This window comes from Halodesulfovibrio marinisediminis DSM 17456 (assembly GCF_900129975.1).
GTDB classification, from domain to species: Bacteria; Desulfobacterota; Desulfovibrionia; order Desulfovibrionales; family Desulfovibrionaceae; genus Halodesulfovibrio; species Halodesulfovibrio marinisediminis.
The window spans coordinates 115344-346029 of record NZ_FSRG01000006.1; the positions used below are offsets into that span (position 1 = coordinate 115344).

Here is a 230686-nt window from a genome sequence, read left to right on the forward strand (position 1 = left end):
TCAATAAATTATCTATGACTCCAGCTGTACTTCTCAGCTGAACACCTTCGGGGAGTCTGCAGCGCTCTTTTCTCTTATTGCCACTCTGCTATCGCTATCTGTAATCTCTCGCGTCTCAAGAACAGCTACCGCTTTGGAAAAGGCTCTCGCCCAGCCCCCCTTCCTAAAACTTTTATTAGCGAGGCAACACCGTTCTCATAATAGCTCTCGGCTTATGCACCACTAGACTTTCCATTACATACATTTCCACGTTGCAACCACAGAACAGTAGGCGTTTCCAAAATAGATAAAGACCACAGAGCTAGATTGGTAAGCCGCAGGAGGCAACCTAACTAAGCATCACAGCCAGTCAGGCGGAGTAATACTGAACGTAATAAAAACGATCTTCTAATAACGAAAAGGGGTTACAGACCAGAAGGAAAGTTGATATAGGGAACCATACTGGTACTTATTCTTCTATGCGTGAGAGCTGGACGCACGGAATGCATTAATTATTATGCTGCTCGCAGCATTTTCGGGGGGCATTCGTGCGTTAATCCGTTGGGGAATCCAGCTCTGAGCGATCTTTGGGGGAGCACATCGATATAAATTCTATGTGATGCAAACGCCATAATAGCGCGTATAGTGCAATACGCCGCATTCGCGCTCACTATTCTATCTTCACTAATCAAAATAACGGAGCAGAAAAACAGAAAAACAAGTTAGCGAAATATAACTCGCTCTAACATAGCAATATTTGTAAGCATATACTGTGCCTACTTAAAAAAATCTGCACAGAATCATGGTTTCAAACATCGCATTAATTTAATTAACTTGGTTATTCCTTTGAAAATAAGCACATAGATTCATAAACATCCTTGTCGCACTCCTCTGGTTGCCATATATTACATCTTGACCACGCATAATTTGACCTAAACCAGAAAAACTATACTAGCCGGAGGGGACCAGTATGACGATTAAGAGAACATTGCTTATCGCGCTTTCTCTTGTGTTGTTTGCGACATCCGTAGTCCAGGCGCAAGAGTTCATCCTTCAACCTAAAGTTGCCAGTTTCAACTTCCTAATTGACGACTCTGGCTCCATGATGATGCACGAAGCGCAAACTGGAAAGAAAAAGATCGTTCTTGCCAAAGAAGTGGTACAGAGGATCAACGAAGCAATGCCGCCGCTTCCTTACATGGCAGCAGCACAGACCTTCACACCTTTCCAGCCAATCGTTGGCTACGGACCATTTGATCCTGCAGTAATGGCAAAAGCAGTTAACTCCATTACTACAGACAAAGAAATCCGTGCACGTTGGACCAAAATGGGTGAAGCATTTGACATGCTCACACCTATGGCAACCAAAATGGCACCTAAAGGTGCAGTAGTGCTCGTTACTGACGGTGTTAGCAACATGGGTCCAGACCCAGTTGATTCCCTCATGGGATTCTACAACGCTAACCCTGGCATGTGCGTACACTTCATCTCTTTTGCAGACACTGCAGAAGGTAGCAAAACCATAATGGAACTCTTCAACCTTAACACTTGTTCTGTAATGGCAGACGGTAAAACATTGCTTAATGATCCGGTTGCATTCAACGAGTTTATGGTTGACGTATTCTACACCCCAATCGAAGTTGTTGACGAAGTTATCGTAATTGATAACGTACTCTTCAAGTTTGATTCCTCTGCTATCCTCCCAGCAGCACGTCCAATTCTGGATGAAGCAGCAGCTCTGATTATGTCTAGCGGCGATAGCACCACCGTTATTGGTCATACCGATTCCGTCGGTACAGCCCAGTACAACATGGGTCTCTCACTTCGTCGTGCCATGTCTGTGCGTAACTACCTGATCAGAAAAGGTGTACCACAGGATCTCATCGAAGTAGTTGGTAAAGGCGAATTTGACCCTGAATATACAAACGAAACAGCCGAAGGCCGTCGACTCAACCGTCGCGTAACCATCGTGCTTGATTAGTACATACAACCAATGCCCGGCAGGTTACCCTGCCGGGCATTTCTGATGTAACTTAAACTTCGCACTGTGCCTTTTTGCCAGTACAACCAGTTAACTCTGAAACTACACACTACATAGACACACACTGCTTTTTGAGATTCAAACACACTACGTATTCTCAGACACACTACTTAGCCCTGAAACTCCTTTTCGAATATTTATAGAAAAGACCTTGCTTACAACTCAATTTATCAGTTATCTAGCCGATATCTCTGACACAGCAACTGGCATTGCACCACATTATCCTAATCAGAGAAATAGATAGACCAATGACAACACCCTTAGCAGATAGCCCTTGCACATAATTCCTCGGTTTTGTCATCCAGTCTTCGGGAGATTCTCATGAAAAAGGTTCTGGTTTTGTTCGTTATGGCGTGCGTCACGTGCCTGCTCACTACCCCGTCAAGTGCTATTACTCAGCAGGAACTTGAAAGTACTCTTCGCGCTCACGCACTAGAGCATATTGACTCAATGTGTAAACAGAGGCTTGATTGCGGTGGTAAAGTACGGACTTGTAAACTTCCTAACGGGAAATGGATTCGTACCTATTGCGACTTGAAAAAAGATACTGTTAAAGTTGACGTGCACGAGGTAGACAACACAGGAACGTATGTTGGAACAATCAGATACGTTAAGGTAACGTATGAGGCTATTGGCCGTACTAAAAAAGAAGTACTGCAACAGCCTTTCCGCGTTGTGGAAAAAAACCGCGTTACCAAAATTCGCCAATATAAAAACGGCAAATGGCAATAAATCAAAACACGCATCCCAGGCGCTAATCTACACTGAGCGAGCCCTCCCCAGACCTGTAACCAGCACCACCGCCTGTCGATGCACTTCCAACAGACAATATTTATAAAACAAAAGACCCGACACACCACGTGTCGGGTCTTTTGTTGTCTACCGTTGGGTCAAGCACAATCGCACAGGATATTTCCCTACCCCTTAAGTGAATCAAAAAAATAAGACCTAATGCATTTGCATCAGGTCTTATGTCAATTTCTACAAGGGGGTAGCGCATAAGCCACGAGTTTCGTTCAAAAAACGGACTATCCTCGCGATTAAAAGTTTTAGGAGAGTCCAGAGAAGCCCTTTTACAAAAGGGGTCTCTGGCCGCCGGAGGCAAAATTAAAAAAGCGTCGCAAACAAAAAAGAAAAATTAGCTTCTCTTGGTCAAACCATACTTACGGAGCTTGTACTGAAGCGTGCGTCGGCTAATTCCAAGCGCATCGGCTGTGCGTTCGCGGTGCCCGCCGTTGGCGTTAAGGGCTTCAATAAGCGCCTGCCGCTCTGCATCGTCGAGTGTTTTTGGACGCGAGATAGAACGGTTACTGTTCTGCGGCGGCATCGGCGGCTGACCGTTGTAGCCTTGCTGCCCGTTATATGCTGCTTGATTATTGTACCCAGCCTGCGGGCTGAAGTCGGTGCGTGTGTAGTCAACCGGAGACTGCGCTGGATTCTGTCCAGCAAATTCTCCACCATTCGGCATAGCAGGATTCGGCTGACCATAGCCATGCAAATCTTGCGGAGCGTATTGCGGCTGCATTGCAGGCGCAGGCTTTGGAGGCTCTGTAAAGAGCGGCGGCAAAGACTCTACATTCAGAATCTCAGACCGTGAAAGAATCAGAGCACGCTCAAGCACGTTTTCCAACTCCCGCACGTTACCAGGCCATGAATGGGTGGTAAGCTTCTGCATGAAATCAGGACTTACACCACGCACTCTTTTGCGGTTCTTACGACCGAGCTTGTCGAGAAGACGGCTGACCAGAATTGGTAAGTCTTCCAGACGCTCACGTAACGGCGGAGAAATAATCTCAAGTACGTTAAGACGGAAATAGAGGTCCTCACGGAACTCGCCTTTTGCTACAGACTCGCGCAAGTTACGGTTAGTTGCCGCGATAATGCGCACGTCTACTTCTACAGGCTTTACTGCCCCGAGAGGCTCTACTACGCGCTCCTGCAAGGCTCTGAGGAGCTTTGCCTGAAGCTCGATAGGCATTTCGCCCACTTCGTCAAGGAAGAGCGTTCCGCCCTTGGCAAGCTGGAATCTACCCGGCTTATCTTTAACCGCTCCGGTAAAGGCACCACGCACGTAACCGAACAACTCACTTTCGAGCAGGTTACCCGGTAAGGCGGCGCAGTTAACTTTAACCATCGGGAACGCAGCACGGTTGCTACGCTCGTGCAGGGCTTCAGCTATAAGCTCTTTACCGGTACCGGACTCACCCATGACGAGTACGGTGGCTTCGGTAGGTCCTACTTGGCGAATAAGCTCAAGCATGTTCTGCATGGCTTCACAGTTACCGATGATTTTTTCAGACGGATCATTTCCGATAAATTTTTTACGCAAATTATCGTTCTCAGCGAGCAACCTGCCGTGGGTGTAGGCTTTTTCGAGAACTGCAATAAGCTCATCGTTATCTGCAGGCTTGCTAAGATAGTCAAAGGCACCACGTTTCATGGCTTCTACTGCGGAACCGACTGTTCCAAATGCAGTGAGCATGATAACAGGCAAATTCGGATATTTTTCCTGAATTATGGCGAGAGTTTCGCTACCGTCTATACCTGTCATGCGCATATCCAGAAGAACAACATTCACATTGTGCGATGCAAGATGTTCAAGACCAGCCTCACCGGAGCTTGCCTCCGCAACGCTCCAGCCTGCATCTTCAACAACTGCGCGCACCATCATGCGAAGCGCAGGTTCATCATCAATAACTAAAAGCTGTTTATTATACGACATAAGTATCCTCATCTTCCACGTCGGGGAAAAAGAGTGCAATGGTACAGCCACGTTCAGCATCAGATTCAATCAATGCCTTTCCATCGTGCTCCATCATTGTTTTGTGCACTAACGCAAGTCCAAGGCCGGTACCTTTGGATTTAGTAGTAAAGAATGGCTCAAACGCCTGATCAATCTGTTTTTTGCTCATACCCGGTCCGTTGTCGCGGACGAATATCCACACGCCATCTTCACCATAGGCAGAAGCAATGTGAATTTGTTTCTTCTCGACATCAGAGGCATGCAGTGCATCCAGACTGTTCAGCATCAAGTTAATCAGCGTCTGTTTGAGCAAGTCGGCATCTGCCTGCACGTACGAAGACTCAAGGCTTACCTCAAGCTGCACGTCCTTGCTCTCAAGGTCGAGGCGCAGCAGGTTATTGATACCCTCTGAAAGCTCTACCAGATCTACCTCTTCTTTTTGCACCGCACGCGGGCGGGAAAGATACAGCAGGTCGGTAATTACCCTGTTTAGCCTGTCAGCCTCAGTAATCATGGTCTGAGCATATGTTTCATCCGGTTCTTTGCCTTTAAACTTCTTGGCGAAGTATTGTGCAAATCCACGTAATGCGCTCAGCGGGTTACGAATTTCATGTGCCATGCCGGCGGCAAGAGTACCGAGAGCTGCCATCTTCTCCGCATCCTGCAAGCTTTTTTCCAGTTCACGGAACCGTGTCCTGTCACGAACGAGGACAAGGCGTGAACCTGCTTCTTTATGCTCTTTAAGTGGTACGGAAAGAATCTCAAGATGCGTTCCTTGAGCAGTTACCTGTTCCCAGTCTACTTTAGAGTCTTCCGGTACACTTTTAAGACAGTTTGCCAAATCTTCCGGCAGTGCAGAAACTGACAGCCCTGCAAGCCCGCTGCCCTTGGCATTGAAAACATCATGAGCGGCAGGGTTAGCCGCACGAATAACATTATCCGGACCTACGATAAGAAGTCCGTCCGGCAGGTTATCCAGCAGACGCGCCTGAAAACGCTCAAGCTGTAACGCTTTACCAGCCAGTTCGCGGCGCTTGAGTAACGCCATTGCAAGCGCCCATGTGAAAATTGCAGCTATAAGAATATACGCTGCCTGAAACAACGCGTTCTGCTTAAACCCTTTGTAGATGGCAAAATGCTTGGTCATATCCAGACCAACTACAAGAAACGTTTCATGCCGCGGTGCCCCTGGCTCCATAGCTTGTGTCGCAAGCCCATTACTGTGTTTTGCATACACATACACACGATGCTTACCAAACTGAGCAATACCGTTCCATGAACCTGTCTGCACCATCTTAGGGATAGCCTGTTGCGGGAAAAGGATGGTGTTCGTAGCACCGCCCTCAAGCGAGGAAAGAATCTGTCCGCCTTTTTCATCAAGCAGCCCTACAAACATTACCTCACCGCTCTTTTGCAGTTCTCGGAAAAATTTTGCGGTACTCGGCAAGCCGGACACCCTGTCATTCTGCGTCATAATCCCTGTACGGAGAGAAATATCAACAGACTGAAGTACAGAACGGGCAGTCAGTTGAAGATGCTGCAAGCGAGCTTCTTCCTGCTGCTGCAAGGTCTGTCCTGTTGAAACAATAAGCGAAAGCCCAATTGTAATAAGGGTAACAATTGCGATAATAATCGTGCTTCGCTCTTTACTTAAATCTGCAACTTCCATGTATATCCTAATCCCGCCAAACTGGCTGGAAAATGCGTAATCTATTTATATGTCGAAATTTTCCAATATCATGTATGAAAAAGTCGTGCCAAAGTGAACCTTTCTGCACAACAGTAGTCATTCCTGCAAGTTATTACACAAAATCCACAAAAAAAGTGGCCTTCAATCACTAGGACTGAAGACCACGGTGCATTTTTTTTCACATTTGCACAAGACTTTTGTGCAACAACTTGCACTAACACATGTGCACTTATTTAAGAGAAGGCAGTAAATCCACAGCCCTAAACGGAATGAGCACTGCATCTTTAAGAATGGAGAACACGCCGCCGCCAATCTTACCGAAGGTACGCGGTACAACGCTCAAACCATCCACTGTAATTTCCGGGTCATCCCAGCTGCCTACAATGGTTACTGGAACCGTCGGGATGCGGGCATATGTCACGCTTACCTTATAATCAATCTTTTTATTCGGCAGATCAATTTTACCGCCACCGCGCATATCCATAAACGGAGAAGTAACAGTGGTATTATCACTGCTCATGATGCCCTGCCTGATGCTGCCATCACTCACAGCAGAGTCGAATGTTGTTTTTTCAATCTCTCCGTTATTATCCTTGCTGAATCCAAAGAAGCCATCCTTAACGGAAACTCCCCAGATGCCATCAAGACTGGCTAAGATATCGTAGTTAGAGGCAAGCTGCCCTGTTGCTTCCAGATAGCCTGTACCCTGTCCACCAAGATAATCTTCGCCTGCTGCGCCTTTAGAAGCCAATGCCAAGTCCACGCCGTTAACGTTCAACACAACGCGGCTATCCAGCTTCTCTTTAAGCACGCCTGCAAACTCACCGGCAATCGTGCCTTTGTACAAGTTCGCTTCCAATGGCCCTATCTGAATTTTTCCGTCAGCAATAACCACCGGAGTCACAAGCTTTTGGATATCAAAAGGATCATAGCGCAACGCGCCTACTTTAAGGCTGCCTTTAACATCCACTTCTTTAAGCCATTCAAGATTCCACGACTTCTTATTAAAGAACTTCGCACGTACATCCACATCTTCAGGCGGGAAGTAGCCGTTAAGCATAATGTCGCCCACCTCGACATCCGCACGCACGGTCGGGACTTTTCCATTCAGGTTAACCAGCAAGGAGCCTTTCAATGCGGAATCATCCACGTATCCGATAACATTATACAGCGCATAGCGCCCCCTGCGCAGGTCAATTTCACCACGCAGCCCAGCACGGCTGAACGCTGCGGGATCGCGAGTCTGCCATCGCAGCAGATTCAGAGTCTGTAGTATCGGGCGCAGGTCAAAGTCTTCACCATTAAAGTTTCCTTTAAATTCAGGCGCTGAAATAAAGCGCTTGCCGCTACCCTCAATTTTGAAACTCTGTTCGTCGAACACCAATGTACCATTGGTAAATGTCACATCCTCTGTTTCCAGATTGTAGGTAGTCTTGCTTATCAGATGCGCTGAGAGCGGAACGCGTTCGCCACTCACTTCCATTGTACCCATCCACGTCAGGTCCAGATCGATGTTGTCACCGCGCACAGGCAAAACGCGCTTGGCGCTCATAATGATCGGGCCCTTAACACGGGTCAGATAGGTACTGTCAGAATCTTTCGCATCATACAATACTGAAATATCCCAATAATATGGCAAGTCATTTCCTGCCTTATCCGGTACCTTTGTTAAACTCTTACCGGAAAGATCAATCTTCAGCTCATCAAAGAAATTCTGCGTGGAGGACATGGTGCCGTCAGGCTGCTCGGTCGGCAATGACTTCACATATCCTTTTTTAAACACTGCATTCACGGTACCACCAAGACCGGCAGCCAAACCAAACACTGTTTTCGCCTTAGCACGAACATCAATATTACCGTTTGCAATGCCGGTAATAACAGTATCTCCCGTAAGGATACGGCTGATCTCTGTTGAATCCACATTGGTAAAAGTGGCCTGCAGGCGTAGATCATCCGCAATGGTTAACAACGAGTCAACGCTGCCGCCATAAGCTTTGCCGATCTTATAGGAAGTAAGCGTATCTTCGTTCGGAGCTGGCCAGCAGCGGAATGCCAGATCATGGATAGCAAAACCATACGCCGTTGCACGCTTTGCACCGATGCGAATATCGTAACCCACAGAAAGTTCAGCCAACGAATCTGCCTTTTCCGCCGTCTTTCCATTCTGTTTTTCAGCACCATTAGCAGAAGCCTTCTTCGCATCCTTTTCAAGTTCATCATCAGTAAGGCGGAAGATAGGCGGTGCATCGTCCGTAGGTTTAGGAAGCACGTCCGGCGGGGTCAGGCTAAGTTCTGGAAAAATTCTGTTCACATCAATGTCTTCACCGGATGCATCGATGTAAATTACCGGATCGGAAAAGTCTTTCACGCCACCGACGCCTTCAAGCTTCATGCCCAGCACCTCAGCCTTCAAGCTATCCGCCCACACGTGATCTTTTGTCAGTTCAACAGAAAGAAGACCGTCGATGCTGTCCAAAGCATGGTTCAAGCTCGTCGGAAGGTTTTCTGTAAACCCAAACCAGTATGGCAGGCTCAAGTCCTGCACCTCTGCCTGCCCTGCAAGCTTCCAGTTCGCGTTGTCGATGTCGGTCAACTTACCGTTAAAGTCCAGTCTGCCCTTGGCAACTTCTGCCTTTACTTCGGTTAATGCCACTTCACGGGAAGGCCAATTGAGTTCATACAGCACTTTAATTGCTGTCGGCACAACACGCCCTTCCAACTCAATATCGCCATCCCATTTTACAGAACCAATCACGTTTTCCGCAGTAAGAGTAGCCAGACTTAAGTCGCTCTCGCCTACAACCTCCAACCGCCCGTTAGTAGGTACGATACTGTTTTCAATTCCAAACGAGATATCAAACAGAGTTTTTGCATTGAAATCTATATTCAGGTTCAGGTCCGTGGCGGCAACAAAATCTTTTCCGCTATCCGTTTCCTGCTCCCACACAACACGACCGCGCTGGATATCAATGCCCTTCAAGTCAAAGCTACCGGTAATGTCGCCCATGGAGAATTCTACATCCATATTAGCCACATCTTCCTTGGCTTCTTCTTTTTTCGCCAGCAAGGCATCAGAAAGCACCACTTCAAGATCCTGTAATCTCAAGTGATCAATTAACACCTTGCCGCTGAACAATGTCGGGATATCAACTTTCGACTGCACACCGCCCACGGACACAATAGTTTTCTCTGTATCCGGATCAACAACCTGCACATCCGAGGCGTCAATAGCCAGCGGCACAATAGAAAGCTTCAACTCACCGTTAATAAGCCATTTAAATCCGGTAGCCTCGGTCAAGTTGCGTTCAATAAGATCTGGAAAATTTGAGGACCGTATATACCACCCTGCGTATACGGAAAGACCGCCGAGGCACACGGCAACGGTAAGAAGAATATAAAAAAATACACGTATTGCTGGACGCACTTACTAACCTCAATACAAAATATGGTTAAGCTATTCGAAGTGACACTGTACTATACACAGGCCACAAAGCAAACAGGTGTCGGACAAGAGGCAAAAGAAATACCCTTTACCGAACTCCAAGGCTTGAATACAGTACAACAGCTAATTACGCCGTTGCATTGACAATAATACATGCAGAAAAAATATCTTGTAACAATAACAGCAGCCTTGAACACAAATCCCTCTGCACAACCAAGGGATACCAACAATACTGGAGTAACACACAATGAAGACAGTAATTCTTGATGGTGTAACACTTAATCCCGGTGACAACCCGTGGACTCCGATTGAAGACCTTCTTCCTGTTACGCTGTACGAAAAAACAGAAGACGAAGATATTATTCAGCGTAGTAAAGACGCAGAAATCTTACTGACCAACAAAACTCCGCTTACAAAAGAAACCCTAGAACAACTTCCGAATCTCAAATATATTGGTGTGCTTGCCACCGGCTACGACGTGGTCGACATTAAAGCCGCTGCTGAACGTGATATCCCGGTAACCAACACCCCGGGCTATGCAAACAACGCAGTACCTGAACACGTATTCGCGCTTATCTTCGAGTGCTACAGACAAGTAAGTCTCCATTCCCAGCAAGTAAAGGATGGGGAATGGGGCAAAAACGGCCAGTTCTGCTTCTGGAGCACTTCACAGCGTGAACTTGGCGGCAAAACTATCGGCATCATCGGCTTTGGTAACACCGGCAACAACGTTGCACGCATCGCAAACGGTTTCGGTATGAACATTCTTGCCTATGCACCGCGTCCAAAGCCAATGCCAAGCTACGACAACTTCGCTTACGCGCCTCTCAAAGAGGTTCTCGAAAAATCAGATATCATCACTTTGCACTGCCCGCTCACAGAAGAGACCAAACACATCATCAACGAGGAAACCCTCGCGCTCATGAAGCCGGATGCAATCATCATCAACACCGCACGCGGCCCGCTTCTTGATGAGCCAGCAGTCGCAAAAGCGCTCAACTCCGGAAAGCTCGGCGGTCTCGCGGTAGACGTTGTAAGCGAAGAACCGATCGCAAAAGATCATCCGTTCCTCTCTACGCCAAACACGTTCATCACACCCCACCTTGCATGGGCGACTGTTGAAGCACGTACAGCGCTTATGCAAATAGCAGCAGACAACATTCAAGCGTTTCTTGACGGTACTCCGCAGAACGTTGTGAATGGGGTAACAGGCAAGTAACTTAGCATAGTTGCCTCCAACCATTTTTGTCTCCAACGGCGCTTGCCAGCGGGGCTTTAAGAACCTTTCTGTAGAAAGGTTCTTAAAAATCTCCAAAGACTTTTAAGGGCGAAGGGAATCCGTTTGTTATCGAGTTGGTAGCCGCGAGGGGGCTACCTTTTGGATATCCAGCAAAGGAATATCGTAACTTGGTAACAAATATCGGTGCAGTTCCCCTTTGAGACGGATTTGAAACAGACTTTGCGTTGTCACCTTGTCAGTGGTTAATAACGGGTTAAGGACATTGGGCAATCATCGTTTTTATCCAAACCGTCTTATTTTTTTCTATAAAAAGCGGGCTGTTCTTAATTAGTAAGAACAGCCCTTTTTATCTTTGTTACTTTCTCACCCTCACAACTTGGGCGTTATTTGCTTGTAATAAATCCTTTGTGTTCACCCGCACCAGCGCTCGTTCAGAACCACCACCGGAAAGTACAGATTCAAGTTCTGTAACTCGAGTATCTACAAGGAAAACAGCGGAGTATCCAAATGAAGGCACTCCCCCGCAAGGGTAGGTTGTCTTCTCAAGAACCTCATCAAAAGTAGCCATCCTTGGACGCTCTACACCTAGGGCCTTTCCGACTCTGGATGTACTTACACGGTCAGCACCACGCACAATAGCCACGATAAGGTTATTGTCTGAATCGACCATACACACATTCTTTACAAGCTCATCTGGTGACGCATCAGCAGCCTCTGCCGCTTCTGCCACACTATGGCAAGACTGCTCAAACACCAGATGCTCAGCAGAAGGAATTTGACCAGTTAAATAGGCACTGAGTTTATCTTCGTAGGTCTTCATTCTCTATCAATCCATTTCTACTTGTGAAAATCGTAAAGGGAACTCAACTGAATACCCTGAACAACACATTGAAACTAAGACGTACAACCTAGCGCCATGATTACCTTTTGTCAAAAGCCCCTATGGGAAAAACTTAATTTCATACGACTCTTCCATCACAGAAAGGTAACCCCCTCGCGGCTACCAACGTCATAACAAACGGATGCCCTTCGCCCCTAAAAGTTTTAGGAGAGTCCAGAGAACCCTTTTCCAAAAGGGTTCTCTGGACGCCGGAGGCAAAAAAAGAAAGAAGCCCCGCCCGAGGCATAACGAGTGGATGTGCAACAACAATTGGGCATAAAAAAAGACCTGATACGCGGGGATGTATCAGGTCTTTTAGGTGCGAGATTAGTTAGAACTCTGAGGATCTTCTTCGATCATCTTGTAAGCGCAGAACTTGCCGCACATGGCGCATTCGCGTTTATCTTTGTGTTCTTCTCTACGCTTTTCAACCATTTCCGGATCGAGAGCAAGGTTTTTCATGCCTTCCCAATCGAGAGCTTTACGCGCACGGGAGATACCGATTTCGCGTTCTACAGCTGCTGGTCTACCCATGGTAGCTTCTGCAGCCTGAGCTGCGATACGGGACGCCATAACGCCTGCGTGCACATCTTCGATGCTTGGCAGGGTAAGGTGTTCCGCCGGAGTCAGGTAACAAAGGAAGTCTACGCCAGCTTTAACAGCGATTGCACCACCGATTGCGCCTGCGATGTGGTCGTAACCTGGGCTGCTGTCGATAACGAGCGGTCCAAGAACGTACAACGGTGCGCCGTGGGTGAGCTTCTTAATGCTGATAATCTGTGCTTCAACTTCGCTTAATGGAACGTGTCCCGGTCCTTCGATCATGCACTGAACACCAGCTTCGAGGCCGCGTTTAGCGAGCTGACCGAGAACCATAACTTCTTCCCACTGTGCTGCATCACCAGCATCGGTGCCAGCACCAGGGCGAAGACCATCGCCAAGGGAAAGAGTCACGTTGTACTTGCGTGCAATCTCAAGAATACGATCGTATCCAGTGAGAAGCGGGTTTTCCTTACCGTTTTTCAGCATCCAACGAGCAAGGATGGAACCGCCACGGGAAACAATGCCCATGGTACGGCTGCCATTAGTAGCAAACTCAGCACCGCGCATGGTGAGACCGCAGTGAACGGTCATGTAGTCTACGCCCTGCTTTGCCTGCTTTTCGATTTCTTCAAACAACTCTTCCGGCTTGATGTCCGCAGGATCACGGTCGCTATCGAGATATTTCTGCGCAACCGCGTACATTGGAACAGTACCAAGAGGAAGCTTGGTAGAAGAAACCATATTTCTTCTGATCTCATCAAGGTCACCACCGATGGATAAGTCCATCACGGTATCCGCGCCTGCTTTAATGGCAGTTTGCAGCTTAACCATTTCGCAGCGGAAATCGTTTTTCAACGGAGAGGTACCGATGTTGGCGTTAACTTTAACAGACGCTGGTTGACCGACCAGCGTCGGAGTTACCTCAGGGTGCTCAGGGTTACCGAGGAGTACCATAGTACCATTCTCAATAGCCTGCTTGATAACATCAGCTTCCAAACGCTCTTTTTTTACTAACTCATCAATATGTGCTTCAAGCAACCCGGCAAGAGCCGTGTTTTTTGCTAAAATAGACATGATGTCACTTCCTAATGGGTAGGTAGAAAGAGCAATGGAACAAACAACAACCTCACTATTACAAACGAATGTTGCACAATTAGCAAGCGGCGTAGAGAATTTTTTATGTAAAAATTCTCTACGCCGCTATGCATTGAAATAAGTATGACCGCTATTGGCCTGTAACAGCTCTAAACTCTTCACGATATATCTTCATATCATCAGAGGGTATTCGATTAAACAGCACAAGCACTTCTGCCACGCTCATAGAGCTGACATTTTTTTTCTTATATATTTCTGCCTTAGTTACATCATCTTCATTAATGTGCCCTTGGGAGATCAGGTATTCTGTAAATGACATATATTTATAGCGTTCCTGTTCCAGAGCACGCTCATTTTCCACCTGACGGGATTCTGCGAGTTCTCGTTCAAGCAGCATATATTCTTTTGTATACTCTGCGATTCGCTCACTCAGAGCGCCTATTTCTGCTTCATAGGCGTTCTTTTTCATTTCCATGCTATTGTTTTCTGTTTCCAGCCTTGCAAGCGTATCACGCAGATCATTATACTTTTTCAGCACTGACAAAAGAATAAGAATCAAAGTGACACCACACGCCAGAACAATAAAAAACGAAAATTCCATACAATGTGGCTCCATTAAAAAACAACTCTAATATGCTTACCGAAGTACGCCCAGCTAGAACCATGAACTTACGCAAAACAGCCGAAGGCATACCATGCATGTCCAGCCATTATTCAAACATTGCAGCAAGGCTACAAAAGCGTCACCGCTCAAAATTATATGCGGTTAACCGTGAATAAACATATACATTTTCACACACCGTGTGCATTAGATACAAGCAACCTGAAACACCTATCGGGTCATCTTCAACTAACTTAAGGGCATATAAATAATTTTTTTTCCTGCCGAGGCCAAAAGTAGACCAAAAAAGTACTTTTTGCCAGCACCTACACTTTTATGTATGACACACCCACTCAAACAATTTCACTACACAGACGCCAACGTCTGATTTTATTATAGAGAGATACAATGGCTTCTTCAAAAATTCGCCCAAGGCTTCTTGTGGCAGATAAAGACGGTAATATTTACGATCATCCAGAACTGCTTATGCTGTGCCGCCGTGGCAATGACCTTGCTCAGCCGCGTCCGGATGAACTGATGCCGCTTCCTGAAGGCAGTGACATATTCATGATGCCAGGCCGCCGCGCCCTTGGACTTGATCCGGAAGACGGTGAAGTTGAGCAGATGGAAGAATTTGCTGTAGCAGCGTTTGTTGCGCCTGCACACACCATTACAGCCCATGCTGCCTATCAAACCGACGAAGACGCTCCTACCCTTCCGCTGTTTGCATACGGCGCTGTCGGCTATGCCAACGGCAAATTTTATGTTGCAGCAAAAAAGGTAGATCAGGATGTACGTCAGGTTTTCCGTGGATTCTCCGGCAAAAAGATTAACCGGTTTGCGCACAAAATTTTAGAAGACTACAAAGAAAACCGCCTCATGCAGCACATCATGAATAAATGTGTGCTCAAGTACTCCTGTCCTGCAGCGAAGAACCTTGCAATCGGTCGTTACGAGGCACCACTGCCTACGTCCCGCACCTGCAACGCCCGCTGCATCGGCTGTATTTCTTTTCAGGATGACAGTTCCAAAATCTGTGCTTCCCCGCAGGATCGTCTGGACTTTACCCCGACTGCGGAAGAAGTATGCGGCGTAATGCGCCACCATGCAGCCAACGAAACCGAAAAGCCAATCTTCTCATTCGGTCAGGGTTGTGAAGGCGAGCCGTTGACTCAGGCAGACATGATCACCGAAGCGATTACCATGTTCCGTGCAGAAGGCGGACGCGGTACCATTAACATGAACACCAACGCTTCCCTGCCGGACAAAGTGGCAAAACTTTGTGACGCAGGCTTGTCATCCATCCGAGTGAGTCTTAACTCTGCCCGTGAAGAAGTGTACAACCTCTACTACCGTCCGAACGGGTACTGTTTTGCAGACGTAAAACAGTCCATTCTGGAAGCAAAAGCACGCAACAAATGGGTTTCCCTCAACTTGCTTTATTTCCCTGGCATAACAGATTCCGAGCCGGAATTTGAAGCGCTGGTAAACCTTATTACGGACACAAAGCTCGACTTCATTCAGCTGCGCAACCTGAACATCGACCCTGAAATGTATCTGGAACTGCTCAACGATATCGATTTCGGCGCAAGCATGGGCTTTACCTTCTTCAAGAAAAGACTCAAAAAAGCCTGTCCTTGGATTGACTTCGGGTACTTCAACCCGTTTGTCGAAGAAGACTAACGTTACAACTGTACACATCAAGTCTGCATCCGAGGTACTGGATGCAGACTTTTTTACTTTTACGCTCTTTTTTGCCTCCGGCGGCCAAAGAACCCTTTTGGAAAAGGGTCCTTTGGACTCTCCTAAAACTTTTAGGAGCGAGGAAAGCCCGTTCTAAAAAGAGTTGGTAGCCGCAAGGGGATTACCTTTCGTGTATAGTGAGAAAAGTTGACAGCGCTGTATCAAGTTATATGTCGCCTATCACAGCACGAGACCTATTTTTGTATTGATTTTTGGAGTAACGACGCATGAGCACCTCTGCTGAAAAATTAAACGAACATGCTTACAAAAATGCACCTGCAAAGACATTTGCAAGCATGTCGATTCCAGTTCTGTTGTCCCTCATTGCAGAGCCGCTTACCGGTCTTGTTGATACCGCCTTCGTTGCAACCCTCGGCACCGAGCCTCTTGCAGCACTCGGCATCGGCACCATGGTGCTTACCTCCGCATTCTGGATTTTCAACTTTCTTGGAATCGGCACACAGACAGAAATTTCTCACTGTATCGGTGCAGACAACAAAAAAACAACATCCATCACAGCAAGCACCGCCCTCCTGCTTGCATTAGCAATCGGGCTTATTGCGTGGTTACTGCCGTTACTGTTCCTGCCGCAAATCTCGCAATTCATGGGCGCAGAAGGCGCCATGCAAAATCTGTCCATCAGCTACATGACGTGCAGGCTTGCAGGTGGTCCCGCAGTGCTCTTCACGATGGCTGCCTTCGGCATTTTCCGTGGTCTGCAAGATATGCGTACGCCGCTTGTCGTGACCACCATCGTCAACGCACTCAACGTGCTTCTCGACTGGCTACTCATCTTCGGCATCGGTCCGTTCCCAGAGCTTGGGGTTGCAGGTGCCGCACTGGCGACTACCATAAGTCAATATGTCGGCATGGCAATCACCCTGTACGCGTTACACAAAAAACTACAACTCACTCCAAAATTTGATCTGCCTCGCTGCAAACGTCTACTCTCCATCGGCTGGGACATGACCGTCCGCACAGGGCTGGTCATCGCGTTCCTGCTCTACTGCACACGTACAGCAACACAAGCTGGGGCCATCGAGGGTGCAGCGCATCAGGGTATCCGTCAGTTCGTAGTATTCAACACTCTGCTGCTCGACACCTTTGCCATCACAGGCCAAAGTCTCACAGGCTACTTCAAAGGCAAAAATGACAACACAATGATCAAACAGGTCATCCGTCAAACCTTTAAATACAGCTTCATCACAGGCATAATTACAGGCGGACTCATGATTGCCGGAGCAGACCTGTTCGCAAAATTTCTCATCCCAACAGAATCTTGGGCTGTATTCTTCCCTGCATGGACAGTCGTAGCGCTTTCACAGCCAACCAACTCGCTCTCCTACGCAACAGACGGCATCCTTTGGGGGATCGGAGACTTCGCATTTACCCGAAATGCCATGTGCATTTCCTGCATCATCGGTATCGGATTCATCGGGCTCATAACAACAGTTCAGCCGTTACAGCCGCTCCTGTGGATTTGGCTCGCAACCGGCGGTATGATGCTCATACGCTCCGCCCTCGGTTGTTACCGTTGCTGGCAGTTGACCAAAGCATAAGCTGCGAGGTGTCTTCGGTTATCCTGCTGGACTGTCTCCGACGACATTTGCCTCCGGCGGCCAAAGAACCTGTTACACTGTCGCTATCTGTAATCCCTCGTTCCTCGAGAACAGCTACCGCTGTTGAAACAAGGTCCTCTGGACTCTCCAAAAACTTTTAGAAGCGAGCACCATCCGTTTTTTACGACGTTGGTAGCCGCGAGGAAATTACCTTTCAGAGTCGGTAACATCAGGGGTTATCGTCTTCCTGTAATTACAACAGGTTATTTCGGCAATTTATACTACACGATGCCAACACATATATCCTCTAAAACTCACGGACTGTAACGTCAGCAATTTCCTACAAAAAAAGGGCTGTCCTTATGTAAGGACAGCCCTTTGCTATTCAGTGTTAAAGCATAATTGCCAGTGGTTCGACGTGCATCCTGTGCTCGTCTTTTATGGTCACACACTCTATTCCCCGGCGTTGATCACCCATAACAACTGAAAGAGTGAGTTGGTCTTTCATATTACTACAACAAGGGAACCCAACGGAGTAAGTTAGCGTGAACGTAACGACCTGCTTACAGAAAGGTAGTGACGCATTCCACGAGGGGATTCACTCACCTCCCTTTCAGGCTTCGTACACGAATGTTGTCGAGTAAACGCTTCATGTGCGATGATTTCGCCCTGCGGGGCATTTTCAGTAAAAGACAAACCAAGAACAAACTGGTCTGGCACCCCAGAGTACGTAAGCCCCGACAGACTCTTAAAACCAAAACGGTTGTAATACTCAGGTGAACCTACCAAAACTATGCCTTTTGCGCCCATCTCCTGCATCAGCTGCAACGCTTCACGAATTAATGCAGAACCGACCCCGCTCTTTTGTCGATCGGGAAGAACGCCAACAGGACCAAGCAAAAACCACCCTTCACTGTCTTTCCCGACGATTGCAGGAGATATGGCAATATGCCCTACTGCTTCTCCGTCTTCTTCCGCCAACAGCGAAAGAGTCAATGCATCAAACGCACGTAAATATTCTACGATAAGATGCTCAAAGGGTTCTGCACCGGGTGCATGCATTGGATGCCCGTTAAAGGCAGCATAGTGTATCTGGGATATACGACCAGCGTCGTCTTTTTGTTCGTTTCTAATCAGCATGAATCCACTCCTTGAGTGTGGAAACGAGTATTCTATAAGAATCTCATCCAACAAGTAACATCAGGTATGACGAACAACAGTTGTTGTTCTTACTGCCTCAAGAACATACGCAAACAAGTGGTTGCTAAACGAAAACAACAAGTCTGCCCCAACAGAATTGGAGCATATCCAGTATTAAGCGTGATAAGTAGTTGTTACAAACCAGACGTAGTAGCCGTTCCATGTGCTCTACGTCTGCCCAAACGCCTACTGGTTGCGGCTTTCGCTAACAACCAGCTTTACAATATCCATCTGAATTTTAATCAAAAAAACCTCTTTGGATGTAGTTAAGATGCCCCCTGCTACACCGCGTAAATTTATATGTCAATCAACCAAAGTCTGAAACGTAAACATTGTTCAATAACTTCAAAATAATCACATAAAACCATGAAGTGCCACCGTCATACGCCGCACCCTTACCAAACTTTTAGCACACACAACCACGTTATAAACAGTTACCGCTACATATGCTGCACAGCACCATTGATAATTCACTACACATAAACAAATTAGAATTGCTGAACAGACTACCTCAAGCATACTATCTTTGTAGAGTGGCTAATCATTCACACACAGCAATTCGCTAACATCGCTTCCAACGCGCACCACTCAACACTCTAAATCCCCCCTACTGTAGCCAACCACAATATTGAGAAAAATATGTTTGATGCATACGAAAGACTTCCAGAATGGCTACGTTGGCTGCTCCTTATCCCGCTTTTCTTCGGGATTATGTATGCCTTCAGTCTTATCTTTCGCCTGCTGAGCATCCATCTTGCCGGAGCCTTTATCTATGACAGAGTCTTCGCCCCACTCGCTGGCGGTGCCATGCTCGTCTTTGTGGCTACACGCCTCATCCCCAGAGCCAAGCTCTTAACAGCCTATGTCCTCTGCTGCTTCTGGCTGCCGCTCTTCACCCTCAGCACGCTCTCCGTTTTCTTCAACACCCCGACTGACGGCAATCTGACCAGAAACGACCTCGTTCAAGGTGCCTTTGCCCTTATCGGATCTCTCGCCGCAACAATCCAAGCTCATAAAAAATACCGTAAGCGCTAATCTGTTTAGTCGCTTTGCTATCGCTATCCGTAATCTTTCGTTCCTCAAGAACGGCTACCGTTCCGACGACGCTTGCCAGCGGGGCTTTAAGAACCTTTCTGTAGAAAGGTTCTTAAAAATCTCCAAAAACTTTTAAAGGCGAAAGGGTTCCTTTTTTAAGTTGTTGATAGCCGCAAGGAGGCCACCCTGCCCTAACAATAACGGACAAGCACTGCTTGTCGTTAAAAAATGATAGTAATACTAATGCATCACGACCTTATCACAGCGATTACTGTTATCAGCTAATAGGTAGTTTCCTCGCGGCTACCAACATCGCAAAAAACGGATGTTATTCGCTCCTAAAAGTTTTTGGAGAGTCCAGAGAAGCCTTTTTTCAAAAAGGTTCTCTGGCCGCCGGAGGCAAACAGAAAAAAGCAAAAAAAAAGCCCCCGCAGATGCGAGGGCTTTTTGTGTTCACGTTGTTATAACAACTTATCCGCCTGAGACGGCGGGAGAGATTTAGGTTCGACAACAGTACCACCTTCAACTGCATTTTCAGGGCTGATGTCGATAGGTTTTCTGCCATCAAGGCTTGAATCTGCAATAAGCATACGACCGTCTGCAGTGATTGCAGTTTTCTGGTCGATGATGGCGATGCCGGTGCGTTCGAGCACTTCACGACGGAATGCGTACTCTTCAGCGACTCGGCGCGTGCGGTACATAAAGTACATTTTGCACACATAGCTTACGATCCATGCTGCTACCAGACCGACACTGATCCAGATGGCGAGCTCCGCCGCAGCTTGACCGAGCTTTAGGACAAAGTCGATAATAATATCCATATTATACAGCAACATACCGACAAACAGGAACCCTGCGAGCAGGATAGTTGTTGGCATGCCATTGATAAGATGGATCCAGTTTCGCATTTTTTCAGGAATATGTTCATTGTCAACCTCAGTCATCACCGGGTCACCGTTGATAAAACGGTTAAAGCCCATACCGATAATCTGAATAATGAACATTACTGCAATTGGAGCGAGCAAGACAGCTACAAGGTACGCTTTCCAAGGGAAAAGGTACTCCATGTTCCCATCAGCTGTCGGATGCAGGTTAGTAACACCGTGAAGAATAGCGACTACAGTCACTACACATTCAACAATAATGATACCGAGTGCAATGTATGTAAGAAGAGACTTTTTTTCTTTCTCGTTCAGCACGGCCCCCAAACTGCCTGCTGCAAACGAGTGCATGCTCTTTTTCTGGGTATCGTTTTCGGTTTCGCTCATTATCCTATCTTCCTCCTGCAGCAACAGAGTGCTGATTTCTTTACAGTCAAGGACTTGCTACAGGACTGAACTGTTTTTTTCAAGCATGTAAAAAAGAAAAAAAACTTTGAGTGCAGTTCAATGCCCTGATTTTTATAGGTGAAACGAATTTTTAAACACGTTATAGAAAGCCCTGTACAGGGTGCTTTTTGAGATACTCCTGTACTTCATGCGGCAACTGATCTTTCTCTACTGGTGCAAACCGCTTCACATGTGTTCCGTCTGCCAACTCTTTTTCCCCATAAAATTCCGCCGCTGGCCGCGTGAACCATACGTGATCACTTGCGTAGAGCGTTCGATAAATAACAACGACTTCCTCTGTTGTTGTATCAAGCGCTTCTGCAACAGTCTGATAGAACTTTCCTTTGAAATGCCTGTAGTACATGTAGCCTCACTCCATTCAGCAACTTCAACAGCTCTAACAATCTGGTATTATTGTGCATCCAGAAAAAGACCGTCACAATTTTGACAAGAAAAAAAAGAACACGGTCGATATTCAAGGTAATTATTTTGCCCTTTACACACCAAACCGTGCTCTTAGAATACCCTCGCAGTATACTTCTTGTAAAGTCTGCAAGTAAAACTTAACTGACATGCTTCTAATGCCCGCAACCGCTGATCATCAGTACTTCCAAGCGTCTTTCGATATCCAAAGAGAAAACTGGATACAAAAAAGCCAAACCCTGAACAAGCTAACCACCTGTACGGATTCGGCTTTTTATGTTGCTAGTAATTTCCTGATTTTTTGCAGTTCAAGAGCAGAATTTTACAGATTACAACATGTCTACCCACTCTACTCGGCAAGCATTATTACGTAATGCTTTTCATCCTGTATCTACTCTGTGATAAACACTATCAGATCTGTAGGTCCATGTACTCCGAACTGAAGAATCAACTCAATATCCGCTGTCTTGGAAGGACCGGAGATCAATAAAGCATTAGTTGGAAATTCAATATTCCACTTCAGCTTTTTAATGGCATCCTGAAACGATGTGTATATTTTGTCTGCTTCTACCACAACAACATGCAACGGCGGAACAATGGACATCAGCCGCGGCTCTTCCGGTGTAGGCCACAAAATAACGGCTGCGGACTCCGCAATGCCGCCAATACATCCCGTTACGGCACCGTCGCAATCAAAGAGGTCATCTTTATAGTCTTCAACATCGCCTTCCCACGTAATGAGCTGGCAGGAACTTTTCTTCTTCCAGCTATCTGCCAAAGCCTTTCCTGTAGGGGTGGTCGGAGAATGCAGTAAGGTTTTCTGCCCGCGCTCTTCTACAAGCTTTTGCAGCTCCGCAACCCACTCTGTACCCTTGGTACGATATACTTCTGTCCGTACGGCACTCATACGCTCAATGAACTCAGCAATATTTTTATCTTTTGCGCGATTTTTAATGTTCCACTCTTTTTTCTGTGGAACATAGGCATCCCGACCATACTGCTGTGCGTTGTACAACCGACCTAAAATGCGTTCTCTGCTTTCTGCACTGCTACTCATGGCGCACCCCCTCTTTCTTCACCAAGTCTTTGAGACTGTTTTTCCCGAACTGCGGCTTACTGCGAACACTCATCCAAGATTTTAGTGGTCCTGCAACCGGAATCCACTTGCCGAACATCGCAAGCCCTTTCAGCATCATCCTGTTCATGAACGGGGATGTCTGTGACCATTGCCAGCCGCGCCAGACCATACTTTCTATACAGTTCTTTTTGTAGCCGTGCCCAGCAACGCCAGCAGTTGCGCTGTTACCGTAACTTTCGTCACGCATACGGCGAATAATTTCAGGAATCGGGATACGCACCGGACATGCTTCCGCACAAGCGTCACAGAGAGATGATGCGGTTGCAATAGCACCTTTAGGGTTCAACCCTTCAAGCTGCGGCACGAGAATTTCACCAATAGGTCCCGGATAGGCAGAGCCGTATGCATGCCCGCCAATGCGTGTGAATACCGGACAGTGGTTCAAACAGGTTCCGCAACGGATACACTTGAGAACATCACCAAGCTGAGGGTCGTTCACAATTCTTGAACGCCCGTTGTCCAGAAGCACCAAATGCACTTCCGTAGGTCCGTCACGCTCGTCTTTCTTACGAGGACCTGAGATCATATTAAAATAGGTAGTAATGCGCTGCCCCGTAGCGGAGCCGCATAGCAGCCTATAGATAGCAGGAATGTCTTCCACATTCTCCACAAGCTTTTCAATACCCATCAGGGCAATATGGAGCGGCGGAACTGTGGTGCACATGCGCCCGTTACCTTCGTTCTCTACAAGACACAGAGTTCCTGTCTCAACAATACCAAAGTTAACACCGGAAATACCAGCATCTGCAGTCTTAAAATGCTCACGCAAGGTACTACGCACATTTGCCAGCATTACGTCCACATCTTCCGTGTACTCCATGCCTTCAACATGCGTTGCCAACACTTCTGCAATCTGCTTTCTGTTCTTATGTACGGCAGGAACAATAATATGGGATGGAGGTTCGTTGCACAGCTGAATGATGAATTCGCCGAAGTCTGTTTCTACAACTTCCTTATCATGCTCTTCAAGATAAGCGTTGAGGTGAGTTTCTTCCGACGCCATGGACTTGCCTTTCACCACTTTCTTAGCTCCCTTTTCATTCAGAATAGAAAGGATGATTTCGTTGGCGTCCTTGGCTGTTTCTGCCCAATGAACAACAATGCCGTTATTAACGCACTGCGCTTCAAACCGTTCCAGTAGATCCGGAAGGTTGGCAAGCACATCTTTTTTCAAGGCACTGCCCACATCACGCAGGAAGTCGGTTTCTTCCTGCGTTGCAAACACAGTGCTACGCCGCTGGATGAGGGTATCCGTAGCGAAACGGAAGTTAGCCCGTAGCTGGCTGTCCGCCAGCGCCTCTGCCACGCTTTGCGCAAAATTGAACTTCTCGTTGCTAGCCATTGATACGCTCCCAGATAAATTCCGCTATATGCTGACCCTTTACCCTGATGTTTTCTTTTTCCATGTGGCCTGTAATATTCATCAAGCATCCACAGTCACCACTCAGTACTACAGATGCACCGGTTGCAACCACGTCTGCAACTTTATCGGAAACCATGGCACCTGAGATTTCCGGCTGCTTAATGGAGAATGTGCCGCCAAAACCGCAACACTCACGTTCGCGCTCAAGCTCAATCAGTTCCACATTACTTAGCTGAGCAATCAGCGCCTTAGAATCTGCAATGCAATTTGCTTCGCGCATAGCATGACACGACGAATGCCATGTAACCTTAACCGGCGCGCCTCTATCCTGATATTCAGCGTTCGCATACTGGTGCAAGAACGTGGTCAACTCAACAACTCTTTCGCTGAAGCGCTTCACTATGAAAAGATCGGGCGAATCTTTGAAAAGTTTCGGGTAATGCACTTTCATCATGCCCGCACAGGAACCGGACGGCACAACAATCGGATAGTCATGCTTTGAAAAAAGCTGCACCTGCTTCCAAGCAACCTCTTTCGCTTCTTCTGGAAAACCGGAGTTATAAGCTGGCTGCCCACAACAGCTTTGCTCCATAGGGTACACAACCTCGTATCCTTCGCGTTCTATAAGGCGAATTGCTGCCATTGCAGACTCTGCAAACATCATATCCGCAAGACACGTTCCAAAGAAATAAACCGGTGTTTTTGCCGTGCTGACTTTCTTCATGTTCCACCCTTCGCTCTTGAGCTTAATCAACTGTAAACGTTATCTTTTTATTAACTTAAAAAACTCTTGATTAGTTAACCGAACAGGCATACAAGCGTCATCACACTTTTTGCACGATTAGCATTTTTTAGACTACCACCCAGCAACGTTATTGTCTTTTATAGCAGGTACACTATGCCAACATCATCAATGCTCACCACCTTTACTGAGACCTACATCAACTTTTTTTTCATTCTGACACCATTCTTCGTGATCAGTATGTTTTTGGCTCTCACAGCTGACATGCCGAAGGATAGACAACTCAAAACTGCACTCCGCACAACATTTGCAGTTATCGTTGCAGCTTTCACGCTGTTCTATTTCGGTAACACACTGTTCGCCATCTTCGGCATCACACTGGATGCGTTCCGAATTGGCGCAGGCGCGCTGTTGTTCCTTTCTGCCGTACACCTTATTCAGGGAACAAAAGCACCAATTAAAAACCCTAACGACATCGACGACGACAGCGACATCAGTGTTGTTCCGCTCGCTATCCCCGTTGTAATCGGCCCTGCAACCATCGGTACCCTGCTCATTATGGGCGCACAGATCACCGATACGACAACCCGTATCGCAAGTAGCTTTGGTCTACTTGCAGCCATCCTCTCCGTTGGATTTCTGCTCTGCGTGGCTCCGCAAATTCAGCGCCTCATCGGCACTATCGGACTCTCCATCATGAGTAAGATCAGCGGACTCATTCTCTCCGCCCTCTCCGCACAAATTGTGTTCACAGGTATTAAAAATTTCCTTTTCTAGTCTGTCTCACAGCGCAAGTTGAATAAAAAAAGCCAGAACTTCTGTTCTGGCTTTTTTTGTGCCTGCAAAACTAATGATTTTAAACAGTGTTTACAAACCACTAAACAGTCCCTCCACATCCAAAATTGCAAACAAGACCTTTTTGCACGCAGTAAGTCTTTTTAACTCATATTGTATATTATTAACAAATAGTACAAAGCTACTATGTGATGTTATTCTTAAATAAAAGAAACCATCAAGACACTTTACGATGCTTATCCACACATAATTTTCTTACATTTTTTACTTTTCAATGCTCAAGCGAGTGTGGGTACATCGGTTATTATCCCTGCCGACTTGCTAACATTCGGCTTTTTTGCAGTTACTCACGTTGATTCATTTGGGTTTGGGGATATTGGAAATATTGATGCTGATATTGCCAATGCAATTGCGGGCAACCCAGTAGAATCACAGGGTGGTGCATTTTTATTTAATATCACCGAATACGGAGTGACCTTAGCTAAAAAACTCCCTACGAAGTATGGTGATCTATATGTTGGCGTTAGTCCGAAACTTCAGGAAGTACGCACAATGAAGTACGTACAGAAAGTCGACTCCTTTGATAGCGACGACGTCAAATGGGATGACTTTAAGGACTCTGATTTTACAGGCAACGTTGATATCGGAATCGCTTTTGACACAAAATATGATGTAACATTTGCTGTTACTGCTCAGAACCTGATCCCGAAGACCTTTGATATTAAGGGGAACGATAAAGGATTATCCACTGTAAAAGGAGACTACAAACTTAACCCGATGGTTACAGTAGGAACCGCCTATACCCCTGTTGAGTGGATTACTCTTTCTGCTGATGTCGAACTCACAAAACGCGAACGTTTTGATGATGTTACCGGCACAATTAACGACTTTAACAACTCTTTCGACGACACTCAGTTTGTCAGTGTCGGTGCAGAATTAAATGCCTTTGACTGGATTCAGCTTCGTGCCGGCTACCGAACCGACATGCTCGGAACTATTCCAGGCACAGTCACAGCTGGTCTCGGATTCTCTCCATTTGGCGCATTCCATATCGATGTAGCGGGTTCATACGGTGGAAGCGGCGTATATGGTGGAGCTGTAGAAGTAGGTTTCACCTTTTAATAACGTCAGATAACTCGATCAATACATAAGCCATTAAAGTCCCCACCTGATAACTAAGCGTGAAGATAAGCCACTTCACCTTGATATCAGGTGGGGCTTTTTTCTTATCAAAACTACTTTAACTGTGCCTCTAACTTGACTTCTTTTCTCAAAATGCGTCAGTAACGCTTCAAAACACTTTCAATCAAACATTTTCCTTATTAATCTAACAAGAAGGCAGCCTCACCCTTACGAGTCACCATCAAAGCTGAGACTGTTTCGTATCCACCAAATTTTCAAAGCCCTAATCGCAATCGAGAGAACACACCTCTCGCGGGGTGTAAGGGCAACGCACCGCCCGCCAGAGGCATAACACTCCCCCAAAAGCAGGCACAGATATGACATTACTTTCCGTATTCCTACTTGTTGTTGTTCTGATATGTATATTCATCGCGCTTACGTCCTACTTTCTCTATTGGTACGAGCACGAACCACGTCTCGACAGCCTGTTTTCCTCACGCAAGGAGGCACTCCACGCTGTCTGGCTCGGCTTTCTTACGGCTCTCAAGGCACTGTTTTTTACCGTTAGCATCTTCCTATACGGTACAGTATCGCAATGCTGTTGGAGAAAACGTCCTAAGCAGCCTACCAGTGCAGATTCACCAATTATAATGATTCACGGCTTATTCCATAACAGCTCAGCATGGGTTCTATATCGGCACTGGTTCAAGATGATTGGTCTCACGAACTGTGCAGCTTTCTATTACTCAAGCGGGGACAATTTTGATGAGGTTAGCCGCAAGCTGAATGCCTACATGGAAGAATTCTTCCAGAAATATCCTGAAGCAAGCCCGATCTTGATTGGACACAGCCTTGGTGGACTGCTGATACGAAACTGGCTAGCCAATTCCCACCATGCAAACAAAGTTGCCGGTGTAATTACCCTTGGTACACCTATGCTGGGAAGCAAGCTGGCAACATTTTCCGTCCGTCCCCTTGGACAACAGCTGAAATTTAAGAGCAAACTGATACAGCAGATTGAAAAGAGTGAACAAGAAAGAGGCGCTATCAATTTGCCGTGCTTTGCGATGTACTCTCCTGTAGACAATATGGTTCTACCGCAGGAAAGTGTTTCCACCCCACCTGAGGGCTGGAATGTGATTAGAACCAAACCTGTAAGCCACATCGCCATGTTAAGTGATAAATCCATTGCTTTACAGGTTGGAGAAACGGCAAAGCAACTTTTTGCAAAATAATTTTTCTTACGCTTTCATAACCACCTTCTGTTATTCTTTTTATATCAGTTTCAACTTTCGATCTGTTTTTCATACATTACTATATATTTTAAAACCCCCGTCTGGCGGGGGTTTTTTCTTGCCAGCATTTTCGCCACGTTATACTGAGTATACATACAACATCGCGAGTCAGAATTTTGACCACCCCCCTCATCCGTTCTCATTTCTTTTCATTTTTCTCCTTGCGCACCAGCAAAAAAAGCAATTCGGCACGCAATTTGCTAAAACTGCATATACGCCAGTTTTATCTTTTTGATCGGCAATTATTGCCGCAATTATTTCGGAGGATACCGTGAACGGCCATACTAAGAAGCTCATGTGGGGACTGGGCATTAATACTGAAGATGCAGAAGTCATTCGGCACGCAGCCGGTGATCGATTTGCACTTAGCTGTTTCCCTGTCGGTGTCACTCCTTCGGTTGACCAGATGGAAGCAGAAGAGCCGTGCCTTATCTGGATCTCCAAACAAGGGTGGGATACGCTTCAAGCACTTCCATCAAATGCCAGAGGACATATTGATGTTGCATCTCGCATTTTAATCATGGGAGGGAAATACGATCTTGCAGAACTCGAATCACTGCTTGAATGTGGTTTCACAGAGATCATCAAACCGCCGATTACAAAAGAGCGAGCCCGTGAAGTAATTCTTTCTGCTGTAGAAACACAGAACCTGTATCAAGACATCATGCACATGACGCGCGAGATTTGTCTGGAACGCGAAATGCTGGAGCGCAAAAATGACATGCTCAGCTTTATCGTATCATTTCTGGAAAAAGTAACGCAGCACCTTGATCCGGCAGAAATTTTACGCGCAGCACAGACAGAACTTGTTACTTTGCTGCCAGTTTCAGCAATTAACGCCATCTGCTGGTCTCCGCAGCACTCAGAAAATCTCCATGCTGCCATCTACGTTGCAAGCAACGAAAAGAACAGCGTATCCCATGCATGGGCAGAAATACTCAAAATACATGCCGAACGCCTGCTTGGTGATAAAGTTGTCAGCTCAGACATGAACTACATGGGCACTGTGAAAACAGACATTGAGCCCTCTTCTGACACATTACTTGCCATTGACCTCGAACACAGCGGTGTATCATTTGGCGCGGTACTGGTTCAGTGTCACGAGCAACCGCAACTCGGCAAAGATCAAATACAAATTTTACGTTCTGCAATCTCGCATCTCTCGCTGGGGCTTAATAATGCCATGTTGTACACTGCAGCCCAGCACAATGCTGATGTTGACGGCTTAACGCGCCTCTACAACAGACGTCATTTTGATGCGCGAATTAAGGAAGAAGACACCAGACATAGACGCTACGGGCATTCCTTATGTCTGATGATTGCAGACATTGACAATTTTAAACGTATTAATGATACATACGGGCACCTTGCCGGTGACGCCGTATTAAAAGAATTCAGCAACATTCTTAGTACATCGTTACGTACGTCCGACTACATTGCACGTTTCGGCGGGGAAGAATTTGCCGTGTTATTACCATGCACGGCTGCAAGCCATGCGATAGCCTTGGCAGAACGAATCCGCGGCCAGATAGAGCAGCATGCTTTTGCAACCGACAAGGGTATACTTAACGCTACTGCAAGCTTTGGCGTATCATGCATCGACATTGCTCATGAAGAGCCGCCAGTGGAAATTATCCGCCGTGCGGACGCCGCGCTCTATCGTGCAAAAGATGAAGGCAAAAATCAGGTAAGCATTCTCTATCCTGACAATAGCCTGCTGGTTGCCGGAGGCTACGCAACTTGACCTCATGACGATAAGAGCCTATTTACGGAGCCGAAAAATCGGGCTGTTTTCCCGGTTTTTAACCGCTTCAAGGAGTATTCGTCGTGAACGAAGTATTATGGATTAGCTTCGCAATTACAGATCTCTGTATTGCACTGATGCTCTATAGGTTCTTTGGCAGAATCGGCCTGTTTGCCGTTATTGTCTTCAACCTTCTCATTTGTAACCTTCAAGTTATTAAAACAGTAGAACTGTTCGGGCTTACCACTACACTCGGTAACATTCTGTATGCCGGTGTTTTCTTAGCAACGGACATGCTCAGCGAATTCTACGGAAAACGCGAAGCACAAAAAGGTGTTCTGCTCGGCTTTATAACCCTCGTCCTTATGACAGCATACATGCAGGTTGCCCTGCACTTCTCCCCTGCTGCGGACGACTTTGCACAGCCGCATCTGGAAGCAATTTTTGGATTCCTTCCACGTATCGCGGTTGCGTCCATGCTCGCATACATCACATCTCAGATGCACGACGTATGGGCATTCCATTTCTGGAAAGAAAAAACAAACGGTAGAATGCTGTGGCTGCGTAACAACGCTTCAACACTTGTTTCACAACTGCTCGACTCAACTATCTTCTGTCTTGTGGCCTTTTACGGCATATTCCCGACACCAGTGCTTGTTGAGATTCTTGCCACTACAGTAATCTTTAAAGCCATCGTCTCCGTGATGGATACTCCGTTTATCTATCTCGCAAGACGCGTTCACGCTGCGCTTCCGGAAAACGCGCACTAAGCAACGCAACATTAATGTAGAAAAGAGCCCAAGCACTCTCAGGTGCTTGGGCTCTTTTTATTTTTATCTAAATCATAGACCAGCTACGCTAGAACCAGCCTCCCCACTAGCTCACATACATTCCCCGAAACGACCTTTCATACATTCTCAAACGGATAAAAAAACTTGGGAAATGGTTACTCGTCTGAGACAGCCCCTTAAGAAAAAACACTCCAGCTCCATACAACTATATAAAATAATATCACTTTTTTATCTAACTCATATATAACGAACTGTTTCTTTTTAAAAGTTAGCAACAAAACCAGTTAGTTATATTTAAGAATGCTGGATAAACATATCAGGGGGAGCCGTATGGAACACAATATTCCCATGCTAAAAGCAATAAGAAGCGTCTGTCTAGTTATAGCATTAGTAGCCAGTTCCCAGATTAATGCAACAGCTGACGTCAGTGCCCAACATGTCACAAATCCATTCGAGTCTCAGGGGTATGCGGAAGAAATTACAGCTCCGTATATAGTCTCCTCCCCCTCATATAAAAATTACTGGGGACTATTCTTTGATAACCAAGGAGCAGCGGCTCCAGATTCATACACAATTGCATCATCAATTGTATATGACGAGCTATCAATCGATGGAAATAATTTTGCCCTGTATGACATACAGAACCAATTCTCAAACATGGCTCTCAATGTCAGTAAGCATTTACAGATTAATGCGTCTGGAGCAGATAACGCCACCATAAACGGATTTGTAAATCTAGTAGGAATCGACTCAGTTGGCAGTGTTACAACATCTTCAGACGCATCAATGGTAATTATCGGCAAGGGGGCAGGTGCACTGGGTGCTGGGGCTATCACTGTGCAGGATGTTCGAGCAGATGTGAAAGGCATACAGACAACAGGAGATGGTGCAGCACTTACGGTAAATGGTGATGTAACTGTTGAAGCACATGGTGGATGCACTCAATATGATGCAACAGGGCAAACCAATGCACAAGCCACAGGGATTCTGCATAGCGGTAGCTCTGGCGAAATCGAGAACTCTGGCACACTTAACGTTAAAGCCTATGGCGGAATCCTCACAAGTCAAAATGCAAATGTAAAGGCAAACGGCATAACATCCAATAGTTCTGAAGTACGCATTACTAATAGAGGAAATATCAATGTAGAAGGTCGGGGTGGTAAGACCACATCTTCTAAGACATATGCCCACGCCGGAGTTGCTGCATATGGCATTGATGGAGAGAGTGAAGTCGTCAACTATGGAAACATCTCTGTGTATGCCAAAAGTGGTTCCGGAATGACGTCCAGCATTAATGCATCTGGTATCAGGGGGGCAGATATTGAAAACCACGGAAGCATCACTGTTGAGAGCATAGGCGGAGTGAGGTCTACTTCTACCTCTAAACCTAATTCATATGAGAATACCTACGGCCTGTATAGTACAGGAAGTCTTAATAACAGTGGCAAGGTGTCTGTTACTTCCCAAGGCGGTAAGTACTTGGAAAGCGGCACTGAACTGCCTTCGACTGTATTTGCAGCCGGCCTTTACTCAACATCAGGCGAATTAAAAAACACAGGGGATATTTCTGTTCGAGTTGAAGGGGCGAGTTGTAACGCAGGGAGAAGTAGTGACAGATATGCATGGGGGATTGGAGTACAAACCTATGCTGCAACAATCACTAACACTGGAACCATAGATGTACATGTAGTTGGTGGTTCTGTTGATACAGATAATGGCGGCATTCCTCTTCCTGCATATGCCCGTGGTATACGAATATACAATGATGCAACATTGAATTCATCAGGGCTAATTCGCGTCACTGCTGAGATGAGTCCGTCAATTACAGCGTCTATTGATCCTGAAAACCAAAGAGTAAGCACATACCAGGTCGTATCAACAGCAGATCTACGCATCACTGGTTATGCCATGGAAATTGGGCATGAACAGAATGTATTTAATCGCATGTATCAAGGGACAATCTACTCATCTGGCGAGCTGACCTTTGATAATACAACGCTGTACGTGCATCTAACAGATAATTACAAAAACGGCCTATACGACATCCCAAGACTGTGGAAGCAGGAAACAGCAGAACAAAAAGCAGCAACACCTAACCAATTTGCATCGCTTGCATCTGTTAATGTTCCTCCGGGTGTTAAGGTTGAATTATTCCCCGGAAACGCTTCAACACCACAGAGAATTGGACTGAACTATGAACCTAAAGTTTCAACGCCTCTTAAACAGGCTTTGATAAGCATGGAGCTAGAAAGCCATATTCAGTCTATTATACATGATGACCTTGCCGGACGCATGATGTTCAGCATTCTTCCAGACTCTACCCCGCAACAAAGCGATTCGCCTGATAATGGGTACGGTGTTTCAAGCGCTACCTCCACTATGGTTGCTTCTCTTTCAAATCCAAACGTTCTTCCTGTAATAACTGCCAAACAACCCAATCTACACTCGGTATTTATGCGCCCTGTGTACGTTAATTCCTACGACTCAGCCAGCTCCGGTTACAGTAGCAACACCTATGGCTTTGTATTGGGATACAACTATAATGTTAACGAAGAACGTAATGACTGCTACGTGGGTTTCCATGCAGGGTACACACGAGGCGACATACGCTACACCGGAGAAGATTACGGAAAACGAAAAGAGTTTGTGGATACCTATTTTGGCGGTGTTCACGGCATTAGACGTTTCGATAACAATCTCATGCTGTCAGGCGAGGCTTCCTTCTTCTACGTTGATAGCGACATGACCGACAACAATCCAACTAACCGTGAAACTGCCCGCCATGACTCCATTAGCATCCGTGCCGAAGCTGGCCTCGGATATCTTTGGACGATAAACGGACATAACATTATTCCTGAAATAGGACTGCAATACGTATGGCAACATCGCGATCCGTTCACCACAGATAATGTCGATTCAGCAGACATTACCTACGGCACCATGGACAACCATGAACTCTACGGTAATGTACGTCTAAAATGGACAAAACAATTTGTTACAGCTGGAGACTGGCGTATCACCCCACTCATCGGAGCAGGTGTCACACAGCTATTAACAGATGGGGAAATCTCCAACACCATGCGTCTGGGCAATGAAACTCAACTTGTAGTCGATCAAGGTGAAAATACAACCTTCACACCAGAAGCAAACATCACTGTAGGCAAAGATACCTACTACGCCACAATTGGTTATACAGGCGGCTTTGGTGGAACAACCAAAAACAACCTATTCTGGCTCCAGCTTGGCGTAAAATTTTAGAATGCAGGAGTGTTCAATGAACAACATTATCTTTGTTACACAAAAAAACGAACGAGGTAGCGGCTAAGCTCTGTCTTGTTTATTGTAATCAGCACAATGGATTGTTGAGCAACTGAAAACTTGAAGCCTTGTGCGCAATCTTTGCCCTGTCCTTACTCAGCGAATCAAACCTTAAGAATAGACACGTTGTACCTGTCTCTATATTCTACAACCTTACAATCCAGAGAATTAGTTAAGGGTACAAGGCATGACAAGCTATTTTGAAAACGATGAATACGAAGACAAAGACTTTGTTGGACTAGATCTATCCGACAAGACTGTTCGAGATATTTCCTTCTTTAACTGCACATTTGAACGATGCTCATTCCAGTACACGGATATCAATAGCTGCTCATTCGACAACTGCGACTTCAGCAACTGCAATCTGTCGCTGGCAAAGCTGCAAGCAACCCACCTTTTCGACGTACGCTTTACAAGCTGCAAGCTTATGGGCATCAACTGGGGAAACGTTAAAGGGCTCTTCAAAGCAGAATTTACAGACTGCGTCCTCGACAACACTGTGTTCCCAAATCTCAACCTGCAGCAATTCTCCTTTGTCGATTGTACCTTTACCGGCGCCTCCTTCATCGATAGCAACCTTTCCTACGCAACATTTGACGACTGCGATCTAGAAGGCTGCCTTTTCGACTCTAACAACCTTACAAAAGCTAATTTCTCCACCGCATTCGGGTATAAAATTGATGTATCCAAAAACACTATCAAACAGGCAAGGTTCTCACTGCCGGAAGCAATCTCTCTCTTAGAAAATTTTGATATTGAGATAGGCTAACGTTTCAGCCTCACGTAACAAGCAGCAATTGCACAAAAAATGCCCCTTACATTCAAGGGGCATTTTTTATGGACAATAGTACATTGTCCTTTTTAATCGATTCAAATCAAATCTTATAGACACACTTTCGCTGTCACCTTACTATTCCTTTTCATATATTGAATAAGCAAAGGTAGATAACATATGAAAGGCTATTTTACTCATGAAGAATATGAGAATGAAAAGTTCATCGGACTTGATCTTTTAGAAGAAAAAATTCGAGATGTTTCTTTCTTTAACTGCACGTTTGAGCGATGTTCTTTCCTCTATGCAGACCTCAGCCTAAGCTCGTTCGACAACTGCCTATTCAAACACAGTAATATTTCGCTGACAAAATTCCAAGGAACCCACTTTTTTGATGTGCAGTTCAAGGGATGCAAACTACTGGGTACTGACTGGGGCAGTCTCAGGGGACTATTCAAAGCAGAATTTACAGATTGCATTCTAGACAGCGCAGTTTTTCCAAAACGTAACCTGCAATATTTTTCATTTATCCGCTCAACATTTAACGGGGCATCTTTCATTGATACAAACCTGGCGCACGCAGTTTTTGATGATTGTGATCTGGGCGGCGCACTGTTCGACAGGGCCATCCTTACTGAAGCTGACCTCTCTACCGCCTTCAATTACTCTATTGATGTTTCTAAAAACACTATCACTAAAGCCAAATTCTCTTTGCCGGAAGCTATAATCCTCCTACAAAACTTTAATATTCAGCTAATATAAAGTTTTTTCCCTGATCAATGCATCAAAAGCTAAACGCCCTGCACGTCTCGATTCCAACCTAGTAAAAGCCCCTTGGCGGGGTGGTCTGCACCCCGTCAAGAAAACAAGCTAATAAGAAAAAGGTACTTAGCTGCAACCAATCGTAATAGCGAATTTAGCATTACGATCTACAGGTCAGCTTTGATTCCAAGGCGTTATGGCAAGCTCATCTTGCTGCTTCTTTTCTGTATGCAAAGAGTACAATGACACCCACAACAGCAGATACGAAAGAACCCAGAAGCCCCATGCAAGTGAAACTGCTAACACTCTCTCGTCACCACTCTCTATCGTAAAAGACCAAAATAAAATTGGATGTCCAATCGTAATATACACAGCGACAAAGAATAAAAAAATCGGGCTACAAACAGGCTTTTCTTTAGTCAGGCGGTGCACTGTTTGAAGTATTAGTCCTGCAGTGTAAAAAAAACACCCCATAACAAGAAGTAACTGAACAAAAAAAAGGCCTGCCAGCTCTATTGATTTTGAGACAGCCACATAAGGCAACAAATCCACCACATTAAAAAATGCCGATAACATATTATATGTATGTGAATTATGAAAATATTCATCCACTGACATAAAGAAGGCAAAAACAAATGTAAGTATACTCAACCCGAACAGTAAAACATATCTGTTCGCTATCAAACTTGAAGGCGTTCTGTGGTGACAAACCGGACATAAAGTGCTGTCGGCATCAAACGGCTCATAACAATAGTAGCATGACTTTAGCTTAATCCCCTGTGCTTCCGATGCACGTTGAAGCTTCTCGGTCATAGCTAACCTCCGAGCATGCCATATCGGAGCCAGTATATACAAAGGTAGTATGAGACCGGCAAGAAAGTACCTGAAGGCACCTGATGACGCATAATAAATAGATTGATAAACAACTGGGGTACCAATAAATGAATACAAAAAATACCCGAGCGAAATATAGTGGTGCCCCTTCTCTCTTGCTATCAGCATAGCCACTAACGACGGACCTGCCAGCAAAACAAACGACACTAATGCTATAAAAAGAAGCCACGCATTGTCATATATCGGGTTAATCTCCATCATTTCTGTTCCCTTTTGTTCTAAGGCAGTGTGGAACATGCCCTTCTGACAGCAACACGTTAGTCATTCAGCCCAAGCTAACAATCTATCCGATCAAAAGAGCCTTACAGACTCTCACCTTTTCCGGCTCTTTTACCATAACACATATTCGGCTAGTTTCGTTCTGTCAGAGCTTACTTCTCCAAACTCTACTCAAACTGTCTGCCTTTAACTTTTTCCTTCAGCCACATAACCTGCCCCTCTCCAACATTGCCAAAAATGGTAATTTAACTTTTTTGCAAAACTACAACACATTGAAAAACAAAGCTTTCTTGTGAGTGAGTATTTATTCACGAATTTCCCTAAATAAAACGGTAAAACCGTCGAAGATAAACAAAGACACCCTTTAAGATTGCCTGTGTAATCAGGAGTTTACACTTTTTTACCTATATTAAAAACTATTAAGAATGAGGGGAGAGCTATCTGTTCCAATATTCTTTCGCCTTGCACTAACTACCCCCAGTGCAACGCATGGCAGATTGCTTCCTGTACCCCCCTCAACACATAAATAACCTATGTAACGACTGGAGAAAGGGGACATGCAATTCTTTAAAAATTTACGCGTTACAATCAAAATTTGGGGTGGATTCTCACTTATTATGCTTACAATGGCATTTCTGTCTGCAGAATCCATGATCACCCTTAATAATAATGAGAACATATGTTCTACATATCAAGAACTTGCAATTGATTCGAACCTTGCCAGTAAGATTCAAGCGGACATACTGCTCATGAATATAGCTGCCGACACGTACATGCAGAACAATTCAAATAAAGCATTAACGGAATATCAAACCCGTGAAGCACATCTGCTGGAACTTCTCAAAAGCGGACAAAAAGCCTTCAACGCTCATAACCGCGCGGCGCTTATCGATTCAATAGAAAATGAAGTTCAAGAAATGATTACAAAATTTTCTGAATACCATACCAGGCAAGATGCTGCAAAGACCAAACTTGAAGCAGGACGAAGTATAACCATCCAGCTCGATAGAACGCTCAACGATGCCATTACGTTTTATAGCAGAACGAACCCTCAGTTTGTACAGGCTCTTTCCAGCTGCGAAATAGCCTTCACCAAAGCGCGTGTAAGTATCGTTTCAGCAATGTATGATCCAAATGTTACACTCAATGAAGAGCATCTGAGTTCCTTAATGACACGAACACAAGAAGAACTTGTCATTGCAGAAAACTTTGCTTCAACATCCAATGAGGTTAGCTCCTTCCGAGGTTGTCAATCATTACTCACCCAATACACAAAACATGTTCATGAACTATATAAGCACCTCATGGAACTTCGTGAAATAAAATCAGATATCATCCGTCTCGGTCATGAGGCTGCAGACGATGCAGAGAAGGTAACACGTTCTATTATGGAGGACCAAACAGTGCTCGGTAACGAAATGGAGGCAAACAACATCACGTCCTTCAACACAGTACTGAGTATTTCCTGTGCAACCCTCCTTCTGACTCTACTGTTATCATTCTTAACGTCACGCTCTATCACCAAGCCGCTAACCCGCATCCAAGGCTTTGCAACTGCATTAAGTAAAGGTAACTTTTCTGCCCAACTCGTTCTTAACGAGGAAAACGAAATCGGCGAAATCGCAGATGCTCTTACAAATATGCGCGACGCTGTTTCCAGCATGGAACAAGAACTTAGCTGGCTTGTAACCACTATTGCCTCCGGTAACATCGCAAAACGAAGCACGCTTACAAAACTCTCCGGTGACTTCCAAAGAGTTCTGGATAACGCGAACAACATGGCAGACACCTTTACCCACTTTACGGATGCACTTCCGCTGCCGGTTCTTATGCTCGATTCTTCCCTGAAAATTCTGTACGCGAACGATCTGGCGCTGTCCCTTGCAGACACCACACTTGCTGCGTGCAAAGGAAAGCAGTCTACTACCCTGTTCGCTGCTGAAGACTACCAGACCGCTGGATGTGCCTGCACGAACGCTATCAAATCAAAATCCATACAGCGTGCTTCTACTATCGTTAAGACACATGCTAAAACGCTTGATGTGGACTACATAGCCGTGCCAACTATTCAGGACAATCAGGTCGTCGGTGTTATGCAGGTTCTGCTTGATCAAACTGATGTTCGTGGTGCCCAGCGCCGCATCCAATCTGCCGCTCAGAGAATTGAAACAATCTCTTACCGTCTGAAAGATAACTCCAACAACCTTGCAGAAAACTTCAAAGAAGTAAGCGACGGTGTTGAAATCCAAAACCAGCGCACTGCAGAAACATCCACAGCGATGGAACAAATGAACGTTTCTGTTTCCGAAGTTGCCATGAACGCAGCTAAGGCGCACACAAACGCGCAAGAAGCAAAACAGGAATCCGAAAACTGCTCCGCTGTTGTATTCAACTCAGTACAGTCCATCACTGAAGTGAGTGATACAACAAAAGAGTTACAACAGAACACCACAGAACTGAGTGAACAGGTTGACGCTATCAGCTCCATTATGAATGTGATTTCTGACATTGCTGACCAGACCAATCTATTAGCACTGAACGCCGCTATTGAAGCTGCACGTGCTGGAGATGCTGGACGCGGCTTTGCTGTTGTTGCAGATGAGGTTCGCAACCTTGCAGAAAAAACAATGCAGGCAACCGAAGAAGTAGCCCAGAGTGTAAGCACCATTCAGGCTGCTGCACAGCGCAACTTCGAAACCGTAAGCATTTCTGCACAAACAGTAGAAAAGGCTAACGCGCTCGCAAGCGAGTCCGAAGAGTCATTGCGCACCATCATGAGCCTTATCGACCAAAACTCCACTCAGGTGGGCGAAATTGCTACAGCATCCGAAGAACAGTCAGCTGTTTCCGAACAGATTGCACGCTCCGTTGAAGAAGTGGCAGATACTGTCCATAAGTCTGCCGAGGGCATCAGCATTTCTGCAACATCCATTAAGGAAATTGCAGAAATGTCTAACGAGCTGCATGACCTTGTAGAAGAAATGACTGCTTCCTAGCGTTCTCTACACCACCAACAACAAACCCTCTCACCCCATGTGGCTGAGAGGGTTTTTATTTACTGACAGCTGAAAAGCAAAAAACGTAGCATACGGTAGGTCAAAAAACCAATTACTCCTTTGACGCTGCGTTACAGTCTTTAAGACTAATAGCATGGTCACATTTCCAGAACACAATTGAACGCAGCCTCTTTACTACAGGGCACAAAAAAGCCCCGATGAAAACATTCATCGGGGCTTTTTCAGTCAATGTTCTACAGTATAAACATCGTAGCCAGACCAAGGAAGATAAGGAATCCGAACCCGTCGGTCAGCGTTGTAAGGAAGATACTGGAAGCCTGTGCAGGGTCACGTCCCAGTTCTTTAAGAATAAGCGGGATGGACGCACCGGCAAGCGCACCCAGCAGCATATCCAGCGCAAGTGCATAGGCCATTACCTGCGCCAGCAGTAAGTTATGCGTAAACAAGAACACGCCTAGCATTACCAACAGGCTCACTATAAGACCTGTCAAAGCGCCAACTTTGGCTTCACGCAGTACTGCTTTCCAGCTTTTACCACGGTCAAACCGCTCTACAGCAAGCTGGCGAATCATAACAGCCAGCGCTTGCTGCCCTGTGTTTCCTGCTTGGTTTGCTACAATCGGCATGAGTACAGCGAGAATCGCCATCTGTGCAATGGAGCCTTCAAACAAGAATACCACGTACGCGGATATACTGGAGTTCATCATATTAATGAACAACCACGGCAGGCGAACCTTTACAGATTCCAGCCACGGGGTATCGACGGTTTCGTCCTGACCCGCACCTACCATGCCGAGCATATCTTCGGAGGCTTCTTCGTGGATAATATCGATAACGTCGTCGTATGTTACAACGCCGAGCAGCCTGCCTTCATAATCCACAACAGGCATTGCCATAAAGTTGTAGCGGGATAAAAGGTGCGCTACATTTTCTTTATCTTCATCAAAGACCACAGAAATGAGGCTTTGATCACTAAGTTTTTCTTCAAGCACCGTACCCGGACGACACAGGAGCAAGTTACGCAGGGAGAGCACACCCACAAGGCGATCTTCATCATCCACAATGTATGCGTAGTATGGAATCTCTTTGTCTTCCATCTCGCGGCGGATGTGCATAATTGCCTGATCTGCGGTAAGGGACTGGTTGAGAATAATAATCTCGGTGTTCATGATACCGCCGGCGGTATCCGGATCAAAGGCGAGCAAGCTGCGGATTTCTTCCGCGTCGTCTTTTTCCAGTCGCGCAAGCAGTACATCCCTGTGCTCTTCATCCAATTCATCAAGAACGTCAGTCGCATCGTCCGGAGACATTTCGGCAAGAATTCGAACTGCGACGTCAACATCAAGGTTCTCGATAATATCCGTCTGGGTACGCTCTTCCATTTCGGCAAGTGTTTCCGCAGCATCTTCGGAAGAAAGATGCTCCATCATACAAACCTGCTTTTCAATGGAGAGATTTTCTATATGGTCAGCGGCGTCCGCAGGGTGAGCGAACTCGCTTGAAGACATTGTAGTAACTTCGTCGCGGCAGCCATTTTTTGGCGTAACCACCTTATTTTCTTCCGAAGCTTTTTCTACTTCTTCGTGTTTGTTATGCTGCTTTTTTGAATCAGTCATGCTCAACCACCTGAGCCCTACGAGCGTGTGAAATTTATCATTTGTCAAGACCGCTTGACGAAACTGTCGCAGCCACCTAAACACCGCCTAAGAGGGATGGAACGACCCCCACTCTCTTGGCTTTGTGCCTCTACCATTAAGAGGGTCAATAACACAATCCATGCATACAGAAAAATTTGAATCATTTTTTCAAGGTAACGCCCGAACCTTCTTGGATAGCGCTATTCAGCTTGCGTTAGATGAAGACGGTCCGGATATGACCTCGGAAGGAATTTTCCCTCCGGGCCACAAGTTATCTGCGAAGATTATCAGTAAAGAAGACACATTAGTCGTCGGTCTTCCTCTTATTCCGCTTATCATGGACGCTTGTGCTGATACAGAGTGGTCTTGGGATGCCCTTACCGACGAGGGTGCGTTTGTTCCAGACCGAACCGTAGTAGCAACTATTAAAGCTGATGCAAGTCATTTGCTAAAAGCAGAACGTATTATACTTAACTTTATAACACATCTTTCTGGCATTGCGAACCTGACCAAGCAATACGTGGATCAGCTTGAAGGTTCCGGCACTGCCTTACTGGATACGCGTAAGACACTTCCTTGCCTGCGTTATCCAGAAAAATATGCAGTCCTTATGGGTGGCGGGCAGAACCACCGTAAGAACTTAACTGAAATCCTCATGCTGAAGGACAACCATATTGACCTTGCGGGTAATATGACGGCAGCAGTAAACAAACTGCGTGCAACCTATTCCCCGTGTCCACCAATTGAAGTAGAATGTCGCACTATGGAAGAGGTACACGAAGCCGTTGCCTGCCGTGCAGACAGAATTATGCTGGACAATATGGATATTCCTGCAATTCAGGAAGCCCTTAAACATATTCCTGAATCTATCGAAACCGAGGTAAGCGGAGGAGTGACACTCGACACAATTCGCAGTATTGCTCTTGCTTCTGACTTGGGGCCGAATTACATATCCGTAGGTAGATTGACACACTCTGCTCCTATTGCAGATTTCAGCATGCTTGTGAGCGAATAAGTCCTCATTATACAGATTGAGATAAACTGTACACCGCAAGACACTAAACATCCAGATAATTGCATACTTAGATGTATGTGATCATCTGATTTTTTCGAATTAACGCCTGGCTGTCAGCGAAAATTCGAACCAAACGGGAATGCTTGCCCGAGGGTGTCCTGCACTGTACCGGTTTGTCAGCAACCTGAATCTGGAGAATAAATAATGAACCAGTACCAGAAAAAAATTACCGAGCTTCGTGAAAAGTTAGGCGATGACCTTGTTATTATGGGTCATCACTACCAGAACGACGCTGTTATTCGCCACGTTGACTTAACTGGCGACTCTCTCGAACTCGCGCGTAAAGTAACAACTATTGATGCTAAGCACATTGTTTTTTGCGGTGTGTATTTCATGGGCGAATCAGCTGCTCTGCTCGCCGATGAACATCAGCATGTATATTTGCCGGAAGATGATGCAAACTGTGTAATGTCTCAAATGGCACCATACACCCTTGTAGACAAGGTACTCACTCGCATCAATAAAGAATCCGGTCGCAAAGTAGTTCCGCTTACATACGTTAACTCTTCCGTTGCTGTTAAAGCAGTTTGCGGAAAACATGGCGGTACTGTTTGTACTTCTGCTAACGCAGAAAAAATGGTGCGCTGGGCTATGGAGCGCGGCGACAGTGTTCTCTTCCTGCCTGATAAAAACCTCGCACGTAACACTGCAAAGACCATCGGCATTCCAGAAGAGAAATGGCACATTTTGAACATTAAAGGCGACGGTACCCAGATTGATATGGACGCCGTAAGCAAATCTGAGCTCATCATGTGGCCTGGCTGTTGTGCAATCCACGCTCGTTTCAACGAACGCCAGATCGAAGAAGCACGCACCAAATACCCAGATGTGAAGATTGTTATCCATCCGGAATCTGCTCCAAATGTTGTGGATAAAGCAGATGCTGCAGGCTCAACATCCTTTATTATTAAGTATGTTGAAGAAGCACCGGAAGGTTCTAACATCGCCATCGGTACCGAGCTTAACCTCGTTGAGCGCCTTGCCGACCAGTACGAAGGGTCAAAGAACATCTTCCCATTGCTGGAATCCACCTGTTCACACATGGCACGAGTTACCGAGCCTAAGCTGGCAAAAGTGCTTGAAGACATTGTGAACGGTACAGCTAAGCCTGTGACGATTCCAGCGGGTCTTGTAGAGGACGCAAAAATCGCATTAGAACGTATGCTGATCGCCTGCGCTTAGTTATTTTTTCTTAAGCTAAACAGGAAGTTGTAATGAGTGATAACCGTCATTACACGACAGTGCTCGTCATCGGTTCCGGCATTGCCGGTTGTACCGCTGCCCTGCGCCTTGCTGACGAAGGTGTACATTGTACACTTATTACAAGCAGTTCTGCTCTGGATCAGGGCAACTCTCCTCTTGCCCAAGGTGGAATCGTTTTTAAAGCAGATGATAACGATTCACAAAGCCTGGAAAATGACATTTTAACTGCCGGCCACCACTATAACTCGTTTAAAGCTGTTCACACCATTGCGGCTGAAGGGCCAAATGCTGTGGAAGAAATTCTGGTTAAACGCCTCGGAATTCCTTTTGCCAGACAAAAGGCACCGTCCGAATGCGAATGGGATTTAACCAGAGAAGGCGGACACGAGGCACCGCGTATTCTGCACTGTGCAGACTACACAGGTCGCGCAATAATGGACGGATTGATTCGTGAAATCACGGTGCATCCGAACATTACTGTCATGAAGAACAGAACAGCTATTGACCTGCTCACAAGTCACCACCACGCAGACAATCCTCAGTTCCAATATGAGCTGGAGAATGAATGCCTTGGTGCGTACATCTTCAACGAAGAAGAAGAGCGCGTTGAAACCATGTTTGCAGACTACACCATTGTTGCCACCGGTGGCATCGGTCAGATTTATCTGCATACTACCAACCCGCAAGGTTCTATCGGTTCCGGCGTAGCAATGGGGTTCCGTGCAGGTGCAACAGTGCACAACATGGAATTTGTTCAGTTCCACCCGACAGCTTTCCACCACCACTCCGGTCAGAAATTCCTCATTACGGAAGCTATGCGCGGTGAGGGTGCCAAGCTCATGAACTCCAAGGGTGAGTACTTCATGCCTAACTACGATAAACGTGCTGACTTAGCACCGCGTGATATTGTTGCACGCGCCATCGTAGATGAAATGCTCAAGAACGAAGACGACTGCGTCTACCTTGATACTTCAGAGATGAAGCACGACCTTGCAAACCGCTTCCCTACCATCTTCAAGCGTTGTCTTGAGCTTGGTATTGATATCCGTAAAGAGCCTGTTCCGGTTGTTCCGGCAGCGCACTACAGCTGTGGCGGTATTTTAGTCAACGAGCATGGTAGAACCACCATTGCCCGACTGTACGCTACAGGTGAATGTAGCTGCACTGGCGTGCATGGCGCTAACCGTCTTGCATCAACGTCCCTGCTTGAAGCTCTTGTATGGGCAGACAACGCGGCTAAGCACATTAAAGAACGTGCACACCTCACTGTTTCGCAAGAACTGCGTGACGTTGTACCGGATTGGACCCCGCTCGGTGAAGATCACAACGACGACCCTGCACTTATTGCACAGGACTGGAGCCGAATCCGCAACACAATGTGGAACTATGTAGGTATTACCCGCACATCCCAGCGCCTTGCTCGCGCACATGAAGACATGCGAGATCTTTCTAAGCATCTGCATAACTTCTACAAAAGCACTCCGCTCTCCAAACGCCTCATCGATCTTTTCCACGGCTGTCTCACTGCGTACATCGTAACGATGGCAGCAAAAAGGAATACTAAAAGCATAGGCTGCCACTACAGAGCAGACTAAGCCGAACAGTAAACTTATTTTATTTTGTGATACGTATAAAAAAAGCAACATCGTTTGATGTTGCTTTTTTTTTCTTTTTTGGTCTCCGGCAGTTGGTAGAAAGCTTTAGTCATTCTCGAAGCACGAGGGATTATGGATAAAGACAGTGAAACAAGGCTCTCACCTGACTCCATTCCAAAAACTTATATCAGCAAGATGGGTCTACTTAAAAATTCTCTCTCACGGCTGAATCACTACAACCTAAAAATTACTACCGACTCGTGTTGCTTAAAAAATAGGATAATACGTTAACTTCTGATGTTAAGTACCTAACATTTGTTCTATCGCCAAACAAACTGCATGAAAACTTGAATGCCTGTAATGACCTGAATAAACACAAGAGTACAAAGCAGAACCCCCAACGTGCCATGAACCAGACAGAGGTACTTACGACGCTTCTTAAATATATCCATCCAATAACCGGAAAAAAAGGTTGCAAGCATAAATGGAAAGATAATGACCCCCAAGGCATAGTGATCACCAGTAAACTGGTAATTCTTCCATTCTGCCTGAGTAAAATATACCCCTACGGCAGTACCGATAACCCACAGAAAAATTGCTATTTTTCCATAAATAACATGGTGTCTCCACGGAAACTCAAGCTTTATCTTGTGGTGAACAGTTATAAAACGCATGCCCCCCCAATAAAGAGCAGTATACCCAAACACAATGCCCAGCACCTGAATAGCCGGATGGATATACAGATGAAGCTTTGTTTCCAGAATCATAAATACAACCCCCGAAGTGGCTAGAGTTGTAGGATAACGGCTCCCAGCAACACGCATACGGATGCGATATCAAACAGGTAGAACGAGGAAAGCCTTGTTAAGGGTATCATACTGCCAAGCAAAAAAACACTTCCCAGAGCTAATCCTGTAAAAGATGGTGCACCAATTCCCCATGTACACACCAACGCAAAAATCATGACACTACTTACATAGGCAAAGTACCAAACACGTATGAGTAATGTGTGGTAAGTAAGAGCAAAGTAGCTCACAGGGATGGGGCTAAAACGGGACAGATATTCTTCCTTATGCATGTAGATACGCATCCACACATGCGGAATCTGTCCAAGATACCAAATTAGGCAATTTGCAAGAATAAGTGGATCGAACATACTGCCACCTGCGGCAACCCAGCCCATAAGCGGCGGCATGGCACCGGCAATGCTGCCTACCAACAGCGCATAAGGGCTACGACGCTTCATGCCGGTATATACGCCGTTGTAGATAACAAGCGTCATGAAAGCCACTACCAGTGCCATCTTTGATGCTGTCAGCACATACAGGCTCGCAGCCAGCAAAATGCACACAAGAGCTATTAACAGGGCTGTTCTTGCCCTCATATACCCTTGAGGAAGCGGACGAGACATCGTACGTGAAAAATACCCGTCCGTGCGTTTTTCCTGCACCTGATTCAACGCAGAACAACCGGCGCATAGAAAAAAGCTTCCGAAGCCCGTGGCAAACAAAGCAACAGAGAATTCCGGTGTGTATAGAAGATAGCCGAGCATAGAAACAACGGCCACAGCAACAGAAACAGGGACGCGCGCCAACACCGCAAGATTAGAGATACTTCTGCGTGTATCAGTCTTTGCTTGTAAGCGGTAGACATTCATAATCCCTCCCCTGTTTATTGGTTATCGCTCGTTTGGGGACAATGCTTTCAATTGGTTCGCGATGGCGTCTATCGCGTCAGACATAATGGGGCCATACACTGGTATCTCAAGGAGCGAAGCGTAGCGTATAGTAAACCTAACAGTTAACGACCTGTCATTTTAGGCATCCCTCTAGTTTGGAACCTGAGATAAGATTCTGATTTCATGAATTTTTGATAGAATAAATTCAAGTAGTTCTCGTAAAATTCTCCAACATGTCGTGCTCTCCAAATACATCTCTGAACGCGGTACATCTGTTGGTTACGTTCTCTCACGCGTACTACTCCTATTGCTTGAAAGTATATTTATCGATTCTACCTTACTTGCTCAAAATTCATGAATATTTTCCACCAAAACTACAGATAGCCTGCATAGTAATCAGTCTGAAGTTATATAAGATTTCGTAAGTAACTATTGTTACTTTTTCCCGCCAAGTAACAAGTACAGCCCGAGAATTAAAATAAGCACCAAAAGCATAACTTCTGAAACCAGTATCGAATCCACAACATATGTTTTCTTTTCAGAGTCGTAGGCATAACATGTCTGCGCAATTCGCTTACCAGAAAATATTGACGCGTTAGTATCACTCTCCGTCAATGCCAACGTGAGATCCCTTGAGCGGAGGTTTACGCCATAGAGGTAACGAACAACTTTGCCTTCAGGTGATAAAACAATAGCCACAATGGTATGCTCAAAATCTTTCTTTACCGCCTTATAATGAAAGCCAAGTTCATCCATCAACGCATCTATGTTTTGCTTATCACCCGTAAAAAATGACCATGCGTCCAAAGGAAATGATGGATCACGCTGAAGCACTGTTTTCAGATATTCCTTCTTTCGTTGGGCTGCCAGATCAGGCTTTTCTGAATCATTAATACTTACAGTGAGTATTCGATAATCTTTAACCGGAGTAAGCTGAACATCCGGTAACGCTCCTGAAATAGATGATAAAAGAATGCCACACACACTGGTACACGAATAGTAAACAGGAACAATTAGCACAGGGACAGTCATAAGAGAACAAATATCAACCTGCTTCCCTGTTGAGTCAGTAAAGTAGATGGGACAGGTAATTTTTGCGCCAAGCTTCTCACCAACTCCGCTATCAATCGAATCAGGCACAAAGGCAGGACGGGTACGCCCTGACAGATCCGGAACCGATCCATCGTTAGGCGGCAGCACACTGCGCTCTTCAGAACTTGCCCCCGCGGGTTGCTGACCACCTGTATGATCTTCATCACCATGCGCCACTATCTGGTATTCACTAGTCATTACTGACTGAAGGGATGGGGGTTTTGAATGATCGGAAGAGCTTTGAAATGTGCGCTGCGCTTCAGCAACCTGATTTGACGCTCGTAGTTTCTCCCCCCCGCGAGAAAAACTGACAAGAAGCAAAAGCATAATGACTACTGCTATAACCAAGCGCAAAATTCGCATCATTCCGTATTGTTGTAACAATGGCACGAACACTCTCCCGAACTTGTTACTAAACTAAAATGCACTAATGTATTCAGACACTTTCTTGCGGTCTTCTTCTGTCATCCTCTTCGCAATGCCGAGCATAACGCTTTTTTTCGAACCACCATATGTTTCGTCTGCATATCCATTAAGCTTTTCAAGAATCTGTTTGGCAGTCTGGCCTTTGAGCGGCTTGCTTACCCCAAGCGCCATGGATTCCCCGTTTTCACCATGACATGCGGCGCACGAACGATAGAGCTCTTTTCCACTAGTTTCTTCCGCAATCCCAAAGGATACACAGATTAAAATGAGACCCAATATACACAAAAAGACTGCCACGTTTTTCATCACAATCCTCCATTACGTTCGTGAAATATAGATTTTATTGATAACATACCACCAACAATGAAAAAAGATCAATAGATCAACCGTTGATAACTCTTCTAGTTAGTTAATTCTCCCCCCTAAGAATTAGAGACAAAAAAAAGGCGCCCCAAATGGGACGCCTTTGAATCTGCGAAGCGAGAGATACTTACACAGTACCGTCTGCGTGGTTGTGAGACTCAACTTCCGGCTCCGGAATTTCGTCTGGGCTGAATGCGTAAAGCACTGGGCTTGCAACAAAGATAGAGGAATAAGTACCAATACCCACACCAACAAGAAGAGTCAGTGCGAAGTCATGGATAATTCCGCCACCGAAGAAGAAGAGAGAAATAAGTACCAGCAAAGTAGTACCGGATGTCAGCAACGTACGGCTCAAGGTCTGGTTTACAGCCCTGTTGATTACTTCCCCGTAGGTTGGTGCTGTACGCTGGAAGATGTTTTCACGAATACGGTCGAATACAATAATGGTGTCGTTCAGAGAGTAACCAACGATGGTCAGCAATGCTGCCACGATAGTAAGGTCGAACTCTTTACCAAGAATGGAAAGAACACCGATTGTAATAAACACGTCGTGAATAAGTGCGATTACAGCACCAAGCGCGTAGTTAAGCTTAAGCTTCCAGCAGATACCGAGAGTAAGCAGCATAGCAATGAGAACCTGCATCTGCTTTGGTGCACCAACCATATCAAGAAGGTACATACCAGTTGCAAGACCTGCTGCCATGATACCAGCGGTAAACCAACGCTGCTCGAATCGACCGGAGATGTAGATAGCGATAAGGAGTACTGCAAAGTACAATGCTTCTACAGCCGCGGAACGAAGGTCAGCACCAATTTTAGGGCCAACCATATCGAGGCGTTCAATGGAAAACGGATTGTCTGGCAAGTTCTTACCGAACTGTGCTTTCAGAATCTCCGGAAGACGCTGGTCTACTTCACCAACAGAAGAGATACGCAGGAGGTATTCGGTATCATCTTCACCAAAACGCTGTACAGAAAGTCCCTGAAGCTTGGCGCTTGCAAGACTGTCTTTAATTTCCTGTGGCTGTACTGCCTTCTCGAAATCAACCTGTGCAAGTACACCACCGGCAAAGTCAATGCCGTACTTAGGACCACCGTTAATGGCGAGAGAGCCGATACCGAGCAAAAGAAGCACAAGGGAAAACACCATTGTGTATTTGCGCAGGCCAATGAAATCAATTTTACTATCTGGTTTAATAATGCTCAGACCCATGATCTATCTCCTTAAATGCTGAGCTTTCTGCCCGGCTTACCGTTGATCCAGAGACCAAAGATAATGCGTGCGCAGAAGATAGCTGTGAACATGGAAGCCAGGATACCGAGGCTAAGCGTTACCGCAAAACCACGAATTGGGCCTGTGCCGAACTGGTAAAGGATGATTGCCGCAAGCAGTGTGGTCACGTTTGCGTCAAAGATTGTCAGTGTAGCACTGGAGAAACCTTCATCCACTGCTTTGAACGGAGTAAGACCGCGACGAAGTTCTTCACGGATACGTTCAAAGATAATCACGTTAGCATCAACAGCCATACCAAGGGTAAGGATGATACCAGCGATACCAGGCAGTGTAAGGGTTGCACCGAATGCTGCAAGACCAGCAATGATGAACACCATGTTCATCAGAAGAACAAAGTTCGCGATAACGCCGCTGAAACCGTAGTAGACCATCATGAAGACCATTACGAGTGCGCCACCAACAAGTGTTGCGGTAATGCCCTGATCAATAGATTCCTGACCGAGGGAAGGACCAACGGATCGTTCTTCAAGGATTTTAACCGGTGCAGGCAAGGAACCGGCACGGAGTACAATCGCGAGGTCATGTGCTTCTTCAGTAGTAAAGCTACCGGAGATAGAAGCACGGCCGCCACGGATTTTGTCCTGAATTACAGGTGCGGAGTATACTTTACCGTCAAGAACGATAGCCATGCGTTTTTTGAGGTTCTGGCCGGTCACTTCTTCAAAGCGACGGGCACCGCTGCTGTTAAATGTCAGCGATACGTATGGCTTGTTAAAGTTGTCGTATGCAACACGGGCATCAGAGATAGTGTCACCGGTAAGCGCTGCGTTTTTGTTAACAACGATAACAGATTCGGAATAGGTTCCGTCAATGTTACGGTGCATCTGCTGCATAGCTTCTGTACCCGAAGGCACAATGCCCTTTGCAGCTTTTTCAGGATCTACACCTTCGCGAACAATTTTAAATTCGAGGTGAGCGGTCTTACCGATGATCTTGATTGCACGCTCGGTATCGCTAAGACCAGGAAGCTGTACCTGAATACGGTAGCCCTGCTGCTTACGGATATCCGGCTCGGCAACGCCGAACTGGTCAACACGGTTACGGATAGTTTTTACAGCCTGATCAAGTGTGAGATCAGCCACGTATTTTCTGTAGTCCGGTGTGTAAGTCAGTGTGTAACGAACTTTCTTGTTATCAAGAACGGTAGATTCCGCATCTAAGCGGTTGAAGCTTTTTTTAAGCAAAGCATCAAGAGCTTCTTTCTGTGAAGACTTGAGAAGTACGAACTCAAGCTTTTCGCCCGGCATGACACGCGGCTGTAAAATAAAGATTTTATCTTCACGTGCTAAGGTACGGATATCCTGCCCCATAAGGGAAAGGTTATTGGAAAGAGCCTTATCAACGTCTACACCGAGAACAAGGTGGATACCACCCTGCAGGTCGAGGCCAAGGCTGACCTTTTCTTCTGGTAAGAATTTTTTGATTGGGGATGTTCCGATCGCAGGAATGCTAGGCAGAGCGTATACAACACCCATTGCGAGCACAAAAATCGCGACCAGTAATCTCCATCGCAACCCCTCTCTCATCATAACTCCTTGATACTGTTCAAACAGCAAAACCCGACACGAGAATCGATCGGGGACAACAACAGCGTTGTGCTGAACAAGCAGGAAACCGGTTGGCACCAGTTTCCTGCTCAATTAATTATTTCTTTTTAGTTGTTTTCTCAGCAGCAGGAGAAGACTTAAGGCCGGAGATGTACTGACGACCAACCTGAACGGTGGTGTCGCCAAGATCAATAGAAATAATGTCGTCTTTAATAGCTACGATGGTGCCAATGAGACCACCAGCAGTTACTACAGACTGGCCTTTCTGAAGGTTATCCAGCAGAGCTTTGTGCTCTTTAGCTCTTTTTTGCTGAGGACGAATAAGAAGGAAGTAAAAAATAACAAACATCAGCGCGAGAGGTACGAATGCCGCAATCGGGTTACCGTCACCCGCCTGACCGCCTGCTGTGCCCATAGCCCAAGCTACTTCTGGAAAGAACATAAGAACTCCTTAACGGTTATCAAAAAATCGTATTGCCGCAGTAAAATAATCTCTGAGTTTTCCATTAAATCAAATGATTATCGAAACACTCTCAAGAAATAATGCGACTCGTAATCTTTAAAGCCAACAATAGCCTTTGTTTTTGCTCGTAAAGAGAAAAAGCTTTAAACCTGAATCAAGTACCTTTTCGTTAGAAAACATGCAAGATTTTTAACTGGTAGCGATTCTAACAAAAATAACAGAAGGCCCTTTTGACACCCGTCAGAGACAAGATTCAAAGCTTCCAGCCTTGGACATGTTATAATCAGGTTTCAGCCGAAACATTGCCGCGGTTAATTTATAACAAGATACACATCTATTCTACATAACTTCTCTTCCCCGCCGACGTCATACACTCTGGCCTTTCATCATTTCCAGATTCTCATCTCAGCATTTCAACTTCTCGTTGGAACGCCATATAAAAATTTCTCCGCACCTTGATCACAGCCTCTCTATCCGCAAGACTATAATATAACAACAGGTTATAGGTTAACTTTATAGCTTTTTATTAAGTTCCATTAAAAAAGAACGATTAATAAATAATCACTAACAACCAAGGAGTATTGTCATGCTGCCATCCAGTATTCTTAATAAAACACAAAAAGTAATGCGAGAGCAGATGGAGGAGATGCTCAAAAAGCAACAGGAAGGCCTTAGGCAAGCCTCAATGACGGCTCATAAAACACAACGGATGTCGGTTTCCGAAAGACAAGCCGAAATTGAAAAACAGAATTCTTCTGCTGTTTCAAACCTGTTTTCAAAAAAAACTGTAACAATGTCTGAAGGTGTCACAGCAATGCTGAAGCGCCACCAGAATCAAAAACAGCTTGAAGCAAGCAAAAAAGCCGGACTGGCAAGCCTGCTAGCTTCCAATATTGATAGTTACGACCTTAAAGAACTGATAGAAGGACGTCGAGATTGGATGGGTGATTTTGCTGCGGAGTCTGGTGTAAAAAGCGTTGCTCAGTTAAAAGACGAAGCAAAAAATCAACTGATCAAAGATCAAGACAACATAACCAAAAAAGAACGTACGCAAGCCGCAGCAAGGGGAGAAACACTTCCTACCAAAGTTTCTGTTCCTTCTGCTCCAGTGAGAATAACACAGGGTCACGTTCCACAGGTTGCCTCACCTTCCTCTACCACTGTTATAGTTCCTAAAGGCACATACATTCGCATCAGAGTGTAGTTGCAACGCGTGGACAACAGAAAAGCCCCCATGCCAATCATGGGGGCTTCCCGAATTACGGTCGTCTATCAGACAAGCTTAGGAGATATTTCCTCATGTTAAGAGAAACTATCTGAGCCGTCGTTTGCCAGACTGTCCAGAATCTTTTTCTGACAGCCTAGTTGGTTCCCACGTACATGTTGCCGTATGGACGGTGGGAGAACGGCGTTACTTTTTTAAACTCACCTTTCATCACTTCTTCAGCATCCTTACCGAATGCTTTAGCCCAGTCTTCGACATGGGAACGGATGAAAGCTTCATCTTTTTCGTTAATTGCTTCGAGCTGTAAACCAGGCCCAAGCTGGTGTTCTGGAACGTCACCGCGGAGATAGATGATACCGCCGTGCATACCAGTACCAAGGCTTCTGCCGGTAATAGGTGCTTTTTCATCCATGGTAGAATCCATGCCGAGGAGGATAATTGCGCCACCCGCCATGTATTCGCCTAGGAAGTCGCCAGCTTTACCGCCAGCTACGATTACAGGCTGCTTTTCCATGTAGGATTTCATATGGATACCAACACGGTAGCCTACGTCCTGCTTAATGAGGATGCGGCCGCCACGCATTGCGTAACCAAGAACGTCGCCTGCCATGCCGTTGATCTGGATTTCTCCATCGTCCATGGTGTTGCCAACGCCGTCCTGTGCGTTGCCTTCTACGCGGATAGTTGCACCGCGCATAAACATACCAAGATCCTGACCAGGAACGCCGTGAACAATGAAGTGAACAGGCCCTTCAATAGAGTTGCCGATGTAGCGCTGACCGCGAACATTCTCCAACTCAATTTCAGTAACACCGTCACGCACAGCCTCACGAATTTTTTCGTTCAATTGGCGGTAGTACACGCCTTGAGCGTCAAAAGTACATTTTTTAGCCATGCCTACTAGTCCTCCAATTTCACAATCACCGGTTCACCGGCTTTGGGTGCCCAAACTTTGTCGAGATCACGACAAACTTCACGGATTGAGCTCTCTTCACTAGACATGAATACCATGTCGTCCTTTTCACCGATAACGAGCGGACGAAGCTTAACGCGGTCGTTAAGACCCATCATGCTGTTGCTGTCGGTTACGAGGATAGCAAAAGGACCGTTGAGCATTGCAGGACCGTAAACCATACGCAGAGCTTCGTACGCTTCGCGCTGGTCTTTCGGCATGCGTTCAATTTCATCCCAGAACGGCGGAGCAAAAACTTTACTTGCCATTTCGTGGGAAAGGCCGTGCTTACGGATAAGAAGGTCGAGCAGGTATGCTACTACTTCAGTATCCGTCATCATGTTACATTCGTAATCGTGCTGACACAGGTAGCGTCTGTTAATACCGTAAGAGGAAATCTCTCCGTTATGAACAATCGCCCAGTCAAGCAGGGTGAACGGGTGAGCGCCGCCCCACCAGCCTGGAGTGTTAGTCGGGAAGCGGTTATGGCCGGTCCACATGTAGCCGCTGTATTCATCTAATCTGAAGAAATCAGCGATGTCTTCCGGAAAACCTACACCCTTGAACGCTCCCATGTTTTTACCACTGGAGAATACAAAAGCACCCGGCACTCTGTTGTTGATGTGCATGACGATGTTTACAACGTAATCATCTTCACCAACATCCTGCCACTTAGGACGCTCTGCCTTAGGAGAAAGGAAGTAACGCCACATAAGCGGGGATTCTTTAATGGCTTGCACCTTACGGGTAGGAATAGGCTCAGAAATCTGAATATCAAAGTACTGCTTGATGATCTCTTCAGCGCGGTCAAGGCCTGCCTGATCATCACACATCAGGTGGAAAGCGTACAAATCTGCATGTTCAGGATAAATACCATATGCAGCAAAACCACCACCAAGACCGTTACCACGATCGTGCATTGTTGCCATTGCATCAATCGGCATAGTACCCGGTATCAGGTTTCTCTTTTTATCAATTACCCCAAAGACACCACAACCAGAGATGTCTTTATCAAAATGCCAAAAATCATTGGGAGCTTTCATACTCTATCTCCAAAGCCCTCTACTCAGCAGCAGGGGTCCACTTTGTATCAAATTCTTCTTCCGGCCAGAGCAATGCAGATGGTTTACCTGCAATAAGCTCTTCCTTCACATCTGGTGTGAGTTCCAGACCGAAGCGAATAAAGCCGGTGTATAACCCTGCAAAATCGACCTCTCCCACAAGCACATAACCAATCAGCTTTTCATCGCGGAAAATAAGTTTGCGATATGTTGCTTTCTCTTCGTCAAGAGCGGTGAAGACTTCGCAGCCCTCGTCTTCAGCCGGGTTAACATGACCAAGAGACGCTGTTGGCAGCCCGTAGAAAGAAATTGCGTTCATCGGTAAGCCGCCAGGATGCGGAGATGCTTCCTCGCTCGCCATGTTAAGGCCAGCATGGTAGCCCTGACTGAATGCGTTAGGCCAGATTGGTGTTACTCTAGCTTCTTTTGCAATCATGTCAGGAGCTTCTGCAACGTCACCTGCAGCGTATACGCCTTCAGCGCTGGTACACATGTTGTCATCAACTTTGATGCCACGGTTCACAGCAATTCCGGCGTCCTTAGCGAGATTAAGGCTAGGCACTACACCAATGGCAACAACAACAGCTTCGCAAGCCAGTTTCTGACCATTGGCAAGACGAACACCAATAACTTCGCCCTGCTCTGTACGCAGAATTTCTTCTACAGTGGTACCACAACAAATAGTGATACCTTTCTCTTCGAGGCGTTGTGCTACAAGGTTACCAGCCACATCGTCGAACGCTGCGGAAAGCACGCGGCTTCCAAGTTCAACAATAGCGGTGGAAAGACCGTTGTAACGCAGTGCTTCTGCAGCCTTGAGGCCGATGAGACCACCACCGATAACAACAACTCTGTGGATCTTTTTAGAAAGATCAAGCAGCTCATGTGCGTGAGCAAGCGTAGTAAAGTTGTATACTCCGCTGCCTTCAATGCCTTTAAGAGGAGGCATGAATGGTACACCGCCTGTTGCCAGTAAGAGCTGCTTGTATTCAATCACCTCTCCGGCTTCAGTGGTAATGGTCTTTGCTGCTTTATCAATGGCAGCTACACGGGTGTTGAGCTTAACTTCAACATTATTCTTTTCGTAAAATTCATCAGGTCGCAGATTTACTCTGTCGAGACCGATTTTTCCTGCAAGAAAATATGAAATCAGCGGGCGTCCATACGTTGGGGTATCTTCTTCGCTTACTACAATAATCGGACTTGTAGTATCGACTTTACGAATACCTTCGATAGCCCCCACAGACGCAACACCGTTTCCAACTATGACATACGACATGGACGAGCTCCTGCTATCCGCGAGATTCGTAAACCAGTGCGTTGTTAGGACAGGCTTCTACACATGCTGGGGTGTCGCGGCCTTCGCACAGGTCACATTTAATAATCTTACCCTTAGTCTCATTGCGGCGAACCGCACCGTAAGGGCATGCCATCAGACATGACCAGCAGCCAACGCACTGTTCTTCGTTGTAACAAGTGCGGCCTGTCTCCTGATCTTTGTATAACGCGCCGGAAATACAGGCGGAAACACAAGATGGGTTGTCACAATGGCGACAGCTGAGAGCTACAGAGATCTGACCTTTGTCGTATACTGCCTTACAAGGCTGTAAGCCTGTTGCTACTTCTTCTTTAGCAGCGATAACAACATCCTGACTAACAGAGTGTGCAGTTAGGCAGGCAACCTCACAAATATGGCAGCCAATACAAACATCTTTATTCGGATAAACCCTACGCATATCTACCGTCCTGCGTGTTTAACGCCGAGAATATCCAGTTCAACTTCGTTGAGGCCAAGACCACGGAGCTTATCGCGGTTACCACGCAAGCTTTCGATGGAGTTGAGGCCCATACCGCCGAGCATTTCCTGAATCTCGTGTCCCCATGCGCGGATGAGGTTAGCAAGACGCTTAGCAGCAACTTCTGGATTCTGACGCTTTTTAAGACGTGCTTCGTTGGTTGCAATACCCCAAGGACATTTACCAGTGTAGCAACGTCCACAAAGAGTACAGCCCACAGAAACCAAGGCAGCAGTACCGATGTAAACAGCATCCGCACCGAGAGCGATTGCTTTAATCGCATCAGCAGAACAACGGACACCGCCTGCAACAACCAGAGAAGCGTGGTTACGAATACCTTCGTCACGCAGACGGTTGTCTACAGCAGCAAGAGCAAGTTCCATCGGAATACCTACGTTATCACGGATCATGGTAGGAGCAGCACCTGTACCGCCTCTGAAGCCATCGATAACAACAATATCTGCACCTGCGCGTACAATACCGGAAGCAATCGCCGGTGCGTTATGTACTGCCGCAATTTTTACAGAAACTGGAACCTTATATTCTGTGGATTCCTTAATTGCGTAGATAAGCTGAAGTAAATCTTCAATAGAATAAATATCGTGGTGAGGCGCAGGAGAAATCGCGTCTGAGCCGACCGGACACATACGGGTTTTAGAAACCTCTTCGTCGATCTTTTCACCCGGCAGGTGGCCGCCGATACCCGGCTTAGCACCCTGACCGATTTTAATTTCTACTGCACTACCAGCGTTCAAGTAGTCTTTATGAACACCAAATCGGCCTGATGCTACCTGTACAATGGTATTTTGACCGTACTTGTACAGATCAGGGTGCAAACCACCCTCACCAGTGTTGTAAGCAATACCAAGCTCTGTTGCAGCCATTGCCATAGCCTTGTGGAGGTTCAGGTTAATTGAACCAAAGGACATAGCGGAGAACATAAGCGGGTAGTTAAGCTTAAGCTGTGGTCCGATTTTAGTAGTAAGTTTTGGCCCTTCAGGAGTTTCCTCAAAGCTCACCTGATCCGGCTTAGAGCCGAGGTAGGTGGTCAATTCCATTGGCTCGCGAAGCGGGTCAATAGACGGGTTGGTTACCTGACTGGCGTCAAGCTGAAGGTTGTCCCAGTAGATTGGCTTATTGGCTGGAGACCCCATGCCGGAAAGCAAAATACCACCAGTGTCGCCCTGCTTGTATACGTGCTTCATGTAGGTAGGAGTCCAAAGAGCATTGTCTCTGAAGTCTGCCGGATTTTTCTTAATAGTAAGACAACCGGTAGGACAGAATGCTTCACAACGGTGACACCCTACACATTTAGTATGATCGTGGCTTACGCACTGACGAGCATCATCCCAGTAATGGGCTTCATACGAGCACTGACGCACACAAACTTCGCAATTGATACAGCGATCGTTTTCACGATCAATAACAAAGTCGCTAAAATTCTGGCTTATAGGCTTAAACAGCAAAATAATCTCTCCTAGTGACACAAAGCGCCCGCGCGCGTCATTCGCATTTTTTTTCTGAGCTAAATCTTCAACACGGACCAGCTTCCCGAGGGGGCAGCCGCCGTGGATTATATTTAGCTAAAAACGCTCATTTTTGTCAAGATTGTAATATTCACTTTTTCCATACATTAATTTTATAGCCATATCGTCATTATATTCAAGCATATAACTACTATTTTAACAAAATTGTTATTAATTTGAATATGAATTAGATTTACAATTTTGTATAAATTTGCCTTCCGACGAACTCCCTAACCAATTCAACTATCCGTAAAGAGGTCTCAACATGAGTAGTAATCACGTGATGTCCTGTAACTTTTTCTTTTATGCGCAATAATTTCACTGTCACCTCCGGCGACGCTACTTTTTTTGCGATTAAAAAAACATTTCCCAAAGGAACACTCTTATCAGTTGGAGCCTGAATCGCCAAAACTGGGGCACTTATCGCATTTAGCTCATTACGCACTTTTTTTACACCCTTCATAAGTTCATGTAATTGCTGCATACTTACAAAATCGTCATATCCGACCCACGGCGCTATCTTTATATGTTCTTCATCACGTCTCTTCAGAGGAAATAGCGGCTTAAAGTGCTTCACAATCGGTGTAAACGGCAAACGCCAGTCTTTCATCTGCCACGGACAGAAAGAATACAGGTACAACGGAGCTGCCAAGGACACGACACCAGCCACAGGAAACTTGGAGGCCAGATGCAGTGACAACGTGCCACCCATAGAAAGTCCGATCACAAAAACTGCATCAACTTCTTTCGCCAACGCCTCGTATTCTTTCTCCGCAGCCCATTCCCAGTCAGACCAGCCTGTGGTTTGAAAATCCTCAAACGTCGTCCCGTGCCCCGGTAACATTATATTACGAACCACATACCCTTCTTCTTCCAACGGCGCGACAAGCGGCTCCATCTCAAATGTACTCCCTGTCCAGCCGTGGATTAATAAACAGCCTACTCTCATGTTCCGTCCTCTTATTTGATTTTTTCTTATTAACTCTGGTGGGATTTTTTTTGCCGCCGCGGCTGGGGAAACCTTGTTTCACTGTCCGCCGGAGGCTAAAAAACATTACAGTTCTACATGGGTTGTTTAACTATGAACAATCCTCTACAGTGTCGCACCCGTAACGTACGATGACAATGAGGAGTTTTCGAATGCAGTCATGTGATACTTTACTATTTGCAGAAATCATCGTCACTCAAAATGAGTCACGTTCCATCATATACAATGGCGGCATTGCTGTCTCCGAAGGCAAGATTGTATGCGTAGACACAGCCGACGCTGTCCGCTCGCAGTATACATCAGAAAACACCATGGAGCTGGGCAACTCATTGCTCATGCCGGGCCTCATCAACAGCCACACACATGCAGCTATGACACTGCTGCGCGGCGTTGCTGACGACCTACCGCTCATGGACTGGCTCAACGACCACATCTTCCCTGTAGAGCAGAACTTGACTGCAGAACAGGTTGAACTGGGCGCATTGCTGGCATGTGCTGAAATGACTCGTTACGGCACCACCTCCTTCTGCGACATGTATCTAATTGAAGATGCAACATATAAAGCGGTTGATCAATCAGGTTTACGAGTTCTGGGCGGCGAAGGACTGTTCGTATTCCCTTCTCCTGCGTATCCCGACTTTGAAACCGGCATCAAGCTTGTGCGTGAGATGGAAGCGAAATGGCGCGGCAACGCACGCATCCGTCAGGCCGTAATGCCACACGCGGTTTACACTACTACACCGGAAATTTTGACTACATGTCGTGAGGTTGCAGAAGAACTTGACTTGCCGCTGCATATTCATCTGGCAGAGACTCCTGCGGAGACCAAAGCGTGTCTGGAAAGCTTCGGTAAACGCCCTGTAGAGTACGCTCACAGCCTGGGTTTGCTGAGCGAACGCACCACAGTGGCTCATGCAGTTGACCTTACAGACGACGAAATCTCTTTACTTGCAGAGACAGGCACTAATGTTGCCCACAACCCGGAAAGCAACATGAAACTTGCTTCCGGCATGGCTCCTATTCAAAAAATGCTCGCTAAAGGCGTGAATGTGACCTTAGGAACTGACGGCGCTGCTTCCAACAATGCGCTTAACATGTTCACGGAAATGGCTTCCTGCGCATTCATGCATAAGGTTCAGTTACTTGATCCGACTGCTGCCACCGCCCAATCTGTGCTGGACATGGCAACCTGCAACGGCGCACGAAGCATGGGACAAGCAGATCTTGGTTCACTTGTTGAAGGTAAACAGGCAGATATAATTGCAATTGACCTCACACAGCCTAACCTTCTGCCGATGCATAATCCGGTTTCTCAGCTTGTATATGCAACAAACGGAGCCGAGGTTCACATGTCTATGGTAGCAGGCGAAGTTCTGTACCAAGACGGTAAATATTTAAAAATTGACTACCCTGCCCTCATTGAGGCTGCAAAAGATGTTGCTAAATGGGTGCAAAAGAAGATACAGAAGCGCAGCTAACAGATTAAGCCAAATTCGCACATTGCTGCGCACCCCCAGGGCACTTGTTCCCGTATGGGCTCGAAGACTCGCCAACGGTTGACTGGCGTTACTTCAAAAAAGCCAAACTCTCACATATACAAAATATGCTTCGATCTTGGCTTTTTCTTGTGCCTTGCACTGCACAAATTTGTCTCAATCTGTACTTGCAGAGTTTTTAAAGTCGTATATTTTACCTTTATATGACTAGGTAAAAATACACTGACTATTTGTTTTTTAGTTGACTTTTTGTCAAAAAAATATAAATGGACATCGCTTCAAAGATAATATGCGCGCGTAGCCCGCGCGACCCCAGGAGGAAATTAATATGAGTGCTAAAGCTGTAAGCTTCGCCGATGCTAAAATGACTGAAGAAGGCATGCTCTTCAACGGATTTGTATGCCAGCCAGTGGTCGAACAGTGTGAGGGCTGCGAGCGCACCGGTGAGTTCGAAGGCCAGACCTACTGTAAAAGTTACGCACAGCCAGCGGCCAAATGGTCCCTCGGTGCATGTAACTTTGCTACCCACGTTAAAGCTACCGTAGACAAATCTGGTAACGTGAAAATCAACCCACTTAAAGCTTCCAAACGTGCTGCACGCGGCCGTTAATCAGCTATATTTCGGTTAGAGAGGGGGAAGGTTGGCTTACAACCTTCCCTTTTTCTTTTTCAGAAAGAAAGAATTCAGTGCACTCCGGCGTTGTGGACTGCAAACACACATGCAAATTTACACGCTTCGCCCTGCGTTCACTATCAGGGGCTACTTCTGATGGCTCAGCAGTGATGCACTCTATTCTTTCTTCCTGAAAATTGTATTGTCAGGCAAGTTGCTAACTAAAACACCACTGATTCCCTGACGGAGAACTTCCATGAGCGAACAGCTTCTTACATTTCTTGATGACCAGCGTGATCTTGTAATTGAACTGCAGAAAGAGATGACTGCGCGTCCTGCCCTTTGCCCTACCAGCGGCGGACAGGGTGAAAAGGACAAAGCTGACTACCTTCTCAGCTGGCTTAAAGAAAACAACATTACTGATGTCGAAGAAATGCGCGCTCCGGATTCCCGCGTTAATTGCGGCTACCGCCCTACTATTATCGCTCGCATTCCGGGTAAGTCTGAAAAAACTCTCTGGATCATCGGTCACACCGACGTTGTGCCTACCGGCGATCATGACCTGTGGGAAAGCGACCCGTGGACTCTTCGCGTAGACGGCGACTTCATGTACGGCCGCGGCGTGGAAGATAACCAGCAGGCTATCGTTTCCGGCCTTCTCGTTGCAAAAGGTCTCGTAGACAACAATATCACTCCGGAATACACCCTCGGACTCATCCTTACTGCTGACGAAGAAACCGGCAGCAAATACGGTCTTGAGTACGTTGCAAAAGAGCGCCCAGAGCTCTTCAAAAAAGACGACCTCATCCTCGTTCCAGACATCGGCGATGCTGACGGAACCATGATTGAAGTCGCAGAAAAGTCCATCCTTTGGCAGAAAATTTCTGTAGTCGGCAAGCAGTGCCACGGTTCTACACCAAATGAGGGTATCAACTCCCTCGAAGCTGCTGCTGCATTCATCCTGAAGATCAAAAAGCTGCACGGTATTTTTGATCGCACAGATGATCTCTTCGATCCTCCAATCTCCACCTTCACACCAACCAAGAAGGAAGCAAACGTACCAAACATCAACACCGTACCTGGCCTTGATGTATTCTACGTAGATTGCCGCATCCTCCCTGGTTACGATCTCGAAGATATCCGCAAGGAAATCAAAAAACTCGGTGACGAAGTGATCCAAGAGTACGGCGTAACAATCACCTACGAAGATGATCAGGCGAACCAGTCCACTTCACAGACTCCAGCAGACTGCGAAGTGGTTACCAAGCTCGACCGCGCCATCAAGAAAGTTTACAATGTAACTCCGCAGCCAAAAGGTGTTGGCGGTGGTACCGTAGCAGCACATCTGCGTGACGAAGGACTCAACGTAGCTTGCTGGAGCAAGCTCATCCCTAACGCACACGTGCCTAACGAAAAAAGCCGTATCTCATGCAACATCGGTGACGCAAAAGTTATCGCCACCATGCTGTTTGATACTACTAACTAAGTAAGCAAGTTTATATTGCCTCCGGCAGGCTGGGGAAACCCATGCCTCCGGCGGCGCTTACAGCGAGTTTTTGCCTCCGGCAGGTCTTCGACGAGCCTCCGGCGGCCAAAGAACCTTTCTGTAGAAAGGTCCTCTGGACTCCCCAAAGACTTTTACTAGCGAGGCCTGCTCCCCAAGGATGACCACCTCGCGGCTTGAGCCCCACTACCTTGGCATAACCAAGATCAGTGATCCACGATTGGTAGCATACATAAAGCTCACCAGCGTAATAAAAAACGGACTACCCTCGCTGATAAAAGTTTTTGGAGATTTTTAAGAACCTTTTTTCAAAAAGGTTCTTAAAGTCCCGCTGACAAGCGCCGTCGGAGACATCACGTAACGCAAGGCCTGTTCGCAGCAGAAATAACAAAGATAAAAATTATGATTAAAACACCCCCTCCAGCTATTTTTGATGTCATTGTAGTAGGCGCTGGTCACGCTGGTGCCGAGGCCGCTATGGCGGCGAGCAACCTTGGCATGACCACGTTATTGCTGACGATCAACTTGGATCACATCGGCGCATTATCTTGCAACCCTGCTATTGGCGGCCTTGCGAAGGGTCACATGGTACGCGAGATTGATGCACTTGGCGGCATGATGGGGGTCTGGGCTGACCAGTCCGGTATTCAGTTCCGCACACTGAACACCAGTAAAGGCCCTGCTGTACACGCAACCCGCGCACAGATTGACCGCGACGAATACATGCGTGTTGTTAAGCGTGATATTTTTACACAGGAAAACCTGTGGGTATGGCAAGACACTGCAGATTCTTTGATCACTGAAAACGGACGCTGTACCGGCGTACGCACTCTGCTTGGTCAGGAATTTGCGGCTAAGACTGTTATCATCACCACCGGCACATTCATGCGCGGCCTCATCCATGTTGGTTTGAACAACTTCGCTGGCGGTCGCCTTGGTGATCCGGCAAGCAATAGCTTGTCTGAATCCCTTAAGAGCGTGGGTCTGGAACTTGGTCGTCTGAAGACTGGTACTGTTCCGCGTCTCTTGAAAGACAGCATTGATTTTTCTGTGATGGAACCGCAGCCGGGCGACACTCCGCCGCCTCCGTTCAGCTTCCGCACTAAAGAAATCCCTCTTCCACAGCTTCCTTGCTACCAGACTTGGACTAACGAAGAGACACACGAGATTATCAAAACCGGTTTTGACCGCTCTCCACTGTTTACGGGTGTTATTGACGGAACCGGCGCGCGCTACTGCCCTTCTATTGAAGATAAGATTGCACGCTTCCCTGATAAAATTCGACACCAAATTTTTGTGGAGCCTGAAGGTCTTAACAGCCCTGAGTGCTACCCGAACGGCATCTCTACAAGCCTTCCGCTGGATATCCAGAAGGCTATGCTCAAGACTATTCCCGGTCTTGAGAATGCACAGATCATCCGTCCGGGCTACGCTATCGAATATGATTACGCGAACCCGACTCAGCTGCGTCCTACCTTGGAAACTAAGGCTCTTCCTGGTCTTTACCTTGCAGGTCAGGTTAACGGCACTTCCGGTTACGAAGAAGCTGCAGCACAGGGGCTGTGGGCTGCTATCAACGCATACTGCGCACTGACAGACCGCGATCCATTTATCCTTGGTCGCGATCAGGCATACATCGGCGTTCTTATTGATGACCTTGTAACCAAGGGCACCAAAGAGCCGTACCGCATGTTTACCTCCCGTGCAGAGCACCGCCTGCTGCTGAGAGAAAGCAACGCGGATATGCGCCTCACTGAAATCGGTCGCAAAGTCGGTCTAGTTAAAGACGACCAGTGGGAAATGTTCGATGCAAAACGCTCTGCGCTTTCCACTCTGCTTGAAGAACTGGAAGAGCGCCGTATTAAGCCGGACGCACCTGTACGCGCAATCTTTGACGAACTTGGCGAAGCACATCCTTCCAAGAGTCTTACTCTTGCAGAAGTATTACGCCGTCCTGCGCTGAACATTAATGACCTGAAAGCATTCTGGCCTGAAATTGCTAACTTTGCTGAAGACGCAAAAAAAGAAGCACAGGTTGTTGTTAAATACGCTGGCTACCTGAAACGTCAAGACGAGCTCGTACAGCGATTCAGCCGCATGGAAAGCGTTCCTCTTCCGGCAGACCTCGATTACACCGAGGTTGCAGGTCTAACCCGCGAGGTAGAGGAAAAACTTGCAGCCGTGCAACCACTTAACCTTGGTCAGGCGTCACGTATTTCTGGTGTTACCCCGGCAGCAATTTCCTGTCTGGAAGTTCACCTGAAGAAGCTCGGCAAAATCTAATACAATAATAATAAAAACAGCCATCGTCTGCGATGGCTGTTTTTTTTGATCTTTTTTCAAACTACACTTATTTGGCGCAATCTGGATGCGTTATTGTATAAGGCTAAGTTTTATTTTGGTGCTATTTTTGCAAAATAAAGTTTTATTTCCGAAGCGTAATAACCACCGTTCAGATGAGACATTTGTTCATTTTTTCGGGTATAGAACAAACCAGTTCACATTATTATATTTTCGGTATAGTTTTTTAGCGTCCTGTCTCAACCTGATCTTGCGTTAACCAGTACAAAAAGCAGAGTATTACGTGTTCAACTTCTCATTCAGCGCCTCCACAAGTAATAACTTCTTTTCACAGATTGGAAAAAACTTTTCCGCATCGTCCTTCCGAACGGAAACTGCTCTTTTCACAGTCTACGCTCTGCTTTTGATTGTTGTCATCCTGATTGCAGTCATTATCTTTATGTGGTTCAAAAACCGTAAAAACGCAAAATACGTCCCGCATGACTGGGTTCTCCACCCTTCCCATATTACGAATACATTACGTATGGCACGCGATGAACGCGAGAAATTCGAACTGCAATTTCACTCCAAGGGTGAAAAACGCCGTTCTACCTCCTGCCTGCTGACCACTATCAACAAAGAAACAGTCACTATTGAGTGCAGCCAACTTACGAACCTGAAAAGTTCATGGGTGGGAAGAGATGTGGATTGCTACTTTCAGGTGCGAAAATCCAGCACCGGCAATACATTTTTCATGTTTACGACACAAATTATCGGCATTCGGGGCTGTACAGACGGCACAGTAGTGCTTACTTTGAAAATTCCTAACAAGCTGGAACAGCGACAGAAGCGTGCTTCGCTACGAATTTCACCGCCGCAACAGTATGTTATGGGACTAGCTGTATGGTCTGCACCCGAAGGTCTTTCTACCAAAGGCACTCTAGATATCCGCAAATGGGGGCGCCCTGTTTTGACGTACCTTCCAGAAAAAAGTTTCCAAATCATACTGGAAAACCTCTCTGCTGGAGGTATCAAGGTTCGCATACCAAGATCCGAAATGCGCAACTGCAATCTGGACTTTAAAATCGGCGACAAGCTCTTTATGCTACTCGATCTTTGGGATCCAGATACAGGGCAACGTGTCCGCTACTGGCTGCTGTGCAGAATTCAAAATCCGTTTATCGATTTTGTAACGCACGACGCCGAACTAGGTCTGCAGTTCCGCTTCACCGCTCAGCCCGATGCAAATAGCCCTGCAGAACTGCGCTGGAATGAAGAACCGATTGGAACCGGACTGGACAGCATAGGCAACTGGGTGATGCGCAGGCATCTGGAATTGTACCGCGAAAAAGGAATCTAACATCTTGCAAGCAGGTACGGAAAACGCCAGAGAGCACATCCAATGCTTGCACAACACGAAACTCATCGGTACAGTACTACAGTATGTATCGTGCCCCATTTTTTAGAAACTTTAAAAAGGAGACCCATCTTGGACGGAGGTTCTGAGAGTCGATTGTGGAACGTACTTGGTAATTTTTTCAGTAAAACAACTGAAGAAGACGTTGAAAAAGCCATTATCGATGCCCGTGAGGAAGGAGAGCTTGAAGCCGAAGAAGGCTCGATGCTCCTTAATGTACTCTCACTTGATGAAACTCAGGTTCATGAGATTATGGTTCCTCGTACAGATATAATCTGCGCAGAGACAACCACATCCATTGGCGACCTTGTAGAACTCATTGTTGAATCTGGACATTCCCGAATCCCACTGTACGAAGACAACAGGGATAATATAGTAGGTATTATCTACGCAAAAGACTTACTTATTCACCTGCACGACCCGGCACTGCGCGATAGCCCGCTTATAAGCTTTATGCGCAAACCGTTTTTTGTTCCGGAAACAAAAATTGTAACAGACCTGTTGCAGGAATTCCGTACCAGAAAACAGCACATCGCAATTGCTGTTGATGAATACGGTGGCACATCCGGCCTCATCACAATTGAAGACATTCTCGAAGAGATTGTCGGTGAAATTGAGGACGAGTACGACACCCCTAAATTAGAAGATATCCGCGCCACTGAGGATGGAAACTACATTATTACAGGCCGTGCTTCACTTGATGATGTAAGTGAAGAACTTTCAATTACACTCGAGTCTGAGCAAGTGGAGACACTTGGCGGGTTCTTGAGTGAACTTGCAGGCCATGTTCCGCAGTCCGGTGAGACATTCCAGCTTTCCGGTTACAACTTCACCATTGAAGATGCGGACGCCAAACAAATTCGACTTATCAGGACTTCGAAAGCTGACGAGGCTGCTGAAACCCAATAAGTACTTATCTGAAAAAATAACTCACACCCTGCTTTGGCGGGGTGTTTTCTTTTACCGTCGGTCAATCGCTCTTACTGTGTTAGTATACACTGCAATTTGAGCACCTTGACCGCAGCATAAAAAAACGTCAGGGTGCAGCAATGCTTCAATTTGCCCCATTACTTGCCATGGGAACTGTTGGACTGGCTATCGGTTCTGCCAATACTATCTACCAGTTACCCCCACTCGTCCTACTCTTTCCGGCTTGCCTCTACCTTATCGGAATTCAGGCAGAAACGGGTGCTGTAGCGTTTCGAAAAGGTCTTATAGCGGGCATGGCAGCATTTACCGCATGCCTGTACTGGATTGCTGTTCCATTTGCAGAACAAACATCCATGCCAACGTACCTTGCCGTCAGCGGGCCTCTTGGCGTCTCCTTTGCGCTGGGTTTCTACAGCGCAGCCTTTTCATGGTTCTGCAATAAATTTCTGCGTAACGCACCTCCACTCTATGTCGGGATGAGCACCTTCTTTATCTGGGGTGCGCTCGAACTAGCTCGCGGGATTCTCCTCAGCGGATTTTCATGGGCATCACTCGCCGCTGCATTCTCGGAATGGCCTGCGTTTGTTCAACCGGTTAGCGTTCTCGGCGCGGAAGGCTACTCCGCCCTGCTTGTCGCCCTTGCCTGCTATATAACTGCAGCTATGATCGCAAGTTCGGTCAAGCACTCCGTTGCCGCCCTTGTATCACTGGCTCTACTTTTTACTGCCAGCTACTGCTCGTGGATTCAACCGGCAGATGCCACCGCGAATATCGAGATCGCCATGGTTCAGGGCAACATTAATCAGGGAGCAAAATGGGATAAACGCTTTGTGCGCGGCACAGTAGAACGCTACGTCACATTGAGCGAAAAAGTTTTTGATCATCCTGTTGATCTTGTTATCTGGCCGGAAACGTCCATGCCGTTCTATCTTCAGAGCCACCCAGACTACCTTCCAATCATACGAAGACTTGCCATCGCCAGTAAAGCACCGTATCTCATCGGAACTCCCGGCTACGCCAAGGGAACCGAGGGACGCAAGTACGATATTTTCAACAGAGCGTATTTAATCGACTCAGAAGGCCTTATGCTTTCCTGGTACGATAAAATGCATCTGGTCCCGTTTGGTGAATATGTTCCGTTCTACATCCCGTTTACTGAAGAACTGCTTCGGGGTACCGGAACCTTTGAACGGGGCACGGTCTATGAGCCTATCACCACTGGTAATCTTGCAATGGGTGTACTGATTTGTTATGAAGCTATATTCACCGAACTTGCGCAGGATCGCGTTGAAAGTGGTGCGAATATACTCATAAACCTCAGTAACGATGCATGGTTCGGAAAAACTGCTGCACCAAAACAGCATCTGGATATGACTGTCCTGCGTGCGGTAGAACAGGGACGCTATGTGGCCCGTGCAACAAATACTGGTATTACTGCTATAATTGACCCAAAAGGGAACATTACAACTAAAGGAAAATCATTCCGTGCGGATGTAATCTTCGGTTTCGTAGGAACGAGAACCGATTTTACATTCTATCATCGGTTCTTTTCTTTAATTCGCGCACTGATTGTTGCCGGAGCTATAGCGGTATTGGCCTACTCCATTTATACAAATAAAAAGAAAGAAATATAGCATGCTTCAGTTAGCAGATTTAAGAACAAAGAGTAACGCTTTAACGGAACAGTTCAACTCCTTATGGAGGAGGCTTTGACCTCAAGGGCAATAAAGACCGCCTTGATGAAATCGAAAAACAGCTCTCAAGCCCTGGTGCATGGGATAATCCAGACAAGCTGACCCCTGTACTGCAGGAAAAAAGTCAGCTTGAAGCTCAGGTTGAACGTCTGGAAAACCTCATGCAGGCTCATGATGACTTAGCAGAATGGCTTGCACTGGCTGAAGAGGATCAAAGTCAGGAAGTTCTGGAAACGCTGAATATGCAGACTGAACTTCTGGAAGAACTGTTAGAGCAGACTGAACTTAACTTACTGCTAAGCGCACCGGAAGATCAGAACGATGCAATTCTGGAAATTCATCCCGGTGCAGGTGGCACAGAGGCTCAGGACTGGGCTAAAATGCTCCTCCGCATGTATGCGCGATGGGCAGACAGACATAAATTTAAAGTCGAATACCTCGACTTACTCGACGGCGACGAAGCTGGCATCAAAAGTGTTACGCTGCGTATCAAGGGTGAAAACGCCTACGGATTTCTGAAAGGGGAAAAAGGGATCCACAGGCTTATACGCATCTCGCCGTTTGACTCTTCTGGCCGAAGACATACTTCGTTTGCTTCGGTTGATATTATTCCTGACGCCGGTAAAGGCATTACGATTGATCTCAAAGAAAGCGACCTGCGCATTGATGTGTTCCGCTCCAGCGGCCCTGGTGGTCAGAGCGTTAACACAACAAGTTCCGCTGTACGTATTACGCATATCCCGACAGGCGTAACCGCGCAGTGCCAGAACGAAAAATCGCAACACGCGAACAAAGATACCGCGTTGCAGATTCTTAAATCCAGACTGTATGAAATTGAACTGCGTAAAGTGCAAGACGAACGTCAGGCAGAATACGCAGGGAAAATGGATATTAGTTTCGGTAGTCAGATACGTACTTATACGCTTCAGCCATACCGTCTTGTGAAAGATCACAGGACAAACTCGGAGATCGGGGATGTTGATTCAGTTCTAGACGGAAAACTGGACCAGTTCCTGCGTGATTTCCTGCTTTATCTACATGCAGAAAAGACTACATAACATACGCACAGAAGGCCTTGAGAACCTGACAGCCGAACTGGATAAACTGCGTCAACTTATTCTGACACAGACAGACTCTGCCACGATATCTCAGGCTGATCAGCAGCTAGCGCTTACTCGAATTGTGCCCGGTATGACAATGGATACATGGAATAACTTGTCCGAAAGGTACGGTTTTTCCAACTGGCTCGCACTTGATCTGGATAGTTCAACATATTTCAATATTGCAAACTTGCAAAAGATTATTGAAGACCTGACCGACAAGTCAGAACGCGACCCGTTAACCGGACTGTATAACAAGAAAGCCTTTGAACATAAGCTCACCATGGAGCTGCAAAGGGTTGAACGTAGCAATGGTCAATTAAGCCTTGCAATTATTGACCTTGATAATTTTAAAAACATTAATGACACCTATGGTCATAATTGTGGTGATGAGGTTATCAGAACACTAGCTGATCTGTTAGACGCATCCACCCGAGGATATGATCATGCGGCACGCATCGGTGGCGAGGAATTTGCACTCCTGTTACCGGGTGCCGGTCCGCTCAGAGCAAAAGCTCTGATGGATAGACTCTGTTCGACATTTGCTGACACGTTTATAAAATGCACGGATGCTAGCATCCAGTGCACTTTCTCCGCAGGTGTTGCCTCCCTCAAGGGACGTAACAAAGCAAAAGGTAAAGACCTTTTTGAAGTGGCGGACAAGGCTCTGTACCAGGCAAAAAATGCCGGTAAGAATCAGGTACGTGTCACCCGACAGCTCGTTGAGTTCGAATATGATCGATCCACCATGGTGCATTCTAACGAAAAACAATTCCTTTTTTCTGGATCTAAATAAGGCAGTTACCCCGTATGAAAGCCAAAAATACTCTCACCATTTCCATCCTAAGCGGCAAAGGCGGCGTGGGGAAAACCAACATAGCTCTGAACCTTGGCTACTGCATGTACAGGGGCGGATTCCCCGTCATGCTAATGGACTGTGATTTGGGACTTGCCAACCTTGATGTTCTGCTTGGCGTTACTCCAGATGTCAATATGCAGAGTCTATTAGACACAGATACTCCAGCAGAAGAAGTCGCATACCCTATTGAACCAGACGGCTTCGACTTTCTCCCAGCTGCTTCCGGCGTACCTGAGCTCGTTGAAATGGACAGCGACCTGCGCAACTTACTCTTCCAGCGCCTTGATCCACTCTTCAGCAACTATGAATACCTGTTAATGGATCTTGGTGCAGGCATTACACCTACAGTACTTGCCTTTGCAGCTATGACACGTATCCGTATCGTAGTTGTAACACCGGAGCCTACCTCTCTTACAGACAGCTACGCCCTTATGAAGGTTCTTTCCACACAGCACAATGTGAAAGACTTTTATATCATTGTAAACCAAGCTGAAGACAAAGCCGAAGAAACAAGCACATACAACAGGCTTGCAACAGCTTGTGAACGCTTCCTCGGCTTTACTCCTGAGTTTCTCGGCGGCATTGCTCAGGATAAGATGGTGCCTGAATCTGTCCGAAAACAGGTTCCATTGATGAAAAATGCTCCTAACAGCCGCGCTGCAAAAGACATCTTTGCTATTGCAGTAAAGTTGCAGAAAATCAAAAAGAGCATGTTAGAAGACATTTCTAAATCAATTTTTACAAAAAGTACGAGTGATCTCAGCAATTAACTCTTGAATATTTAAACAGTTTGCGTCATAATAAATTAATTCAAGCAGATAGAAAGTACCTACTTACATAAACATAAATCCAGAACATCTACGCTGCATCGTGCAGTGGGAGTTGACAATGAACAAAAGCGAACTGATTAAAACTTTGTCTGAAGATAACAACATTGCTATTGAAGAAGCAACCATGATGGTTAACGTCTTTGTAGATAGCATGAAAGATGCGCTTACCGAAGGCAACCGCGTTGAAATTCGTGGTTTCGGCAGCTTTAAAATGAAAGAATACGAAGGTTACACCGGTCGTAACCCAAAAACCGGTGAAATCGTAACCGTTCATCCTAAGCATCTTCCGTTCTTCCGCGCAGGCAAAGAACTTAAAGAGTTTTTGAACAGCTAAGCCTGTTTTACATATCTCTACGAAAGCGCAGGTTTCGACCTGCGCTTTCCTCTTATCTACTGAACATTGTTCACTAAAAAGCCGCATCACCTCATAGGAGGTGATGCGGCTTGCGTTTGTGCTCTTTTTTGCCGCCCTACTATCCCTATCCAAAACTTCTCGTCCCTTGAGCACGGTCAACGGCTCTGTAAAGAGACCTTAGGACTCCCAAAGTCTGTTCAAGATGAAAAAGCCCGTCTCTTAAGCCGTTGGCAGCCACAAGGAGGCTACCTCCCCGTCACGAAAAGAACACACGAGGTTCTTCTTTCTCTTACGAGTTCCATCTAGTGTGTAAACCATATACAGTTGTCCCATTAGCTATGATAAAAATTGTTAACAATTGTTGAATGCTACATCAAAAAAAACATCCTTCAGACAAAACAGACGTTCACTACCTCTCAACAAATTACGATAAGATAACCCCTTCCCGGCAAACAATGCCTTAACGAACAGGCGTGCTTAGTCCTTAAAGGCTTCTGGTGATTGATAGGAACCTTTCTACAACGCCTTAGGATAAGAAATCAAAGAAAGAGACAACAAGCAAAACACCATCCAATACGACAACCCAAACTTGTTATTTCAGGTTAGAGATATTGATTAATATCTGTAAGTGATAAAACATTTTCACTCTGTTGAGAGTAACGGGTTGACCTTCTCTCTTTTGTGCAGCAGAATCATAGGGAGTAGCCAACTTAAGTCGTCTAATGCTGCACACCATTAGGCGGTCTTACACACACTACATTGATTTGATGATGAAATTTTTTTCATCCCTTTTTCTGTAGCCGTATATTGCTTTACGGAGCCAGAAAACAAGACATAATGCTTTTATTTTGGGTGTTGATGCAGAAACGGGCACTTTCTGCCGACACCAGGAGTTCTCATGAATCCTACCATGGAGCACGTAGCTATTTACAAAATGCAGGGCTGCGGCAATGACTTTGTTTTCATTGACAATCGGGAATACAATGTGCCTGTTTCACATATGAGTGAGTGGGCTCAGAAAATCTGCCGCCGCGCATTCGGCGTAGGTGCAGATGGCCTCGTTTTCTTGGAAGAGTCAGATGACACCACTCTTGATTACCGCTGGCATTTCTACAATGCCGATGGTTCCCGAGCAGAGATGTGCGGTAACGCATCGCGTTGCGCTGCCAAACTTGCAGTCCAGATCGGTCTTGCTGGCCCAGTTCATACATTTGGAACTGACGCAGGCCCTATTCGCGCAGAATTTTGCGACGACGGTGAGATCAAAGTTGAACTCACACCACCTCAAGGACTGGAATTAAACAAAACAATTACGTTGAAAGACGGTGACGACGAAATTCATTTTGTTAACACCGGAGTTCCGCATGCTGTTTACCTTGCTGAAGATGCATCCAAATTGAACGTAAAAGAGCTTGGTGCACTTGTACGTTACCACGATGTATTTGCCCCTGCGGGTACCAATGCGAACTTTATGAGTGTTATTGACCGCGAAAACGTACATCTTCGCACGTACGAACGCGGCGTTGAAGATGAAACTTTTGCCTGCGGTACTGGTGCCGTGGCAGGTGTTGTTGTAGCACACGCCCTTGGGCTGACCGGCACTAATGTACGTGTAAAGTCTTCTGGCGGAGAGATTCTGAGCATATCTATCGAAGGTGACAGCGTTTTCTTGAAGGGTAAAGCGCTCGTTGTTTACACTGGTAATGCTGTGCTTGAATCCCTCGGACTCACGTTAGACTAACACTACAAACCCGCTGCGGGCAGCACATTTGCCCACATGAGGAGGCTATATGAATTTTTCCGGAGCCTATACTGCACTGGTAACTCCATTTCGAAATGGCAAAATTGATGAAGAAAGCTTTCGCGAGCATATTGAATGGCAGATTACTGAAGGTATCCACGGCTTAGTACCGTGCGGCACCACTGGCGAATCTGCTACTCTTACTCACGATGAGCATAAGGAAGCTATTCGAATCTGTGTAGAACAGGCAAACAAGCGTGTGCCGGTTCTTGCAGGTGCTGGTTCCAATAACACTAAAGAAGCTGTTCACCTCACCCAGTTTGCTAAGGATGCAGGTGCAGACGGCGTACTTCTCATCAGCCCTTACTACAACAAACCAACTCAGGAAGGCATTTACCAGCACTTTAAACATATTGCTGATACCATCAGCATTCCTATGGTGCTATACAACGTACCGGGCAGAACCGGTAGCAACATCCTGCCTTCTACTGTTGCTCGTCTGCATAAAGACATTCCTCAGGTTGTCGGTATTAAAGAAGCAACAGGCAACCTCACTCAGGCATCTGATATTATTGAACAAAGCGGCACATCCCTCAACGTACTCTCCGGCGATGACTTCACCCTGCTGCCACTGCTCTCAATCGGCGGCGCTGGCGTTATCTCCGTAGTATCCAACCTGCTGCCAAAGAAAATGGCGCAGTTGTGCGAGGCATGGGACAAAGGTGATATTGCTACCGCACGTAAGCTGCACTATGAAATGCAGCCACTGAACCGTGCCATGTTCATTGAGTCTAACCCTATTCCTGTTAAAACAGCCCTTGCACTGCAGGGCAAAATGGATACAGACTTCAGACTGCCTATGGTTCCACTTGCAGAAGACAACTTAGAAAAACTTAAATCCATTATGACGGATGCTGGTATCTTATAGCAGACGTAACATCATGATATGTAAGTAAAGCCCGCAGTTGCGGGCTTTACTTTTTTTATAAGGTACTCCTCCCACCTATAGGGGTTGCGCTATCGGTGTTCACGAGGTACTAATCTTTAACAAAAATGACGACTGAACATCATATCAACCCTAGCAATACTAATACGATATGAACGAACAGGATTTACCACTCGAACGCCCGTGGCTGGACAACTATGATCCGGAAGTACCGGCGAACCTGAAATACAAAAATATTTCTATCCCTACATTGCTTGATGAGGCGGCTGAAAAAACGCCTAAACGCAATGCAGCTATTTTTAAAAACTACAAACTTACATACAAAAAGCTTCACACACTGGCAGAACGCTTTGCAGCTAACCTGCGCGAACAAGGCGTTAAGCCAGGAGATCGCGTATCAATCATGATGCCGAACCTGCCCCAGACCATTATTGCATTTTGGGGAGTGCTCAAGGCTGGTGGCATCGTTGTTATGACCAACCCTCTCTACATGGAGAAGGAACTGGTTCACCAAATTCATGATTGCGGCGCAAAGCACATGATTACGCTTGATCTTGTGTGGCCTAAAATTAAAAAACTGCGCAAAAAGTTACCTATTGAGAAGTACTTTGTTACCCGTGTTTCTGATGCGTTATGTTTTCCGCTAAACACTATTTTTACGTTAAAAAATAAGTGGCAGAAAACGCACATCAACGTTCCATACGACAACAAATCCGTTCTTCCATGGAAGGCTCTTTTTGAATCTAAAGAACAGTTAAGTGTTCCTATCAAGGATCCTAAAAACTCTATTGCATTGTTGCAGTATACAGGCGGCACAACAGGCATTTCCAAAGGTGTAATGCTTTCTCACGCCAACATTACTGCCAACGTTGAACAGTGCTATGCAATGCTGAGCGGAATTTCAGAAGAACATCATACGTTCCTCGGATTACTTCCTTATTTCCATGTGTTTGGTCTTACTGTAAGTATGTTATTCCCTTGTGCGCTGGGAGCAACTGTTATTCCTTTCCCAAGGTACGTGCCGAAAGACGTTCTTGACGGAATAAAAAAGTACAAGCCGACTATCTTCCCGGGTGCCCCGTCTGTGTACATTTCACTCATGCAGCAGAAAACTCTTTCCCAGTATGACTTAAGCTGCATCAAGTACTGTATTTCCGGTTCATCTCCGATGCCGGTTGAACAGATGCGCCAGTTCAAAAAAATTACCGGTGCACAGCTACTTGAAGGCTTCGGCCTTACAGAAGCGTCTCCGGTAACACACTTGAACCCGCTGATGGGTGTTTCCAAAAACGGCTCTATTGGTCTGCCATTCCCAGACACTGAAGCCCGCATCGTGGACATGGAAGTGGGCAGTGTTCCACTCCCTACCGGAAAAATTGGCGAACTTGTTATCCGTGGCCCGCAGGTTATGATGGGCTACTGGAACCGTCCGGACGAAACTGCCTCAACCCTGCGTAACGGCTGGTTGTACACCGGCGATATCGCCACAATGGATGAAGAAGGCTACTTCTACATTGTTGACCGCAAGAAAGACATGATCATCGTTGCCGGTTACAACGTATACCCGCGTGAGATCGACGAGGTGCTCTACGAACACCCGAAGGTTCAGGAAGCTGTTACTGTAGGTGTTCCGCACAAAACTCGTGGTGAAATCATCAAGGTTTACATTGTACCTAAGGTTGGTGAAGAACTTACCAAATCGGAAATTCTTTCCCACTGTCGCGAAAAGCTTGCAAACTACAAGGTTCCTAAGCAGGTAGAATTCCGCGATGAGCTGCCGAAAACAATTGTTGGTAAAGTTCTGCGCCGAGCCTTACGTAATGAGGAAGAGAAGAAGCAGGATTCTAAAAAAGCTGCATCTAAAGCTGAAGCTTCTGCTGAAGCAGCAAGCCAACCAGCTCCTAATCAGGTTGCCGCTGAAACAACTGCTCCTGAACAGACAAAGGCAGAAACGGCTCCACAGCAGGACCAACAGATTCAGGCTGATGATGCACCAGTAACTGCAGAAACCGTTACCGCTGCCACAAACGACACTGCAGTTGAAGCAACCGCAGAAACAAAGACCGTACAATAACAATGAAACTATTACTTCAGCGAGTGAAAAACGGAGCCGTTCACATTGACGGCAAATCCGTTGCTTCCATCGACACCGGACTTGTTGTTCTTGTAGGATTTGGTGCACAGGATACAGAAGACTTGCCGTCTAAAGCGGTATGGAACACCATGCTGCAAAAAATGATCGGTCTTCGCATCTTTTCTGATGAACAAGGTAAAATGAACCTGAGTCTTAAAGATACGGGCCACAGCCTGCTTCTGGTTCCTCAGTTTACCTTGTACGCAGACTGCAAACGCGGCCGCAGACCTTCGTTTACGTCTGCATGTCCTCCTGCTGTAGCTACAAAGCTGTTCGACACCTTTGTGGCACATTGCAAGGCGGAGCTGCCAGACTTAGTACAATGCGGCGTTTTCGGAGCAGACATGGATGTATCGCTCATCAACTGGGGGCCTGTAACCATCATGCTCTCATCTGAAGACTTTGCCTAGTTACATACTAAAAACATTACTAATAAAGGCCGGACACTATGCGTTCGGCCTTTTCTTTTACCAGCCACTAATACTCACCGCATCTTAAGTAAGTACCATAATCCCTACTGGCATACACCACCGCAACAAATAGTAACTCGCTGTTTTCCAGCGTTTTTCCAGAGTAGAGGCCAATCCTTAAATTGCAGTTCTAGACATTTTATATTAAAAAACGCACTTACCTATAAGGTTATAGGGGAACGAACCGATAGAGTTCGTATTGGGATAAATTCAGGGTCTGCGGCTAGGATGCACATTGTTCACCTACCGTTTCTAGAGTGGCATTACAGAATCGAGAACCACATGAATCCAGCTAAGACGTTCAGATTAGGCTCTGCGCTAGTTCTTCTGTGCAAGAATGACCTAACACATGAACTATGCCAACCATTTAAGGAATACTTTGAAACACTTGTAGCAGTTCAAGACTACCAGCACCTTGTAGTGGATTTGTCAGACTTAGGGGAGATTGACGAGTCCGGGCTACATCTGCTTGTGTACTTAAACTCACGAGTGCGCGGTCACGGGAAAGTTTTGTACATCCTTTCCCCTCCACGACACTTCCTCGAACTTCTGCAACAAAAAGAACTACTGCGGTTTTTTAATCTTTTCCGGAACGAGGACGATATGCTTTCTAGCCTTCCTCTCTAGTGGGAGCTTTCGTATGACTTACTATTTACGCCACTACTTCGACCCCTTTTTCAACCACACAAAGCTCTCACCAGCTGCCGCTTCCGGCGGTCGTGTTGATCACCACTGCCTTGGTTACGTGCAGAACGTTATCGCTGGTCAAGTTCTCGCTGAATTTGTACCAACTCCGGAAAATACAGAATCTTTAGACCCGCAGTTTATTTTTGACTCACCCGTACTTCCGGCAGGACCGAATACGATGGTTAATCCTGAAAACAGCCACCAGCTCCTTGCCGAAAAAAATGGATATGTCTTTTACCATGAAGACCTTATTTCAGTAAAAAAGCTACTGAATATCCATGGTGATGTTAACTACAGTACCGGAAACGTGATTTACGTAAACGACCTCTGCGTCCACGGAACTGTACGGACAGGATTTGAACTGCTGGCACGCAACATTCTGGCAAAAGGTACTGTAGAAGGTGCAACAATCCGAGCCTTGGCTGCATTCACAGCAGAAAAAGGAATCAAGGGTGCAAAATCCTGTGTTATTGACGCCGGAAGTAATATTCGCGCTGGATTTTGTGAAAACAGCGAACTGCATGCAGGCAACGACATTTATATTGAAGGATCATCCCTCCATACAGACATGTCGTTAAATGGAACGCTTGTCGTCAAAGAGAGACTGCAAGGCGGCAAGGTATACGCTAACAACATGGTATATGTTGGCGAACAGCTTGGTGGCGGCATCAATACCCCTACATCCATCATTATGGGGTACCCCCCTGCTCTAATGAGGAAACTTGGGAGCATTGAGGAAAAAATTTCAGCAGTTGATGAAAAAATTAAACAGTTATTAAAGATTAGTGCCAAAAGTGACCTCCATCGTAGCGAAAATCGGGCGAAACTCGAATTTGAAGAGAAACGAATGGGCTCATTACGCAGAGAACAACGGCGCATTATGAACTTAATGAAAAAAAACGCTAACTCAGAACTTTGTCGGGTCATTGTGCCGGGTACAATCCGCCCGGGTGTAGAAATTAGTATCGGCGGACACTACACCAAGATTAACGACTATCTGGAAAATGTAGCTGTCAGCTTACGAGACGGTGAACTACGCTTCAACTCCCCAGCAATTATCAAGAAGTAATTATATGGATATAGCAACTATAATCGGTTTATTCGGCTCGTTAGCACTCATCGTCGGTGCTATCGCCATTGGTGGGAGTCCCGCAGGGTTTATCGACGTACCTTCAGTACTTGTTGTATTCGGTGGTACCATTGCAGTAGCTTTCATTATGTTCCCCCTTGGCACAGTTCTGGGGTCAATGAAAGTGGGGATGAAGGCTTTTTTCTCCAAGGCGCCTGATCCACTGGATTCTATCGACGTTGTAATTAACCTTGCAGACCGCGCACGCAAGGAAAGCCTTGTCGCACTCGAAAAGGCAAACATTGACAACCCGTTTTTAAAACGCGGCGTTCTCCTTGTTGCGGATGGCACAGAAGAATCACTCATCCGTTCTGTTATGGAAATTGATGTTGAAATTATGAAAAAACGTCACCGCACAGGACAAGAAGTATTCAAAGGCATGGGGAACATGGCTCCTGCCTTCGGTATGATCGGTACCCTTATCGGTCTGGTACGTATGCTTCAGGCTTTGGATGATCCTTCTGCTATTGGCCCTGCTATGGCGGTTGCGCTGCTCACAACCTTCTACGGCGCTGTTCTGGCAAACTGCATTTTCCTTCCCCTTGCTAAAAAGCTTGAGGAACGTTCAAACGAAGAAGCCCTGAACATGGAACTTATGACAGAAGGCGTGCTTTCTATTTTAAATGGCGAACACCCGAACATCGTAAGAGAGAAATTAAACTCCTTCCTCCCGCCGTCAAAACGTCAGGAACGATAGTATGTCTGATTCTAGAAAACGCGGTGGGGACGAACCACCAGTAGAAGAAGGGTTACCGCTCTGGATGGCAACCTTTGCCGATCTGGTGACGCTGCTTCTTTGCTTCTTCGTTCTTCTGCTTTCGTTTGCCCAGCAAGACGCTAACAAATTCAAGACGCTTGCAGGCTCAGTTAAAAACGCGTTCGGTATTCAGGTAAAACGTAAGACAGCAAACTTTGCTGCGTTTTCCCCGACAAAATTCGAACGTTCTGATGTAAAGCTTGCGAAAGAAGATCAGATGATTCTTGGCTTGTTGCTCGAAATAAAAAGTTACATGCTGGAAGATCCATCACTGCAAAAAGTTGCAACGGTAACTGCGGATAACAAAGGACTTATTCTCCGCATTCCGGTAACAAGCTTTTTTGATTCCGGTTCTGCTTCGTTGAAATCTGGAAGTGAAAAACTATTAGACGGTGCCATTAACATTTTGAAGCAGCACACCGTAAACATGGTTGTTCGCGGGCATACATCCAATACTCTGGCCCAAACGGAAGCATACCCTACAAACTGGGAACTTTCCTCTGCCCGTGCTGCTGCACTGTTGCGAGCCATTATGTCTCGTTCCGACATTCCGGCTTCACGCTTAAAAGCAGTTGGCTATTCAGATTCGCGTCCGTTATTGCCAAACACTACAGAAGAAAACAAACGGCTTAACAACAGGATGGAATTCTATATCCACCGTCCTGAGGACAAAAGCTGGTAGCCTGTATTCCGGCATATCTTTCCACTTTAGATTTACAAGGGCGGCTTCTGATGAGGCCGCCTTTTTTAGTCAACAAGCAAAACCAACACTCCACTCTCAGCAGCCCCTTTCCACTAGCTACATGACAATTCCTGCATGCATGGGCAATATTTTCCCACGACAACACAGAACTAATACTTCAATTTTATTGAATTTTTCTGTGGAACACTTCTTGCTTTTCATTAGGCAAGGAGTGCCAAGATGCAAATTTCGCCTACTGCATATGTAACCAAACAGGTTAAGAATTTTTCGACAGCTGGTTCAGCGGGGACCGACTTTAACGCTATTTTCGAAACCGTTCAAAAAAATAGTGAAAAATACCGTGCCAGCAAAAATCAAGCTCACAAAACTGAAACCCAGTCTTTTCATCAGGGGGTCAATTCAATTAAAAATCTTCCGATTAGTTCAGATGATTTTAAAGAAATTGAAAAGACATTAGAGAAAGCCGGCGTACAGGAAGACACACTCAAGCGTCTTAAGGATCAGGTTGATGACCAGTCCCTTACTTGGGACAGTCTTTTCGGCTTACTCAAACAGACTGCACAGTTTGATTTCAAACCGGAAGCAGGAGAACTTACTCCCGGTGCACGAAATAATATTTCCTCTTTCCTACAGCAGGTCGGGATTGACCCAGCCAAGACTAACGACATTCTTGCTGACCTTCAGGCCGGAAAAACTGATCAGGCTTGGAGTGCCATTTCTGATGCATTAAAAAATGTAGATGAAACAGCAGAACTCTCCATTAATCAAGGAGAACTGCTTGCGCTTGGCAAGGGACTGCAGCTTGACAAAAACACGCTTGCCAAGCTCAAGGGCATGGTTGACGGTGCCAATGAAAAGATGACCAGCACTGACTTAAAACAGCTTGCTGCTCTTCTTGATTCATCTCTTGATGCGCAAAACGCTTCAGGTGAAAAGTTGCTGGAAAAAATTAAACAGCAGCTTAATCCTCTTATTGCAAAAGCTATTGAAGGCACCGAAAAAATTTCAGCAGGCATCCACGCCACCAAGGAAGAAGCTGCTGCGCAGATTTTACGCACAGATCAGGCAACTGAAAAAAGCCTTGGATTGATGACAAGTGTTAACAGTAAAGATGGTTCTACTTCTACAACTGCCCAGTCTGCACTATCTTCTACAGATACTCAGAACGGCCTGACAACACTCACCGCAGCCGCTGTTGCCAGTGCTTCCGGTGCAGACTCAACCGGTTCTGATGCAAACTCCTTGCTAAACAGCAACCAGAACGGTTCCGGCAACACTTGGATGAACTTCTTTAATAATGTTGCTGTAGCAGACACATCCTCTATGGGACAGTCCACCGCAGCAACCATGACAGATTTTCTCAACCAGAGTACAGCACTTAAGCAGACCAACACTACTATTCTGGAACAGATTCAGAGCGGTGTTTTCAAATCACTGCGCAACGGCGTGAGCCAGCTTTCATTAAAAGTTAATGCAGCTGACCTTGGTCCGGTTACAGTACTGGTATCCACTAAACGTGGTGAAGTTGCTGCAAGCATCCGCACTGAAAATCCAGAAGCGGCCAAGGCAGTACAGGAAAACATCCACGCACTTCGTGCCTCTCTGGAAGCACAAGGTCTTAAAGTTGATAAAATTGATGTCCAGACCGGGGCACACAATCATCTTAATGATCAAGGATGGAAAGACGCAGAACAGCACAACGCACAGCAGGAAGCGCAACAACGTTTCCTTGCAAAACAGCAGTTCCGTCAGCTTAAAAATGCTAAACAAGATCTGATTAACGGAACAGCACTCCCGCCACAATCAGTTCATTCACTAAATGGTTTGTATCTTGTTGCCTAGCACACGGAAAACAAAAAAAGCGGCAGTCTGAAAAGTCTGCCGCTTTTTTTGTTTGGTCATCTGAAAGCTAATTGTGAACAGGTTCAAACACAATCCAGCAACTCCTTCCCCCTACCCACTTCCTGCAATAACTGCCCACTCCAAACAGAACTGTCTTCCTCACACGACAACAACAGGTCATGTCGCATTGATTGATGGGTTCTGTGATCACCTGTTGGAAAATATTGCCCACATATTCTCCACAGCCCTTTCCAATCCTGCCACCCTGCAAATCCTGCCTCTCTTATTAGAATCTGCTTATACTGTCCGCGCATTATAAGGAAAAAATGACCTGAATTTTATATAAAGATGAGCTTAATTTTTCTTTATAAAATATTAACATACTGTTTATATTAGCATTTTTAAAGTTGGCACCACCATTGCTTTATACAAATCAGTAAAACATGGAGGTTATACAATATGTCTTTAGTTATTAACAACAACCTGATGGCAGTGAACGCAACCCGCAACCTGAACGAGTCCTACGGTAAACTCGCAACATCTACCCGTAGACTTTCTTCAGGTCTCCGCGTTGGCACCGCAGCTGACGATGCTGCAGGTCTCGCAATGCGTGAACTTATGCGTGCAGATATTAAAACCCTCGGTCAGGGTCTGCGTAACGCAAACGACGGTATCTCAATGATTCAGACCGCGGACGGCGCTCTCGGCGTTATCGATGCGAAGCTCATCCGCATGAAAGAGCTTGCCGAGCAGGCAGCAACCGGTACTTACACCGATGTTCAGCGTAAAATGATCGACCAAGAATACCAGCTCATGGCTAAAGAAATTACCCGTATCGCACAGGATACCGATTTCAACAGCAGAAAACTTCTTGCTGGTTCTGGTGAAGATATCGAAGTTGAAAAAAGTGTCGCTCAGGCTATCGCTGGCCAAACCAAAGCAGCTACAAAAATTAGATCAGACGGTAACACTGAGACTTGGGGAGTCGATGGACCTACAAGCGAAAAAATCGTTGCTGCTGCTGCTGATGGATTTGGCGCTCAAACAACAGATGGAAACAACATCACAACGTTTGCAAGGCCTACCGCGACTATCGCTGACAAAGCATTTGACTATACAGCTCGTTCCGGACTTGTAGAAGTTAACAACATAGTAGATCAGGCCACTACTGACGAAGCCAAGATCGACATGAATACTGGTGAAATCCTTTCTGGCTTCACCGATATCAAATCTTCAATTGCAACGACAAGCTATAAAGGCGACACGGTTATCGTTGAAAAACGTGCTCCAGGTGGCGAATGGGCTGACATTACTAAACAAGTTGACGCTGGTACCGTTACTACAGATAATGGTGATGAAGTCCGAATCACCGTAACAAAAGATGATGGTTCCATTGTCCGTGACACCTTTTCCAATACCGATAACCAGTTTGATCTTAAAGCAGTAGCTGCTGGTACGGACTACACAATTGAAACCAAAGCAGCTTCTAAAACTTCCATTAAAGTAACATCTGAAGTTGCAGCTCAAAAAAGCTTTGAGCATACTTCAAAAACTGGTGCTACTGTTACTAATGAGGCAGTTTCCAAATTCTCTGACAAAGCAAGTGCAACACTCACCCACAACGGTAGAACTGGTGAGCTTGATCAAGTTTCAAAAGTTAATTCTTCAGCTTCCTCTTCTTACGGTACAGAGAAACGTCCTGTAAAAGAATTTGAAATTGAAACCTTTAATGAAACAACAAATACTTGGGAAAAAGTATCTCTTGGTGATACTCCAGGTAATACAGCTGATCTGCCAGCAGCTGTTAAAAAATTCCGCATCACAGCTGATTTTGGCAATGGCCAAAAGGTTCGTGACACCTTCTCTAACAACACTAACGGGAAATTCACCTTTACCAAGACTGGGTATGGCCTCAAGCTTGGTATGACTGACACCGTTAAAGACGAAGCTGCAAAACCTGCAACTATTGGCATCCAGCCTCAGAAGTCTACCACTCAGATAAAAGTGAAATCTGAAGACTTAGTTGTTGTAAACATACACTTTGGCTCCGGCAGTCAGACAACCGACAGCTACGATACTTACATCAACATGGCTTCTGCTAAATCCCTTGGCGTTGGTCAAGCAGCAGGCGACTCCGTTGAAACCAAAGAAAATGCTAAGAAAGCTCTGGATAACCTGACCATCGCGATCCGTCGTAAAGATGAAATCCGTGCAGAAATCGGTTCCACTCAGAACCGCCTTGCCGCAACCATTGAAAACGTATCTATCCAGAAAGAAAACCTGCAGGCTTCTGAATCCCGCATCTCTGACGTAGACGTTGCGACCGAAATGACTGAATTCAACAAAGTTCAGATCATGACCAACGCTGCAGTGTCCATGCTCGCACAGGCTAACTCCCTGCCGAAAATGGCTCAGAAACTCCTTGACGCACGCTAAACCCGTCCGTCCCCTTACTACAATTAAAGCCGGGGAATATTTCCCCGGCTTTTTTTCCAACACTTTTTCGTATGCTGCTTAACAGGCACCAGTACTGCTGCAGATAGCTTTGTAGAACACGGAGGTTATACAATATGTCTTTGGCCATTAACCATAATATGCTGGCAGTTAATTCAAGATACAGCCTTAACCAGAGTTACAAGGCTCTTGGAACTTCCACCGAGCGTCTTTCTTCCGGCCTTCGTATCGGAACAGCAGCAGATGATGCGGCAGGTCTCGCAATTCGCGAACTTATGCGCGCAGATATTAAAACGCTTGGTCAAGGACTGCGTAACGCTAACGACGGTATTTCCATGATCCAGACTGCTGATGGTGCTCTAGGAGTTATCGATGCTCAGCTTATCCGCATGAAAGAGCTGGCACAACAAGCTGCGACCGGAACCTACACTGATGAACAACGCGTTCTTATCAATGAGGAGTACCAAAAAGTAGCTCAGGAACTCACCCGTATTGCTGAAAGCTCTGTTTATAACACTAAGCAGCTTCTCAATGGGTACCAACACAACTTCACGGAAACCTTTGAAGATCCAACAGCTACCGGTTCTGCTACCGTCGATACAGCTGCACAAAACATTACCTCCATCGATGCAGGCGATACAGTTACCTTCAAAAATATTAATAAAAACGGCTTTACTGTTACCACAACCGCCACCTTCTCACACAAAGGCTCAGGCGGGACTGCTCCAACCAAAGCAGCTTATACCTACAATGCTGACGGTACTACTTCCATCACCCCGGAGCCACAGGCAACCCCTGGCGCTCAACAGCTTGTAAGCACTGAAAGCTACACTCTCAGTAAACAGTATGAACCAAGCGAAGCAACTAGTGTTCGCTACGAATTTTCTAAAGACGGCGGCAAAACGTGGGAAGAACTGCCGACAACAGCCCCTGTAACCACTAAAGCCGGAGAACAGATTCGCGTTACTGCGGACTACCCAAAAGGTGAAGTCACCGAAACATTTATTGATCCGCGTAGCACTGATCCTGCGCTTGCAGCAGATAATGCGAAGATCGCCTTCACATTCAACCCAGCTACACACACTGTCAGCTACTCAACAGTACCGAAGCACACTGCTTCTCCGACACTCAACGCGACACAGATTGAAGAAAACGGTGCTCAGGCTAAAGCAGATCTCAAAGCTGTTCAGGCAACAATTGAAACAGATTCTGCCACAACCATTAAATTTACTTTCGGTGCCCGTAACGAAGCCTTCGACCATTACGGCATTAAAATTGAAAAAGTTAGCGCCAAGACTCTCGGTATCGGCCAAACAGCTCACGACGACGTGCTTACTCAAAAAAATGCACTTAAGGCTCTGAAAAATATCGATAAAGCCATCGTGAAAAAGGATGCAATCCGTGCCCGCGTTGGTGCAACACAAAACCGCCTTGCGGCATCTATCGATAACATCTCTATCCAACGTGAAAATGCACAGGCTTCCGAGTCAACCATTTCTGATGTAGATGTTGCATCTGAAATGGTTGAATTTAACCGTCGACAGCTCATGGCTAACGCCGCCATGGCTATCCTTGTGCAAGCAAACTCCTTGCCGGAGACTGCACGTCAGCTCCTTAGTAAGAGCTAGCAGTATACTTCGTCCCCCAATAAAAAAAGCCGGAGAAATATTCTCCGGCTTTTTTTATTGGCTTGTATACAGTCAGTTATACATCAAGCCGCTCAAGTGCAATGCTTGCCGCATACTGCTCTGCACGTTTTACGCTAGGCCCTTCAGCAATAATTTTAGTTCCATCAGGTAATCCCAATTCAACCTCAAATACTTTTGCATGTTCAGGGCCCTTGCTGCTTTTCAGCGTGTAGGACGGACGATCTTTGAATCGTTTCTGAGTCAGTTCCTGAAGACGACTCTTATAGTCTTTTGCCTTCGTGCTTTCCGGCTCTTTTGGCCATTTGTTTTCAAACACGTTATCAATATACTTCAGTGCGCTGTCATAACCACCGTCAAGGAATACTGCTCCAAGCACTGCCTCGAATGCATCACTCAATAAAGAGTGTCTATCACGGCCGCCCTGTGCTTCTTCCCCTTTACCAAGTTTAAGGTACTTATCAAGTTGCATTTCAACAGCCAGCGCTGCAAGAGATGGCTTACTTACCAGCTTTGCACGCATGCGGGTTAAAATGCCTTCTCTGGCTTTTGGAAACTTGGCAAATAAGCGTTCAGAAACGCAAATTTCAAGAACTGCGTCACCTAAAAATTCTAGTCGTTCGTTATGTTCAATAGCTCCGCCATGTTCATTAGCGAATGAACTATGCGTAAGCGCTGTTTCAAGCAAAGAAACCTGTGAAAACGAATAACGAATGTGTTCTTGCAATCTTTCGAGCATACTATCCTTCTCGCACGCAATGGTGCTTTTCTGCCGACAAGCGCCTGGGTAAAAAAGAAAACTGCCTTCCTTTTCTACACAAGTCTTACCAACAGCAAACTGTGATCGTATAAGTTTGCATTGGCGGTTATCTCTTTTTTGACCGTATGTAAATACAGATGCCAGTATTCGGCCAATTATCCTTCAAACTGCGTGATAAATAGTGCATTTATGCAACATACAATACACATTCATACCACACACTCAATTAGATACACAAACCGAGCCCCCCTCATACAATCAAAACCGAAAAACATTGAATATCTTCCTTGATTTTCTCTATTATATTACGGCAAAGTATTCATCGCATTCCAGCTTAACCTGCTTTATGCACAACATTATGCTTTTTTTGCCCGTCGTCTATTCACGGCTGGCAACGTTTTATGATATTGTCCCGATAGCTGTGTTAGTAACTTCTGCTCGTTTGAGCATACATAACACAGAGAGATCATATAAAGTTTTGACAGGAGGACGCAATGGCTGCAGGAATCTACATTGGCTCAACATCCGGATATTCCGGCAAAAACATGGTTGTTATGGGCATTGGCCTGCGTCTTCAAAAAGAAGGGTTTGATGTAGGATACATGAAGCCTGTTGGTGCTGTACCGGAAGAACGCGACGGCGTACTTGGTGATCAGGATGCTTTTTTTGTTCAAGACATTCTTGGACAGGACGCTCCACCGGAATTCGTAAGCCCTGTTGTTGTTACTCAGGACTTTAAAGTTCGAGCCTTCAGCGGACAATTTGACGATCTTATGCCGTCAATCAAGACCGGCTACGAACAGCTTTCCAAAGATAAAGACGCGATGATTGTTGCCGGCTCCGGCTCCATGTACTCCGGCCGCTACTGTAACATCGACGGCATGCGCGTTGCCAAAGCACTCGGTCTGCCGATCATCGTCATTGACCGTCTGGATAAAGAACTCAACTACGACTACCTTGTCGTCCTCAAAGATGTTCTTGGAGACAGCCTTGCAGGCGTTATCCTGAATGATATCCCATCCAGCTTTATGAATGAAGTGGACGGCCTTATCAAACCGTTCCTTGAGCGAAACGGTATTAAAGTGCTCGGTGTTATTCCTAAAGATCCGCTCATGGGCGCTATCAAAGTAAGTGATCTCGCAGAGCGCCTCGGCGGCAGAGTTATCTCCTGCGCGTCCAAGTCTGAGAAAGTAGTAGAAAACTTCCTCATCGGCACCATGCAGGTTGAAAACTTCATGACACACTTCAGAAAGAATAAAAACTCAGCAGTTATCGTTGGTGGTGACCGCTCAGACGTGCAGCTTGTTGCCCTTGAAGGCAACTGCCCGTGCCTCGTGCTGACAGGTAACCTATACCCTAACGATATTATTCTTACCCGCTCAGAGGTACTGAATATTCCTATCGTTGTAGTACGCGACGACACCTACACCGTAGCTAAGAAAATGGAAGCTATTCTTTCCAGACACAAGTTACGTGATGTTATTAAAATCCGTCAGGGTGCTCAGCTTGTAAGCTCTTCCATCGATTTCGATTACATTAAAGAATGTATGGGACTGGAAGATAAATAATTTTTAGATTGTTGCCTCAGGCGGTTGGGGAGAACCTTGTTGAAACAAGGTTCTCCCCCAGACCCCCTTCCAAAAACTTTTTCCTACGATACCAGCACGTTGTTTACAATAACCAGCGGCTTAAACAAGCTCCGTTCCTCTTTCTCAGGGGTATTCATCTTCAGCTATATTTAACATTCCATGTGAACAATGAATGACTACGAATAGCACGCCACACAGCGCATTGCCTTTTCAAAAGGTACTTCCGTATCTATGCCTGCTTGCGCTTATTTTCTACGTTAACTGCGTTGAACGTGCGTTATTGTCGCCATTGCTTGTTTCTATTCAAAAAGAATTTAACTTCTCGTACACACTTACTACAAGCCTGCTTGTAGTTCGCTCTTTGGGACTAAGCCTCAGCCTTATTGCCAGCAGTTTTCTCGCCACACACATCACGCATAAGACCATCATCACACTATCCATATTTTTTTCTGGAGCAAGCTTTGCCCTGTTATCCATGACAACCTCCTATCTGCAACTTCAGTTAGGGCTATTGTGTTTTGGACTTTCCGCCGGACTGTATTTTCCGTCCGGAATGGCAACGCTTGCATCAATGGTAAAAAAAGAAGACTTAAGCAAAGCTTTTTCAATTCATGAACTTGCGCCAAACATTGCGTTTATTACAGCGCCATTCATCGTGGAAATTATGCTCTCATTCACGGACTGGCGTGGTGCAATGCGTTACGTTGGTATAGCTGCCATGTTGCTTGCTCTCCTCTTTGCTCTTCTGTGCAAAGGAGGTCATGACCATGGTGCTCCTCCACGTTTCTCCACACTCAAACGCATACTGACCAAGCGCAACACATGGATTTTCTTTACCCTTGCAGGCATAGGGCTAACACTGGAAATAGCGCCATATTATGTGTTACCGTTATTTCTGGTCGACCAACAAAACATGACCACTGCCGACGCAAACAGCCTGCTGGCTATATCCAGACTGGCAACACCGGTAATGGCACTTTCTGCAGGCTTTGTAGCGGGCAAAACAGGCGTGAAGCCGCTCCTGTTCACAGGATTCACACTAAGCGGAATTTCCCTCGCGCTTATGGCAACCATGCAAGGTGTAGCCCTATCTGCGGCAATCATTGCTCAGCCGCTATTTCCGGCTATTCTGTTTCCTGTAATTTTCAAGCTTTTTTCAGATTTCTTTCCATCGGAAGAACAGTCTCTCGTGCTCGCAATTACAATGCCGTTTATCGGCTTTATCGGTGCCGGTATCATGCCGAACTTTATGGGATACTGCGGAGACGTACTCTCCTTTGAGGTCGGTTTCGGCATTCTTAGTGCGCTGACCTTCGCAAGTATAGTTGCACTATTTATTACGCCATCAACAGATTAGCACACTGAATAACTTGACAGTTGCACAACGAATACCTACCTAAAGCCGGAACTTACTTTAAGGAGCAGAACATGGCTTATGAAATTAAATTAGTTAAATTGGTGAGCGGAGACATGCTCATTGGCAAAGCAAATGTTGAAGAAGGTATGCTTACCGACGTTGCTGTTTTGCAGACTGTCCCTACTCAGCAAGGCGTTCAGATGATGCTCCTGCCTTTCGGTTACCCGTTTGAGCAAGATTTCGACGCTAAAATTTCTACCGCACACGTAATCTACGAATACAAAGAGTGTCCGGAAGATCTTAAAACAAAATATCTGGAAGCTACTTCCAACCTTACCGTTTCCACCAGTGGTCTTGGCAACCTCGACCTTCAGGGCGGCGCAGGCGGTAACGTTACCGACATCTCCCAGCTTCTGAAAAAATAGTTAGTTACATCAATATGTTTCCTAAGAGGCGGCAGCAGTGTCGCCTCTTACCTATTTTGCACAATATATAAGGACATTCCATGCGTGAATTGCTGCAATTGGTTCCAAAACCAAGCCGTTACCTCGGTATTGAAGAGGGAACCATTCACAAACAGGGTAAAGACATCTCCATCCATGTAGCACTTGCATTCCCAGATATGTACGAAGTGGGTATGTCATACCTTGGTCAAAAAATTCTTTACGGAATTCTCAACGAACGAGAAAACTGGTGGGCCGAGCGTGTATTTACCCCATGCGTAGAAACTGCACAGGTGCTTCGCGACCATAACACCCCGCTTGCAACGCTGGAATCCGACACCCCGCTTGGCAACCTCGACATGATCGGTTTCCATGTTACCCACGAGCTGTGCTACACCAACATCCTGTACATGCTTGACTTAAGCGGAATTCCATACCGTGCAGCAGACCGTGGCGACACACTGGACACCCCTATCATCATGGCTGGCGGCGGCTGTACCTTATCTGCCGAGCCGCTTGCACCGTTCATGGATCTCATGACCCTCGGTGAAGGCGAATTCATGATGGTAGAACTGCTCGAAACACTTGAGCAGTGCAAAAAAGAAAACACATCCCGACACGAATTTCTTCTTCGTGCAGCTAAAATTCCGGGCGTATACGTACCTTCCTTCTTTGAAGCAAAAGAAGAAGGCACCGTGCTCGAGCCGACCGAAGACATCAACCCGCGTCCTACACGCCGCGTAGTGCCGCAGATGGACGACGCAAAGTTCCCTACAAGCCAACCGATCCCTTTCGGCGCGGTGCATAGCCGCCTTGCGCTGGAAATTGGACGTGGTTGTACCCGCGGTTGTCGCTTCTGTCAGGCAGGTATGACCTACCGCCCTGCGCGAGAACGCTCCGTAGTGAACATTGAAGAAATCGTACAGGAAAGCCTCACAACCACAGGCTACGACGATCTTTCTTTCCTTTCCCTTTCCACAGGTGACTTCTCAGCCCTCAAAGAGCTGTTTATGAACACCGTAGATCGTTGTGCACAGGAACAAGTTTCTGTTTCCCTGCCGTCCCTGCGTGTAGGCTCCATTGATGATGACATCATGGACAAAATGGCTTCCATTCGCCGCACAGGCGCGACACTTGCGCCGGAAGCTGGTAGCCAGCGTCTACGTGACGTTATCAACAAAGGCATCACTGAAGAAGCTATCATCACCCACGTACGTAAGCTCTACCAGCACGGCTGGCAGCAGGTTAAACTGTACTTCATGATCGGTCTGCCGACTGAAACTTACGAAGACCTCGATGCGATAGTTGAACTTTGCCGTAAAGTGCGCGGTGCAGCAGGCAAGCGCATTCAGGTTACCGCAGGCATTTCTCCGTTCGTACCTAAGCCGAACACTCCGTTCCAGTGGGAAGCACAAATTTCTTACGACGAAATCCGCAACCGCATTTACTACCTTCGTGACAAGTTCAAGCAGGAAAAATGCATGCGTATGCGCTGGCATGAACCGGAATCCAGTCTTCTCGAAGGCATCTTCTCCCGCGGTGACCGCCGCCTTGCAGACGTTGTTGAAACTGCATACGCAAAAGGTGCTGTATTCAGCAGCTGGGTTGAGCACTTCTCTCTCGAGCCATACATTGAAGCACTCGAAGAGCACGGTCTCACCATTGATGAATACACAGGCGCTCGCGCCCTTGACGCAGCTCTCCCGTGGGATCATCTCAACAACGGTGTGACTAAAGACTTCCTCCTTCGCGAACTTAAGCGCGCAAAAGAAGAAAAAGTAACTGAAGACTGCCGTTACGGTGCATGCCGAGTCTGTGGTGCCTGTGATAAAGGTGCAAAAGAGTCTGAGCTGGAGCGTCTTACCCCAGACACAAAATACCAGAACGTTCTCAACAACGAAGCACGAGATCAAAAAGCACACGAAATCGAGCTGGATGACAATGGTAAAATAGTCATCAAGGCATCAGCAACTAACAAGCCACCAAAGCTTGCAGAGCATCTTACTGTAAAAGCTGCGCACATGCGCATCTGGTACACCAAAGAAGATGCATCCATCTTCCTTTCACAGCTCGAGTTGCAGTCCATTTTTGAGCGCATCTTCCGTCGAGTTGAGCTTCCGCTCACTTTCTCTCAAGGATTCCATCCACTGCCGCTCATCTCATTCGGCCGTGCTCTGCCAATCGGCGTAGCTAGTAAAAAAGAATGGGTGAACATATTCCTGCGTGAAGAATTCACACCGGAAGAGGTATTCAAAAAACTCATTTCAGCGTTCCCTACCGGTATGCATCCAGTAGCTGTAGAAAAGCTGACAATGGCGAAAAAACAGGCTCAGCCATACGCTGAGACCTTCAAAGTAGAATACGTGGGCGACAAAGCACGTGAAGCGGACTTCATCCAAGCATTCAAAGACATGCTCGAAGAAGAGTCCATCATGTGGACACGTGAAACCAAGAAAGGTGAACGCACCATGGACGTACGTCCAGTGTTCGCAAAAGTTATCTTCAACGAAGAAGATATCACCATCACCCTTGATTGGTCAGAGATCTACGTATCTCCGGTCAACATCGTAAAAGCCATCACACCAGGCTTCGATGTCCTCGACTTCAAGATGACCAAGCTCGATCAGCACATGCCTTAATCGCTGATTAGCTACTAGGTAGTAAAACAAAAGCCCGTCACATTGTGACGGGCTTTTGTTCTTTTATGCTTGCGGCGCTGGAGCGTCTTGCCTTCGGCGATTCTGCGGGGCTTTGCCTCCGGCGGCCAGAGAACCCTTTTGTAAAAGGGCTTCTCTGGGCTCTCCTAAAACTTTTAGGAGCGAAAAAGTATCGTTATAAAGCTCGTTGGTAGCCGCGAGATAGCTACCTTTCTATAGTAAAAAACGCATTATTTTATTAATACAACGGTCAGTTATTATTTTCGAAGAAAGGTAATGATGCTTTAGCCGCGAGGCAGTCATAAAAAACGTGCTATTCTCGCAGTTAAAAGTCTTTGGAAAGGGGTCTGGGGAAGAACCTTTCTACAGAAAGGTTTTCCCCAGCCGCCGGAGGCTCGTCGAAGACCTGCCGGAGGCATATTCTTACTACTTCCCGCCCGGATGCGCCTTGTCGTAGACCTCGACAAGCTTAGCGATAGTGAGATGAGTGTACCGTTGCGTAGTTGTGAGCCGCGCGTGACCAAGTAATTCTTGTACGCTACGCATATCGGCTCCTGCTTCAAGGAGGTGCGTTGCGAAGGAATGACGCAGACTATGCGGCGATACGGCTTGCGGCAGTCCAACGCGCTTACAAAGGTCTTCAATGATACGCGCAGCCTGACGTCTATTGAGTCTACCGCCACGAGCACCAAGGAACAAGGCTAGCTCTTGTCCTGATGGGTCGAGCTTGTCACGTACGGAAGCCCATGCATTGATGGCTTCCTTGGCTGTATCAGAGAGAGGCACAACGCGCTCTTTATCACCTTTACCTGTGACACGAACTATGCCTGAATTCACGTTGATGTCATGAACGTTAAGCCGAAGAGCTTCGGATATACGCAGACCTGAACCATAAAGAAGCTCTGCGAGTGCGAGATCTCGGAGCAGCTGCTCTTCCTTGAACGCACGCTTACGAGTAGATTCAGCTACGAGTTGCTTCTTTTTGTTCAACACTTCGAATGTCTGGTCTACATTGAGCGCAGTCGGATGCTTTTGCGGCGCCTTTGGGTTACGTACGCCTTCTGTAGGAATATTCTGAATAAGTTTACGTTTTGCCATGTACTTAAAAAAACCGCGCAGCGCAGAAAGCTTACGTCCCATGGAGGTCTTACCCAACTGAACCCGATGTAGCTCAGCTAGAAAGCCTCTTATATGTTCACGTTTAATCTTTTCCGGCTGATCAAGCGTATTCTGTGTACGGTGCAGATACGTTTCGAACTGGTGCAAATCACGCGCGTAAGCTTCCACAGTAGCGCCAGAATACCCTTTTTCGATACTCAGATGCCCTATGTACATTTCAGCCATATCCGGAAGTTCCGGTAATTCACCATCAAACGTATCATCCGCAAACATGTTCTTCTCCATCGCAACAGCGGCTTACAAAAAAATATCTTAAGGCATCTACACCTTTTTGTACTTCATCCCCGGCAACTGCTGTACAAGTCCGGAAACCTCCAGCATTAACAAAGCAGTGCTTATCTTTGATGCTGGAACAAAGAGCATTCTACTGAGCACATCAATATGCACCGACTCCTCACCGGTAAGCAGCAGAATAATCTGATCTTCAAGAGGGGCATCTAGATCGATCACTTTTTCTTCAAGCGGTAAAATATCCGCATGCACCAGAAGCTTTGCCTTTGGAAGCTCTACCCCTTCGTCAGCACTCAAATCAGGCTCAACTTCAGTTGATTTTGATTCTAACGAAGTCGCTTCATCGGCACTAATTCCATCTGCAACGAACGCCACAGATTCAGCAGGGCTGCTCAACGGAATCTCGATAACTTCCGGTATAGAACGAAGCTGCTCTTCAATACTTAGCTCTTGATTAGATTCTGGATTTGTACAGTCAGCTACGTCCCATTCAACCGTTGAAATATCCACATCAACAGACTCATTCATGATCGGCTCTTGAGAGTCCATGTCAGGCACAGCTTGTTCAGATGCACTCTGCCCCGAAGCAGAGATGCCTGACTCTGTATCGATGGCAGTTAATTCCGACGCTGCGCCAACTTCGGCAACGTTCACATCTTCCTTAAATTCTGGAAAATCTGGTAATGGTGAGGCAGCAGAAGGCTGAACAGAAGAGCTTACAGATGCGATATCTCCTGTTCTAGTGAAGTTATCAAGCGAAATTCCGAGCAACGGCGCGATAGATACAAGAATATCGTCACACGAGAACACTGCAGTTGCTCCCTGACGGATAAGCTCATGACAACCGGATGAAGTGCGAGACTGCATGCGCCCTGGAACCGCAAAGACCTCTCGCCCCTGTTCCAAAGCATGACGTGCGGTAATAAGACTGCCGCTTTTCGACAGCGCTTCAACAACAAGCACTCCTAAAGACAGTCCACTGATAATGCGGTTTCTGAGTGGGAAATTACGCCCTTCCGGTGGCATGTTAGGAGGAAATTCTGTGACAATAATACCTTGCTCCGCCACATCAAAAAACAGGTCTTTATTTTCCGGCGGATAGACATGCGATATGCCAGTACCAAGCACAGCAACAGTACTCCCCCAGCCCGAAAGAGCATTGGCGTGCGCCACAGAATCAATGCCTCGCGCTAAGCCGGAAACCGTAGTCACCCCCGAAGCAGAAAGCGTTTTACTAAGCATTTCTGTAGTACGGATTCCGTCGTTCGAACAACGTCTGGAGCCAACAACCCCGATTGCCGGATTTTTCAGCAGGGAAGCATCACCTTTGTAGTACAGGAACAGAGGTGGGTCTGGAATTTCACGTAGCAATTCAGGATAGTCAGAATCTGACCACAGCAGCACCTCACAAGCAACTTGACCGGCGTTATCCCATTCCTTACGAGCCTGTTCACGCCAGCGGTTGCTCAATACTGCCTCAACCACTTTTGCAGAAATTGATGCCCGTGATGACCAGTTTTTAATATCTTTCAAAGCAGCACTGGCAGAACCAAATTCAACCAGAAGTCGCTTTGCTGTTCGAAACCCGATGCCTGCGGTATACCGAAGCGCCAACGACGCCCAAAATTCTTCACGCCTTTCTTCCGACAATGTCGCAAGACAGCTTACAGGAGATGCATTCATACTAACTTACTAAATACCGGAAAGCTTTTTACGGGCAAGACGTGCTTCATTTGATTTTGGGTACTTCTCAACAACTTTAAGAAGAGACCTGCGTGCTTCAGACATTTGCCCCAGTCGCTCGTAGGAATAACCAATTTTCAACATTGCTGCGCTAGCCTTGTTGCTATCTGGAAAACGACGCAGCACCTCACGGAACAAATCAACAGCGATGATATAGTCTTTTTGTGAATAGAATGACTCCCCCACCCAGTACACAGCATTAGGCACAAGAGGGTCATACGGGAATTCAGTCAAAAATTCTTCTAGACGCTCACGAGCTTCCACATGACGGCCTTTCCAAAGAAGCTGCAAGCCGTGCTTATACATGGAGGTTGAACCTGTTTTCTTTGTACGAATCACCACAGCTTTCTTAGGCGATGCAGAGGAGACCGTGCTTTGCTTGTTTGAAGCGTGTGTAACAGCAGATTTGGTTGCATTTTTCACACTGGATGAACCTGTGGTCTTTTGTTCAACAGGCGATACGCCCTTAACGACAGGTTTATGAGATGAAGCAGAACCTGCAGATTTTTTCAAATCAGTTTGAGTAGAAGCCTTATCTTGTGAGACAGAAGGGGCAGGAATATCTGTCTTACTATTTAACGTATCCTCATCCTTATTTTTTTCGCCAGATAACTTCATATTTTCTGGCATTAAGGTATTATTGTTTACAGTAGCACTCTTTTTTTCATCATTCGAACTGGTAGGTGATATAAAAACATGTACATCAGGCGTCAGTTGAGTAGATGAAGCAAGCATTTCATCTTTTTTCGGCACAGGAAGCCCCAACTGTTTCTCCAGCTTTGCAATTCGGCTTGAGAGTCCAGCTTCACGCAACGCAGCTTTCTCTCTAAAATCAAGAAAGCGCTGTTCCAAATTTTCCATACGCCATTTGGTACTGGCTACTTCTGTATTCGTGCTGGCGGCACTGCACCCGCAACATACCAATATTACAGAACCTACAAACAACCGCCTTATCATTACAGCTCCTCTGCGCCTGCCCGTTGCTACCAAGCTATTTTTAGATATAACAGTGTGTAACTGTACTTATAACCCAATATAACGCGCAGCATACCTGCAATCCGTTTTCAACTGAAGTTATTTTTTCAAGAAAGAACACCTGTTACACCTTTTTTAGTGCATACTGATTTCATTGGAAAACTTGATTTTCGCGTACAAATGGTGCAATAAACCATTGCCCGGCATAGAAGCCGTGTAAATGCATCCAAAGGAGTTCTTGTAGCATGAATACGCTACTCAACGACCCTCAGTTTTTAGGACTTAGACTTGCCGGCATTTTAGTCATTTTGACAATCTTTGCCGTGCCGTCTCTTCCTCTTATTTCTGTTATCAGCCAAGGTATCGCAAAATCACAAAAAAAGAGTTTTTACGATAAGTTCGGAAAACAGATCACACGCATGTGTCTCGTTTTCGGTGGCACAGCTCTGGCTGTACTTGTACTCGCTGTTACCCGCTACCTGACAATTGATCCGGTTATTTTACAAGGCCCTTATCAATTGCCAATTATCATAACAGCTGGCGTTACCGTACTCGCCTCATTGGTTTCAATCGTATACTTCAAAGTTTGGAAAACTATGCGCAAACAGAAAGGTGCGCATATGTCTATCGGACTGTTAAGCTTTATCTTTTCTTTCTGTGCTGTTCTCAGCATGGTAATGGTTGCAAACATCTTACAGTCTATTGAGCATTTCCTTCCTTCCACTGGAACATCGCTTGAAATCTTAACAGCACTTGTTGCGGCAGCAAATTCTGAAGCTTTCTTCACGTTCACCGGCCTTGGTTTCATTATGGGCTTCGCCCTGTGCGGAACCTTCGCACAAGTCTACCTGCTTGCACGCAGAAACAAAGACGATTTTGGTCGTGACTACTACAAATTTGCAATGCCATACGCGGCTAAATGGTCTTTCGGAGGCGCATTGCTTCAGCTTGCAGCATCCGTTGTATTGCTTTCTAAGACCCACCTGCCCGTACTAATTGAAACCATGTCCATAAGCTTGCTGTCAGAACTGCTGGAAAACCCAATTTTCATGGCATGGGCATTTGCTCTTGTTCTGCCGGTTATTGCCTGCCTTCTCTGGTCATGCATTGTCTTGTGTGCAACACCAATGCGTAGAAAAATCAGCATCTACTGTGCTGCTATTCTTATGCTTATTGCCGATATCAGCCTGCTACTTGCAGCTTACATGGGCATTATGATGACCATGGCTCCAGCTGTTGTAAGCTAGCTACAAATCAGTGCATTTTTCTGGAAAGCCCGATACCATACTGGATCGGGCTTTCTTTTTGTCTTTATTTTCAAACAAATAGAAACAACTTTTAACACTACAAATGTTACACTTTTGTACAAAAGTCGTTGACAACATATGTCAAACTGTTCAAAAATTCTTCAGATTGAGTGATTATTGGCACCCTGCCAATTTAATTATAAACGGTATGCAACCGGCTAGAAGAGGATTCTGGAATGGATTTTAAACTTGATTTGCTCCCTGAAGAGAAACGGAACCACGGATGCTTGAAAGGTCTTGAAACCCTTTCTTTCGGCCAAATGCGTAGTGACCACATGTTCGTTTGCGAATACGAAGACGGCGAGTGGAAAGACGGACGCATTGTTCCTTATCAGGACTTCTCTATCGCTCCTGGCGCAATGGTACTCCATTACGGTCAGGCTATTTTTGAAGGTGCAAAAGCATTTCAGCGTGATGGTGAACTCTACACCTGGCGCTTCGACAAAAACGCAGAACGTCTGAACGAGTCTGCACGAATTCTCTGCATGCCTGAAATTCCAGTCGATCTACAGATTGATGCTCTTAACCGCCTGCTCGACGTTGAACGTGAATGGTGTCCAAAGATTGAAGAATCTTCTCTGTACATCCGTCCGTTCATGTTCGCTACTCAGGACTCCCTTGGTGTACATCCAAGCTCAAAATACACATTCTGTATCATGCTTTCCCCAAGTGGGCCTTACTACGCTGGCGGCTTCAGCAACACTGTTACCTTACTCGTAACCGAAAAGTTCCACCGCGCTACCACAGGTGGCACCGGCGCTGCTAAAGCATGTGGTAACTACGCTGCTTCCCTGCGTGCACAGGAATTCGCAAAGTCTAAAAACTGCGCTCAGGTACTTTACCTTGATGTAACCAATACCTACCTTGAAGAAGTTGGCGCAATGAACCACTTCCACATCAAGAAAGACGGTTCTATCATCATTCCTGAGTTTACCGACACTATCCTTAAGTCCATCACATCTCAGTCCGTGCTGGAACTCTTCCCGAATGCTCGTCAGGAACGCATCAAAATTGCTGACTTCCTTGAGCAGATCGAAAACGGTGAGATCATCGAAGCTGGCGGCTTCGGTACCGCTGCAGTTATTACCCCAGTAGGTAAATACGTAACCGATGAAGGCAAAGAATACGTAGTAGGTAACGGCGAAATCGGTGAGCACACCCGCGCTATCTACGAAAAATACGTAAGCATGCAGCGTGGCGACACCGAAGCACCAGAAGGCTGGCTCGCTAAAGTTCCTCGCTACTAATTGTCTCTGATTCTTGGTCATACTAAAGGCGTCCGTTTGGGCGCCTTTTTTTATTGCCTCTAGTAAGATTATGATACCTTTCTGCCTCCGGCGGCCAGAGAACCTTTCTGTAGAAAGGTTCTCTGGACTCTCCAAAGACTTTTAACTGCGAGGGAAGTACGTTTCTTATTGCCTCACGCGGCTTATGCGCCACTACCTTAGGTAAGTTGCGCACCTCCTCGAAAACAAATTCGGTAATGCTCGCAACTTCCCATCTGTCATAACAAAAAAAGCCCCTGCCTAAAAAGACAGGGGCTTTTACACACCGAAATTTGTTGTAGTAGTAACCGCAGTAACTAGCGACGAGGTTCGCGCGGTTTAGCTTCAGAAAGACTTGCTGGACGACCCATCAGGTTTTTACCATTAAGGGTTTCAATTGCAGCATCAGCTTCATCGGCATCCATATCTACAAATGCAAATCCGCGGGAACGACCAGTTTCCTGATCTTTCATAATGCGCACACGGATAACGGTGCCACACTCAGAAAAGAAATTGCGTAAGTCATCATCTTCAGCGGACCATGCAAGGTTGCCGACAAAAATACTTTTTACCATCGAATTCTCCATAAAAATTTCACGGATATCCCGTGCTTTCAGCTGCAATATACCGAATTCACCAAGAGCCGCAACGAAAATATCTCACCCGTAAAATATCCGGTATCAGCGTGCAGCTAAGAAAAACTTCTCATGCTCATTGCCGACCTAATCTCCTTAACAACTTCATTCCTCAAACTAAGTCCCACCTCGCCCAGTACCAAAAACAAAGTAAAAGCGGGCTCCTTAATCACACTTCCAAGGTAATGGCGCGTAAGCCGCGTGAAAGCATAATAAACGAGCTTCCCTCGCAGCTAAAAGTCTTTGGAGAGTCCAGAGAACCTTTCTACAGAAAGGTTCTTTGGCCGCCGGAGGCAAACCGTCGCAGACAAAACTCGGACAAAAAAAAAGGGACAGCAATTGCTGTCCCTTTTTGATTCTATATTGTCCGACTTAGCTGAGCCAGTCGTTCAATTCTGCGATCTGCGCACGAACTGCGTCTGGGCCTGTACCGCCCTGAGTTTTGCGTCGAGCCACAGCGTTTTTGTAAGAGAGTACTTCGTACACATCTTCTGTGATGAGATCAGAAACAGTGCGGAACTCTTCGATGCTAAGATCTTCGAGTCCTTTGTTTTTGTCTTCAGCAAGCGCCACCGCAGCGCCTGTGATGTGGTGAGCTTCACGGAACGGAACACCTTTGCCTACGAGGTAGTCAGCGAGTTCTGTTGCGTTGAGGAAGCCCTGCTTGAGTACTTCTTCCATGCGCTTGGTGTTGAAACGCAATTCAGAGAGCATACCTGCCATGATGGCGAGTGATGCGGATACTGTTTTGTCAGTATCGATGAACGGCTCTTTGTCTTCCTGCATGTCACGGTTGTAGGTCATTGGAAGACCTTTCACTGTGGTGAGCAGGTTCATAAGAGCACCGTAAGTACGACCTACTTTACCACGCATGATCTCGGAAACGTCCGGATTCTTCTTCTGTGGCATGATGCTTGAGCCGGTGGCGTATGCATCTGGCAGGAAGATGTATCCGAAGTTAGGGTTTGCCCAGTATACGAGCTCTTCGTTAAGACGGGAAAGATGTGTCATAACGAGGGAACCGGCAAACATGGATTCCAGAACAAAATCTCTGTCGGACACCGCATCCATAGAGTTTTTGAAGGTTCCGTACATGCCGAGTTCTTCTGCTACTGAAGCTGGATCAAGCGGGTATGTGGTGCCTGCCAGTGCTGCTGCACCAAGAGGACACACACGAGCACGTTTGTCGCAGTCTACGAGGCGATCAAAGTCGCGTGTAAGCATCCATGCATAGGCAAGAAGATGATGTGCAAGGGATACAGGCTGTGCTGGCTGCATGTGGGTGCAACCTGGAAGCAAGGTATCCACGTGCTCTTCTGCCTGTTTCACAAGCTCAGCAACTACGCCTTTAATAAGATCCTGCCATTCGCGGATAGAGTCGGAAACGTACAGGCGGAAATCAAGCGCCACCTGATCGTTTCGGGAACGACCGGTGTGCAGACGTTTGCCAGCGTCACCGATAAGTTCAGAAAGACGGCTTTCAATGTTCATGTGAACATCTTCGTACTCAGTTTTCCACTGGAACTTGCCCTCTTCAATTTCCTTAAGAATAGCATCAAGGCCGGATACGATGGAATCTGCATCTTCCTGAGAAATAACCTGCTGACGAGCAAGCATACGCGCATGTGCTTTAGAGCCTGCGATATCCTGCTTGTAGAGATTTTTGTCGTAGGAAACAGATTCAGTATATTCTTCTACGAGCGCAGCGGTTTTCTGACGAAAACGTCCGCCCCACATCTTTTTTTCTGCCATGATGAAAACCTATTTTTTGTAGCCGAGCAGACGCAGGCCCTGAAGCTTAATGAAGCCTGCTGCATCAGCCTGATCGTAAACGTCGTCCTCTTCAAAAGTTGCGAGATCTTCGCGGTAGAGAGAGTAAGGAGACTTACGACCAACAGGAACAACGTTACCTTTGTACAGTTTAACACGAACGGTACCGGAAACGTTTTTCTGGGTTTCGTCGATGAGCTTCTGCATTGCTTCACGCTCTGGAGCGAACCAGAAACCGTTGTAGATGCACTCTGCGTACTTAGGAATCATAGAATCACGTACGTGCATGGTGTCACGGTCAAGGCAGATGCCTTCAAGGTCGCGGTGAGCAACGTGCAGGATAGTGCCACCCGGAGTTTCGTATACGCCACGGGACTTCATACCAACGAAACGGTTTTCAACCATATCAAGACGACCAATGCCGTGCTTGCCACCAACAGTGTTCAACGCCTTCATCATTTCTGCAGGGCTGAGTTTTTCACCGTTGAGTGCTACAGGGTCACCGTTGATAAATTCGAGTTCGATGTATTCCGGCTCGTCTGGAGCCTGCTCTACTGGAACTGCCATGATGTAGGAACCTGGACCCGGCTCAAGCCATGGGTTTTCGAGTTCGCCACCTTCAAAGGAGCAGTGGAGCATGTTTCTGTCCATGGAGTAGAGCTTACGGGAAGCAGCTACTGGAAGCGGAATACCATGCTGTTCTGCAAAGTTGTTAAGATCAGTACGGGAACGGAAGTTCCATTCGCGCCAAGGAGCAATAACTTTGATGGATGGATCAAGAGCCATTGAGGAAAGTTCGAAGCGAACCTGATCGTTACCTTTACCGGTTGCACCGTGTGCTACTGCCTGTGCGCCTTCCTGATGAGCAATTTCGATAAGGCGTTTGGTGATGAGCGGACGCGCAATGGAAGTGCCGAGCAGGTAACGGCCTTCGTAGATTGCGTTAGCACGCATCATAGGGAAGATGTAGTCACGTGCAAATTCTTCACGCAGATCTTCAACGTATGCGCGGGTAGCACCGGTAGCCAATGCTTTTTCATCTACGCCGTCGAGATCCTCTTCCTGACCGAGGTCAGCAGTAAGGGTAATAACTTCACAATTGTAAGTAAGAGCAATCCATTTGAGGATTACAGAAGTATCGAGCCCGCCGGAGTATGCGAGCACTACTTTTTTAATATCATTAGCCATTTCGTACCTTCCATTCTTTTATTGAAAAGCGGGACACATTACATGCCCCGCATCATATCTAACTACAAATCTCGATCATTCAGCAACTTGATGTGGTTGCTGCTTTGAATATGTATTCGTAGCAGCGACACAGCATGTTGTCTGTTTGTCTTAATCTGCTTTGAATACCCATTCGAGAATTGCTTTTTGCATGTGCAGGCGGTTTTCAGCCTGATCCCATACAATAGAAGCCGGACCTTCAATAACTTCTTCGCTCACTTCCTCACCTCGGTGTGCAGGGAGGCAATGCATAAATTTAGCTTCAGGATGAGCGAGAGCCATCATTTTCTCATCAATCATGTATCCTGCAAATGCTTTTTCGCGACGTTTTTGCTCTTCTTCCTGTCCCATGGATGCCCATACGTCTGTATTTACGTAGTGTGCACCGTCGAGAGCCAGTTTAGGATCGTGGGTACAGAAGATTTTTGCGCCAGCCTGCAGTGCGAAAGAAAGCAGCTCTTTATCCGGCTCGTAGCCTTCCGGAAACGCCATAAACAGCTCAAACGGAAAGTACATTGCAGCTTCAATCCATGAATTAGCCATGTTGTTACCATCGCCAATCCATGCAACACGTACTGCGTCAAAATTAGGAGTGCGCTCGTGGATAGTTAAGAGGTCACTCATAATCTGACATGGATGCCCCTGGTCAGTCAGCGCATTAACAACCGGAATATCACCGTAGTGAACCAGCTGTTCAATGTTTTCCTGACCGAAGGTTCGAACAATCATACAGTCATTGTATCGGGAGAGCACTCGAGCAGTATCTTTTAACGGCTCACTTCGACCCAGCTGACTCTCTGCCGGAGTCATAAAGATGGTCTTGCCGCCAAGTTGATAAACGGCTGTTTCAAAGGAGACGCGTGTACGGGTGGATGCTTTTTCAAAAAGCATGATTGCTGTTTTGCCGTCCAAAAGGTCACTACGGTAATCAGTGTCCTTCATTTCTTTAGCGCGAGCAATAAGGTCATGCGCAGCTTGGCAACCCAAATCTCTGATACGTGTAAAGTGCTTGGTCATCATGACCCCCTGTAATTATGTGCTTTCCCAATAATATCCTTAATAAATAGTCTCATAATCCCGACAAGAACGATTGTTGACACAGCCGTTTCCCTGCAAATTAGGTCAGCTCTATGCAGTGCATTTTGTAACCGTAATCCATATTCAAGCCTTACGGAAACAGGCATCATGCACCGCCGTGAGCGGTTTTGTCCTCAATCTGAATAAATTCTTGTCGAAAATAACCTGAAGCAGCTGTTTTAGGCTTATTGCCCAATATTGTAAACCCACGCCGAATGAATTTCTCATGGAATATCCACACAGAACACCACACCAAGATGCAGTGCTACAGCATTCTTCACAGTACACGCTTTAAAAATGGGACAAAAAAGCCCACACAACCACAACTTATGGAACCGGTTCCATTTTTTGAAGTGTTGCAAAACAATGCGAGCCTAGTTATAAGTTCACAATGAGTACAAAAGCATACAGCAATCCTTTACGACATTATCGGCAGCAGTACACTCGGCACGATGATGAGCAGGCCTTTCAGGTTTTAGTCGAGGAGACAGACCTACATGTAACGTCATGTAAGAACCTGTCTTTAGAGATTGCCGCGTATGTAACAGAACTACGCGGTATGTTGAAATCCTACATCACATTTCACCCCGAGTTTTATGAAAGCTTTTCCCCCGTTGCAGTGCCTGCACACGCTGCACTCATCATTAAGCGTATGGCAGAATCTGCCGAAATAGCTAATGTTGGACCTATGGCAGCAGTAGCCGGTACTATCTCACAGATGGTATGTGAAAAATTTGCATACCAGAGTCCCGAGCTTATTGTTGAGAACGGCGGCGATGTTTACATGCTTTCTTCCAAACCAAGAATTGCAGGCCTGTTACCAGACCCGAACAGCGATGCTACCATTGGTATCAAGCTGGATGACACAGACTTTCCGGTAGGAATCTGTGCTTCTTCCGCTACCATTGGACACTCCATCAGTCTCGGTTGCGGCGACCTTGTAGCGGTTCGTTCAAAAAATGGCAGCCTTGCAGATGCCTGTGCAACTTCTCTTTGCAATATGCTCAAGCTCCCCGGTGATGTTGAGCGCGTTACAGAAGAAGCGATGCGCTTGCAACAATACGGCATCGAAGGTGTTTTTGCTCAGTGCGGCGACAAAGTCAGCGTATGGGGCAAAATGGAATTAGCCGTTGTTTAACCTCCCCCAACAGCACAACCAACAAATTTTACTGCTGAATCTCGCATATCAACAAATCCTCCAGCATAATGGAAGTAACCGGTTCGACCTGTTACAATGCTTCAAAGAGGTGTTGATATGCGAGAAGCAGCAGTTATTTTTCCCCATCAGCTTTTTCTAGATCACCCTGCCATTACGCAGGGACGTCCTGTCTTTTTACTGGAAGAACAGCTCATGCTCGGCGACTACCGCTGGCAGCGAGCCTTCCACAGGCAAAAGCTCATGCTCCATCGGGCTAGTATGAAGGCGTACGAACACCGTCTGCAACAGGCGGGATACGAAACGACATACGTTTCGCATATCCCTTCTCAGACGATGCAGAATCTGTTTACGGCGCTCAAGGCTGCAAACATTACATCCATCTACGTAGCAGAACCTGCTGATTACCTGCTGGAAAAACGCCTCCGGCGCGAATGTACTGCAAACAACATCACGCTTACCGTTTTGCCTACTCCCGCTTTCTTTTTACAAAAAAGTGAAGCTGAGGCACTGCTCGGCGACAAGCCACGTCAGGCATCATTCTACTCTGCCCAACGAAAAAACTTGCAGGTGTTATTAAAAGAAAATGGAAAACCAGTCGGCGGTAAGTGGTCGACGGACACACAGAACCGCTATGCTTACGACGGCATGGTGCCGGTTCCACCTCCACCGCCGGATGTAACAACGCCATTCTCCATAGAGGCCGAAAAACACATAGCAGCAACCTATCCGGGCTCCTTCGGCATGGATGGGCCACTGATCTACCCGCATACACATGAACAGGCACAACAATGGCTTGATGATTTCATTGAGCACAAACTGTCCCACTTCGGCATCTATCAGGATGCCATTATGCACGACCACGACTTCCTGTTCCATGCACTCATTTCACCTGCGCTGAATATCGGTCTGCTCGAGCCGCAACAGGTACTGCATGCAGTACTGGACAAATGGGAGGAAAAGAATATTCCGCTGAATTCGATAGAAGGATTTGTGCGGCAAATCATTGGATGGCGGGAATTTATGTACGCTACGTACTCAAAGCTAGGAGTACAGCAGCGCACATCTAATTTTTTCAACCATACCCGCCCAATTCCGCAGCCTTTCTATACAGGTACTACAGGTATCCTCCCTGTGGACACCGTAATCAAGCGGATTTTACAACACGGGTATTGCCATCACATTGAACGGCTCATGGTGTTAGGTAACTTCATGCTGCTGTGCGAGTTCAATCCCACACAGGTATACATGTGGTTTCTGGAATTATTCATAGATGCCTACGACTGGGTCATGGTTCCCAATGTCTACGGCATGAGCCAGTATGCGGACGGTGGACTCATCACGACTAAACCGTATGTAAGCAGCAGCAACTACGTGCGCAAAATGAGCAACTTCCCGCAAGGTGACTGGTGCTCCATCTGGGACGGACTATACTGGCGCTTCATCTACAACCATTACGAGCTATTTGAGAAAAACAACCGTACGCGTCCAATGATCTGGGGTCTACAGCGTATGAATGAGCCCAAACTGAAAGAGCACCTTGCCGCTGCGGAAAGCTACCTTGCCACGCTCCCAGAGGCTACTGGCGGTTAGCAATAACAATTCCGCAAACAATCAACAGACCGGAGAGACCATGCACCCATGTGATGGTCTCTCCTAAGATGAGCCACGCCTCAATACCACAAAACAACGGTAAGCTGTAATACACGATTGCCGATTTTGCAGGACCTATTGCGGCGATGGCGTAGTTCCAAAAAAGATACGCCAGAAGAGAGGCACCTACACCGATATAAAGAAATACTCCCAGCACATGCGGCGCAGGCATGACAAGCGGTGCGTATGTCCATTCCCACAACACCCACGGCAACAGCATAATCCAGCCAAGAACAAAATTCGCACCTAAATAGGCAGTAGGCGAAATCGTCACAGGCTTGCGACGCACTAAGATAGTGTAGACAGCAAAAATGAAGGTGGCGAACAGCATCAACAAGTCACCTTCATTAAACTGTAATTGCAGTAAAAGCCCTAAGTCCCCTCGGGTTGTAAGCAGCACGACACCAAAAACAGAAAGAGCAACGCCGCCCAAACGGGTCAATGTAACTCGATCATTCAAAAAGATATGCGCAAGAATGATAATGAATACAGGGGATATTATGGCAATCAGCGACAGGTTCAACGCGGTTGTTTTATGTCCTGCAATATAAATTATGGTATTAAAGACGGTTACCCCCAGAAACGCTGTGGGGATGAGGTGCCGCAAGCTTGCAAAAATCTCTTTACGCTGGCGAAACATGACACTCGCAGCAAAAGGCAACAATGCAATCATTGCAGTTGTCCAACGACAAAAGGCAAGAGTCACAGGCGCAATCTCATTGGATAGCCCACGTGCAATAATAAAGTTACCTGACCAAATAACAGTAGCCATCAATGCGAATAAGTAGCCGCCGTATCGAGCAAGCTGAGGAGGAATATTCATGGTATTCTCATTTGTCAAAACAGGTTAGCAATTGCAAACTTCATCCAGTAAGGGAGCTAGGTGCATAATGCAAGCCTATTCATCATAGTCATCTATAGCTGCCACCTTCTGTTATTAGATTATTCAATTTGTTCTATCCATACAGGTGCGCTATCAGGGTAAAAATCATTATCAGGAGCATCCATGACGTTTCGCACCATCGTCTATACAATCTTAGCCCTTTTATTCTCAACAGCTTCATTTGCTGCCACTTTCGCGCAACTCGACACGGAGACAGTAAATGCCCTGCACAAAACTCAGGGTACGCGACTTGTGGATGCCCGAAACCCCAACGCCTTCAACGGATGGGCAATGCAGGGTGAAAAACATACAGGTCATTTACCTGCCGCCACCAACCTTGCAGCCTCATGGGTTACGCAAGAACTTCCACGCACCGCTGAAGTCACTGCTGCTAAAAACCTTTCCGATGCCAGTTCCATCATCGTTTACGGATACACTGTCGAACAGGCTACTACAGTAGCTAACTGGCTTGTGGAGCAAGGAATCAGTACTTCAAAGATTGCCCTGTATAAAGATTCGTTTGCCGCATGGGGAAATGCTGGACTGCCTCTCGAACGCCTTCCATATTATGAACGCATTGTTCCCGCCCAGTGGGTTCAAGAGCAACTTGCAGAAAAGAAAGTCCTCGTTGTGGAAGCTTCATGGGGTGAAGGCAAGGTCTACAAACAGAACCACATCCCTACGGCTGTACACTTGAACACAGACCTGCTTGAATCTGAAGACCGCCGTTGGAACTACCTCCCTGTTGAGGAAATTCGTGCAAACCTGCTTTCTCTCGGCATTACCGCAGATACTCCGGTTGTCGTGTATGGTGAAGCTGGCATTGATGCAGCACGCGCAGCAGTTGCCATGCAGTACGTTGGCGTAAAAGATGTCCGTATCTTAAACGGTGGACTACACGCCTGGAAAGAAGCCAAATTCAAAACAGAGCGTGGCGTTGTTACACCCCAGCCTGCTACTGACTTCGGCACAACGGAGATCAGCACCGACCTCGTCATCGACATGAACGAGGCAAAACGAATTTTACAAGACCCTAACGCCGAACTGGTCTCCATCCGCACATGGGACGAATACATAGGTAACACTACCGGATACTCCTACATCAAACCTAAAGGTCGCATCAAAGGGGCAGTATGGGGACATGCAGGCAAGGATTCCTACAACATGGATGATTTCCGCAACCCTGATAACACAATGCGCGACTACCACGAAATTGCAGCATTCTGGAAAGAATGGGGTATTACACCGGATAAGGAAGTTTCATTTTTCTGCGGCACTGGCTGGCGAGCCAGTGAAGCGTTGCTGTATGCTCAGGCGATGGGATTCTCCAAAGCAAGCCTCTACGACGATGGTTGGCATATCTGGAGCATGAATCCAGCCAACCCTACTGCATCAGGCACACCTGAGCGGTAGCTACCGACCACATGCATCCGCACTGACAGCAAACCGCACAACGGTACTCATCATCTGCTTTGTCAGTTTGAGATGCAATAAAAGCCAGAACCTATGCACCGTACAATTTGCATGATTCTGGCTTTTTTTATGCTTTTTTCAGAGAGGATTTGTAAAAATAAAAGAGAAATACGTTTACACCCTTCCTTCTCTCAATCTCGACCTAGAAAAAAGATACATAAGTACAGCAAGTTAAAGAAAGAGGGCTTTGTCGTTAAATTTTTCTTACGGAAAAATTAAAAACATTAAACTATGCTGCTAGAAAAAGTCTCTCTATAACGACCTTAACACATTCACCAAAAATGAGGTCGCCATGAACCATCCGAAAACTATCATTCGAGTCGCTGATCTTCCTACTCCTACTGCAGGTCTTGCTCTTGGTATCGCCAGTCTTGGCTGGTGCTGGGAAAATGCAGCTCCATTCCAGGGATACGCACAGTTAGCTGGTGCAGGCATTGCTGCAATGCTGCTTATTGCACTCCTCGCTCGTTTTGTTTTCTACCCAAAGACGTTGCTTAACGATCTTGCTCATCCGGTTGTCGGTAGCGTTGCGCCAACATTCGCTATGGCAACTATGGTTATCTCTAATGCGGTTTCAAAATTTGCTCCGTTGGCAGGCGAAACCCTCTGGCTCGCCGCTGTCGGAATCCACCTTATTTTTCTTGCGTTCTTTATCTTCCACCAGATCAACGACTTTTCTTTACAGAAAATGGTACCGAGCTGGTTTGTGCCACCTGTTGGCATTATCGTAGCAAACGTAAGCTTTGCCGGAACGCACTTCTACTCTTTTGCAACACTGTTGCTGTACTTCGGCATGGTTGCCTACGCCATCATGCTGCCAATCATGATCTACCGTCTCATCTTCTGTAACGAGATTGCAGACGCAGCAAAACCGACTATCGCTATCATGGCAGCACCTGCAAGCCTCTCCCTTGCTGGTTACCTGTCCATGACAAGCAATCCTTCTGCACTCATCGTTGCAGTATTGCTCGGCATTGCAGTGCTCATGACATTTGTACTCTACGTATCTTTTTCCAAACTCCTGCGTCTTCCTTTCAGCCCGGGCTACGCAGCCTTTACCTTCCCGCTCGTAATCGGCTCCACTGCACTATACAAATCCAGTGCATGGATGAACGCACAGGGATGGCCGCAGGACGTAGTACAGCAAGTATCCAGCCTTGCAACGGCAGAACTTTACATTGCAACTACCATCGTAAGCTATGTTGCTATCCGCTACGCACTCTTTTTCTTCCCGAAAGAAGCGATCTTCTCCTTCTTCCGTAAAGAGCGTCTGGTTGCAGGAACTGTATCAAACTAACCATTTTCCGCCTAAAGCAAAACGACACTGCTAACGGCACACCCATGCATAGCAGTTAGCGGCACAAGAAAGAGCCAAGATCAAACAAATACAAAAAGTGAGATTTTGGCTCTTTCTGTATGTTGGCCCGACAAAATACAGTTGAAAAAGCTATACCCACGTCACCCGCCTTTTTCGCTAAACAAATAAATAGATGCCAAAATGCTGGCCACTACAAAAATGAACGGGTAACAGGCCGTATGAATATTTTAAAGAACAAAACAGCATGGCTATTTCTGATATTAAGTTTGCTCTTTGGCGTTAGCTATCAGGCACTTGATATTCATATCCAAGAAAACGGCTTACTCGTTGAACCGTTTTTTTTAATACCACTTGCCTGGTTATGTCTCTTTATCAGCGCCTTCTTCTTCATAAAAAATTTTTATAAAAAAAAATTCCCAAAAAAGAGCACGCCTAAAACGTAAAAGCTCTTTAACAAATACAAAAAAAATCAGAACACAGCTGGTTATAATTTTTTTAGGCGAACATTCTTAGCTAGTCCCAAAGATGTTCCCTGCACAGCCAGAGCCGCTATATTGATATATTCACTATGGCGGCTCTTTTCTTTTTTATATTTAGCACTTGTTAACTTTACATTCCAAACCCATATTATTAGAAGTACTGCAAACATAACCTCTTAGCAAATGGTGTTTACGTCATGCGTACTCTTACAGAATGTGAAAACATTATTCGAAACGTACTACTGGATAGCCCATACTGTGAAAAATACGTCTGGGACACGGAATTAACCGCTCAGTTAGAACAGGATGCAACATTAGACCGTACCAACGGAATCGCAATGACTGTATTTCTGGCTGAGATTCTACAGGACAACAACGCACCGTGTGTTGAGGAAGTCATTGGTCTACTTGAAGAATTTGTCCAGGAATGCACCGCAACGGAAAAATCTGCCCTGCTGGGTGAATTAAGTAATGCGCTCAACAACGCCTGCTAACTCTCACCGGTAAGGTGACTATACTTTGCTATTTCCACCTGCCAACACGGAAATTACAGCGTATCAACAACCTACGCTGCAACAGCAAAGATGCTCCCCTTACACGGGTATCCGTTGACTTGCATTTTTCCTCTCCATATAATCTGTGCTTCCTGTAACCAACTGAGCCGCGAGGCTCTTACCATAAAGCGAGAAGACACATGAACGGATGCCGTCGATGTAACGACAACAAAATGTTAAATTACTACTGCGAAAAATGTGGCATGCTCGGCTTTTCCAAAGGCCCTAACGGAGCATGGGTTGCCAACACTGGCGACGTAGTAAAAGTTGTTCAAGCTGGTGGTATTAAAAACGGCTGTCCTAAATGCGGCAGCAAAGTGACCGAACGCGAAGAAGATTTCTGCGTGTGGTGTAAGCCAGAAGAAAACAACTAATATTTCCTAAACAAAAAACCCCGTACAGGCATCTGTACGGGGTTTTTTGTTTTATTTTGACTTACGCTTTTTTTTGCCTTTTGCGCATGAAAAGTAATGCTGCAAGCGGAATGATCCCCGCAGCAACACCCATCTGGCTGATTACCTGCGGCTTGCTGGTCCAATCAAAAGAAATGAACTGCATAGCAACAGCACCGAGAATAAAGTACGTAAAGGTGAGGATTGATGATGCTGTTCCCACATCTGAATCCACAGTCTCCAGAATCATATGGTTACTTACCGGGCGGCTCACACCGATAGAAAATGTCATACAGAACATGGTGATTGCAAAGCCGATTGCGGTACCGCTGAAAAAGTACACGGCAATGCTTGAGATCAAAATACCGATAAGCGATCCCCGCAAAATATCCATGGCTGTCATATCCACACACAGACGCGAGCACAGGAATGATCCCAACATAAAACCAAGAGCATTGAACCCGAAAAACATGGCGTACTGCTGCTCTGTCAGCCCAAAAGACTGGACATAAATGTCTGGAGAACCGGCCAGAAAGCCAAAGAAACCAATTCCCATAAAAGAGAAGGTAAAGCAGCTTAATGAAAAAGGTACATTTGACAGCACCACACCATAACGACGAACCACACTCCAGATAGGGCCCCGAATCTTTTCAAACTCCGGTTCATCGAAAACAATGGTTCCATACATGGCAAGCGATGCAAGAGCGGCCTGACATGCAAAAATCCAATGCCATGAAGCATATTCCAGCACAAGGCTGCCAAAAAGCGGTGCGATCATCGGACACAGCGGGATAATGACTCCGATATAGGCCAATACCTTCTGACGTTCCACTCCAGTATAGACATCTTTCGCCAATGCCATGGACAGCGCCGAAGCGGACGCAGCGCCAGCAGCCTGAACGATACGGGCAGCGACGAGAAGCCAAATGTTATTGGATAGCGCACAAAGTACGCTGCCGAGAATGTACACGGTAATGCCACCCAGCAACACGGGGCGTCTGCCAATGCGGTCAGACAAGGGACCGTATATCAGCAATGAAAAGCTGAAAAAAACAAAGAAAAGCACCAGCGACAAGTTAACAGTTGCCAGCGGGATTCCCATCTGTTCCTGAATGATAGGCAACGCGGGAAGATACATATCTGTTGAAAGCGCTGGGAACGCTGCAAGAAGCGTAATAAAAATAAAATTAGACATATCTTTCCATGTACCCAAAGTTCAAATTAAGGCTGACCTCACGTATTCTATTGTAACTACGATAAAAAGGTCAGCCTACAATACCCGTTAATTGTTTTAGCGCATAAATTCCTGTGAAGAAAAAGCTAATGCTTACAAACCATTTTCAACACAATACAGAAATATACCAACACCTATGGCAACCCCTGTAAGCATGATTGCCCAAGCCAGCTTAGTATAAAACGGGTCATTATACTTCATATCTCCGCTCGTACCTTCTATTAGTCTGTTGTCTCAATATGAATAGACATTCTACGTAAACGAACCTACACATTTTTATTGAGACACTCATACTTGCCACTTAAGACTATGTACACTACAAAAGCTGCGTCTAAGTAACTATCAGTGTATTTTTTCTACGGCTGATATGGAATTTTATGTAGGAGGGAATAATGGATATTTCCACTTTTGATAAAGAGGTTAAGGCAGCGCTTGAAACACTTCCTGAGGAACCTGTTGCATATGTTAAAGCAGTTGTAAGTACAGCGCAGAACTTCACCGACTTCTACTTTGTAGATATCACATGGAACGACGGTCTGAACGAAACTACAACGCAGCTCAAGGTCAACCGCGAAGTTTCTTCTGAAGAAGTTCAGGAAAAAATTAAGGCTGCTTACGATTACGCATCACTTCAGGCTCTTCTGTAGTCTTGTGTATAAAAAAAGCTTCACCTACCTAGTAGATGGAGCTTTTTTTATTAGGGCAGCTTTTGCAATATCCCCTGTAACAGCAAAGGTTGCGATAGTGCGTTATATGAAAAAACCTGCCTGCGTTGCGCTTACACGCGTTCCAGCTTTTCATCTCCCCAACCAATGACACGCTATGAGATACGCTGAAAGCAGCCCTTGGCTTGGTAAAATTAACAATTCATCCTCAACGTTGCCCAACATCTTCACTATATAAGACCCTGAACATTATCCCATATACGTTGCATTTAGTATGACTAGAGGAAATCTGGTGACGAAAGTTTTTTCAACGCGATAAATATCATGCAAGAAAAAGCAGCAAGAATTGATGCCAGAACAACTGCCCTGTCGAACTCACCGCTGAACACAGCGTTGTAAATTTCAAGGGACAACGTGTTAGTTTTGCCAATAATATTTCCACCCAACATAAGGGTTATTCCCACTTCACCTAACCCCCTTCCCAGAGCAAGGAACCAGCCCGTGGCAATACTCCGGCGGATATTAGGAAGAAGCACCAGCCAAAAGGTTTCCCAGTCACTCTTTCCCAATACACGGGCAAGCTCCGCCAACCGTCGTACATCACCACGTAGTGCTGTTTCAACAGACTTCACCATAAGCGGCAGCCCAGCCACAAACGAAGCAATGATGACTCCCGTAAAACTGAACACAATATTCACGGAGAGCGCTGTTCCAATTAAGCCGGAACGCCCAAGCAACATAAGCAATACAAAACCCGTTGCAATTGGAGGAAACACCAGCGGCAGCGTCACCAGAAAGTCCACCACTGAGCGCATCATGCTTTTTTTGGTAGTGAGATAAAATCCAAGCAGCACACCGCTTACAAGATGCAGCAGCCCCACAAGAGTCAATGTCTTAAGTGTCAAAAACAAAGGCGCCGTGGTCTGTTGTTCCGACAAAATAGTAAAGAAATCCATAGAGTTTACAGCCCGAGCTTATGAACAATTGCCTGCGCTTCCCGTGTATTAAGAAACTGTAAAAAGTCCTGCTGCTCTTTTGCCTGTGCCTCATTGGCAAGCACACCCACAACAATTGATATCGGAGAGTACTGGGATTCATCCACCAGTACGTATCCGCCAAGCTTATCCACAACATTCAAAGCATGAGTCAGGTTCAGAAAACCCATATCCACCTCATTAGTTGCAATGTAGGAAAACACCTGTGGCACGGTAGAGACTTCTACCAACTTGGGCTGAATGGCCGGAATCCTTCCGCTTGCCTGCAAAAACTCACGTGCTGCTTTTCCATAGATAGCTTTTTTTCCATCCGGCAAAGCAATACGCCCTACCTGAGGGCTATCCAGATCAGCCACTGTCGAGGCTTTTGCCGACCTGGAAAATGCCAGCACCAGCTTTCCACGTCCTAATTCCTGCATAGATTGCATTGGCAACTTGGCTTTTTTCAAAAAACAAACATCTCCAAGCACCAGCCCTACGCTATCTCCCTGTTTCGCCAAGGTGGTTACGCGAGCCATATTTCCGAAAATAAGATCAACAGAATGCCCCGTCTTCTGCGTGTATGCAGAGGCGAGTGCATTCACCATTTTTTTATATCCCGCACCGGATGCCAGAACAACGGTATCAGCCCAACCAGTTGTTACAGTAACGACAAACAAAAACACACTCAGGGTAGTAATCCGAAATACATTCATGACGATAGTCCTTACATAGAGAATCAATGAGACAAGACGGCACACGATTCATCCTCTATGAAAAGCCATCCCAAATAACAACTGAGTCACGCAAACAATAAAAAGCGTGACATCCATCCCCGTTACGCAATTTCAAGCAGATGCCACTTTGAGACTAAGTCCACGCTCAAATATTATTTACAATTTCAAACAGTTAGAAAATAAGTCTTTTCATACATTCTAACGCGATGCTCGCGATACAGAAGTGACGTGCATTCTAACAAGCTACAATGGTAACCCCATTGATTCCAAATAGATAGAATCTGCCAGCCCTAAGCAATCTCCTGTTTTTATAAAATGTTTCATACCAAGAGTAACACTCACAAAGTAGAATGTGTGCGCTCGCACGAGTAGGTTCAAATTAACACAACGTGTTAAGCACATAGTGACAGCTGAGTCTGGTTGATGTTGTTTCCGACAAGCAGGGAGCTTATCTACTGCATCCCCGACAGGCGATACTTAAGCACTGCATATGCGGCGTGATCAAATTCGAATATATTGCAGTGTTGACCGCCCATCACCTGAAAAGGAATGGGAGGTTACTTCCACCATTCTTATACGGAAGAAAAGTATACGGTTGAACTCCAGTAAGCCGTTGTTCCTGCCCGAATATAAACGCTCCTTTGTCTGATCGAGGATGTAATGGAGGCTCCCGCTCGCCGGATACAAACGTTCAAACCACCTGAAGCCGCCACACATACGTTCCGTCTTTTTGTAGTTCAAACTAACTCAAGTTATGGAGACTGCTATGCCTGTATGTGAACAAGTGAATGGATTCTTTATTCCAAGTGTTACCCTTATGGGAATCGGAGCACACAAAGAGCTACCTGCAAAATTGCGCTCTATCGGTGGAACCAAGCCGTTGCTGGTAACGGATAAAGGCATGACCGCCATCGGCATGACGCAAAAAATTGTAGACCTGCTTGAGGCAGACGGCATCAACTGCATTGTTTTTGATGAAACGGTTCCGAACCCTACAGATAAAAACGTAGCGGACGGTCTTGCCATCTACAAAAAAGAACAATGCGACGCCCTGATCACCCTTGGCGGCGGCAGTGCACATGACTGCGGGAAAGGCATCGGACTTGTGAGCACCAACGGCGGCACTATCCATGATTATGAAGGACTGGATAAATCTGAAAAAGGAATGCCACCATACATAGCAGTTAACACAACTGCCGGTACTGCCTCAGAAATGACACGTTGTTGCGTTATTACCAACACAGCGCGTAAGGTAAAAATGGCCATCATTGACTGGCACGTAACTCCTGCCATCGCGCTTGATGACCCGCTGCTGATGATGGGCATGCCACCCGCCCTCACAGCAGCAACCGGTATGGATGCATTAACCCACGCAGTAGAAGCGTATGTCTCCACTGCTGCCACACCGCTGACAGATGCCTGCGCAGAAAAAGCAATCAAACTTGTTGCCGAACACCTGCGTACAGCCGTTGCAAACGGACAGGATATCCATGCACGTGAAGGTATGTGCTACGCTCAGTACTTGGCTGGTATGGCGTTTAACAACGCAAGCGTCGGGCACGTTCATGCCATGGCGCACCAATTGGGCGGCTATTACAACCTGCCACACGGCGAATGTAATGCGATTCTTTTACCGTATGTTGAAGAAATTAATATGATTGCGAAAATGGATCGTTTCGCAGAAATGGCTGCATGGATGGGTGAAGATACCGAAGGAATAAGCACCCGTGATGCTGCTAAAAAATTCATGAAAGCTGTCCGCGAACTTTCTAAAGATGTCGGCATCCCAAGCGGCTTAAAAGAGCTTGGAAAACGATACGGCAAGGATGTGAAAGTAGCAGATATTCCTACCATGACAGCAAATGCTCAAATGGACGTATGCGTCTTCACCAACCCTCGTGTTCTTTCTGATGAAGAAGTTATGAGCATTTATGAAGCTGCCATGTAATTATGCCCTCAGACATAAGGGCCTCGTTGCCCTTATGCTTCCTCCCTCGTAGAAAACCGGATGCCCCCTTCTCATTGTGAGAGGGGGGCAAAAGGCTGTAGGAGAAAACAAAGGAACTGAGTTTAAGTTACACTATAGATCTCCCTAAACTCACTGGACATACAGTAACATTGTATTTCTGCAAAAATTTTAAGCCAGTTTCTATTCTGGCTTTGAATGGTTCTTTACAATGAGCACAGGGCAGCTGCTATATACGAGTTTGTAGACTACTCCCCCTACAAGGAGGTGAAATAGTTTGCTGTATGCCCTAGTCCCGACAACGATTAACCCTGCCTCTTTTTTCTGTGCTTCTTCTACAAGCGCTTTGTGAACAGGATTGCCATACCGTATCACCACATCAAAATCCCTGACAGCCGTGGACTCAACAATACTCTTAATAGATTCTACGATCTGCTCTGTCTTATCGACAACTGTAGTCTCCACCGCAGGGTAAACACTAAATGCTTCCATCTCCATTTCGTAGGCTATTCCGGCAGTCAAACGAGAACCATAACACTCTGCCAAGGTACAAGCCTGCCGCGCCGCTGCATCTGCTTCTCTACTTCCGTCATACGCAAGAAAGATACTTTCAAAAGACAGTTCATTTGCTCCGGTAAGAATCAGTAGATCACAGGTTGTCTTACGCACAACAGCCTCTGCAACCGAGCCGATAACCACAGACTGCAGCAGTTGTGTCGAATGGGTACCTAAAGCAACAATATCGATGCCAAGATCTCCAATTTTTTCCAAAACAATCTCTGCAGGATTTCCGACACAAAAATGTCCATAAACCTCTATTCCATCTGCTTTACACTCGCCGACGATATCATCAAGAGACTTGCTGATCTTTTCATACATGTCGTTCAACACATTTGTTGTCCCCTGAATCCGCAACTCCCCATTACACTTCGGGCAAGCCGTAACAATATGGACTGAACAATTTTCTAAGCGGGCAAAGTGAGCCGCTTGACGTACAAGTGGTAATGAAGTTTCCGCACCGTCAAAAGCTACAAGCATTTTTTCATACATCCGTAGCGCCCTCCTGTGCTTGGGACTACATCGAGATTATTTAGGCTCGGCAGCTGCTGCCATCTTGCGCCCTGTCTAAGTCCGGCGACGAATTTCCCAAAAAAATCTCCTCTGACACCCAAGGCAACATACAATCAGTCAAAATCCGTTTTACCATACATCTGATTACAGTGTGTCAGCATGATAGTCTTACTTGTGAATGCAACGCTTAGCACAGCACTCACCATTAACTACTTGATTACATAGAGTTTGACGTAACGAGAAAATAATAACCTGTCGATTCGAAGAAGTAGCATTCTCTCTGCCCCGTCATTTCAAAAAAGCAAGATCGTACAATACTACTTACAGCACAGACGATAGCTTCCTAAAAAAACATATTGGAGGGTATCGATGAACGATTCCACTATTGCTAATAACACCGTCTACTTTTCACATGGTTCCAAAGAACTGAAAGACATTGCATGGGTTGACCATCCGACATTCAAAGGCGTGCAACTTAAACATCTTCTCACAAGTGAAGAAACTGGCAACATTTTCAGCTCACATCTAATTAAAATCGCCCCACAATGCGGACTGGAAAATCATTGTCACGAAAACCAGAAAGAACTGCATGAAATTATGGCTGGACACGGAGAATGTGTTTTAACTGGAAAAACAATCTGTTACAAAAAAGGAGTGATGACTGTAATTGAAAAAGGCGAACCACATCAAGTAAAGGCAGATGAGCAAGGGCTTCTTCTGCTAGCCAAGTTTTTTCCACCACTAGTATAGCTAATAACTCAGGTTCAAATGGTAAAAGAAAGCAGCGAGCTTCGTATTCTCACCCTTTCAGAAGAATTGGGAATTGAGGCAATATTCGGAAAACGGATACGTAACACATTCCAGCGCCACATCCACTCTACCTACCTTTTTGGTCTTGTAGAAAAGGGAGTACGGCATATTACATGTGATGACCGCACGTATTCTGTTGCCGAACAGGAGCTGTTTATGTTGCAACCGGCACAGGTGCATGCGTGTACATGTAGTGAAGACCATTGCTATAGTATCTTGAGTGTGTCACCGGAGCTTATTGAAACGCTCAGAGCACAAAAGCTCGAGAAAAACAGGAACCTGCATCCTTGCTTTACCCAGATCCATTACAAAGATGCAAAGCTCTCACAGCAGCTTCAAGACATATTCACCCTCATAACAAAACAGGGCATGAGTGATCATGCCCTTACTTTAATTCAAACCTACATATCCACTCTACTCCAACACGAGCCGCATACAGCACAAGAAGTAGTGCCTTCCCCTGAGCCAATCGTTAAAAATACCTGTGCATTCCTCAAAAAGAACCACGCAGAAAAGCTACCACTCTCAGCCGTTGCAGAGCAAGCGTGCCTAAGCCCGTTTCATTTCCAACGACTGTTCACCAAACGCATGGGCATAAGCCCCAGCGACTATCTGCAAGCACACCGTGTAGCCGAAGCTCGGCAACTGCTGCAAAAAGACATTCCATTAAGCGATGTTAGTGTATCACTGGGCTTTTACGATCAAAGCCATTTTTCACGCATATTTCGTAAGATGATGGGGGTCTCTCCTGGAGCGTACCGGAAAACGAATTCCAAGTAGCCATGAAAGCTTCTTCTCAAAGAGCAGGCAATGGCTTATGTACCAAAAACCTTATCGAACTCTTTCTCAGAGAGAATCCGTTGTGTGACAAACTTTCCATCATTGAACACAGTGTAATTTGTGTACGGCACACAATGCGCTTGCGCTTCTTCTTTGGATGTAAATTTTGTAACCGTAATATTCTTACCACGTGCTGTTGCCACACGAACCAGATCTTCAACATAATATTCAGTAAACGGACAAGCGTTTGTGTAGAACACAGCCAATCCGTCTCTAACTGAACACTCACCCGTTTTTGCCGATTCCTTAAATGCAGGCACAGGGCTACCTTCTGAAAAACGTTTTCCCCACAGTTCAAAGTATGGTGGTGCAACGTCCAGCAACTCGAAGCCCTGCTTTTTAAAAAAACGCTTATCTGACATAAAGGGTTGCTTTGTTTTGCCAGTAACAACAATCACCCCATCCTTGCCTTTTGCGTCCGCCATACATTCTTCAAACAGCTTCTTGCCGTTTCCCTTGCCTTTATACTTTCCGGATACCCAGAAGCAATTAATCAACAGATAGTTAGGAGCATCAACAGGCACCCATGCGTGTTCAGCCGGTACATATTCTATAAAAACTTTACCGCGCACATCCCCTTTTTTAAAAACATATCCGTTTGGAAACTGCGTTGCCAACCAATCCTTTTTTGCCTGATATCCCTGCGCACATTTCTTGTCAGCTATGGCACAACAAATATGTTCATCATCTATATTTTCTGCTGTAAGTGTGACAATCGATTCCATACCATCTCCTCGTCAGATACAACGTTCATTACGCCCCCAACTCGACATTTAATATATTGATATAATAGAATATCACAGAGGAAATCAAGCTTAGAACCTGCAATCCTTTCATCTAACACTGATAGTTACACTTACCATGACAAAGTGAACATATCAGACAGTGCGTGACGACCTGACTATTTATGAATTTCATACTAAGATGAAAACATGGCATCATACAAAAAATGTATATCTATATGCAGCCGGACAGGAAAACACCGTTTGTAGAACATACCCGCATCCCGTTAACTGGCAACAAGAAGGCGTAATCATGGCAGGCACACTATTTTATCTTATGGGCCCTTCAGGTGCAGGAAAAGATGCACTCCTCAATGCCCTTCGTTCCCGTCTGGAAGATAAACCGGTAATTATTGCACACCGCTACATTACCCGTCCTGCTTCCGCTACTGGTGAAAACCACGTGGCACTTTCAAAAAAAGAATTTAAAAAGTATCTGTTTGCGAACAGCTTTTCGCTACACTGGCACAGCCACAACAGGGACTACGGCATCGGCATAGAAATAAATTACTGGCTGCAACGAGGCATTTCAGTCGTCATCAACGGATCACGCGCCTACCTTCAACAAGCTTGCGAACTGTATCCTGATTTACAGCCAATACTTATTACCGCGCCGGAAGACACTATCAAAGAACGCCTCTACAAACGAAAGCGCGAGACAGAAGCAGAAATCATGCAACGTCTCCAGCAGAATGCGGAATTAAACACCACATGCACCAGCAATTCCCGCTGCGGAAAGAAGACCGTAGTGATTATGAATGATTCAACAATTGAATCCGCCGTCAACCAACTGGAAGCCATCATCTGCAATAAAAAACTCCCCCGACACACCTAGCTCGGGGGAGTTTTCTTATTCCTTACAAATACACTTTGAGAGGCTACGTTGCTAAGCCTTTACACAAAGTGTTTTAAAGTACTGTTTGCCGCCTTTTTCAAACCGTTCCACCCCATGAATATCACTTTCATATCCCGGAAAACGGTTCTCAAAAGCTTCACGTGTCTTCAGGTAATCTAGAATCGGCTGAGCAGCACTGTCCACAACCTCACCACCCATAAGAATCGGAATCCCCGGAGGATACGGTACAAGCATAACAGCTGCCACACGGTCATGCAGATCCTTCAGTGCCACGTATTCAACATTCCTTTTTACCACTTCCTGATATGCATCAGACGGCTTCATTACTTGATGCGGAATAATCTCGAACGCGTCGTGCATCTTACCAAGTAAGTTATGCTCCTTGTAGTAAGCATGAATAGCATCACAATGTTCCCGCAATCCCAAGCTCTTATACACATGCGGATACTGCTTCACAAGATCAGGGAACACCTCGCTCAGCGGAGTATTGGCATCGTAACACTCTTTGAATTTAAGCAATGCTGTCAACAAAGTGCCCTGTTTAGCTTTGGTAGTACCAATTGAATTGAGTAGCAGGAATGAATAGTAATCTGTTTTCTCACACACAATTCCATGTCGAATCAGATAATCTGTTACGATCATGGCCGGTATACCGGACTTTTGATACGTACCATCCTGATTCAACCCGGGTGTGGTAATTGTGAGCTTTATAGGGTCAAGCATAACGTAATTGTCTTCAATATCATCAAAGCCATGCCAGTTGTTTTTTGCATCCAGTACCCAAGGGTCCTGAGTTGCACTCAAATAGCTTACCGGAACTTTTGTAAATGGAACCAAGGAGTGCTCAAACTCTACCTGTTCCGGTTGCCACATCGAGAAGAACCAACTTCCTTCACCTTTCATTTCTGCCGCCATGCGGGCTATTTTCTGCCTTAAAATCACCGCATCACGTATACAGTCTGTAAGAATAACTTCGCCGCTGTCTTCCATTATCTTTGTTGCGACATCCAATGAAGCTATCATGCTGTATTGAGGTGATGTAGAACCGTGCATCATGTACGATTCGTTCATTTCCATCTTATCAATTGGCACATGGCTGCCGTGTTTCACATGCAGCATAGAGGATTGAGAAAAGGCCGTAAGGAGCTTGTGCGTGGACTGTGAACAAAAGATTGGTGGATGATGTTTATGCGGCGTTTCTGCCATGCCGAAATGATCTTTGTAGATAGGATGGAACTTTGCGTAAGCATACCATGCTTCATCAAAATGCATATTCTTAACGTTCTTTTCCAGCTGCTCTTTAATGGTGCAAACGTTATAGCACATTCCGTCGTATGTGGAGTTGGTCAGTGCCGACATAACTGGAATAGCCTTTTTTTTCGCATCAGGAATAATCTTGCTCTTCTTAATATTATTCCGGATTGTGTCTTTACTAAACTCTGTAAGCCTGCACGGGCCGATAATACCAAGATGATTTCTGCGTGGCTGCATGTATATCGGGTAAATATCCGTAATAACCATGGAATAGTTAAGTGACTTGTGACAGTTACGGTCAACAACTGCTACATCATCACGCACTGCCTGAGAACGCCAGATAATCTGATTAGCATTTGATGTCCCGTTCAGCACATAGAAGGTAATATCTGCGCCAAAAACTTTTGCTGAGTTATTCTCCGCATCACCTACCACTCCGCTATGATCGAGCAAGGAACCAAGCTCTGGAACAGAAATAGAAAGGTCGGAACGAAAGACATTCTCACCGAAGAACTTATACATTCCGACACCGGCAGGACTTTTTAAAAAACCTTCGCCGCCCATGTGCCCCGGAGTATGCCATGCGTACTTATATGCTTCTGCATACAACACTAAGGATGAAAAAAACGCAGGGTTAACACGCTTGATATAGGCAAGCAACAGAGTCTCAATCCTTCCAGACAGAAAATCTACAGTATCCGAGTGCTTCCACAACAACTCATCAAGCATTGCCAATAGTTCTGTCGAAATGCTGTCCTGAGTTTCCCTGTCTGTCAGTAAACAAACTGGAATATGCTTATTCCGAGTTCTAATTTCTTTAAGCAAGCCCTCTGGCCCACCGCAATTCCCCTCTCTTTCACTCCTGATATCCCAATCTATAACAATTGCCCCCAAGTCTGCACGGCTATGCACTATATTCGCTGCATCTTCATAACAGTATGCACGAATGACGCTACATTTTTGTTCTGAAACCAACGCCTGTTCTAACTCGCGTATTCTATTCCCGGTGTCATTATTCACATCAAACAGGCTGGATACAATCAGTATCGGCCAATCTTCTTTTGTCAATTTCATTCAACGCTCCTGTTGTTCAACAACGGATATGTATCCACAGTTATTTTGATTTTGCAGCAAATACCAACGAATAGACTGCAAGCGCGACCATCACGCAGGTGATAACAAGCCACAGTTCTGCAAAGTTTGCTGACTCAAACGCAGACAATATGAACACGGAAGAAAGCGTCACGATGGTGATATCGAAATAGGAATGTTTGCCTGTCTCAAATCCTTTTTTGATTAAGGCAATGCCGGACCAGAAGTATGGAAACAGGACGAGTAAAACGGAGATGGTGACAGTAAGATTAAATGCCACAGCAATATTGCTGCCCAAAAACATAAGGCAAAGTTCAACAACTGTCATAAGAGCGGCGTTTACCAACAACCCGCGGCTCCCGACATTGTACTTATTGGTGTAGGAATATATTTTAGGTAAGAAGCCGTTATCTGCACTTGTTTTTGCAGCGCTGACGACAGAAAGGTTCCAGACAAGGAAGCTGGAAAGACAAGCAACAGCCATAACAATTGAAGAAATCTGACCAAGCAGTTTGGAACCGAAAATGTGAGCTATAGAAAGAGAAAAGGAGGCTGGCTGGTTATGAATGACCTTTGCTGTGAACATTCCCTCAATCACTGTTGTAGAAACAATGTACAGAATAGCTACTACGATGAACCCGACTATTGTGGCTATGGGCACATTCCGTTTTGGATTATTCACTAGCTCATAGTTGTTCGCGACAGCTTCGACGCCCATATAGGAGAACAACAGCACAGCAAAACCAGAAAGAACAGCCTTGCCCGGAGGCAGGTTGGTTACATTCCAGTTCTGCTCAAACAGGTGAACATCAAATGAAAGCCAACCAAATGAAGCTGTAAGAAACACAGAGAGCAAAAGGACTGTCACGGAACAGGAGACAAGAAGTGTAACAAGCTTTGCTCCGCGTAATGAGAGCAGTGTAAACACCCAAATGAGGATGATTACGACAACACCCAATATCATAGGATGATTTAGTGAGGGAACAAAGTAAGTAACGTAGCCGAGTCCGGCTATAAGTATTGAAACATTGGAGATGAGGTTTGAATAGACATAGAACAGTCCGCTTTTAGCCCCCAAAATTGGGTTCACATATGCGGACAATCCTGTGGGGCTGGGATCATCAAACATTGCCCCTGCCCGTACATACACTAGCGTAAGGCACAACGCCCCTGCCGTTACCAGCAAAAAAGAGAGCAACGTTATTGATCCAATAGCCGCCAGCTGCTGCGGTAAAGCGATCACGCCGCTCCCTGCAAGACTGGCAACAATAAAAAACGTTGCTCCGACAAGACCAAGCTTGTGTTTGGATGCTTCCATGGCGCGCCCTTTTTAAATTAAAAGTCATTCTATAGACTTTTAATTCTACGGCACCACGAAATTTACATCCTTTATTTCTAAATCACGCTAAAGGCGCTATACGCTGCTAGCTCAAACGTTCAATATCAATAAAATCAGGTGTAATGGTATGCACCTTAAATTGATGACCTTTAATTGTAATAATCGGTGTGCCGAGAGGTATGGAAACTGGCTCACGACTTATCACGCGCGGCCTGCTACCTCCCTTAAGAGTTCGCACTTCAAACAACACAGACATGCCGTCTTTCTTCACAAACTTGATGACATAGTGTGTCTCGGAGGCAGCAATAACCTTGTTTCTTTTAATGCTCTTAAAAGAAACGTCAGCAGGTTTTACCGTTGCGGAAACATTCTTGTATACCTGCGGAATATCAGTCGGCATATAAAAGTCACCGGAAAGACGGCCTGTTTTTTCAGGTACAGCAAATACTCTGTCAAGCAGCAGTACATCATCTCCTTTGGCCGAAGATAACACCTCATAGGTAACATTAGAGTAACCAAAGATTGTACTTTCTATATCTGATGCAGAGGCCGCAGGGCTATTAAGTGTAATAGTAAAATCTTTTGAAGCGCTCATCTTAGGCAATTCGAGAACTTCTTCATTGTATTTAAGTACACGCAGTATATCACCGCCTGTAACGACAGTTTTACGTGCACCGATTTTCATAGTCTGCGTATTAATTTTGCGGATACGGCTTTTTTTCGGCATCCTTGCTAAATCAATGTCAATTTTTACTTCATCAACAGCCAATGCCGAAGTCGATGTTTTTTGCGTAGAATCGTCTTCAGGTACTACTTTTACCAGCTGATACTTAGCACACCCTGCAACAAAAAAAGCACATGCAATACACACCAGTGCAGTTAAAAACGGCTTTCTCATGTTATACGCCAAAGTTGTCCATTGCATACTCTACCCGCTGTTTTTCGGACTGCAAAAGATGATGAATCTCTTCAACACTATCTAGTCTGCTTTGCAGACCGGTTTTGTTTGCAACTTGAATCGCCAGCCCCGGTCGAGCATTTAATTCCAGAATCAACGGCCCAAGATCTTTATCAAGCACAATGTCCACACCAAGATACCCAAGTCCGGTTACTGAATACCCTAATGATGCCTGCCGCAACAATTCTTCCCATCCTGGAATCTGAACATCGCTGATAGGCAACAACGTATCTGGATGCATCTCATGGTTATCGTTCTTCCATACCGCATGGGTTGTCTTACCGGTACGTATATCAATACCACAGCCCATAGCCCCCTGATGCAGGTTCGCTTTCCCGTCAGACTCACGGGTTGGAAGCCGCAGCATCGCCATAACCGGAACCCCCTTGTATACAATGATACGTATATCAGGAACACCTTGATATGCTATCCCCTTAAAAACAGGATCAAACTTAACGCAGTATTCAACCAGCGCCTTATCCGGCATACCACCAAGACTGTACATCCCGCTCAGAATATTCGAGATATGGAAATGAATCTCGTCTCTTGTAATAAAAGAGTCATCAGGCTTCAGGAAATGGGAACCAAGCTTACCGTTGATGACGAGAATACCGTTACCGCCTGCACCGCGTGCAGGTTTCACAACAAACGAATCATGCTTTTCCAGCAACTCAGGTAACTTCTTTAATTCATGCTGCGCACGGAATACTCCGTACAGTTCCGGAACATTCAATCCAGCATCAAGCGTAAGGCGTTTGGTGGTCTCTTTATCGTCCACCAAAGGATACAGTCTACGGGGGTTGTTAGGCAGCACGTATGCAGCATTACGGGCATTCATGCCCACAATACCATGCTCTTTTAAGTTCTTAAACCAACCGAACATGGCTTACTCCCGAATAAACGTGCGGAATCGAACCAAATCCATCAGACGATACCCTGTGTATCGACCCATCATAACGGTAAGCGCCAGCAGCACTAAGAAAAGTTCAGGAAAAACAAAGAACAAATGCTCTACATAACTATCTGTCATAACGAGGTATGCAAGCACAGCAACAGCCATAGATCCGACTGCCTGCTGAATAGCTTTAACTGCCCCCAGTTCATCCCACATCACAGAGATGCGTTCGATAGTCATACTCAAAATAACCATCGGGAACAGGCTTACAGAAACACCGCGCGGGATACCAAGTTTAAAACAGACCACACTGATTCCTGCCATAAGCAGAACTACGGTAATCAAAACACAGGCAAGACGCGGCACAAGAAGCAACTTCAGGTGCTCCAGATACAGTCGCACACCAAGACCAAGAATAATCACCACGGAGAACAGGCTTACCCCCCACAGCAACTGAGTTTCCCTGAAAGAAAGAGCAATCAGCACTGGCATAAAGGTACCAAAGGTGCTGAACCCGATAACATTTCGAAGGAATACCAAAAGGATGGCACCAATAGGGATAAGGAGAATTACCCTGTACGTAGCCTGAGCCTGCACCGGAAGGCTAAACAGGGAGTAATCAAAAAATGTCGGATGAGTTGCAGAGATACGATCCACAACGTTTTTCATGGCATCAATAGCATCAGGAACCACAGAAAGAGAAACCTGCAGGTTCTTACCACCCTTCAACTCTGCCAATGGAGCATCACCACGCCACCAAGGAACAAAGTTTACCGGAGTACTAAACACGCCCTTTGCCACATTGAACATATGCCATGAATCATTCTGATACAGCTCAAGCCAATGCGTGATGCCTGCATCACTGGAAGTTCCAAGGGTAATACCGTGTACTGATTGCGCCGGGATACCTGAAAGGTGCAACAGACGAACAGCCATGTTTACAACACCGCGGCTGCTTGCTGCGTCGCGAAGTAAGTAAGCTGCATTAGAGTCCTTTTCCGGATGCTGTAATGCCTGCATAAGCAACGGAACAAAAGATTCAATGTCAGCAGATTCCTTACCAATTTTGGAAAGAAGAGCATCAGCAGCGACAGTTTCAGCCTCGGAGAACTGCGGATCGCGAAGCTGCGGAATTTCCTGCGGCGGGCTCCACATAGGCAGCTCGCCCCCAGATTCAGGACGCAGCACAGCAGAATAAATGAGATCCTGCTTTCCATCTGCAAGACGCTTCGACCAGATAACAACAGAGTTCTGATCATATGCGTCATTGGTCAACTGCCTGTCTGTAATTCTCTGACTTACGCGCTGACGACCGTAACCAGCACCAATAAAATATTCATCTGTAACAGCAAATCCTGAAACACGGTTAAGCGTTTGAAGGACAACCTTTACTGGCTTTTTTTCTCCGTCAAAAGCAACGTGTGCTTCAACATTCCATACAGATGTTTTTTCTGAAGGAACTAACGGAAATCCTAAAACAAAAACTTTGTAACTAAATACGCCAAGCCCGACTGCCAACAAAATGCCGACAAGCAGCTTTAACTGGAGTTTATTCATCTATCAGTCCGAAGAAAAAGAATAGTTAGCAAATAGAAACTGAAAGGAGTGACGAGCTAAGGGGAATCAGGCTTACCGAGCCTATATTTTTGCGAAGAATCAATAAGAAACCCTTTTCGCAAGTCCTTACGTCCGACAAGAAGTTTGTAAGAAAAATGAGTCCTGTCAGTCAGATTAATTTCTGCATCAAACACCTTCGACGCAATATGAATTTGTGCCTTAATTACAGGGCGTTCATCATACCCAGATGGACGCTTTTTAACTCTGACAGTTCTTATATATTGGCAAGTTATACGCTGGGAGTCACCATTACCGTCAATGCTGGTAAAAGTTACCGTCTTCTTTTTTTTATCAATAAAAATGTCAGTAGCATGAAAAGAAGTGCTGTCCGCACCGGTATCCAGTTTCGCATCAACTTCAATAGGATGAGTCTGCCCACAAATACTGACGGCAGCCTTTTCAATATATCCTGCTACCAGCTTATCCTTTATAGCTGGAGCATTAGCGGCAGACGCCACAGTCTGAACATATACTTGAGTAGAAGTCGGGGTGGAGACGGGCTGTTGGGACTGCGCAAGGGAAACTGTGGTGTTGAATATTAGCAAAAGAGCTAAGCACCATGCATAGTACATAATTGTGTCCTATATAAAATCACTGTGTCACACTAAACTGCGTTAACCTACAGTATGGTTTCTCTTTTTTTCCATAATGATTGAGAAAAATACAATAAGCAACTCGAGATGCGCATGTATCGCTAGATACTCGTTGCTACACTTTTCGTCAAACATTGCTCCTATCATCAATAAATTACAGAATTGTACAACAAATGTTGCACATCAACCAACAGGTGTTATTGGCTTTTTTGAACACTTTAACGATCTCACCCGCAAAAGCTGCTCTCTAGCGCCTTGCATCGTTTCGGAACACCCACATTTTCTACTCCTGACATCCCCTTCAATACATAGACAAAAATATCTATTTTGCTTTGACAGGACAACAATATCTCCATCAGCTAGTTCGCAGAAGTACATTTTTATATCTCTGCTTAGCAATTCAATATAATTAATACATATTTCTTGAGAATTAGCATAGATATCTAATCACGCAGAGAGCCGCATAGCATGATCATCCCCCACCCTGTTGATCTCATAAACTTAACTGCCAACTTCGTGAAAATAAAAACGCCTCCATCCAAACGATAAAGGCGCTCTTTGTTATCTTACTCTTTTCGCAAACCATATTTTCGCATTCGCAAATACAAACGCTTACGCGGGATTCCAAGATCAGACGCTGTCTTTTCTATCTTCCCCTCGTTGCGCTCCAATGCGTCAACAATAAGCTGCTTTTCATAGTTCTCCACGAGGTCGTCAAGCACAGTACATCCAGCAGGCAAAACATCGCAGGAATCAACATTTCCTTCACCAGACAAATCAAGCGGCAAACCAAGAACCAGCTGCTGGGCAACATTGCGCAGCTCACGGACATTCCCCGGCCAAGAATATTGCTGAAGACGGCTGCTCATCTCAGGATCAACGTCCGGCACCGGTCTGCTAAAGCGTTCCGCCATAACAGCCATAAAGTAATGAAGCAGTTCCATAACGTCTCCTGCCCTGTCGCGAAGAGGCGGAACATTAATGCGTGCCACATTAAGACGAAAAAACAAGTCCTCACGGAACGTGCCGTTACTCACGGCCTCACGCAGATCAACTTTGGAAGCAGCAACAACTCTGAAATCGACAGGTATAAGCTGGTTACTTCCCACACGCTCAATGACTCGTTCCTGCAATGCACGCAGCAGTTTTACCTGAATATCAAGCGGCATGGACTCTACTTCATCCAGAAAAAGAGTGCCCCCTTGAGCCAATTCGATCTTACCGATGCGCCGACTTGAAGCGTTTGTAAACGCCCCGCGTTCATGCCCGAACAACTCACTCTCAACCAGACTTTCCGGAATAGCACAGCAGTTCAGCGGAACAAATTTTCCGCCATGACGGTTCCCGCAATCATGCAAGGAACGGGCAGTAAGCTCTTTGCCTACACCTGTTTCTCCAAGAATAAGGACATCAACATCAATCGACGCCAAGGAACTTACGGTCTGGCGCAATTGCGTAATTTGTGGTGACGATCCGAGAAGGCGTGATTCCAGATCAAGATCAACAGCAAGGCGCTCCTTCAAATTACGGTTTTCAAGACAAAGGCGACGGGATTCCAACGCGCGCTTGGCAACCTCAATAAGATACTCCGGCGGTGCAGGCTTTTCGAGAAAATCATACGCACCGGAACGAATTGCCTCTAGCGCCATTGGAACATCGCCATGTCCTGTAAGCATGACAACTGGCAACTCTGGCGCAATTTCCGTAATGCGGTTCAGAAGTGTCAGTCCATCCATCCCGGGCATTTTCACATCGCTGATGACCACACCGAGCCAATCCGGAGTAATGTGCGGCAACACCTCTTCCGCAGAGCTGAAGGTTTTTATGGTATATCCTTCAAGCTCAAAGGTCTGCTGGCAAGCCTGCCGAATCATGGGTTCATCATCGACTAAATAAATTTCACCAATGGTGGTCATAATTATCCAACTGCTTTTTGAAATGAGAGAACAAACTTAGTGCCGCCATTTTCGGCATTCACAGCATTGATTTCTCCCCTCATGTCCTTCACAATGTTATAGGAAATTGAAAGGCCAAGCCCTAATCCCTTACCGACTTCTTTGGTCGTATAGAACGGGTCAAAAATTGATTCTTTAACTTCCGGTGGAATTCCGGGACCTGTATCGACAATTTCAATACAGACATTCTCTTCTGCATCAGTGACATCAACAGCAATCTTACGCTCTCCATCATTCTGCAGACCGATAGCATCGATGGCATTACCGATAATATTCACCAGCACCTGTTCAAGCCGGATATCTTCTGCGCTGATGACATGAGGCGCATCGTCATACCGACGCTCTATTTCAATCTCATCTTCTTTAATGCGTGATTTAAGCAACGCCAAAGACTGTTCAATAACCGGAACCACATCCACCGGATGCAGCTTATTTGAAGGGAGACGGGCAAACTTCTTCAGGTGGTTAATCATCCCCGCCATTCTAGCGCTTAGTTCGTCTATCTTCTCAATATTTTCCTGATGTAGATCAAGCTTCCCACGTTCTATAAGCAAGCGGGCATTATGCAGGTAATACCTGATTGCCGACAACGGCTGATTAAGCTCATGCGCAATACCAGCGGAAAGCTGTCCGAGTGCTGCAAGCTTTCCAGCCTGAACAAGCTCATCCTGTACCCTGCGGCGTTCTCGCACTTCCTGCCTGAGCTTCACGTTGATACGGCTCAAATGGTCTGTTTTCTGCCGTACCCTCTTCCGCAACAGCTCTTGCGCCTCTTCACGCTCTGTTACATCATGAAGCGTAATCAGCAAATTACGCTGTGCACGCTGCTGAACAGGACGGATAACCGCTTCCATAGGGAACTCGGAACCATCACGCTTAACGCCACAATATAAGGCAACAACTTGCGAATAATCCTTACTGAAAAATACAAGAGAACATGCATCGCTGAATGCCTGTCGTTCCGGCTCAGTAACAAAGGAAAAAAGCTGCTGCCCGATCATCTCATGCGGCTCTGAATCAAACAGACTAAGAGCCATTGTATTGAAAAAGCGAATAACTCCATCAGGATCGGCTATAACAAGCCCCACCGCAGCGTTATCGATGATAGCCTGTGCATTTGCCTCTTCCACTTCCTGAGCAGTGTCACGAAAAACGCGTAATGCGCCAGCCATCTTACCGATTTCATCATCACCAGCTTCAGGAACAGCATATTTCAGATCACCTCCGGCAATCGCCTGCATGCTTGTTGCCAAGGCATTAAGTCGTGCAACAATGCTGCCGCGCACATAAAACCACAGTACACAGGAAGCAATAATCAGACTGAAAAATACAAGTCCAAGCTGTGCCCATCGAGCATGTTCCAGCTTATCTTTGGTAACTGCAGCAGCGCTAAGGGCCTCATCCTGCGTGCGAGTAACAATTTTCCTGATTGCCGAACGTAGCTGCCCGACAATTATGGTGTTCTCGGTAAGGATCTCCTGCCCTTTAAGATTGTTTGCGAGAATGCGTTTTTTTAGAGCAAAAACGCCGTCTGCTCCTTCCGCTCTGGAAAGCACTTCAGAAAACACCTGATGCAAGGTAAGGGCACTCGCCTCTTCGGAAAAATGCTCCAAGTTTAATCGTAATGAAGCAATCGTGTCACTGGCAAGGGCAGCTAAGTTATCGACATGGGCAACAGTCTGTGCTGATGAAGCCTGCAAAAGCAAACTCACTAACAGATCACCGCTGCTGCCGATGCGGTCAACAATCTTCTTAAACATTCGGTTGGAACGCAGTCTGGCCACAGCAATATTTTTCTCACCCTGCCCGACTGCGCCTCGAATACGGTCAATGTCTGCATCAAAATTATAGTTTAAATCCTGACTAAGCGGTTCAATCTCTTCAAGCATGTCGGAATAGAGCCAGCGGAGACGCTCCATGTGCTTTTGCAGGCGTCTTTCCTCCCGCAAGCGGTCTGCAACAACAAGTTGTAATGAAAACAAGTTGTCATTCAAATGTACCAGCAAGTCATCTATCTCTCGACGAAGTTGCGGATTCGTAGACCCAAGAAGATTCACTTCAGCACTGAATTGCCGCAAAAGCACATCCAAATCAGCACGGATTTTCTTTTGTGTGTCTTCATCCGGAGCAGAGGCAAGGTTTGGAGCAATCGCAATAATCTGTCCACTTGTCTCAGCCACATCAGCAACCTGTGCTAATTCCGGCAAGTTTTTTTCTGTAATGGTTGCGAAAATATCGCTGGAACTTTCCAGAAGAAACAATGCCGTCAGTACCGATAATACAGTAATAGCCGCAATGGTACTAAACGCGAGAAGCAAGCGTTCCCAAATGCCTATTTTGGTAAAAAACGATGGCATCATTACTTTCTTTGTGCTGTATCCAACAGTTCATTAGCTTTTGTGAACCGCTCTTCAATAAACTGCTGCCATTGCAAAATCTGCTGCTGTTGATCAGAGCTTTTGGGCGTTCCATTAAACGAATTGGAAAAAATAGTATTATAAACAGGATTCCGGCTCTGTTCTTCGGTAACAGGTACTTCACTGAGCAACCTGTAGAACTCTTTCTTTACCATGGCAAAAGCAAGGTCATCAGCGCCATGCTGACGTTCGAGAGACAGCATGCGCTTCCAAAGCTGACGTCGCTCAAGCAATTTATATGTAATGAATTCCTCAAAAAGATGATTCACAAGATTATACCGCAACTGCGACAGGTAGACATCATATCGCTTAGAGTTGCCTTCCTTAATCATCTTAAGCAGTTGAGAATGCGTAGGTTTGCCACTGTCATACACTTGCAAGGCAACAGGCAAGCGATGTATCTGCGGGTTAAGCAGAATCGCCTGCCCCTCAGGCGACAACATAAAGTCAATAAACAGTTCAGCCTCAGCAGAGTTACTGCCGTTTTCTAACGCCCCAATTCCTGCCGGAGCAATCAGAGCAGGCTCGCCGTACCGGAATCTGAGATTATCCGCATCCGGCGCACGCCCAAGAATATCAATCACAAGCCCTACGCCATACAGTCCGCCCCGTACTCCTTCTGTCACGCTGAAGCTACGGGCAGAAAGTGTCACAAGGTTACCGGATATGCGCAGCAGGTATGCCCAGCCTTTCTCCCATCCCATCTTTTGCAAAATACTTTCTACAATCAGGTGGGTAGTGCCTGAGCGAGAAGGACTAGTCATAACAACATGACTATAATATTTTGAATCTACTATATCTTCCCAACACTTCGGAGCTGCGATTTCCTCATTATCCAAGTAGGACTGATTCCACATCCACCCCACAGCAGATAACGCAAAACCGTAAAAGTAACCGTCAGGATCATCCACGGACGCCCCGTTTACATCCACGGCCTTATACTGCCGATCACGCTCTGTGCGCCTCAGCATCTGCCCCTGTTTTAAAATCTCAAACGCGTCCGGTGAAGATGCCCAGAATACATCAAAGTTACGGGCATTCCCCCGTAGCAATTCAGCCACGGCTGACGTCGTTTTTTTATTAAGTATAGAAACAGCTATTTCAGGATGGAGATCTTGAAACCGCTTAACAAACGGTTCGTAGAAATTGGGAGGATACGAAGTAATTATTTGCAAACGGGAGTGCTGAGAAGCGTTTGCTGCAGAGACTGATCCTCCGCAAAGAAGAAGAGCAACAGTGACTCCAAACACGCACCAGCAAAAATATCGAACAGCCCTTACGAAGCCAACGTACATTAAGAACCTCCAGACAGTACCGCATGCCAGAAGAAATAGTGTACCTGCTTTAGAGCATGTTACGTGTAACCACTTAATAAAACTCAAAAAATGAATACAATATGGCAAGCGTGCCAAACTATAAAAGCATTTGTACAGAGGGTCAAGAATCTGCCCTTGCTTCCTATTAAGAACGCCCTTCACGCCCAGACTTTAAAAACAATACGCCACACTTGTTCCGATACAATCCTCTAACATTAACCAACACCCCCACGCATATTACCCACGCCAACAATGAGTCATTTAGGAACAAGACGTGTCAAAAGCGACCCATAAAAACACTCTCAAAAAACGTAACCGTTTTCTATATGTACAACAAAGTCAGACCACTAAAGCATTTCGCATTACTGGCACACAATTTGTTATGCGGAACGCAGTACCGTGAAAATATTGTCACGGTAGGAAGAGGAGGAGCACCAAATACCGCTCTTTTTTTTTGTACAAATACGATGCTGCCGGCTGATGGATTTCCGGCTGTAATCGTCAACCGGCGGTCAACCACCGCACACAACGTACGGAGTATGTGATGAAAAAACTTTTAGCATTACTCATGGCACTTGTTTTTGCCTTCCCTATGTATGCTATGGCCGAATACCCAAGCAAACCAATCACTATTATTGTTCCATCTAAAGCTGGTGGCTCAACTGATACTACTGCACGTATTTTTATTAATGCTGCGAAAAAGTACTGGAACGGTGCAAACTTTGTAGTTCAGAACATTCCAGGCTCCGGTGGACAGAAAGGTTTTGAAGCAATCGCACGTGCTAAAAACGACGGCCACACCATCGGCCTTGTTTTCACCACTCAGATTGTATCCCACATTGTTTCCAAGCGTGCTCGCTACACCCTCGACAGCTTCCATGTTATGGGTAACGCTGTAGACGATCCACTTCTCATTGCAGTTCCTAAAGAAAGCCCTATCACCGACCTTGCAGGCTTCATTAAAGCAGCAAAAGAAAACGCACTGACTGTTGCTGTTAACGGCATCGGTTCCGACGACTTTATCGCTGCTAAGAAATTTGAAAACAAAGCAGACGTTAGCTTCAACCTTCTTCCTACAAAAGGTTCTACCGAACAGAAAGCTCTGATTCTTGGTAACCACGCTGACGCAAGCATCATGAACCTTTCTCAGATGCAGGCTCAGCACAAAGCTGGCACCGCTCGCGTTATTGCTCTTCTTAACAAAGAGCGTTCCGACGTTCTTCCTGACGTAAAGACTGCTGCTGAACAGGGTTACGATGTTAACATGACTGCAACCCGCGGTTTTGTTGCTCCTGCTGGCATCGACAAAGACATTCTTGCAAAACTCGACGACCTTCTTGCTAAAGTTAACAGCGACCCTAACTTCATCGCAGACTGCAAAAAGAACGTATACAGCCGTCTCCCAATGTCCGGCGAAGACTACCGTGCATACCTTGAAGGTCTTCAGGTTGAAACCCAGTCTTTCTACGACAAGAACCCTTGGTAATAAAATATGACAAAAAGATTTGCTGAGTTACTGCTTCTCGGCGGATTTTTGGTACTTGCGGTGCTGCTTTACAACAGCACCGCAGCGTACCCGAAATTCGTTCAGGGATCGACAGCCGCATATGTTCGCTTTCTCGCGATCTGCCTTGGCATTCTGTGCCTGTTTGAACTGTTTTTTTCCTCTAAAAACAAAAAAGAGAATGGTCAGAAAGCGCCACTTAATATGGCTGACGCTCCTCGGCGATTCTGGGGATTATGCATCCTCTTATTCATCTACGCTGCCTCATTTGAATTCTTAGGATTCTATCTGGCATCAGCAATTTTTCTGCCAACAACAATGTTTCTGCTTGGAGCACGAAAACCAGTTTCAATAACTCTTACGACTGTAAGTATTCTGCTTTTCGTCTACCTCGTTTTTGAAAAATTGCTTGGAGTTTTCCTCCCGACAAGTAGCTTATTCGGTTAAGGATACATCGTATGATCTTAGAATCTATTTCTTCCCTTATGGCACCTATGCCATTGCTTGCTGTTCTTCTCGGCACTGTGTCCGGTGTTATCATCGGTGGTATGCCGGGACTGACTGCAACCATGGCTGTTGCTTTGCTCATCCCTGTAACCTTTACTCTAGATCCACTCATCGGGCTTGTTCTTATGGGCGGGGTATATTGCGGCGCTATGTACGGCGGATCAATTCCTGCAATTCTGCTGCGCACACCGGGTACTCCGGCAGCAGTTGCAACCGCGCTTGAAGGCTACCCAATGACACAGCAGGGTCGTGCTGGTCTTGCGCTTAAGGTTTCTGTTATTTCCAGCTGCGTCGGCGGCGTGTTTTCAACATTCATTCTGTTAATTCTGGCTCCACTACTCGCCCAGTTTGCACTCACATTCGGTCCGCCAGAATACTTCCTGCTTGCCATCCTCGGACTTGCCGGTCTTGTTTCCATGGCAGACGAAAAAACCGGCCTGATCAAATCTCTGATCTCAGGCGTGCTCGGTTTGATCATCGCGGTTGTAGGTACTGATCCTATCTCCGGTATGCTTCGTTACACAGCAGGTCTTACAGACTTATACGACGGTGTCGCATTTATGCCGGTACTTATCGGTATGTTCTCCATTTCACAGATGCTTTCACTCACCGGTAAAAAAAGTGTTGTGGACGACTCTGCACTCGTTACCGAGATCAAGCGCGAGCCGCTTCCAAAAGGAATTTTCAAATTCATCAGCATGGGTTCCCTTACCGGTACTCTTGTAGGCATTCTCCCTGGTGAAGGTGCAACCATTGCTGCGTTTCTTTCCTACAACATTGCAAGACGCCGTTCTAAGAAGCCTGAGCTGTTCGGTAATGGTAATCCGGAAGGTATTGCAGCGGCTGAAGCAGGTAACAACGGTTGTGTAGGCGGTTCTCTGGTTCCAACTCTTACTCTCGGCATTCCGGGCAACAGTGTTGCTGCGGCTTTGCTTGGCGGCTTGCTGGTTCATGGTCTCATTCCAGGACCGGAACTGTTCACCACCTATGGTTCCATGACCTACGCCTTCATCTTCTCACTCTTCCTTGCCAACATTATTTTCTTAATTCTGGGACTGTACATGGCACCGTACTTTGCAAGAATCTCTCTCACTCCTACTGAGCTGCTGATTCCTGTTGTGTGCCTGTTCTCAGTTCTGGGCTCTTACTCCATGAACAACAGTGTTCTTGATGTATTCCTGTGTTTGCTCTTCGGACTTGGAGCTGTGGTTCTGCACAAAACCGGCTTCTCCCTTGGAGCACTCATCCTTGGTCTTATCCTTGGACCAATTGCCGAAACAGGCTTTGCACAGGCACTCATCATGAGCAGAGGCAGCGCAGCTATCTTCTTCGAAAGCCCGCAAGCTCTCGCACTGTGGTTCATCACCTTCCTGTTGCTTGTGCCACCACTAGTCAACATCTTCAAAAAGCACCGTATGAAGTCAGCGTAATACGCCTCACTGCTAGTCCTTCTAAACGAAGCACCCTGCTGTTGCCCCCTACAAGACGGCAGAGATATATATCGGCTAGAGTGCACACTCTGACTTGCCCCCTGCATCACACGATGCAGGGGTTTTTTACTATTGGCAGGTAATCACCAAAAATCTTGTCACATACAGAGCAACAACACATTAGGCACTTTTTCTTCGTGTCATTCTCATAGCACGTCTGATTGCCCCTACTCTTCAGATCCAAATCTTCTTTTATCAACCTCTTCCTTAAGCCTGACACCTGATGGGGTCATACATAAGCCGCCCTTCCCCGTACAACGCAACGCATCCGGCAACATATTTCCCACTTCCCACATGGCGCCAATGACTTCATCAAGAGGTAATGTGCCACGAAATCCAAACATCGCGAGGTTTGCAGCCGTAACAGCGTTACTGACAGCTGCTACGTTACGACTGATACACGGCACCTCCACCTGCTCTGCCACAGGATCACAAATGAGTCCCAAAGAGTTTTGCATAGCAAAGGCTGCTGCATTACAAGCTGCTTCTGGTGAGCCTCCAGCCAGTTCCACAAGTGCAGCTGCAGCCATACTGGCTGCCGAACCACATTCTGCCTGACAGCCACAGACCTCTGCCGCAAAGGTTGCCTGTTCATTAATAAACACGCCAATAAGTCCCGCAACAAGCATTGCCTTTGCCGCTGTTTCCACTCTGGCATCTTGCGGTATATCAAGCTGATCAAGCATGCTGAAAACGGCAGCAGGAAGTACTCCGCATGACCCCGCTGTTGGTGCTGCCACCACGCACCCCATCGCCGCATTAAGCTCAGTAACAGACATCACTGTAGCCATGTCCAACATGCCACTCGGAATAAATTTTTCATCCATCACGGCATCACGAAGCCTCCAGGCAGAAGGCGTCAGAAACCCCTTCATGGTAAAATCACCAATCATACCGATCCTGACAGACTCTTCCATCGCCCGAATTATTCGTTCCATCATCTCCAAAACTTCAGCGACACTCAAACCACCACGAGCTGCTTCATACAATGCAGCAACTTTCCATAACGGCGTATCATGCTCTACACACCATTTGAGCATTTCTGCAGCGCGGGTGAACGGAACCTTGCAATCCGAAGAAGCCAGAACAGGCATTACAGGAGCAATGAGGCGCACACCGGTGCCGCCGCAACGGAGCCTTACTTTTTCCAACAACTCTTCTGAAATCTGCTGGCGTGTGTGGATGACAATAACGCCCTGCCATGCCCCGCTATTCCCATTATCACTGACACTATGACCGTGAACGGCAACATCTGCCTCACGTAGCAACGCTTCTACATCGGCACACAGCCCCTCAAGAGCGGAAAGATTGCCGCCTGACTGCATGATGACAAGTTCGAAGTAATCCCCGGTCAATGACACGGAGCACCCGTTTATTTCATTCAGTTCAATGCAGCCTCCGCCGACTGACAAACCACTTGCTGAAACGGTTCCTCCATGCTCATCCACTATCTCCAATAACACCGTGTTGGGATGGCTGGCGTCAAAATCTTTCACCTCAAAGCTCACCTCAATACCTTCTGACTTGATAAGCGAAAGTGCATCTGACAAGCGCGAATCATGCGGAGGCATTCCCATCAACCCTGCGGCCAAGCCTTGATCGGACTTCTGCCCCTTATATGTCATGGCAAAGGAACCATTCGTTTCAAATGTCATCTTCACACGTGAGAGCTTACCGTCACCTAATTGCCCCGCAAGGAACCCAATACGGGCAGGACCGGCGGTATGAGAACTGGACGGTCCAACCATGACCGGACCAATCACATCATTAAAAATGCTAGATGGTAATTTTGCCATATTACTTCCTCACGCTGCGTTAACATCCCATACGTTATACCTGAAACCAACTTAATCAAATTCAAGTTAGTTGTAGCAACAACCAGTGTACAATATTCCCTAGTAAGAGGTTATATTTTCTTTAGGAGATATAGGCTGGTGGGCTTACACCAAAAAGACTCCCGCAACGTATTGCGGGAGTCTTTATTTCAACTCGATGTAAGGAAGACCTGCATCTTCACACTGACATATCAGTCCCCCCTACGACTTCTTAGTAATTTTTCTAAATGCTGCTTCCGTAAGGTGAGCCATCAATTCATGGGAACCTTGAATAGCTTTTTCTTCATCACCAAATGCTACTGCACGCATAATTCCACGGTGAATCAGGCTGCCCTTCAAGTTATCAGACTCTTCTTTATTGGCAAACCAAAACCGTCTGGAAAGGCTCTGAACCTGCTCCATTGTATTATGGAAGTAGGGATTTCCTGTAGAGTCTGCGACGAGTGTATGGATATCCTGCAAACATTGAAGAATCCCCTCTTCGTCACCTTCCTCCGAACAAGCTACGATCTTATCGCCCAGCGCCAGCATTGCGGATTTTTGCTGAGCTGTGCCACGCAGAATAGCAAAACGAAGACATATTGGTTCAATCTGCCTGCGGACTTCCAGCATCTGAATCTGCTGCTCAGGGGTAATAGGTAAAAACTCAATCCCCTTTCTCGGATGAACCTTAAGCATGTTGTCATACTCAAGCTTCAGCAAAGCCTCACGCACAGGTGTACGTCCTAAGTTTAGCAACGACGCCAACTTATTTTCTGAATAGAGCTTAGAAGCATCCAATTCTCCGAAAACAAGCTTTCGTTCAATTTCAAGACGTGCAAATTCAGATTGGGATTTATTTTTCATCATTCCTTAATTCACTCTTCGCCATTTTTTATTGATATACAAGAAAGGCATCTTCAACCTCTTCTTTTCAACCACTGATATATCAAACAATGCCCTTACTCTCAATCAAAACACAACCACCCAATATCAAACAAATAAAACAAACACCTACAAAAGCACCCACTCCCTCCTCGCAAAAGAACTAACATATCAGCTCAACAAAAACACTCTTTAGAGCACCTATTGTGCCCACAAATCACCACTCTTGAGGCCTGAATATGAATTTCTTATATCTTTTTTTAAATTTTTATTGCTACATTCTAAGAACTGACATATCAGGAAGACATAGCGAACGACAAATTGACACAAAGTTCGTAGATTATCCCAACAAATCAAGGATAAAATAGATATACTAAAGGAGCGTCCTTTGAAACTCTGGAATGAAAAAGCGATCTCTTCACACGCTACCCCTGTCCTAAAAGAAGTAGATGTTGTTGTCTGCGGTGCCGGCCCAGCTGGCGTTGCTGCTGCAACAGTTTGCGGCAGACAGGGACTCAAAACATTACTTATTGAAAAAAATGGATTCTGTGGAGGCGCAGCAGTTTCAGGACTTTCAGGCACTATCTGCGGTCTCTATCTGGCGCAGGATGACATTGAAAACAAAGAATCCAAACAGATTGTTTTCGGGTTCGCAGAAGAATTCAAACAGCGCCTCTCTAAAAAAGGCGGCCTGACTGAACCACAAATTTACGGGAACACCCATGTTCTCACTTTTGATCCATTCTGCTGGCGTGAAGCTGCGGACGATTTGCTGGAAGAAGCCAATGTTTCTGTACTCTTCCACACGCTTGTGACTGAAGTAAGCAAAACTGAAAATGAGCTCACAGCCATCCGAATCGAATCCAGCGCCGGTCACTCATATATCAATGCCAAAGCTTTTATTGATTGCACTGGTGATGCAGCACTGATTGCAAAAAGCGGGTTAGAATACACATATGGTGACAATGGAGCCATTCAGAACCCGACCATGATGTTCAGAGTAAGCAACGTTGATACTTTGGCATTCTATGAATACTTCGGGAAAGACACCATCTGCCCTGCTGACTGTACTCAAAAGCTCTCAGAGGCGTACACAAAAGGAACTTACAATACACCTCGTGACCGCGTCTGGATTTTCCCTACCCCGCAAGACTCTATCTTCCTGATGAACTGCACTCAGCTTGCCGGTCAAAAAGGAGAGATGCTCAACGTAATCAATCCTGAAGACCGTACTCATGCTGAGATATCAGGACGCAGAGCTGCAAGAGAATATCATCGTTTCTTCAAGGACAATGTCCCTGCTTTTAAGGACTCTGAACTTATTGATATGGCACCGGAAGTTGGTGTCCGTCAGACACGCACCATTGTTGGTGAAAAACAGCTCAGCAATGAACACGTTATTAGCTGTACAAAATGCAAAGACGGCATCGTTCGTTCATCATGGCCTATTGAACTTCACGCAGGCGAGGTTTCCAAGTTAAACTGGCTGATCAACGACTACTACGAAATCCCATATGCCACCTTAGTACCAAAGGGACTGCATAATGTGATTGTTGCGGGTCGCTCACTGTGTGCAGAACACGAAGCTCTGGCATCATCACGCGTTACCGCCCAATGTTTTGAATACGGTCATGCTGCAGCAGTTGCCACCGCACTGGCATTTGAAGCGGGCTGTAGCTACAAAGACATAGATATCAACGAGCTTCGTAATCGCATGATTGCGAACGGAAGCTCTTTATAAACATTTTAACCTTACTTGTTTGTACTGTTATTAGTGAGAGGAGAACACTATGAACAATTGCAAAATTAGCCGAGTTGAATTGTATGCTGTTGCCGACCGCGAAGCACCTCCTATCCCTTGGGCGGATAATCAGGAGCCTCTGCTTTACACAAACAACATCGTACGTCTTATTACTGAAGACGGTATTGAAGGTGTGGGAGCAACCATCAGCTACACTGAAAACGACTTTGACCGCTGCATCATTGAAAGTATGCGTACCGTAGTTCCAGGTCTTATCGGTAAAAACCCGCTCATGACCGAAGAACTTTACGCATGGCTGGGCGCACGCTGCACCTGGGGAGGACTTCCTGCAAAGTCTCCTATCGATATCGCTGCATGGGATATAAAAGGGAAAAAAGCTGGGATGCCACTGTACATGCTGCTGGGCGGCGCACGAAACAAAATGCTTTCTTACGCTTCTACACCAATGTTTGATACCGTTGAAGAGTACTTCCCGTACATTGATGACTGCATCAACCATGGCTTCACCGCTATCAAGCTTCACTGCTACTGCGTGTTCAAAAAAGACCTTGCATTAGTTAAGGCAGTTCAGGAACGTTACGGCAATACTAACATCCGTTTCATGCTTGATACCGCCACCTTCTACACTCCTGAAGAAGCCATGAAGATGGCAAGACTTCTGGATGAATACGACTGGGAATGGCTGGAAGCACCTGTTTCCGACTACGACTACAAAACCTACCAGCGTCTTGTTGACAAAACTGACCTTGAGATTTCAAGCCACGGCAACTGCCTGCTCACCCTTCAGGAAGTAACCTACGCCCTTGGTAACGGCTTCTGGTCTGATGTTCGTCAGGATGCAACTGTTTGCGGCGGCATTACTCCGCTCAACAAGTGCTTCGCAATTGCAGAAGGCCACTCAAAGCGTCTTGAAATTCAATCCATGGGTTACACCATCACACAGGCTGCCAACCTTCATGTTGCGTTAGCCCACTACAACTGCAACTACTTTGAGCAGTTCTACCCATATGAAAGCTTTGAGCTTGCCTCCAACACCCCTATCCGCACCGACAAAGAAGGCTACGTTCATGCCCCTGCCGGCAATGGCCTTGGCGTTGAAATGGATTGGGATAAAGTGAAAGAAGCATCCATTGCTTCATACACATTTGAATAGTCGCATCGGAGAGTAGGATGAAATTTAAAAAAACAGAAGTAGACTTAAATCTTACGATTGTAAGTTTCTCATTTGTACTGCTGCTGGGGATTCTCGCTGTTCTTTTCCCTGCTGCAGTAAAAGGCACAATGGGTGCCATGCTCGACTTCACAGTCGTCAACCTTGGTACCGGCTTCCTTTGGTACACCATTTTTGCAACTGTTGTTTTGTTATTCCTTGCGCTTTCCAAGTACGGCAACATCCGTCTTGGCGGCGACAAACCAACATTCAACAAGTTCCAGCTATTCGCCATGGCACTTTCCGCAGGCATGGGTGCAAGCACCATGTACTGGGCGTTTATTGAATCCATTTACTACTTTATGGATCCACAGTTCGGTATTGTTGATAAGCCTATGGCAATGGAATTTGCTGCTGCATACAACATGTTCCATTGGGGTGCTGCAGGCTGGTTCACATACCTTATCGTTGCAATTCCATTCAGTATTGTATTCTACATCAAACGCAGCCGCCGTATGAGTCTCTCCGGTGTTGTTAACAGCATGTTTAATGACGCGCTGCCACTTTGGATGCAAAAGGTAATCGACCTTCTTTTCATTATCACTACCCTTGCTGCAACTGCTCTGACTCTGGGTCTCGGCATCCCGATGATTTCGTCCAACCTCAGCCAGCTTACAGGAATTCCGAACAACCTGTTCCTTGGCATCGGCGTTATCCTCGCACTGTCCGTTATCTTTTCTCTCAGCTCCTACATCGGTATTGAGAAAGGTATGGCGCGCCTGTCCAACGCAACCATCTACATTTGCGCAGGTCTGGTCGGTCTTATCTTCATTGTAGGTCCATCTGCACTTATTCTGAACAACACTACCAACGGTATCGGCGTCATGCTGAGCAACTACATCCGCATGAGCACCAACACTGACCCGTTCGGAACCACTCTGTTCCCTCAGTACTGGACCATCTTCTTCCTTGCGAACTGGATATCCTACTCCCCGGGTATCGGTGTATTCATCACTAAGATCTCCAAGGGACACAGACTCCGCGATGTTATCCTTATCCTCGTAGGTGCAGGTACTCTCGGAACATGTATCATCTTCGGCACATGCGGCACATTCACCATGAGTCTACAGAACTCCGGAGCCATCGATGCTGTTGGAATCATTCAGGCAGGCCAGCCTACTGAACTTGTAAAAGCAGTATTTGGTGAAACCCCGTTCCCTGCTCTTGTGACATTCATCTACCTGATCACCATGATTCTCTTTACCGTTACAACTCTTGACGGCACCTCCTACTCCCTTGCAGGGATTGCTACAAGACGTCTCGATAAAGAAGCAAACGTATCTCCACTCTTCCGCTTGTTCTGGTGCCTGCTCTTAACTGCACTTCCAATCATCTTCCTGCTGATTAATGCTAACCTGAACATTCTGAAGTCCTTCCCGATCCTCATCATTGTACCAATGATGCCAATCTTCGCAGTTCTTGGTTACAAGACCCTACGTTACATTCAGGAAGTATTCGGAAGCATGAGTGCCGAAGAAATTGAACGCTACTCAATTGAGGTATCCACCAAAGAAGACTAACCCCTCTTCTTCTCTACCCAGAACAAAAATAGGCAGGGCTCATCATGAGTCCTGCCTATTCTTATAGTAAGCTAATTAAATGACCTTCATCTGCCCGTAACATACCATGTATCTATATGCGTGGTGACCAAAAAAGCGAACCACTAGCTATACCCCCGTAAATCTAACTCTGCATCATCGTCAGATAAAAAATTGAATCTCTGATTGTTTTAATGCTATAGTTATGCACATCTTTTTTCTTCAGTTAATATCGTTCCCCATTCCTTATTAAAGGAGAAAGCATGCAAGCAAAAAACAGCATTAAATACAAAATTGGAATGGCATTCATTATACTAAGTATTACCTGCCCATTATTTTCCTTTCTTGTCCCTCTGTTAGAACTTCCTACAGCCACAACTTCGACTCTCGTTGCCTTTTTAATGATTGGAGCACCGGAGCTACTTCTTATTATTGGTGGTGCCCTTGCTGGCAAAGAGGCTTTGGAATCCATCAAATCAAAGCTATTTCAACCTGCAGGAAAAATTCGTTACCAGATAGGTATGACCATTTTTCTTTGTGGAATTCTTAGCAACTGGATTCTTATCTATCTCGAATTAACAGGGATCATGATGTTAGGACGTGAAACCATGCTCGTTATTATTGCAAGCATTGATATCGGAACTATTATCGGTATTTTTATGATGGGTGTTGAATTCTTTGAAAAATGTAAACGCTTATTTTGCTGGGAAGGCATGAACAATCGCAAATAGCTTATTATGAGTGAACTTCGAATGTTCAAACGTTACTAAAAAGCAATTCAGCAGACTCTCTACAGACTTTTGCCATCTCACTACATAAACCGCCGCATATTTATTCCAAGAGAAACAAAACGAGCCATGAGCCTTTCATAGTGAACACCACGCCAGTAGACACGCTTACATGTCGGACAACGTCGGAACGTGTGGTAACGAGCACGAGTTTTTGGTTCGAGAAGATGCTTGATTTCTGCCTTATCCACAGGCTCTGTTATGACATTGCAACGAAAACAACGGGAGAAGGCTCGTACACGGTTTGGCATTTTAAAATGCTTTAAAACTTCCTGCAGTTGCTCATCTGCCACTTGGGAGCGAATAAGCCGCCCATGTTCAACAGCACCCCTTTTGAGCAATCCCCTATCCCGAGAAAGAACCACCCTGCCTTCCCTGGCAGCCAATTCTGCGATATATTCATCATTCCATGTACGATGATAGGCAGCATCAAACCCAAAAGCCCGCAGCAATAAAGCCAATCTGGCTACATTCTCATCTACTAAGAAACGAAGTTCTTTCAGCGCAGGACGCAACAATGTAGTCCGTGTCACATCCACTGGATAATCAGATGTTAACCTTGCAGGCAGAAAGGTTATCCGCGCATCAGGGCTTAGTTGTAAGGAAAAATCATATTCCTTCCCATTCATGCGGATAGCGTAAACCTCTGTGGGTGGCACACCGATAGCCTCAACAACATCCTTTATAGAGGCCTCACGGTTAGCCGCATAACGCACAATTCCGAATTGATGCGCACACGTCAGCAATTCAATCAGTTCTCCTTCAAAGAATAAATGGGCGATATCCTCACTCATACCCTCACCTTAGGAAGACTTCTTCAACACATCCTCATCATTACCAATGAGACTACAATGGTGTTCTCTACATACCTTCACAATTCAGCATACCTCAGAAACGGCACGATACTCACATATATTCAACAAAAATCTACTTAGTACATCCTATACGACTCATATCCTCTTCAAGCACGACCATGAAAAGGCATTCATAGTGTCCGCAAGCAGCTTGAATGATAGTAGACAGTAGGTGCAGGCATGATATGATACCTAAATGAAATTCGACCATTTTCTTCAGCATATCTGCCCAGAATTAGGTCTCAACTGGCGCAAATACCGCCGCAAAGGAGCCCGCCGTGGAGTTTTGTCCCGCATGGCCAAACTCCGTCTCGCCACGTTCGAAGACTATATCGATTACATCCGTCTCAATCCCGAAGAAGGCAATCTACTTCCTGACATCATGCATATTACTGTAACGCGTTTTCACCGTGACAGGCTCTGCTGGGCAGAACTCATCAAGGTACTCCCAGAACTAGTCGTATCTGGACGAACAACTCGAGTTCTAAGCGCCGGATGCTGTGGCGGAGAAGAACCATACACAATGGCTATTATCTGGAAAGAATTGTTTGAAGCGCGGTTCGGTTCCATTGAAATACTTGCCGTCGACATGGACGAGCCAAGCTTGGAGCGTGCTCATAAAGCGATCTACGATAAATGGTCGCTCAGGGAACTGCCCGACCTCTGGCGCGAGAAATGGTTTATAAAGTCAGGAAAACGATTCCGTGTTTGTGAGGAAATCACCGACATGGTTCGTTTTGAACTTGGACACTTGATTCATGACCCACTGCACGGACCATTCGATCTCATTCTATGCCGCAATTTGTTCTTTACATATTTCACACGAGACCGACGATTTCAGGCCGCACTCAGATTGTGGGAGGCGCTCAGATTCAGCGGAGCACTTATGATCGGTGAAAAGGAAGGACTGAGTCCGCGAGAGCTAGAGCTATTCAAACCTTGGCCCGACATGCGCTGTTTGTTCCAGAAAGTTGAATAACAAGTGCAAGCCAGAGGAAACAGCACTCTATCTGCTCCTCAACGTACTCGGAACAGTCATGACCAATCATGTGAAGTCACTCCACACAGAGTATAAAACTCTATTGATTAGTCCATTGTTGCTATGACAGTAAAGGACATGCTGGCTTTTTTTCAACCCCGTTCAAAATCATCTTAACCATAAAGTATTACGACAAACTGCAACTCCTGCCTTCTGTTGATATTCTCACGCTGATCATTCAGCTCGCACTATGAATACCGTATAATGACAGTGTAAAACAAAATAACGATACACTTTAACCTGATAGAATAAGCCATGAAACAACAAGGCATCACTGACATTAGCCCCATACTGATTTCTTCCAAATCAGCCCAAGATCTTCCCTCCGACGCTGGAGGAAAGATACGAAATTTGCAGCGTCTGATACAGGCTAACTATCCTGTTCCACCTACATTGTTTTTACCATCTCAGGTGTATTTCTATTTCATTAGGCAGAATAGCCTGCAGCATCACATAACGTCGTTTGCCAACATAGACGTCGATGCTGTCCGCTGGGAAGAGATCTGGGATGCAGCACTCGCTTTGCGTAATCTTTTTCTCCGTCATCCCTTCCCTAATGAAATCGCACGCCCACTACTTAACACCATTTACGGCCAATTCGGCTCTGCTCCATTAGCTATTCGATCATGTGCGCAGCATGAGGATTCAACATTCTCTCATGCCGGAATGCATGATTCCATTCTTCATGTGTCAGGTGAAATAGATATCCTCAAAGCGGTACAGCAGGTCTGGGCTTCGTTATGGACAGACAGAGCTATCCTCTACAGAAAAGAGATGAATCTTGACGCCAAAACATCGGGCATGGGCGTAATCATACAGCCAATGTTTTATGGACAGACATCCGGAGTGCTTTTCACAAAAGATCCAACTGATGAATCAAGATTCACTATTGAAGCCATCTCAGGAAACGCCTCCGAGGTCGTAGACGACAACAATGACACAGAGCGGGTCTCTTTAAATCGGGAAACCGGAAAACTCATCACAAGGAAACGACCAGAATCTGTTCACCACAACACAATTTCCGATCCCCTTCTACCTGAGCTGTACAAATTAGGCATGGAGGTAGAACAACTATTAGCAGCCCCGCAGGACATTGAATGGACAGTAACAGATAATGAAATAAATATCTTACAATCCCGCCCAATCACAACATTTGCACACCCTGATGACAGGGGCTGGGATGCTGATGACAAACGACCGTGGTATGTCAGCCTCACCAGAAGTCACTCAAACCTGACAACCTTACGAAAACGAATCGAGCGTGAAATACTTCCTGAAATGTCAGCTGAAAGCGATGCAATGAAAAAAATTAATCTCGTTAATCTGACATGCGAGGAGCTAAAAAAAGAACTGGCTCACCGTAAAGAGCGGCTGGACTACTGGCGGGAGGTATATTGGCATGAACTTATTCCATTTGCACACACAGTCAGGCAATTTGGCGTACTGTACAACAACGTCATAACTCCGGACGATCCGTTTGAATTCACAATACTTCTCACGGGACAACATTTACTGGCCATCGAACGCAATACCATGCTTAAAAAATTAGCTGAAATGGTGCGAAACAACAAACAGCTGGAAAATGATCTCAAGCAAGGCATCTTACCTGACAACCATGAATACACAACACTACTCGACACCTATATGGAACGCTTTGGCGACTTGTCTTGCGGCACATCATGGTGCGAAGAAGGTCCATGGGGAATCATTCGATTAACCTTGCGCAACACTCCGGAGCCAACTCATCCTACGCCCGAAAAGCAGCCTGTTCATCTGGAAGAAATATTTTTGCAATCCGTTCCACCAAAACAGCGGGAATTCGCCCGTGACGTACTGGAGCTTGCTAGAGTCGGATACCGACTGCGTGACGACGACAACCTGTACCTTGGAAAAATTCAAGCACGTTACAATGAGGCTTTTACCATTGCGAAAGATTGTATTCCCGACCTCCAACATGAGCAGGTTGAGGCAAGGCAGCATACTCCCAAAGGATTGTACTGGGGAGATGAGCAGTCAGCCTCGAAACGTAACATCAACCTGAATGGCTGGGCAGCAGCAAATGGCATCGCCCTTGGTAAAGCACGAGTCATAACAACACCAGACGATTTATTCTATTTTCAGAAAGGTGAAGTACTGGTTTGCGATGCCCTTGATCCCAACATGACCTTCGTAGTGCCTATGGCCTCTGCAATTGTGGAGCGCAGAGGCGGAATGCTTGTTCATGGAGCAATAATTGCCCGTGAATACGGAATCCCCTGCGTAACAGGAATACCGGAGGTTACCGCACGAATTCACACTGGCGACGACCTCGTTGTCGATGGTTTCCGCGGAGTAGTGACAATTGAAACAGGTAAGAAAAAGACTAGGCAGGCAGTTCAAGTCAAAAACGTACTTGGTGGAGAACTAGAAACATGCTGCGCACGCCCTATGACAGGATTCTTCCGTAGGGGATCATGCGAAACTACAAGCTATGATCGTGGTAGCCACGTTGTTTGCGCGATTATGACAAACGAATTTTTAGAATTCACCTTATCTCAAGGAAATGATCTTATCAGCCCTTCAAAAGAAATGGGCTTTCCCGGGCTAGTTGCCGGCGATCGATGGTGCTTATGTGCCTCACGCTGGGAAGAAGCACGGCAGGCAGGAGTGGCCCCTCCCGTCATTCTGGAAGCGACAAACGAAGCGGCGTTACGCAATCTCCAGCGTGAAGCGCTGCAACAGCACGAAGCTCCCAAGAACGATAAAGCATAGAACAAGCCCCACTCTACAAATTTTCTATCGTGATCTGCTTGTTACAAAAAAGAACCGCCCTGTGTTCATCACACAGGGCGGCTTATTTTTACTGTTTTACATAAACCTTACTCCATCGTCGTCGTGCGAACTTATCAAGCTCCACAACCAAAATGACAGATGCTGCCACTGCAAAGCAGGTCATCCATTCCGAACCACTCAGTGGTCTGGTACGGAAAATCCACTCCAACGACCCTGAAGAAACAACCCAGACCTGAGCAGAAAGAGCCAGAATCATACTCACAAAGAGGAACCTGTTGGAAAACGGGTTAATGGCAAAAATAGAACTATATTCCGAACGAGCGTTGAACGCTTGGAAGAACTGGAATAGAACCATCGTCGTCATAGCCATGGTTCGAGATTTTTCAATCGAAAGTCCACTGACCAGAGCACCTTTGAAAACAAAAAACACACCTGTCGCGATACATAGGCTGACTATAACTGTCCGCTGTATAAGCAGCTTATTGATTATGCCTTCATTTGTAGGACGAGGAGGACGATCTTCAATTCCTTTTTCCCCCGGCTCAAAGGCAAAGGCCACGTCCTGAAGACCGTTTGTGACAAGGTTAATCCATAAGAGTTGAGCCGGTACATACGGGATGGGAATGCCGGTAAGCATGGTCAGCAAAATGGACCAGATTGCTGCAAGCCCCGTTGGAAGAAGGAAGAATATAGCTTTACGCAAGTTATCAAAAACGATACGCCCCTCTCGTACTGCATGGAATATACTGGAGAAGTTATCATCCACGAGCACCATATCCGAGGCTTCCCGAGCAACGTCAGTGCCACCCTTACCCATGGCAATACCGATATGGGCAGTTTTCAGTGCCGGAGCATCGTTTACGCCATCTCCTGTTACCGCAACAATTTCCTGCTGTTTTTTCAATGCATTAACGATACGGAACTTATCGTCTGGCGCAATTCGCGCAAACACGGTTGTTTCATGAACAACTTTTTCAAGCTCTTCATCAGTCATGTGAGCAAGCTGCACCCCACTTATGGCACCTGTTTCAGGTGGATCAAGTCCTAAGATACGGGCAATTGCAGTCGCTGTATCGGCATGGTCACCCGTTATCATGATAACGCGAATACCTGCGTTGTGACAGTTAGCCACGGCTTCAATGGCTTCAGGACGAGGCGGGTCAATCATACCCTGCAGACCGATAAACATGAGGTCTTTTGTTACATCATCATCGGTAACTGTAATCGCATCCTTCGGCATCTTTCGAATAGCAAAGGCAAGAACACGCATGCCCTCTGCTGCGTACTCCTTGGCTTTTTCCTGAATAACCTGACGATTCATGCCTTCCTGATACAAGCACCCAGTACACAATTCCATCAGCCTGTCATGGCCGCCTTTCACAAATAAATATTTCTCGCCTTCGTGTTCATGCAAAGTTGCCATGTATCCACGTTCAGACTCGAACGGCAAAATAGCGATACTTGGCCAACTATGACGTTCTGTTTCAACAGTCATCCCCGCCTTCATAGCGGAGACAATAAGAGCACCCTCTGTAGGGTCACCTTCCACTTCCCAATATTTTTTTTTGTGAATCAGCCGCGACTCGTTGCAAAGCAGACCTACTCTGAGCAATTCTCTCATACTGTTATCAGGAACCACAGGCACATTTCTTTCATCAACAAATTCACCTTCCGGCTCGTAACCAATACCACTGACGGCAATATCTTTCTCACCATCAAATAAACGTGTTACCGTCATACGGTTAACCGTAAGCGTGCCGGTTTTATCCGAGCAAATGGTAGTTGTACTGCCCAGTGTTTCAACAGCAGGAAGTTTGCGTATGACAGCATTGTTTTTAACCATCCGATTAACGCCCACAGCAAGAGCGATAGTAACAACAATTGGCAAGCCTTCCGGCACGGTGGCTACTGCCGCCGCAACAGCTGCAAGGAACATAGCTTTAACGGATTCACCCAAAAACAGCCCGAGAATAAATAGACCGGTGGCTGCAGCCAATACAAGTAAACCAATGAGTTTTGCGAGACGCTCTATTTTTTCCTGAATAGGAGCAACAACCTTACTTGCAGAACGAATATCCCGCGCAATAGTGCCCAACATTGTTTTTTCACCGGTGGAAACAACAACACCTCTGGCACGACCATTAACCACAATCGTACCCATAAATGCCATGTTTACCTGATCCCCGGGAGAAAGATCTTCCTCAAGTATCGGCGCAATATTTTTTACGGCAGGCAGAGATTCACCCGTAAGCATGGATTCATCCACCCGCAGTTCGGTTGTACTAAAAAGACGGATATCGGCAGGAACCATTGAACCGGAAATAAGAGATATTATGTCACCCGGAACAATACTGATGCTCTCCACTTCTTTTTCTTTGCCATCACGAACAACAATTGTCTTAGGAGTAACCATACGTTGAAGAGAACGGACGCTCTGCTCAGCTTTGGCTTCCTGCACGAAGCCTATCAGACCGTTAAGAACGATTACGGAAAGAATTACTATTGTGTCACCGTATTCACCTAAGGCGAATGTAACGGCTCCGGCAATAAGAAGTATAAAAATAAGAGGACTTTTCAGTTGGTGCAGTGCCAGCTCTAAATAGTTAACCTTGTCTTCTTTACCAACTGTATTATCACCATATTTTTTACGAAGTTCTTCTGCCTGTTCAATTGTCAGGCCATCAGGTCCGGTAGAAAATTCCGAGAATATTTCATCAATTGTGTTCCTATACCAACTCATAGGAAATTCCTCCTGAGGTTTGGGAATATCCTAACGTACACGTGGAGATGCACAATGAAAGTTTAAAAAAATACCCTCTAAGTAAATGAGCGAAACAGACTGATTGAACGTGCCCCCCTAACTTAGGGACAATTAAAGGAAAAGAGGCGCAAGATACTTCTATCACATGAAACAACATCAGAAAAAACAAATACGATACTAACCCTTATTTATTGTATTTTTATGCAAACTTCAAAAAAGAACGAGAACGAATGCAACTTGCAGTGGTTCGCGCTATAATACAAAATTACGTCTCCCTACCTGACAGTTGCACCTATAGTGATTACAAGTTATGAGACGCGCAACAGGTGTGTCATAACATTTTTTTACAGCACAACTTCAAGCCGTTTTCTCTCTTGAAAAAAGGCAGAAACAACTCTGAATTTTATTATCTTATCTATACGGAAACTTACAATTAACGACGAGATGGAGACTCTCAATGAACAACTCCGCATTGGTGGTTTTTTCAGGCGGCCAGGATTCTACCACATGTCTTGCCTGGGCTCTTGAACGATTCGACAGCGTAGCAACCATCGGCTTTTCTTACGGACAACGGCATGATGTAGAAATGGATTGCCGTAAAAATGTGTTGTCCGAGGTGTGTGGCCTCAATGACACATGGAAACAGCGCTTAAAGCATGATGAAGTGCTAGAAATTAACCTGTTTAACGAAATTGGTGGCACAGCGCTTACTGAAGAAGTCGAAATTCAGATGGGCGAAAATGGACTGCCAACCACCTTTGTTCCCGGTCGAAATCTTGTCTTTCTTACAGCAGCAGCCGCCTATGCTTACCGACAAGGAATCCGCCATATTGTCATAGGTGTTTGCGAAACAGATTTCTCTGGTTACCCAGATTGCCGAGACGACACCGTTAAGGCCATGCAGGTTGCTTTGAATCTGGGTATGGAATCCCGTTTTGTCATTCACACCCCGCTTATGTGGATAGATAAAGCAGCTACTTGGACAATGGCGGACGATCTTGGCGGAAAGCCGTTTGTTGATCTTGTGCGCGAACATACTCATACCTGTTATTTAGGCGACAGAACTGAATTGCATGCTTGGGGATACGGATGCGGAACCTGTCCGGCGTGTGAATTACGCGCAAAAGGATGGGAACAGTTTGAGGAAGGAAAACAATAAAAATGTCTTTTAGAGTCACCGAAATTTTTTACACCCTGCAGGGGGAAGGCTTCCATGCAGGAAGGGCTGCTGTATTCTGCCGCTTTTCAGGATGCAATCTTTGGACAGGCCGAGAAGAAGATAGAGAACAAGCTACATGTAAATTCTGCGACACAAACTTCGTACAGCCTGCAGAATCTGGTGGAACATTTGCCAGCGCTTCTGAGCTTGTCTCAAGCATTATGAATACCTTTCCAGATATTCAGCACGCCAAGTATACACCGTATGTTGTCTTTACAGGTGGAGAGCCTGCGCTACAGGTTACCCCTGAGCTGATTAGCTTGTTGAAAGAACAACAGGTTGAGATCGGCATAGAAACGAATGGCACTCTGCCCCTACCTGAAGGGCTAGACTGGATAACCGTAAGCCCTAAAGCTGGCACTCAGCTGGCTGTGACCTCTGGTCACGAATTAAAACTGGTATGGCCGCAGGAGAATGTTATCCTTTCTGACTTTCAGGCTCTTGATTTCGAGCATTTTTATATCCAGCCCAAAGATGGGCAGAAGCGCTCAACCTCAACACAGCTAGCCGTAAAAATATGCCGCGAAAATCCAGTCTGGAAACTAAGTTTGCAGACACATAAATATATTGGAATTCCATAGGAGAAAACCATGGAAATTTACGTTTCATTAAGCTTCGACGCAGCGCATCGCTTGCCTAATGTCCCTGAAGGACACAAATGTGGCAATTTGCATGGGCATACGTTTGTTGCAGAAATATACGTTTCAGGGGCTGTAGACGAAGCCTCTGGATGGGTAATTGACTTCGGCGACATTAAGACTGTTGCCAAGCCGGTAATTGAGCAGCTTGACCATCATTACCTGAATGACATTGCAGGACTGGATAATCCAACTAGCGAAAATATTGCTGTGTGGATGTGGAATAAATTAAAACCAACCCTTCCTGGCCTTTCTAAAATAGTCATAAAAGAAAGCCCTACCTCTGCCTCCATTTACACTGGTGCATAGCTTACACCACAAAGTGACTATGCGACATAATGAAACAAAGTTACGCTGCAGTCCTCTTTAAACAAAATCTGTAACAATTTTAGACTAACGCAAAAAAATATCCTCCAGCATTACACTGGAGGATATTTTTTATCCCCACCTTATACACTCATCACCCAATGTTTCTCCCATGCCAACACCATAATCACGCATTAGGTATAGAGATAGGCAGAAGCAAAAAAACATCTCACCTTTATGGGTTATATCCTGATCACACCCATATTTTACGGTATATTATAAAACTATTTGCTTACATTCCCCTACCACTGTGAACTAGAAATACCGATGATACCCTTGGTGCTTAATAAATTTCATTGAAAAACACAGCGCAATAAAACTACACTTTATACAAACCACTAAAGGGGAGACTGATATGAAAAAATACGTTCAAGTTTCTCACGACATGTGCGCTGAAACAAAGAATGAACCATATCCTAAAAAAGTCATCTGTGAAGCCTGTTTTAACGTTATCAAGAGCAATCCGGAACAACACCTTATTGAGGCCGATGCAGAAGGTATACCTGATCCTGAAGCTGAATGTGAGTTCAAACTTGCTTACAACTGCGAGTCACTTTAGGTGCATGAATAAAAGCAACAAATAACTTTCTAGAAAGTCATTAAAACCAGCGTGCAAGCAAAACATCCACCAGAGTTATCCCTACTCAAGTGCACCTAGTCTCACACAACCTAAATGTATATCTCTGCACTCACCTTCACTCGCAAAGTGGCACAAATCGTCATCAACGAAAGATGGTTTCATTATCGAAAAACACTTGTTAGCAACTGTCGTGTTTAATGAGTTCGAACATTAGTATTGCTTTTACAGAATGTTATCCGGTCATGCAGTAAGTCACCACAAGAAAGCCGCTCGAGTTATACACGAGCGGCTCCATTTCCCACACAGCACAAGCAGTCCTTGAACATACCTCTTCTACAACTGTATGAGAGAAAATAAAATATACTGTGCACTTCAGCTTTCCCCTCCTAAAATTATAAGGTGAGAAAACTCCTTACTTCGTAATAAGGACAGCTTCTCCAACAAAGACTCCGAACGGTTTCACCTCAACATGGCAGCCCCCAAACAATACCCCCAAGGGTCTGCAATAAGGGCAAACATATGGAACGACATCTACTAGTAGCGGTTGGAACTCATCCAAGCGCCGCCTCAGGACTCCAGTTTGTAAGCGACTTCATTACCTCAAAAGACAATATCAGACTATCGCTGCTAACGATTTATTCGGCGTATAACGAGGGTGGTCCAGTTTCCCCTACAGCCCACATCGCAAAAAAGAAAGGGCTAGCTGTACTGGAAGAGGTCCGAAAAGCACTTGAAGAAAAAGGCTTTGAGCACAAGAAAATTGCGCTTCGATGCACCGAAATGCAAGGAACGCGAGCACATACGCTCATACATGAAATCAATCAGGGACAATTTGACGCAGTTGTTCTCGGCCACAGAGAACGTATTCTCTCCTTAGAAGACTTCTTAGATACCAGCGTGTGCACCGAACTACTAAAAGCTTCAAATAAAGATCATATTCCTCCCTTCTGGTTATGCCGACATTTGCCAGAGAATAAAAAGGGAGTGCTGCTCTGTACGGATGGTTCCGATCCGTCCCTGAGGATCGCAGATCATGTGGGGAACATGATGCTTGAAATTCCGGGACACGATGTCAAAGTTCTCCATATTGCCGATCCTACAAAAGAAGACCTTCCTGATGCCAGGTCAGTTGTCCAAAAGACAGTGGATAAATTAACTGCCACAGGGCTAGATCAAAGCCGCATTTCTTCCAAAATATTAGAAAGAGTTGGAGCTGCAGGTGTAATTTTAGAAGAAGCCGCACAAGGAAACTTCGCGATTGTAGCTATGGGAACTGCAGGAGCAGGCCAAAAAATCTTCTCCAAACTGTTTACGGGTTCTGTGGCACGTAAGGTATTTAATGAGCTTACTAACACCGTATTATGGGCGAGTTTTTAACGATTTGTTCAACAACACATTCAACATCAAAGAGAATCTCTTTTCAACAAAACAGCCCTTGCATGTTAATAAGCAAGGGCTGTTTATAGGCATTATGTCTAACTAAACCGGTCAACAAAGAAGGAACTTAAGCCCGAATAACCTGATGAGACATCCAAAGAGGCGACTCTGACTCATCATGTTCCGGACTCGCTGAATCTAAGGAGCCTGAGTCTGCATTAGCCCATTGATATGCTTCGAGTGCAAAATCAATAAAGCTTTCAAACAGAGTCAGAAACTCAATCTGACCCAAGGTATCCAACCTTTCTTTACCCCACAGGATAATCTTATTGTCAGATGAAAGATGCATTACCGGAGCCCATTCTGTTGTCATCGCATTAAAACGAAGTAACTCATTCATTTTCTGTAGCGCATTATCCTCTCCTAGCTCAGCAATAGAGCAAAAGAAAAAAACAACATCATCATTTGGGCATCCAATGTTGATAGCAACCTTATCATCAACAGTAATTATGTAGGCACCGGACTCTGTGCTCTCCATCCCAGACATGTCTAAGTTGGCCAACACTTCCTGCATCAACCCATTAAACTTTTTATTCATTGTATCACCAACCATCTATGCCCCCAGTAACATGTGCGCGTAATCTAATAAAAGCTTCGCCTGTTCTTGTGTCTGAACAAAAGCAGCACCACGAGACTGGCGACCATCTGCGATTACATCAAGCACTTTATCATTTGCATTTTCTGGTGTTAATTCCCCAGAAGCAAACATATCATTTAATGCAAGCGCACTATAAACAGTACCAGTTCGCCCTACACCTGCAGTACAATGAACAGCTAAGGTGCCATCAACCCCCTTCTGAGCATCCTTTACCAACCCAACAATTTTATGAAGCTCTTTTGGTGTAACAGCGCCATGATCAGGCCAGCCTTTATAATGGATTGCCCTCAATTGTGTATCGCCATTACGACCTTCCACAAGAAAATCATCTACATGTACGCCATCTTGTGTAGCAAATTTACTTTGCGGACTAACTGAAACTTGTGAAAAGTTTTTAGGCTCATCAGGACGGTATTGTGGAATCTTGCGCTGTTGAACATCGCTATCACGAGTCAAATCAAGAATCGTTGTTACATTTTTCTCATCGACCATTGACCAAAACTCATTTTGCGTATCCTTCGTTATCAGACTCCCGTCCCTCCTCCTCGTTTCCTGCATTGGAGCCTGAGTCGCAATACCGTATTCTTTCCCATTAAGTGTAATATGGTTGGCATTAATCAACTTAGACGTCTGCACAAGGGTTTCAACCGGTGGCTTGATATCTTTATAACGACACTCGGCCGTCATTGCTGAACTCGTATCATAAAATCTCGACCTAGCTCCAGGTGCCATGATCTGATTACCTTGTTCACCTAATCGATCAACAATCATCGGCGTCATAGCAGTGCGAAATTCATTATTTAGTAAAGCCGGCCCGTTAAGCATGGTAACGGTTGCATCAGTGCTTGCAAAACGTGAGGTAGATTGCATCCCCACAGAATGTTGCATCTGCCGCACTGCAGAAGATTTCGGAGGTAATTCAGGAGCATGTGCCTGCATGCGCTTCACTGCATCGCTCTTTGGAGGTCTAGCAGGCGCACCATGTGGCGGCACTGGCGGAGCTGGAAGTTCACGCCCCTGCATCTTCACAGCATCACTCTTTGGAGGCCGTGCAGGTGCGCCATGTGGCGGTACTGGTGGTGGCGGTAACTCACGCCCCTGCATTGGGTTTGCAGTATTATTCTTAGTACCGTGTGGTGGCACTGGCGGAGCTGGCAAATCACGTCCTTGCATTGGATTCACAGTATTCCCCCTAGAACCATGTGGAGGGACAGGGGGCGCCTTTACAAGAGTTGGGCGATCTGAAGCTGCGGACAGCAGCTCAAGCGCTTCATTATGAGTAAGCTTATTGTCCGTTATAGCCATCAACCTCCCCTCAGTTGATGCTACAAGGTGGCCTGACCGAAGAGCAGACTCTGGAATAAATTTATCTTTCAAAAAACTGACCACCTTGTCGGCAAAAGCTTTTTGAGTTGCTTCAGTTTTAGAACTTAAATTGTTCCGTCGAAAAATTTTTTCTACAGCACCGCCTTGGGCGTCGCTCTTTCCCTTTACTTCCTGCTTACTACCAAGACTAAAACGTCCAACCTCATCACCTCGCCCCTGCGCCACTTGCGATTGCACCTGCGCCTGAAAAGCACTCATCCCGTTATTTGTTACAGGCATAACATCCCCTCAATATAACAGTTATTGATTAACACCTGTCCGCACCACTTAACCAACTAAAAAATATTTACTATTTTTAAATTTAAAAGTTGTAACGATATGCCTACCTGTATCTCGAACGGTAGCCATACCGAAGGTTGTTAAATACGAATGGCAGCCTGTTGTAAAAATCCTACATCAGCAGTAACGTCAGAGACTCCTTGTTCTTCATCAACTGCAGCAAGTTGCTTTTTCCAATAGTCTGCCGCACCAAGAAAATCGGAAAAATACTCTTCAATATCTGCCACACTCTCAAATGGTACCGTAAACATCTGTTGGAGGCTCAGGTAACCTGTCTGGTCATCAACAGAAAGTGTGCCGCCAGCTGTTAAAGCCCACATGTAGTTCCCCTGCAATAACTGCAATAAAAAAGTTGCATCTTCACAAGGAACAGGGGCGATGTATGCTGATGTTATAAGTAGCTCCTCTTCTTCAAGGAGAGAAAATACTATATGCATATCTTCAATAACAACACCTGCCTGCATGGTCTCATCCAAAACAAGATCCGTCTTGATAATTTCACCAAGGTAATTCAATACATCTTGAGTGTGTTCAATAATCATTTATCATCTCCTAAAGTGGTCTATCTACCAACGCAGCTTCTGTTGTCACACGTTCAATTACGGGATTATTCTCTGCTTCACCCGCAAAACTAACTCTAAAGCGAGCAGTGAGAACCAAAGACAAGTCGTCAGTCCTCTGGTCAGATGAAGCTGTTATACCGTATTTATCACCCTGAGTTGAAATGGAGAGTGCCCCTTTCATTGTACTGCGTTGCTGTAAAAGATGCATATGAGCCTCATTCAAGGGTTTATCCATCCCAGCCCAGGAACTTTGCAGTATCCCTTCAACATTTTGATACGCTACACGAGTAACCAGTCGAGCACGATCAGGGCCGCCAAGAACTTCGATAAGCTTTCTGTATGCTACAGCTATTCCCTCATCAGTCTTAGACTTTGGCTTAATAAGCTCACCATCAACCTTTAGTCCGTCGCGAGCAAAGTCCACAATAAAATCTCTGGAGATTCCAGAAAGATCATCTCCCTCAACCCCTTTTGGGTTCCAGAATTCTTTTGGCGTCGTCTGTAAATCTTCGAGGAGATTCTTTTCAACTTCAGACTGAACATTGTAGTTACCATGGCCAACGCCGCTGTTGCTAAGCCACTCAGAAGCATTGTTGCCTGCTGTATGAACAATGCACCCACGCTCTTTGTCGGTTACAGTCGCAAACTCATTTCCTGAAAGTTTTTGCAGATTGCCAACACCGTTTGCACCGAGTAATTCAAGCGGGATTTCGCGCATCATAAATTTAGCGCCCAATTCACTCTTAAGCGTGTCGATAGTTGAGAGCTGTCTCTCAAAATTTGGAAATCCTCCAGTTGCTCCTCCAAGCAAATCCTGCTCCTTGAAGCCAAATGTCTCTGCCACTGCAACAAAACGATAAACAGCTCCCATAGAAACCGAATCCAGATTCTCAAGCCCCTTCTGAATATCTCCCATAAAAGCTTTCATGGAATCAGACTTTATCAGCTTGCTAAAACTTGCCTTAAGCGCTTCCGGTGCAATATCATTTTTTTCTGCAAAGCTAAGTACAGTCTTATCCAACACACTCCGCATTCGATCAAAAGTATCGGCTGCGCCAGAATCATCAGGACGAATAACAATACTGGCTTCCATCGCTGTGAGAAGTTTTGCAAACGACATTACATCGTTTTCGGTTACAGTATCTTTTGCTGGCAAGTCATGAATAAATTGAAGCAAAGAATTACCAAGCTCACTTGTATTCTTTCCGTTAAGAGCATCGAACGGCTTAAGTTCCGAAGAGCTCAATGCAACTTCATCCCCCAACCGAATATCAAGATTATCGTACTGAGAAGAAAGCTTATGCATTAAAGCCTTAATCTTCTCTTTCTCAGGAGCAGCCGCTCGCATATCTTCAAGACCGGCAAGAGCCTTCTTGCAATTCTGATACATGCGACTAAGTCCTACCGCTGTTTCTTTATCGGTAGGGCTACCCGCATTAAGTGTATCTGCAAGCTTAGGGCTGGAGGCCACTGCTTTATGACAAAGCTCCTTAAACTCTTTCCTCAACTGGGAAGGAATAGTTGCCTCCCGTTTCCCTGTTTCACCGGCATGACACACCTTTGCCCAACTTCTTTTTATTAACTTCCCGATATCAGAGAATTTAAGACCACGACTTCCAACTCCACCCTCTGGATTTCTATTAAATAACTTTGAAAGAGCTGCGCCATGAGACTCCATCTTTAAAAGGATGCGATCAGAAACCGCTCCAGTTGAATCATGAAGCGCACCGTATAAAAGAGAACCTTTCCCCCCTGGAAGACTCAAATCAATACCACGGTGTTGATTCGCTCTCTGCCCTTCCTTCGCGTATGGTGAAGTACGCGCATATCCACCTACAGAGCTGTCCAAAAAATTCTTTAAGCGATTACCCGAATCTTCAATCACAAAAGAAGAATTTGGTGCAGCACCAGATTTTGTCTGTCCTTTTGCAAGCAAAAAAGTCATTAAATCTTTTATAGTCTCATCATTGGCAGCAACTTTTTCTCCGGAAAGAACAGACTGATAAACATCGTTACCACGGCTGACACTCGCTGAAAGAAGCTTAGTAGCGAGCTCTTTAAACATCCCTTGCCCCGCTTCACTCATTTCCCAGCGATTTCCATGCTGATTGCGTACCTGATTTGCGACGCTGCGAAGCTCACCTTTTGTAAGAGAAGAAATATCAACACGCTGATGCACATTTTCTGGGGGGATAGGGACAGTAATGCTCCCCGCGCTCATTGGCTTTGGTCCATCAGCACGGATAGGTGATGCAGAGTTCACTTTTACTGCTCCCAAGTCTGCTCGAGGCACTTCCTGCTGCCCCTGCTGCCGACGAATTCGCGGCAAGCTAGCTATGAAACGACTAAGTAAACCAGCACCGCGTGAAGACTGCTGTGTCGCGGTAGGCTCCTGAGAAGAATTCAACTGCTGATGCTGAACGGCAACACCAGTACTATTTATGACTGTCATGATACGCTCCTTGCGGCATTACCCTTGAATATCTTGTTAACTGTGTTGCAAAGTATAGTGCAGAGGATGTGCCTTTCATTAAAAAAACATTAATATCAAGACATTAAACTAAGAAACTTACTATTTAAGACAAATAGGTATTGAAAATGCCCCAAAAGGCCATAGGGAAGAATGCCAATTTAGTTGGCATTTTTTTGTCTCTACCGCAACGAATGTACCCAGCGCAGCACCTCGGCAACAGGTTTTATATACTCTTTCGGAATATAAGCCCCTTCGGTACTATCTGCATAAAGCCCACGGGCAAGAGAAACATTCTGCATAATAGGAATATCCTCCTGCTTGGCAATATCGATCATCCGCAATGCTAAGCCCCCCTCCCCCTTACAAAGAACCAGCGGAAGTGGCGTCTCTTCTTCGTCATACATGATCCCAACTGCATAATGTGTAGGGTTTGTAACTAACACATCCGCCTTGCGTACCTTTGCTGCAGAATCTGACATAACCATCTCCTGATGCAATTGTTTGCGTTGCCCCTTAATCTGAGGATCACCTTCCGACTCTTTGTACTCCTGCTTTACTTCGTCTTTTGTCATCATAAGCCCTTTTATATACTGCCATCGCTGGAATAAGTAATCTCCAACAGCAAGTACTACAAAAACAGGCACTAAATATTGCATAAATTGCTTTGCCAGCACTCCTGCAAGTACAATGGGAGCAGAAGGCCCAACCTCTACAGCGAGTAATAATGATGCCAAGTTTTTTTCAACAATCACCCAAATGACACCACCAATTGCAAAAACCTTTATTAGTGATTTCAGAAACTCAACTGCATTTTTTATTGAAAATGTTTTACTAAACCATTGCTTCGGATTTAATTTATCAAGGGAAGGCATAGCAGCCTTCATAGAGAACAACACACCTACTTGTATAAATTGAAAAATCACACCGCAAAAGGCCGCAACTGAAATTACTATAACAGTAATTAGAGCAACTATATAAAAACACTTTTGCCAAACTACCTTCACTGCAAATTCAAATGGGTAGTTCATATAAAAAATGGGAATTTCAAAAAGAGCAGAAAACTGTTCGAAAAATGTATCCGACAAAAACCACAAAAGTAAAAAAACGCCTGTTACACTCGCAGCTGAAGGAACTTCCTGACTTTTACATACATTGCCCTTGTTACGAGCATCTCGTAACTTTTTCGCCGTCGGTTGTTCTGTTTTTTCACTCATACTTAAATTCCAGCGTCCCAATAAAGAACAGTCTTCATAAATGAAATGACTTCAGTAAAAGAAGTTCCTATGAAACGCACAAGAACAATGTAGTAAAGCACTATCAAAATAGAAACAGCGAGACTTTTTACTGCCATTGATAGAGAAAAAACATTTAGCTGTTGAGCAAACCTGTTTATTAAGCCAAGCCCTATATCAGAAAGTAGACATACGATGACCATTGGAGATGCAACTAGCAAAACCATCACCATAAATTCACTTAATAATTTAGTGAAAAACAGAGTTAATACGGGATTTGATACATCCGGAAAGTAATGTACTGGAGACCAAACAACATAACTATTCAATAGTATCTGTATAAGTAGAACAAAGATTCCACTTGTAAAAAATAAATACACAACTGTTTGAAAGAAAAAAGAAGCAAGAGAAGACGCCTGCTCACCACTTAGCGGGTCACTTCCCTGAGACATCGCTGCTCCTCGCTGGTTATCGACCAGTTGTCCCGCACTTTGCATTGCCCAAAAGAAGAGGCCGGAGAGATACGCAAAGACAAAACCTAAAACTACTTCTTTTAAAAGCAGTCCAAGAGTCCAAAACAACTTATAATAACCTGAGTAAACTGGAAGAGTGTCAAGTTCCGGCATTAGCGTGATGAGCAAAAAAGGAGCAAGGGTCAAAGCAACGCCATTACGTAGCACACCCGAAAGTACAACTCCTCCCATGAAAGGAGCTACCTGAAAGAAGATAAGCAATCTTGGAGCACAAAGACTGAAAAGTATTACATATTTTTCAAGGCGCTCAGGATCAATACCAAACTCAACCACATGCATTCCCGCCTAAAAAAACAGTCACTATACAATACATATGTCATTGCCTGATAATCAGATTGAACGAGTCAAACACCTGAAATGAAAATACATACATAGCCTTACCAAATGTAGTTGCACCAAAAAACAGGGTGGCACATACACAAATAAGCTTGATGCCGAAACTTAATGTCTGCTCTTGAATCTGAGTGATAGCCTGAATCAAACTCAGCACCACACCGGCAATTGAAGCGACAATGATTGGAGGCATAGAAATTTGCAACACAAGCAAAAGCGCCTGCGCTGCAAAATCAATTACGCTTTGTGACCCCATAACCCAGCCCCCTACAGTTTAATTCTATCAATAGGTTGTACGGTTATTTCTGGTGTAAGTTCCTGATATGACAGCACTGGAAGGGAATAAAACTCGGCTTCAATAAGACGCCGCACATATCGTCTGATATCCATTGATGCCAACAGCACGCACTTCTGTGATTTACTAGTTGTTTCACCAATAATAGTACGCATATTCTCAATCAGTTGTGCCGATGTAGCTGGATCCAATGCTAAAAATGCGCCACCGGAAGTCTGCCTGATTGACTTTCGGATAGTTTCCTCTAATCCGGTATCAAGCAGGTAAGCAGCAAGCATGTTCATTCCACCACTATACATGTAACTTAACTGCCGCTTCAAATTACCGCGCACATACTCAACAAGCATAATAGGATCTTTTTCCTTCGCTCCCCACTCTACGAGCGTTTCCAAAATAGAACGCATGTTACGAACAGACACCTGTTCTTGAACTAAGCGCTGCAACACCTCAGCAATCTTTTGGGCAGGAACGAGTCGTGAAGCTTCGCGCACCAGTTCTGGAAACTGCTTTTCAACCTCTTCAAGAAGAAAACGCGTCTCCTGCAAGCCAATAAACTCGGAACTATGTCGTGCAAGAACCGTTGAGAGGTGAAATGAAATAATTTTGGAATGATCCATGAAGGAGATATTCGATTTTTCCAGCAAACCTCTCGCACTTTCAGGACACCAGATGGAAGGAGTGTCCGGCAAAAAATTATCTGTTTCTTTATGTGCAATACCCATCATGTCTAGGTTTTCTGTAGTTTCAAGAACTAGCAGACTTCCTTTTTCAAGTGTCCCAGAGGAAACCGGCACCTCATGAATAAACAACGAATACTGAAGATCTGTTAAATTGGGATTCTGCCGAATGTGAATCCCGGGAAAAGGCACTCCCAAATCAAAGTATAGCGCCCGTCGCAAGGCAATAAGCTCATCATCAAGGTGCTTATAATTCAGGCTGGCAGCCAGAGAATCTGAAATATCAAGCAAAAGAGGGACAGTCAGGGCAATTTCATTTGTGTCATCAGCAGCACTTTGCTGTGAGTTGCGCTTGCCTGCTGCAGGCGCAATCGTATCTTTAAGGCTTTGGGTCCCAGTCGCTCCATCCTCGTCATCTGCCTTCATAATCTTGGTCAAAACAAAACCAAATACGGCAAAAAAACTTCCCAAAGCAAACAACTGTATCTTAGGAAAGCCAGGAATAAGACCTACCAAACACAACAAACCACCTGCTAGAATAATAGCTTTAGGTTTATCAAAAATCTGACGACCAATTTCTCCACCAAGATGGTCTGAATCCTCGTCATCGGAACGAGTAATAATAACACCAGCTGAAATAGCTATAAGCAAAGATGGAATAGATGAGACAAGACCATCACCGATGGTCAGAATGCCATACTTTTGTATGCTGTCGCCGGCACTCATTCCAAGTTGGGTTGTCCCGATGATAATACCGCCAAGAATGTTCACCATCGTAATGATGATACCCGCGATACTGTCACCTTTAACAAACTTCATAGCACCATCCATAGCACCAAAAAGCTTGCTCTCGTCAGTCACTCTTTTACGCCTCGCCTGTGCCTCCTCCATGGAGATAACACCTGCACGCAAATCAGCATCAATACTCATCTGCTTGCCCGGCATCGCATCAAGTGTAAAACGTGCGCCTACCTCAGCAACACGTTCAGACCCTTTTGCAATAACCAAAAATTGCACGATCGTAAGAATAAGAAAGACTACAGCACCAACAACAAAGTTGCCTTCAACTACAAAGTTACCAAAGGTATAAACTATTTCACCAGCATCCCCATTAAGAAGGATCAGCCTGGTTGTAGTAATGTTCAATGCGAGCCTGAAAAGAGTCGTAATCAGCAACATTGTCGGATACACCGAAAAATCCAATGCCGACGATATGTAAAGCCCCATCATCAACATGAGAAATGATATCCCCATGTTAACCCCGATAAGTGCATCAACAATAAATGTAGGCATCGGGATAATCATAAGCCCGATTATTGCAACAAGTAGTAACGCCAACGTAATGTCGTTATACTTCACAATTTTTGACACAGCATTTTGCAAAAACATTTTATTTGCTTGGGCCATTAATTTTGCTCAACTAATAAAAGATAACGTTCAAAAACATCTTTACTTTCACTCTGACGTCCAAGCCCCCATAACGCTTTAGCTTGAATAAGCAACAAGGGAGCATCGTCAGAACGCATCATAACAGGGTCAATACACTCTGAAAGCAGTGAAAGAGCAGAAGCCGGATCCCCTTTTGCTGTTGCAATATAGGCAAGGTAACGACGCAGCTTCAAATCATTAGAAAATAAGCTGGCAAGCCCTTGGAATATACGCTCTGCTTTATCAAACTGCCCTACACGCAGATAAGTATACCCAAGAACTTCAATGACTTTTCGCTGCTCTTTTGAAAGTTTCATAGGCACCCTATCCAGCTACCACTAAATTCTTATACATTTGCAAGAATTGTTGGTTATTCACTGCTTCATCAAGTTCCTGAGCTAGTCCACGTTCTGCTTCAGAGCTTATCTGTTCCGACACTTGCTGTAATGCAGAGCGAAGTTCACGCCCAAAGTTTTCCGGCAACAAAAGTGCAGGATCAGAAACTGAAGGAGTAAGAAAAGCCTCTACTTCAATTTCTACGCTCTTATGCTTAAAAACCTCTTCCAAAGAACAAAAAGAAGAAGCCAAATGTGGCGGAACATTTGTTGCTTTAGGCATTTCTGCCTTCGAAGTAACAGCTGCGGAAACCTGTTCAATTCCATGATTAAATGTAATAGATGGTTTGATTTCTGTACTCATTAAAACCTCCAATATTATGCAGCAAACAAGGTACGAAGATTTTCATCAAGATACATAAGCACATGTTCCAAAACATCTACAGTGCACTCCTCTTCAGGAAGCAAAGCGGAGAGAACCAACATACCACTCCCTGTTTTTCCACAAGAAAGAGGATAGCGATGAGGGGTATTGTAATGCACGAGCTTCAACACCTTTTCATGTAAGACATCAACGTCGCACTGTACTTGCGGTTCCATCTGCCCCATGCTGATGGATATCCCGAAAAGCGGAGCCATTTTTTGAGGCTGACAACGCTCAATGGTTACTGAAACGGTATCATCAAAAACAAAACGGACAACATTTCCATTTTGCGGAGTTAACTCAGGCAGTCCAATACGCTTTCCAAATTCTTCAACAACTGATTCAAATAACATTAGTATCCCAACTCCTCATCTTCCCGCTCAATTGCATTATCTAATTCCTGTTGAATAAGCTGAAGAACCTTGTCCCTACTTTCCAATGAGTCAAAGACCTTTACTGGCAGCATCTTTGTCTCTTTCAATGTATCTTGAAGGAAAAGAACTTGTCGGGTTACATCCGGTATACCGAGCGGATCTACAATCGCATTAACATCCATTGGAGCAGGAAATGCTTGCTCCAGCATCTGTAAAAACCGGTTCATCGTCTGCGTTACATTATTACCCTCAACAGCCTCAGGCAAAGCTACACCATGCTCCGACTCTAGCCGATCAAGCAGCCTGCCCGACAAACCATAAACAGATGCTGTGTCACGAGCATTATTCACATTCAGGCTAAACAATTCCATCCTGGCTTTATCGGACGATGGGCATGCGGAACCAGCATCATGCGCAAAGGTCGCAAATAAAAAATCAAACCCTAAATCAATTTTATCAGCACCATACTGCTCAAGAAGCCAATCAAACACAGCACGAGAATTTTCAAACTCCAACAGAACTGAACGATAAGTACTACGCAGTTTCTGCGGCTCTCCAAGCTCTGCATAATTATCGGCTTCAATACTGGCATGAATTCCTGCAGCAATAGCGTCACCCTGTCGGTTCTCCATTTGCTCCAAGACAAATAAAATAGCCTCAGCTTCCTCACTGTCAGGAGGGACATTCTGAAAAGCTTCCGCAAGCAGTGCATACTGTTCGGTAATGTCACTTCCGGTCTTGCCCAGGTACTTATCAATCTGCTCAAAAGAATCTTCTAGCGATTGAAATCCACCAGAAGCCTTTTGCATCATCTGAGAGATAAAAAGGTTCAGTTTTCGAGCTTCTTGGGCAAACTCTTCTTTATCAATAAGCTCTTGATATGCCTTAACAGCATCAATCAATCTGCTACGCTGCTGCTTCACCGGAGTCCTTTTGGCAATAGACTGTTCTTCAATTTCGGACATCCCGAATGTTAATTCTTCAGCAGCATCAGCAACCATAGAAGACATGTTTGTTGGAACAGAGACTGAGCGTCCTAAAAATGAACCACTGGTCCGCGCACCTTCAGTTACTCGAGGTGTATCAACAGGCTGCTGTCCAACTTGCGAATTTACAGAAATAGGCATGGTTCCCCCTTAAAGATATCCAAGCATTAAGCCTTGGCTAATTTTAACCCATCCATCCAGCACTACAAAAAGCAGAAGTTTGAAGGGAAGAGAGATAGTAGTCGGAGACACCATCATCATTCCCATTGCCAACAAAATGTTAGAAATAATCAAGTCAATCGCAACAAACGGTAAATATAATAAAAATCCTATCTGGAACGCTTTTGTCAGTTCAGACAACGTAAATGCAGGCAAAACAATGAACAAAGAATCTTTCTGTAAAGATTGAAACATCTTTTTAGGCCATATCTGTTTTGCTGTTGCAACAAGCTTAGCCTTAATCAGTGGCGAACTATTCTTATCCAAAAACTCCACAAATGGCGGTGTTACTTTTTTACCAACTTCTAAGTAATCTTGAATACGCATATCCGAAGGAAACTGCTGCTGTTCCAAAAGAGTCAAACAGGAGTTGCCAACAGGTGCCATAATGAAAACACTCAGAATGACAGCAAGGCCGTTGACCACCATACCTGGTGGAATCTGCTGAATACCCAAAGCATTTCGCACAAGAGAAAAAACGATGACTATGCGCACATAAGTGCTCCCCATCATTATTGCGAATGGAGCCAACCCCAAAATAATAATAAGCGGAAGCATCTGTATTGCTTGAATTCCCACAACAAACTCCGAGAACTTGAAACGTAATATGGAACGGCGGCTAACTAACGGTAGCCAAAATTTCTATACCGATGCGGTCTGCGACAGAAACCAGCCGTCCCTTGCCAATCTCTTTATTTCCAGCTTTTATTGTGATTGGAGCATCGGCGGATACGTCTGTCGTAAAGATATACCCCTTGCTTACTTGTCTAAGCTCCTGCAGCGTAAATTGAGATCTAGCCACCTCGAAGACAACCTCCAGCTCAAGAGCACTTGTATCAATGCTTTCGCCTAACGTTTCTTCAGTATGCTCTTGTATTTCATCTACAAGCTCTACCGCTTCTTCCATTCGTATTCCTCCACTCCTATCAATAAAATTCTGACAATGGGGAACAAGAGAGACAACCTCAACCCCATGCTCACACGGTCGTGCCACTCCAATCGGAGTTGTCCCAACCATCAGACCGTACATTGTTCCCTGATTTTCTGCTTCCGAGCTTAAAGAAAGCAACACATCTCCGCAGCAAAGGCTTGCTATCTCAGCACGTGTAAGCAGTTGAGAGCCTGCCACACAGGAAACTTCTATTAAAAAATCGTGACATGCAGAGTCGTTTTCAATCGGCTGAGGAAGAATATCTAATAGTGTCTTATGGAACACACCATCAGCGTTAAAGGCCACATGACAAGCTGCAAGACACCTTTTTCCACCCCCATTAATATTCAAAATAAATGAACAAATTTCTTGTTCATTCTCATCAGTAAAATGTAAGAATGAAGCGCCTGGCTGTTCCTGATCACTACCGTCAAACTGAATTGACTCCAAAACAACAGGTTGCTCTATCCTACCCCCCAGCTCTTGCAACAACGGTTCCACACATCGAGCCACTGCAACACGCTGCAGCTGTTCTGGAAGATCAAAAAAAGTTGCACCATGTGTTGCACCAATCTGCTCTACGAGTAGCGCAATACTCTGCCACTCCACCCACACCCGCTCACTGCCGATTAGCAAAATCATAACGAGGCGAGTATCAGCTCTTTTGCCCAGATCAGAGCATCGTATTACCCCTTCAAGGCCAGCAAAACCATGCAACGCAGGAAGTGGGAAAATAACGTTTTGAGCAATCCTTTGCGTGAGTTGTGCATGTGCTCGTGAACACTTCGGCATCGGAACCAAGCTAAACTCACCATCTATTGTTTCGTGTACCACTAGCTTACTCATCCTCTTCCTGATCAAAATTTAACAACCCTTTGGAACGTCCATCAGAAGCTGTCTGGTCATTGACGACAACACGCACTCCAGGATTTTCGATCTCAAGTTTTTCCTTCAAAGCAAACTGGTGCTCAACAAGAGTCTGGTGGGCATTTACGTTCCGAGTATTGAACTGAACAACCAGCCCCGATTGCTCAAAAGAAATTTTCACAGCAGTATCAGGCAATGAGCGGTGATCAAGTCGGATAATCACGTCTGCTTGCGATCCGTCTTTGGGAGCGCGAACTAAAATCTGCTGGGCTATTTTTTGAATGTCTGGCGTAAGTTTCACTTGAGAATCAACTTGCTGATTTTGCAGATACGCTTTCCCAGCCTCACTATGCTGGCCCATACGAGAAGAAAAAATTGTTTCTGTCATTCCTGCAAATAACTCTGCAGGCGACTCTTGCTTTTGGGCATCATCCTGCTCTTTACCATGCCCTGTCTGTTGGTCTTTGCTACCTTTAAAAGCCTTCATAAATTCATCAACACAAGCATTGCTGGGAGTTTTCTCTTCCCTTGATAGTTTTTTATGCCCTGCCTCTTTTGTTTGCTTACGAGTCTTTTCTTTTGAGCTATTGCTTTGAGCACGCTCCTGACCAGTCCCCGCCTCTTGCTGATTATATTTCTGCCCTACCGCTGCAGAGTAAGAAGCTAGTGGTGTTCCTGCCATAGAAACAACTCCTATTTGTTGAATAATTTCACTTTTGAGAAAGCCAGTTCCTCAAGCTCCTTTTCCTCTTCCAACTGGGCTTTTTTCTTTGCTTCAACCACCCACTCCTGCTTATGTAAATCCAGCTTCATCATAGCCTTTTGGGCCTGCATTGCTTCTTGCTTGCATTCCAGAGTATACGCCTTGGCATCCTGTAGCTTTTTCTCTGCACGCACGACTTCGTCACCTAACTCTACTTCTCGAAACTCAAGAGACTTTACACTTTCATGAAAAAGCTCAATCCCACGTTTTGTAGTTTGCTCCTGCAAAAAGGCTACATACCGTCGCTCAATCTCCTCCACCCTCCAGCACTTATATTCTTCAAGACGCTTCCGTGCTGCTTCCAATTCATCAGAAACTCTAAGTTCTTCTCTCAATGCCGCCATCGCCTTTCGCTGTGCGGCATCAGCCCGTTGATTACGAAACCGTAAAATGTCTTCTAATGGATATGAGGACATAAAAGATTAGTCAGAAACCAGCGCCTGAAGTGCGTCAACCGTTTCTTCAAAGCTAGAAAACTCAGAAAGTCCCTGCTGCAAAAAACCCCGCAGAGCATCGATAGATTCAACCGCCCTATCAGCATCTGCATCATGTCCTTTCTGGTATTCTCCAATTCGCAGCAACAACTCAACTTCATCATATTTAGCAAGTAGCTTACGTAATTGCTGTGCCGCTTCCTTATGCTCCGATTCAACAATAGAGTTCATCACTCGGCTTACGCTGGCCAAAATATCAATTGCCGGATAATGGTTCTGAGCCGCTAATTTTCTCGAAAGCACAATATGGCCATCCAAAATGGAACGAGTTTCGTCTGCAATTGGCTCCGTCATGTCGTCACCTTCTACAAGCACCGTATACAAAGCTGTAATAGACCCTTTTGCAGAATTACCCGCACGTTCCATAAGCTGTGGCAAACTGGAAAATACAGAAGGCGGATACCCGCGCCGTGTAGGCGGCTCGCCTGCAGCAAGACCAATTTCCCTCAAGGCTCTGCCAAATCGCGTCACAGAGTCCATAAGAAGTAGTACGCGCTTGCCCTGATCCCTAAAATATTCTGCAATAGCCGTAGCAACATAGGATGCCTTCAACCGTTCCATAGAAGCTCTGTCAGAGGTAGAAACTACCAGCACACTTTTAGCCAATCCCTCAGGCCCTAAATCATGCTCAATAAACTCTCGAACCTCACGCCCACGTTCACCAATTAACGCAAGTACCGTAACGTCGACATCCGCACCCTTGACCATAGAAGCCAGCAATGTACTTTTACCCCCGCCAGCAGCAGCAAAAATACCCATTCGCTGGCCTTCACCGCACGTAAGTATTCCATCCAGCGCACGCAATCCAAGCGACAAAGGCTTATCAATAATTTTTCGTTCCATAGGGCTGGGAGGCTCAGCATATACTGGATATGTTCCCGTGCCATTTAATGGAGGTTTGCCATCCAAAGGCTGTCCAAGACCATCTAAAACCCTCCCGAGCAGATCCGGTCCAACAGCAACAGAATGTACCTGCCCTGTATGAATAACTTCCGTTGCGGTTGAAACGCCCTGCAAACTTCCTAAGGGAGTTAACAAGGCTGTTGTTCCAGAAATCCCAACAACCTCAGCAGAAACAGACCAATCTTCCCAAGGGTTACGCAAAAGACATAGTTCACCGACCTTAGCCCCGGGCACAACTGCATGAATGATGGTTCCGACTACAGCCTCAACTCTGCCACGTACCTCAACTGTATTCAGGGTTGAAAGGCCTTCCTGCATCGCATCAATAATGTAATCAAAAGCCATACTAAGACGCTTTCCCAACTCTGCGAGTTAGGGCTTTGTTAATTGCTTTAAGTTGTGTTGAAAGCTTACAATCTACAACGCCCATCACAGTTTCCAGAAGACAATCCCCTTCTCGCAACCGTTTATCGCCATGCACTTCCATCGTCATAGAAGGAAACGTAGATGCAATACTGGATAACGCGTTTTCCACATATGTTACCTCAGTGAGACATACCTTGATTGTTACAGCGCTTTCATTTTGAATAGTACCCAGTCCTTTCTTAACAATAGAAACAATGCGTTCCTCGTTCGGCATATCTGCAATAACTTTTTCAACAGCCTTGCTTACAAGTTCAACTGATGCATGTTCAAGCCGCTCCACAAAAGCAACACTTTCAAAAAGAGTATCCATAATCTTCTCTGAATGCTCCAGCTTGCCCTGCTCCAGACCATCCTCATAGCCCTGTTGCCTTGCCAATTCAAAAGCCTCTTCTGATGACTTTAGAATCTCATCTGCACGAACTTTTACTGCCTGCAACACTTCTTCTGCTTCTAGAAAGGAAGCATACTCGGCAGCCCGAAGGATCTTCACATCAGATGAAAGGTTCAACGAGTTGTGTACTATGCGAAAAGGTTTTGCCATATGTGGTTCATCTCCTGTTTCATAATTCGGGAAAGCATCCCCCAACAGAGTCTGGCCTGATGTTCTGACAACTCCAGTCGTCCTGCATAGCGCATCATTTCTGCAAACCGCTGCGCTACATCAGCCTGCGGACCATCATGGTTATTACCAACCCCCTCGCTCCAGAAAGCAGGAAGCTTAATAGCTATGCGGTGCAAAACATCATCTGTGTGCATCCGTAAAAAAAATGTAACCACACCAATACCGACTGCCCTGACGACATCCCACAACACTTCAATGTATTGTTCATCATCTGAAGGCGGCAACATTTGCGTCACCTCCCACAAAGCAGAACCTTTTTTAATAAGTTCAGAACTTTTCCCTTTTAGAAAGCGAAGTTCTCGATGAGTACTTAGTAGGGTTTCCCTGCCCAGCAGCTCGGTAAGTTCAGCCACTTGTCTTTGCGTAACGACCCTGCACACCCTATCTGAATATAATGTAAGCCCGACAAGTAGTGATAACCGAACAAGCTCTTGGCCTTCCAGCAACGCCAGTCGCTGCTGAGCAATTAAAAATGAGTTATAAAAAGCGCCTGGAGCTGGATCGTTAGTAACAGTCAACAAGTATTTAGACATTTCTGCATGGGCAAATAAGCCATCGGCATCGCACCACGTCTCTAAGGATAATGAAGACACGTAGTCAGTATGAATGTCTTCCACAGCAGGTCTATTGAAACGAACCACCCTGCTGAAAATCTCATCAGATAATGCCCCCCCCTCAAACATTACCGTCCCTCATTATTATCGAAAGCGTCATCATGCTTGGAACTACTTCGAAGAACTAACATCACTGCTAATCCTAGAATTACACCAAGCCCAACTCCTCCTACTAAGAGCAACCAAAATGAAGAGAGAGAATCACGGCTGACTGCAACACCTGCAATTTCAACATCCTTCTTAGGTGCTGGAAGAGAAACTGATTCGCGAATAGGAAACAGCGCAACACTGACATTGTCATAAGCCAAACCGGGAACACTTTGCGCGACAAGCTTACGGATCCGCACCACACTACTTTCAATATCAAAACTGCTTACATATCGAATGAGAACAGCAGCGGATGCAGGTACAGGCTTTTCATCCATTTCTTTTGCTTCTTCTAAAACAACATGAACCCTTGCAGTCAGGACACCGTCTATTGTGCTACATGTTTCTGAGAGTTCCTGAGAAAGTGCGTAGGTAAATCGGGCTCTTTCCTGCAAAGGAGAACTAATCAACCCCTCATTGGAAAAAACGGTTCCTAGAGACTCAAACTTTTTTCGAGGTAGGTTTGCAGACTCCAACACACGCAAAGCACCGACAACTTCATTCCGACCAACAGTGATCGCAAATCCGCTTTTGCCTGAGGATATTTTCTCAGCCCTGAAGCCCTGTTCCAATAATACGCTAAGCATAACATTTGCTTCTTTCTCATCCAGACCGGAATACAACGATGTGCTGTTACAACCAGTTAAAACAAGACAAAAAAACAAAACTAAAATGCCTGGTAAAATTCGCATAGACGGTTGTTTCATAAGTGTGTCTTTAATTTATTGTGCTTTGGTCACTGATGTCACAGTGTCCTGAATTGATTTATTAATTTTTGACATTTGCAAAATTTCATGCTGCAGCATGCCAGTCAAATTTTGAATACGTAACACGTCATGGGGAGTAATAGTTCCCTTTGTAGCTACTTCAGACATTACGTCACCCAAGGCTTTTTTTACATTCTGCATAGAAAGCGAAGTACTCTCAGAAGAAACACCGAGTTCAGGCTGAGTTCGCATTAGCTCATCCTGAACCTCCCAAATTACCGGTTTCTGATTAGCCGGTGGAACATCTTCTGTTAAAGTTACCCTTGAAAAAAGTTCCTCTTGAACCTCTCCAGTTCCTTCCACTTTGTTAATAGTCTCGATTTGGTGGGGACCAAGAGCATCGATAGCTGAGGTACGGCCGCCACCTTCAGCTAACGATGCTGGGTAGATATATGCCCCTTCTGACAGCTCAACATCTTTCCCCCCAAGTCCTTCAACAGAAACTGCTGAGGACTCGCTTCTTGAACCTGCCAGAGCTTCCTTAAATTCACGAACTAAGGCTGGGTCAGGTTTCCCAGAAGGAACAGCCTCACCCTTGCAGGACCATAATTCAGTGAGCTTTAAGGCAAGCGACGCTATATCTACCACTACTAATCCCCATACTGTACCAAGAACAAAATACTATGCATTCAGCGGTAATGACGATGCTGCTGCAAGGTCTTTCACCATCATTGCTGCACTACTGTCGGGAGCATTTGAGATAACAGTTTTTGCGGCAACAAGAGCTTCGCTCTGCTTTTCTTCAAGGATATATGCCAAACAGTTAAATGCCAGTGCTTCCCAATTTTCCGGATTAACGTCGATAAGTTGCTGAAGTTTTTCGTGTGCCGTCTCAAATTCCCCAACTCCAATGTGAGTAAAGGCCATCCCAAGCGCACAGGCTTCATCATTTTCCTCACCAAGGGCAGAAAAAATTCTGCGCGCATGGAAGATTAAACCGGAATGAGCTCCCAAGAATGCAAGTTCTTTTAATAATTTTTTGGCATCTAAATCTAACATGAAATTACCCTGCACGCTGAATTACAGACTTTGTTGTATCCATAATGGACTTTGCAACAGTTGAAGTTGCCTGCAACAAAGCGTTGTACTGTCCCAGTTCAAACTGCAGTGAAAGCATCTTCTGTGGACTTACTTCCTTTTTACTTAACGTTTCCTGCATCTTGTTCTGTAACGCTTCACCAGCACCTTCAATCTTATCCAAGTTCTGTGCAAACATTGCGTTAAGATCTAAAGACATATCATATTCTCCATAGAGTGTGATGACTGGTGAATGTTCTTCCAGTAATCAGTTGCTATTTCATCAGCTGATTCTAACGCCTCTAGAATAGATTTCGCTTCAGAAAATTCGTCTGAAGCCAAACCTTGGTCCATTTTTCGCTTCACTTCAAAACGAATGGAAGCAATCCTATCTTTAACTACTTTCAGTCCATTACCACTTGGATCCGAGAGCAGCTCTTCACACCATTGGTCTTCCATTTAACCCTCCTGCATTATTCAGTAACAATGGTTGTATGCTTACCATCTTTAGTAAGAACAATTTCCTTTGCTGATATAGATGTAATGACTGACCCATCAGACGTTTTGCCACCTAAGAAAAATACCTGATCATTCTTAAGACGAACAAACGGCATTGACCCGACACCTATCTGCTTAATTGATTGCTTTGTTATCAGACTTGGCTTCTTCACAACGGGTTTGTGTTTCTTTTCAGGAGGTTTTTTGAATTCAACTTGCAATTCTAAAGGAATAGCGACATGCAATGCTTTGTTAATTGCAAAAGGTACGCCATGCACCCACTCCCTAGCTGAATCCGGCAAATAACCCGATATAATAACACGTTCCTTGTTATATGTTGGAGATAACCGTCCAACCTTCTCATGACCTGCCAATATTTTTCGCAAAGCCTTGCCAACATCATTGGCGGTTACAACATGCCACGCTACTGGTTGCATACGAAAGCTGTCTGCAAGAACCTGCTGTAAATCAAGTAAATCATCTTTAGAGCGAATATACCCACGAGCGACAACAGCACCGTCTTCAAATGTAAAATGAACGCTGTAACCAAGCTGGGAAGCAGTAAGCTGCATTGCCTCAATGCGTTGTTCCAAAACACGAACTCTAAACAAGGCAGAAAATGGATATAAAGATACTTGTGCCCGCAGTGCATCTAAATTCGCAAAGGTCAACACCTCACCCGAAATAACGATAATCCCGTTTTCAGTTTGTGATACTTCGATTGATTCATACGGAGGTTTGACAGTTAGCCCTTTCAAGTGCTCAATTGCAGCTTGTAGTTGAGGCGCATTATCAGGAGTTTGAACTACAGACTTCACCCCGACAGAAAGCCCACAAAGCAAGCTCATGACGATCACCAGCAAGCAAAATTTTTTAAAGCGACCTGTTCTCTTGCCCTTGTCACCACTCTCCTGATCAGCGCCTTGTTCACCCAAATCAGCCCGTAGATCCTTTACAGGATCTGATAAAGCTACGTCAGGATCTTCTACCAGCGCCTCTGACTTCATACGGAAAGCAGAAGAAGTAATACGGGAAATTAAATCATTAGATGCCCCCTGCGCCAAACATGCAAAGTACAACCCACCGATACGAAATAACGTTCCGGCATCAAGCGGGGGAGTTGCACCTTCGGAGCAACAAATTTCTGCACCTTGCTCATCATAATAATGGACAGAAGCATCCAGCGGGTACAAAATAAGTGTGTCTTGTTCCATAACTTCAACAGCTGCGTGCTTTAAAGCAATCGTGCTATCAAAAAAAATGAAATCGCAATTTTCTCCGGAACCAAAAGAATTTTTGCTTCCTTCTTTTAGTGCGACCTCTGCCCCGATGGCTGAGCCTGACAATACAGATAACGTTACTGTACTATTTGTTGTCATAATCCCTCCTACATAACACCGCTCGTTATTCCTCTCGGTGTTTCAACTGGAGGTATAAGACCTGTAACTGGTTGAACTGTTGAACCTGCAGAGGGAGAAGTTGGCCTTGCGCTACTTCGAGCACAGCCACCCCGTATTATGCCTTTCTGCTGAGCCGGAGGCTGGATCACACTCGTATCGAAAACTTTCTTCTCGAACCCAAGTTTATCAATATCTACCGTCTGATCCTTAACTTCATCCAGATCAATTACTGTAGGACTAATCAATATTAACCGCTGCATACGTTTCACAACGGTCTTTTGATGTCCAAAAAACAGGTTCAAGACCGGAACCTCTTTAAGGCCAGGAACTCCATCATCATTTACTTGACTTGTTTCATAGTAGTACCCACCAAGAAGCAAGCTCTGACCAGGCTTAATAACCGCCTGAGTATTGATGGTTGTTGCTTTTACAACAGGAATTTTATCAACCTCATTCTTCGGAGAAGGAGCACCCTGACCATCTTTCACATGCACAAGTATTCGTATCCCATCGACCTCTTTCGTTTCAGGATCTTCAACAATACTAGGGGTTACGCGTAGCACTGTTCCTGAATTTACATTATACAAATCTGTTGCATATGCTCCGGCGATGCGCACATAAAACGTTTGTGTATTTTCCAACGTTGCCTGCATATTTTCCATAGTCAATACTGACGGCTGCCCAAGAACACGGCTATCCCCTGTTGCTTCAAGCGCTCGCACAGTTGCCATAAACGTATTTGAGCCTGAGGTAAAAATAGTAGAAAAATCCAAACCTTTTAAAAGCTTTGGAGTAAAAGCAGTTTTCCCTTTGAAAATAACCTTGTCTGCAACACTATTAATGTTCCAATCCACCCCTAAGTCACGCGAAAAATCCACATTCACATCCACAATAATGGCCTGTATCTGAATAAGGCGCTGCGGAATATCAATTGCCTGAATCAACTCAGCATACATTGGCATATTGGCAGCAAAGTCCCGTACGATCACTGCATTAATACGTGGTTCAGCTGTAATTACTATGCCCCTCTCAGCAAGAGTCTTGTATCCTTCCGACTGTCCCTGCTTACTCTGCTGTACCTGCTTCTGCTGCCCTGGAGGGACATCTTTGGCTCCGGCATTTAACCCTTGTCCAAGCAAAGACGTTGCTGTGGGAGAATTCTCCACGCTTCGAATCTTTGCTTGAGAGATATCTCCTGTCGCCATTGCCCGCAGGATACTTGCAGCACCAGGAATTACTGTTGAACCTTTATTTGTGTTAATTGTAAAATCATCAGCCCATATATGACGAAGTTTAAACACACGAACAATGCTGCGCTCTTGCGCGTTATGTGCAGCACTAGCCAACGCGAATCGTATATCTGTAATGTACTCTTTTGGAGCAGTTACGAACATACTATCTGCAGATGGGGAAAGGTTAGGTTTAATGTACGGAGAATAAATATTGTTACGTTTCAAAAACGCGCTTAAAGAAGATGGCACTCCGGGCTCACTATCCAACATCCCTTTTTTCACTGCAATACGCTCAGAAACAACATCACTTTGTGTGTAAAAATAAATTTTTGCATTGTAAACATACCATAAAATATTATACGCAGCAGTAATACCATCTAAAAACTGATGTGGATCAACACTAACAAACTCTCCATAAATATTTCCAGAGATAGAAGAAGAAATCGCTGCTGTATACCCTTGCTCACGAGCAAATGCTGTTAAAGTCTGCTGAATCTCTTCACCCCTAACAATACGAGTGAATGATTCTTGAAACACAGCAGAAAAAGCAGTTACCGGTAAAAGCAACAGCAATACGCAAACCATGCTGCGTATAAAGAAAAGAAATCTCATCCTACCCCCATCCAAATACATATGGATTTTTACTATTCACTAACAAACTTACATAAAAGCACTTTACCTGCGCACGAAGAACACTCTTCATGCGCAGGGTAACAATGCTGGTTAACGACCAAACAAAAAAGGATTTGAATATGAAGGCGATAAGCACTGTGCCTTGAAGTAATCAACTTCATTCAGCAACCATTCAAATACAACCTCAAAGGATTCAATGCTGATATCTGCAGTATGTAATATGTGAGAATAAACTATCGAGTTTGATGCCTCATCTATAGCAAGTATCCCGCTGAATTCATTCTTCTTCAACAATGCAGCTTGAAGTAACTTATCTATCAACTGGTTGCGTTCGTATGGGTCGCCAGAAAGTTCGATGACTTTTGCACTAAGTACAACATCTGCCATACCACGCCGGAAAAGCTCTACTGAGTTCTCACCAATCGTCGCAACGCACCCTGAAAGCTTATCAGTCGATTCAACTTCCCATTTAAATTTGGCAGCAAGCTCACTCATCACATCTTTGATAGAGGTACTCACCTTATCTCACCCAAAGACTATGCGAGAATTCGACGTTGAGTGTCCAAATTTGCCTGCATCAACGCGCGCTGAGTATCCATGGATTTTTGCCGTAACTCATTCATACTCTGCATCAGTGAATCAACAGCATCTTTCTCTGCCTGCATTTTAGTTGCTTCAGCATCAAGAGTTGCACGTTGGTGTTCAAAATGAGACCCCACAATTTCACCGGTTGAGTTAACAATAGGTGAAACCCCACTTGTAACCTGACTAATTGTCTTCACTTGAGCATCAAGTTTCATGTTATTGGCAATAATTGAAGAATCTTCAATCATCTTTCCATCAGGCCCTTTGACCTTTGGGTTTTGCATCTTCAGTGATCTACCCATAGTAGCCATACCACCTCCAATAGAAATGGCACCACTTACATAACCGCAGATAGCTTTAGCTAAAGCAGCAGCTTGAGCTTTATCTGCCTGTTCTAATTTATTCTTAGCAAGTTCCTTGCTCATGGCTAACTTTGTTTCTTTAGCGATAACGCGCTGCTGGTCTGCGAGCTTCGTTGTTAGAGCCGATATTTGAGCTGCAAGACTCTCCCCCCAAACCAAAGGCAAGCTAGCATCAGCAGTAGGTGCTGGAAGTCCTAATGGATTCTTTGTTTCATACCCTGAAATATGCTTCTTCATCAAAGGAGGCAGCTTCGTATTTGAAACCTTCTCAAGAGCTTCTGCGAAAGATAACTTCTTGGTACGGCACAACTTAAGTGCATCGCTTTGCAGATTTTCTGCAGACTTACCCGTCTTACTGCTATACGACTTGAAAAATTCAGAAACTTCTTTGTTGAACTGCGCCGACTGCTCTGAGTAATTTTGCTTCACATAAGAATTAACAGAATCTACAACACTCATAGGATCCCCCAAATATTTAATGAAATAACAAACCTGTCACACTAAGCCATTGCTGGTGTGCCACCCACAATTGTGGCCATGGACTCGTTTCCTTTATCAACAATCTGTTTCACCGATTTGAGAGTGTCATTCAGAACATCCATCATCTTGTTAATATGATCTAGTTCCTGTTCATCCATGGCTCTCAGTTTCTCAAGAAGCGCATCAATTTTAATAGTCTTGATCTGAGCAAGGGCGGCTTCATATTTCTGCACACTATCCGCAATGCCGAGGGAACCGGAACTAACAGATACCGCCCCCTGCGCAAGGTTAGTCCACTTGCTTGCATTATGAAGTGCTACCATTGCTCTTTTCAAAACGCTTGCAACCCTAGACGCAGTGGATGCAACCTTACTAGCTGTTGCCGCAGTCTGACTTGCAACCTTCGCAGCATTTGCACCTACCGTTGCTGCTGTTGAAGCTGCACGTGAAGCAATAACCCCTGCGGCACCAGCGCCAATACTTGCCGCAAGCATTGCAACCCCAACTAAAACCGGACCAAGAATATTAGCGATTTTGTCTGGAACGCCGCATTCTTTAAGGAGTGCTGTTAGCCCAGCCCCAAGAGAGACCTTCCCTCCTGAAGCTTCAGATGCAATTTCATTACAAAGGGCAATTCCAGCAACAACCCCCATAACAACGGCGCTTGCCGCCCCGCCTGTCGCAACAACTGCTGCTGCCGCAACAACAGCTCCAAGGATGATTCCTATCCACTTAAGCGCTTTCAACCAACCAGAAACTTTACTCTTTTTTGCAGCTTTCTCCAGCTCTTTCACACGCTTTTCGAGAAGCTCCATTCGATTTTTCGAACTGGACTTAACCTGATCGATCGACCCTTTAATACCTTGGCGTCTCTCCTTTTCAGAAATAGAATCAACTAAGGTCTCCAAACTTACACCTGCCAAGCCTTTTACTGGCACTGGCAACGGTGGCTTAGATTGTACAGTTTTAGAAGTATCTGACGGAATCGACGCTTCAACCTGACGAGGAGCACCTTTTTTTGAATGCTCACCAGCCGCTACTCCATCCACACCAGGAGTGTAACCCGGAGCCACACTAGGATTAGGTAATCTATCTATCGCCATAGACTTACTCTCCAACAGATTGCATTTGCTCAAGCGTAGCTTGTGCTCGAGCTACATACGCATCAAGATCTTGATCACTTTCTGCGGCAAGTTCTACGCCAGCTTCAAGTGCAAGCTTTGCAGCTTCAAAATTTCCCACTTTGTACAAGCAAGTACCACCAAACAAAGAAATAATCGGGTTTTCCGGCTCAAGAAAACCAGCCATTGCATACGCTTCTATTGCAATGTCCAAGGCTTCAAGTTCTTGCGCACAACCTGCAAGACCAAGCCAGAAACGAGATTCAAGATGATTCATCAACGTAAGCAACTTAAACACTTCAAAGGCGTCTTTATAGTTACCCGCCATATACTTTTCGTATGCAAATGCATATGTGTGTTCCATATCATCTTCGCTAATCCCTTGCAGTTCTGAGAGAACAGCTCCATCTTCGAGTACAGCTTTTAAAGCTTTTGCTAACAATTCATCCTGTTCTTCAACCATCGTCTGCTCTTCAATCATAGTCGACATATGCTTCTCCTAACGTGTCAAAATTGTGTTTAAAGTCTGCTTGCCATCACTGATGGCCTTATGAGCGCCCTGAAGAAAGTTATTATACTGCCCCATAAAATCCTGAAGACGAATCATTTGAGTCTGGGTATCTGTGCCAAGGCTTTCGATTTTTGTATCAATTCTTGCAATCGCCGCTTTGATGTCTTCTTTCTTCATCTTGATTACATCATTTGGACTATGCCCAGATCTCTTTATCCAATACAAAACCAACTTTTCGCCTTTCGCCTTATCACCCAACGTTGGAAGCTTAAGGCCGTTCTCTTTCATCCAATCTTTTAATGACCTCGTTTTACCGAAAGAATCCTTAAAAGTTGTCGAATTTACATCTACGGCTTCATCATCGCCTGCATCTGAAAGCTTGCCTTGAAGGGCCTGCTTGGCAGCATAGGCATCTTTTAATCTCGACTGCCTTCTTTTGATCGTTTCCATCATATCTTTTGCTTTTGTTTTGGCATTTTCAGAAGCCAACATCTGCAATTCGGCAAACATTCTGCTCAAGCTTTTACCACCAACAACATCAGCACCGACTCCTGCAGGGCCACCTGCTTTATCAAAATGAATAGACATGTGTACTCCGTATTTTTACCTGCCCCCCCGACATAATCATTGAAATAATACTTTAGAGTCAGGTATGAAGTTTGTATTGTAGGATAATATTATCGTGATAAAATTGCGTTCAGAGTCTGCTTACCATCACCAGTGGTCCTATGCGCACCCTGTAAGTAGTTATTATACTGCCCCATAAAGTCTTGAAGGCGAATCATCTGGGACTGAGTATCTGTACTCAAGCTTTCAATGTGGGTAGTAATTCTTGGAATAGCAGCCTTAATGTCATCGTTAGTCAAAAACACATCAGTTGTTTTTATGCCAACCAACTTTTGTATGCCTAAAAAGATATTCTTATTCATATGCGTTTTTTTAGCCGCCTCATCCGCTCTCTCACCCGACGATGAAACCTTATAGCCATGATCCTTCATCCAATCTTTTAACAGCCTTTTTTTACCTGTAGAATCAGTAAACGTTTTGGTATTAATATTTACAGGCTTATAATCTGCCGAAGGACGCAGCTCTTTGAGCAAGTTTTTAACAATGTATGAATCTTTTAAGTCGGTCTGTCTTTTTTTTATCGCATCCATTAACTCTGTTGCTTTTGTTTTGGCATTATCAGAAGCTAGCATCTGCAACTCAGCAAACATTCGGCTCAAGCTTTTACCACCAACAACATCGCCACCTACCCCAGAAGGACCACCAACCTTATCAAACTGAATAGACATATTCCGCTCCAAAGACTGTATAATGAATTAATCTGAAAAATTTAAAAAAGTTAAATTAAAGCCGATAGGTCAAAAACTTACTCATGAGGAAGAGTTAACAGCTACTCTTCTAACGTGATAAAATTGCATTCAAGGTCTGTTTGCCATCACCGATAGACTTATGTGCTCCCTGAAGGAAGTTGTTGTATTGTCCCATAAAGTCCTGAAGGCGAATCATCTGCGTCTGAGTATCTGTTCCCAGACTTTCAATATGGGTATCAATCCTTGCGATGGCGGCTTTAATATCGTCTTTACTCAGTTTCGACTTTGGATTAGCAACGCCATTATTCTCCATCCACTTATTTAATGACATGGCATTGCCTCTAGCGTCCTTATAAGACTCGCGATATGTGTAAATGCCGTACGTTGCCCTATCTTTCGCACTTTGAAGAGCCTTCTTACAAGCATACGCATCTTTAAGCCTTGTCTGCTTCGTCTTAATCGTATCCATCAGATCTGTTGCTTTTGTTTTGGCATTATCAGAAGCCATCATCTGCAATTCAGCAAACATTCTACTTAAGCTTTTGCCACCGACAACATCCCCACCAATTCCTGAGAGACCATTTGTTTTATCAAACTGAATTGACATTTTTCGCTCCAAATACGACACACTGACTTAATCAAAAAACTCGACACATACAGGTCAAAAGCTTACTCACAAGCAAAGCTAACTATCCCCCCTTACTCATGAGTAAGATTAAACACCTGCTCTTCTACCGTGATAAAATTGCATTCAAAGTCTGTTTGCCATCACCAATAGATTTGTGCGCACCCTGAAGGAAGTTGTTGTATTGTCCCATAAAGTCCTGAAGGCGAATCATCTGAGTCTGGGTATCCGTACCCAAGCTCTCAATATGGGTATTAATCCTTGCAATAGCCGCTTTCACCTCATCTTTATTCAGCTTCGTCCCGGGATTACTAATGCCATTCTTCTTCATACCTTCTTTTAATTTTACGGTCTTACCGCTAGCATCCTTATAAGTCGTGCTATTTGTGTTCACACCATCCTTCTTACCCTGAAGAGCCTGTTTACAAGCATACGCATCTTTAAGCTTTTTCTGCTTTGTTCTGATAGTATCCATCAAATCTGTTGCCTTCTTTTTGGCATTATCAGAAGCCAACATCTGCAGTTCAGCGAACATTCGGCTTAAGCTTTTACCACCAACAACATCCCCACCAACACCTGAAAGACCACTTGCTGAATTAAAATGAACAGACATTTTTTACTCCATACATTGTAATAGGTTGACTCTATTTTAAGCTAACAAGATGCATTATACACGCATCATCCCTCGACGATTCATCGGAGCCTTTGCAGAAGAAACTGGTTCAACTACTCGCACATTTTCTGCACCCGCACGCTCCGCTTCTCGCTGACAGTTTTTCATTGCTTCTTGAACTTCAGCAGGGGCAGCAGCCAGCGCCTCTTCGTACGTAGCAAATTCACTCTGCCCCAAAATTGATGTAAGTTCCTCGCGCTGCTCATTCAGTGCCTCAAGCTGCTCTTCAAGCATGTCTACTTCATTAAGTAGGTTCTCAATATTCATAAAAAATCTCCTTACCTTTAGATCAAAACAGTACTTTCAATTAAGCACAAAACATGCCAACTCATAACCAACTAAAATACAAAGTCTTTTTTAAAAAAGCACTGTTGCCAGCTTCTGCAACTTTTTTTGGCACTTGGCAAAAGTCTTGGTACTCGGCACGCAAATTTGTCCAGCCTGAACGCCTCGTTGAAAGTTTTACCTATTGTTAAAAAACCACTAAAACGCCCCGCCTCATTCACAAACAACTACAAGTTATTCTTCACGCATATCTGTTCATGAATGTATAAAACGGGTTCCGCCCTAACGTGATAAAATTGCGTTCAAAGTTTGTTTTCCATCGCCGATAGCTTTGTGGGCACCCTGAAGAAAGTTGTTGTATTGCCCCATAAAGTCCTGAAGACGAATCATTTGTGTCTGGGTATCTGTGCCCAAACTTTCAATATGGGTATTAATCCTTGCAATTGCTGCTTTAACATCGTCTTTCTTCATAACTAGCTTCGGATTCTTAATGCCATTTTGCGGCATCCAGAGCCAAGCATTCGTCAATTTGCCTGATGAATCTTTAAAATTCGCGTGTAATGGTGATACGGTCTTATCATCATTATCCGACTTCGACTGAAGCTCCTGAAGAGCCTGTTTACAAGCGTAGGCATCTTTTAATCTGGTTTGTTTTGTTTTGATTGTATCCATCAAGTCTTTTGCTTTTCTTTTAGCGTTGTCAGAAGCCATCATCTGCAACTCAGCAAACATTCTGCTTAAGCTTTTGCCACCAACAACATCATTACCAACACCTGAAAGACCACCCATTTTATCAACGTTCATAGACATAATTCACTCCGTATATTGTTCCCTTTTTCCTTACTCCCCAAAATAACTATACAGTAACAGAACGCACCTTGGGACTTTAACGGAAAGATCAGGTAACTACTCACTCATATCCAGCACAGAGCATTCTGCTTCTTGCTGACTACTTTTCATTGCTTCTTGAACTTCCGCAGGTGCAGCAGCTAACGCCTCTTCATAGGTCGCAAATTCACTCTGTCCCAAAACCGATGAAAGCTCCTCATGCTGTTCATTAAGCGCCTGAAGCTGCTCTTCAAGAGAATCAACTTCACTAATCAACTTCTCAATATTCATAAGAAAATCCCTTCTAATTGAATTTTTAATCGTTACACCTGACTAAGCACAACGCGTGCCAAAACTTAACATGCTAGAAAAAAAGAGCTTTTTTCAAAAAAACCTAAAAAGCTCAACTTGCAACTTTTTAGGCACATAGCAAAAATGTTGGCACTCACCGCAATGATTCTGCCTGCTTAAGAGCCCCTTCTTGCGTTTCAAATATTGTTAGCAACGCATTAAACCCAGACACCTCAAAAATATCCTTCACAAACGAAGATAAATTACAAAAAAACAGCTGGGTACCGTATCTCCTGCTCTGCTTCACCATTAAAAGCAACGTGCGAAGCCCAGCAGAGCTTAAGTACTCGACACCTTCCATATCAATCACGACAGCTATTCTGTCTGAAAGAATATGATGCGCTAGATTTTTTTCGAGTATTGACCCCGACACAACATCCAAATGGCCTGAAAGGTGCATAAGAAGGGATGTCCCAACAACTTCTTCCGTAATTTTTATTCTATTTTCTTCATTCATGGGCAGTCATCAAAATTACTTTGTCTCTAAAAAAGAAATCGCATCCTGAACCGACTCTTCAACATGCAAGATAGACAAAAAGCCTGATATCTTAAAAACATCGTATATAGTTGAAGAGAGATTGCAGAAAATGATTTCGCCCCGCTGCATTTTAACTTTTTTCATGAGCATCAAAATAGAACGCAGCCCTGCTGAACTGATATAACTTACATTTTCAAAATTAATTACAGTCTTAGAGCCATCATACTCTATGTGTTCAATGCATAACACTTCAAATTGCTGTGCAGTACTTGCATCAAGACTTCCTTCTGCATGCAATATTCCTATTGATTCTACTTTATCAAATGCAACCTTCAATTTAACAATCCTCAAAATAAGTTTTTATAGACAAATAAAAGTTTTTTTTTTGCATTTATTTTTTTTTAAGATTTGCAACATAATTTTTTTCAATAAAATATTTACATCGTTCTTATTTAGAACTATCACGACTATAGAATTTTGTGCGTAATTCAACGTTAAAGCGATACTATATATTTTTTTTCAACAAGACAAACAAATTATAAAAAAAACACGTAGTAATATACAAGTAAACTTAGCAGTAACATGTACCATGCTTTTTAAAGTGGTTAATTTTTGGTTAAGACAACTGCAAAGCAATCTCTATTTTTTACTACAACAACGAAACATGAACACTGTTTATAAAAAATAGAACGATGCAACAGGACACATTATTTATGAACCGTATTCTATTGAAGCTCATAATAGCATCCCTCTTTCTGCTCGCAGGTACACAACCTTTGATCGCAGCTTCTCCCACTCACGTACGCATTGCATATATTGAAGGAGGACCATTCTGGCTTTACGACAGAACCTATACCGCCTTCAAGAAAGCGCTAAGCACTTACACTGACATCAAGCCAACCTACGTAGAAAAATTCAGCATTGGTTGGGATTCTTCCCCAGAAATCCTAAAAAAAACAGCCCAGACTATCTCTGAAAGAGAAGATCTGGACCTAATTATCGCAGCCGGAACTGCAGCAAGTAAGGCCATGCAATCGGCCACTAATAAAAGAGTTCCGGTTATTGGTATTGGTATCGCTGATCCGATCGCAGCAAATCTAGTTCGAACGAATAACGAATCAGGAGCGCCGAATTTTATCTGTAGAATCACACCGGACAGATGGAAGAATATGTATAGAGTTTTTTACGATGTAGTCCGCTTTAAACACCTTGGACTCATGTACAGTAAAGATGAATATGGAAAACTCTACGCTGCGGTCTCCGATGCAGAGCAAGTTGCAAAGGAATTGGGATTTTCTCTTGTAATTAAAGAAATTGATGATGAAAGCACAGAATCTTGTACGGAAGGACTAAAGTGGCTTTCAGAAAATGGTGCTGATGCCTTTTTCATGGGACCATTGTTATGCTTTGACTGGTCACTGCAGGACATCACACCAACAATGAATTATATTAACAACGAATTAAAGCTGCCTACTTTTGCACGTGATGGCTCTGCTTTTGTTCAAGGCGGTGCACTCATGGGATTTGCCTCATGGAATATCGACCCGATCGGACGCCGTATCGCAAGCATGGCGCACCAAGTTGTAAAGGGTAAGCCGATCAATCAAATAGCGCTCCGAGATACAACAGAACCAACTATCGCTGTTAATCTTGAGACAGCGCTCAAAGTTGACATTGATCTTCCACTTGATCTGCTCATCGTTGCAGATGAAATTTACGAAACGACATCAACACCTTCATTTAATTAATCCATGTCACGTGCAATCAAAAAACTGTTCACAGCCTCATTAATTCTTATTGCCTGTGTCCAACTCTTCACACTCATGCTCTCTTCTTCGACATTGAGAACAGAGCTCACACGTATTTCGCTTTCCAGTTACAAAGGTATTGCAACTCAACTTGAGGCAACTATTGAACGTGGTCTGCGATTTGGGCGTCCGTTAGATGGATTTGCTTCCATGCAATCACATTTATCCAAGGCAAAGAGTATGGCTGGAGATATTGAGGCGCTGCACATTACCGATCCAGACGGAAAAGTCCTCTACACAACGGCACCTGTCACCCCAACCGCCTTTAAGGATCTGGAGCAAAATTCTCTTACTGACGAGTGGCTAAAGGACGGTGATTCTCGACTCACCATACGCCCACTGTATGGGTACAAAAATGAAAAGAAGGGATTTCTTGTAGTTAAAATCGGAACACACGGAATCACTCAGACCGTACGAGATTTTTTGTACACCACAGGATTAATTTCCACGGTTATCTCGTTTATAACTGCAGGGCTACTTTTCGCACGGTTGCTTTTCTGGAAAGCCCAATCACACATTAACCCACTAGCTGACAAAAAGTTCCGAACTACCCTGTTCGTCTTTTTTTCCATCAGCCAAGTTGCATATGGAATCACGACATACCACCTGTTCAACCAAAAATTGGACATTTCTACAAACCAAAAGCTCTTACAAGTTAGTGATTCTCTTACATACAGCCTTGAATATCTTCTTGATAAGCGCATTAATATCGCAAAACTTCACGGCACCACAAAAGAACTTAAAGAACTTATAACCAAAACTCCTGAATTGATTGGTGCAAGTCTGAGCTTTATTGAAGGTACTCCCAAGTCCTATGGAAATGTCACAGGAAAAAATATTACTATTCCTATTTCATCGGGAAAGTTCACTAATGCAGTAGAAAGAAAAAGACATGGGACGCTGAAACTTTATGTAAATACAGCAGCACAACAGAAAATCCTGACTTCTGTTGCCCTGAACATGGGAACAACACTCGTCATAGGCTTGCTTCTCCTTGGTGAACTTGCATCGCTTTTTGCGGAAAAAAACACCACAACACATCCCCAAACTACCACACCAGACAGCATAAGCACTCTAATAAGAGGTCTTTGTTTCATCTTCTTTTTCGGTTTTGATATGGTGCTGACATTTGCTCCGCTTGCCGCACGAAATCTAAATACTGCAACATCTGGAATCTCAAATAGCCTTGCAGGCAGCCTACCTATTTCGTGTGAGATGGCAGCAGCCGGCTTAGGAATATTTCTTGTTGGATTTTTAAGTGATAAATACCGCTGGTCTTCTCTTTTCACAACAGGTGTAATTTTCGCAACTGCTGGTTGCGTCTTTGGCGGTGCATCAACTAGCATCATCCCCTTTATTGTCGCCCGTGCACTTGCAGGACTTGGCTTCGGAATCGCTATCATGGCGGCACAGCTCAGCCTTGTAAGCTTAGAAAACAAAGCACAAGGTATGGGGAACATGTTTGCCGGAATATTAGCAGGAAGCCTTTGCGGTTCCGCTGCTGGAGCAATGCTCAGCGACCTATTTAACTATCAAATGGTATTCTATACCTCTGCCATATTCTGCGCATTTGCTCTTCTCCTTATCAAACCAGCAGCAAAAGTCAGTATAGAAACAAGCTGCCAGACCACCTCCACAGAATCTTCTTTAGACACTGTTCTTAGCCTTATAAAAACCCCAAAAATGTGGTCTACACTCATATTGGCAGGTTTACCTATTGCCATCTCTCTTTCTGGCTTTCTGTATTATTTTGTTCCCATTTTTTTAAACAACCAGGGAATAAATCAAGCCGATATTGGAAGGCTGTTCATGATCTACAGCCTTTGCATCATCTATCTTGGCCCTGTGCTTGGCTCTAAAATAGACAAAAGCAACAAAGCCTTTTTGTACACCACTATTGCTGTAATTCTTTCTGGAGCCGCACTTCTTATTGCAACGGCTTATCCAACCTTACCCGGATTTTCTGTAAGTGTTGCAATAACAGGCATTGCCCAATGCATCGCTGGATCAAGCGTGCTTCTCTATGTTCTGGCACTTCCAGGACTCCAAAAAAACAACAAAGAAAAGATGGCTTCCCTTTTCAGGCTCCTTGAACGTTCTGGACAGATTGCTGGGCCACTGCTCTTTGGTGTCATTGCAACAAGAAAAAGTTCATTGCAGGGAGTTTGCCTTACTGGCGTAACTTTCATTATTGCAGGATCGTTCTTCTATTTCATTGCAAATTCAAAACTTTTACTAAAATTGCTTTCTAAGGGGAAATTATGAGATTAGCGATTTTTTCAAAGGCCGACATTATCGGTGCATACAACCTGAACGCTTTGCTCAGTAATATTAAAAAATTAGCATCTGAAGTTACTATTTACCTTTCAGACAAAGTTTTTCCAAACGAGCGTGGATTTCAGCCAGTCGACACACTCACATTTTGCGAACGAGATTACCCCTTAACTCAACTGTTTCCTTCTCTTGAAAAACAGGAAAACAGAAACTCAAACTTACTCACCTTTCAAGAATTGAGCGCTGCATATAGTGCCAGAGTTGTATACATGGGAGACAACATTACTCCTGCCTGCAAAGAAGACATTAAAAATTTTGCTCCGGATCTTATCGTATCCATTCGACATGATTTCATTTTACCTACAGAAATTTTAGAAAGTGCTCGCATCGGCTGCATAAACACCCATCCGGGTAAACTTCCTTACTTCAGAGGGCTTTGCACACCTTTCTGGGCAATGCTTGAAAAGCAAGAAATTGCATATTGCACAGTACACCAAATGACAAAGAAGGTTGATTGCGGTCCTATTTTAGCACTCTCCCCATGGAAGCTGGATTATTCACGGTCATTGCTTTGGAATACAATTCAAATATATCAGCAAGGTATTAACGATCTTATTTCAATATTACACGACAGTTCACATACCGTTTGCACTATCTCAAAAAGTTGCAACGACGAATCAAAGGCTCGTTACTTTGGAGCCCCGTCAGCAGAAGAATTTAAGGCATTTTCCACATCTGGAAATATTGTAATTAATGAAGAAGATTATCAAAAAATTGTTGAGCCGTTCTATAACCGTTTTACACCAGCCTCTCCCGTCCTACCTCATAATGGGACTGCTGTTTATAATCACAGTCTGTAATTAAGCGGGAAAACATATGTCGATATGCAAAAAATTTAGTCTACTCATTATCACTGCTCTTGCTTTTCTTGCTCTGGGCGTCGGCTTCTTCAGCTCGCATAGTGTAGAAAAAAGCATGGGGGAAGCCCAACTCCAAGGTGTGAAGAACAGTGTTGCGCTTGGCACATTGAATGCGCAAAGCTTACACCGTACTCTTTTTGACTGGCGCATTCAGGAAGCTTCTCATACGAAGAAAAACCTACAAAGCATTCAAGCTATGATTGCAAACATCATTAAGCAGGCACCAAACCGCCCCTTAAAGGATGTGCTTAAGTCATTCCCCCTACCAGCAGGTCTAACTCTATTTGCATATAACAAAAACTCCTCCATCGTTGCCAAATCCGGTGAAGACATTCCTGCATTAAAATACTTTTCTACAATACAGGACATCAAAGGCCACTATGTGGCTAACAGGATGTATTCACTTGCCAAAAAAGGAAAAACTGCAACTTCTCTTGTCACTATAAAAGACAATACAAACCAAAAATACTTTGGAACACACCAATGGATTCCTGAATGGAACGTAGTTATAGGAATATGGACCGATATTGGAAAAATACAGAACAAAGAAAATGTTCTATTTAAAGCTCTTACAACAAATCTTTCCAGCACATTGCAAACTATTAATCACGGAAATTCCGGTTATGTTTTCATTATGGATGCTTCTGGAAAACTTATTGTTCCGGCACCAGATCTGCCGGATGATATCTCCTCATTATCAAATACTGAAACAAATAACTCCTTATTCTCCGATTTAAAGCAAGCAGCTTTAACTCCTGATAAAGCCATTACTTGCAGCCTTCCTCTCAAATCGCTTAGCGTAAACAGCGGTAGAAGATGGATCGCGTATGTTAATTCAATCAAGCCATTACAATGGTACATTGTAGGGGTTGCATACCTTGATGAAATTCAAGGACCGGGAAAAAGTCTCTCCCTCCGGCTGTTCTTTGCAATGCTGGGAGGTACGCTTCTAGTTACCGCTGGTACCATTTTCCTCTCCCGCAAGTTAACAACACCTCTTCAATTACTTGCGCAATATGCACATAACGTCCCTAATCAAGATTTCATGCAGGAAGAAAAGCAAGATCCACTGCTGAAACAGATGGCTTCTGCTGAATCAGCAGATGAAATCCGACGGCTTGCCGCTTCATTCTTATATATGGACAGTGCACTAAGAGCACGAGTGAAAGAACTCATGGCAACAAACGCTCAAAAAGAGCGTCTTACAGGTGAACTCAATGCAGCTCATGACATTCAAATGGGGTTACTCCCAGATCATCTTCCACCAGAACGCATGGGGAATTGTGGTGAAATTGACGCATACTTAACTCCGGCCAAAGAAATCGGCGGAGATTTATACGATTTCTTCATGCTCGACGAAAAAAGACTTTGCATCGTTATTGGTGATGTTTCAGACAAAGGAGTTCCCGCAGCTCTCTTTATGAGCATGACTATGACTCTCATCCGATCCGGCGTGCATCAGTACACCCATCCAGCAAAGCTCATGGAGATTATTAACAATACATTGGGGATGGATAACCCAAAATGTATGTTTGTCACTCTCTTTATTGGCATTCTTGATATTAGCAGTGGTGAACTGAAATATGCGAATGGCGGGCATAACCCTCTATTACTTCTTCAAACAGACAGCTCGGCCCCGAAATGGCTTGAAGGGCTAAGCGGTCCTGTAGTTGGAGCAATACCAAATATTCCTTACACAGCGCACTCTATTACGCTTCAAAAAGGCGACATTCTGTTTGCATATACTGACGGCGTGACAGAAGCCATGAATAACGAAAAGAAACTATTCGGAGAAGATGCACTTAAAGAAGCATTTACACAAAGTGCCAATGCGCACAAAACCTCATTACCGTCTTCAATTATCGATGACATTAAAAATGCTGTTACTACTCATGCAGACGGGGCACCTCAATCAGATGACATTACAATGCTGTGCCTGCACTATAATCCCAAAGCAAACCAAGATTCTTAGCGTTTTTTACTATGAAACAGAATAATAAGCACGACGAACAAGCCCTTTTTGGGATGCTTACCAAGTTATGTGAAGAGGTTGCCTGGCAGAAAAAACAACAGTTTTCTACTGGTGAATCACAAGCTAACACACAAGAAAGAGAAGAAGCCCTCAATAAACTTTTCATGCTAACCCAGCAGTATGAGTTCCCAGAGCACATCCAAAGGTTGGCTGACGCTATCGGCCTTCTTTATGTTAGTTTGGAAATAAGTGAAATGCGTCATAAAGAATTGTTGACAACATTAAGACAACAAAACTTAGAACTTGAAACTGCCCTTAATAACATAGCTTCCAGCAGTAAATCTCTCAGCTCAATTAGAGAAGGAGCAACACAGGACTTCTTTGTTGCTTCAAGCCCTATTATGCAGGCAACAACCAACACAGCCTATGCTTTAGCTCCATACCCTATTAATGTTATGCTGTTAGGAAGCTCAGGAACAGGAAAAGAGGTCTTTGCAAAACTCATCCATAACGCATCACCTCGAAAAGATAAGCCGTTCATTGCGGTTAACTGTACGGCAATCCCAGACAGTCTGTTCGAAAGTGAAATGTTTGGTATTGATAAAGGCGTTGCAACAGGAGTTTCCAAACGGACAGGTTTCTTTGTCAGCGCAAACGAAGGGACTCTTTTTTTAGATGAAATAGGAGACATGAGCCTCTCCAACCAGTCCAAGTTATTACGTGCACTTGAATCCCGCGAAATTACTCCTGTCGGAAAATCACGGCCTATACCAATTGATATCCGCATTATCTCGGCAACGAATTGTGATTTAGAAAAGGCTGTTGCAGAAAAAAGGTTCAGAGAGGACCTGTATTACAGGCTTAACGTAGCAGAACTACAGCTACCCGACCTTTCCCTGCGTGGAGAAGATATTATTGAATTAGCTAACATTTTGCTGGCAAAACATTGTAGGCGCTTTAACAGGCCAACCCCCCAATTATCTGCTAAAGCAAAAAAGTTACTTTTGAACTATTCATGGCAAGGCAATGTTCGAGAACTGAACAACGAAATGGAGCGCGCTGCGGCACTTTTCACAGAAAAAGAAATCGTACCCACAAACTTTTCGCCACGACTGCAACAGCAGAAAAGTAAACACGTTTTAGGTGTTGGAACTGAAGAGATTGTGCACTGTACAACAGAAAAAAATGAACAGCGCATTGAAGATGAGGATTTTTCCCTTGCTGCCATGGAAGAGATAACTATAAAAAAAGCTCTCGAATACACTCAACACAATAAAAGCAAGGCTGCAAAGCTACTTGGTATCACAAGAGAAGGACTTCGTAAAAAATTACAGAGAATACACATTCCATAACGGTCATTATTTTTTGAAAAAAATCTGCAACACATTTTTTTCAGTTGGAGTTCGCTCATAATACTGCCTGTCCGTCATATGTTTAATAAGGTGGACGCCAAGTCCGCCTATTACTCGTTCCTCAACCCCAGCATCCAGATCTGGTTCTTTAGCTTCTTCTAAAGGATTGTATACCGGACCGTTATCTATAAATGTTAACTTCCATGTATTATCTTCATCTTCTACTGCTGAAAGTTCTATTTCAACAGTTTTATCCTCTGTATCTTTAACATGCATAGCAACATTGACAAACAGTTCTTCCGCAACAAGCTTAATTTTTGGAACTAAAACTACCTCCTCTTCTGTTAGAACATTTTCAATATATGAAAAAACTTTTGTAAGTTTTTCTACATCTGCAATCAGCTTCATATTTTATCCTTTGAATCTTCTAACGTTTAACAAACTCTTTGAGTTACATCCCTGCTTCCCAAAAGAATACTATCTATAACAATTGCTATACTAAAAAAATTTAAACTAGAAACAGAGAAAACCATCTCTAGACAAAACAAATCGAGAGGAAGCCGCCCACGGTCTCTATTTCCAATAAAAAGGTATAAAATAACACATCAACAGGCAGGAATAGCGCGAACAGTAAAGCCCCCTATTAACTTTTAGTTCACCGCTAAATATTTATTACTTACACTTTTAACAACTACGAATAACGTACCTGTTACAGGGAAAAGTGTCTCAGCCTGCCCACTGGCAACTTTAGTGGCGGCTCTGAAGTCAATAAGAGGAATTTGTTGGCTGTTCTTTTCGGAGGATTAATAGAAAAATATTCACCTGCTTTAATGATGTGATTGCCAAGAATACCAACAGACAAAAAATTTATATTTAATTTTAAAATGTTAAAGACTAAACCCCCTTGCAATATCCTTCAGATTTTCTTCTATCTTCATTTCCATGGCATGCTTTCTATCAAAATACAATGCATATATCATGCCACCGCTGAGTCATATTCTGACACCCACTTATATAGCAAAATACTTTCTTCTTTTCTCCGAGAAGTCGAACAGACACCCTATTTTGATATCACCATGCATCATATCGATGCATGACATACTTCCTTCACAGAACACACTAAACAATTTACTCAGATGACTTGAAATTTCATTTCAATACCCGGCTAAAGAAGCCCACCGTTTTTTAACGATGTCGCAATCGATTTCCACGGTAAACGACCTCTTTCCTTCCCCCCCCCCACTCATCACTTTTAATCATCGCGCAAAGCCTTATTTCTTGAACCTTGGAAGGCTCGTCACCATGAGCACTCAGCGTCCGACACCAACGACACAGCATAGGTTTGCAAACTCCAAAGTTAAAACTGGTTAATGAAGCTTTTCGCTTAACATAACAACATTCTTTTGAACTCAGCACCGCATGCTTTGCACTCTCAAACACTCACTTTCGCCTCCTGTTTCATTCTGGTTGAATAGCGTGATTGTGCATTTTAAATGCCTGCGGCAAGATCACCAAAAAGTTTGTCACTCTTGCCAACAAATTTGCCAGAAAAAAGAAAAAACAAGCACCTTTCTCTTGGAAAAGCATCAAGTATGGCACCAAATAAACTGAGAATCTAACCAAACCCCTTCAGTTCAATCTAACTACCATGCCGTAATGTCTATCTTTTTATAACCTCATTCCACCCGAGCAGAATACTTGGCGCTTACCATACAAAGGCTGGCATCTTACTTGCTAAGTTTTATATAAATAATATGAAAATCATCACCACTAAACAGTGGTGATCAAGAACACGTACCTGCCAGGAGGTTCCATGCTGGAAGCAAACAATTTAGTTGCCATGTTCGGTAAAAAAATCGGTATTGATGAGCTAATCTTAGACGAGAGCAATTCTTGCACACTGACCTTTGATGGAATTGCCATTACTATTGAATATCTCGAAGAAAAAGATACTTTTTATATCTACAGTAAGGTAGCAGACCTTCCAGAAGAGCAAGAACGACTTGCTGTTTATGAATTTATTTTGGAACAAAATTGTTTCTATAAAGGCACTGGCGGCGGGGCTCTGGGAATTGAGAAATCTTTTAACTCGATAATTCACACAACATTATTCCCGATACAAAGCGCATCCGAAAATGCTGCGACTCGCTTTGACGCCCTTATTTCCATGCATGTCAACACTGTTGAAGCGATGCAATCTGCCTTAAAGAACTTACTGATTGCAAACGAGCCTGAAACTATTGCAAACGACAACCTCATCAACACTGCTATACGCATTTAATATAAACGAGAATATCGATGAATATCAATTCATTATCTTCTATGGCAACCTCACTTCAGCAGGTTGGCAAAGAACACTTGACCCTTCAAGATGGCTCTCTTACTCCGAAAACAAGCTCTCTTGGCGGACGTATTTTAAACTGGATTCGTTCACGAAAACCAGAAGGGAAGTCCCCTAACCTAGCGGTAGCCTCACGACTGCTTAATACCATGCAGTCAACAGATGGAATAACTGACGCACAAAAATCCTATGCTGAAAAACTGTTACATAAAGCGCTGGAGTCAGGCAGACCAATTTCAGGCAGAGAGGCCGCAAAAACTATACGAGAGTTTGTTAGCATTAAAACAAGTGAAGACTCCTACGCTAAAGAATCGCGTATGATTAATGCTCAAGGCTTAACAAAACATATGCTCTCTGGAACACCGTCCAAATTTGACGCATGCGTTAACTCGCAGGCAGAACGCTTTGGCCTATCCAAAGACCAGCTTACAGGCGAAGAAGTTTCAAAAATGAAACAACAATTTGAAACCCACTTGCTCCAAAAAGCCGCAATGTCGGATCATTCTCTTAGTGAAAAAGAAGGCTCAGAGTTGGGAGATGAAGTATGTCGTATGGCCATACTTGGCAAAACACAGGCAGCAATCACCTCTCAAGCAAAACTCGTAACATCACATAACTCAATGGATGACCCACTACCGAACTTACTATTTCAAGAAGCAACAAAACGTGGCCTTGACGTACCGGTTCGCTTAGACCTTATGGAAGGACTCTCCAAAAGCATTGAAGACAAATTATTTAATGCCTGCCTACTGAAGGAACCCTGTCAGCAGCCTACTTTTGAAAAAGCGTCAGAAATCGCATTAAAAGTTGTGAACAAGCATCTGGACTGCATGCAAACTATCCAAGAATCAGACTTAGGATCTGAACAAAAAATGTTTGCCATGCTCGCTGTTAGCTCTTCCAAGACTTCCTTTACAAAAGGTATGACAGAAGGCATGTGTTCTGCCATACCACAAGCTACTGACTTTATATTGCAAATGCAGGACAGCAGTCTTTCTGACAACCCAGAACAGGTTAAAAATGCATGCGAAAACTATTTCCACGCAATGAAACAGTCCACGGACGTAAATGACGAGGAATTGCGAGAAGGTATTGCAGGAGGCCCTGAAGCTTCAGCTGTTCGCACCGCTATTGGCTTAACCGCATTAGCTACTTGTTCTGGCATTCAGCTTGGAGAAGGTGAAAAAGACATTGAACGTTCAGAGAACATGTACAATGCCTTAACTAACCCAGGTGCTCCCCTTGCCGGGTTCATGTATGACACCCAGCAAGCGCAAGGCAATGGAGCAGGGCCTGAAAACGTGCGAATGCAACACTACCTTGCGTCAGTACTCAGCCCGCTAGCCGAGGAGGGTAAAGTAGTAGAAACCCTCCTGCCACTTCCACTTTGCTTAGGAAATCTAAGCTATGCACAGATAAAACAGAGGGGAGCTGAAGAACATCAACTCCCACCTTCCCAGCTGCAAACTTTAAAACAAAACGTTGAAGCTCGTTTTCTTCCATCAGTAGATAATGAAAAAACTTATTCCCCAGCCAACTCTCCTGTAACTCTATCACCAGAAACAACAAAGAAATATGAGGCTTTTGGCGAACAATTTATGAAAGACTTCCTCCGTACAGGCGTGACTATCGATGGCGAACATATTGGTGCTTGTGGCACAAACGACTCTAAGGCGATTGAGGAGGAAGTTAACAAACTTATCTCAAAATTCCCTAGTATTGAAGAAGCTGCTAAGATTTGTAGTCCATTACACCAAGGTTGTATGGCAGATGTTATGACCTCAGCTTTTAAAATGCCAGAATTGACACAAACTGCAGTTAGCCGAATACATATCAAAGATCGCGTAGAGGCCCATCACATTTCTATCAAAAGCCATGGCGGTGGAGAATACACAGCTAGTATGGATTACGCAAAGCATGGCGAAAAAATTGATGACCCTGAAACACGGTTAGGGGAAAATGTACTCTTGAGCTATCAAATTAGCACTAAAGAAGATCAACAACACGCCAGCTTCGCTCTGGCGGACTTGGATATACGCTACAGTAAAGCTAGTTTCTAAATTATTCGCCTTGAATCGTATCTGTTATATTCACGCATACGATTCTGACTGACAGTGCAACATCTTCGAGCATCAAAGCCAACTTGTTGTTTATGAAGATTTATACAAGAGTTTCACTTGGTAGCGACCTGATAAAACACATTTAAACTTGTCTTATCAAGGCACCAGTAGATCTGCACAGAATCCGCTGGTGCCTAACTTTTATCTTGTCATGTTTGATGGTGCAGTTGCTTAAGATAATAAATCCCCGGCTGAAAGCAGCATGCCATAGCTTTCAGCCTCTAAAATTGGCGGTTTAAGATACCCTGAGCACTTTATTGGCGGTTTTAAATAACATAACACAAACAATACTCAGCAAAATAAGACAGTTACACTTTGGTTCGCAAAATGCATAGAACTCATAGCATAACAACTAGTACAACGTATTTTTTTTAAAATAATCACAAAAGAGAAGACCCAAAAGGGTGTTTTGTGCAGGAGATCTATATGCAAAGTAAGTTTGTTGAAATGCTTAAACGCTTTGGAAACAGTGTTGACCTTGAAGGCTTTGAACCAAGTGATACTGGAGCCTGCTCGTTAGTATTTGATGGCATTATTGTTAACTTGGAACTGCGAAAAAAGACCGGTCTCCTTTTTATCTACAGCACCCTTGGCTTCTTGCCGGATAGTGGAAGGGAATCTTTGTATCGCTCACTTCTTGCTGCCAATGTTTTTTTTGAAAAAACGCAAGGGGCAACCCTTGGAATCGATGAAAATTCAGATGTAGTGATACTTCAATATCAAGTGCCGTTTCTATCATTAGATGACGAGAGTTTTTATTTAACGATAGAGAACTTTGTAAATGTCGCTGATCTGTGGGTAACTCGCCTCGAAAAAATAGCACAAGAAGACGTTAACGATAGTGCTGCTGAGTCCACAACACCAGATATGCCTATTGTCGGAATCAAAATATAAGTCACAATTTCTATTCAATCAGTCTGCTCTGTTGCGAGGAACAAACGTCGCAATACAATGTCTGTAACTGCTCACTCCTTGTTGAAATCATTTAAGATGGAGATTCAACTAATGGTACACGTTAATTCTACTCCTTCTGTTGCTGTCCCTCAATATCAAGAGGCTATTCAGAGCTCTTCTACAAATGGGACTAGCACCCCTGCTTCCTCCGCTGCTCCGCATGTGAACTCTAAAGACACACTGCACGCTCATGAGGCCTCTCATTCTCTTCTAAGAAGTATTTCTGATCGTAAAATAAGCTTCCTTCAAGCAGGTGGTGTGTCTCTTTCGCCAAAAGATATTATACAGGATAGCTTTGAATCACCTAATGGCACCCCGTACCTACTTTTAAAAAACAGTCAAAAGGGTTGTGACATCCTTAAGGCAACAAGCAATGATGGGCTAAAATATACTCTTAGCCATGTTGCTACTGTAAACGCCGATACAAAAAAATTTGTAATGCAACCAAATGGTAGTGTCCTTACTTATTCCGGCGGAAACTCACTCCACATTTTCAGTTCTGACAATCCAGAACAAGAAACTGGCTCTATCCGACTTCCCGAAAAAATTAATTCTATAGCTAGCATGTCGTTAGATAGAGAGAATAATCTTTGGGTTTCGGACAAGTCAGGCAAAATATACCATTATGACGATTCTAAGAACGATTGGACGAATGTTCCTTCCGGCGGAAATAATTTTGATTCCAACTCCAAGTGTACCGCAAATGGAAAAGTGGCCTTTTTAAACAAGAACGGTGTTTGGAAGGAGTATATCCCCTCCCGCCATCAATGGAAGCCGGTTAATGTTTCCATCCAGCATAGTGGTTTCAAAGAAGCGATGCAGGCAAAAGGAGCGCTGGATGTCGCTGTTTCTGGAGACGCAAACTATGCCATACTCAAAAATGACAAAGTAGAAATTGTTGCTTCCGGAGATAAAAAAACAATTCCATTTTCACACACTGCTTCACCTAAACAAATTGCGATTGATAACAAAGGTCGTTTGTGGGTGTTATGCAACGATGGACAAGCATTCTTTAAAAATCCGAAAGATGAGAAATGGAGCGAGCTTCCACAATCTGAGAAATATAGTGAACTGCACATGATGATAAAGGGGAAAGCAGCCTTTAAAACAACTAGAGACAGATGGTTTACTCACCCCAAGACAAAGTCAAAAATGAAAGAAGTTGCTACTGATGAGCTTGTCCAAAAAAACTCAGATAAAAACATTTTTTCATTAAATAAGCGGAGACGACTTGTTTTCACGAACACCCACATTTTCAAAGGACACTTTCCGCATACTGAAAGAATGCAAAGTAAGGATGGAAGAAATCCCCTTACACGTTTTTTATTTGGAAAATATTTAGCGCCAGCAAAGCAAGATGGATATATAGAAGAGCAACATTCTGCTAAAAAACTATCATCCAGAGTTGTAAAAGAGAAAACACAAAAGAATGTTGTTGCAGCGTATAAAACAATTCAAAAAGATCTTGAACAGCTATTCACGACAAAAGATCAACCGTTTTTAATCCAAAAAGGATTATTACGCGGTGCTGGGCATGCTCTTAACACTGTTCATGCTCTTAACAAAGACTCAGAAGCGACATGTCGTTTACTTCTTAAAGAAAATGGACTGCTCGATGAAGATGGTAACATTAAACCGTTAGATACAAGCTCCGTAAATGAGGCTTCATCTAAAGATAAAATTTCCCAGTTGTGGCGAAACCAACTAAAGCTAAGATATTCTTCTTTTGAAATGGAGCAGAATATTGCCGCTCCCGAAAATGTTTCAGAACGTGTTGTAGATGCACTGAAAGTGTTACTGGCGTCTGGAGTACAGGTTTCCAAAAAAGATAACACCTCTGCTTTGGTCGCAAGACTTTTTGCTAACCAAAAAGCCATTTGTACCATTGCGCAGCAGGCTGTAAAACAACAAAAGTCTCTAACTTCATACCTTGCCGAACACAAAGATTTGTCTCAGGAACAAATAACATCACTGGCAACTACAAGAAGTGAGCTGATAGATTCAGCGACAAGAGATATTATGTTCGCGCATAATAAATCTTCACTTGTTGTCGGAACAAATTCAATTGTTCAAGGAGTGCAAGGAAGAGATAGAGTTGCGCATGCAGCTTCTTACTGGAGTAAAGTCTTTTCTTCTGAAGACATGATAAAAACTAGAGGCCGCTTTGCACATGGTTTGAATACTAACTACCGATCATTTCGTGAAGCAGCTAAGGATATAGTATATAATCTTGAGCCAGGGAGCTCTATTACTTTTGGGACCTCCCGCGAACACAAAGTAGGAACCTTTTTCGTTATTAACGCCATCGGGACTTCTATTTCCGGCGTTGCAGTCGGGGTATGTCCAGAGGCATATGGAAGCCATATGCACGGAAATTCGGTTACCGTAACCAAAGAGGAATCCGGACTTCGATTCTCCTTTGCATCAGAAAAGAATAACGGTGCCCATGGGGTGTTATGGGCTGGTGCTGCTGTCGGAGTTGCTGTACCGGGCGTCAACCTTGGCGCTGGAGCAGCTATTGGTGCAGAAATTCACTATGACCAGACGATATCGAACCAAACATATAGTAGTGATTTTTTCTTTCCACATGAGGCGTCGACCTCTTCATGGAAGGTACTTGATAAGTTCCTTGGTGGAGAGTTGACGATGCAAAGCTTAGAGAAGTTGAGCAACGAATCTACATCGGACAACAGTACCCATGAAGTCGAATCACTAGAGTTCGGTGCTGCCGCTGTCTTAAAGGCTGGTATTCAAAATGTCAGACTAGGTCTTACTCCAGCAATATTCACTGAAATTACCTCACACGAAGACGTTAAGCATAACATTGTAGACGCATCAGGCGCACATCACCGCACTGAAAACATTCATAAAGACCATTACTTTTCTCAAACTAATTTGGGAATAGGCTTTAGAACCCCTGACATTGGTGTCCCGGGGTACATTTCCCCTACTGATAGTTTTAGTGCGGGGGATACAGCGATGAAACCAGCGTTGGGTGTTAGCTATGCTCTAAAAACAAAACGCTTAGAAGACGTTTCGTATACATTCGACGAGATTTCACAAAAACCCACCGATGCGAAATGTAATGTTAACCTTGATACCATGAAAATAATAAAGCGGAGGCGCTTAAAAGAACTGGCCAAAGAAATTAGTGGCGGAGATCAAAAAGGTTACAAACAAACAAAGGAGCTGCTGGAAAAATTCTTAAGGCACCGCGATCCCATTATTATTACATATGGCCTTTCGGACATTGGTAAGAAAAAGCTCGAAAACTTCGATCCCAAAGTACATACCAATATTAGCAAATATTTCGAAAAGCTGTTTCATGAAAAAGAGAACAGACAAGTGTTATCTGTTTCACAAAACAGACACAAATCCTTTGGAAATACATTGGGTTTTAACGCATTGGTATACGACTATTCCCGAACAGACTCCTTCGGGATATCAAGCCCACTTGGAAAGGTAGAATTTTACCTAGATAAAGACATAAACATAGAGCCCCGTTGTTCAGGGCCGCTTTTTGAATCTTCAAATGTAAAGTTCTCTCCACCCCCTAAGTCGGAAGAAGTATTTCGCCTTGTAGGTAAACCTATTGCAGATTCTTTAACAAGTTATACTCCGCCAACTGACCCGAATATAGAAAAAAGCGTGTCTATGCACAGTGAGTATGAAAACATTCATAACACATATAACAAGTTGCTTGATGATCATACAAACATGCTGATGGCGGAAAATGTCAGCCCCCAAAGTATTGAACATTTCGAGCAAGAAATGGCGGATGCCTTTTATAGCCAAGATGAGTCTTTATTCGTTCAAAAAATGAATAATGCAACTTCTCTTCTTCCGCAGGAGCTAACTTCTTCGAGTGTTTTTACAGAAAGTTTTCTAAACCTATATGGGCAATCTAGAGAGGTTATGGGGCACATTACCGAATTAGAGAATCAGCCCCCCCAGAATAGGCAAGAGCTTACTTTTCTAAATGGAAAAGTTGTGGTTGACGGACATTATGTACCTCTCAAAATATTAAACGAGGCTTTATCTCGTTCCCCATATGCAAATAATATTCGTCAAGCCATACGAGGACAAGCAAGCGCAACTATGAATGTTGCGGAACTGTTCACTCAAGATGAATTGAAAAAGATTTCGACTAGCCCAAATGTGCCACAGGATGCCACCCCGCTTCCGGAACAAAACAGCTTGCACTCGTTAAACTCTTTGCCAGACATCTTAGTCTCATTTTTACCGGAAGAACTGGAACAGCAAAACTTAACCGCAACTCAGCAATATATTTTGGAAGATTATTTTCCAGGACAAACAGCAGGCGTTGCGTATGACAAGGCTCGCAGTGTTTCTGAAATATTCAGTAATATAGATGTGTATCCAGCCCCAGCGTATAATCTTGCCGCATCCTTACTGGCCTCTACCCTTGTAAAACAAGGGTTACCTTCAGAAACAGCCCAGCAGTTGGAGAATAACTTTAGAAACGCGCTAGGTTCAACAGATCATGATAACTTCAATAAATGTGTAGCCGAAGTTATAGACGTTATCCCCAGTGCATCCAAAGAATTGGATATGAATCCTGATGTCGATGGGCTAATTTCTATTATGCGCCATGCAATAGACTCACCACAAAAAGTTGCTGCAGTGTAGGAATACATATACCCAAGCGGCAACTAGTTGCTTTTTTTGAATGAGTCTCTTGCGATACACAAAATAAAAGAGAGGCATGCAGATAACCTGCATGACTCAGATTAATGATAACCCCCAGTTTCAACACTTGAAACTGGGGGTCTTTCTTTTATGCTGTTACATCTGCAACAATTCGGCCTTGTTAAGCTGAGCAACAAGCCGAAATTAAAATCTTGACGTCTTCCCAATAAACTGAACCAGTTAAAAATAGAGAATTTTGGCAAACTAACCTATTGTTAACCCAAGGAGTTTGCCATGAAAAAGACGAAATTTACCGACGAGCAGATTACTTTCGCCTTACGCCAAGCTGAGACAGGAACACGAGTTAAAGAGGTATGCCGTAAGATGGGCATATCAGAAGCTACGTTCTACAATTGGAAAAAGAAATATGGTGGGCTTGGGGTAAGCGAACTTCGACGCTTAAAGCAGCTTGAAGAGGAAAATAGGCAACTGAAAAAGCTTGTTGCAGATTTGAGCCTTGATAAGCAAATGCTGCAGGATATTCTCACAAAAAAGCTTTAAAGCCTGCTCAATTGATAAAATTTGCTGAACACCTGGAACAGGCTTATCAAGTCAGCGTCGTAGGCGTTGTTCTGTCTTATGCATGAGTAGATCAAGCTATTATTACAAGCCTACAGGAAAGATGTTTCTGCGCTTCGTCTTCGTATCCGAGAGATTGCCGAAACTCGGGTGCGGTATGGTTGCCAAAGAATATATGTTCTCCTGCGCAGGGAAGGATGGTATGTGAATCATAAGAAAGTTCACAGATTGTACTGTGAAGAAGGATTAAACCTGCGCTCCAAGCGTCCTAGACGAAATGTTTCAGCAGCTCACTGCATGGATCGGTCAGAACTCTCTAGTATTGATCAGTGTTGGTCTATGAATTTTGTGACAGACAACCTGTTCAACGGACGAAGAATTCGTGCCTTAACTGTGGTTAACAATTTTAGTCGAGAATGCTTAGAAAGCCATGTGGGTCACGCCATAAAAGGGCAACATGCTGTGAGCAGGCTCGAGTGGCTCCGGCTGTTCTCTGGGCGCAAACCACAACACATTCAATTAGATAATGGTAGCGAATTTATTTCCAAGGCACTCGACAAGTGGGCCTATGAAAAATAATGTAGCACTGGACTTCTCAAGACCGGGAAAACCTTCGAACAACCCGTTTATGAGTCGTTTAACAGAAGCTTTCGGGATGAGTGTTAAACACGCATTGGTTCCTGTCAGTTTCTGACGCTCGAAAGAAGATTGAAACATGGCGGAAAGAATATAACGAATTTCGTCCTCATTCTTCTTTCGAAAATATGACCCCGAACGACTTTGCCCGTAGCCATATTGATCATTCAACTAGCCAAATTTCTCTACAATCTACCGGTACAGATTGGGGAAGACATCAATCCTACTAAGCTTTAATTTTAAACTGTCAGCTGTTAAGGAAACTTATGTTTTTTCAAGCAACATCCTGCTATGCTTCTAAAATTATTAACCTGATGCCAGACTGTAATTAAAGAGTCAAAATTGAATCTTAGAACCATATTCGGTTCAAGTTTTAAGCTAGGCTATTCCTGGATAAGAAAGTTTTGAGTCACGAAGGACTCAAAACTTTCTTTTTATTATATGAGCAATCAAACACTTATTTGCATAACCACCTGTTTTTACAAACTTAAACAAGAAAAAAACGCCTCCTTCTTGGCACATTTATTGCTGAGATTATCCAATAAAAATAGCTACATCAGCCCTTTTATAAAATCGAATAATTACTCCCCTCCCCCCACTGCATTCTCTGACAGCTCGCCATATTCATTTTACTAAGTTGTTCTCTTACATTAACGCCTCGGAGGCATTTATGCGATTTAAATCTCTAAAACTTAAACTGCTCATTCAACTTTCGGTATGTATTATAATGCTTCTTGCTGTCTTGCTCACCATATCCATCAGGTTCACACGCTCCGCTGCAATACAGGATGCTCAGACCATCAGTCACCAAATTGCAAAGGAACAAGCATTACTCATTCAAAAAAGATTTAACGACGGCTTCACTATCGGCAGAACTCTCTCTCAATCAATCGAAGCTATTGTTCAATCTGACCGCCCTGCTGATCGTGATCAAATTGTTGAAATTCTCAAGCGTACCGGAGATGCCAACCCTGAACTGTTCGGAGTATGGGCTGCGTTTGAACCCAATGTATACGGAAAAGACTCTGAAAACGTCACGGCCATGACTCATAGTACAGAAAAAGGTATTTTTGCCCCATATTGGAATAGAAAAAACGGCGCACTCGCTCTCTATGCTTGCAGCAACTTAAACCTGCCATGGTACACATACAGTCTTAATACAAAAGAAGAAAGTGCCTCTGCTGTAACCGCTTATAAAGACAGAAAAGGACTCACATTCACTATTTCAAGTCTTTCCGTACCGGCAATTGTGAATGGAAGAGCTATCGGGGTTGTCGGCGTCGACCTCTCTGCAGACTTTCTTAACAACATAGTAAACAATGTTAATGGATTCGAAGGTCATGGCAGCATGAGCTTGATAGCCCCTACCGGCAACATTCAGGCAGCAACCGATATGCCCGATATTCTTGGGACACCTTACAAAGACATAGTTGACGGAGGCCTTCAGCTTTTTAAACGAGCTCAGAACGGTGAGATAGTCTTCGAAGAGACAGACGAAGATCTCCGTTTACTTATGCCGGTTCACTTCGGGAAATCCAAAGCAAACTGGGTAGTCACTCTATCTGTTCCTATGAACGTCGTTCTGGCTGAAGCAAATGCCCTGACTCAAACATTAATTATCACCGGTTGCTGCTGCCTTCTTCTCGCTTTTGCATGCATATTTTATCTTGCAGGACTTATTGCTCACCCTATCGTACAAACATCCAGTGTCATCAGCGACATTGCGAATGGAACACTCAGTTCACGCTGCATTGTTAAAGGACACGACGAGATTGCTGACATGCAGCAAGCCGTAAACACTATGGCAGTCAAACTTCAGGAGAACATGGAGGAAATTGACCGCAACATGAAAGAAGTCCGCTTGCGTTCTGAAGAAGCTGAAAAAGCGACTGTACAAGCAGAAAAAGCAGAAAAAGAAGCTAGCAAAGCGCATCGGCAAGGTCAGCTTGCGGCTGCAGATCAGCTCGAAGAATTCGTACACGACTTGACCACTGTATCTGCTGATATGAACGAAAATGTCCGCACTACCGCAGAAGGAGTAAGCCAGCAGGATGCACGCAACAGCGAAACCGCAACGGCTATGGAAGAAATGAACAGCACTATTTTAGAAGTAGCACGCAATGCTTCTGAAGCAGCGACAAGTGTAGACATAGTATTCCATGAAGCAAAATCAGGACTAAAGGTTGTAGAAGAGTCTGTTTCAACTATCCAAAATGTGTATTCATTAAGTGAAAACATGAAGAAAGAAATGAGCGATCTGGGCACACAGGTTCAATCCATCAGTGATATTCTTGATGTCATCAGTGACATTGCAGACCAAACAAATCTACTCGCCTTAAATGCCGCCATTGAAGCTGCACGGGCAGGTGACGCAGGACGCGGCTTTGCTGTTGTAGCAGATGAAGTTCGCAAGCTTGCTGAAAAAACTATGGACGCAACAAGACATGTAGGCAATGCCATCCAGACAATTCAGTCCGGTACCCATCAAAATATTGAAGCAATGACAAATACTGCTGATGCCGTAGAGATTGCCACCAAGCTGGTTACTGAATCCGGAGACGCTTTCAAGCGCATCGTGGCAAAAGTTACACCGGCAACAGATCAAGTACGTGCAATTGCTACAGCAGCCGAACAACAATCATCCGCTAGTGAAGAAATCACACATGCGCTTGAAGAAATTGGCCACATCTCAACTGTAACTGCTGAAAGAATGCGAGATGCTGAGAACTCTGTACGAGATCTCAGCACTGTTTCTGACTTACTCAAAAATATGATAGTCGAACTAAAAGAAGATTAGTAGCTGATCATACCCTCACATAAATGTAAGGTTCACAGATGAAAATCTGTGAACCTTTTTTCTATTATCTTAAGTTGCTCACTCTGAATAACTTCACAGTAAAGATATTCATAGGACTAATAGCACCTGGACAGTCATACCGCGCAGATATAATCAAAAACAATGTACTACCGCTACGGGTAGACATCTCATTGTTTTCATGAATATGAAACACCTACCTTTATGAAAAGATAATTTCACTTAATAGCCTATGCTTACTTATGTTTTTAGCATAAAACCAACGTGCATGCGATGGGCTAAAGAATTACGCAAACACTACATCCATTTTTTATTTATAAAAAAATTGTATCTTAAGAATGTTAGCAAAAACAAACAGAAGACATTATAAAGAACCAATGATGATCCATCATAATTCTACTAATACAGTTTCTTCCGACCACTAATTAAATTTAAAATCAATAACGTAGAACACCTAGAACAATTCATTATTAAATCACACTCTCCTCTTCATTTATTAAAAAGAAGTTGCACCACTGGAGATCCAAACACAATGAGCAAGACAGAACATTTTGGGTTAGATTTTGAAACCTTTGCCAACCTCATAGACAACCTGCACGATGAAATCATTATTTATGATAACAACTATCGTATGCTTTATGTGAACAAAGCATGCGAAAGACATTATGGTTTTAGTCGGCAGGAGCTCATCGACATGCCGTTCTGGGATGTGGTGGCTAAGCACAAAGCTTGGAACCGCCCGATGCTACCGCTCATTTATGAAAAGAAATGTCAGGCCAAACAAGTACAGCAAACCTACTTGGGGCTTGAAGTTCTTACTATTGGGACCCCCGTCTTGGATGAATATAATGAAGTCGAACATGTTCTTCTGAATGTTAGGGATAACTACCATGAGAGCAGGATCCTCTCTCCTGAAGAACTGCTCTGCGAAGATCAAGCTTCATCAGAATCACCACCAGAAAATTTTATTTACCGCAGCCCCGGCATGGAGCAAGCAATTACCAATGCAAAAAAAGTTGCGGATGTTACTGCCCCGTGCCTGCTCATGGGTGAATCCGGCTGCGGAAAAAGCCTTCTCGCTAATTTTATCCATAAAAAAAGTAAGCGAGCAGACAAACCATTTGTCACAGTCAACTGCGCTGCTATTCCGCACGAATTGTTTGAATCGGAGCTGTTCGGACATGTTGAAGGTGCATTCTCCGGCGCAACAAAAGCCCGTAGCGGTTTGTTTGCAAAAGCAAAAGGCGGCACTCTCTTTCTCGATGAAATTTCCGAACTCCCTCTGCCTATGCAAGCGAAGCTGTTATACGCTGTGCAGGAGCTTGAATACCGTCCTGTAGGAAGTTCAGAAACCTTGAAAGCAGATGTACGAATTCTGGCAGCATCTAACCGTAACTTAGATCTCATGGTCGAAAACAGTGCCTTCAGACAGGATCTATACTTTCGTCTGAATGTATTTGATATTGTTATTCCTCCACTGCGAGAACGGCCAGAAGATCTCATCCCACTTATCCATTTATTCTTAAATAGATATGGAAAACAGCATGGAAAAGGAAAACAGCTGGCCTCTGATGCCCAAAAACTACTCTGCCAGTATACCTGGCCGGGTAATGTTCGCGAGTTAGCTCATTTAATCGAAAGGCTGATAGTAACAGTTGAAGGTGAAATGATTACCGTCGATCACCTGCCTCCTTCCATTTATGAAACTCAGGGCTATCCAACATCATTACTCAATCTTTCTGAAAGCTTGGATGAAACTATTGAAGCCGTTGAACGCCGGCTGATTCTTGACGCTTATCAACAGCACGGAACAAGCCGAAAAGTGGCTGCAGCCCTTAACATCAGCCAATCTCGCGCTTCCCGTCTTATTAGAAAATACACATCTGATGCCAAACCGTGAGCAAAGATGCATTATTGACTCTTAGACCCAATAATGGGTCAAAGGTTAAATCAATCTAATACACAATTAAGGCGGAAATGAGTCAACGAGGACTCATTTCCGCCTTTTTACTGTGTGGACAATCAAACAACAATCTATGTAACTATCTGTTTTTTAAAGAGTATTTTCAAAGAAGATTTTCCTCCTTATTGGCATAGCCCTTGCTTTAAGTACCCCATAAATTGAGATGCAAGTTTCTTACTTGATAGCAAGCGCTTCAAGCTATCATTCACTCCTAGCGAATCTATCACTTCAGCTAGTTAAGAACATCTCAACATCATAATTATGGAAAAGAGGCAGCCGCAAACCGAACACTTTGCGGCACTAGAAAGAGGTGAACCTAATTTTTAAGGGAGATGCTTTTATGTTTAAAAACCGTACATACTATGGAATGGCATGCGCTTTACTTGCCACCATGCTTTGGGCTGGAGCTTTTGTTGTTGCCAGATTAGCTGTAGGTCAAATTTCACCAATGACTCTCGGTGCCAGCCGCTGGTTTATCGCACTGCTGATTCTGTGTACTTTCACTCTTCCAAGAGTAAAAAAAGAGTGGCCTGTAGCCAAAAAATTTCTGCCACAAATTATTGCAGCAGCATTAACAGGTGTAGCAGCTTACTCTCCGCTTAGCTATTTTGCAGCGCAGACTACATCTGCCATCAACCTGTCCCTTATTTCTGTTACTACACCAATATTTATTGTTATAATCTCTTCTGCAATGGGTCAGAAACAGTCCCTGAACACCTGGCTCGGCTGTACCATTGCTCTCCTTGGTTCTTTCTACCTCGTCTGTAACGGTGAAATAGATAGGTTGATGGGGCTTCAGTTTGCATCAGGTGACATTCTCATGCTTCTGGCAGCCGTAGGTTTTGCGGTATACAGCTTGATTCTGAGAAAAATCCCTGAAGGTCTCTCTCAACTCACCATCATGACTCTTATGTCTTTCTTTGCAGTTTTGATGCTGATCCCATGCGTTATCTGGGAATCCACTCAGCCAACCATGGTATTCAATATGAACGGTGTGGTGTTCTTTAGCATCGTTTTCTCTGCTGTCTGCTCCTCCATCATTGCGTGGTTCACTTGGAACATCGGCTTACAGCATGCCGGACCGGCAACATCCGGCATGATCTATTACAGCCTCCCATTATGGGGCGGTTTATTTGCCTTTGTTTTCCTTGGTGAAACCATGGGCATGGTTCACCTTGTCAGTGGCGTTCTTATTATTGGCGGCATCGTGTGGGCAAGCCGTAGTCCAAAGCCAGTAGCCTCTGAAACCCCTGCATACAGCCAGACATAATCGGTAGCTCCTTCCGATAAGGCAGAGCGGGGTACACACCCCGCTCTGCCCACTACTCTTTGACTCATCTCAAAAAGATATTTCAACCGGAGCCGAAGTGGAGTGCTTTGTAATCAACAAGCACCCCGTGAAAACGAACGATTTAAGGATTTGGACATGCAAGAAACCAGACAACAAAAACTTATTCATCTTAATGTAAACGGGGAAACCCGTTCCCTGTATGTAGAACCGAATTGGACTCTCTCAAAAGTACTGCGAAACGACTGCGGGCACACTGGAACAAAAGAAGCCTGCGGTGAAGGTGCCTGCGGATCGTGCACCGTACTTATTGATTCTGTAGCAGTTCCAGCTTGTATGACACTGGCCATTGAGCAAGAAAACAAAGAAATAGAAACTATTGAAGGTCTTTCCAAAGATGGCACCCTCCACCCTATTCAAGAAGCCTGGCTCGAAGAATATGGTGCACAATGTGGTTTTTGTTCACCCGGCATGATCCTGTCCACAAAAGCTCTACTCTTAAAAAATCCAAACCCGAATGACGATGAAATAAAAGAGGCGCTTAGCGGTAATGTCTGTATTTGCAACAACTACGAGCACATCCTCAACTCAGTCAGAAGTGCAGCAAAAAAAATGTCCGGAGAGCAAGCCCATGATTAAAACAACATCTATCGGCACATCTGTTCGTCAAAAAGATGGTCCTGCGCGAGTCACCGGGGCCGCCAAGTACTATGCAGACTTTATTTTTCCCGACATGCTGCAAACTCGTATTTTGCGCAGCCCATACCCTGCTGCAACCATTACAAGTATTGATACAAGCAAAGCTGAAGCTTTGCATGGCGTTCGTCTTGTAATGACACATGAAAACTACCCGAAGGCATTTCGCAAATCCTTATATTATGTCGGTGATCTTGTAGCAGCTGTTATTGCAGATGACGAAACCATCGCTGAAGAAGCTATGGAACTCATCGATGTTACGTATGAGAAGAAGAAATTTGTTCTGAGCATCGAAGAAGGAATTAAGCCGGATTCTCCCCAAGTGTTTGAAGGAACACCAAACTGCAACGACTGGGAATTCCATGCCCTGCTGAGTGATCGGGATCCGGAAACCCGTCTCTTCAAAACCAAAACACCAGCGGAATACAACGGCTTTGGAGATATTGAAAAGGGTTTTGCAGAATCAGATGTAATCATTGAACAAAAGGGTCTTAAATACGCCTACTGCAAAGGCCCTGCTATGGAACCTCGTGGATGTACTGCAAATTTCGACGGAACTAAGCTTCATGTTTACACCCACTCTCAGGGAATGCATGACGAAAAGCTTTGTCTCGCGCAGGCTCTCGGCATCAGCTCAACCATGCTGAACTATGTTTCCCCGTTCACAGGCTCCAGCTTCGGCGGAAAAAACGCCTTCCCATTAGACCGCAACATTGCATCCCACTACCTGCTTATCGCCAGCCTTGCGTGCCTGGACCTCAAAAAACCGGTTCACTGCGCATATTCCCGAGAAGAAGAAATGGTCTCCGGCTGGTCACGAGGCAGCGTTACAGATGTGAAAATCGGCTTTAAAGAAGACGGCATCCTGACAACAATGGATATGTCTCACTGGCAAGAAACCGGCTCAGGCGGTGACAAGTACCCCGCCAAAAACGCCATGCTTGCCACTGGCGCTGTCCTCTACTCCCACAACTGCGAACACCTGCGCGGAAAAATCCGCTACGTGCACACCAACCGCTTCCCGGCAGCTGGCTGGCAGGGATATGGAGCTCCTGAAGGCGTATTTGCAGTGGAAACAACAATGGATATCGCTGCTGAAAAGATGGGAATAGATCCTGTTGAGATTCGCAAAAAGAACTGCATGCGAACCGGCGATATTGATTCCGGTTGGGACCCGCTCATTTACAAATCTGCTTATATTTCCTCTTCCGGCATTAGAGACTGCCTTGATGCAGGTGCAGAGTATCTGGACTGGAAAAACAACTGGGTACATCCAAGTAAAAAAAGCGGACGAATCCGTCGCGGGCTTGGAGTTGCAATTTTCGCAATGGGCGCAGGACGTCCAGGGCCGGGTAACTCCAGTGAAGCTATGGTCAAAATTTACCCGGACGGCTCTGCGGCACTTGTCTGCGCCGTTGCTGATATCGGACAAGGGCAGCATACCGTACAATGCCAGATTGTCGCTGATGTTCTCGGAATTCCATACAAGAAGGTCGGCTTAGTATGCAGCGACACAGACTCCACCCCATTTGCAACACTTGTAGCAAACAGCTGCGGAACCTGGATTCAAGGCTGGGCAACATATGAAGCTGCCATAGACGCAAAGCGTCAGGTGCTTGAGCTTGCTGCCGTACAATTAGGCGTTCCTGCCCCTGCCCTCAGCATGAATGAAAAAGGTGTTTTTGTGACAGCTGAGCCTGACAAAGGAATTTCCTTTGCTGAAGCATTTGGGGCACGCGGACACTATGGCGGGGTTCATGAAGTCACTGGCTACTACGTCAACAACTCACCACACCCTAACGGACTTAAAGACGGCAAAGAAGATCAGGTCTACATTCCAAAAGAAAAAGGGGCTCAGTTCATCTCATTAGATGTGGATACAGAGACCGGCATGATCTCAAACGTTAATGTCGTCATGGCTCAAAATGTCGGTAAAGCTCTCAACCCGAAAATTGTAGCCGGACAGCTTTCTACCTCACGACATGGTGTTGATAATGCGATACTCGGCAACGATTGCATTACTGACAAGCGCAACGGCTGGCTTATGACTCCGAACTGGATCGATTACCGCCACTGCACCACTATGGACTGTGATGTTACTCCAATTGTTATTGAAAAACCGGGCGATCCTACACATCCGTTCGGAGCAACTGCATGTGGCGAAGGCGCAGCCTGCCCGTCTCTTGCTGCGTTCTCAAACGCAATTTTCAACGCAACCGGTGTACGACTTATTGAAACCCCATTCGACCCAGAAAAAATCCTCATGGGTCTTGGTAAGATCCAGTCTTCACGGAGGAAAAAATAATGAAACGCTTCAGCCACTTTGACGCTTCGAGCATTGAAGAAGCAATTAGCCTGTTAGGTAAATACGAAAACTCTTCCTACGTCATCGCAGGTGGCAGTGACCTTATGGGGGGGCTTAAAGATAATCTTTGGATGGAATATCCTGAAGCCATCATCAATATAAAAACTATTCCCGGTCTTAATAATCTTACTGTTAAAGAAGATGGCCTGCACATCGGGGCGCTGGTAACACTCACTGAGTTATCGGAGTCCGATGCCGTCAAACAAACTTGGCCGGGACTTGCAGAAGCCGCACGACGGACTGCTTCTCCTCTATTACGCAACATGGGAACTATCGCCGGTAATATTTGTCAGGAAAACCGCTGCTGGTATTACCGCTACCCGGATAAAATTGGTGGTCGTATTGATTGCATCCGCAAAGGGGGCAAAAGATGTCTCGCAATTCCAGGAGATCATCGTTTCCACTCAATTTTTGGTGCAGTAAAAAAATGCATTGCTGTAAACCCAAGCGACACGGCTCCGGCACTGGTAGCACTGAATGCGGTAGTTAAAACCACCAAACGTGAAATTCCAATTGATGAATTCTTCACTGGTGAAAATGGTTGCGGTTCCACCATTCTTGATCACAATGAAATCGTAACCGAGATTATTGTACCAACTCCTTCTGTTGGAGAAAGCAGTGCCTTTGTAAAGATTGCCTATCGTAAATCAATCGACTTCGCGCTAGTTAACTGCGCTGCCTCCATTACCATTATTGACGGAAAAATAACACAGGCTCGCATCTGCCTGAATGGAGTTCATAACGTACCCCGCAGATGTTCTGATGCTGAAGCATTACTCATTGGAAAAAAACTTACAGAAGAAACAGCAGCAGAAGCTGCTGCAACTGCAGTAGCAGATGCCAAGCCGCTGTTCCAGAACATGTACAAAGTACAGCTGGCAAAAACCAGTGTACTCGACACACTTCTTGAATGTGTAAGGTAACCCAACACCAATGAACTTAGAACACCTACAGCAAAAAAAAGCTGCCATCTCTGGCATTATTTTAGCTGCTGGAACTTCCACCCGTATGGGCAGAGATAAATTATCTCTGCCCTTCCGAGGAAAACCAATTGTGCAGCATGTCATTGATGCAGCCCGTAACTCCATTCTTGAGACAGTGACTATTGTTCTTCCGGAACAATCCGACTTGGAACCACTTTTAGACCTTGATAATTGCAAGATTATTTACAGCACAGAACGCGCTAAAGGACAGGCTGAATCACTTAAGGCAGGAATAAGCAGTGCAAAAAGTCATGCTCAGGGTGCCATGGTACTTCTGGGAGATCTGCCACTTATTTCACCTGAAGTGATTAACCACCTTATATGGGCGTTCTCTCAGGAACCGCATAACTGGGTAATCCCGATGCAGGAAGGGATGCGTGGGAATCCGATCACCATACCTTCTCAGTGGTTTGACAAGGTCATGGAACTGGAAGGAGACACAGGGGCACGACCACTTCTTGCAACTCCCCGACTACCTCTCAGGCTCGTGAAAGTTAACGAAATCGGACCATTTATAGATGTAGACACCGAACAACAATACCAAATGCTGCTCAATCGGTACGACACTGCAATATAAAGAAGCTTCTTATGAAACATTATCCACTACCTGTAATTGCTATCCGCGGTGCTGGTGACCTTGCCACAGGGGTTGCCCTGCGACTGTATCGCGCTGGCTTCAACCAACTTGTCCTGCTTGAGACGGATAATCCTCTTGCAGTACGTAGAACTGTCTGCTTTTCAGATGCAGTGTATCATCACAGTACTACCGTCGAAAACGTAACAGCTGTACGTATCGAGACTCCCGCTGAAGTAGTGACAACATGGGACGCAGGTAAAATTCCAGTACTATGCGACCCTGCTGCTGACTGTCTCACATGCTTAGAACCTGACATTCTGGTAGACGCCATCATTGCCAAGCAAAACATTGGCACCAATATGTCTATGGCACCACTGGTCATCGGTCTCGGACCGGGATTTACCGTAAGTAAGAATGTTCACCGCATTATTGAAACAAAACGCGGGCACACGCTCGGGCGAGTTCTGGAAACAGGCTCAGCTATTCCCAACACCGGCATCCCTGGCGCTGTACAAGGGTATACTACTGAACGCGTATACTGGGCCGTACAGGATGGTACCTTTACCACTGAATACGCCATCAGTGATTCCATCAAAGCAGGAGATGAACTTGGCAGAATCGGTGGAACACCGATTCTTGCCAAGATCAGCGGTGTTATCCGTGGATTATTGCGTAACGGAACGATTGTACGCAAGGGCACAAAAGTAGGAGACATCGACCCGCGGGGCGATGCGCAGCATTGTTATACCGTGTCCGACAAAGCCTTGGCTATCGGCGGCGGCGTACTGGAAGCTGTAACAGCATTCCTAATTTCTCAAACAAACGCACCGCGCCTTTCAGAGGTTCAGAATGGCTAATGCGGTACGTGCTGCAGCATCTCCGCTGCACGATTTCATCACACCTGCACACACACTTGTTGCGTTCACAGGTGCAGGCGGAAAAACAACGCTTATGCGCTGGATTGCAGATCACCTTGCCAATCTAGGTAAGCGGGTTGTTATGACTACAACTACGAAAATTTTTCCGTTTGATGATGTACCGACAATATTATCCGATGAAGAACCGAACTTCTCACATTCTATCACCACAGCTCTTGCCGAGCACCAAACAGTCACTATTGCCCAGCGCCACGATAAACGCACAAACAAGCTCATCGGGCTTTCAAAATCACTGGTAACGCACCTGCACTACGCCAACATAGCAGATGTCATCCTAGTTGAAGCCGACGGAGCTGCCCGTAAGCCACTTAAAGCACCCAATCAGCATGAACCGGTCATTCCGGAGGGGACAACATTATGCATTGGTGTGATGGGGCTTGATGGCCTTTTGCAACCACTTACCGAAGACACTATACATAGGCACACGCGATTTGCTGACCTGACAGGTTGCGCACCAAACTCACCTGTAACGCATCAGCACTTGCATGCACTGGCAATGGCACCGGACGGACTGTTCAAAGGCTGCTCAAAAAACTGCGTCCGGCATGCGTATCTGAACAAGTATGACTTCTATCACACAGATACACATCAAGACCTATGCCCCTCGCCTGATACTTTTGCGCCAACAAGTCAGGTTACATGGTGGGTAGGCAGTGCATTACAACGTTTCATCGTTCCACTCTAAGCGAAACACGAGCAACACCGTATTCCGCATTTATAAACAGAAGAGGAGGACACATGAGCCAGACAAAAACAATTAATGCTGCTACACAACGTGCATGCAGCGAATCTTCCGTCAGCAGAATTTGTACAACCTGCTTTTTCGGAACACTCTCTCTTACTCTTGCCACCTGCTTACCGCTTCTTGCCTACCCTACTGAAGGCGAGAGAGTCATTAACGCTCTATTCACGTTTATTACCGTACAGACTGGCTGGCTCTACATGCTGGCAGGCCTTGGTTCTTTCGCCCTTATCCTATGGTTCGCCTTCGGACCACTTGCTCACAAACGTCTTGGTGATACTGTGGAATATTCCACTTTTGCGTGGGTGGGTATGCTCTTTTGTGCAGGCGTTGGGGCAGGCATTATGTTCGGGGGGGCAATCGACTGGGCATACTACCTTGCTTATCCGCTGGGAGGTGCTCCTGCAGGATCACGCGAGGCCGCAGAATGGAGTACCGCCTACGGCATGTTCCACTGGGGACCTACCTGCTGGGCAATCTATGCAACACTGGCTGTACCTATCGGATACAGCTACTACGTGAAGAAAATTCCCGTCCTGAATATCTCGCAAGCCTGCACCGGCCTGCTCGGAGACCATGTGAACAACTGGCCGGGAAAGGTGATTGATATTCTCTTTATGGCAGGCCTGATCGCAGGTTCCGCAACCGCGCTCGGGTTGGGCATTCCTATTGTTACTGCCGGAGTTGTTGCGGTCACCGGAGTATCCCACTCTTTCACCCTTGAGATCATGGTTCTCATCGGTGTTTCACTTATTTTTTCAGCCACCTCGTATCTTGGTCTGAAGAAAGGCCTAAGCAGACTTTCCGAATTCAACGTATACCTCGCCCTCGGTCTGCTTCTGTTTGTATTCATTACAGGGCCAACACTGTTTCTTACTGAAATGACGTTATCTTCTCTCGGTCTGCTTATTTCCGAATTTGTACGGATGGCAACATGGATGAATCCAGCCAAAGGTTCAGGCTTTACGCAGGATTGGACTGTTTTCTACTATGCATGGTTTGTTGCCTATGCTCCGTTCATGAGCCTTTTCATTGCAAAGATTTCTCGCGGACGCACCGTACGTCAGGTGGTTCTCGGTCCAGTCCTAATTGCTTCCCTTGGCTGCGGCTGTTTCTATCTGGTCTTCGGCAACTTCGGCCTGCACCTTCAACTCACAAATCAACTTGATGTAGTGGAAATGGTTAAAAGCGTAAAAGGCGCCACCGTAATTATGCAAATTGCAGATTTCCTGCCTATGGCACCACTCTATAAGCTTATTTTCGCTACGGTAACAGCTATCTCCATGGCAACAACCTTTGATGCTGTATCTTTTGCACTGGCCGCAACAACTACAAAAGAACTGACACCGGACGAAGAACCTGCTCGCTGGAATCGCTTATTCTGGGCACTTTCTTTGGGACTTGTTCCTGCAGGCATATTACTTATCAACGGCCCTCTTTCCGTGCTGCAAACAGCATCCATTGTTGTGGGCTTACCGGTTCTTGGAGTCGTGTGGGTTGGCGTTATTTCTTTCTTTAAAGAATATCAACGTACCGGCTGGATAGATCCTCGATAAAAAAACGTGCAGGAAGGCAATTTCCTGACATACGACAAAAGAGAATCAATATGAAAACAATCCATGTAACTAAAGCAGTCGGCACGGTTCTATGCCATGACATCACCCGCATTGTTCCTGATGAAAGCAAAGGCGCGGCCTTTCGCAGGGGCCATGTTATTACTGAAGAAGATATTCCTGCTTTGCTGGATATCGGTAAAGAACATCTTTATGTATTTGATCCAGAAGACGGATATATTCACGAAGATGATGCAGCATCACGTATTGCTCACTCAGCTGCGGGGACAGGCATTAAGCTGACGGCACCGGTTGAGGGTAAAATCACATTCCGTGCTGCATACGACGGGCTGGTGGATATTGATACTAACCTGCTCCTTGAACTCAACTCCCTGCCGGATGTCGTTTTCAGCACGATACACACCAACCAGCTTGTAAAAAAAGGCAGAGGTATTGCCGGAACCAGAGTTATTCCGCTTGTCGTACAGGATGAACTTATCAAGAAAGCTGAAGCGATTCTTGAAACTCAAAAACCACTCATTCAAATACGCCCTCTTGCTCCGCGCAAGGTAGGCTTAATTATTACAGGAAGCGAAGTTTACAACGGACGCATCGAAGACAAATTCGGCCCTGTTATTCATGAAAAATTCAAGGAATACGGAAGTACTATTATCGGACAACGCCTTGTGTCCGATTCTCAGGAAATGACCGTAAAGGCCATTCATGACTTTGTGCAAGAAGGGGCAGATTTTATTGTTCTTACAGGTGGCATGTCTGTAGACCCTGACGATCAAACTCCTGCGTCCATAAGGGCTTCCGGCGCTGAAGTCACCACCTATGGTGCTCCGACCTTCCCAGGTGCTATGTTCATGCTCGCACATCTTGGTGATATCCCCGTCATTGGACTTCCCGGATGCGTCATGTACTACAAGGCAAGCATTTTTGACCTCATCGTACCGCGCATCCTTGCAGGGCTTAACGTGACCCGTGATGACATTGTCGCCTTAAGTCACGGAGGCTACTGTGAGGCCTGTCCAGAATGTCGTTACCCTGTGTGCGGATTCGGAAAAGGGGCATAGCGTGCAGCATCTTTTTCAATCTATCATCAACTCGCTTGAACTGGGATCTCCCGTAGTCCGTGCTTCCATAATGCACAGTACCGGTTCTACCCCACGATCATCTGGTGCAATGATGATTATTCATTCAAAAGGGACTACCCAAGGCACGATCGGCGGCGGACTTGTTGAAAAACAAGTAACTGACCATGCACCTGCTATTTATAATTCCCAAAAATCAACCGTAATAGACTTTGACCTCACCAATACAGATGCTGCTAGCGCCGGAATGATCTGCGGAGGTAAGCTTTCAGTATTTATGGACTATCTTGAGCCTACAGCACATAACATCACGCTGTTTACAAATGCCCTACACCTCTATAACTCTGGTAGAAATTTTTCCTTCACAACAGAACGCAATGCGCAAGGAGAAGTTCTTTCACGTGACGTTAGTCCCCGATTAAACTCAGCCTGTTCAAAACAGAACATGCAGCAGTCCCCACCGCAACACGTGATACAACGGCCTGCATCAACTTTCTTAACAGAGTCGATTGTTGCTCCAACAACTCTCCACTTTATCGGAGCAGGACATGTTGCACAGGCAACTGCACGTATTGCAGCGCTTTCCGGATTTACCGTAAAAGTCACAGACGACAGAAAAGAATTTGCAAACAGCGAACGCTTTCCTGATGCGAGTGAAATACATGTACTTCCTTCATTAAGCCAGAATCTCCCCATCGATCCAAACACATCCGATTACCTCATCATTATGACTCGCGGACATTTGCATGATAAAGACGTGCTCGCGCAAGCATTGTCATGCTCTAGTCCGTACATAGGAATGATCGGAAGCAAAAAGAAACGCGCTGCAACCTACGCGGCCCTTATGAAAAAAGGATTTTCAAAAGAAGCACTCGAACGAGTTCATTGTCCAATTGGAGTCTCCATCAGTGCTGAAACTCCGGAAGAAATAGCCATTAGCATCCTTGCAGAGGTGATTGCACACAAAGCTGAGAAAGCTCGTGAAATTTCTGGACGTACCTAATACTCGTATCTTGTCTTTCACCCGTACCTTTTATCCTCTATATAAAGACAGCATCCAACTTCTAGTAACAAATAAAAAATACTTTAATATCAAACAGCAATAGCCAGCAAAGGGCATATTTACCGTCAAGAAAATTCAACCGTAAGCTTACCCTCAAAAGGCACATGTCAAAAACAAGGGACAGCATGTTACGCGTAAAATCAAAAATTACCATAATGAGCTAAAAAAGCTCCATAGGTACCATGACCTGTGGAGCTTTTCTGTATCTTTTGAAAAAGGAAATCTGTAATTCAAAAGTGTCTACGAAACTAGGGGCGATTCAGATTGATCCTGCTACAAACTTGTGGACATATAATTAAGCCATTATCCTGAATTAAAGAGGAGATGGAGATGAGTATCCGAAAGCGTAGATCATATGATGACGAGTTCAAAAAGAATGCTGTTCTGCTCTGTGATGAACAAGGCCGAACTGTCGCAGGTGTAGCAGAGAGTTTGGGGATTCCTAAGGATCTACTCTATCGTTGGCGTAGGGAGCTGACAGCACATAAATAAATCGCATTTTCAGATCGTGGAAAAGAGGCTTTATCAGAAGAACAACGAGAGATAAAAGAGCTTCGAAAAAGGCTCCAAGATGCTGAAATGGAGCGTGATATTTTAAAAAAAGCTTTGGGCATCTTCAGCAGAGCATCGAAATGAGATTCAAGTTCGTGAAGTCAAACCGCTCTACGTTTCCGATGAAGAAGATGTGCCAGACCCTACAAATTTCCATGAGCGGATATTATGCGTGGCGTAAGCGTCCAGAGTCGCATCGACAACGAGAGAATATACTACTTCGCAAGCGGATTTTAGCAATATACAACGAACACAATGGGATGATCGGAAGCCCTATGCTCACTTCTGAATTGCGTGACGAGCCATTATTCCAGAGTGTTAGCCAATCTCGTGTTGCCAGGCACATGCGAGCGTTGGAACTGCGTTGTAAGTATGCAAAGAAATTTGTCCCTACAACAGATTCTGCACATACTGAGCCTGTTGCTCCTAATCTGCTCGATCGTAATTTTACTACGTCAGCTCCCAATATGGCTTGGGTCACAGATATTACGCACATCAAGGTTGGACGAAAGTGGCATTATCTAACCGTGTTCATCGACCTGTATTCCCGAATGGTTGTTGGGTGGGATTTAAGTAATTCGTTAGAACGGCATTCCGTTATCCATGCTTTAAAGAAGGCTGTGGCACGACGAAAACCATCTTCCGGTCTTCTTATCCACAGTGACCGAGGCGTACAGTATGCAAGCAAGGATTTCCGCAGGTGCTTGAAAAAGCGCGGCTACATTCAGAGCATGAGCCGGAAAGGGAACTGCTGGGACAACGCAGTAGCAGAGTCTTTTTTTCACACAATCAAAAATCAACTGATCCGTCACAGAAAATTTAAAACCAAGTATGAAGCCGAATTGGCTTCATTTAACTATATCGAGGCGTACTGCAATCGAAGGCGGCGACATTCGAGCAATGGCTGGCTTTCCCCAGCTTCCTTTGAGTATCGTAATGAACAGTATGACCTTATGGCTTAACTTGGTGTCCACATTTTTGTTGTAGGATCAAATCATTCTATATGTCGAATATGAGCCCACAGCGACCAGGCTTCAACAGGGGAATTTGGAATGAGCTTGAGGAACAGGTACGCAACTGGGCACGTGTGGAGGACGTTATTGTTGTGACTGGTGGAATTCTCAACGGGAGTCAGTACATTGGTAAAAACAAGGTGTTAGTTCCAGATGCCTACTACAAAATTATCTTCGCACCACACCGGAATAAGATGATCGCGTTCTTGTTGCCCAATAAGAAATCGTCTGCTCCGTTAACAGACTTTGTTGTGTCAGTAGATCGCATTGAAGCTGTGACGGGGATCGACTTCTTTGCTGACATGAATGATGCCCCAGAAGCGATGTTAGAGGGAATGACGAGCACTGCGGCATGGAAGTGGGGGAACGGCAAACGTCGAAATGTAGCCAACACGAAGCGAACTGGTTCCAGTTCCTCGCATGACATCGTAAAACTATCCCGTTCGCACATCTGTCATGACAGCTCTTCAAGATACTACAGCCGTACAAAGCACTACACACCATACAATACGCTGCAAGAATGTTTGGATGCAGGAGGAAGACTTCCTAAGTAAGCCCCCCCCCTGTCAAAAAAATAGCCGATTCCTCCATCATCTGGCGCGGCATACAGAATATCGTGATTATCTCATTAAAATCATTACTGATCACAACTTGGTTTAATTTTTCCAAATATATCGAGCGTGACAAAAGACGCTTTCCTCAAAAAAACACTGTGAAACATGGTGAAGAAGAGAGTCGGACGACTAAAAGTGAGAATTCGCGGGAAACGATGTTAATGCGACTCTTGATTTATTAAATGAATACAGTAGGCTGGTTTAGGCGGATTCTAAATAACGAGGTGGCCAACTCTCTTCACCTTAGTTGAATATTAGGAGTCTTGGACTAACAAGGAAGGAGAAGTCATGAATGCAAAAATAATTAAACGTTGCGTCATCATTGTGTTGTGTATTGCTTTTGCGAACTATGCCTCTGCAAAAGAAACGAAAACACTATTTGTGCATATCCCAACCACTGTTTCGGAGCAATCACAGGCAATCCTTCGGACGCTTCAAGACCCGAGTCTCAAGCCAGCCTGTCCGGATGTCGACGACTTCAAAGCATGGAAGGCTCTTCAGGAAAAGCATGAAGCTTTTGCTCTCGAAAGGCAAAAACCAATAGTAGAAGCCTTGCGACCAGACGTCAGAAAAATAGAGTTAGGAGGAGTGCCGGTTCTGGACGTAAGACCAAGAGACTGGAAAAACAATAACAAAACAGTTGTTTACACTCATGGAGGAGCATATACTTTCTTTAGCGCCGAATCCACGCTTATCTGTGCAGCCTTACTAGCTGACGCCACTGGTTTAAGGGTACTCTCTGTCGACTACACTCTGGCACCCAATGCCAAATGGCAACAGATAACGGATCAGGTTGTCAGCGTTTTTAAAGCGTTACGTGAGCAAGGCTATGCTATGAAGGACATCGCCATCTTTGGAGATTCTGCAGGCGGCGGTCTTGCAGCAGGATCTGTGTTAAAGATGCGTGATCAAGGCATGGAAATGCCTGCTGCAGTCGTTCTCTGGTCCCCTTGGTCGGATATCACCGAGACAGGAGACAGCTATGCTACACTGAAACATGCCGACCCAGCTTACCTTTACGACAAGCACCTGAAAAAGGCTGCCGATGCTTATGCCAACCCAAAGGATCAGAAACATCCGTATGTATCACCAGTCTATGGCGATTATTCTAAGGGATTTCCCCCAACTCTGATCCAGGGTGGAACCAAGGAGATTTTTTTAAGCAATTTTATTCGGCATTATCAGGCGCTAGATACAGCTGGCCAGACAGTGAAGTTGGATCTTTACGAAGGAATGATCCACGTATTTCAAGCCGCATTATCGGGTTCTCCAGAATCTAAGAGAGCCTTGGCAAAGATCGATGCGTTTCTTAAGCAACATCTGTAAAAGATGTCTTTGGCGCGTCAAATAATTTATTCTTTGACGAATAAGAAAATTTTTAAAATGTAATATAATATTAATAAGTTATATACATGCCCCCCGTAAAAAATAGCCGACCAGTGCACGAGCACTGAAGCCGGATAAAATTTCGGCCCCCCCTTTTTTTGAAATAGGTAGATTTAGCTTGTTGTGTGTGTACTTATTGAAGGGGAAGGTGAAAATTTTTCAGATAGTTGGGGGGGCTGTATTGTCCTGATTTCTCAGCACTTAAAACTGCAATGAGTTGACACATAGTTGACCCCAAGCCCATTTCGCAGAAAAACAAAAAACCCGACAAGCTGTTAACTTGTCGGGTTTACTTGCGAAAAATGGCGCGCCAGGAAAGATTCGAACTCTCGGCCGACGGCTTAGAAGGCCTTTGTTGGCGGTGGTGTAGCTGCTATAGTAGAATTTTGCTAACGTCCACATCGTAATCGATTTTTTTAATGGCTTCAGATAGGCACTGGAGAGAATATCCCTGTCCGTAGTTGGCTCCTTCAGTTCGTAATGCATGACCTGAAAAGCGGTCAACAAAATGTGAAATATGCCCTTCACCCCCTACTCTGCCACTTTTGCCTATCTCACTTGCCAAACTTGCCAATCACATTTCATTTCGAAACACACTTGCCAAACTTGCCAATCACATTTCATTTCGAAACACACTTGCCAATAGCTTGCCAAAAAAGAAAAAGCACTTACGAACATAATCCATAAATGC

Annotated in this window: 190 protein-coding genes and 4 pseudogenes; 100 read left to right on the forward strand and 94 right to left on the reverse strand. The window is 45.1% G+C overall.

From position 1 onward, the window contains the following. The first annotated feature begins 949 nt into the window (after window positions 1-949). Complete coding sequence (locus BUR09_RS11840; protein ID WP_074217162.1) at window positions 950-1960, forward strand: OmpA family protein; 1011 nt, start codon at window positions 950-952, stop codon at window positions 1958-1960. Between the two features lie 381 nt (window positions 1961-2341). Continuing rightward, the gene (locus BUR09_RS11845; protein WP_074217163.1) at window positions 2342-2752 is read left to right on the forward strand and encodes a hypothetical protein; all 411 of its coding nucleotides are present in this window, start codon (window positions 2342-2344) and stop codon (window positions 2750-2752) included. Window positions 2753-3158: 406 nt separating this feature from the next. On the opposite strand, the gene BUR09_RS11850 is transcribed toward BUR09_RS11845, so the two are convergent. The 3 genes from BUR09_RS11850 to BUR09_RS11860 all read right to left on the reverse strand — a co-directional run bounded on the left by BUR09_RS11850 (window position 3159) and on the right by BUR09_RS11860 (window position 9877). Continuing rightward, window positions 3159-4742, reverse strand: coding sequence for a sigma-54-dependent transcriptional regulator (locus BUR09_RS11850; RefSeq protein WP_074217164.1), 1584 nt, complete (start codon window positions 4740-4742; stop codon window positions 3159-3161). Next, window positions 4732-6432: a two-component system sensor histidine kinase NtrB gene (locus BUR09_RS11855; protein WP_074217165.1), complete on the reverse strand. Its 1701-nt coding sequence runs from the start codon at window positions 6430-6432 to the stop codon at window positions 4732-4734. Before BUR09_RS11855 ends, BUR09_RS11850 begins: the two co-directional genes overlap by 11 nt. A 250-nt stretch (window positions 6433-6682) precedes the next feature. Then, entirely contained in the window at window positions 6683-9877 is a 3195-nt protein-coding gene (locus BUR09_RS11860; protein ID WP_074217166.1) for an AsmA family protein, read from the reverse strand. Between the two features lie 265 nt (window positions 9878-10142). Here BUR09_RS11860 and BUR09_RS11865 point away from each other — a divergent pair, with 265 nt between their 5' ends. Then, entirely contained in the window at window positions 10143-11114 is a 972-nt protein-coding gene (locus BUR09_RS11865; protein ID WP_074217167.1) for a D-2-hydroxyacid dehydrogenase, read from the forward strand. A gap of 376 nt (window positions 11115-11490) precedes the next feature. Here the strand turns inward: BUR09_RS11865 and BUR09_RS11870 are convergent, their stop codons facing one another. The 3 genes from BUR09_RS11870 to BUR09_RS11880 form a co-directional block, all read right to left on the reverse strand. Beyond that, on the reverse strand, window positions 11491-11955 hold the full coding sequence (locus BUR09_RS11870) for an aminoacyl-tRNA deacylase (RefSeq protein WP_074217168.1): 465 nt from the start codon (window positions 11953-11955) through the stop codon (window positions 11491-11493). 387 nt (window positions 11956-12342) lie between these two features. Next, window positions 12343-13632: a phosphomethylpyrimidine synthase ThiC gene (thiC, locus tag BUR09_RS11875; RefSeq protein ID WP_074217169.1), complete on the reverse strand. Its 1290-nt coding sequence runs from the start codon at window positions 13630-13632 to the stop codon at window positions 12343-12345. Between the two features lie 151 nt (window positions 13633-13783). Further along, window positions 13784-14254 carry a coiled-coil domain-containing protein gene (locus BUR09_RS11880; protein WP_074217170.1) on the reverse strand — a complete coding sequence of 157 codons (471 nt, stop codon included), beginning with the start codon at window positions 14252-14254 and terminating at the stop codon, window positions 13784-13786. A gap of 408 nt (window positions 14255-14662) precedes the next feature. Here BUR09_RS11880 and BUR09_RS11885 point away from each other — a divergent pair, with 408 nt between their 5' ends. Both BUR09_RS11885 and BUR09_RS11890 read left to right on the forward strand, forming a co-directional pair. Then, window positions 14663-15937 carry a radical SAM protein gene (locus tag BUR09_RS11885; protein WP_074217171.1) on the forward strand — a complete coding sequence of 425 codons (1275 nt, stop codon included), beginning with the start codon at window positions 14663-14665 and terminating at the stop codon, window positions 15935-15937. Window positions 15938-16224: 287 nt separating this feature from the next. Further along, window positions 16225-17556 (forward strand): MATE family efflux transporter, encoded by a 1332-nt coding sequence (locus tag BUR09_RS11890; RefSeq protein WP_074217172.1) that lies wholly within the window; start codon window positions 16225-16227, stop codon window positions 17554-17556. Window positions 17557-18096: 540 nt separating this feature from the next. On the opposite strand, the gene BUR09_RS11895 is transcribed toward BUR09_RS11890, so the two are convergent. Further along, window positions 18097-18696, reverse strand: coding sequence for a GNAT family N-acetyltransferase (locus BUR09_RS11895; RefSeq protein WP_084539464.1), 600 nt, complete (start codon window positions 18694-18696; stop codon window positions 18097-18099). Between the two features lie 699 nt (window positions 18697-19395). Here BUR09_RS11895 and BUR09_RS11900 point away from each other — a divergent pair. Continuing rightward, window positions 19396-19791, forward strand: coding sequence for a hypothetical protein (locus tag BUR09_RS11900; protein WP_074217173.1), 396 nt, complete (start codon window positions 19396-19398; stop codon window positions 19789-19791). A 461-nt stretch (window positions 19792-20252) separates the two neighbouring features. Here BUR09_RS11900 and BUR09_RS11910 read toward each other — a convergent pair whose 3' ends face one another. The 5 genes from BUR09_RS11910 to BUR09_RS11930 form a co-directional block, all read right to left on the reverse strand. Beyond that, window positions 20253-21059, reverse strand: a complete 807-nt coding sequence (locus BUR09_RS11910) for a hypothetical protein (RefSeq protein WP_074217175.1) — start codon at window positions 21057-21059, stop codon at window positions 20253-20255. 160 nt (window positions 21060-21219) lie between these two features. Further along, window positions 21220-21483 carry a DUF1653 domain-containing protein gene (locus tag BUR09_RS11915; protein ID WP_074217176.1) on the reverse strand — a complete coding sequence of 88 codons (264 nt, stop codon included), beginning with the start codon at window positions 21481-21483 and terminating at the stop codon, window positions 21220-21222. 450 nt (window positions 21484-21933) lie between these two features. Further along, window positions 21934-22599 carry a LutC/YkgG family protein gene (locus tag BUR09_RS11920; RefSeq protein ID WP_074217177.1) on the reverse strand — a complete coding sequence of 222 codons (666 nt, stop codon included), beginning with the start codon at window positions 22597-22599 and terminating at the stop codon, window positions 21934-21936. Further along, window positions 22592-24022 (reverse strand): LutB/LldF family L-lactate oxidation iron-sulfur protein, encoded by a 1431-nt coding sequence (locus tag BUR09_RS11925; protein WP_074217178.1) that lies wholly within the window; start codon window positions 24020-24022, stop codon window positions 22592-22594. Before BUR09_RS11925 ends, BUR09_RS11920 begins: the two co-directional genes overlap by 8 nt. Continuing rightward, a complete protein-coding gene (locus BUR09_RS11930) occupies window positions 24015-24767 on the reverse strand; it encodes a (Fe-S)-binding protein (RefSeq protein WP_074217179.1) in 753 nt (250 codons plus the stop codon). Before BUR09_RS11930 ends, BUR09_RS11925 begins: the two co-directional genes overlap by 8 nt. 174 nt (window positions 24768-24941) lie before the next feature. On the opposite strand from BUR09_RS11930, the gene BUR09_RS11935 reads away from it, so the two are divergent. From BUR09_RS11935 to BUR09_RS11970, 8 genes are all read left to right on the forward strand, one after another. Further along, window positions 24942-25562 carry a MarC family protein gene (locus BUR09_RS11935; RefSeq protein WP_084539465.1) on the forward strand — a complete coding sequence of 207 codons (621 nt, stop codon included), beginning with the start codon at window positions 24942-24944 and terminating at the stop codon, window positions 25560-25562. Window positions 25563-25829: 267 nt separating this feature from the next. Continuing rightward, complete coding sequence (gene traF / locus BUR09_RS11940) at window positions 25830-26702, forward strand: conjugal transfer protein TraF (protein WP_281248150.1); 873 nt, start codon at window positions 25830-25832, stop codon at window positions 26700-26702. 377 nt (window positions 26703-27079) lie between these two features. After that, window positions 27080-27937 carry an esterase/lipase family protein gene (locus BUR09_RS11945; protein WP_074217181.1) on the forward strand — a complete coding sequence of 286 codons (858 nt, stop codon included), beginning with the start codon at window positions 27080-27082 and terminating at the stop codon, window positions 27935-27937. Between the two features lie 331 nt (window positions 27938-28268). Continuing rightward, entirely contained in the window at window positions 28269-29741 is a 1473-nt protein-coding gene (locus BUR09_RS11950; RefSeq protein ID WP_084539467.1) for a GGDEF domain-containing protein, read from the forward strand. Between the two features lie 83 nt (window positions 29742-29824). Then, entirely contained in the window at window positions 29825-30511 is a 687-nt protein-coding gene (locus BUR09_RS11955) for a queuosine precursor transporter (protein WP_074217182.1), read from the forward strand. Between the two features lie 351 nt (window positions 30512-30862). Beyond that, a complete protein-coding gene (locus BUR09_RS11960; protein WP_074217183.1) occupies window positions 30863-33790 on the forward strand; it encodes an autotransporter outer membrane beta-barrel domain-containing protein in 2928 nt (975 codons plus the stop codon). A 247-nt stretch (window positions 33791-34037) separates the two neighbouring features. Continuing rightward, entirely contained in the window at window positions 34038-34619 is a 582-nt protein-coding gene (locus BUR09_RS11965; protein WP_074217184.1) for a pentapeptide repeat-containing protein, read from the forward strand. A 183-nt stretch (window positions 34620-34802) separates the two neighbouring features. Next, window positions 34803-35384: a pentapeptide repeat-containing protein gene (locus BUR09_RS11970; RefSeq protein ID WP_074217185.1), complete on the forward strand. Its 582-nt coding sequence runs from the start codon at window positions 34803-34805 to the stop codon at window positions 35382-35384. A gap of 174 nt (window positions 35385-35558) precedes the next feature. Here the strand turns inward: BUR09_RS11970 and BUR09_RS11975 are convergent, their stop codons facing one another. Beyond that, on the reverse strand, window positions 35559-36197 hold the full coding sequence (locus BUR09_RS11975) for a hypothetical protein (protein WP_139296838.1): 639 nt from the start codon (window positions 36195-36197) through the stop codon (window positions 35559-35561). Window positions 36198-37054: 857 nt separating this feature from the next. Here BUR09_RS11975 and BUR09_RS11980 point away from each other — a divergent pair. Next, window positions 37055-39493 (forward strand): methyl-accepting chemotaxis protein, encoded by a 2439-nt coding sequence (locus BUR09_RS11980; RefSeq protein WP_074217187.1) that lies wholly within the window; start codon window positions 37055-37057, stop codon window positions 39491-39493. 254 nt (window positions 39494-39747) lie between these two features. Here the strand turns inward: BUR09_RS11980 and mgtE are convergent, their stop codons facing one another. Continuing rightward, the gene (gene mgtE / locus BUR09_RS11985) at window positions 39748-41130 is read right to left on the reverse strand and encodes a magnesium transporter (RefSeq protein WP_074217188.1); all 1383 of its coding nucleotides are present in this window, start codon (window positions 41128-41130) and stop codon (window positions 39748-39750) included. A 160-nt stretch (window positions 41131-41290) separates the two neighbouring features. Between mgtE and nadC the strand changes: the two genes are divergently transcribed. From nadC to nadB, 3 genes are all read left to right on the forward strand, one after another. Continuing rightward, window positions 41291-42166 carry a carboxylating nicotinate-nucleotide diphosphorylase gene (nadC, locus tag BUR09_RS11990; protein ID WP_074217189.1) on the forward strand — a complete coding sequence of 292 codons (876 nt, stop codon included), beginning with the start codon at window positions 41291-41293 and terminating at the stop codon, window positions 42164-42166. 204 nt (window positions 42167-42370) lie between these two features. After that, complete coding sequence (nadA, locus tag BUR09_RS11995; RefSeq protein ID WP_074217190.1) at window positions 42371-43408, forward strand: quinolinate synthase NadA; 1038 nt, start codon at window positions 42371-42373, stop codon at window positions 43406-43408. Between the two features lie 32 nt (window positions 43409-43440). Next, a complete protein-coding gene (gene nadB, locus BUR09_RS12000) occupies window positions 43441-45024 on the forward strand; it encodes an L-aspartate oxidase (RefSeq protein ID WP_074217191.1) in 1584 nt (527 codons plus the stop codon). Between the two features lie 320 nt (window positions 45025-45344). On the opposite strand, the gene BUR09_RS12005 is transcribed toward nadB, so the two are convergent. The 7 genes from BUR09_RS12005 to yajC all read right to left on the reverse strand — a co-directional run bounded on the left by BUR09_RS12005 (window position 45345) and on the right by yajC (window position 51866). Further along, window positions 45345-45791, reverse strand: a complete 447-nt coding sequence (locus BUR09_RS12005; RefSeq protein ID WP_074217192.1) for a DUF4079 family protein — start codon at window positions 45789-45791, stop codon at window positions 45345-45347. A 20-nt stretch (window positions 45792-45811) separates the two neighbouring features. Further along, window positions 45812-46681: a UbiA family prenyltransferase gene (locus BUR09_RS12010; RefSeq protein WP_074217193.1), complete on the reverse strand. Its 870-nt coding sequence runs from the start codon at window positions 46679-46681 to the stop codon at window positions 45812-45814. Window positions 46682-47137: 456 nt separating this feature from the next. After that, window positions 47138-48184 (reverse strand): SCO family protein, encoded by a 1047-nt coding sequence (locus BUR09_RS12015; RefSeq protein WP_139296839.1) that lies wholly within the window; start codon window positions 48182-48184, stop codon window positions 47138-47140. A 27-nt stretch (window positions 48185-48211) separates the two neighbouring features. Further along, window positions 48212-48526 carry a c-type cytochrome gene (locus tag BUR09_RS12020; protein WP_074217195.1) on the reverse strand — a complete coding sequence of 105 codons (315 nt, stop codon included), beginning with the start codon at window positions 48524-48526 and terminating at the stop codon, window positions 48212-48214. Window positions 48527-48710: 184 nt separating this feature from the next. Then, window positions 48711-49796, reverse strand: a complete 1086-nt coding sequence (gene secF / locus BUR09_RS12025; protein WP_074217196.1) for a protein translocase subunit SecF — start codon at window positions 49794-49796, stop codon at window positions 48711-48713. 11 nt (window positions 49797-49807) lie between these two features. Then, window positions 49808-51403, reverse strand: coding sequence for a protein translocase subunit SecD (gene secD, locus BUR09_RS12030; protein WP_074217197.1), 1596 nt, complete (start codon window positions 51401-51403; stop codon window positions 49808-49810). A gap of 118 nt (window positions 51404-51521) precedes the next feature. Continuing rightward, window positions 51522-51866 (reverse strand): preprotein translocase subunit YajC, encoded by a 345-nt coding sequence (yajC, locus tag BUR09_RS12035; protein ID WP_074217198.1) that lies wholly within the window; start codon window positions 51864-51866, stop codon window positions 51522-51524. 607 nt (window positions 51867-52473) lie between these two features. Here yajC and BUR09_RS12040 point away from each other — a divergent pair. Further along, complete coding sequence (locus BUR09_RS12040; RefSeq protein ID WP_074217199.1) at window positions 52474-53091, forward strand: hypothetical protein; 618 nt, start codon at window positions 52474-52476, stop codon at window positions 53089-53091. 157 nt (window positions 53092-53248) lie between these two features. On the opposite strand, the gene BUR09_RS12045 is transcribed toward BUR09_RS12040, so the two are convergent. The 6 genes from BUR09_RS12045 to BUR09_RS12070 all read right to left on the reverse strand — a co-directional run bounded on the left by BUR09_RS12045 (window position 53249) and on the right by BUR09_RS12070 (window position 59396). Further along, entirely contained in the window at window positions 53249-54007 is a 759-nt protein-coding gene (locus BUR09_RS12045) for a GltB/FmdC/FwdC-like GXGXG domain-containing protein (RefSeq protein ID WP_074217200.1), read from the reverse strand. 5 nt (window positions 54008-54012) lie between these two features. After that, window positions 54013-55107 carry a class II glutamine amidotransferase gene (locus BUR09_RS12050; protein WP_074217201.1) on the reverse strand — a complete coding sequence of 365 codons (1095 nt, stop codon included), beginning with the start codon at window positions 55105-55107 and terminating at the stop codon, window positions 54013-54015. A 19-nt stretch (window positions 55108-55126) separates the two neighbouring features. After that, complete coding sequence (locus BUR09_RS12055) at window positions 55127-56404, reverse strand: NAD(P)/FAD-dependent oxidoreductase (RefSeq protein WP_074217202.1); 1278 nt, start codon at window positions 56402-56404, stop codon at window positions 55127-55129. 13 nt (window positions 56405-56417) lie between these two features. Further along, complete coding sequence (locus tag BUR09_RS12060; RefSeq protein WP_074217203.1) at window positions 56418-56861, reverse strand: 4Fe-4S dicluster domain-containing protein; 444 nt, start codon at window positions 56859-56861, stop codon at window positions 56418-56420. A gap of 2 nt (window positions 56862-56863) precedes the next feature. Further along, window positions 56864-58387 carry a glutamate synthase-related protein gene (locus BUR09_RS12065; RefSeq protein WP_074217204.1) on the reverse strand — a complete coding sequence of 508 codons (1524 nt, stop codon included), beginning with the start codon at window positions 58385-58387 and terminating at the stop codon, window positions 56864-56866. A gap of 253 nt (window positions 58388-58640) precedes the next feature. Next, window positions 58641-59396: an alpha/beta hydrolase gene (locus BUR09_RS12070; RefSeq protein WP_074217205.1), complete on the reverse strand. Its 756-nt coding sequence runs from the start codon at window positions 59394-59396 to the stop codon at window positions 58641-58643. A 191-nt stretch (window positions 59397-59587) separates the two neighbouring features. Between BUR09_RS12070 and BUR09_RS12075 the strand changes: the two genes are divergently transcribed. From BUR09_RS12075 to BUR09_RS17265, 24 genes and pseudogenes are all read left to right on the forward strand, one after another. After that, window positions 59588-60913 (forward strand): amidohydrolase, encoded by a 1326-nt coding sequence (locus BUR09_RS12075; RefSeq protein ID WP_074217206.1) that lies wholly within the window; start codon window positions 59588-59590, stop codon window positions 60911-60913. Window positions 60914-61259: 346 nt separating this feature from the next. After that, complete coding sequence (locus tag BUR09_RS12080; protein ID WP_074217207.1) at window positions 61260-61541, forward strand: PxxKW family cysteine-rich protein; 282 nt, start codon at window positions 61260-61262, stop codon at window positions 61539-61541. 259 nt (window positions 61542-61800) lie between these two features. Next, window positions 61801-63030 carry a M20 family metallo-hydrolase gene (locus tag BUR09_RS12085; protein ID WP_074217208.1) on the forward strand — a complete coding sequence of 410 codons (1230 nt, stop codon included), beginning with the start codon at window positions 61801-61803 and terminating at the stop codon, window positions 63028-63030. 420 nt (window positions 63031-63450) lie between these two features. Beyond that, a complete protein-coding gene (gene mnmG, locus BUR09_RS12090) occupies window positions 63451-65331 on the forward strand; it encodes a tRNA uridine-5-carboxymethylaminomethyl(34) synthesis enzyme MnmG (RefSeq protein ID WP_139296840.1) in 1881 nt (626 codons plus the stop codon). 301 nt (window positions 65332-65632) lie between these two features. Continuing rightward, a complete protein-coding gene (locus tag BUR09_RS12095) occupies window positions 65633-66688 on the forward strand; it encodes a PilZ domain-containing protein (RefSeq protein ID WP_074217210.1) in 1056 nt (351 codons plus the stop codon). A gap of 129 nt (window positions 66689-66817) precedes the next feature. After that, entirely contained in the window at window positions 66818-67654 is an 837-nt protein-coding gene (locus BUR09_RS12100; protein ID WP_074217211.1) for a hemolysin family protein, read from the forward strand. A 140-nt stretch (window positions 67655-67794) separates the two neighbouring features. After that, window positions 67795-69309 (forward strand): apolipoprotein N-acyltransferase, encoded by a 1515-nt coding sequence (lnt, locus tag BUR09_RS12105; protein WP_074217212.1) that lies wholly within the window; start codon window positions 67795-67797, stop codon window positions 69307-69309. Between the two features lies 1 nt (window position 69310). Then, window positions 69311-70427 (forward strand): peptide chain release factor 2 gene (gene prfB, locus BUR09_RS12110; protein WP_175566029.1). Its coding sequence is split into 2 segments (ribosomal slippage): window positions 69311-69385 and window positions 69387-70427, totalling 1116 coding nucleotides; the frame shifts between segments, so codons are not numbered across the junction. After that, the gene (locus BUR09_RS12115) at window positions 70408-71265 is read left to right on the forward strand and encodes a GGDEF domain-containing protein (protein WP_074217214.1); all 858 of its coding nucleotides are present in this window, start codon (window positions 70408-70410) and stop codon (window positions 71263-71265) included. Before prfB ends, BUR09_RS12115 begins: the two co-directional genes overlap by 20 nt. Before the next feature lie 14 nt (window positions 71266-71279). Beyond that, the gene (locus BUR09_RS12120) at window positions 71280-72098 is read left to right on the forward strand and encodes a MinD/ParA family protein (protein WP_074217215.1); all 819 of its coding nucleotides are present in this window, start codon (window positions 71280-71282) and stop codon (window positions 72096-72098) included. 97 nt (window positions 72099-72195) lie between these two features. Then, on the forward strand, window positions 72196-72492 hold the full coding sequence (locus BUR09_RS12125; RefSeq protein WP_281248151.1) for an HU family DNA-binding protein: 297 nt from the start codon (window positions 72196-72198) through the stop codon (window positions 72490-72492). Between the two features lie 919 nt (window positions 72493-73411). After that, entirely contained in the window at window positions 73412-74254 is an 843-nt protein-coding gene (gene dapF, locus BUR09_RS12130) for a diaminopimelate epimerase (protein WP_074217217.1), read from the forward strand. A gap of 49 nt (window positions 74255-74303) precedes the next feature. Next, entirely contained in the window at window positions 74304-75182 is an 879-nt protein-coding gene (dapA, locus tag BUR09_RS12135) for a 4-hydroxy-tetrahydrodipicolinate synthase (protein WP_074217218.1), read from the forward strand. A gap of 169 nt (window positions 75183-75351) precedes the next feature. Beyond that, window positions 75352-77274 carry a long-chain-fatty-acid--CoA ligase gene (locus BUR09_RS12140; protein WP_074217219.1) on the forward strand — a complete coding sequence of 641 codons (1923 nt, stop codon included), beginning with the start codon at window positions 75352-75354 and terminating at the stop codon, window positions 77272-77274. Between the two features lie 2 nt (window positions 77275-77276). Further along, on the forward strand, window positions 77277-77744 hold the full coding sequence (dtd, locus tag BUR09_RS12145; RefSeq protein ID WP_074217220.1) for a D-aminoacyl-tRNA deacylase: 468 nt from the start codon (window positions 77277-77279) through the stop codon (window positions 77742-77744). 342 nt (window positions 77745-78086) lie between these two features. Continuing rightward, complete coding sequence (locus tag BUR09_RS12150) at window positions 78087-78431, forward strand: STAS domain-containing protein (protein WP_074217221.1); 345 nt, start codon at window positions 78087-78089, stop codon at window positions 78429-78431. Window positions 78432-78444: 13 nt separating this feature from the next. Next, the gene (locus BUR09_RS12155) at window positions 78445-79560 is read left to right on the forward strand and encodes a FapA family protein (protein ID WP_074217222.1); all 1116 of its coding nucleotides are present in this window, start codon (window positions 78445-78447) and stop codon (window positions 79558-79560) included. Window positions 79561-79564: 4 nt separating this feature from the next. Continuing rightward, window positions 79565-80317, forward strand: a complete 753-nt coding sequence (locus tag BUR09_RS12160) for a motility protein A (protein ID WP_074217223.1) — start codon at window positions 79565-79567, stop codon at window positions 80315-80317. 1 nt (window position 80318) lies between these two features. After that, a complete protein-coding gene (locus BUR09_RS12165) occupies window positions 80319-81059 on the forward strand; it encodes a flagellar motor protein MotB (protein ID WP_074217224.1) in 741 nt (246 codons plus the stop codon). Between the two features lie 240 nt (window positions 81060-81299). Next, the gene (locus tag BUR09_RS12170) at window positions 81300-82922 is read left to right on the forward strand and encodes a flagellar hook-length control protein FliK (RefSeq protein WP_074217225.1); all 1623 of its coding nucleotides are present in this window, start codon (window positions 81300-81302) and stop codon (window positions 82920-82922) included. A 459-nt stretch (window positions 82923-83381) separates the two neighbouring features. Then, window positions 83382-83802, forward strand: a pseudogene (locus BUR09_RS16730) (flagellin N-terminal helical domain-containing protein); the annotation flags it as partial. A 1208-nt stretch (window positions 83803-85010) separates the two neighbouring features. Then, window positions 85011-85358 carry a flagellin gene (locus tag BUR09_RS16980; protein ID WP_245796741.1) on the forward strand — a complete coding sequence of 116 codons (348 nt, stop codon included), beginning with the start codon at window positions 85011-85013 and terminating at the stop codon, window positions 85356-85358. A gap of 134 nt (window positions 85359-85492) precedes the next feature. Then, window positions 85493-85909, forward strand: a pseudogene (locus BUR09_RS17260) (flagellin N-terminal helical domain-containing protein); the annotation flags it as partial. A gap of 795 nt (window positions 85910-86704) precedes the next feature. Continuing rightward, complete coding sequence (locus BUR09_RS17265; protein ID WP_281248152.1) at window positions 86705-87004, forward strand: flagellin; 300 nt, start codon at window positions 86705-86707, stop codon at window positions 87002-87004. 76 nt (window positions 87005-87080) lie between these two features. Here the strand turns inward: BUR09_RS17265 and rnc are convergent, their stop codons facing one another. Continuing rightward, window positions 87081-87761, reverse strand: a complete 681-nt coding sequence (gene rnc, locus BUR09_RS12195; RefSeq protein WP_074217226.1) for a ribonuclease III — start codon at window positions 87759-87761, stop codon at window positions 87081-87083. A gap of 515 nt (window positions 87762-88276) precedes the next feature. On the opposite strand from rnc, the gene BUR09_RS12200 reads away from it, so the two are divergent. The 4 genes from BUR09_RS12200 to BUR09_RS12215 all read left to right on the forward strand — a co-directional run bounded on the left by BUR09_RS12200 (window position 88277) and on the right by BUR09_RS12215 (window position 93810). Next, on the forward strand, window positions 88277-89350 hold the full coding sequence (locus BUR09_RS12200; protein ID WP_074217227.1) for a phosphotransacetylase family protein: 1074 nt from the start codon (window positions 88277-88279) through the stop codon (window positions 89348-89350). 193 nt (window positions 89351-89543) lie between these two features. Beyond that, entirely contained in the window at window positions 89544-90728 is a 1185-nt protein-coding gene (locus BUR09_RS12205) for an MFS transporter (RefSeq protein WP_074217228.1), read from the forward strand. 71 nt (window positions 90729-90799) lie between these two features. After that, the gene (locus tag BUR09_RS12210) at window positions 90800-91153 is read left to right on the forward strand and encodes a hypothetical protein (protein ID WP_074217229.1); all 354 of its coding nucleotides are present in this window, start codon (window positions 90800-90802) and stop codon (window positions 91151-91153) included. 80 nt (window positions 91154-91233) lie between these two features. Then, the gene (locus tag BUR09_RS12215) at window positions 91234-93810 is read left to right on the forward strand and encodes a TIGR03960 family B12-binding radical SAM protein (protein WP_074217230.1); all 2577 of its coding nucleotides are present in this window, start codon (window positions 91234-91236) and stop codon (window positions 93808-93810) included. A gap of 444 nt (window positions 93811-94254) precedes the next feature. Here the strand turns inward: BUR09_RS12215 and BUR09_RS12220 are convergent, their stop codons facing one another. From BUR09_RS12220 to ybgF, 3 genes are read right to left on the reverse strand one after another with little or no spacing between them, the layout of a single operon-like run. Then, window positions 94255-95220 carry a tyrosine recombinase XerC gene (locus tag BUR09_RS12220; RefSeq protein WP_074217231.1) on the reverse strand — a complete coding sequence of 322 codons (966 nt, stop codon included), beginning with the start codon at window positions 95218-95220 and terminating at the stop codon, window positions 94255-94257. A gap of 48 nt (window positions 95221-95268) precedes the next feature. Further along, a complete protein-coding gene (dprA, locus tag BUR09_RS12225; protein WP_074217232.1) occupies window positions 95269-96921 on the reverse strand; it encodes a DNA-processing protein DprA in 1653 nt (550 codons plus the stop codon). A gap of 9 nt (window positions 96922-96930) precedes the next feature. Further along, the gene (gene ybgF, locus BUR09_RS12230) at window positions 96931-97938 is read right to left on the reverse strand and encodes a tol-pal system protein YbgF (RefSeq protein WP_074217233.1); all 1008 of its coding nucleotides are present in this window, start codon (window positions 97936-97938) and stop codon (window positions 96931-96933) included. A 263-nt stretch (window positions 97939-98201) separates the two neighbouring features. Here ybgF and BUR09_RS12235 point away from each other — a divergent pair, with 263 nt between their 5' ends. Both BUR09_RS12235 and BUR09_RS12240 read left to right on the forward strand, forming a co-directional pair. Next, window positions 98202-99203 (forward strand): hypothetical protein, encoded by a 1002-nt coding sequence (locus BUR09_RS12235; RefSeq protein ID WP_074217234.1) that lies wholly within the window; start codon window positions 98202-98204, stop codon window positions 99201-99203. A gap of 236 nt (window positions 99204-99439) precedes the next feature. Further along, window positions 99440-100510 (forward strand): branched-chain amino acid aminotransferase, encoded by a 1071-nt coding sequence (locus BUR09_RS12240; protein WP_074217235.1) that lies wholly within the window; start codon window positions 99440-99442, stop codon window positions 100508-100510. Window positions 100511-100845: 335 nt separating this feature from the next. Here BUR09_RS12240 and BUR09_RS12245 read toward each other — a convergent pair whose 3' ends face one another. The 4 genes from BUR09_RS12245 to argF form a co-directional block, all read right to left on the reverse strand. Continuing rightward, the gene (locus BUR09_RS12245) at window positions 100846-101103 is read right to left on the reverse strand and encodes an RNA recognition motif domain-containing protein (RefSeq protein WP_074217236.1); all 258 of its coding nucleotides are present in this window, start codon (window positions 101101-101103) and stop codon (window positions 100846-100848) included. Between the two features lie 432 nt (window positions 101104-101535). Beyond that, window positions 101536-102915, reverse strand: coding sequence for an argininosuccinate lyase (argH, locus tag BUR09_RS12255; RefSeq protein ID WP_074217238.1), 1380 nt, complete (start codon window positions 102913-102915; stop codon window positions 101536-101538). Window positions 102916-102924: 9 nt separating this feature from the next. Continuing rightward, on the reverse strand, window positions 102925-104121 hold the full coding sequence (locus BUR09_RS12260; protein ID WP_074217239.1) for an argininosuccinate synthase: 1197 nt from the start codon (window positions 104119-104121) through the stop codon (window positions 102925-102927). Between the two features lie 150 nt (window positions 104122-104271). Beyond that, window positions 104272-105177, reverse strand: a complete 906-nt coding sequence (argF, locus tag BUR09_RS12265) for an ornithine carbamoyltransferase (protein ID WP_074217240.1) — start codon at window positions 105175-105177, stop codon at window positions 104272-104274. A 451-nt stretch (window positions 105178-105628) separates the two neighbouring features. Between argF and BUR09_RS12270 the strand changes: the two genes are divergently transcribed. Beyond that, window positions 105629-106375 (forward strand): UPF0280 family protein, encoded by a 747-nt coding sequence (locus BUR09_RS12270; protein ID WP_074217241.1) that lies wholly within the window; start codon window positions 105629-105631, stop codon window positions 106373-106375. 117 nt (window positions 106376-106492) lie between these two features. Continuing rightward, complete coding sequence (locus BUR09_RS12275; protein WP_074217242.1) at window positions 106493-107986, forward strand: cryptochrome/photolyase family protein; 1494 nt, start codon at window positions 106493-106495, stop codon at window positions 107984-107986. Here the strand turns inward: BUR09_RS12275 and BUR09_RS12280 are convergent. After that, window positions 107973-108869: a DMT family transporter gene (locus BUR09_RS12280; protein WP_074217243.1), complete on the reverse strand. Its 897-nt coding sequence runs from the start codon at window positions 108867-108869 to the stop codon at window positions 107973-107975. The genes BUR09_RS12275 and BUR09_RS12280 overlap by 14 nt on opposite strands. Before the next feature lie 183 nt (window positions 108870-109052). Here BUR09_RS12280 and BUR09_RS12285 point away from each other — a divergent pair, with 183 nt between their 5' ends. The 5 genes from BUR09_RS12285 to BUR09_RS12305 all read left to right on the forward strand — a co-directional run bounded on the left by BUR09_RS12285 (window position 109053) and on the right by BUR09_RS12305 (window position 113127). Beyond that, the gene (locus tag BUR09_RS12285) at window positions 109053-110342 is read left to right on the forward strand and encodes a rhodanese-like domain-containing protein (protein WP_074217244.1); all 1290 of its coding nucleotides are present in this window, start codon (window positions 109053-109055) and stop codon (window positions 110340-110342) included. Between the two features lie 352 nt (window positions 110343-110694). After that, window positions 110695-111699, forward strand: coding sequence for a TDT family transporter (locus BUR09_RS12290; RefSeq protein WP_074217245.1), 1005 nt, complete (start codon window positions 110695-110697; stop codon window positions 111697-111699). Between the two features lie 119 nt (window positions 111700-111818). After that, window positions 111819-112163 (forward strand): DUF3955 domain-containing protein, encoded by a 345-nt coding sequence (locus BUR09_RS12295; RefSeq protein ID WP_074217246.1) that lies wholly within the window; start codon window positions 111819-111821, stop codon window positions 112161-112163. 233 nt (window positions 112164-112396) lie between these two features. Continuing rightward, window positions 112397-112693, forward strand: coding sequence for a hypothetical protein (locus BUR09_RS12300; RefSeq protein ID WP_074217247.1), 297 nt, complete (start codon window positions 112397-112399; stop codon window positions 112691-112693). 200 nt (window positions 112694-112893) lie between these two features. Then, window positions 112894-113127, forward strand: a complete 234-nt coding sequence (locus tag BUR09_RS12305; RefSeq protein ID WP_074217248.1) for a hypothetical protein — start codon at window positions 112894-112896, stop codon at window positions 113125-113127. 61 nt (window positions 113128-113188) lie between these two features. Here BUR09_RS12305 and BUR09_RS12310 read toward each other — a convergent pair whose 3' ends face one another. After that, a complete protein-coding gene (locus BUR09_RS12310; protein ID WP_074217249.1) occupies window positions 113189-114340 on the reverse strand; it encodes a Bcr/CflA family efflux MFS transporter in 1152 nt (383 codons plus the stop codon). Between the two features lie 431 nt (window positions 114341-114771). On the opposite strand from BUR09_RS12310, the gene BUR09_RS12315 reads away from it, so the two are divergent. Then, complete coding sequence (locus tag BUR09_RS12315; protein WP_074217250.1) at window positions 114772-115026, forward strand: hypothetical protein; 255 nt, start codon at window positions 114772-114774, stop codon at window positions 115024-115026. 296 nt (window positions 115027-115322) lie between these two features. On the opposite strand, the gene BUR09_RS12320 is transcribed toward BUR09_RS12315, so the two are convergent. Continuing rightward, complete coding sequence (locus tag BUR09_RS12320; protein WP_074217251.1) at window positions 115323-116000, reverse strand: molybdate ABC transporter permease subunit; 678 nt, start codon at window positions 115998-116000, stop codon at window positions 115323-115325. A 5-nt stretch (window positions 116001-116005) separates the two neighbouring features. Next, entirely contained in the window at window positions 116006-116734 is a 729-nt protein-coding gene (gene modA / locus BUR09_RS12325; RefSeq protein WP_074217252.1) for a molybdate ABC transporter substrate-binding protein, read from the reverse strand. A gap of 787 nt (window positions 116735-117521) precedes the next feature. Between modA and BUR09_RS12330 the strand changes: the two genes are divergently transcribed. Beyond that, window positions 117522-118703, forward strand: a complete 1182-nt coding sequence (locus tag BUR09_RS12330; protein WP_074217253.1) for an iron-containing alcohol dehydrogenase — start codon at window positions 117522-117524, stop codon at window positions 118701-118703. 201 nt (window positions 118704-118904) lie between these two features. Here the strand turns inward: BUR09_RS12330 and BUR09_RS12335 are convergent, their stop codons facing one another. Further along, window positions 118905-119771, reverse strand: coding sequence for a universal stress protein (locus BUR09_RS12335; RefSeq protein WP_074217254.1), 867 nt, complete (start codon window positions 119769-119771; stop codon window positions 118905-118907). Window positions 119772-120161: 390 nt separating this feature from the next. Here BUR09_RS12335 and BUR09_RS12340 point away from each other — a divergent pair, with 390 nt between their 5' ends. Together BUR09_RS12340 and BUR09_RS12345 are read left to right on the forward strand one after the other, a co-directional pair. Beyond that, complete coding sequence (locus tag BUR09_RS12340) at window positions 120162-120542, forward strand: cupin domain-containing protein (RefSeq protein WP_074217255.1); 381 nt, start codon at window positions 120162-120164, stop codon at window positions 120540-120542. Window positions 120543-120560: 18 nt separating this feature from the next. After that, on the forward strand, window positions 120561-121382 hold the full coding sequence (locus tag BUR09_RS12345) for an AraC family transcriptional regulator (RefSeq protein WP_074217256.1): 822 nt from the start codon (window positions 120561-120563) through the stop codon (window positions 121380-121382). Between the two features lie 35 nt (window positions 121383-121417). Here BUR09_RS12345 and BUR09_RS12350 read toward each other — a convergent pair whose 3' ends face one another. Next, window positions 121418-122167 (reverse strand): GNAT family N-acetyltransferase, encoded by a 750-nt coding sequence (locus BUR09_RS12350; RefSeq protein ID WP_074217257.1) that lies wholly within the window; start codon window positions 122165-122167, stop codon window positions 121418-121420. A 310-nt stretch (window positions 122168-122477) separates the two neighbouring features. On the opposite strand from BUR09_RS12350, the gene phnN reads away from it, so the two are divergent. Then, a complete protein-coding gene (phnN, locus tag BUR09_RS12355) occupies window positions 122478-123059 on the forward strand; it encodes a phosphonate metabolism protein/1,5-bisphosphokinase (PRPP-forming) PhnN (RefSeq protein WP_074217258.1) in 582 nt (193 codons plus the stop codon). A gap of 51 nt (window positions 123060-123110) precedes the next feature. Here phnN and BUR09_RS12360 read toward each other — a convergent pair whose 3' ends face one another. From BUR09_RS12360 to BUR09_RS12400, 9 genes are all read right to left on the reverse strand, one after another. Further along, window positions 123111-125408, reverse strand: coding sequence for an Orn/Lys/Arg family decarboxylase (locus BUR09_RS12360; protein ID WP_074217259.1), 2298 nt, complete (start codon window positions 125406-125408; stop codon window positions 123111-123113). Window positions 125409-125448: 40 nt separating this feature from the next. Then, window positions 125449-126744 (reverse strand): amino acid permease, encoded by a 1296-nt coding sequence (locus tag BUR09_RS12365; RefSeq protein WP_074217260.1) that lies wholly within the window; start codon window positions 126742-126744, stop codon window positions 125449-125451. A gap of 106 nt (window positions 126745-126850) precedes the next feature. Next, complete coding sequence (locus BUR09_RS12370; RefSeq protein ID WP_074217261.1) at window positions 126851-127663, reverse strand: hypothetical protein; 813 nt, start codon at window positions 127661-127663, stop codon at window positions 126851-126853. A gap of 1 nt (window position 127664) precedes the next feature. Continuing rightward, on the reverse strand, window positions 127665-128606 hold the full coding sequence (locus BUR09_RS12375) for an alpha-L-glutamate ligase-like protein (protein WP_074217262.1): 942 nt from the start codon (window positions 128604-128606) through the stop codon (window positions 127665-127667). Window positions 128607-128609: 3 nt separating this feature from the next. Then, window positions 128610-130175: an inactive transglutaminase family protein gene (locus tag BUR09_RS12380; RefSeq protein WP_074217263.1), complete on the reverse strand. Its 1566-nt coding sequence runs from the start codon at window positions 130173-130175 to the stop codon at window positions 128610-128612. A 56-nt stretch (window positions 130176-130231) separates the two neighbouring features. Further along, window positions 130232-130807 carry an ATP-dependent zinc protease family protein gene (locus BUR09_RS12385; protein ID WP_074217264.1) on the reverse strand — a complete coding sequence of 192 codons (576 nt, stop codon included), beginning with the start codon at window positions 130805-130807 and terminating at the stop codon, window positions 130232-130234. Window positions 130808-131394: 587 nt separating this feature from the next. After that, window positions 131395-132744 (reverse strand): sigma-54-dependent transcriptional regulator, encoded by a 1350-nt coding sequence (locus BUR09_RS12390; protein ID WP_074217265.1) that lies wholly within the window; start codon window positions 132742-132744, stop codon window positions 131395-131397. 2 nt (window positions 132745-132746) lie between these two features. Next, window positions 132747-135143, reverse strand: coding sequence for an ATP-binding protein (locus BUR09_RS12395; RefSeq protein ID WP_084539472.1), 2397 nt, complete (start codon window positions 135141-135143; stop codon window positions 132747-132749). Continuing rightward, window positions 135143-136495 carry an ABC transporter substrate-binding protein gene (locus tag BUR09_RS12400; RefSeq protein ID WP_074217267.1) on the reverse strand — a complete coding sequence of 451 codons (1353 nt, stop codon included), beginning with the start codon at window positions 136493-136495 and terminating at the stop codon, window positions 135143-135145. The genes BUR09_RS12395 and BUR09_RS12400 overlap by 1 nt, the downstream gene beginning before the upstream one ends. Before the next feature lie 565 nt (window positions 136496-137060). Between BUR09_RS12400 and BUR09_RS12405 the strand changes: the two genes are divergently transcribed. From BUR09_RS12405 to BUR09_RS12415, 3 genes are read left to right on the forward strand one after another with little or no spacing between them, the layout of a single operon-like run. Further along, window positions 137061-138002 carry a tripartite tricarboxylate transporter substrate binding protein gene (locus BUR09_RS12405; protein WP_084539473.1) on the forward strand — a complete coding sequence of 314 codons (942 nt, stop codon included), beginning with the start codon at window positions 137061-137063 and terminating at the stop codon, window positions 138000-138002. 6 nt (window positions 138003-138008) lie between these two features. Beyond that, window positions 138009-138467 carry a tripartite tricarboxylate transporter TctB family protein gene (locus BUR09_RS12410; RefSeq protein ID WP_074217269.1) on the forward strand — a complete coding sequence of 153 codons (459 nt, stop codon included), beginning with the start codon at window positions 138009-138011 and terminating at the stop codon, window positions 138465-138467. Between the two features lie 11 nt (window positions 138468-138478). Next, the gene (locus BUR09_RS12415; protein WP_074217270.1) at window positions 138479-139957 is read left to right on the forward strand and encodes a tripartite tricarboxylate transporter permease; all 1479 of its coding nucleotides are present in this window, start codon (window positions 138479-138481) and stop codon (window positions 139955-139957) included. Window positions 139958-140184: 227 nt separating this feature from the next. Here the strand turns inward: BUR09_RS12415 and BUR09_RS12420 are convergent, their stop codons facing one another. Both BUR09_RS12420 and BUR09_RS12425 read right to left on the reverse strand, forming a co-directional pair. Then, window positions 140185-141813, reverse strand: a complete 1629-nt coding sequence (locus tag BUR09_RS12420; RefSeq protein WP_074217271.1) for an L-serine ammonia-lyase, iron-sulfur-dependent, subunit alpha — start codon at window positions 141811-141813, stop codon at window positions 140185-140187. Between the two features lie 240 nt (window positions 141814-142053). After that, on the reverse strand, window positions 142054-142701 hold the full coding sequence (locus BUR09_RS12425; RefSeq protein WP_074217272.1) for a GntR family transcriptional regulator: 648 nt from the start codon (window positions 142699-142701) through the stop codon (window positions 142054-142056). A 403-nt stretch (window positions 142702-143104) separates the two neighbouring features. Between BUR09_RS12425 and BUR09_RS12430 the strand changes: the two genes are divergently transcribed. The 4 genes from BUR09_RS12430 to BUR09_RS12445 all read left to right on the forward strand — a co-directional run bounded on the left by BUR09_RS12430 (window position 143105) and on the right by BUR09_RS12445 (window position 147957). Next, window positions 143105-144457 carry an FAD-dependent oxidoreductase gene (locus BUR09_RS12430; protein ID WP_074217273.1) on the forward strand — a complete coding sequence of 451 codons (1353 nt, stop codon included), beginning with the start codon at window positions 143105-143107 and terminating at the stop codon, window positions 144455-144457. A 49-nt stretch (window positions 144458-144506) separates the two neighbouring features. Beyond that, complete coding sequence (locus BUR09_RS12435) at window positions 144507-145631, forward strand: mandelate racemase/muconate lactonizing enzyme family protein (protein ID WP_074217274.1); 1125 nt, start codon at window positions 144507-144509, stop codon at window positions 145629-145631. A gap of 17 nt (window positions 145632-145648) precedes the next feature. Then, a complete protein-coding gene (locus BUR09_RS12440) occupies window positions 145649-147208 on the forward strand; it encodes a BCCT family transporter (RefSeq protein WP_074217275.1) in 1560 nt (519 codons plus the stop codon). Between the two features lie 281 nt (window positions 147209-147489). After that, entirely contained in the window at window positions 147490-147957 is a 468-nt protein-coding gene (locus tag BUR09_RS12445) for a transporter suffix domain-containing protein (RefSeq protein WP_074217276.1), read from the forward strand. An 80-nt stretch (window positions 147958-148037) separates the two neighbouring features. On the opposite strand, the gene BUR09_RS12450 is transcribed toward BUR09_RS12445, so the two are convergent. Then, a complete protein-coding gene (locus BUR09_RS12450) occupies window positions 148038-148808 on the reverse strand; it encodes a Mut7-C RNAse domain-containing protein (protein WP_074217277.1) in 771 nt (256 codons plus the stop codon). Between the two features lie 256 nt (window positions 148809-149064). On the opposite strand from BUR09_RS12450, the gene BUR09_RS12455 reads away from it, so the two are divergent. Together BUR09_RS12455 and BUR09_RS12460 are read left to right on the forward strand one after the other, a co-directional pair. Further along, on the forward strand, window positions 149065-149847 hold the full coding sequence (locus tag BUR09_RS12455) for a CheR family methyltransferase (protein ID WP_074217278.1): 783 nt from the start codon (window positions 149065-149067) through the stop codon (window positions 149845-149847). A 315-nt stretch (window positions 149848-150162) separates the two neighbouring features. Then, window positions 150163-152658, forward strand: a complete 2496-nt coding sequence (locus BUR09_RS12460) for a DUF2237 family protein (RefSeq protein WP_084539474.1) — start codon at window positions 150163-150165, stop codon at window positions 152656-152658. An 88-nt stretch (window positions 152659-152746) separates the two neighbouring features. On the opposite strand, the gene BUR09_RS12465 is transcribed toward BUR09_RS12460, so the two are convergent. Further along, window positions 152747-155419 (reverse strand): cation-translocating P-type ATPase, encoded by a 2673-nt coding sequence (locus BUR09_RS12465; protein WP_074217279.1) that lies wholly within the window; start codon window positions 155417-155419, stop codon window positions 152747-152749. 478 nt (window positions 155420-155897) lie between these two features. On the opposite strand from BUR09_RS12465, the gene queC reads away from it, so the two are divergent. The 5 genes from queC to BUR09_RS12490 all read left to right on the forward strand — a co-directional run bounded on the left by queC (window position 155898) and on the right by BUR09_RS12490 (window position 159620). Then, window positions 155898-156599 (forward strand): 7-cyano-7-deazaguanine synthase QueC, encoded by a 702-nt coding sequence (queC, locus tag BUR09_RS12470; RefSeq protein WP_074217280.1) that lies wholly within the window; start codon window positions 155898-155900, stop codon window positions 156597-156599. A 2-nt stretch (window positions 156600-156601) separates the two neighbouring features. After that, window positions 156602-157240, forward strand: coding sequence for a 7-carboxy-7-deazaguanine synthase (gene queE / locus BUR09_RS12475; protein ID WP_074217281.1), 639 nt, complete (start codon window positions 156602-156604; stop codon window positions 157238-157240). 9 nt (window positions 157241-157249) lie between these two features. Beyond that, window positions 157250-157606 carry a 6-carboxytetrahydropterin synthase QueD gene (gene queD, locus BUR09_RS12480; RefSeq protein ID WP_074217282.1) on the forward strand — a complete coding sequence of 119 codons (357 nt, stop codon included), beginning with the start codon at window positions 157250-157252 and terminating at the stop codon, window positions 157604-157606. A 412-nt stretch (window positions 157607-158018) separates the two neighbouring features. Further along, the gene (locus BUR09_RS12485) at window positions 158019-158222 is read left to right on the forward strand and encodes a hypothetical protein (RefSeq protein ID WP_074217283.1); all 204 of its coding nucleotides are present in this window, start codon (window positions 158019-158021) and stop codon (window positions 158220-158222) included. 540 nt (window positions 158223-158762) lie between these two features. Continuing rightward, the gene (locus BUR09_RS12490) at window positions 158763-159620 is read left to right on the forward strand and encodes a universal stress protein (RefSeq protein WP_074217284.1); all 858 of its coding nucleotides are present in this window, start codon (window positions 158763-158765) and stop codon (window positions 159618-159620) included. 127 nt (window positions 159621-159747) lie between these two features. Here the strand turns inward: BUR09_RS12490 and BUR09_RS12495 are convergent, their stop codons facing one another. The 39 genes from BUR09_RS12495 to BUR09_RS12685 form a co-directional block, all read right to left on the reverse strand. Further along, a complete protein-coding gene (locus tag BUR09_RS12495) occupies window positions 159748-160233 on the reverse strand; it encodes a CesT family type III secretion system chaperone (protein WP_074217285.1) in 486 nt (161 codons plus the stop codon). Next, the gene (locus BUR09_RS12500; RefSeq protein WP_074217286.1) at window positions 160234-161883 is read right to left on the reverse strand and encodes a protein-tyrosine phosphatase family protein; all 1650 of its coding nucleotides are present in this window, start codon (window positions 161881-161883) and stop codon (window positions 160234-160236) included. A 140-nt stretch (window positions 161884-162023) separates the two neighbouring features. After that, window positions 162024-162485, reverse strand: coding sequence for a CesT family type III secretion system chaperone (locus tag BUR09_RS12505; protein WP_074217287.1), 462 nt, complete (start codon window positions 162483-162485; stop codon window positions 162024-162026). 10 nt (window positions 162486-162495) lie between these two features. Continuing rightward, window positions 162496-164958, reverse strand: coding sequence for a hypothetical protein (locus tag BUR09_RS12510; protein ID WP_074217288.1), 2463 nt, complete (start codon window positions 164956-164958; stop codon window positions 162496-162498). A gap of 200 nt (window positions 164959-165158) precedes the next feature. Beyond that, window positions 165159-166193, reverse strand: a complete 1035-nt coding sequence (gene sctU / locus BUR09_RS12515; RefSeq protein WP_074217289.1) for a type III secretion system export apparatus subunit SctU — start codon at window positions 166191-166193, stop codon at window positions 165159-165161. A gap of 2 nt (window positions 166194-166195) precedes the next feature. Then, entirely contained in the window at window positions 166196-167017 is an 822-nt protein-coding gene (gene sctT, locus BUR09_RS12520; protein WP_175566030.1) for a type III secretion system export apparatus subunit SctT, read from the reverse strand. Window positions 167018-167060: 43 nt separating this feature from the next. Further along, window positions 167061-167333: a type III secretion system export apparatus subunit SctS gene (gene sctS, locus BUR09_RS12525; RefSeq protein ID WP_074217291.1), complete on the reverse strand. Its 273-nt coding sequence runs from the start codon at window positions 167331-167333 to the stop codon at window positions 167061-167063. Between the two features lie 11 nt (window positions 167334-167344). Then, window positions 167345-169456 carry a type III secretion system export apparatus subunit SctV gene (sctV, locus tag BUR09_RS12530; RefSeq protein WP_074217292.1) on the reverse strand — a complete coding sequence of 704 codons (2112 nt, stop codon included), beginning with the start codon at window positions 169454-169456 and terminating at the stop codon, window positions 167345-167347. Then, window positions 169456-169794 (reverse strand): type III secretion apparatus assembly chaperone SctY, encoded by a 339-nt coding sequence (gene sctY, locus BUR09_RS12535; protein WP_074217293.1) that lies wholly within the window; start codon window positions 169792-169794, stop codon window positions 169456-169458. The genes sctV and sctY overlap by 1 nt, the downstream gene beginning before the upstream one ends. A 7-nt stretch (window positions 169795-169801) precedes the next feature. Then, complete coding sequence (gene sctX, locus BUR09_RS12540; RefSeq protein ID WP_074217294.1) at window positions 169802-170176, reverse strand: type III secretion apparatus assembly protein SctX; 375 nt, start codon at window positions 170174-170176, stop codon at window positions 169802-169804. Between the two features lie 14 nt (window positions 170177-170190). Next, window positions 170191-170589, reverse strand: coding sequence for a type III secretion system chaperone family protein (locus BUR09_RS12545; RefSeq protein ID WP_074217295.1), 399 nt, complete (start codon window positions 170587-170589; stop codon window positions 170191-170193). Beyond that, window positions 170589-171737, reverse strand: coding sequence for a type III secretion system gatekeeper subunit SctW (gene sctW, locus BUR09_RS12550; RefSeq protein WP_074217296.1), 1149 nt, complete (start codon window positions 171735-171737; stop codon window positions 170589-170591). The genes BUR09_RS12545 and sctW overlap by 1 nt, the downstream gene beginning before the upstream one ends. Before the next feature lie 9 nt (window positions 171738-171746). Then, on the reverse strand, window positions 171747-172373 hold the full coding sequence (sctR, locus tag BUR09_RS12555) for a type III secretion system export apparatus subunit SctR (RefSeq protein ID WP_074217579.1): 627 nt from the start codon (window positions 172371-172373) through the stop codon (window positions 171747-171749). 61 nt (window positions 172374-172434) lie between these two features. After that, entirely contained in the window at window positions 172435-173592 is a 1158-nt protein-coding gene (locus tag BUR09_RS12560) for a FliM/FliN family flagellar motor switch protein (protein ID WP_074217297.1), read from the reverse strand. Continuing rightward, window positions 173585-174295 carry a type III secretion HpaP family protein gene (locus BUR09_RS12565; RefSeq protein ID WP_074217298.1) on the reverse strand — a complete coding sequence of 237 codons (711 nt, stop codon included), beginning with the start codon at window positions 174293-174295 and terminating at the stop codon, window positions 173585-173587. Before BUR09_RS12565 ends, BUR09_RS12560 begins: the two co-directional genes overlap by 8 nt. 11 nt (window positions 174296-174306) lie before the next feature. Continuing rightward, window positions 174307-174792 (reverse strand): type III secretion system stalk subunit SctO, encoded by a 486-nt coding sequence (sctO, locus tag BUR09_RS12570; RefSeq protein ID WP_074217299.1) that lies wholly within the window; start codon window positions 174790-174792, stop codon window positions 174307-174309. 6 nt (window positions 174793-174798) lie between these two features. Next, window positions 174799-176118 (reverse strand): type III secretion system ATPase SctN, encoded by a 1320-nt coding sequence (sctN, locus tag BUR09_RS12575; protein ID WP_074217300.1) that lies wholly within the window; start codon window positions 176116-176118, stop codon window positions 174799-174801. 1 nt (window position 176119) lies between these two features. Next, window positions 176120-176740, reverse strand: coding sequence for an HrpE/YscL family type III secretion apparatus protein (locus BUR09_RS12580; protein ID WP_074217301.1), 621 nt, complete (start codon window positions 176738-176740; stop codon window positions 176120-176122). Continuing rightward, entirely contained in the window at window positions 176719-177504 is a 786-nt protein-coding gene (locus tag BUR09_RS12585) for a SctK family type III secretion system sorting platform protein (RefSeq protein WP_074217302.1), read from the reverse strand. The genes BUR09_RS12580 and BUR09_RS12585 overlap by 22 nt, the downstream gene beginning before the upstream one ends. Then, the gene (sctJ, locus tag BUR09_RS12590) at window positions 177504-178289 is read right to left on the reverse strand and encodes a type III secretion system inner membrane ring lipoprotein SctJ (RefSeq protein WP_084539475.1); all 786 of its coding nucleotides are present in this window, start codon (window positions 178287-178289) and stop codon (window positions 177504-177506) included. Before sctJ ends, BUR09_RS12585 begins: the two co-directional genes overlap by 1 nt. A 15-nt stretch (window positions 178290-178304) precedes the next feature. Continuing rightward, entirely contained in the window at window positions 178305-178937 is a 633-nt protein-coding gene (locus BUR09_RS12595) for a hypothetical protein (protein WP_074217303.1), read from the reverse strand. 33 nt (window positions 178938-178970) lie between these two features. Continuing rightward, the gene (locus BUR09_RS12600) at window positions 178971-179348 is read right to left on the reverse strand and encodes a tetratricopeptide repeat protein (protein WP_074217304.1); all 378 of its coding nucleotides are present in this window, start codon (window positions 179346-179348) and stop codon (window positions 178971-178973) included. Window positions 179349-179352: 4 nt separating this feature from the next. Further along, window positions 179353-179586: an EscF/YscF/HrpA family type III secretion system needle major subunit gene (locus tag BUR09_RS12605; RefSeq protein WP_074217305.1), complete on the reverse strand. Its 234-nt coding sequence runs from the start codon at window positions 179584-179586 to the stop codon at window positions 179353-179355. Then, the gene (locus BUR09_RS12610; RefSeq protein ID WP_074217306.1) at window positions 179577-179825 is read right to left on the reverse strand and encodes a hypothetical protein; all 249 of its coding nucleotides are present in this window, start codon (window positions 179823-179825) and stop codon (window positions 179577-179579) included. The genes BUR09_RS12605 and BUR09_RS12610 overlap by 10 nt, the downstream gene beginning before the upstream one ends. Before the next feature lie 14 nt (window positions 179826-179839). Then, on the reverse strand, window positions 179840-181243 hold the full coding sequence (locus BUR09_RS12615; RefSeq protein ID WP_074217307.1) for a SctD/MshK family protein: 1404 nt from the start codon (window positions 181241-181243) through the stop codon (window positions 179840-179842). Window positions 181244-181251: 8 nt separating this feature from the next. Beyond that, the gene (gene sctC, locus BUR09_RS12620; RefSeq protein ID WP_074217308.1) at window positions 181252-183108 is read right to left on the reverse strand and encodes a type III secretion system outer membrane ring subunit SctC; all 1857 of its coding nucleotides are present in this window, start codon (window positions 183106-183108) and stop codon (window positions 181252-181254) included. Window positions 183109-183219: 111 nt separating this feature from the next. Further along, complete coding sequence (locus tag BUR09_RS12625; protein ID WP_139296841.1) at window positions 183220-183648, reverse strand: type III secretion system chaperone; 429 nt, start codon at window positions 183646-183648, stop codon at window positions 183220-183222. 17 nt (window positions 183649-183665) lie between these two features. Beyond that, the gene (locus BUR09_RS12630) at window positions 183666-184535 is read right to left on the reverse strand and encodes a hypothetical protein (RefSeq protein WP_074217310.1); all 870 of its coding nucleotides are present in this window, start codon (window positions 184533-184535) and stop codon (window positions 183666-183668) included. A gap of 41 nt (window positions 184536-184576) precedes the next feature. Continuing rightward, window positions 184577-185659: a type III secretion system translocon subunit SctE gene (sctE, locus tag BUR09_RS12635; RefSeq protein ID WP_074217311.1), complete on the reverse strand. Its 1083-nt coding sequence runs from the start codon at window positions 185657-185659 to the stop codon at window positions 184577-184579. Window positions 185660-185663: 4 nt separating this feature from the next. Next, the gene (locus tag BUR09_RS12640) at window positions 185664-186167 is read right to left on the reverse strand and encodes a SycD/LcrH family type III secretion system chaperone (protein WP_074217312.1); all 504 of its coding nucleotides are present in this window, start codon (window positions 186165-186167) and stop codon (window positions 185664-185666) included. A gap of 9 nt (window positions 186168-186176) precedes the next feature. Beyond that, window positions 186177-186776 carry a hypothetical protein gene (locus BUR09_RS12645; RefSeq protein ID WP_074217313.1) on the reverse strand — a complete coding sequence of 200 codons (600 nt, stop codon included), beginning with the start codon at window positions 186774-186776 and terminating at the stop codon, window positions 186177-186179. A gap of 89 nt (window positions 186777-186865) precedes the next feature. Then, window positions 186866-187483 carry a hypothetical protein gene (locus BUR09_RS12650; RefSeq protein ID WP_074217314.1) on the reverse strand — a complete coding sequence of 206 codons (618 nt, stop codon included), beginning with the start codon at window positions 187481-187483 and terminating at the stop codon, window positions 186866-186868. Between the two features lie 109 nt (window positions 187484-187592). Continuing rightward, window positions 187593-188111, reverse strand: coding sequence for a hypothetical protein (locus tag BUR09_RS12655; protein ID WP_074217315.1), 519 nt, complete (start codon window positions 188109-188111; stop codon window positions 187593-187595). Window positions 188112-188235: 124 nt separating this feature from the next. After that, window positions 188236-188742 carry a hypothetical protein gene (locus BUR09_RS12660; RefSeq protein ID WP_074217316.1) on the reverse strand — a complete coding sequence of 169 codons (507 nt, stop codon included), beginning with the start codon at window positions 188740-188742 and terminating at the stop codon, window positions 188236-188238. A 54-nt stretch (window positions 188743-188796) separates the two neighbouring features. Beyond that, complete coding sequence (locus tag BUR09_RS12665) at window positions 188797-189069, reverse strand: DUF5320 domain-containing protein (protein ID WP_074217317.1); 273 nt, start codon at window positions 189067-189069, stop codon at window positions 188797-188799. Window positions 189070-189369: 300 nt separating this feature from the next. Continuing rightward, window positions 189370-189897, reverse strand: coding sequence for a hypothetical protein (locus BUR09_RS12670; RefSeq protein ID WP_074217318.1), 528 nt, complete (start codon window positions 189895-189897; stop codon window positions 189370-189372). A 96-nt stretch (window positions 189898-189993) separates the two neighbouring features. Next, the gene (locus tag BUR09_RS12675; RefSeq protein WP_074217319.1) at window positions 189994-190206 is read right to left on the reverse strand and encodes a hypothetical protein; all 213 of its coding nucleotides are present in this window, start codon (window positions 190204-190206) and stop codon (window positions 189994-189996) included. A gap of 154 nt (window positions 190207-190360) precedes the next feature. Further along, a complete protein-coding gene (locus BUR09_RS12680) occupies window positions 190361-190723 on the reverse strand; it encodes an STAS domain-containing protein (RefSeq protein WP_084539477.1) in 363 nt (120 codons plus the stop codon). Window positions 190724-190738: 15 nt separating this feature from the next. Then, entirely contained in the window at window positions 190739-191080 is a 342-nt protein-coding gene (locus BUR09_RS12685) for an STAS domain-containing protein (RefSeq protein ID WP_074217320.1), read from the reverse strand. A gap of 377 nt (window positions 191081-191457) precedes the next feature. Here BUR09_RS12685 and BUR09_RS12690 point away from each other — a divergent pair, with 377 nt between their 5' ends. From BUR09_RS12690 to BUR09_RS12710, 5 genes are read left to right on the forward strand one after another with little or no spacing between them, the layout of a single operon-like run. Beyond that, a complete protein-coding gene (locus BUR09_RS12690; RefSeq protein ID WP_074217321.1) occupies window positions 191458-192492 on the forward strand; it encodes an ABC transporter substrate-binding protein in 1035 nt (344 codons plus the stop codon). A 3-nt stretch (window positions 192493-192495) separates the two neighbouring features. Beyond that, window positions 192496-194817, forward strand: coding sequence for an MFS transporter (locus tag BUR09_RS12695; protein WP_074217322.1), 2322 nt, complete (start codon window positions 192496-192498; stop codon window positions 194815-194817). After that, complete coding sequence (locus BUR09_RS12700) at window positions 194814-195686, forward strand: formyltransferase family protein (RefSeq protein WP_074217323.1); 873 nt, start codon at window positions 194814-194816, stop codon at window positions 195684-195686. Before BUR09_RS12695 ends, BUR09_RS12700 begins: the two co-directional genes overlap by 4 nt. A gap of 16 nt (window positions 195687-195702) precedes the next feature. Next, complete coding sequence (locus BUR09_RS12705; RefSeq protein WP_074217324.1) at window positions 195703-197718, forward strand: SpoIIE family protein phosphatase; 2016 nt, start codon at window positions 195703-195705, stop codon at window positions 197716-197718. 11 nt (window positions 197719-197729) lie between these two features. Then, the gene (locus BUR09_RS12710; RefSeq protein ID WP_074217325.1) at window positions 197730-199070 is read left to right on the forward strand and encodes a sigma 54-interacting transcriptional regulator; all 1341 of its coding nucleotides are present in this window, start codon (window positions 197730-197732) and stop codon (window positions 199068-199070) included. Between the two features lie 6 nt (window positions 199071-199076). Here the strand turns inward: BUR09_RS12710 and BUR09_RS12715 are convergent, their stop codons facing one another. Next, window positions 199077-199478, reverse strand: coding sequence for an ATP-binding protein (locus BUR09_RS12715; RefSeq protein WP_074217326.1), 402 nt, complete (start codon window positions 199476-199478; stop codon window positions 199077-199079). A 1405-nt stretch (window positions 199479-200883) separates the two neighbouring features. Between BUR09_RS12715 and BUR09_RS12720 the strand changes: the two genes are divergently transcribed. The 20 genes and pseudogenes from BUR09_RS12720 (at window position 200884) to BUR09_RS12830 (ending at window position 229935) form a co-directional block, all read left to right on the forward strand. Next, on the forward strand, window positions 200884-201351 hold the full coding sequence (locus BUR09_RS12720) for a CesT family type III secretion system chaperone (RefSeq protein WP_074217327.1): 468 nt from the start codon (window positions 200884-200886) through the stop codon (window positions 201349-201351). 17 nt (window positions 201352-201368) lie between these two features. Next, window positions 201369-203471, forward strand: coding sequence for a hypothetical protein (locus BUR09_RS12725; RefSeq protein WP_074217328.1), 2103 nt, complete (start codon window positions 201369-201371; stop codon window positions 203469-203471). 486 nt (window positions 203472-203957) lie between these two features. Further along, complete coding sequence (locus BUR09_RS12730; RefSeq protein ID WP_074217329.1) at window positions 203958-204425, forward strand: type III secretion system chaperone; 468 nt, start codon at window positions 203958-203960, stop codon at window positions 204423-204425. A gap of 111 nt (window positions 204426-204536) precedes the next feature. Continuing rightward, entirely contained in the window at window positions 204537-209135 is a 4599-nt protein-coding gene (locus BUR09_RS12735; RefSeq protein ID WP_074217330.1) for a hypothetical protein, read from the forward strand. Window positions 209136-209429: 294 nt separating this feature from the next. Continuing rightward, window positions 209430-210580: pseudogene (locus tag BUR09_RS16740) on the forward strand (IS3 family transposase). A 440-nt stretch (window positions 210581-211020) separates the two neighbouring features. Then, a complete protein-coding gene (locus BUR09_RS12755) occupies window positions 211021-213147 on the forward strand; it encodes a methyl-accepting chemotaxis protein (RefSeq protein ID WP_074217333.1) in 2127 nt (708 codons plus the stop codon). A 550-nt stretch (window positions 213148-213697) separates the two neighbouring features. After that, window positions 213698-215065 carry a sigma-54 interaction domain-containing protein gene (locus tag BUR09_RS12760; RefSeq protein ID WP_074217334.1) on the forward strand — a complete coding sequence of 456 codons (1368 nt, stop codon included), beginning with the start codon at window positions 213698-213700 and terminating at the stop codon, window positions 215063-215065. Between the two features lie 403 nt (window positions 215066-215468). Beyond that, window positions 215469-216398: a DMT family transporter gene (locus tag BUR09_RS12765; RefSeq protein WP_074217335.1), complete on the forward strand. Its 930-nt coding sequence runs from the start codon at window positions 215469-215471 to the stop codon at window positions 216396-216398. A gap of 156 nt (window positions 216399-216554) precedes the next feature. Continuing rightward, window positions 216555-217055, forward strand: coding sequence for a (2Fe-2S)-binding protein (locus BUR09_RS12770; protein ID WP_074217336.1), 501 nt, complete (start codon window positions 216555-216557; stop codon window positions 217053-217055). After that, on the forward strand, window positions 217048-219417 hold the full coding sequence (locus tag BUR09_RS12775; protein ID WP_074217337.1) for a xanthine dehydrogenase family protein molybdopterin-binding subunit: 2370 nt from the start codon (window positions 217048-217050) through the stop codon (window positions 219415-219417). Before BUR09_RS12770 ends, BUR09_RS12775 begins: the two co-directional genes overlap by 8 nt. Continuing rightward, on the forward strand, window positions 219417-220400 hold the full coding sequence (locus tag BUR09_RS12780; RefSeq protein WP_074217338.1) for an FAD binding domain-containing protein: 984 nt from the start codon (window positions 219417-219419) through the stop codon (window positions 220398-220400). The genes BUR09_RS12775 and BUR09_RS12780 overlap by 1 nt, the downstream gene beginning before the upstream one ends. Window positions 220401-220410: 10 nt before the next feature. Next, window positions 220411-221037: a nucleotidyltransferase family protein gene (locus BUR09_RS12785; RefSeq protein WP_074217339.1), complete on the forward strand. Its 627-nt coding sequence runs from the start codon at window positions 220411-220413 to the stop codon at window positions 221035-221037. Window positions 221038-221048: 11 nt separating this feature from the next. Continuing rightward, entirely contained in the window at window positions 221049-221894 is an 846-nt protein-coding gene (yqeB, locus tag BUR09_RS12790; RefSeq protein WP_074217340.1) for a selenium-dependent molybdenum cofactor biosynthesis protein YqeB, read from the forward strand. Continuing rightward, window positions 221887-222660, forward strand: a complete 774-nt coding sequence (yqeC, locus tag BUR09_RS12795; RefSeq protein ID WP_084539504.1) for a selenium cofactor biosynthesis protein YqeC — start codon at window positions 221887-221889, stop codon at window positions 222658-222660. Before yqeB ends, yqeC begins: the two co-directional genes overlap by 8 nt. Window positions 222661-222713: 53 nt before the next feature. Beyond that, the gene (locus tag BUR09_RS12800; RefSeq protein WP_074217341.1) at window positions 222714-224273 is read left to right on the forward strand and encodes a BCCT family transporter; all 1560 of its coding nucleotides are present in this window, start codon (window positions 222714-222716) and stop codon (window positions 224271-224273) included. Between the two features lie 50 nt (window positions 224274-224323). Further along, a complete protein-coding gene (locus BUR09_RS12805; protein WP_074217342.1) occupies window positions 224324-225349 on the forward strand; it encodes a molybdopterin-binding protein in 1026 nt (341 codons plus the stop codon). A 1-nt stretch (window position 225350) separates the two neighbouring features. Beyond that, a complete protein-coding gene (locus BUR09_RS12810) occupies window positions 225351-226370 on the forward strand; it encodes an XdhC family aldehyde oxidoreductase maturation factor (protein ID WP_074217343.1) in 1020 nt (339 codons plus the stop codon). Between the two features lie 390 nt (window positions 226371-226760). Beyond that, window positions 226761-227944, forward strand: a pseudogene (locus BUR09_RS12820) (IS3 family transposase). 41 nt (window positions 227945-227985) lie between these two features. After that, window positions 227986-228549, forward strand: coding sequence for a DNA/RNA non-specific endonuclease (locus BUR09_RS12825; RefSeq protein ID WP_074217346.1), 564 nt, complete (start codon window positions 227986-227988; stop codon window positions 228547-228549). Between the two features lie 348 nt (window positions 228550-228897). Continuing rightward, the gene (locus BUR09_RS12830; protein WP_084539482.1) at window positions 228898-229935 is read left to right on the forward strand and encodes an alpha/beta hydrolase; all 1038 of its coding nucleotides are present in this window, start codon (window positions 228898-228900) and stop codon (window positions 229933-229935) included. Window positions 229936-230686 lie beyond the last annotated feature (751 nt).

Bases quoted from the DNA above. Each gene is read 5' to 3' on its own strand.
- BUR09_RS11925 (WP_074217178.1), bottom strand. From the start codon at position 24,022: ATGGCTAGCAACGAGAAGTTCAATTTTGCGCAAAGCGTGGCAGAGGCG.
- BUR09_RS12330 (WP_074217253.1), top strand. From the start codon at position 117,522: ATGCCTGTATGTGAACAAGTGAATGGATTCTTTATTCCAAGTGTTACC.
- BUR09_RS12395 (WP_084539472.1), bottom strand. From the start codon at position 135,143: ATGATGCCATCGTTTTTTACCAAAATAGGCATTTGGGAACGCTTGCTT.
- sctX (WP_074217294.1), bottom strand. From the start codon at position 170,176: ATGAGTACAGAAATCAAACCATCTATTACATTTAATCATGGAATTGAA.
- BUR09_RS12730 (WP_074217329.1), top strand. From the start codon at position 203,958: ATGCAAAGTAAGTTTGTTGAAATGCTTAAACGCTTTGGAAACAGTGTT.
- BUR09_RS12310 (WP_074217249.1), bottom strand. From the start codon at position 114,340: ATGTCTAATTTTATTTTTATTACGCTTCTTGCAGCGTTCCCAGCGCTT.
- dapF (WP_074217217.1), top strand. From the start codon at position 73,412: ATGAATCCTACCATGGAGCACGTAGCTATTTACAAAATGCAGGGCTGC.
- BUR09_RS12700 (WP_074217323.1), top strand. From the start codon at position 194,814: ATGAGATTAGCGATTTTTTCAAAGGCCGACATTATCGGTGCATACAAC.
- mnmG (WP_139296840.1), top strand. From the start codon at position 63,451: ATGATTAAAACACCCCCTCCAGCTATTTTTGATGTCATTGTAGTAGGC.
- BUR09_RS12290 (WP_074217245.1), top strand. From the start codon at position 110,695: ATGAACCATCCGAAAACTATCATTCGAGTCGCTGATCTTCCTACTCCT.
- BUR09_RS12385 (WP_074217264.1), bottom strand. From the start codon at position 130,807: ATGTACTATGCATGGTGCTTAGCTCTTTTGCTAATATTCAACACCACA.
- mgtE (WP_074217188.1), bottom strand. From the start codon at position 41,130: ATGACTGATTCAAAAAAGCAGCATAACAAACACGAAGAAGTAGAAAAA.
- BUR09_RS12075 (WP_074217206.1), top strand. From the start codon at position 59,588: ATGCAGTCATGTGATACTTTACTATTTGCAGAAATCATCGTCACTCAA.
- sctO (WP_074217299.1), bottom strand. From the start codon at position 174,792: ATGTCCTCATATCCATTAGAAGACATTTTACGGTTTCGTAATCAACGG.
- BUR09_RS12205 (WP_074217228.1), top strand. From the start codon at position 89,544: ATGACTACGAATAGCACGCCACACAGCGCATTGCCTTTTCAAAAGGTA.
- BUR09_RS12045 (WP_074217200.1), bottom strand. From the start codon at position 54,007: ATGGCTAAAAAATGTACTTTTGACGCTCAAGGCGTGTACTACCGCCAA.
- BUR09_RS12365 (WP_074217260.1), bottom strand. From the start codon at position 126,744: ATGGAAGCATCCAAACACAAGCTTGGTCTTGTCGGAGCAACGTTTTTT.
- BUR09_RS12770 (WP_074217336.1), top strand. From the start codon at position 216,555: ATGCAAGAAACCAGACAACAAAAACTTATTCATCTTAATGTAAACGGG.
- BUR09_RS12270 (WP_074217241.1), top strand. From the start codon at position 105,629: ATGAGTACAAAAGCATACAGCAATCCTTTACGACATTATCGGCAGCAG.
- BUR09_RS12495 (WP_074217285.1), bottom strand. From the start codon at position 160,233: ATGGTTGGTGATACAATGAATAAAAAGTTTAATGGGTTGATGCAGGAA.
- BUR09_RS12610 (WP_074217306.1), bottom strand. From the start codon at position 179,825: ATGGAAGACCAATGGTGTGAAGAGCTGCTCTCGGATCCAAGTGGTAAT.
- BUR09_RS12615 (WP_074217307.1), bottom strand. From the start codon at position 181,243: ATGACAACAAATAGTACAGTAACGTTATCTGTATTGTCAGGCTCAGCC.
- BUR09_RS12005 (WP_074217192.1), bottom strand. From the start codon at position 45,791: ATGATTCTGGAAACAAAGCTTCATCTGTATATCCATCCGGCTATTCAG.
- BUR09_RS12460 (WP_084539474.1), top strand. From the start codon at position 150,163: ATGAAACAACAAGGCATCACTGACATTAGCCCCATACTGATTTCTTCC.
- BUR09_RS12510 (WP_074217288.1), bottom strand. From the start codon at position 164,958: ATGACAGTCATAAATAGTACTGGTGTTGCCGTTCAGCATCAGCAGTTG.
- BUR09_RS12435 (WP_074217274.1), top strand. From the start codon at position 144,507: ATGAACAATTGCAAAATTAGCCGAGTTGAATTGTATGCTGTTGCCGAC.
- phnN (WP_074217258.1), top strand. From the start codon at position 122,478: ATGGCAGGCACACTATTTTATCTTATGGGCCCTTCAGGTGCAGGAAAA.
- BUR09_RS11880 (WP_074217170.1), bottom strand. From the start codon at position 14,254: ATGGAATTTTCGTTTTTTATTGTTCTGGCGTGTGGTGTCACTTTGATT.
- modA (WP_074217252.1), bottom strand. From the start codon at position 116,734: ATGAATGTATTTCGGATTACTACCCTGAGTGTGTTTTTGTTTGTCGTT.
- BUR09_RS12165 (WP_074217224.1), top strand. From the start codon at position 80,319: ATGTCTGATTCTAGAAAACGCGGTGGGGACGAACCACCAGTAGAAGAA.
- BUR09_RS12500 (WP_074217286.1), bottom strand. From the start codon at position 161,883: ATGCCTGTAACAAATAACGGGATGAGTGCTTTTCAGGCGCAGGTGCAA.
- BUR09_RS12490 (WP_074217284.1), top strand. From the start codon at position 158,763: ATGGAACGACATCTACTAGTAGCGGTTGGAACTCATCCAAGCGCCGCC.
- BUR09_RS12785 (WP_074217339.1), top strand. From the start codon at position 220,411: ATGAACTTAGAACACCTACAGCAAAAAAAAGCTGCCATCTCTGGCATT.
- sctR (WP_074217579.1), bottom strand. From the start codon at position 172,373: ATGCTTCCGCTTATTATTATTTTGGGGTTGGCTCCATTCGCAATAATG.
- argH (WP_074217238.1), bottom strand. From the start codon at position 102,915: ATGGCAGAAAAAAAGATGTGGGGCGGACGTTTTCGTCAGAAAACCGCT.
- BUR09_RS11935 (WP_084539465.1), top strand. From the start codon at position 24,942: ATGCCAACATCATCAATGCTCACCACCTTTACTGAGACCTACATCAAC.
- BUR09_RS12600 (WP_074217304.1), bottom strand. From the start codon at position 179,348: ATGTTAGATTTAGATGCCAAAAAATTATTAAAAGAACTTGCATTCTTG.
- secF (WP_074217196.1), bottom strand. From the start codon at position 49,796: ATGGGTCTGAGCATTATTAAACCAGATAGTAAAATTGATTTCATTGGC.
- BUR09_RS12445 (WP_074217276.1), top strand. From the start codon at position 147,490: ATGCAAGCAAAAAACAGCATTAAATACAAAATTGGAATGGCATTCATT.
- BUR09_RS12725 (WP_074217328.1), top strand. From the start codon at position 201,369: ATGAATATCAATTCATTATCTTCTATGGCAACCTCACTTCAGCAGGTT.
- BUR09_RS12580 (WP_074217301.1), bottom strand. From the start codon at position 176,740: ATGGCAAAACCTTTTCGCATAGTACACAACTCGTTGAACCTTTCATCT.
- BUR09_RS12235 (WP_074217234.1), top strand. From the start codon at position 98,202: ATGAATACGCTACTCAACGACCCTCAGTTTTTAGGACTTAGACTTGCC.
- BUR09_RS11855 (WP_074217165.1), bottom strand. From the start codon at position 6,432: ATGGAAGTTGCAGATTTAAGTAAAGAGCGAAGCACGATTATTATCGCA.
- BUR09_RS11885 (WP_074217171.1), top strand. From the start codon at position 14,663: ATGGCTTCTTCAAAAATTCGCCCAAGGCTTCTTGTGGCAGATAAAGAC.
- BUR09_RS12405 (WP_084539473.1), top strand. From the start codon at position 137,061: ATGAAAAAACTTTTAGCATTACTCATGGCACTTGTTTTTGCCTTCCCT.
- sctJ (WP_084539475.1), bottom strand. From the start codon at position 178,289: ATGAAACAACCGTCTATGCGAATTTTACCAGGCATTTTAGTTTTGTTT.
- BUR09_RS12215 (WP_074217230.1), top strand. From the start codon at position 91,234: ATGCGTGAATTGCTGCAATTGGTTCCAAAACCAAGCCGTTACCTCGGT.
- BUR09_RS11845 (WP_074217163.1), top strand. From the start codon at position 2,342: ATGAAAAAGGTTCTGGTTTTGTTCGTTATGGCGTGCGTCACGTGCCTG.
- BUR09_RS12755 (WP_074217333.1), top strand. From the start codon at position 211,021: ATGCGATTTAAATCTCTAAAACTTAAACTGCTCATTCAACTTTCGGTA.
- dtd (WP_074217220.1), top strand. From the start codon at position 77,277: ATGAAACTATTACTTCAGCGAGTGAAAAACGGAGCCGTTCACATTGAC.
- sctE (WP_074217311.1), bottom strand. From the start codon at position 185,659: ATGGCGATAGATAGATTACCTAATCCTAGTGTGGCTCCGGGTTACACT.
- BUR09_RS12260 (WP_074217239.1), bottom strand. From the start codon at position 104,121: ATGGCTAATGATATTAAAAAAGTAGTGCTCGCATACTCCGGCGGGCTC.
- BUR09_RS12565 (WP_074217298.1), bottom strand. From the start codon at position 174,295: ATGGCAGGAACACCACTAGCTTCTTACTCTGCAGCGGTAGGGCAGAAA.
- BUR09_RS12630 (WP_074217310.1), bottom strand. From the start codon at position 184,535: ATGAGTGTTGTAGATTCTGTTAATTCTTATGTGAAGCAAAATTACTCA.
- BUR09_RS12465 (WP_074217279.1), bottom strand. From the start codon at position 155,419: ATGAGTTGGTATAGGAACACAATTGATGAAATATTCTCGGAATTTTCT.
- BUR09_RS12760 (WP_074217334.1), top strand. From the start codon at position 213,698: ATGAGCAAGACAGAACATTTTGGGTTAGATTTTGAAACCTTTGCCAAC.
- BUR09_RS12050 (WP_074217201.1), bottom strand. From the start codon at position 55,107: ATGAAAGCTCCCAATGATTTTTGGCATTTTGATAAAGACATCTCTGGT.
- BUR09_RS12280 (WP_074217243.1), bottom strand. From the start codon at position 108,869: ATGAATATTCCTCCTCAGCTTGCTCGATACGGCGGCTACTTATTCGCA.
- BUR09_RS12200 (WP_074217227.1), top strand. From the start codon at position 88,277: ATGGCTGCAGGAATCTACATTGGCTCAACATCCGGATATTCCGGCAAA.
- BUR09_RS11910 (WP_074217175.1), bottom strand. From the start codon at position 21,059: ATGAGCGAAACCGAAAACGATACCCAGAAAAAGAGCATGCACTCGTTT.
- BUR09_RS12335 (WP_074217254.1), bottom strand. From the start codon at position 119,771: ATGTATGAAAAAATGCTTGTAGCTTTTGACGGTGCGGAAACTTCATTA.
- BUR09_RS12010 (WP_074217193.1), bottom strand. From the start codon at position 46,681: ATGAATGTCTACCGCTTACAAGCAAAGACTGATACACGCAGAAGTATC.
- sctY (WP_074217293.1), bottom strand. From the start codon at position 169,794: ATGAAACTTTCAAAAGAGCAGCGAAAAGTCATTGAAGTTCTTGGGTAT.
- BUR09_RS12370 (WP_074217261.1), bottom strand. From the start codon at position 127,663: ATGAGAAAGCCGTTTTTAACTGCACTGGTGTGTATTGCATGTGCTTTT.
- BUR09_RS12380 (WP_074217263.1), bottom strand. From the start codon at position 130,175: ATGAATAAACTCCAGTTAAAGCTGCTTGTCGGCATTTTGTTGGCAGTC.
- BUR09_RS12715 (WP_074217326.1), bottom strand. From the start codon at position 199,478: ATGAAGCTGATTGCAGATGTAGAAAAACTTACAAAAGTTTTTTCATAT.
- BUR09_RS12345 (WP_074217256.1), top strand. From the start codon at position 120,561: ATGGTAAAAGAAAGCAGCGAGCTTCGTATTCTCACCCTTTCAGAAGAA.
- nadA (WP_074217190.1), top strand. From the start codon at position 42,371: ATGAACCAGTACCAGAAAAAAATTACCGAGCTTCGTGAAAAGTTAGGC.
- BUR09_RS11920 (WP_074217177.1), bottom strand. From the start codon at position 22,599: ATGAGTAGCAGTGCAGAAAGCAGAGAACGCATTTTAGGTCGGTTGTAC.
- rnc (WP_074217226.1), bottom strand. From the start codon at position 87,761: ATGCTCGAAAGATTGCAAGAACACATTCGTTATTCGTTTTCACAGGTT.
- BUR09_RS12210 (WP_074217229.1), top strand. From the start codon at position 90,800: ATGGCTTATGAAATTAAATTAGTTAAATTGGTGAGCGGAGACATGCTC.
- BUR09_RS12830 (WP_084539482.1), top strand. From the start codon at position 228,898: ATGAATGCAAAAATAATTAAACGTTGCGTCATCATTGTGTTGTGTATT.
- sctV (WP_074217292.1), bottom strand. From the start codon at position 169,456: ATGGCCCAAGCAAATAAAATGTTTTTGCAAAATGCTGTGTCAAAAATT.
- BUR09_RS12655 (WP_074217315.1), bottom strand. From the start codon at position 188,111: ATGTCAATTCAGTTTGATAAAACAAATGGTCTCTCAGGAATTGGTGGG.
- BUR09_RS16980 (WP_245796741.1), top strand. From the start codon at position 85,011: ATGGCTTCTGCTAAATCCCTTGGCGTTGGTCAAGCAGCAGGCGACTCC.
- BUR09_RS11840 (WP_074217162.1), top strand. From the start codon at position 950: ATGACGATTAAGAGAACATTGCTTATCGCGCTTTCTCTTGTGTTGTTT.
- BUR09_RS12350 (WP_074217257.1), bottom strand. From the start codon at position 122,167: ATGGAATCGATTGTCACACTTACAGCAGAAAATATAGATGATGAACAT.
- BUR09_RS11960 (WP_074217183.1), top strand. From the start codon at position 30,863: ATGGAACACAATATTCCCATGCTAAAAGCAATAAGAAGCGTCTGTCTA.
- BUR09_RS11930 (WP_074217179.1), bottom strand. From the start codon at position 24,767: ATGAAGAAAGTCAGCACGGCAAAAACACCGGTTTATTTCTTTGGAACG.
- BUR09_RS12705 (WP_074217324.1), top strand. From the start codon at position 195,703: ATGTCGATATGCAAAAAATTTAGTCTACTCATTATCACTGCTCTTGCT.
- BUR09_RS12765 (WP_074217335.1), top strand. From the start codon at position 215,469: ATGTTTAAAAACCGTACATACTATGGAATGGCATGCGCTTTACTTGCC.
- BUR09_RS12220 (WP_074217231.1), bottom strand. From the start codon at position 95,220: ATGTTTGCGGATGATACGTTTGATGGTGAATTACCGGAACTTCCGGAT.
- BUR09_RS12305 (WP_074217248.1), top strand. From the start codon at position 112,894: ATGAACGGATGCCGTCGATGTAACGACAACAAAATGTTAAATTACTAC.
- BUR09_RS12650 (WP_074217314.1), bottom strand. From the start codon at position 187,483: ATGTCTATTCAGTTTGATAAGGTTGGTGGTCCTTCTGGGGTAGGTGGC.
- BUR09_RS12450 (WP_074217277.1), bottom strand. From the start codon at position 148,808: ATGAGTGAGGATATCGCCCATTTATTCTTTGAAGGAGAACTGATTGAA.
- BUR09_RS12150 (WP_074217221.1), top strand. From the start codon at position 78,087: ATGAATCCAGCTAAGACGTTCAGATTAGGCTCTGCGCTAGTTCTTCTG.
- BUR09_RS12085 (WP_074217208.1), top strand. From the start codon at position 61,801: ATGAGCGAACAGCTTCTTACATTTCTTGATGACCAGCGTGATCTTGTA.
- nadB (WP_074217191.1), top strand. From the start codon at position 43,441: ATGAGTGATAACCGTCATTACACGACAGTGCTCGTCATCGGTTCCGGC.
- BUR09_RS12735 (WP_074217330.1), top strand. From the start codon at position 204,537: ATGGTACACGTTAATTCTACTCCTTCTGTTGCTGTCCCTCAATATCAA.
- BUR09_RS12710 (WP_074217325.1), top strand. From the start codon at position 197,730: ATGAAACAGAATAATAAGCACGACGAACAAGCCCTTTTTGGGATGCTT.
- lnt (WP_074217212.1), top strand. From the start codon at position 67,795: ATGCTTCAATTTGCCCCATTACTTGCCATGGGAACTGTTGGACTGGCT.
- BUR09_RS12390 (WP_074217265.1), bottom strand. From the start codon at position 132,744: ATGACCACCATTGGTGAAATTTATTTAGTCGATGATGAACCCATGATT.
- BUR09_RS12410 (WP_074217269.1), top strand. From the start codon at position 138,009: ATGACAAAAAGATTTGCTGAGTTACTGCTTCTCGGCGGATTTTTGGTA.
- BUR09_RS11965 (WP_074217184.1), top strand. From the start codon at position 34,038: ATGACAAGCTATTTTGAAAACGATGAATACGAAGACAAAGACTTTGTT.
- queE (WP_074217281.1), top strand. From the start codon at position 156,602: ATGTCTTTTAGAGTCACCGAAATTTTTTACACCCTGCAGGGGGAAGGC.
- BUR09_RS12285 (WP_074217244.1), top strand. From the start codon at position 109,053: ATGACGTTTCGCACCATCGTCTATACAATCTTAGCCCTTTTATTCTCA.
- BUR09_RS12240 (WP_074217235.1), top strand. From the start codon at position 99,440: ATGGATTTTAAACTTGATTTGCTCCCTGAAGAGAAACGGAACCACGGA.
- dprA (WP_074217232.1), bottom strand. From the start codon at position 96,921: ATGAATGCATCTCCTGTAAGCTGTCTTGCGACATTGTCGGAAGAAAGG.
- BUR09_RS11915 (WP_074217176.1), bottom strand. From the start codon at position 21,483: ATGTACTACAGGCATTTCAAAGGAAAGTTCTATCAGACTGTTGCAGAA.
- BUR09_RS12120 (WP_074217215.1), top strand. From the start codon at position 71,280: ATGAAAGCCAAAAATACTCTCACCATTTCCATCCTAAGCGGCAAAGGC.
- BUR09_RS12665 (WP_074217317.1), bottom strand. From the start codon at position 189,069: ATGAATATTGAGAACCTACTTAATGAAGTAGACATGCTTGAAGAGCAG.
- yqeC (WP_084539504.1), top strand. From the start codon at position 221,887: ATGGCTAATGCGGTACGTGCTGCAGCATCTCCGCTGCACGATTTCATC.
- thiC (WP_074217169.1), bottom strand. From the start codon at position 13,632: ATGTCTATTTTAGCAAAAAACACGGCTCTTGCCGGGTTGCTTGAAGCA.
- BUR09_RS12115 (WP_074217214.1), top strand. From the start codon at position 70,408: ATGCAGAAAAGACTACATAACATACGCACAGAAGGCCTTGAGAACCTG.
- BUR09_RS12360 (WP_074217259.1), bottom strand. From the start codon at position 125,408: ATGAAATTGACAAAAGAAGATTGGCCGATACTGATTGTATCCAGCCTG.
- BUR09_RS12780 (WP_074217338.1), top strand. From the start codon at position 219,417: ATGAAACGCTTCAGCCACTTTGACGCTTCGAGCATTGAAGAAGCAATT.
- BUR09_RS12645 (WP_074217313.1), bottom strand. From the start codon at position 186,776: ATGTCTATTCATTTTGATAAAGCAGGTGGCCCTGCAGGAGTCGGTGCT.
- BUR09_RS12245 (WP_074217236.1), bottom strand. From the start codon at position 101,103: ATGGTAAAAAGTATTTTTGTCGGCAACCTTGCATGGTCCGCTGAAGAT.
- sctC (WP_074217308.1), bottom strand. From the start codon at position 183,108: ATGAGATTTCTTTTCTTTATACGCAGCATGGTTTGCGTATTGCTGTTG.
- BUR09_RS11900 (WP_074217173.1), top strand. From the start codon at position 19,396: ATGTTTGATGCATACGAAAGACTTCCAGAATGGCTACGTTGGCTGCTC.
- BUR09_RS12275 (WP_074217242.1), top strand. From the start codon at position 106,493: ATGCGAGAAGCAGCAGTTATTTTTCCCCATCAGCTTTTTCTAGATCAC.
- sctU (WP_074217289.1), bottom strand. From the start codon at position 166,193: ATGAGTGAAAAAACAGAACAACCGACGGCGAAAAAGTTACGAGATGCT.
- BUR09_RS12660 (WP_074217316.1), bottom strand. From the start codon at position 188,742: ATGTCTGTTCATTTTAATTCAGCAAGTGGTCTTTCAGGTGTTGGTGGG.
- BUR09_RS12505 (WP_074217287.1), bottom strand. From the start codon at position 162,485: ATGATTATTGAACACACTCAAGATGTATTGAATTACCTTGGTGAAATT.
- BUR09_RS12160 (WP_074217223.1), top strand. From the start codon at position 79,565: ATGGATATAGCAACTATAATCGGTTTATTCGGCTCGTTAGCACTCATC.
- BUR09_RS12140 (WP_074217219.1), top strand. From the start codon at position 75,352: ATGAACGAACAGGATTTACCACTCGAACGCCCGTGGCTGGACAACTAT.
- BUR09_RS12720 (WP_074217327.1), top strand. From the start codon at position 200,884: ATGCTGGAAGCAAACAATTTAGTTGCCATGTTCGGTAAAAAAATCGGT.
- BUR09_RS12375 (WP_074217262.1), bottom strand. From the start codon at position 128,606: ATGTTCGGTTGGTTTAAGAACTTAAAAGAGCATGGTATTGTGGGCATG.
- sctN (WP_074217300.1), bottom strand. From the start codon at position 176,118: ATGGCTTTTGATTACATTATTGATGCGATGCAGGAAGGCCTTTCAACC.
- yajC (WP_074217198.1), bottom strand. From the start codon at position 51,866: ATGTTCTTTCCAGAAGTAGCTTGGGCTATGGGCACAGCAGGCGGTCAG.
- BUR09_RS12680 (WP_084539477.1), bottom strand. From the start codon at position 190,723: ATGAATGAAGAAAATAGAATAAAAATTACGGAAGAAGTTGTTGGGACA.
- BUR09_RS11870 (WP_074217168.1), bottom strand. From the start codon at position 11,955: ATGAAGACCTACGAAGATAAACTCAGTGCCTATTTAACTGGTCAAATT.
- BUR09_RS12675 (WP_074217319.1), bottom strand. From the start codon at position 190,206: ATGAATATTGAGAAGTTGATTAGTGAAGTTGATTCTCTTGAAGAGCAG.
- BUR09_RS12295 (WP_074217246.1), top strand. From the start codon at position 111,819: ATGTTGGCCCGACAAAATACAGTTGAAAAAGCTATACCCACGTCACCC.
- BUR09_RS12605 (WP_074217305.1), bottom strand. From the start codon at position 179,586: ATGTCTTTAGATCTTAACGCAATGTTTGCACAGAACTTGGATAAGATT.
- BUR09_RS12320 (WP_074217251.1), bottom strand. From the start codon at position 116,000: ATGGATTTCTTTACTATTTTGTCGGAACAACAGACCACGGCGCCTTTG.
- sctS (WP_074217291.1), bottom strand. From the start codon at position 167,333: ATGGGGTCACAAAGCGTAATTGATTTTGCAGCGCAGGCGCTTTTGCTT.
- argF (WP_074217240.1), bottom strand. From the start codon at position 105,177: ATGACCAAGCACTTTACACGTATCAGAGATTTGGGTTGCCAAGCTGCG.
- BUR09_RS12055 (WP_074217202.1), bottom strand. From the start codon at position 56,404: ATGTCGTATGTCATAGTTGGAAACGGTGTTGCGTCTGTGGGGGCTATC.
- BUR09_RS12440 (WP_074217275.1), top strand. From the start codon at position 145,649: ATGAAATTTAAAAAAACAGAAGTAGACTTAAATCTTACGATTGTAAGT.
- ybgF (WP_074217233.1), bottom strand. From the start codon at position 97,938: ATGATAAGGCGGTTGTTTGTAGGTTCTGTAATATTGGTATGTTGCGGG.
- BUR09_RS12300 (WP_074217247.1), top strand. From the start codon at position 112,397: ATGCGTACTCTTACAGAATGTGAAAACATTATTCGAAACGTACTACTG.
- BUR09_RS12485 (WP_074217283.1), top strand. From the start codon at position 158,019: ATGAAAAAATACGTTCAAGTTTCTCACGACATGTGCGCTGAAACAAAG.
- BUR09_RS12800 (WP_074217341.1), top strand. From the start codon at position 222,714: ATGAGCCAGACAAAAACAATTAATGCTGCTACACAACGTGCATGCAGC.
- BUR09_RS12670 (WP_074217318.1), bottom strand. From the start codon at position 189,897: ATGTCTATGAACGTTGATAAAATGGGTGGTCTTTCAGGTGTTGGTAAT.
- BUR09_RS12155 (WP_074217222.1), top strand. From the start codon at position 78,445: ATGACTTACTATTTACGCCACTACTTCGACCCCTTTTTCAACCACACA.
- BUR09_RS12420 (WP_074217271.1), bottom strand. From the start codon at position 141,813: ATGGCAAAATTACCATCTAGCATTTTTAATGATGTGATTGGTCCGGTC.
- BUR09_RS12690 (WP_074217321.1), top strand. From the start codon at position 191,458: ATGAACCGTATTCTATTGAAGCTCATAATAGCATCCCTCTTTCTGCTC.
- BUR09_RS12640 (WP_074217312.1), bottom strand. From the start codon at position 186,167: ATGTCGACTATGATTGAAGAGCAGACGATGGTTGAAGAACAGGATGAA.
- secD (WP_074217197.1), bottom strand. From the start codon at position 51,403: ATGAGAGAGGGGTTGCGATGGAGATTACTGGTCGCGATTTTTGTGCTC.
- BUR09_RS12585 (WP_074217302.1), bottom strand. From the start codon at position 177,504: ATGTTTGAGGGGGGGGCATTATCTGATGAGATTTTCAGCAGGGTGGTT.
- BUR09_RS11895 (WP_084539464.1), bottom strand. From the start codon at position 18,696: ATGCTGATTAGAAACGAACAAAAAGACGACGCTGGTCGTATATCCCAG.
- BUR09_RS11980 (WP_074217187.1), top strand. From the start codon at position 37,055: ATGCAATTCTTTAAAAATTTACGCGTTACAATCAAAATTTGGGGTGGA.
- BUR09_RS11970 (WP_074217185.1), top strand. From the start codon at position 34,803: ATGAAAGGCTATTTTACTCATGAAGAATATGAGAATGAAAAGTTCATC.
- BUR09_RS12425 (WP_074217272.1), bottom strand. From the start codon at position 142,701: ATGATGAAAAATAAATCCCAATCTGAATTTGCACGTCTTGAAATTGAA.
- BUR09_RS12695 (WP_074217322.1), top strand. From the start codon at position 192,496: ATGTCACGTGCAATCAAAAAACTGTTCACAGCCTCATTAATTCTTATT.
- BUR09_RS11850 (WP_074217164.1), bottom strand. From the start codon at position 4,742: ATGTCGTATAATAAACAGCTTTTAGTTATTGATGATGAACCTGCGCTT.
- BUR09_RS12070 (WP_074217205.1), bottom strand. From the start codon at position 59,396: ATGAGAGTAGGCTGTTTATTAATCCACGGCTGGACAGGGAGTACATTT.
- BUR09_RS12455 (WP_074217278.1), top strand. From the start codon at position 149,065: ATGAAATTCGACCATTTTCTTCAGCATATCTGCCCAGAATTAGGTCTC.
- nadC (WP_074217189.1), top strand. From the start codon at position 41,291: ATGCATACAGAAAAATTTGAATCATTTTTTCAAGGTAACGCCCGAACC.
- BUR09_RS12040 (WP_074217199.1), top strand. From the start codon at position 52,474: ATGCTGCCATCCAGTATTCTTAATAAAACACAAAAAGTAATGCGAGAG.
- BUR09_RS12400 (WP_074217267.1), bottom strand. From the start codon at position 136,495: ATGTACGTTGGCTTCGTAAGGGCTGTTCGATATTTTTGCTGGTGCGTG.
- BUR09_RS12415 (WP_074217270.1), top strand. From the start codon at position 138,479: ATGATCTTAGAATCTATTTCTTCCCTTATGGCACCTATGCCATTGCTT.
- BUR09_RS12080 (WP_074217207.1), top strand. From the start codon at position 61,260: ATGAGTGCTAAAGCTGTAAGCTTCGCCGATGCTAAAATGACTGAAGAA.
- BUR09_RS11975 (WP_139296838.1), bottom strand. From the start codon at position 36,197: ATGACCGAGAAGCTTCAACGTGCATCGGAAGCACAGGGGATTAAGCTA.
- queC (WP_074217280.1), top strand. From the start codon at position 155,898: ATGAACAACTCCGCATTGGTGGTTTTTTCAGGCGGCCAGGATTCTACC.
- yqeB (WP_074217340.1), top strand. From the start codon at position 221,049: ATGAAACATTATCCACTACCTGTAATTGCTATCCGCGGTGCTGGTGAC.
- BUR09_RS11945 (WP_074217181.1), top strand. From the start codon at position 27,080: ATGACATTACTTTCCGTATTCCTACTTGTTGTTGTTCTGATATGTATA.
- queD (WP_074217282.1), top strand. From the start codon at position 157,250: ATGGAAATTTACGTTTCATTAAGCTTCGACGCAGCGCATCGCTTGCCT.
- BUR09_RS12315 (WP_074217250.1), top strand. From the start codon at position 114,772: ATGGATATTTCCACTTTTGATAAAGAGGTTAAGGCAGCGCTTGAAACA.
- BUR09_RS11890 (WP_074217172.1), top strand. From the start codon at position 16,225: ATGAGCACCTCTGCTGAAAAATTAAACGAACATGCTTACAAAAATGCA.
- BUR09_RS12060 (WP_074217203.1), bottom strand. From the start codon at position 56,861: ATGCGTAGGGTTTATCCGAATAAAGATGTTTGTATTGGCTGCCATATT.
- BUR09_RS12825 (WP_074217346.1), top strand. From the start codon at position 227,986: ATGTCGAATATGAGCCCACAGCGACCAGGCTTCAACAGGGGAATTTGG.
- BUR09_RS12020 (WP_074217195.1), bottom strand. From the start codon at position 48,526: ATGAAAAACGTGGCAGTCTTTTTGTGTATATTGGGTCTCATTTTAATC.
- dapA (WP_074217218.1), top strand. From the start codon at position 74,304: ATGAATTTTTCCGGAGCCTATACTGCACTGGTAACTCCATTTCGAAAT.
- BUR09_RS11865 (WP_074217167.1), top strand. From the start codon at position 10,143: ATGAAGACAGTAATTCTTGATGGTGTAACACTTAATCCCGGTGACAAC.
- BUR09_RS12340 (WP_074217255.1), top strand. From the start codon at position 120,162: ATGAACGATTCCACTATTGCTAATAACACCGTCTACTTTTCACATGGT.
- BUR09_RS12545 (WP_074217295.1), bottom strand. From the start codon at position 170,589: ATGTTATTTGAATCAGTTGTTGAAGAATTTGGAAAGCGTATTGGACTG.
- BUR09_RS12805 (WP_074217342.1), top strand. From the start codon at position 224,324: ATGAAAACAATCCATGTAACTAAAGCAGTCGGCACGGTTCTATGCCAT.
- BUR09_RS12170 (WP_074217225.1), top strand. From the start codon at position 81,300: ATGCAAATTTCGCCTACTGCATATGTAACCAAACAGGTTAAGAATTTT.
- BUR09_RS12560 (WP_074217297.1), bottom strand. From the start codon at position 173,592: ATGAGTAAGCTAGTGGTACACGAAACAATAGATGGTGAGTTTAGCTTG.
- BUR09_RS12775 (WP_074217337.1), top strand. From the start codon at position 217,048: ATGATTAAAACAACATCTATCGGCACATCTGTTCGTCAAAAAGATGGT.
- sctW (WP_074217296.1), bottom strand. From the start codon at position 171,737: ATGCCTATTTCTGTAAATTCGCAAGTTGGACAGCAGCCTGTTGATACA.